This is a genomic window from Psychromonas arctica (genome assembly GCF_036697365.1).
Classification (GTDB): Bacteria; Pseudomonadota; Gammaproteobacteria; order Enterobacterales; family Psychromonadaceae; genus Psychromonas; species Psychromonas arctica_A.
This window is the reverse complement of the sequence record NZ_JBAHZA010000001.1, coordinates 230,685-461,370: the sequence shown is the minus strand read 5'-3', so window position 1 is coordinate 461,370 and position 230,686 is coordinate 230,685. Positions and strand designations below refer to the sequence as shown.

The window sequence follows — 230,686 nt, the reverse complement described above, 5'->3', positions numbered from 1 at the left end:
ATTCAAAAAGGCTCTGCAGATGGTGCGAAAGTGCTATGGGAAGGCCCTTTGGATGCGTATCCATTTAAGCAACAAGAAGGCATTTTCCAAGCTTTTATTCCGATCAAAAATGCACAGTATAATTTCTTTGAAGACTGGAAAGGTTTGTATGATTTAGATCTAGATTTATTATTTGAAAATGATTCATTACTGATGGAAAGTGAGAAAGCTAAACTAGGCAGCATGAAGGTTGATAAGTTGTCAGCTAAGGTTGCTACACTTTCTAGCAATGGTGGTATCAATATAGAAGCAGATATCAATCAAAAAGCTGATGATATTATGCAATATCTATTGAACTCCCCAATCAAAGATAGTTTGGCGTCAGTTGCTGAGACCTTACAAGTTAAAGATAATTTACAAGGTAAGTTAACATTAAACATTCCTTTCTCTTCAATAAATGGTGAAACACAAGTAAAAGGGAAATTTAACCTTAAAGGTAACGATGTCAATATTAAGCTTGGTGATGAAACTAACCTATTGTTGAAGAATACGCAGGGTAGTTTTAGTTTTATCGATGAGAATTTTACAGGTAATGGGCTAACTGCAAAATTATTTGATCAACCAGTTAATTTTTCATTTTCTAGTAATGAAAATGATAGTAAATATGAATTATTGGTCAGTTTATTTGGCCAATGGGATATGACTAAGTTAAGCCGTGAGCAGTCATCGTTGTTACCATTACAATTAAGTGGTCGTTTAGATTGGCAAGGTCAAGTGAACTTTAGTCAACAACAGGATAATTATAAGTTTGGTGTAAACCTAACTTCACCTCTGCAGGGCACTAAAATTAGTTTACCTGCACCGTATAATAAAAATGCACTGCAATCTTGGTTAACTAAAGTTAACGTCAACGGTGACCAAAATGGTATTCGTTGGAATGCATTAATTTCAAATAAATTAAAATCATCCGGTGAATTGTATTATCCAGGACAGAAAACCAAGCTTAAATACTTTTATTTAGGCTTGGGTAATGACTTAAATCTACCTATTGATAAAAACAAGCAAATCGTTCGAATTAATGAGTCACGTGTAAACCTAACCCCTTGGGTGAGTGTGATTAAAGATCATTTACAAACTAAGCAAGAAACTGATGACAGTGATACCTTATTTAATCTCGATCATCTTTATTTAAATGTTAAACATGCTGAGTTATTTGAACAGCCTATTGTTAACTTATCTACGGATTTACAACAGTCAGATAAGAAGTTGGCGATCAATGTAAAAGGTGATGATCTATTAGCGAATTTGGAATATCGAAAAGGTATTCCTGATAGATATGATATCAGTATTCAAAATATGAACTTCCAATCATTAGATATGGAAGCATTAAAAAGCGCGTTTGGAGAGCAAGAGTCATCTGCATTTTCTGAACCTAGCGATAACCTACGTCTAGATTATCCTGAAGTGTTTTTAGAGTGCGTGGTATGTATCTATAATAAAATGTCTTTCTCCCCATTGAAGGCACATGTATTCCCAAGTAAATCTCGTTATAACATCGATTATGTACAACTTGGTGAAGCGCAACAAGCAACGAATATTTCTGGAGTCTGGGATCAACGTCGTACCAATATTATCTTTGATGCTACAGGTAGCAGCCAAACCAACCTGGTGCGTCGCTTAGGTTATAAAAGCCCGATGAATTATCAGGAAAGTGAATTGAATGGCGCTTTAAATTGGGTAGGAGCACCGTGGCAGTTTAACTTTGAGTCCTTGAATGGCGATTTGACCGTAGATGTTGAAGATGGTCAAATTACTGAAGTGGATGATAAAGGTGCTCGTTTATTAAGTTTTTTAAGTTTAGATGCGATTCGTCGTAGCTTGAACCTCGAATTCGACAATGTATTCTCTAAAGGTTTAGGGTTCGATAATATGTCGTTATCGGCTAGTATTACCAATGGTATCTTGAAAAATGATGATTACTTTTTAGATGGTTCGGCAGGTAAAATTTCAGGAACTGGGTTAATTGATTTGCCGAACTTAAATGTTAACTATCGTTTTAGCTATAGTCCTGCAGTAACTTCAAGTTTACCGGTGTTAGCAGCTTTTGCTATTAACCCATTAACTGGTGCCGCAGTATTGATGTTAACGAAGATTTTAGAGCCTGTAGTAGACACTATTGTACGTGTTGATTTTTCTGCAAAAGGGCCTATTTCTGATCCTAAAATTACCATAGAAGACAGATTAAAAGGTTCAGTTAAATTACAAAATAGTGAAGTATTAGAAAAGTTAGAAGATAACCAAGCTAACAATGCCAAAAAATAGTAACTCTGTTAAGGAGTAATGAAATGAGTAATGAGACTAAAGCTTGCCAATTAACTGCGATTCAAATCATTAGTAGTGACTGTATTGAGCATAATTTCGAACAAATAATAGAACAACTTGATGCGCTGACGTTAGAGCCAGAGATAAACCACTTGGTTTTATTACCAGAGAACGCATTATGCTTTGGCAGTCGAGATAATTATTTGTTGAAGGCTGAAACGTTAGGCGATGGTAATGTTCAACATCGTTTAGCTGAACTGGCAAAAAACTATGCTTGTACGTTAATTTGCGGTAGTTTTCCAATTAAGAGTGAACAACAAGATAAAATTTATACCACTTGTTTAGTTTATTCCCCACAAGGTGTTTTATTAGCGCACTATCATAAAATACACTTGTTTGATGCGGATGTAGAAGATGCGCAGGGTGCTTACAGAGAGTCTGATACTTTTATTCCTGGCGACCAAGTTAAAGTAGTAGATTGTGGTTTTGCTAAAGTTGGTTTAGCAATATGTTATGATTTACGTTTTCCTGGTTTATTTCAGCAGCTCAGAGAACAAGGTGCTGAGATTATTATATTACCAGCTGCCTTTACTCAAGTAACAGGAAAGGCACATTGGCAAGCATTATTGCAAGCCCGAGCTATCGAGACGCAGTGTTATCTGTTAGCGGCTAATCAAGGTGGAGTGCACTTTGCGCATCAACCAGAGCATGCAACACGTTATACCTATGGGCATTCAATGATTGTGAATGCTTGGGGAGAAGTTATTGGGCAGTTAACAACTGGCAATGGCTCGGTACAAGCCGATTTTGCATTACAAGATGTTAATCAAATTAGAAAGAAAATGCCGGTACAGCAACACAATCGATTTAATAGTATTTATAAATAAGGATCTTTAATGTCTTTTGAACAAGTCGTAGACAATTTTTTAGCCCCTGCGGAGATGCAAATTAGTGATCTCGAATCACAGCTTAGTCAGATATCGGGAGCTCAAATTGATTACGCAGATTTTTATTTTCAAGCGAGTCGACATGAATCTTGGTTATTAGAAGACGGTATTGTCAAAGAAGGTAGTTATAACATTGAGAAAGGCGTGGGTATTCGTGCTGTTTCTGGTGAAAAAACTGGCTTTGCTTATTCTGATCATATTTCTAAAGATGCTATTGCTGAAGCTGCAAATGCAGCTAAAAGTATTGCTAACTCAGGGCAAGAAAAAAGCGTTAAGTTGATTATGCCAACGGCACAACCGCTTTATTACGGTTCGGCTGATCCATTACAAAGTATGAGTCGTGATAAAAAGATTGAACTGTTAAAGCAAGTAGATAGTTTTGCTCGCGCTTTAGATCCTGCTGTTACTGAAGTGACTGTGTCATTAAATGCTGTTTATGAAGAGATATTAGTGGCTGCTAATGATGGTACTTTAGCGTCAGATGTACGCCCACTAATTCGCTTTAGTTGTTCTGTGTTAATTGAAAAGAATGGTAAACGTGAACGTGGTAGTGCTGGTGGCGGTGGTCGTTTTGACCTTGATTACTTTACTGATACACAAGAAGGCGAGTTAAAAGCCTTTGGCTATGCTCGTCAAGCAGTACGCCAGGCTTTAATCAATATTGAGGCTATTGCAGCGCCTGCTGGTGCTATGCCAGTAATCGTTGGTGCTGGTTGGCCGGGCGTATTGTTACATGAAGCAGTGGGCCATGGATTAGAAGGTGACTTTAATCGTAAAGGGTCTTCAGCATTTTCAGGTAAAGTTGGCCAACAGGTTGCTTCTAAACACTGTACGGTTATTGATGATGGTAGTATTGCTGACCGTCGCGGTTCGGTTAATATCGATGATGAAGGAACTAAAGGTCAGCGTAACGTATTGATCGAAAATGGTATTTTAAAAGGTTACATGCAAGATAAGTTAAATGCGCGTTTAATGGGTGTTGATCCAACCGGAAACGGTCGTCGTGAATCTTACGCGCATTTACCAATGCCGCGTATGACTAACACTTTCATGCTAAATGGTGAATACCAGCATGAAGAGCTAATCGAAAGCGTTAAAAAAGGTATCTACGCGCCTAACTTTGGTGGTGGTCAAGTGGATATTACTTCGGGTAAATTTGTGTTCTCAGCTTCTGAAGCTTATTTGATTGAAGATGGTAAAATTACTGCACCCATTAAAGGGGCAACGTTAATCGGCAATGGCTTTGATGCGATGCAACAAATCTCGATGGTTGCTAACAATATGTGTTTAGACCCTGGTGTTGGGGTTTGTGGTAAAGAAGGACAGAGCTTGCCGGTAGGGGTTGGCCAGCCATCATTGAAAATTGATCAATTAACCGTAGGTGGAACTAACTAATACTTTTATTAGCTCCTATAAAAAAGCCAGAATAGTTATTATTCTGGCTTTTTTGATCTAGTTACCTACCATATTAATTAACTGATTTAGTTAATATGATCGATATAAAAACTTAATCACTTACAGACAGTTAGTTTTTAAGTAGATAAATAATTCTTTAGCAGTTTTCGCTGGCTTTTCTAGTTTCTTTTCTTTGTTTGCTTGGCGTACCAATTGACGTAATTTTTGACGTTCAAGTTGTGGGTACATCTCTAGCGCATCATTGATTTTCGGATCTCCTAGTTCAATCATCTGCTCTGTTAACAATTCTAGGTGAGCAATCGCATGAGTACGTTTACGGTTATTATCGTTTAAGATATCTAATTTAGCCGTAATTTTTTCCATATCTTCAGTACGTAATACTTTACCTATGTACTGTAACTGTCTGCGTAATGCTTCATGTTTATTAGCGATTTTATGTGCTACTTTGATACCTTCCATTAAGGTATCGCTTGCTGGAATTTGTGCAAGTTGCTTAGCATTTAATGCCACAAGTTGACGACCAATATCCTTTAAAGCTTCTGCTTCACGTTTAATTTGCGACTTACTGATCTCTTCTTCTTCGAGTATTTCTTCAACTTTTTTATTCATAGCTTTTGGTCTATCACGTTAGGGATTAAATAATTATGCGCATCATAACATCATCACAAGATGCTTACCTTAATCCATGTTATTATTTCTCATCTTAAATTTATTTAACTTGTGGTGCTTGAACATGATTGAACAGAAACAGTTACTAGAAAAAGCCGTTAATACGGCACTTAATATTGCCAATGATTTAGGGGTGAGCCAAGCTGAAGTCGCTTTAGGGAAAAGTGCTGGTATTTCAGTTAACACACGTTTAGGTGAAGTTGAAAATATTGAGTTTAATCATGATGGCGCAATGGGAATTAGTGTTTATGTTGATCACCGTAAAGGTAGTGCCTCTACTGCTGATTTAAGTGAAGAAGCGATTGCTGCGAGTGTTAAAGCGGCAGTAGATATTGCTAAGTACACCAGCCAAGACCCGTATGCTGGTTTGTTAGATAAAGCGCTTCTAGAAACTGATCCGCTTGATTTAGACCTCTACCATCCAAGTAATAAAAACACTGATGAATTATTAGCGCTAGCGAAGCAATGCGAAGATATTGCGCTAAATACTGACAAGCGCATTGTCAATTCTGATGGCGCTGGTATGAATAGCCATACGAGCTTACAAGTATATGGTAATAGTAATGGTTTCCTAGAAAGTTATGCTAGTAGCCGCCACAGTTTAAGCTGTGTGTTAATTGCACAAGAAAACGATGAGATGCAACGCGATTATAGTTACAGCAGTGCCCGTGACATTAACGATTTATATTCTGCACAATGGGTAGCAGAGCAAGCTGTTAGTCGTACTGTTGATCGTTTAGGTGCTCGTAAGATCGCAACACAAGAAAGCCCTGTGGTATTTTGTCCGGAAATGGCGAGTGGATTATTTGGACATTTAGTGAGTGCAATTAGTGGTGCAAGCCTTTATAAAAAGTCTTCATTCTTACTAGACTCTATTGATACTCAAGTATTTCCTGATTGGATGTCTATTACTGAAGATCCGCATATTGTAAAAGGCATCGCTAGTTCGCCTTTTGATAACGAAGGTGGCCGTACAGTAAAGCGTAATATTATTGATAATGGTTTCTTACAAACTTATTTATTAACCGGTTATGCAGCTCGTAAAATGGGCTTACAAAGCACCGGACATGCTGGTGGTATTCATAACTGGTTCGTTAAAAATAACGGTTTAGATTTAGCGGGCATTTTAAAAGAGATGGGTACGGGGTTATTTGTTACTGAGTTAATGGGCCAAGGGGTCAACATGGTAACAGGTGATTACTCTCGCGGTGCGGCTGGTTTCTGGGTGGAAAATGGTGTGATTAGTTACCCTGTTCATGAAATCACTATTGCAGGTAACTTAAAAGAGATGTTTATGGACATTAGTGCAATTGGCTCTGATATTGATCCAAGAAGCAGTTTAAAAACAGGTTCTATTTTAATTAAGAAGATGAAGATAGCTGGCGAATAACAAACTTTAGTTTAATGTTAGCAATACAAAAAAGCCCAATGTTAGTGATAACATTGGGCTTTTTGCTATTTAATTATTTAATCAGTCAGTTAGCTATTTAGTATGGATAATATAAGCTTTTCCAAACTCTTCACGTATCTCTGAAAGTAGCCTATTAGCTTTAGTTTGGCTGCTTAATGGGCCAACTCTTAGGTAATACAGGTCACCTTTCTGCTCAAAGTAAGTCATCGCATGGTATTTATGTGTCGCCTTTTGAGTCAGTAACTCTGCTTTTTCTGCGCTCGAAGTAACCAGGTATTGAATACTGTAATTGCCATTCACAGCTTCACTTTGTTCTTCATAAAGTGCTGATGTGTCTGTTTCTTCTGGAAAGTGCAGTAGTTTAATTTCGACCTGTCCTGTTCCTGCTTTAATAATATCCAACTTATTCGCTGCAGCATAAGATAGATCGATGATACGACCTTCATGGAAAGGACCGCGATCATTCACGCGAACGATGATCTGTTTATTATTTTCAAGATTAGTTACTTGTACATAACTAGGCAGTGGTAAATTTTTATGTGCAGCACTCATAGCAAACATATTGTAACGTTCACCATTAGAAGTTAAATGTCCATGGAATTTATTCCCATACCACGATGCGCCACCACGTTCTGTTAGTTTAGTAATATCACGCCAGACTTCGTAATCAACTCCACGAACAGTGTAGTCTTTATTACCGCCACGAGAGTAGGGTTCATAGCGCGGCACTGCATCTTCTACGTCATCTAGAGGTGGAATCTCTGTTGGGGCATGATCTTGACTGTATTGGTATCGACCATTAGCTGTATCTTGATCATAATTATCATCAGATTTTTGGGTTTCATTACTACTACATGCTGCTAAAAATAGGGCAACAAAACATAAGGTGATTAGGTGTTTTATCATATAACTACCGTTTTATATTAAATCGTTTATGCGTATGGATAGACATTAAAATACCAAATCCCGCAAGTAAGGTTACAATCGAAGTACCACCAAAGCTAACTATCGGCAATGGGACACCTACAACAGGCAATAAGCCACTTACCATACCTATATTTACAAAAACATAAACAAAGAAGGTGAGTGTGATACTGCCAGCGATCAGTTTAGTGAAAGCATCCTGCGCCTGATTTGCAATAATCAAACCGCGTGTTATCAAGAAGATATAGATGCTTAACAATAATAGGACACCAACAAAACCGAATTCTTCCGAAAAAACTGAAAAAATAAAATCAGTATGGCGTTCAGGCAAAAACTCTAGTTGTGATTGAGTGCCATGCATCCAACCTTTACCCCATAGACCACCTGAACCGATCGCTATTTTTGACTGGATAATATGATAACCTGCACCCAGTGGATCAGCTTCTGGATTTAAGAGAGTTAATACTCGTCCGCGTTGATAATCGAGCATTAAGAAAAACCAAAGAATAGGTATAAATGCTAAGACAGCAGCGACAGCTAACCCAATGTATATCCAAGAAACGCCGGATAAGAACAATACAAAAATGCCAGAAGATGCAACCAGAATCGAGGTGCCTAGATCAGGCTGTTTAGCGATTAAAAGTGTAGGAATAACGACTATTAACAGTGCTATAAAGGCTTGTTTAAAGCGGGTTGGCATGGTGAACTGGCTGACATAATAAGCAACCATCAATGGCATGATCAGTTTCATTATTTCCGAAGGTTGGAATTTAGTAAACCCTAAATCTAACCAACGTTGTGCGCCTTTACCGGTATGGCCAATGACTAATACTGCAATTAATAATAGAACACTAATGAGAAAGATAGCAGGGGTCCAGCGTTGGTACCATTCCGGAGGAATTTGTGCGATAAAAATCATCACAGCCATCGCTATCGCTAAGCGTGTAACTTGACGATACAGCATATCTAAACCGCCCACCGAGTATAAAACGGTTAAGCTGATACTCATTAAGGCAAACAGACCCAACAGAAGATAAGGGTCGATATGTAAACGGTAAAAAATGCTTTTTTGAGCTTGAGTACTAACCATATTTACGGATCCGCTGAAGTAGTGGCTGGTATAGGTGAAACTTGTTGTTTTTCTTTAAAGTATTCATCAAATAAAGCACGTGCAATAGGCGCTGCGTTGGTACTACCACCACCCGCGTTTTCTAATACAACGGTCGCAACAATTTCTGGTGACTCAAAAGGCGCAAAGGCAATAAACATTGCATTATCACGATGACGTTCACTAATTTTTTCTGCATCGTAAACTTCATCTTCTTTAATATTGATAACCTGGGCTGTACCCGACTTTCCAGCAACAGTATAAGATGCATCACCAAAGGCTCGATATGCAGTACCACGTCGTTTACTCGTCACACCTTGCATTGCTTCCAATGCTATTTCCCAGTAACGTTCACTGGCAAGTGTTACTTTTTTACTAGTATCGTATTCAGGCGTAACAGTTTCATCAGCTGAAATAATCGACTGTAAAATATGCGGCTTAATATTATCACCACGCCTTGCTAGCATTGCTGTTGCTTTAGTTAACTGAATTGGGGTTACTGTCCAGTAACCTTGACCAATACCGATAGAAATAGTGTCGCCATCATACCAAGGCTGATTAAAGCGTTCACGTTTCCAATCACGCGATGGCATAATTGCTTTTGTTTCTTCTGCAAGGTCTAAACCACTGTATTCACCAAAGCCAAATAAACGCATAAAGGGTTCAATACGGTCGATACCTAGTTTATAAGAGGTATCGTAGAAGAAGGTGTCACAGCTTTGTTCAATAGCATGAAATACATCAACTAAACCATGCCCCCAGCGTTTCCAGTCACGGAAGCGACGTTTTGAGTTTGGCACAATCCACCAACCAGGATCGTAAATTTGAGTCTCTTCGGTGATCACTTTTTCATCCAGGGCTAATAATGCCATTTGTGGTTTGATCGTTGAAGCAGGTGGATAGCGGCCTTGCGTTGCTCGGTTGATCAATGGACGATCGCGAGACTCTAGTAATGCTTGATATTTCTTTTGGCTGATCCCAGTTACAAATAAGTTAGGATCGTAACTTGGCGCAGACACTAAGCTTAAGATCGCACCTGTTTTCGCATCCATTAAAATGATACTACCGCGATTATCCCCTAATAACTCTTGGGCTTTGAGTTGTAAGTTAATATCAATATTAAGTTTAATATCTTTACCTGGAGTAGGTGCTGTGAAGCTTAAAGTGCGAATAACTTTACCCCAACTGTCAACTTCTACTTGGCGCTGACCTGGTTGCCCGTGCAAAATATCTTCGTAATATTTTTCAATGCCTAACTTACCAATATAGTGGGTACCTTGGTACCGTGCTCTTTCACCTTTTGCTTCAATTTTCTCTAAATCACGATTATTGATTTTGGCAATGTAACCAAGAACATGAGTGAAGGCATTACCAAACGGATAATAGCGTTTTAAACTAGCTTGGATCGAAAAGCCTCTGAATAGATGTTGATTAACAGTAAATAGAGCGACTTCTTCAGGGGTAAGTTGATCGCGTATGGTGATCGCTTTAAAAGATCGAGAGTAGCGATTACTTTTATTAAATTTTTCGATTTCATCATCGGTTAAGGAGAGGAGTTTGGTTAAACGCTTAATATCATTTTTCAAGTCATTGGCTTTATTCGCGATAACTTGCAGGCTATATACCGGACGGTTCTCAGCTAAAATAACGCCATTTCTATCATAGATTAAACCACGATTAGGTGGAACAGTTTGAACGCTAATACGGTTTGCGTTGGAGCGGGTTTTATAAGTATCAAAGGAGTTGATTTGCAGGTAATACAAGTTAGTAAATAAAACACCTACCGCAAATAAGATCCCTAGAAAAACCACAATGGTTCTGCGCATGAAAAGAGCAGATTCAGCACTGTGGTTACGGATGCTATTACGTTTTCTTTTCACCATCTATTCTCTATGGTAAGGGTGATTAATGGTCAGCGTAAATGCCCGGTACAGGCTCTCTGCAACAATAATACGAACTAAAGGGTGTGGTAATGTTAATGCAGAAAGTGACCAGCGTTGTTCAGATAATTTAATACATTCAGGCGCTAGTCCTTCAGGACCACCAATTAACAGACTAATGTTACGTCCATCATGCTGCCATTTGGTCATTTCACTCGCTAATTGCTCGGTAGTCCACGATTTCCCTGTCACTTCCAGCGTGACAATTTTGTTACCTTTTGGGATCGCTTCTAAGGTTAGTTCACCTTCTTTTTTCAAAATGCGTTTAATGTCAGCATTTTTACCACGTTTACCTGCGTTAATTTCCAGTAACTCAAGTTGCATCTCTTTCGGGAAGCGGCGTGCGTATTCAAGGTAACCTTTTTCAACCCAGTCGGGCATTTTAGTGCCCACTGCAATTAGCTGAATTTTCATTATGCTGTTTCAGTCCATAGCTTTTCTAATTGATAGAATTGACGAGTCTCATCTTGCATTACATGCACTACAACATTACTCAAATCAATTAGTACCCATTCACTACCTTCAAGGCCTTCAACACCTAACGGTACTTCGCCTGCATTTTTTGCAGCGAGTGCAGTTTGCTCTGCGATTGAACGTACATGACGTTTTGAAGTACCTGTACAGATGATTAATGTATCAGTTACATCAGAGATATCGGCAACATCAATAGTTACGATCTCTTTTGCTTTCATGTCTTCAAGTTGGTTAATGATAAATGCTTTTAATTGGTCGTCTTGCAAGGGAATTTCCTTCCGTATTTATTGATTAAATTGTAATTAGCGGCGGAGTATATCACGCAACTTATAAATTGGTCGCCTTTTGAGGTTAATTTCACATTTTTATTAACTGATAAACCATGAAAATAAAATGGATTACAGAGAAAAGTGAGATCTATATCACTATTTTAAAAGATCCATCACTTGCAATAATATTGCAGTTTATTAGACTAGGTGGCCAAAAGTGGGGAAAAGTGTCAATTTGTGGATCTTTTTCTGATAAAGTGGATCATTTATCCATCAAAAAATGGAATTGAATAATCATGTTGCGTGGTGCAAATGCAATCAATCTTGATACAAAAGGACGTATCGCGATTCCAACTCGGTATCGAGATTGGCTGACGGATAACTGTCAGGGTCAATTTGTGTGCACTATTGATTTTCAATCACAAAATTGTTTATTACTTTACCCATTACACGAATGGCTATTGATAGAAAATAAATTACGCGGTTTATCCAGTACCAATCCACAGGAAAGACGTATACAACGCTTGATTCTAGGGCACGCCAGTGAGTGTGAATTAGATAAAAGTGGTCGTACTTTGATCGCGCCGACATTACGTCAACATGCAAAATTAGATAAAAAAATAATGTTAGTAGGCCAATTGAATAAATTTGAAATTTGGGATGAGCAAGTGTGGCATCAACAAGTACAGCAAGATCTAGAAAGTGATATGTCGTTAGGCATGGAATTAAGTGATTCTCTTAAGGAGTTCTCGTTCTAATGAGTGAGCATATAACCGTATTATTAGATGAAGCTGTTGATGGTTTAGCGATTAAACCTGATGGTATTTACGTTGATGGCACTTTCGGAAGAGGCGGCCATTCTCGCCATATTTTATCTAAATTAGGTCCAAACGGCCGATTAATTGCGATCGATCGTGATCCACGTGCCATTGCCACCGCCGAAGCACTGAAATTAGAAGATAGTCGTTTTGATATCGTTCATGGTCCTTTCTCTGGTATTGCTGATTATATTAAAGAGATGGGCTTAGCCGGAAAAATCGATGGTGTGTTACTAGATCTAGGCGTGTCATCCCCACAGCTAGATGATGCAGAGCGCGGTTTTAGTTTTATGCGTGACGGCCCTTTAGATATGCGTATGGATCCAACATCTGGCATTAGTGCTGCTGATTGGTTAGCTAAAGCTGATGTTGATGATATTGGTTGGGCGTTAAAAACCTTTGGTGAAGAAAAGTTTGCTTATCGTATTGCTCGCGCAATTGTTGCTGATCGTGAAGAAACACCTTTTACACGTACTTTGCAGTTAGCACAGTTAATTGAACGCCTTTGTCCAAAGCGTGAGAAGAAAAAGCATCCCGCAACTCGTAGTTTCCAAGGGATCCGCATCTATATCAATAGCGAGTTAGAAGAGATTCATAAAGTACTTGATGGCGCATTAGATATCTTGGCGATCGGAGGACAGCTTTCGGTGATCAGTTTCCATTCATTGGAAGATCGTATTGTAAAACGTTTTATCCGCAAACAAGAGAAGGGGCCTGAATACCCTGCAGGTTTACCGCTAACTGATGACCAAATGCAAGCGGGTAAAAACGTCAAGTCAGTGGGTAAGGCATTGAAACCAAGTGCCGAAGAGATTCAAGCAAATCCGCGATCGCGCAGCTCAGTGTTACGTGTCGCCAAAAAACTTAGACAGCCAGAGGCAAACTAAGATGGTGGCATCGCGTGACAACTTATTATTGATTATTCTGGCTGATTTACGTCATAACGTTATTTTGGTAATCCTTGGAATAATGATACTAATCAGTGCGTTATATAATATTTATATTACACATGAAACGCGTGAATTAGTGACCAAAAAAGAATATCTGTCACAGCAAAAAGACAATTTAATGATTGAATGGCGAAACTTATTGATCGAAGAGCATACGCTTGATGAGCATAGTCGGATCCGTTCCGTAGCTGGTGACCAATTATCTATGGCACAGCCAACTAAAAAAAATAGTGTATTAGTGGAAATTCGATGAATAGAAAACGCAGTACCTCAAGGCCTAAAGCCGGTCCGCAAACACGCAAGAAAAAAGTCTATCCTACTTATTCCTCGGGTAGATATATTTTTGTTGCTGTGACTATTTCCCTAATCGCAGTTGCGTTGATCTCTCGACTGGCTTTTATCCAAATTTTAGAGCCTGAATACCTAACAAATGAAGCCGATAAACGTAGTTTACGTGTTACTAGCTCCGTAGCACATCGTGGCAATATTGAAGATCGTAATGGTGAAGAGTTGGCGATTAGTGTGCCTGCTTACGCGATTTGGGTCGATCCTAAAGAAGTAAAAAAACATTTTGCTTTTACCAAAGAAGATTGGGAAAACAGTGTTGTTGTTAATCCTAAAACGGGTCTTGAACGTCACACTAAAAAATTCTTTTATGAATCTAAAAAATGGCCTGCATTAGCAGAAGTGCTAGATATACCGATGGCTGATCTTGCTAAAGTGTTACAGAAGCCTAGATCTCGTTTTGCTTATTTGAAACGTCAAGTCAATGATCCTGTTGTTCAGTACGTTAAACAATTAAAGTTATCTGGTATTGCTAGTCAGTTAGAGTCACATCGTTTTTATCCTACAGGGGAAATTAACGCCAATATTCTAGGGTTAACTGATCTTGATGCACAGGGGATTGAAGGCATTGAAAAAAGTTACAATGACTATCTAGAAGGGCAAACCGGCAAAAGACGTGTTCGAAAAGATCGTTTAGGTAATGTTATTGATGATATCGAAGTACTAAAAGAGAAAAAATTAGCTGGCAACTTACAATTAACTATAGATCAACGTATTCAAGCCGTTGCATACAGTGAGTTAAAACGCGCTGTTAAAATGAATAATGCGACATCTGGGTCGATTGTTGTTATTGATATTCATAGCGGTGAAATTTTTGCTATGGCGAATTACCCTTCATTTAATCCAAATGATCGTAATCAATACCAAGCTTATAAATTACGTAATCGTGCGATTACAGATACCTTTGAGCCCGGTTCAACAGTTAAGCCTTTAGTGGTGGCGAGTGCACTGATTAATAATAAAACTAACGTGGATGAAGTGATTGATACTTCACCAGGTTGGATGAACCTAGGTGGCCGTCGAGTTCGTGATAGCCATAACTACGGTAAAATGCATTTAGGTAAAATCCTTAAAAAATCCAGTAATATTGGTGTGAGTAAATTAGCACTGCGTTTAAAGCCTGAAGAGTTACAGCAAACTTTTGCTGACTTTGGTTTAGGTAATGATACGGGTATTGGTTTAATTGGTGAAAGTGTTGGCCGTTTACCGATTCGTCATCGTTGGTCTGACTTTGAGTTAGCGACTATGTCTTTTGGTTACGGTATTACAGCAACCACTCTACAATTAGCTAAAGCTTACGGTATTTTAGGTAGCGGTGGTGTGCAATACCCACTGTCTATTATTAAAGGTGCTAAGCAACCTGGTGAGCAAGTTATACCTAAAAACATTGCACGTGAAGTGGTTGAAATGATGGAAGGGGTAAGTGAAAAAGGCGGTACAGCGCCAAAAGCGAAAGTGGATGGTTATCGCATTGCGGGCAAAACAGGTACATCTCGTAAAGCTGAAGCAGGTGGATATGGTGATGATTATGTTGCTGTATTTGCAGGTTTAGCACCAGCAACTCGACCACGTTTCTCGATTGCAGTAATGATTAATGAGCCACAAGGCGACCGTTACTACGCCGGTGACGTAGCTGCGCCAGTTTTCTCTGAAGTAATGAAAAGTACATTATTGTTAACTCATGTATTACCTGATGGTGGAGATGAGAGTTACACCTATTTGGAGGCTAAGTAATGGCCTCGGATACACAGCCCATTCACCCTAGCTGTGTGCTTTCTTGGTTATTGGCAACAAGTTTGCCAAACCAAGAACAATCACTATCGACGCTTATTTCTGGTATGACTTTAGATAGCAGAATGGTTAAGCAAGGTGATCTTTTTGTTGCCTTGCAGGGAGCAATTAGTGATGGCAGACAATTTATTACTAACGCCATTCAATCTGGTGCTGTGGCGGTTCTATCAGAAACCTTAGCGGAGAATGAACACGGTTATTTAAATTATCAAAATGACGTGCCTATTATTCACATTTTCCAGCTCCAACAAAAAATTAGCGCAATTGCGATGCGCTTTTATTTCCCTCAGGCGAATTTACATAAGGTGACTGCGGTTACTGGTACTAATGGTAAAACCACGATTGCTAGCTTATTAGCCAATAGCTATATGTTGCTAGGTCAACAAAGTGCTCAGATGGGAACCATTGGTAATGGTTTATATAACCAATTAAAAGCGAGTCTAAATACGACATTAGATGCTATTTCAGTCTGTCGAGAATTGGCCAGTTACCAAGAGCAGGGTGCAATGCAAACCATCATGGAAGTTTCTTCTCATGGGTTAGTGCAAGGTCGTATTGCAGCGGTACCTTTTAATACTGCTATTTTTACTAATTTAACTCGCGATCATCTTGATTATCATGGCACCATGCAAGCTTATGCTGATGCCAAGCAAACTCTGTTTGAAAAATTTCCCTTACAACATCGTATTATTAATGCCAATGATCAGGTTGGCCGAAGCTGGTTAATGTCATACCCTGAAGCAATTGCCTATGGTTTGAATATTGACTTCAGTTTCACAGAGCGCCAACATTTTAATGTTACTAAAGTAGATTATTTAGCGCAGGGTTTAGCTTTTGAATTTGTCTCAAGCTGGGGTTCTGGGATCATTAATACACCATTCTACGGTGACTTTAATGTATTAAACATTGCAGCTGTGAGTTGTGCTTTGTTGGCGGACGGTTTCTCATTAGCCAGCATTCAGGAAGTCATGAAGCAACCTACCGTTGTGCCAGGGAGAATGGAACAATATTTCTTCCCTGAACAGCAGCTTACTTTTGTGGTTGATTATGCTCATACACCAGATGCCTTAGATAATGCTCTACAAGCATTGCAACATCATAAGCAACAAGGTCGCATTATTGCTGTATTTGGCTGCGGCGGTGACCGTGATAAAGGTAAGCGCCCACAAATGGCTCATGTTGCAGAGCAAGCTGCAGATTTAGTGGTAATTGTTGATGATAACCCACGAAGCGAAGACGCTCAGTTAATTGTAGAAGACATTAAAGTAGGTTTAACTAAACCAGAAAAAGCCTTAGTTATTCATGATCGCCAACAAGCTATTCAATATCTATTAGCCAATGCTAACCAAAATGACATCGTATTGTTAGCCGGTAAAGGCCATGAAGATTATCAAATATTTGGTGATAAAAAAGTGCACTACAGCGATCGAGAATGTCTACAAGCATTGTTAAACGAACAAGTCATACAGGACAATACTCATGATTGAACTGACAATCGAACAGTTATGTGAAGCTACTCATGGCCGATTAAGAAAGGGTTATCATAGTGCTGAGAAATGTGCATCTGTTACGATTAACAATGTCAGTACAGATACGCGTACTCTTCAACAAGGTGATCTCTTTATTGCTTTAAAAGGACCATCTTTCGATGCGCATCAATTGCTATCGACTGCAGTGGAACAAGGTGCTGCGGCATTATTGGTAGAAGAGGCAAGCGAACTGGCAATCTCTTTCAATAATGCGGTGATTGAAGTTGCAGATACACGTATTGCATTAGGCTTATTGGGCCGTTACGTAAGAGAGAAAATAACTGGGTTAAAGTGTGCTGCCATTACTGGTAGTAATGGGAAAACAACCTGTAAAGAATTATTAAGTGAGATTTTAACCGTACATTGTAATGACCAAAATGCGGTACTGGCAACAGCCGGAAATTTTAATAATGATATCGGTTTACCATTAACGTTATTAAGATTGGCGACACAGCATCAATATGCTGTGGTTGAACTAGGCGCTAATCATATTGGTGAAATTGCTTATACTTCTGCATTAGCAAAACCTGACGTTGCCTTGGTTAACAATATTATGCCTGCACATTTAGAGGGATTTGGCTCTATTGAAGGTGTGGCCACGGCAAAATCAGAAATTTGGTCAAATTTAAAACCAACAGGCACTGCAATCGTTAACCTCGATGCCAAGTTTGCACAAACTTTCATTGATAATTTAACTAACCAAAAACAACCTTATCTTGGCTTTTCAAAAGACTCAAACCTTAAAGCAGCTGATGTGTTTGCTACCGAGATAAAAAGTAACTTATTAGGGCAGGCTGAGTTTAAATTGAACATTAATCCAGCAAGCTTCGAAAATTCAGCAAATACACAACAAAATATCACTGTTCAATTGAACCTTCCTGGTCTGCACAATGTCAGTAATGCATTGGCGGCAAGCAGTATGGCATTAGCTTTAGGTTGCTCGTTGCTGACGATTAAACAAGGGGTTGAGTCGTTACAGCAAGTCGCTGGTCGTGTTAATTGCTCTGTCTTGTCTGAACAATTAACTGTGATTGATGATACTTACAATGCAAATTCCGCCTCGGTTAGCGCTGGGATTGATTTATTAGCACAATATCAAGGTCAACGCCTTTTAATTTGTGGTGATATGGGGGAATTAGGCGAATATGCGGAGCAAGAACACAGTACCGTGGGTGAGTACGCTCAACAACGAGACATTGATAAATTATTTACAGTTGGACATTTGAGTCAACTAGCAACAAATGCGTATAATGCTGCCTCTCCAAATGCAGGGGCGGAACACTTCTCAGACAAACAGCAACTTGAATTAGCTATTGATGCTTTTTTAAGTCGTCAAAAATCGAAAGTAGTGGTGCTTGTTAAAGGCTCGCGTAGTGCAAGGATGGAAGAGATAGTGGCTTTCATTAAACAGAAATTTAGTGCGTAAGCTTTCATCATCAGCTATTAAGCTGCTTTATAAAATAGGATTTTAAAAAATGGTCGTCTGGTTAGCAGAGTTACTTTCGAGTCATTATACTTTTTTCAATGTTTTAACATACTTATCCGTGAGAATGGTATTAGCCGTGTTAACTGCATTGGCATTTTCATTATGGGCCGGACCTAAATTAATTCGTTACTTGCAAAGTCAGCAAATTGGCCAAATAGTACGTGATGATGGTCCTGAATCGCACTTCAGCAAAGCCGGTACTCCAACTATGGGGGGCGTATTAATTCTTGCTGCTATCGTATTGAGTACTCTTTTATGGGCGCGGCTCGATAATCTTTACGTCTGGATTGTCTTGTTTACGACTGTCTCATTTGGTGCAATTGGTTTCATGGACGACTATTTAAAAGTCGTACGTAAACATCCTGATGGCTTAATTGCTCGTTGGAAATACTTTTGGCAATCAGTCACTGCGTTAGTATTAGGTGTTGTGTTATACCTGACAGCACAAGGCGATGCACAGCTAACATTAGTGGTACCTTTCTTTAAAGAATATATGCCTTACTTAGGTTTATTATTTATTCCTTTAGTGTATTTCACTGTGGTGGGCAGTAGTAACGCTGTTAATCTAACAGATGGTTTAGATGGTTTAGCAATTATGCCAACGGTGATGGTTGCTTCTGCATTTGCATTAATAGCTTACTTAACAAGCCACGTTAACTATTCTCATTACTTATTTATCCCTTACATTCCACAAGCGAGTGAACTGGTTATTATTTGTGGCACCATCGCTGGGGCTGGTTTAGGGTTTTTATGGTTTAATACTTACCCTGCGCAAGTATTCATGGGTGATGTAGGTTCATTAGCACTAGGTGCCATCTTAGGCGTGATTGCTGTATTGGTAAGACAAGAATTTTTATTGGTAATCATGGGCGGTATTTTTGTATTAGAAACGGTCTCAGTTATCTTACAAGTAGGCTCATATAAAATGCGTAAACAGCGTATCTTTAGAATGGCGCCGATACATCATCATTACGAGAAAAAAGGGTGGCCTGAACCACGTGTTATTGTGCGTTTTTGGATCATTACCATTGTATTAGTCTTAATCGGACTAGTGACATTGAAGGTACGTTAATATGATAAGCAAGCGAGTTGCTATTATTGGGTTAGGTGTCACAGGCTTATCTTGTGTTACATTTTTCAATAATAAAGGGATTGATGTCACTGTCTTTGACACTCGCTCTAACCCTCCAGGTAAAGATAAACTGGATATTAATACTGAGTTGGTTATTGGCCCTTTGTCCGGAACACGACTTGCTAGTTTTGATTTATTAGTCGTTAGCCCTGGTATTGCCATTGCCACTCCTGCGATTGCCAAGGCAATTGATGCGGGAGCAGAAGTCGTTGGCGATATTGAATTATTTGCTAGAGAACTAGCAACGCCAGCTTACCAAGGTGCTAAATTAGTTACTATTACTGGGTCAAATGGCAAAAGTACAGTAACTACCTTATTAGGTGAAATGGCTTCCTATGCAGGCGTAAATGTCGGCGTTGGTGGTAATATTGGTGTACCCGCGTTAGATTTATTATCTTTAGATAAGCAACTTTATATTTTAGAGCTTTCAAGCTTTCAATTAGAAACGACTGAATCTTTAAATGCGGATGTATCAACTATTTTAAATATTAGTGAAGACCATTTAGATCGCTACCCAAATTATCAAGCTTATATCGATGCAAAGCACAAAATCTATACACAAAGTAAAATGTGCTTAATTAATCGAGACGACACCCTTACTTATACACAACAGCAACCGCAAATCAGTTTTGGCTTCGACCATTCAGAGTTTGGCCTTATACAACAAGATGAACCTTTTTTAGCACAAAACCAACAACCCTTATTACCTTGTAGTGCAATCAAATTAAGCGGTAAACATAATTGGATGAATGCGCTAGCTGCACTTGCATTAGGTCAACAAGTTGGCTTACCTATGGATTCAATGTTAGCAGCATTGCAGGCTTACACTGGTCTTAATCATCGTTGTGAATTTGTTGCTGAACATCAAGGCGTGCGTTGGATTAATGATTCAAAAGCAACCAACATTGGTGCAACCCAAGCTGCGCTATTTGGTTTATCTGAGACGATTCCTGGTAAGGTCCATGTTATTTTAGGTGGTGACGGTAAAGGTGCTGATTTTACTGAGCTAGCGAATGTATTAACAGAAATAAAAGGGCAGATTGTTTGCTTTGGTCGAGATGCCGCATTAATTGCAGAGCAACACCCTGCTGCAATTATTGTCGATGATTTAGCCCAAGCAGTCGCTCATATTGCTAAACAGGCAACTTCAGGCGATTTAGCTATTTTAACACCTGCTTGTGCAAGTTTAGATATGTACAAAAATTTTATGGCTCGAGGTGAACATTTCATGCAATTAGTGAAGGCACTTGCGGAGGCATCAGCATAATGTTTGGTGCGATATTAACTAAGTTAGGTAAGTTATACCATTCACTTACTGTGGAATCAGAAACACATCCTAGAGCATATGATCGCTCTTTTTTGGTTTTGGTCTTCACATTAATGGGGATTGGGCTGATTATTGTTGCATCTGCTTCAATGCCTGAAGGGATTGCACTATCTGCTGATCCATTCCGTTTTTTAAAGCGCCACTTGATCTACATTATTCTCTGTTTATTTATATTAGCTGCAGTGGTGTCAATTCCCATTGATCATTGGCATAAATATACGCCAATTATCTTATTATTATCTGTGCTAGGTTTATTCGCTGTATTAATAGTCGGTACTGAAGTAAACGGCTCATTACGTTGGTTACGTTTAGGCCCATTAAATATTCAGCCCTCTGAATTTGGTAAACTTTCAGTTGTATTGTTTATTTCTAGCTACCTTTTACGACGCCAAAAAGAAGTAATTGATACCATTAAAGGCTTTATCAAACCGTTAGTTGTGTTGGCTGTATTGGCGATGTTGCTACTATTACAACCTGATTTAGGGTCAACCGTTGTAATTGTAGTGATCATGATGGGCATGTTATTTATTGCGAATGCAAGAATGATCTCATTCGTGGGTATTGCCGTTGCGTTATTGTCGGTAATTATTTTACTGATTGTGACATCACCTTATCGTATGGCGAGGGTATTTGGCTTTTTAGATCCCTGGTCAGATCCCTTCGGACGAAGTTATCAGTTAACGCAATCATTAATGGCGTTTGGTCGTGGTGGTTGGTTTGGTGAAGGACTTGGAAACTCAGTACAAAAGCTTGAGTATTTACCTGAAGCGCATACCGATTTCATCATGGCTATTTTGGCTGAAGAGTTAGGCTTTATTGGTGTAAGTATTGTTATTATTTTAGAGTTTGTTTTGGTTTATAAAGCTTTCACTATCGGCAAAAAAGCATTAGAGAAAAACCTTATTTTCTCAGGGTATGTTGCCATCGGTATTGCTATTTGGTTTGCTTTCCAAACAGCGGTAAATATCGGTGCAGCATCGGGAATTGCACCAACTAAAGGTTTAACATTACCTTTGATTAGTTACGGTGGTTCGAGTTTGATCACTATCGCAATAGCCGTAGGCCTAGTGTTAAGAATAGATTTTGAAACGCGAATCCATTCAGCACAAGCACGTATCACTAAAAAGAATAATAAGAAAAAAACGAGTGTTGCCAATAAAGCAACCGAGGCAGTGGTGGAAAACAATGAATAACGCGAAGACATTATTAGTAATGGCTGGAGGCACTGGTGGACATGTTTTTCCAGGTTTAGCCGTTGCCAATAAGTTAAAAAATGAAGGTTGGCAAGTTAGTTGGTTAGGCACTGCTGCAAGAATGGAAGCGAAACTTGTGCCTGAGCACGGCTATGAAATCGACTTTATTGATGTGGTAGGTGTGCGCGGAAATGGTATTAAACGATTACTTGCTGCTCCGTTCCAAATAATCAAGTCCATTTTTCAAGCACGTAAAGTATTAAAAGAACGCAACGTTGATTTGGTGCTAGGTATGGGGGGCTTTGCCAGTGGTCCTGGTGGGATCGCGGCATGGTCAATGGGGATTCCTGTTGTGCTACATGAACAAAATGCAATGGCAGGGTTAACTAATCGAATCCTCTCTTATTTTTCAAAAAAAGTATTAATGGGCTTTAGCGGTGCATTTTCTGGTGAAAAGGCTGTTTTGGTAGGAAATCCGATAAGAAAAGAGTTGTTAGAGTTACCTGATAAAACCTTTTCTGAACCAGAACAGGCCTTAAAAGTATTGGTGATTGGCGGAAGTTTAGGCGCTCGTGTTTTAAATGAAACAGTTCCTGATGCTTTGCTGAACTTCGATGCTCAGCAAGTGTCTGTTTTACATCAAACTGGTAAAGGTTTTTCTGAGTCGGTAATGACCAGTTATCAAAAAACTCAGGTTGATTATCAAGTACAAGAGTTTATTAGTGATATGGCATCAGCTTATCAATGGGCTGATCTTATCATATGTAGAGCAGGAGCATTAACCGTAGCTGAAGTCGCTGTTGTGGGACTACCAGCTATCTTTGTTCCTTTGCCGCATGCTGTAGATGATCACCAAACAAAAAATGCACAAAGCTTAGTGAGTGCAGAAGCTGCCATATTAATTGCGCAAAAAGAGTTGAATGCAAATAAATTAAGTGAATGTTTAGTGACATTAAGTCAAAATAGACAGTTGCTTAATGAAATGAGTCAAAATTGTAAAAATATAGCTATTAGAGATGCTACACAGCAAGTTGCTGCTGTTTGTCAGTCTTTAGTATCAAAATAAAGTAGAAGTGAATCCCAATGATAAAAATTGAACTAGCAGAAATTCGTACCATGATTCCAGAAATGCGTCGTGTAAAACAGATTCATTTTGTTGGTATTGGTGGTGCGGGTATGGGCGGTATTGCCGAAGTATTAGCCTATGAAGGTTATAAAATCACTGGTTCTGATATTGCAGAAAATACAGTAGTCAAACGTCTGCGTTCATTGGGTGTTGAAGTATTTATTGGTCACGCGCAAGAAAATATCTATGGTGCATCTGTAGTGGTGGTTTCTACGGCGATCAATCCAGAAAACCCTGAGCTACTAGCGGCTAAACAAGCGCGAATCCCTGTCGTGCGTCGAGCAGAAATGTTGGCCGAATTAATGCGCTATCGTCATGGCGTAGCAATTGCTGGCACTCACGGCAAAACAACGACAACCAGTTTGATTGCTAGTATTTACCGTGAAGCTGATTTAGATCCAACCTTTGTTATTGGTGGGTTGTTAAATAGTGCTGGTACTAATGCTAAATTGGGGCAAAGTCGTTATCTAATCGCTGAAGCAGATGAGAGTGACGCTTCTTTTTTACATCTTCAGCCAATGGTTTCTGTTGTGACTAATATCGAAGCAGATCACATGGATACTTATCAAGGTGACTTTGAAGTATTAAAAGATACCTTTATCCAGTTTATTCAAAACCTGCCTTTTTATGGCACAGCTGTTGTTTGTTTAGACGATAAAGTTGTTGAAGAGTTAATCCCACGATTTGCACGTCAATGTGTGACTTATGGTTTTAGCGAACAAGCTGATGTACGCATCTCTAGTTTTAAACAAACAGTTAATCGTAGCGAGTTTGTTGTTCACAGAGCTAATCGTCCTGATTTAATTATTCACCTAAATTTACCGGGTAAGCATAACGCATTAAACGCCGCTGCTGCGATTGCTGTGGCAATGGAAGATGATATTGAAGATACAGCTATTTTAGCTGCATTAGAAAGTTTTGAAGGCATTGGCCGTCGTTTTGAGCATTACGGTGAGTTTGAAACAGGTCGTGGTAAAGCAATGTTAGCCGATGATTACGGTCATCATCCAACAGAAGTGCAAGCAACAATTAATGCCGCACGTGAAGGTTGGCCTGATAAACGCTTAGTTATGGCGTATCAGCCGCATCGTTATACTCGTACACGCGACTTATACGAAGATTTTGCTCGAGTGTTGTCACAGGTTGACCAACTATTATTATTAGACGTGTATGCAGCAGGTGAAACGCCGATTGCAGGTGCTGATAGCCGCTCTTTGTGCCGAACTATTCGTCAACAAAGTGGTAAAGAGCCTATTTTTGTTCCTTCACCGGCAGCATTACCTGGCGCATTAGCAAAAGTTTTACAAGATGGCGATCTAGTATTAACACAAGGTGCTGGTAATATCGGTGCAGTAGTGAAAACACTAGCGGAATTCAAATTAGACATTGAAAAAATGCAACAAGTGAGCGCAGATTAATGACAATTGAGTTTGGTAAAGTAGCTGTTTTATTTGGCGGCAATAGCGCAGAGCGTGAAGTGTCTTTGAGCTCTGGTAAAGCGGTGTTAAATGCATTGTTACGCCAAGGCATTGATGCACATGCCATCGACCCAAAGCATGATGATTTGTCGAAACTGAAAGCATCAGGTTTTGACCGTGCATTTATTGTATTACACGGTCGTGGCGGTGAAGATGGTACTATTCAAGGTTTTTTAGATACGTTACAAATTCCTTACACTGGAAGTGATGTTTCTAGCTCTGCTATTGGTATGGATAAAGCAAAAACCAAACAAATTTGGCAGAGTTGTGGATTACCGACGGCAGCGTATCAAATTATTGTCAAAGAAAACTTTGAACCTGCGCAAGCTAAAGATATACTAAGCGCCTTATCAGGCACTGTGATGGTAAAGCCTGTTCATGAAGGTTCGAGCCTTGGTATGGCAAAAGCGGAAACGCCAGAGCAACTAATTACAGCATTAGAAGATGCATTCAAGTTCGACAAAAAAGTGTTGTTAGAATCTTGGATAACAGGGGATGAATTTACGGTCTCTATGCTTAATGGCAAAGCATTGCCAGCTATTAGCATGAAAACCACTCATACCTTTTATGATTATCAAGCAAAATATCAATCTACCGACACCCAATACTTGTGTCCTTGTGGTCTAGATGATCAACAGTTGACTGAGTTAAATCAGTTAGCTGAAGAGGCATTTATGGCGGTTGGTTGTAGTGGTTGGGGACGCGTTGATTTTATGCGTGATCAACAACATAACTGGTATTTGTTAGAGGTTAATACTGTACCAGGTATGACTGAAACTAGCTTAGTGCCAAAAGCGTCAAAACAAGCGGGTATTAGTTTTGATCAACTCGTATTACGTATATTAGAGCAAACTTTATAATTTATGTGGCTGAAGCTAAAAAAAATCACCATCAGTAAATGGCTTAGCTTCTTTGTTTTTTTGCTGCTGATTTATACTTTACAGGATGGTTTTTTTAAACTTAAACATTGGCTAACGGATGAAAAGTCATTGCCGCTCACTGGATTAATTTTAACCGGTGAACGACACCATGTGACTGAAGATGTAGTGAGAAGTGTTTTAGCAAAGCAAAAAGACAAGTTAAACTTTTTTACTTTGCAAATTACTGAGATACAAAAACAATTAGAAGCAAAGCCTTGGGTTTATTCTGCGTCAATTCGTAAACATTGGCCTGATACGCTAAAGATACATATTGTGGAGCAGGCGATAGCTGCTTCTTGGAATGAGAAGGCGCTGTTAAATCGCTTTGGTGAGATTATTGATGTTGTGCCAGATCAAACTGATAAGTTTGTAGCGTTATCTGGAGAGGATGAGCAAGCTGAAGCAGTATTGAATACTTACTTGCAACTTAAACAGTTATTAGCACCTAGCCATTATCGTATTGCTGGGTTATCTAGCGATAAACGTAATGCCACTCAGTTAGTATTAGAAAATGGTATTAGTTTAAAGTTAGGTAAAGAGCAGAAGCTAGAACGTATTCAGATATTTTTAAAGGCATTCCCTAGAATTGCTGAAAATTACGATATTAATACCATCGATTACGTTGATTTACGTTATGACACGGGATTAGCAATCGGCTGGAAAAAAGTACAAGAAGAAAAATAGTTATGTTGAATCTTTTCGACATAATAGGTTTAGTAAATTAGGTTAACTTGATTGTTTAAATTATCTATTCCGTTATGAGTAGAATTTAAAATGGTGAAATTAATCATGTATTTATTATAATTAGTATTACAAAAAGTTAATTATTCTCTTATACGAGAGAAAGTGGTGATGAACGAATGGAAAGTAATTACACAGTTGGTTTAGACATCGGTAGTCATAAAGTCGTTGTCTTGATTGGTGAATTATTAGCAAACGATGCAATTAATATTGTTGGTGTAGGCTCTGCGCCTTCAAAAGGTGTAGATAAAGGCTCTGTCACTAACCTAGACTCTGTTGTTGAGTCTATTTCAAGTGCATTAAAGCAAGCTGAAGATATGGCTGACTGTCGTGTTTCGTCTGTGAACTTATCTGTGTCAGGCTCACACATCGAATCGATTAATGAAACTGGGACGTGGGCGATAGAAGCACATGAAGTCACGGCTTATGATGTAGAGAGTGTTTTACACAATGCTCGCTCGGTAAAGATACGTGATGAACAGCGCTTATTACATGTTATACCTCAGGAGTATTCAATTGACTCACAAGGTCGAATTAACAATCCAATTGGGTTATCAGGTGTAAAACTAAAAGCAAACGTACATTTAATCACCTGTCATAATGATCTTGTTAAAAATTTAGAGAAAGCAGTTGAACGATGTGGATTAGTTATTGACCAACTAACATCATCAGGTGTTGCTTCAAGTGCTGCGATTTTGAGTGAAGATGAAAAAGAGCTCGGTGTATGCATGATCGATATGGGAAGTGGTACAATGGACCTTTCTATCTATATCGCAGGTGCTTTACAACATAGTATGGTATTAGATTACGCTGGTAATTCAGTGACTAATGACATTGCTATTGCTTTTAGTTCTCCGCCAACATCTGCAGAAGAAGTTAAAGTTAAATATGGCTGTCTTGATAGAACTTTAGTAAACAGTGATGAAATCATTGAGCTGCCAAGTGTTGGTGGTCGAGCTGCTCGTAGTTTACAGCGTTCTATTTTAGTGGATGTTATTGAACCACGTTATAGTGAATTATTGACGTTAGTGAAGAATGAAATTTATAAGCTAAACGATAAATTCGCACGTGAGGGCTTAAAGCAACAGCTCGCTGCTGGTGTTGTTATCACTGGTGGTGCAGCACAAATTGAAGGTTTAGTTGAAGTTGCTGAAGAAGTCTTTGGTAATATTCAAGTTAGAATTGGTAAGCCAGAGCATATTAAAGGTTTAGCAGATGATGTAAACTCACCTGCTTACTCAACTGCTGTCGGTTTATTACGACATAAAAATAATGAATTTTCCGGTGAAGAAGAAGCCGAAGTTGAAAATCGTTTTACAAGTATTTTTAGCAAAGTTAAAAATTGGATTAAAAAAGAATATTAGTTATCAAGTTTCATGGATTGGGTGGTAACAAACGATGTCACAAGAAGTTAATAGAGTGGAAGAGAATCAAATGTTTGAAATAATCGATGACGAAGATCATTCAGCACAAGCCATAATCAAAGTTATTGGCATCGGTGGTGGTGGTGGTAATGCGATCAATTATATGATCGAAAAAGGCCTAACGGGCGCCGAATTTATTGCAATGAACACGGATGCTCAGGCATTACGTTCATCAAAAGCAGATATTCGTTTGCAATTAGGTTCAAATATAACTAACGGTCTAGGTGCTGGCGCTAACCCTGAAATTGGGTATAAATCTGCGTTAGAAGATAAAGAACGTATCCGAGAAATCGTCACTGGAGCTGATGTTGTTTTCATTGCTGCTGGTATGGGCGGTGGTACGGGTACAGGTGCTTGTCCTGTTGTGGCTGAAATAGCAAAAGAAGAGGGCGCATTAACGATTGGTGTCGTGTCTAAACCTTCTATGTTTGAAGGTCGTAAGCGTATGAACTACGCGACACAAGGGATCGCTCGTTTGTCTGAAAATATCGACTCTTTATTAATTATTCCAAATGATAAATTGCAGAAATCATTACCTCGCGGTATCTCTTTCTTAGATGCGTTAAGCGCAGCTAATGGCGTGCTTTATGATGCAGTTTCTGGTTTCTCGTCTATTATTAATAATGAAGAGAGTACTATTAACATCGATTTCGCGGATGTACGTACCGTAATGACAGAGGCTGGTACAACAGCTGTAATGGGTATTGGTGTTTCTGCTGGTGAGAATCGTGCAGAAGAGGCTGTTGAAGAAGCTATCTCCTGTCCATTACTGGAAGATGTTGATCTTTCTGATGCACGTGGCGTATTGGTACACATTGTTGCTGGTATTGACTTCAGCTGGGATGAATACCACACAGTGGGTGATGCATTGAAACAATTCGCTTCTGAAGACTCTCAAAACATCATTGGTGTAACTGTTGACCCTACACTTGAAACAGGTGAGTTACACGTTACCGTGATAGTAACGGGTATCGGTGAACGTAAGTCAGAGCTGAACGTAGTTAAAAATCCAACATTAAATAGTAAAAAAGATGTTAACGAGACTACAGAAAGAACAGTTGCTGCCGATAACACTAGTAATGCAAATGTACAAGCAGAAGAAAAAGCGTTAGCTAAAGCAGAAGAAGCAGCTCAGGAAGAACCTGAAATTGTTGAACCGATTGCTGAAGTTAAAGATAAAAACAGTGCTGAGAGTTATTTAGATATTCCTGCGTTTTTAAGACGTCAAGCGGATAACTAATTCTACCTTAGAAATATTACAGTTTGTGATATAGGTCGCAAACTGCTATAATTCGCAGCAGAAATTATCGTAGTGGAGATCATTCTTATGATTAAACAAAGAACATTGAAGAAAAGTGTTAAGTCAACGGGCGTTGGTTTACATTCAGGGAATAAAGTAACTATCCAGCTACACCCTGCACCTGCCAACTCAGGTATTGTTTATCGTCGAATAGATCTCGACCCTGTAGTTAGCTTTAAAGCACATGCTCACGCCGTGCAAGAAACACTATTGTGTACTTGTCTAGTGAACGAGCAAGGTGAGAAAATCTCAACTGTAGAGCACTTATCAGCTGCGTTAGCTGGTTTAGGTATCGATAATGTAATTATTGATGTTGATGCACCTGAAATTCCAATTATGGATGGTAGCGCGAGCCCGTTTATCTTCTTACTGCAATCAGCAGGTATTGAGGAATTGAATGTGGCTAAGAAATTTATCCGTATTAAGAAGACAGTGCGTGTTGAAGATGAAGAAGAAGGCAAGTGGGCTGAACTTCAACCTTCAGACAAAGGCTTTAGTCTAGACTTTAAAATTGACTTTGATCACCCTGTATTCGAAGGGCAAAATCAACATGTAGAGATGCAATTCTCTGGCGATCTATTTGTTAAAGAGATTAGCCGTGCACGTACATTTGGTTTTATGAAGAGTGTTGAATACCTTCAGTCAAACAATCTAGCATTGGGTGCAAGCTTAGACAATGCGATTGGTTTAGATGAATTCCGAGTATTAAACCCCGAGGGGTTACGTTACGAAGATGAATTTGTAAAACATAAAGTATTAGATGCTATCGGCGATTTATACTTATCAGGTTTTACTATTTTAGGTCATTTAAAAGCATACAAAACAGGTCATGCATTAAATAACAAACTTCTATGTGCATTATTAGCAGATCAAGAAGCATTTGAAATGGTTACATTTGAAGAGCCTGTGAGTGAATCTCCAGTGGAATACATTGAACCGGCATTTGTTCCTGCTTAAATATTGTTGAATTGGCGTAATAACCAATTTATTAAGAAAACCTTGTTAGCAATAACAAGGTTTTTTTTGCCCTAATAATAATCTTATTAACTAATACCAATTGCATTAAATAAGTGATCTAAATTTTGCGCAGGAAAAATGACTTAGTTTAAGGCGTAACTTAAGCCTTTCGACGATTAACTTCGTTAATAGTTGTTCTATTTACGAAAGTTACAACGAAGAAATAAGTTATTTTAACAAGTAAAATAGATCAGTTACTTAGTGTGATTGGTATAATATTAATCCCAATAAATAGCTTAACTATTCTTTTGTTAATACAACTCAGTCCTTTTGTAAATTTAGATATTTACGCTTGAATGGACTGGTTTTTGAAGCGTAAAATTTAGATAACATATTTAAAGTAATCGGTATAATTGATGGTTAGGTAGGGTTGAGTTTATGACTCTTTATCACTTGAGAATTTTGCTAAAGATTGCAGTGCTTTTTTTAGTTGTGGATCAGCATTCTCGGCTAATGCTAAAAAAGATTCAGCAATGCCCTTACTCATTTTTTGTGCACGCTTTTTAACTGGCTTTACTTTTTTGAGTTGGGTGGGGGAAGCTTTTGCTAATTGAGGGTTAACTTTAACTTTAATATTTCTCACAGATGAGTGATGTTGACGTAATTCACTCAATAGGTCACTTCGTATAAATTGTAAGCGCTGCACCCAAAGTGCGCTTGGACTTTCTATTAACAAGCTCCCATTTTCAATATTTCCTATACGACAACCACTGATATTGTGTTGTTTTAAAAACCTTTGTAGTACTATATCTAATTTAGTTATTAATGATGTGCTTTGTTGGAAGTTATTTTTATCCAACAATAACGAGATCGGTTTAGGTTGTTTTTTATTTCTTGTCATAACAGCCATCAAAAGTGAATTAGGTTTATGAGTATAACGGTTATTTATAATAGGAAGGAGTCTAAACATACCTTTTCTATAACAAAATCTACATTTATTTTTGCCTGTATTATTGTAGTGGCTTTATTGATGACGAGTGCTTGGTTATTACAATCACACTACCACCAACAGTTTATTCAATACAAAATAAATGCATTGCATGAAAAGAATGAAATCAAGCAGCAATATTTGCAATCTATAGCTTCACAGACTAACCAACAACTTCAATCTTTAGCTGAAAAAGTTGGCGAGTTACAAGCACAAAATAAACGTTTGAACAGTTTAGGTGAACGTATTATTGAAAAATCAAATTTGCCAAAACAAGAATTTGAGTTATATGAACAAACTGATCAAAAGTCAGAGAGCCAAAGTACAGCACCTGATACTAGTAAATTATTAAACAATAATGACCTTTCACCACTTATTAATAAAGTCTCATTATTAGAAGAACAATATAAAAACAATGAAAATTTGTTTGAACAACTTGAAATTACCTTCAACAACCTCCATCTAATTGATGAGCTATTCATTTCTGGACGTCCAGTACCTAATCAAGGTTCTTGGATCTCCTCTCCATTTGGTACGCGCACAGACCCATTTACTGGACGCTTGAGTCGTCATAAAGGGGTTGATATTGCAGGTTATTCAGGTATGCCAATTATGGCAACGGCCGCTGGTGTAGTGACTATCTCTGAAGCAAGGAATGGTTATGGTTATTTGGTTGAAATTAACCATGGAAGCGGTTTAATGACACGATACGCGCATGCTTCTGCGATTACAGTTTCTGTTGGTGATGTTGTTGAAAAAGGACAACAAGTTGCGGTAATGGGCACTACTGGTCGCTCAACCGGGCCACATGTACATTACGAAGTACTGAAAGATGGTCAACAAGTAAATCCAGATTATTATATACAAAGAATACCGAGTTAAATGACAATTTTTTCCGATTTTACACAATGAGAAAAGCAAAATGATCACATCGATAATAACAAAAATAATAGGCAGTCGAAATGACCGTTATCTTAAAAACCTACGCAAAGTTGTTAATGAAATTAACAAACTTGAACCAGAGATAAAGGCACTGTCAGAAGAAGAACTAAAAGCAAAAACGGCTTATTTCAAGGAACGTCTTGCGAATGGTGAAACCATTGATGATATCCTTGTTGAAGCATTTGCTGTTGTTCGAAGTGCATCTGAGCGTGTATTTGGTATGCGCCATTTCGATGTACAGTTAATTGGTGGCATCGTATTAAACGAAAATAAAATCGCGGAGATGCGTACTGGTGAAGGTAAAACGTTAACAGCTACATTACCTGCTTATCTAAATGCCTTAACAGGTAAAGGTGTCCACGTTATCACTGTGAATGACTACCTCGCTCGTCGTGATGCAGAGTGGAATGCCCAATTATTTGAATACTTAGGCTTAACTGTTGGTATTAACTTGTCAGGCATGTCTGGTGAAGAGAAACGTGCAGCTTACGCGGCTGATGTTACTTATGGGACGAATAATGAATTTGGTTTTGACTACCTACGTGACAACATGGCTTTTGAAGCGTCACAACGTGTAATGCGTGGCCTAAACTTTGCTATTGTTGATGAAGTAGACTCAATCTTAATCGATGAAGCAAGAACACCATTAATTATCTCAGGCCCAACAGATGGCGACCCAACGCTGTACACTAAATTAAACAGTATTATTCCTTTATTAAGCAAGCAAGATAAAGAAGATACAGAAGAGTACGTTGGCGAAGGTGATTTCACCGTTGATGAAAAAAGCAAACAAGTCTTGCTTACTGAACGTGGCCAAGAAAAAGTTGAACGTATTTTACAGGAACGCGGCTTATTAGAGGAAGATACTTCTCTATATGCTGCGTCTAGCATCAGTTTGTTACATCATGTTAATGCGGCTCTACGCGCTCATACTTTGTTTGAAAAAGATGTTGAGTACATAGTAACAGCAGAAGGCGAAGTAGTTATCGTTGATGAACACACTGGCCGTACAATGCCTGGTCGTCGTTGGTCTGAAGGTTTACACCAAGCGGTAGAAGCTAAAGAAGGTGTACAAATTCAAAATGAAAACCAAACATTAGCTTCTATTACTTTCCAAAATTACTTCCGTTTATATGAAAAACTAGGCGGTATGACAGGTACTGCTGATACTGAAGCATTTGAATTCCAATCTATCTATGGTTTAGAAACTATTGTTATCCCAACTAACCGTCCAATGGCACGTAAAGATGGCGGTGATTTGGTTTACCTTACTGAGATAGAAAAATACCAAGCGATTATCGAAGATATCAAGACACGTTTAGAGCGTCGTCAGCCTGTATTGGTTGGTACTGTATCTATCGAAAGTTCTGAATTGCTATCAAGTTTGATGGAAAAAGCTAAAATTAAGCACAGTGTATTAAATGCTAAATTCCACGAAAAAGAAGCAGATATTATCGCACAAGCAGGTGCTCTAGGCTCTGTAACCATTGCGACTAATATGGCCGGTCGTGGTACGGATATCGTATTAGGCGGAAATTTACAAAATCGTTTAGAGAAATTAGGTAATTTATCTGAGCAGCAGATTGAAGCTGAAACAGCAAAATGGAAAGCTGAACAAGCTGAAGTATTAGCTGCTGGCGGTCTATACATCATTGGTACTGAACGCCATGAGTCTCGTCGTATTGATAACCAGTTGCGTGGTCGTGCTGGTCGTCAAGGTGATGCGGGTGAGAGTCGTTTCTACTTATCAATGGAAGATTCGTTAATGCGTATCTTTGCTTCTGAAAAAGTATCTAATATGATGAAAAAATTAGGTATGGAAAACGGTGAAGCAATTGAACATCCATGGGTAACACGTGCTATTGAAAATGCACAACGTAAAGTGGAAGGCCGCAACTTTGATATGCGTAAGTCATTACTAGACTTTGATGATGTTGCCAATGACCAGCGTAAAGTTGTTTATCAACAGCGTAACGGCGTAATGGACAGTGAAACGATTACTGAAAACATTGAGCAGTTCTGGGATGACGTATTTAACGGTTGTATTGATGAGTACGTTCCACAACAATCATTAACAGAACAGTGGGATCTTGCAGGGCTAGAAAATCGTTTAAAACAAGACTTCTTAATTGAATTGCCGGTTCAACAATGGTTAGTTGATGATGCTAATTTACAAGAGGAAACGATACGTGAGAAAGTCGTTACACATGCGCGTGCTGTTTATCAAGATAAAAAAGAGCAAGTCGGTGAGTCAATCATTGCTGGTTTTGAAAAATCGGTCATGTTACAAACCATCGATATGCTTTGGAAAGAGCATTTAGCAGCAATGGATCATCTTCGCCAAGGTATTCATTTACGTGGCTATGCTCAAAAAGATCCAAAACAAGAATATAAACGTGAGTCTTACGAGCTGTTCATTGCCATGCTTGAAAACTTAAAAACTGATGTTGTTGGTATCTTGTCGAAAGTACAAATCCAAAGTAGAGAGGAAGCACAAGTAATCGAAGAGCAACGTCGAGAAGCGGAAGCAAAAGCGAATATTCAATACCAACATGCACAAGTAAACAGTGATGGTGAAGAAGAGAAGCCTGAAGCTCCTGAAGTTGATGATACTTTTGTACGTCAAGACAAGAAAGTAGGTCGTAATGATCCTTGCCCTTGTGGTTCAGGTAAAAAATACAAGCATTGTCATGGTAAATTGAGCTAAGTTTATTGTTACTCGCTAAATTTATTAAATGATAAATAAAAAGGTGGTACTTCGTTGAAGACCACCTTTTTTAATATAATGGATACAGAGGAATAATTAATGCCGCAACAAACGATTAGTATTGCCATTGTGCAAAATGAACAACAACAGCTGTTAATTAGTCGACGTCAAAAAGGGCAACACTTAGCTGGAAAATGGGAGTTTCCTGGTGGTAAAGTAGAGCAGGGGGAAGCTCTTGAGGTGGCTATGTGTCGAGAGCTAAAAGAAGAGGTGGGCTTAACTGCTAGCGAATTTACACTTTTTGAGTCTTTAGATTTTGATTATGATGATCTCTCCTTAACCTTACACTTTTTCTTAGTCACTGGCTTTACTGGTGAAGCCTGTGAATTAGAAGGACAAGAAATCAAATGGATTCAGCCTAGAGAGTTAATTGATTATGATTTCCCTAAGGCTAATATTAGCGTCATTAATAAATTGCTCTAACCCGCATGAAAGAAGCAAACCGAGGAATGTTATTACGTGTTTTACCTGTGTAACGATAAGTAATAACTTTGCCTATTGTTGGCGGATTTTGACGTTCTTTATCGCTAAATCCTGTACCAATTTTAAAACGAATACCATCTTTTGTTTCGACCAGTAAAGCCCCCAACATACCTTGATACTTGCCTTTACCGGACAAGTGACCAACCACTGTCGCTTCAGCATCTTCAAAACGTTTTAACTTCATCAGGTCACGACTACGAATATGCTGATACAGGGCATCTTGATGATGTAACATCAATCCTTCTCCTTTAGCATTTACTACTTCATCTAATAACTTAAATAACGCATTACTGTTTTCAAGCTTCTGTTGTGGGATCATTTCAAAATAAGGGCTATTTGTTGTATTAGCCAACTTCTGCATTGCTTTCACTCTTTTACTAAACGGCTGTAGGTTAGTCGGTAGATCAAAAATCATAAACTTAACCTGTTGCCAGCGTTGATTTTGATTATCCTGAGTGCGCACAATACTAGAAACTTGTTCAAAGGTTTGCCTAGCTATCCATAACTCTCCATCAACAGCTTGTCTCGGAAAGTTTGCAATAAACCAATCTGGTGCGGTAAAAACATTACCTTGTTTGGAAAGTAATTGTTGTCCATCCCAGTAAGCACGAATACCATCTAGCTTTTCACTAATATAATATTCACTGATCTGAATATCCTCTCGAAATTGCGTTGGTAGTTGGATTGCTGGTGCAGCTTGCTTAATGGAGTTTGGTTGCGCAGCGATAGCTTTTGTTACTAATATATTGTTGAATAATAAAAATATAGACAGGTAGGCCAATAATATAAAGCGTAGGCGCTTGTTATTCGTTAGGGCAGTTAGGAAGACGTTAACACTACATAACAGTTGATTTAAAATAGGCATAAAACCTCTCTATCCTTAGTTAGGTGAAACAAGTTTACTAAGTGTAGAAAGGTTTTTGGATATTAGTATTAGTCTTGGATAAAACGCATTGATAAATCTACCGCTTGCACATGTTTCGTGAGCGCACCTACAGAAATGAAGTTCACGCCAGTTTCTGCGTAACTCAGTATTGTTGAATTATCAACATTACCAGACACCTCTAAATCCGCTTGTACTGGGTTAGCCTTATTTATTTCAACGGCTTCTAACATCATTGGAATAGTGAAGTTATCTAACATCACACGTTGTGCGCCTGCATTTAGTGCTTGCTTTAGTTCGTCAATGTTTTCAACTTCAACTTCAACCCATCGATCAGGATGTTGCTGATTAGCGGCAGTAATAGCCTGTTTTATGCCACCACAAGCCATAATATGATTTTCTTTAATTAAGAAGGCATCGTATAAACCGATTCTGTGGTTAAAGCCTCCACCACATGTAACTGCGTATTTAGAAGCATTACGTAAGCCTGGTAGCGTTTTTCGAGTGTCTAATAATTTACAATCAGTACTCGCAATTAAATCAGAGTAATACTTAGTTGTGGTCGCGATACCAGAAAGCGTTTGAATGAAATTTAATGCAGTACGTTCACCAGTCAATAAAATACGAGCAGGGCCAGCTAAAGTAAACAAAGGACTATTTGCTTGGACAACATCACCATCTTCAACATGCCATGTAATGGTCGTGCAGTCGCCTAATTGCTTAAATACTTCGTCTGTCCATGCTTTACCACAAAATACAGCGTCGTCACGGGTGATTACTGTTGCTTTTGCATACTTATCTTCAGGAATTAAATTAGCGGTAATATCGCCTTCTTTGGCTGATAAGCCATTTAAATCTTCGTGTAAAGCCAGGCTGACGCTTTGTGCAACTTCTTGTTCAATCATGGTAAATTTCCAGACCAGGTAAAAAAGTGAAATATTACCTTAATGAAGATTGAATACCAATGATCTAAGTGGTTATGATCTATAAAATAAAGTGATTCAAGCGAGAGAGCAAAATATGCGAGTTATTATTGGGTTAACGGGCGGTATTGGCAGCGGTAAATCAACGGTTGCTAACGAATTTAAAGCGTTAGGTATAGAGGTCGTGGATGCAGACCTTGTGGCAAGAGAAGTGGTTGCACCAGGGCAACCCGCATTAGCTGAAATTGAACTTTACTTTGGTCAAGAAGTCATAAATGACGATGGTGAGCTAAACCGAGCAAAGTTGAGACAAGTGATCTTTTCGTCTGAGCAGAAGAAGCAATGGTTAAATAATTTATTGCATCCGATTATTAGAGAAGCTTTATTAACACAACTTGCACAAGCAACAAGCCAATATGTAATATTAGAAGCTCCATTGTTATTAGAGAATAAATTAACACAATATACTGACTTTACGCTGGTGGTTGATGTACCTGTAACGTTGCAGATTGAGCGTGCTATGCAACGTGATAATAATTCAAGATCACAAATACAGGCAATTATAGATGCACAAATTAGCCGCCAAGAAAGACGACAACAGGCCGATTATGTTATCGACAATAGTAAACCCGATCTTGTTGCACTTAAGGAACAAGTTAAAATGCTACATTTACAATTTTTATCCATACAAAAGTAAGGTTTTTGATTGTTTAGTGGTAGCTCCTTAATGTAACCTTACTTTTTTATAAAAATGAATAGACAGTCTTATGATCTCTTTTGAATATCCTCTTACAGAAAAAAGCCGTAGTTATTTACGTTTTGAATCGCTTTTCCTACAAATTAATCAAAGCATCTCTTTGAATAATGACAATGATGCCGTTACTTATTTCAAATCATTATTTGAGTTAATTGAATTAAGTGATCGTAGTGATATTCGACACGATTTAATTAAAGATTTACGATCATTATCTGAAGAAATGCAGTCTTGGTTAAGTAGTGAGCAAGCTGATACACAAGCAATTAAAGCGCTAATGGTGGAGATTAGTGAGTTAATTAGCGCGCTATTAGTGATGTCTAAGCAGCTTAAGTTCTTTAAAGATAGTCGCTTTTTAACCTCGCTTAAGCAACGTTTTTTCATTCCTGGTGGCTGTTGTAGTTTTGACTTGCCACAGTTCCACTTTTGGTGTGCACAGCCAATAGAAGTGAAAAAAGCAGATGCAAAAAATTGGTATGAATATTTTCAAGTATTAGAGCGAGCTTTGTTTTTATTTTTAAAAATTAAGCGTCATCAAGGCATTAAATCAATACAGAAAGCAAATAATGGCTTCTTCCAAGGGGAAGTAGAGCATGCTTTATTTATTATCTTAAATGTTGATCCTAATTTACAGGTTTATCCTATGGTATCTGGCCATAAACACCGTTATTCTGTGCGCTTTATGAATGCAGATGCGGAGAACAGCCAAGCTGAGCATATAGAATTTGAACAAATATTTTGTTAATGGTGAGGAATATAGATGAAGGTTAATTGTCCAACATGTCAAAAAGAAGTGGTTTGGGATAAAACCAGCATGTATCGCCCATTTTGTTGTAAACGCTGTCAACTTATCGACTTAGGTGAATGGGCTGATGAAGAAAAGCGTATTAAAGGTGAGTCAGTTAGCCCTGAAAATATGCCTCAAAATAAAACTATTTATTTTGAAGAAGATTAAACGCAGATAATATAAACGTAAAAAAAGGGTACAGGATGTTATTACAAGATTTTTTAAATAAGCTCAACAATTCGCCAGAGCAAGTTGAATTTACTGATACAATGGCTGTAATTGAAGCGAATTATGAGTTTACTGCTACGGCTTTCAATAATGGTCAGCAGAAAAATGCTGAAGGTGAAAATGCAGGATCATGTAAAATATTTTCATTTGCACAGCTAAATAAATTATCAGAAGCACAAACGTTAGCTTGTTTTGGTGCTTACTACCGTGATGATGTGTTAGCACATCCAGAGGCGCAGGATCACCAAAATATTCGTCAGTTTATGATTAATGGTTGGGCGGGTATTGATTTTTCTGGTACTGCATTAACTGCTAAATAAATTAAAAATAACGATAAAGCGTTATTAGAAAAGGGGCTTATAGCCCCTTTTTGTTAGCAAGCTTAACCACCCGACAATTTTACTTGGTAGCCTTTCTTCTCTAGCACGCTTTTAATGATATCTCTTTGGTCTGTTTGAATTTCAATGACAAAATCTTTGACCGTACCACCACAACCTGTTTTCTTTTTAATCTCTTTTGCTAATACTTTAATTCCAGGCTCATCTAGCTGCAGGCCTTTAATAAGCGTTACGCCTTTTCCTTTTCGACCTTTTGTTTCTCTATGTAAACGAATAATACCATCGCCTTCGGGAGCAGTTTGTTTCGGTTTGGTTTTTTCTACTTTTCCACCGTCGGTAGAGTAGACTAAGTTTAATTCACTAAAATCCATGGGTTTTCCTGCATATTAAGTTCTTATTTATGTTTATACCTGTTCCTATTACAGATGTAAAACCCAACTTTTTATTCATAAATCTCTCGTAAATTGCACCGTTAAATTGATCTAAAACAACAGACTCTTTATTACCCCGTTATGCGCTTCAATTTATATTGTTAATGATAATAGTTTGTATTAATTTCCTGTTTGAAGTATCTAAAAGTATAAAGTGATAGGGGTTAACATGAGATTATCCGAGTTAAAAACAGGGCAAACGGCCAGTATTGTTAACATCAATACACTAGATCCGGTAATGCGTAAAAAGTTACTTAATTTAGGTTTTTTACCGCGTGCAAAAGTACAATTATTACGTACTGCTCCATTAGGTGACCCCTTAGCTATTCGATGTGCCAATAGTGCAATTGCTCTTCGTAAAAGTATCGCTAAGCAAATCATAGTGGAGTGTTAATATGTCATTAACTATAGCAACTATCGGTAACCCGAACTCGGGTAAAACAACCTTATTTAATGCACTTACTGGTAGCCATCAGCGTGTTGGAAATTGGAGTGGAGTGACAGTTGAAAAGAAAACGGGGCACTTTAATCTGAATGGCAAAGCAATAAAGGTCATCGACTTACCTGGTATTTATAATTTAGATGTCGACCAACAAGGGAGTTCAATAGATGAAAGAGTTGCCTTTGATTACATTATGCATAGTCAACCGGACATAGTATTAAATATTATTGATGCTAGTTGTTTAGAAAGAAGTTTGTATTTGACCGTGCAGTTATTAGAGTTAGGTCTACCAGTGGTCGTGGTATTAAACAAAATGGATGTTGCGGATAAACAACAAAAGGTAATTAATCAAAAACTTTTAAGTAAACAGCTAGGTTGTCCGGTTATTGCTATATCTGCACATAATCAACAGGCAGTAACGGAATTAACAAAAACGTTGGATCAACTAGAATTGTCCGCGTTAATACCAGATTTATCTTTAGATTATGGTGACCAATTAGAAGCCATATTATCTAAAATAGAATATTACTTCGAAAAAAACAGCGTCCTCAATAAAAAGGCATTAGCGATTAAATGTGTAGAAGGTGATGTTTCTGTTATTGAGCAATTAACGATACAAAATCGCTTAAAAGTACAAAACCTCAGTATTCAAATATCGCTAGATACTGACTTACAGATCGCCGATACACGCTATACCTATATCTATCAATTAACTCAGTTAGCAGTAAGAAGCAAAGGTTGCTTAAGTAAAAGCTTAACTGACAAAATAGATGCAATTACATTAAATCGATATACCGGTTTACCCGTCTTTTTATTGGTGATGTACCTAATGTTTATGTTTGCGATTAACATCGGTAGTGCATTTATTGACTTCTTTGATATTGCTTCAGGTGCTTTGTTTGTCGATCAAACAGCACAATGGTTAACGGCAGTTAGTGCACCAGACTGGTTAATTAACGTATTAGCTTATGGAGTGGGGAGTGGCATTCAAACCGTCATGACTTTTATTCCAGTCATTGCTTGTTTGTACTTATTCTTAGCTGTACTTGAGAGCTCTGGATATTTAGCTAGAGCTGCATTTGTTATTGATCGATTGATGCAAATAATCGGCTTACCAGGTAAATCTTTTGTCCCTATGATTGTTGGGTTTGGTTGTACCGTTCCAGCTGTTATGGCGGCAAGAACCTTAGAAAAAGAGCGTGAACGCTTACTGACAGTTGTGATGTCTCCTTTTATGTCATGCGGCGCACGCTTACCAGTGTACGCTCTATTTGCTAGCGCATTCTTTCCAGACCAAGGCCAAAATATTGTTTTTCTACTTTATCTCATTGGTATCTTGGTCGCTGTATTAACAGGCTTTATTTTAAGTAGAACTATTTTGCCTGGTAAAAGTGAAAATATGATTTTGGAAATTCCTGATTATGAATTACCAACGATAAAAAATACTGGGATTAAAACCTGGCAAAAGCTGAAAGGTTTTATATTTGGAGCAGGTCAAACCATTGTCTTAGTAGTGACATTACTAAATGTAGTTAACTCAATTGGCATTGATGGTAGTTTTGGTCATCAAGATACCGAAGGTTCTGTATTAAGTAAAACTGCACAAATTATTACACCAGTACTCTCACCTTTGGGGATTAACGAGCAGAACTGGCCTGCAACGGTTGGAATCGTTACCGGAATTTTTGCAAAAGAAGCTGTCGTAGGCACGTTAAATAGCCTTTATGCTAATGAAGTTAGCGAGGAAGAGGGGACGTTAACTTTATTAGATAAGTTAACTGTTGCAGCAGCTACAATTCCTGAAAATCTTATGGGCATTGATATCAGTGACCCACTTGGTATTAATGTCGGAGAGTTAGGGGATTTAACGCTTGCTGCTGAAGAGCAAGGTGTAGATTTAACTATTTATACGAATATTCAGCAGGCTTTTGTTAGTCAACAAGCTGCCTTTGCTTATTTACTGTTTATCTTACTTTATGCGCCATGTGCAGCAGCCATGGGGGCAATAGTGAGAGAGGTCGGTATGAATTGGGCACGCTTTGTGGCTGTTTGGTCTACTGGTATCGCCTATATTGTGGCAGTTGTTTATTATCAAATAGCAACTATTGCTGAACATCCCATGCTTAGCTTAACCTATTTGTCTATTGCAATCTTAATCGTTGCTGGGGCTATATATGCTTTAAAAAATAAAGGTAACTTATTACTAAAAAATAGTGCTAATGAACAACATAAATGGGCAAGAGTATGATACTAAAGCGCTTATCAAGTTACATAGAAATGCATCAATATGTAGAAGAGAGTCGCTTACTCACTGCCTTTCATATTAGTCGGGAAGGTGTAGCTCCGATGCTAGCGATTTTAATGAAACAAGGGCATGTTCAAAAAATAGTAAATAGTCGTGGTAATAAATTAAAGGCACAAGTTTTTTACTCTTGGCAAAAAAATAAAGTGATTCCTTTGGTTACATTTCTATAAACCCTTGTTTATTTTTCAAACAATTTAAACGATAGAATTTCAAATAATGCTTATGCAACAAGTACCTGATGACAGAAATGCATCAGGTATTTTTTTAGTTAAAATTTGTGACTAGCATCGGGTATTCAAAATATGTACAATCCCCCTCCGAATTTATACCAGAATTAGTCTAGTTGAGGCATCGCATGAGTCAGAAAAAAGTAAACCTATTAGATTTAAACCGTCAAGGTTTACGCGATTTTTTCACTGAAATGGGTGAAAAACCGTTTCGTACAGAACAAGTAATGAAATGGATCTACCATTTTGGTTGTGATGATTTTGATCAAATGACCAACATTAATAAAGCACTGCGTGAAAAATTAAAGCAGCGTGCTGAAATTGTTGCACCGGAAGTAAAAGTCGAGCAACGCAGTGAAGATGGCACTATTAAATGGGCAATGACACTGGGAGACCAAGAAGTTGAAACAGTTTACATTCCTGAAAAAGACCGTGCGACCTTATGTGTATCTTCGCAAGTAGGTTGTGCATTAGCTTGTGATTTCTGCTCAACGGCACAACAAGGATTTAATCGTAACTTAACTGTATCTGAAATTATTGGCCAAGTATGGCGTGCGGCTAAAATCATCGGTGTAATGGGTGAAAGTGGTCAACGTCCAATTACTAACGTAGTAATGATGGGTATGGGTGAACCATTACTTAACTTAAATAACGTGATTCCTGCAATGGAATTAATGTTAGATGATTTAGGTTATGCATTATCTAAACGTCGTGTGACCTTATCTACATCGGGAGTTGTTCCTGCTTTAGATATTTTAGGTGATCGTATTGATGTGGCATTAGCTATATCATTACACGCGCCAAATGACAAATTGCGTTCTAAAATGATGCCGATTAACGATAAATACGACATTGCTGATTTCTTGGCGGGTGTTAAGCGTTATGTAGCAAAATCAAATGCAAACCGCGGTAAAGTGACTGTTGAGTATTTATTACTTGACCACGTTAACGATTCAACTGATCAAGCTCATGAGCTTGCACACTTGTTAAAAGATACACCATGTAAGATTAACTTGATTCCGTTTAATCCATTCCCTGGTAATGATTACACTAAACCAAGTAACAGCCGCGTAGACCGTTTTAATAAAGTACTGATGGAATATGGTTACACAGTTATTGTTCGTAAAACCCGTGGTGATGATATTGATGCAGCCTGTGGACAGTTAGTAGGTGATGTAATTGACCGTACTAAACGTACTATGAATAAACGTAAGCACGGCGAAAACATTAATATTCAACAAAGTTAATCCTCTTTAAAATCAGATGGTTCTTGGGTAAATAGATCAAAATCCAAGAACCGTTAAAAAAAACATGCATCCAGCTTCAAGTTACTTCACAATAGGGGAACTTGAAATAATTTTCCTACACGATTATTAGCGCCTGAGGAATGTATGCGATTTATCTTTATAATTTTATCATCTGTCTTTTTTATCTCTGCTTGTGTATCAAGTGAAACTGTCACTACCTTAAACAACCCCAAAGGCCAAAAAATGGCATTTGATCCGAAAGGGGCTGCAGATACACGTATTAAACTTGCCTTGGTCTACATTGAAAATGAACAGATGCAGCAAGCTAAAGAAAACCTAGACAAAGCCTTATCTTATCAACCCGACAGTGCTAAAGTTAATCGTATTTTTGCTTACTATTATGAAAAGGTGCAGGAGAATGAGAAAGCTGAAAAATTCTACAAAGAAGCGATCTCTTTAGATGATAACGATGGTGATACTTACCATAATTACGGTACATTTTTATGTGGTCAAGCTCGCTATGACGAAGCTGATGCCGCTTTCTTAAAAGCCATTTCTGTCCCTAAATACACTCGTGTTGCACGCTCTTATGCAAATGCCGCAATATGTTCCGAAAAAGCCGGTGCCAATGAAAAAGCCATTTTTTATTATAAATATGCTTTAGCGCATAGCCCTAAAAGCAATGAGATTAATTTATCTTTAGCAAAGATCAACATTACAGAAAAAAATTATAAAGAAGCGATATTAAACTTATTTTCTTTCCAAAAAGCGTCGGACGCTACTGCTGAAAGTCTATGGCAATGGATTCGTTTGAGTTATGCTACTGGGAAAGAAAATAGTTTAGAGCGATATTCTAATCAGCTATTAACGCAATTTCCCGAGTCTCAACAAGCGTTAGACTATTTAACTAATAAGCATCACAATATCTAAAACTAAGTTGATAATGGACACTGTAATGACTCTTGATCAAGCCTTGAAAGAACACCGTATCTCTGCCAATTTATCTGTTGAAGAGCTCGCATTAAAACTCAACTTAAAAGCGTCTGTAGTGAATGACATAGAAAATGATTTGGAGCTACTTATCGCCGAGAAGCGTTATCCATTTATTTACCTTCGCGGTTATTTGGCGAATTATGCTAAAGCTGTGCAGCTAACAAAAATCGAATCATTTTCTGAATACCAACAACTTAGTACACCTTCAAAGTCAAATAATACCTTAAGTAACCCATACTTATTAAGTAGCCAGAAAAAATCATCAAATAAGTTTGGTTGGTTTATTTTTATTTTATTTATTGCCATGCTTGTCGTAATTATCTCTGAGTGGGATAGTATTGCTGACGCCTTATATACTGAAACCGCTGTCGATACTGAAAACATTCACATGCGTTTACCAGAGTCACAAAGTACTAGCTCAATTGATCCACTTAATCTACAAGCTACATCATCGGAAGAGGTTGCTGTGAATATTGTGGAACCAGACTTAGCAAGCAGTGAAGCTGAAAACACAGCTGAGCCTATATCCGAATAGAAGCTGATTAGCGTTGTAGGGAGTAATTTAAAATGATTTCTTTATTCCTAAGGCTTAGTTAATAAATCATTTGAACTTTACTGGCTTCAACGAATCAATTTAATGTAAAATGCTTTGCTATGTGGAAGTCGCCTTAAAAGTGGTGTTTTTATAAACTTAACTGTTAATTAAACAGTAACGTAAGTACTTCTGCATTAATCATTCGTCTTAAAGTAGCACCACATTCAATATTGTGAATGCTATTCGACCTTTAACTTTTTAAGAGTAAATACAATGAGCCATACCTCTTCGATTAAACGCCGCGACTGTAAACAGATCATGGTGGGCAATGTCCCTGTGGGTGGCGGTGCGCCGATAACCGTTCAATCTATGACTAATACCTTGACCACTGATGTTGAAGCGACGGTCGCACAAATTAAACGTTTGGAAGCTGTGGGTGCTGATATGGTGCGCGTTTCTATTCCAACAATGAACGCAGCTGAAGCATTCAAAGAAATTAAAAAACAATCGAATATTCCACTGATTGCAGATATTCATTTTGACTATCGTATTGCCTTAAAAGTGGCTGAATACGGTGTGGATTGTTTGCGTATTAATCCAGGTAATATCGGTAATGAACAACGTATTCGTAGTGTTGTTGACTGTGCAAGAGATAATAATATTCCAATTCGAATTGGTGTTAATGGCGGTTCATTAGAAACAGATATTCAAGAAAAATATGGAGAGCCAACGGCACAAGCATTAGTCGACTCTGCATTACGCCATGTAGATATTTTAGACCGTTTGAATTTCGACCAATTCAAAGTGAGTGTAAAAGCATCCGATGCATTATTGGCAGTGGAGTCATACCAACTTTTAGCTCAGCAAATTGTTCAACCATTACACCTAGGCATCACAGAAGCTGGTGGTTTACGTAGCGGTAGTGTTAAATCAGCTGTTGGCCTTGGCATGCTGTTGTCGCAAGGCATAGGCGATACATTACGCGTATCATTGGCTGCTGATCCTGTAGAGGAGATCAAGGTAGGTTTTGATATTCTGAAGTCCTTACGAATTCGTAGCCGTGGAATCAACTTTATTGCTTGCCCAACTTGTTCTCGACAAGAGTTTGATGTTATTGCCACTGTGAACGCATTAGAAGAACGTTTAGAAGATGTCGTAATGCCAATGGATGTGTCCATTATAGGCTGTGTTGTAAATGGTCCCGGTGAAGCTTTAATATCTGATTTAGGTATTACTGGTGGTAAAAATAAGAGTGGTTTTTATGAAGATGGTACACGTCAGCGTGATCGATTTGATAATGATAAAGTGATTGATCAAATGGAAGCTAGAATTCGTGCTCGAATTAGCCGAACTGATGAAAGCAACATTATTGTTAAAAGTTAGCATATCAAAAGCGAGTTGTTCATAATTGCAGCAGAAGCGTTAACTACTTAATATAAAATAAATATTAGCAATAAGTTTAATATATTAGCGGAAGCCCAAATGTTTTGAATATTTGGGCTTTTTATTAGACTTTAAATGAGCAAAGCCGAGTTGTATTGTTCCATCTCACCGTAAACTTCCTTATAATGAGTTTCAATTTTATTGAGAATACATCTTAAATGTATTTTTATTCATCGACAGAATTCGGAAATCATTGTGGCAAAGAAGATACAAGCTATTCGTGGTATGAATGATACCCTTCCTGAGCAAACCCCAGTTTGGCAGAAACTAGAGTCCTTAATTAGACAAACCGTGAGTAGTTACGGTTACTCTGAAATTCGCATGCCAATCGTAGAAAATACTAATCTTTTTAAACGTTCTATCGGTGAAGTGACTGATATAGTTGAAAAAGAAATGTACACCTTCGATGACCGCAATGGTGATAGCTTAACGCTTCGCCCTGAAGGTACAGCATCTTGTGTTCGTGCGGGTAATGAGCATGGTTTACTATACAATCAAGAACGTAGAATGTGGTATATCGGCCCTATGTTCCGCCATGAGCGCCCTCAAAAAGGACGCTACCGTCAGTTTCATCAAGTAGGTATTGAAACGTTTGGTATGGCAACTCCAGATATTGATGCAGAAGTTATTTTATTATCTGCTCGTTTATGGAAAGCATTAGGTATTGAACAACATGTTGAATTACAACTTAACTCATTAGGCAGCAACCAAGAACGTAATGCGTATAAAGAGAAGTTAGTTGAGTTTCTACAAGCACATGAAGATCAATTAGATGACGATAGTAAACGTCGTATGTTAACTAACCCATTACGAGTGTTAGATAGCAAAAACGAAGGTGTGCAAGCATTATTAGAAAATGCACCGAAACTATCGGATTATTTTGGTGACGAAACAGCAGAGCATTTTGCTAAAGTACAGGCTTATTTAGATGCTGCTGGCGTTAAGTATGTGATCAATGAACGCATTGTTCGTGGTTTAGATTACTATAATCGCACGGTATTTGAGTGGGTAACATCAAGCTTAGGTTCACAAGGGACTATCTGTGCTGGTGGCCGTTATGATGGTTTAGTAGAGCAACTTGGTGGTAAAGCAACGCCTGCAGTTGGTTTTGCAATGGGCCTTGAACGTATTATTTTAATGCTTGAAACATTAGAGCTTAATAGTGATGTGAAAGGTGACGTTGATATCTACAGTATTTTAGTAGGTGAAAATACTGATGTCGCTGGTTTTAAAGTAGCCGAATTAGTACGCGATCAATTACCTCACTTAAAAATGATGCATCACTGTGGTGCTGGTAATTTCAAAAAACAGATGAAGCGTGCAGATAAAAGTGGCGCATCAGTTGCCTTGATTATCGGTGAAAGTGAATTAGAAGATGGCACTGTGACAATCAAAGACTTGCAAGGTAATTCAGAACAAAAAACCGTTGCAATTGACAGCTTAGTTCAGGTATTACCTGCCTACTTTGCATAAATTACTCATCAATATAGAGAATAAGTAAGGAATACACGTGGTTGATATTATTGAAGGTTACGAAACAGAAGAACAGCAAGTTGATGCCATTAAAAAGTGGTGGAATGATAATGGCACTATGCTTATCGTGGGCGCAGTTATTGGCTTAGCTGGCTTATGGGGATGGCGTTATTATGGCGAAAGCGTAACAGCTAGCCAAGAAAAAGCCTCTATTGAATTTGCACACGTATCTGAAAAATTTAATGCTCAAGGTGAAGCGCATGATAGTAGTGAACTAAAACAGTTTGTTGCTGAAAACGCAGGTAATAACTACGCAACACTTGGTGCATTACTATTAGCTAAAGAAGCAGTAGATGCTGGTGATCTTGAGTTAGCTAAAACACAATTAACTGAATTATTAGCAAGTAATGAATATGCTGCTTTAACGCCTATCATCGCATTGCGTTTAGCGCGTGTTAGTGCTGAGTTAGGCGAATATGATGAAGCATTAAGTACTTTGAACTCGATAGACAATGAAGCTTTTTTAGTTAAAGTAAACCAAACTAAAGGCGATATTTATCTAAAACAGGGTGATTTAAATGCTGCTCGTGCTGCATACCAAACAGCAGTTGATGCAAGTGAAGGACGTGTTGACCCAGTATTGCAATTACAATTAAACGATTTAGCTGTAGAAAAAAAGGCAACAGCCCCGAAGTTAGATGACGCGCAATAAACTGAGATAATATCATGATTAAATGGGTTAAAAATGTCACCGTTATCGCTACCAGTGCTGTTTTATTAAGTGGCTGTTCTGTTTTTAGCAGCGATGAAGATGTGGTAGTAATGGCTGAATTGCCAGTATTTGAAGCCACTTACAAACCACAAATAGCATGGTCAACCAGTATCGGTGATGGTGTGGATAAATATTATTCACAATTACAACCTGCTGTTGATGATGATGCAGTTTATGTCGCAGCACGAGATGGTGAAGTGGCGGCCTTTTCTATCAAAAAAGGAAAAGAGCTTTGGTCGATTGATTTAAGCGATCATAACTCTAACGAGTTTAATCGTTCTGCTCGGATATCTGGCGGTATCGGCTTAGATTTCGACACTCTTTATGTGGGTACTGAAAATGCGCAAGTATTTGCTATCGACAAAGAGAAAGGTGAAATCAAGTGGGTAAGTGAAGTTAATGGTGAAGTGATCGCTCAGCCTGTTTATGACAGTGGTTTGGTTGTGATTCATACTTCACGTGGCGATCTAATTGCATTAGACGGCGATACTGGTGAGCAACGTTGGGCATTGCCTAACGCACAACCTCGATTAACTTTACGCAGTAGTGCAACACCTAGTATCGCACAAGGTGGTGTTATCTACGGTCGTGCCGACGGTTATGTTTCAGCTGCATTGTTAGAAACTGGTCAACCGCTTTGGCAGTTACCTGCTGCACGAGCTTATGGCGCAACAGAACTAGATCGTATCGCTGATGCAGACATGAAACCGGTTATTGTTAACGGTACTGTTTACGCATTAGCTTACAATGGTAACCTAGTCGCTATCGACCTATTAAAAGGTGAGCAACTATGGGCGAAGCCTTATTCTGGTTACAATGATATTAGCGTTGCAGGCCGTGATATTTATTTAACGGATTACCGCGGTTACGTTTTTTCAATTAACCGTAGCAACGGCGAGCAAAATTGGTCTAATAAGCAACTTGCTTACCGCAACCTAACTGGTGTAACAATTGCGAATGACTTTATTGTCGTTGGTGACGCGGAAGGTTATTTACACTGGATTGATCGTGAAACAGGTCAGTTTGTTGCACAACAAGAGTTAGATTCTGACGGCCTCTATATCGAGCCTGTTGCAACTTCAACTCATCTTTATTTACAAACACGCAGTGGTGATTTAATTGCCATTGAAAAACCGATCTTAAATGTAGAATAATTTAATCGGTTTTTACGCTATACTGTAGCCCCTTGCTGTGCATGGGGCTTTTTTAGTTTTATAGGATTTCAAAATATATGTTACCAGTCATCGCTTTAGTAGGTCGCCCTAATGTAGGTAAATCTACGCTTTTCAATCGTTTAACACGTACCCGAGATGCGTTAGTTGCCGATTTCCCTGGCTTAACGCGTGACCGTAAATATGGTCAGGCGAAAGTTGAAGAACTTGAATTTATCGTGATTGATACCGGTGGTATTCAAGGTGATGAAGAGGGGATTGACGCATTAATGGCTGAGCAATCATTGATTGCTGTCGAAGAAGCGGATGCAGTTTTATTCTTAGTAGATGCGCGTGCTGGATTAACAGTGGCGGATGAAGCTATTGCAGCGCACTTACGTAAGCAAAACAAAAAAGTAATGGTTGTTGCTAATAAAACAGATGGTATTGATGCAGATTCAATGTGTGGTGAATTCTATGCGTTAGCCTTGGGTGAAATATTCCAAATCGCTGCTGCACACGGTAAAGGTGTTCGTCAGATGATTGATGCAGCACTAGAAGAATTCCAAGAAGAAAATCCTGTTACAGATGAAGTTGATGAATACGAGTTCGCATTAGAATATGACGATGAAGACGAAGATAAAATTGCAAAAGAGCAAGAGCGTCTAGCAAACTTACCTATTAAATTAGCGTTAATCGGTCGTCCAAACGTAGGTAAATCAACACTAACTAACCGTATTTTGGGTGAAGAACGTGTATTAGTTTACGATATGCCAGGAACTACACGTGACAGTGTCTATATTCCAATGGAACGTGATGGGCGCGAATATGTATTGATTGATACAGCCGGCGTACGTAAGCGTAAAAAAGTAAATGAAACAGTAGAAAAATTCTCTGTCATTAAAACACTAAAAGCGATTGAAGACTCTAACGTAGTATTGTTAATCATCGATGCGCGTGATGGTATTTCAGATCAAGATTTAAGCTTATTAGGTTATACCTTAAACTCAGGTCGTTCATTGGTAATTGCAGTGAACAAATGGGATGGTATGACAGAGTATGATAAAGAACGTGTTAAAACAGAATTAGATCGCCGTTTAGGCTTTATAGATTTTGCTAAGATTCACTTTATTTCTGCATTACATGGTACAGGTGTGGGTCATTTGTTTGAATCTGTTGAAGAAGCATACATGTCGTCAACTAAACGTATTTCTACGGCAATGCTCACGCGTATTATGGGCATGGCAACCGATGATCATGAACCGCCAATGGTTGGCGCACGTCGCGTTAAATTACGTTATGCACATGCGGGTGGTTACAATCCTCCATTGATCGTTATTCACGGTAACCAAGTGAAGAAACTAGCTGATTCATACAAGCGTTACCTAATGAATTACTTCCGTCGTACGTTAGGGATCATGGGCACACCAATTCGTATCGAATTTAGAGAAGGTAGTAACCCATTTGAAGGTCGTCGTAACAAGTTGACGCCACATCAAATGTACAAGCGCCAACGTATGATGCGTCATCACAATAAGAAGTAATTAAATGCAATTGCTTTGTCCACATTGTCAGTCAGAGCTAAATCGCAGTGGTGAATCAAAACGCCACTGTGAAACATGCCATAGTGATTTTATACTTAATATTGAATGCAATGAGTGTGGAGCAATATTACAGCGTTTAAAAGCCTGTGGTGCAGTTAATTTTTGGTGTGAAGATTGTAATGAATTGAAGAGTAAATCTTCTGCAAATTATAAGCTGGTTGCCAACAAAAGCTCTACATGATTGATATGACGGTAATTATTAAAAAGGAGTGTTAATACACTCCTTTTTTAGTTTATGAAATAATCTTTGGTAGATAGCCCTGGAGGCTAATCCTATTTAGCTGGAATAATTTCAAACACTCTCACTACTTGTTTTACCCCATCAATATTACTGGTAATTTCAGTAGCAAAGTCAGACATTTCTTTGCTTACTTGGCCAATCAAAAATACTTCTGCATTTTCTGTTACAACTTTAATTTTTAATGGATTTATTTGATCATGACCAGTTAACTTACTTTTTACTTTGGTTGTTAACCAAGTATCTTGTGTTTGTTGCACAATACTAATTGGTTGACTGATACGTAACTGATTATAAACACCCGCTACACCGTCAATATTATTTAATAGGTTTTCAATCTCGTTGCTGTGTTCTTGAGAGTCAATTTGGCCAATTAACAATAGGTAACTATTATTAGCAACAATATTAATACGAATATCTTTACTGTAAGCGTCTGAAGCAACGATGGTATCAATAGCAGCTTCCGATAAGTCATCATCTTTCACTAATTGTGCAATGCTACGTTCATCACTGCTTACCGCAACAGCAGTACCTGCAGCGACAATTAAACCACCTGCACAACCTTGTATAGCAAGTGTGGACAATAAAAGTGTAACGATTAAAAAAGGTGATCTCATTGTTTGTCCTAATATTGAGGGAATAATTGTTGGTCTATTAAATCACTTAAACAATTTACTACTAACATGTGTATTTCTTCTATGCGCGCACCTTTATCACTGGGTGCACGAATTTCGATATCATCAGCGCCTAATAGTCCAGCTATTTCACCACCATCAACACCTGTCATGGCAATGATTTGAATATTTTTACTTAATGCAGTTTCAACTGCTTTCACCATATTTCGACTATTACCACCGTGGCTAATGGTAATTAATACATCTCCAGGTTGTGCCAAAGCTGAAATTTGACGTGCATATATTTGGTCAAAGTGGCTGTCACTAGCAATGGCAGATACTAATGATGAGTCTGATGTGATTGCAATTGCTGGCAGAGCAGGGCGATCTGTTTCATATTTATTTAGTAAATGTGAAGCGAATATTTGTGCTAAACCTGCAGCACCACCATTACCACATATCAATAATTTGTGGCCATTAATTAAACAATCTTTTAATAAAACGGCTGCTGCTTCAATTTGTTCTGGTAAGGCTTCTGCGGCAACGATTTTTGTTTGAATGCTCTCTGCAAAGTGAGCTTGGATTTTTTCATTAACCATGTGATTTATTACTCTTGAAATGCATCTTGTATCCATTGCGGTTCTATTGTTGACTCACTAATAGCAATAACATCAAAGCGACAATAGGGTTCATCGTCAAGCTGTGATAAATAATGCTTAGCGGTCTTTATTAATTTTCGCTGTTTTTGCGGTGTAATGGAAGCAGTTGCTCCACCAAAATCCTGATTTTTTCTATATCTGACTTCAATAAAGACCAAAGTGCCTTGATCTGACATGATTAAATCGATTTCACCAAACCGACAATAAAAATTTTGGCATATTAACAACAAGCCCTGTTTTTGTAAAAATACCAGAGCTTGTTGTTCGGCTTGAACGCCGCGAGTATTACTGGCTTGAAAGAGGCGAGGTAACTTCAACTAACGTGCCATTTTCATAGGTTGCCCAACTTAACTTACTTTCTACGGTATTGTCGGCATCCAATGTAATTTCTCCTACTAAGCCCGGGAACTTATAACCCTCTATTACTTGCAGAGGCTTTAGTTGCTCAATAAGATTGTAACTATCATAACCCAAGGCAAATAAACGCAGTGTGCTTAAACGTTGTTTTGGCCAAATAGCTTGAATATTCTCATTCATTTGTGACTCATCATTAATTAGGAAGCTCACATCAGAGAAAACTAAACCGTTAAGTTCTTTATCTTGTGTGTTGGTAATATCAGCACTATGACTACGTGAGCTCGCGTAAAGAGGGATATCTTCAGCATATGGGCTGATAGTGACAGATAGATAAGGCTTAATGAACATTAGCTCTTTACGTTTACTGATAATATAAATCGCATCAATATCACGACGACTTCTTGCTTCAGCTTCTAACTTTCTACCTAACATACCTTGCATCTGTTTGATGCGTTCTTTACTTTGATCTATGTGTAATGCACTTGCTAAGAACTTGCCATAGTCAGAGTCTTTAGAAAAGTAATGCGTTTCAGCAGGGTAGCTTTCAACCGTTTCATCTGTTGCCTGCTGCGCTTCAGATAAAGATTTCCAACGAGCTTCAAATGCTGCGGCAGTTCGACGACCAAAATCAGAGTTTGGTGCAAACAGTAATGGCTTTTTGTGCTTATTTTGGAAAATTACTTCTGCTGCTTGCTCTGCCTCTCCTTCTGGAGATAGTGGAAATGCGTAGTGAATTGATGAAGTTCGTTGATCTGCAGGGAAGCCATTTAATGCCAATACTGGAATATCTTTTACTAATGGTAATAATGCTTCAACATTAGGCTTTAATAGTGGACCGATAACAAAACCAATTTGTTGGCTATGCAATTGTTGTGCAATTTCTTGCATGCTCATTGTATTTGTATCAAGGAATAACATGTGTGGTGGCGTTGCAATGTAATCTCTTGCTGAACGTGTAGAGTTAATGTTTTGTGCATCACCTGTACTATTTACTAAGCTAGTGTCATAGCCTGCATCCTGCTCTTCTTGTTGGCGTTTTTTAGCGTCAGCTTGGTTATAAAAAGCGTAACTAATACCATATTGAATTGCCTGTGCTGGTTTCTTAAATCGACCTGTGAGAGGCAGTAGTACAGCAATTTTAGAAGGCTGGTAAGGGCTAGCTTCTGGGATGTTTTGCAACTGTGATGGCATGTAATCAATAACAGGGTGGTTAGGGTAAAGTAATTTCCATGCCTCTACACCGCGTAATAATTGATTGGTACGTAATTGATAACGGTGGTAAATACTTGCTAACGAATACCATCCTTGCACAAAAGCTTGCTGATCAGTTAAAGGCGCTAAATCAGCGTTACCTGTTTGACGTGCCGTTAATTCAGCTTCAATTGCCGCTAGTTCGCTGTTGAGCGCATTACTTGTAGTTGTATTTGACACTGATGTAGAAGTGCTGCTGTTTGCAGAAGCGCGATTAAATTGGTTTAACACGCTTGGATCAAGCATATTTAACTCTGATAACATTAAATCATTATATTGTTGTTTTTCTTTGCCTACGGTTAATAACGGAGTTAATTCAAATAGTGTATCCACTGCTGCTTGATGTTCTTTGTCACGTACATGCAGCTCGGTTTTCAATTTTAAGTAATGCAGTTTAGCCGGTGCAGAAATTAACTTAGCATCAATACGTTTTAAGGTTTTCATTGTGCTATCGAGTTGATTTTGTGCATATTGATTATCGGCTATCAATAATAAAAGATGATTCTTTTGCTGTGTATTTAGTGTTTTATTTTGTAAATATTCAATCACTGAGTCAGCTAAAACATACTTACTTTCTTTGGTCAGTGCTTGTACTGCAGCTAACTGCCATTCAGTATTTGTAGGTTCTTTCACTTCTTCTGCTTTCTGTAGTAAATATTCTGCAGTTTCATAGAACTCTGTGAACAAGGTAGGCGCGCCTTTTTTACCTTGCCCCACACCAGTACAAGCTGAAACAAGCAAAATGCTTAAAGCAACAAAATAGAAATGTATAACACGTTTAGATAAATTTGCAGTGGTCAAATTATTGTCCTTTTTAATCAAACTAATTCAAGATCAGTTTTCAGATAGGTATCAAGATGCCTATAGTGTAATATTGCCGACTTAGTTAAACAATCCTTAACACTTTAATAGAGTCGAATATGTCTGAAAATAATCAATTAAATAACGAAGTAAGCGCAAAGTTGTACATTGTCGCCACTCCTTTGGGTAATATCGGCGATATTACTTATCGTGCCGTTGAAATCTTAAAAAACGTCGATTTAATTGCTGCCGAAGATACTCGTCACAGTGGTAAACTATTAAGTTACTATCAAATTAGCAAACCAACTTTCCCATTACATGACCACAACGAACGTCAGCGCGGTAATGTATTGATAGAAAAAATAAAATCAGGGCAATCTGTCGCACTAATTTCTGACGCAGGTACGCCATTAATCAGCGATCCTGGTTATCATCTAGTTAATGAATGTCGCGAAGCTGGCGTTGACGTTGTCCCTGTACCAGGAGCTTGCGCTGCAATTACGGCTCTTTCTGCTGCTGGCTTACCTTCTGACCGTTTTTCTTTCGAAGGGTTCTTACCTGTAAAAGAAAAAGCAAAAACAGAGAAGTTAACAGCACTTTCTGAAGAAACACAAACCATGATTTTTTATGAATCTCCTCGTCGCATACAGGATACAGTAAAACATATAATAAATATCATGGGGGCTGAACGTAAATTAGTGGTTGCTCGCGAATTAACTAAAATGTTTGAGTCATATTATACGTTATCAGCTGGTGAAATGTTGGAGTGGTTAGCATCGGACAGCAATCACTGTCGCGGTGAATTTGTACTAATGGTTGCTGGTGCAGCAAAAGATCAAGATACATTATCAGTGGATGCAATTAAAACCCTGACATTACTGAAAAAAGAACTGCCGCTTAAAAAAGCAGCTGCAATCACCGCAGAAATTCACCATCTTAAAAAGAATGACCTGTACAAATGGGGATTAGAGAACCTCTAGCCCTTGTTATCTCTATAAGTTTACGTATAATCCGCCGCGGAGTTGGCTAGATCGTCGCCGCTTTAATGGATTGGTAACTTGTTACCAATGTTATTAGAGGGGAGGAAAGTCCGGGCTTCAAAGGGCAGGGTGCCAGGTAACGCCTGGGTAGCGCGAGCTAACGACAAGTGCAGCAGAGAGGAGACCGCCTGCTAATTTATTAGTAGGTAAGGGTGAAAGGGTGCGGTAAGAGCGCACCGGCTAATGGGTAATCATTAGTGCAAGGTAAACTCCACCCGAAGCAAAACCAAATAGGCTTCCTGAGGCATGGCCCATGCTGGAAGCGGGTAGGTTGCTTGAGCCTGTGAGCGATTACAGGCCTAGACGAATGACGATTCACGACAGAACCCGGCTTATCGGCCAACTCCAACCATTTAGCCCCTAGTTTATGAAAATAAACTAGGGGCTTTTTCGTTTCTGGAGCAGGGTGGAAAGGTACAAGGGCAAGGTGATAAGGGGGCAAGGTTACAAGGTTACAAGGAGACAAAGTGCAAGGTAATGTTACTGGACTAGATGAAAAGTTAAGCGATGAACTCACTTCTTTACATGTTAATAATAAAACTCATTTTGGTTCGCTGTTGGAGACTGCTTTTTATACAAATTCGTCAATATTCCATATTACCGTTATTAATTTGGACTTTTTCCATCCATCCTCATGATGAAGATTTGATAAAATAACTTAATTGATTGATTTTATGGTTGATAAAGGTATTGTTATGTTAATTTTAGCAAATTAACATATTCCGTATTTCCACTGGAAATATGGAATTTTTCGGTTTAATAAACTGTTAGCCGTCTGTATAGGTTCATCATTTTAAAATAGGAGATGTATATGGATATAAGTAATATTTTAACTTTTATAGCAGTAGCCACATTACTTGTTGTTTCACCTGGACCTAACGGGTTCCTTATAGCAAAAACTGTCCCTGTTTCAGGTAAGAAAACTGGTTTTGCTAATATATGGGGATTCGTAGCGGCATTTTATGTGCATGGCTCGCTATCCATTTTTGGTATTTCTGTACTATTAGTTCAATCTGCTCAAGCATTTTTTATTTTTAAAATGTTAGGTGCCGCTTACTTAATCTGGATTGGTATTAAAGCGATTATTAGTGCTTTCAAGCAAACTGAAAGCTCCACTGGAAATACTCATCAAAGTCCCAGTAAAAAAAACTCAATACGTGTAGCCTTTTTTGAAGGTTTTCTAACCAACGTATTAAACCCTAAAGTATCAATGTTTTATTTAGCTGCATTTCCACAATTTATGCCAGCAAGTGAAGCAACACTCAGTGCATATACCCTAGTTACTGCTCACGCAATTGTTAATTTTTTATGGTTTTCAATGATGATTATAATGCTTTCAAAAGTTAAAGACATTACAAATGGAGCAAAGTTTAAAGTGTGGTTAAACTCAATTACAGGAGTCGTTTTTATTGCTTTTGGTTCAAAACTAGCTTTAATGAAAAACGGTTAACAAGTCTTCAAGCAGGACAAATAACAGTTGGCTATTGCTCCTGCGTCGCTTATTTTAGCTAACATATTATTTGTCTCTTAACGAGGCGTTGAGGCTGTAGAATTTCTCCGAAAAGAACGTTTTTACGTTCTTTTTTCATAATGGCTAATTGTACAAAAATAACCTTGATTGAGCAGTCCCTCTGAGATCTAATAGTTATGATTCGCTCAAAGATAAACATGATGGCACTCTTTTAAAGTAAAGAGGCGAACCTGACTTATCTTGCCAAAGTAAATTTATTCCAATTGATTTCGCACAGTAAATTATCCCTGTTAGAACTATGGGACACCCAAAAACTTTAACTAGCCCAAGAAGATTCTCCTGTCCTTAATTACTCCACTTAACTATTGCTTTAAAAGTGACGAAACATGTTTTGACCTTGGGGCGCTGGGCGAGTTAGCCTGCATGCTTTAACCTTTAACCTTTAACCTTTAACCTTTAACCTTTAACCTTTAACCTTTAACCTTTAACCTTTAACCTTTAACCTTTAACCTTTAACCTTTAACCTTTAACCATCTCCACTCCCTAATCTTAATTTATCCAACCTAATAAGTTCCACCATAGATAATCCAGTGGCATGAGTATCACAATGGTGATCAGTGCTAATGGTAGGGTGATTTTTAATAAACTAGCCAGTGACTCTTTGGCCAATTGCATAGCAATAATCAGTGGCGCAACTTGGTACGGAAAAATGACTGTCGAGAAACCGATCACTTGAGTCATTAATACTGCTGGAACTGAAAAACCGGTTGCTTGTGCAAAATCAGTGGCCATCGGTGTTAATACTGTTGGTACTCCTGGCGTTGTGGTGACTAAGCCAGTTACTGTCGAAATTAATGATAGCGACATAAAGCTTAAGAAAGTACTTTCAACGGATTCGGGTAGTAGATGAATAAATGCTTCGCCCATGGTCTCTCCTACACCAGACACATTTACCAATGTACCTAAACCTAACGCGGCAGAGACAAATATCACTGTGCCAAAATCGATTGAGCTATTAAATTTCTTGGGTTCTAAAACACCGAATTTAGGTATTAATAGAAGAATTGCAGCAACCAAACCTACCCAAGCTGCATTTACGCCATGCAATGAGTCCGTGACCCAAAATAGTAGGGTGATGCCTAAAATGATTAATACTTTTAATTGTAATTTATGATCAAATTCTGTGTCTTGTTGTTCTTCTTGTGTTGAATTTTCAGATGCGCTGATAGTTGCTGGGAACAGTTTTAAGACTAACCAAACTAATGCTAAAGACTTCACTAAGCCTAAAACTGGGAAGTGCAGTAGTAAGTATTCCATGTAACCAAAATGTACATCAAACAAGTTCTCACTGGAGCCCGCTAAAATCATATTGGGAATATTGGCAGGTAGCACGGCAAAGCTTGGCATGTTACAGGCAATAGCTAACGCTGTGGCAATACCGCGACGACCATTACTGCCTCGCGCAAATCCTACTTTTTCTGCTAGTGCCATCCCTACTGGGATCAAAACCACGGCTCTGCCAATGGAAGAGGGCATAATAAATCCTAGCATGATAGCGCTGACCACTAACCCTGCTATTAGGCGAGGGTAGCTGATGGTGAGATGCGGTGCGATAACCGCTGCTAGTCTTTTATCTAACCCTGATGACGAGATAGCTGAGCCAATAATAAAGCCTGCAATTATTAACCAGACGGCAGTGGAGCCAAAACCTGCAAATAACAAGTTAGGTTCGATTAATTGTAATGTAATGGCTAACGCAAAAAAGATTAAGCCTGTTAAGAAGGGCGGCAGTAATGACGCACTCCAACAGGTGAGTGTAATTAAAATAACCGCTGCGCTATAAGAGAATGCAGCAGGCTGATTAGTCATGGGAAATAGCATGATATACACAGCGAACAGGATAAAGACGAATGCGATCGACTTCTTAATACTGATTTTATTTTTCACTTATTACATCCTTGATCATCGAAAATGGTGGTAACTAGGCCATTGATGGTTATGATAATCCAACTTTAATGACGTTTTAAGTGTGAATTATGACAAATTATATTCTTGATGCGACAAGGTTGCCTCCGAGTGAGATGGCATACATTATCGACCCAGAACAACCTGTGCTTTCTCATGGCAGAAATATGCGTGCCGAAGAGGGCATGGTGGTGCATGATCATCCGCGTGGACAATTGTTATGGTCAGAGGAAGGAATTTTGAGAGTAAGCGGTGAAGAGACGGTTTGGGTAGTTTCATCTACACATGCTCTATGGATACCTGGTGGTATTACCCATCAAGTGAGTAGTGAAACGGAGACTAAAATCCGTAATCTTTATATTGACCCTTTTTATCCTGTTAGAAAGCATGAAAAGAATATTGCCATGTTGACCATGACACCATTAATGCAAGAGATTATATTGCGTTTAACTGAGCAGAAAAATCCGTTAACGGAGCAGCGCGTTAAACATTTGGGTTTAGTGGCGATAGATGAGTTAGACATATTAGAAAGGAGTGATGTGTATATTCATTCCGGTAAAGACCCGCGTTTGCAACGTTTGGTGAGTTATATGGTACAGCATCCACAACACAACTTATCTTTGGATGATTTATCAAGATTAGCAGGGGCGAGTGTGCGTACCATGGAGCGCTTATTTAAAGCTGAAACGGGGATGACTTATCGACAATGGCGAAGTCGTTTTAAATTGATGAATGCTTTAGGCCAGTTAAACGGAGGTGAAAGCTCCACCGCAGTAGCGCACCAGTTAGGATATAAAAGTGTCAGTAGTTTTATTCATGCATTTAAAATGCAGTTTGGTTTTACACCACAAGCCTATGCAGGCAGAAGTTAATTATAAGGAGACTTGAGATAGGCTATTGTGTAATGACTGACTATCGGTAACTCCTAAAGCAGGAATACAACATTTGTTGTTGATATTGTATTCCTATCTTAGTTAATCGCAGTTGTATTACATTGAAATACCACGCCCGATAGAAGTAATTGGGCCTGTTGGTTTACCTGTTGGTGAGCCGGTTTCTTGCTCTAAGGTTAACTCAAATAATTGATTTTCAGTGAGTGGTGGTAACTTGTTAATGTCCAATTTAAGCGTTTCGCCTTTTTTTACTAAGCCCAATGAGACCGGGGCATCCCAACCTTCTGCTTTAGTCCAAAATTGTAATGCTTTACCTGCTGGTATTTCCACTGCACCTAATGGCACTAACTGCATCTGGTTACTGTGGCTAGTTTGTATTACCCAACCTGGCGTTTTATCTTCTGGCTGTACTAATACGGCAATGTAAGTAGGTTCACTCAATACGGGTTGTAATGTTTGTAGTTTGAAACCTAACACCATAACTAGCACTAAACAGGCAACTGAAAATCCACGCCATAACGATAAGTTATGCCAAAAAGATAATAGTGGGTTGGTCTTATTTTGCATTATTGGTTTAGGTGATATTTCAAGCTCATCCAAACTACGTTCAATGCGAGCAGATAAAGGTTGAGGTGCGATAATCGGCTCTAATCTATCTGTTAATGATAAAAAGTGTGCTTGCCATTGATTAACTTCTTTTTGAAGCTCATTGTTGTTTGCTAGACGTTGCTCAAATTCATGTCGTTGCTCAGCAGTCAACGTTCCTAGTACGTATTGGCCTGCTAAATCTTCATCTATGTCAGGAGTTTTGTGCGTGTTTTTATTCATTGTAAACACTCCTTTAAAGCATTTAGGCTACGTTTTATCCATGATTTGACTGTGCCAAGTGGCTTATCAATCAATTTAGCGATTTCGTCTTGTGTATAACCATCTACATAAGCATGCAATACACACAACTTACGTTCTGGCTCTAAATATTCTAAACAAGTTTGCAGAGAAGCTTGAGCCAAATGGTCTTCAGATAGTTCTGTTATATCATCGGTCTGTCCTGCTGCGGCTAAGACTTGGTTATCACACAAATCGAGTAAAAAGTCTGGCTCAGCCAATACTTGGCGGTTGGTATGTTTTAATGCATTTAACGCTAAGTTGCGTGTTAATGTATATACCCAACCACGCGCAGAGCCAAGCTCTGGATGATAAGCTCGTGCATTTTTCCAAATCTTAATGAAAGCATCATGCACTACGTCTTCTGATAATGGACGGTTTTTTAAAATGCGCATGACCACTGTCAGTAATCTAGAAGCTTCTTGCTCGTACAATTGCGTTAGGGCTCGTCGGTCACCTTGCGCGCAATGCTGTAGAACACTTTCATAATCAAATCCAGTTGATGATGACAAATGATTTCCTTAATCAAAAAAGCCCAGTATGTAACTGGGCATCTTAAGGCATTACACTCACTTACTCTAGATAATAGTTTTCTAGAAGTGAGAGAAAACGCTTATTTCGCTTTCCAGAATAAGTATTCACCAGAGTAATTAACCACTACTTTATGACCAAGTTTATCCATGTTACAACCGGTTTCAGGTGCAGCACCGCCGCTTAAATTAATACGTTGTATGTAAGTAACATCTTTTAATGCACCTGGGCGAGCTGATTCATTAGCTTTTACTAACTGCATTGGAATACTACCTTTCGCTGAAGGTGATACTGCTAACTGCTTACCAGTGATCGATGAACCATCTAATGATTCCCATGTTGCTGGTGGACCAAAGTAAGAAACTAAATGGTTACCTTTGTTATCACTTAAAATTGCGCGAGGACCTGCAAATGCCCATTTTGCTTTTTCTTCATCTGATGTATCTACTTTACATTCCCAGGTAATGTTACCTTTTGCAGCGGTAAACATTGCGACTTGATTACCTGCTGGTACACGCACTTCACTTGGTAAGTTTTCTTGAGAAAAAGTACCTGCATAAGATTGGCTAGCTGCTGCCATTAATGCCGATACTGCTGTGATTTTAAGTGCTTTCAACATGTATTGATTTTTCATTGTCGTATTCCTTTTTATTGGTAGATTTTGAATATGAAAACAGTTGTTTTCCTACTGTTACTAGGTACTACAATCGACAAGCAATTTTGGATGCAGTGAAAGTGAAATAAATTTGAATTATTACTTAAATAAGCAGGAATTTAGAGTTTTAATGGTTTGTTTTTATATTTAAGTTATTGAAATTAATCTACTTTATTTTTTAGTTAATTTGATTTTTTTTGTAAATTAAATGGGAATTAAGTGTTTTATTATTCATTTTGTTAATGAATACAAACGAAGTCGTAAGTTTTGATTTTAAACTTTTTTGTATGTCTTAATTATTATTGCCTATATAAGGCATAACTATTCAGTGTTTATAAATAGACATATTCATGCAGTCTACCGCCTGCCATTTTTGTAATATTGTATGTAAATAAAGTGGCATTGTTCATGTTGTAAATATTTTTATTCAATGCCATCTAATTAAAACTAATAATATAAGCCATCTCTTCTCAACTTTCTCTTATGTGATTTTTATAAGCTTTTGATTAATTGGTTTTTTATACGCTAACTTTTATTTTTTTACGTTTTTATAATCTTTTAAACTGCGTTCTAACCCTGAACAGTAGTTACGTTATCGAAAGTGAGACATATTAAGATATTTTAATGATTCTCTTTATTTCTGTTAATTATCAAGTGCTTATTTTTTTGTTGATTAGTTCAAGGGTGAAAGTACCTATTCGTTATATATGTGACCAATGAAGTCTAAGGGGGTTAAAATTTTGTTTTTACTCACCTTTTTACCTGCTTTTAGTTGTTAAGTAATACAAAATATCTAATCCTAGCCGCGCATTTATGCAACAAAACAATTATTTAATTTATTAATGATAGGAGGCAATGTTTTACCACTTCTATGGAATACAACTCTTAAGGAATTCTTTTTATGCAACTCAAAACAAAACTGAGATATACAACAGCACTTGTAGCTGCTGCATTATCTGTCACTGTTATCCCTGCGGCCAATGCGGCATCGGTTAGCATTACGAATGCTGGTTTCGAAGACGGTTTTACCAGTGATAGCTGGGTGGATACCGACCCGTCATCAATTTCTAGCGATGAACGTAGTGGCTCTAAAGCCGCCAAAATTAGTGGTGATGGTGGTAAGTTTGAGCAAGATGTAACGGTTGAAGCTAATACAGATTATGAGCTAACGGCTTATATCAAGGGAACCGGGAAAATTGGAGCAACGGTCGACGGCACACGTTATACACGTACTGGTGGAGGCGATGATGACTATCAATTAGTAACAGCATCTTTTAATTCTGGATCTGCCACGACTATTACTATTTTTGGTAATTACTATGGTGATGAAGCTCGTTTTGATGATTTTGCATTAGAAAGTACAGGGACATCTGAATCGGTTAGTGAAGAAAGTATAGAATCCGGCACTTGTAGTGGTAATACATCGTTAGCAATAGATTCTGCAACGGATGATGGAACAAATGATGGTCATGGTCCTGAAAACGCGATTGATAAAAATACATCAAGTGATTCACGTTGGTCTTCTAAAGGAGTAGGTAAAGCCATTACTTTTGATTTAGGTGGAGAAGCATCGGTAAAAGAGTTAGCAATACAGTGGTATAAAGGCAGTGAACGTAGTTCTTATTTTGACATAGAAACTTCAACGGATAATAGCAATTGGTCTTCGGTTTACGCTGGTGGCATTTCGTCTGGTAGTGATACAAGTTATGAAAGCATTGATGTCACTGATTCAGAGGCGCGTTATGTGCGTGTTACTGGTTCTGGTAATTCTGCGGGGTCAACGTGGAATAGTATTGTTGAAGCACAAATCCTAGGGTGTTCTGATGGTGAAGTAGAAGAGTCAATTACTGAAGACACAACGGAGGAAACAGAAGAGTCAACGGTTGGAGAGACTTTTGTGGGTAGCTGTAATATTGATATGTCAATCTGGGGATATACAACCGGTGACGGTGTTTCAATGAATGATGTTGATGACATTCAAGACTTAGTCGATAACAAAACATTAGGGTCTAATGGAGCAGAAGAGATTACTTGGGAAGATGGTTGTCCTACCTTCACAGTTGCTAATGATGCAGCTAGCTCTGGCGGTTCAACTTACCCTCGTTCTGAATTACGTGAGTTGATGGCAAGATACAATGATGGTGGTGATGCAAACGTTAAAGGTTTTACTAAAAATAACTGGGTAACCAGTGAAGCATCTGAAAGTAATCAAGACTTGGTAGGTGGTGTTGATGGTAACATGAAAGCAACTTTAATCGTGAATACAGTCTCTGTTGATGCCGATAGCGAAGATCAAATTGGTCGCATTATCGTTGGTCAAATTCACGGTGAAGATCATGAGCCAGTAAAAATCTATTATCGTAAACTACCTGAGCATGACAAAGGCTCAGTGTTCTTTACCGTTGATGATTCAAGCGGTGACCCTGGTGATCGTATTAATGTAATTGGTTTTACTGATAAAAATGATACGGATGAAGATGCAAGTGGTGACCCTGTTGAACCTGAAAATGGTATTGCCTTAGGTGATGAGTGGAGCTATGAGATTGACCTAACTGGGGATCAATTAAAAGTAACGGTCTGGCATGATGGTTATACTTATACGACTGCTGATTCAATTGAGTATACTAAAACACGTTCTAAGCAATTAATTCGTGTATCAAGCGATACGGATGCTATCACCATTGATGATTTCTATGCTGATGATTACATGTACTTTAAAGCCGGCTTATATAATCAAAATAAAACTGGGACTAGTTCACCTGACTATGCGTCAGTGACATTTAAAGTGATTGATGTCAGCCATTAGACATATTTAAAGTGACTGCATAACTTATGTAATAGGATGCCACTCATTAGCTATAGGTGAGTAGCATTTTTATGTTTGCAGTGGGTAATCTTAGCTCTTCGATATATCTGTAATATATATTTTATTTCTTATATCTGCGTTTTAAACTAAATAATTGAATTAAAAATATCTTTATTAAGGTCTTCCACTAGTAATAACTTCTTTATATTACTGTAGGAAATTGAGTAATGACCTTGAACAAAAATAAAGCACTTTGCTATATAGTGCCTCACGATAAAGCTTCTGTTCACGACTTCAAAATATTATTTATTTACCGCAGTGTGCAGCAAGGTAATAAATATGCCCCATAATTTATCTCGTTGTTTTGCATTACCCGACACTCCTTTATTGGTTGGTATTAAACAACAGAATGCTAATGGTCAACGTATTAGTGATTGGACTAATAACCCCGATAATTGCGCAGCACATTGGGCGGAAGAAGAGCAATTTATTCTTGCTCATTTAATCCCGTTATTACTCTGCGGAGAACAATCGGCTCAATTAGTTTTTAACCAAGAGATCACGCGCTTATTTTCGCAATCAACTGTTGAAAATCAATCTATGGTTAATAGCTTAATTGAAGTTGAAGAAGACGAGTCCCGTCATGACCAAGCCTTACAATGGATACTTCAACACTTACCAATTGTGCCAACACAGAAAAAAATACAAGGTCAAGCAAGGCTGTTTTATGCCAAGTTAGGCAGGGGAGAGGGACGATGTCAGCATTTTATTAAAATTGCTGTATTAGACGCTTGCGTTACTCAAATTATGCATGAATTTGAACATTCATCATTAGGCGTTTCACACCCTTTTGCTGTGCTTTGTGGCTTGATTAAAAAAGATGAAGCGAAGCATGTTTATGTTGCTAAGCATTATGCTCAAGCATTAGGAGCAACACCTAGTATGTTCAAGTCAGAGCAAGTTGCTGTGTGTAAAAGCTTGCATAAATTATTAAGTTCGCAAAATCAACATTTTGCCGCTTTAGGTGTAGAACTGGCGCGTGTTTTTAACGCTTTGGAGGCTAAATGGCAGTAACTTTTGCACCGAATGATCTTAACTTATTATCAATTAATGCAGTATTACCTCCTCAACATATAACTAATGCAGCCTTATTTGAGGCACTTGAAAATTTATGTGGTCGAACAGCAAAAAGAAAGGCCGCTATCATAGCTAGGCGTTTAGGTGTAGAGGAGCGCCATTTGGTGCGGGATTTAACCAGTTCTTTAAGTGGCTGTACACCGTCAAGTATTGAAATGAGTGGCGAAGCTTTAACTCAAGCATTAATACAAGCAAATGTATCAGTATCAGATCTTGGCTATTTATTGAGTCATACTTGCACGCCACACACGCAAGTACCACCTAATGCATCATGGGTGGCAGATCAATTAAATATTGAGGCTCCTTATTTGGAGTTGCGACAAGCTTGTACTGGTTTTGCTAATGCTTTACAAATAGCGAGTGCTTTTAGCCTTAGTGACTCGCGACCTTTAGCTATTATTGGTTGTGAAACGGGTTCAGTGTATTTTGATATTAATAAAGGTTTTATTAGTACCTCGCAATTAGTTAATTATATGCAAATGGGAGATGGATGCGCAGCTGCTATCGTGCAGCAAGCGAGCCAATCAAGTCAACGCATTAGTGATATTTACATGGGACAAATTGGCCATGATAAACCTTCAGGTTTTTATCTGGATGGTGGGTCAGATAAAGTGGGTACTGGTGAAATGGCGCGTTTTCATCACAATACTGAAGAAGTCAAACGTAATGGTGAAAAACTATTTGAGTTAGGGTTACAGGCAATATTGTCACGTGGCTATCAGTTAGATGACTTTGATTATATTTTACCGCATCAAGCGAATGGTTATATCGACTCAATGATTGCAAAAAAATTAGGAGTGCCTATTCACCGTGTAATTAATGATAGTAAAGTGTTGGGTAATTTAGGATCGGCGGCTATTTGGGTAAGTTTAGCGAGATTAGTTAATTCTGGTCGGTTAAAGAAAGGAGATAAAGTGGTTGTTTTAGGAGCTGAAGCAACTAAATATCTTTACGGTGGTTTTGTCTATACACATTGAATAAAAGTTTAGGTGTCAACAGTTTACACTGAGTAACACCTATCCTTTTTTGATACTTTAATATTGGTACTGGTATTTTTGAGTTAATCTTTGTAGCTTAAAATAGTACTCATTATTATCAATTTCACCATTTTTATATTGAAACTCTAATATCAACAGCTCTTTCTCATGTTGTTTTTTGAGACGATAAGCTGTCATATCATAGTTAATTTTCCTGGCGCCATTCCATCCATTGACCGGCTCCCACAAAATAGAAAACGGCCATAAAAGTAAATTGGTAATACCGCGTCCTGGGTTACCGGTATAAAAAGAACCAGCACCAGGTAACACACCCAATAAAGCACCCAAAGTAGGTGTTTTCTCTTCTACTAATACACCGTCATTTTCAAATGCAGCATATTCCCTATCTTGTCTATCAGTTAGTCCACCCACACATCCTGATAGTGTTAAAAAAGCAAAATTTAACATTATAATTTTTGCAAACTTCATTATTTTTCCTTTTAAAATTTAGGACTGATAATTTTTAAAGGAGATATTGGTTGAAAAGTGTCGTGATGCGAGTAATGCCAAGCACCTAAATTAACTGATCTATTTTACTTGTTTAAATAACTTACTTTGTCGTTGTAAATTTTGTAAATGGAATGATTATTTACCTCAATTTACGTTTGAAGTTGAGTTATTTTCCCTATGCAAAATTCAGATCTTTTAATTAACGTAATTGGTATAACTAAACAGCTAAAATCACCTTCAAAACTATCATTTTTATTATTATTTTTATTAAAAATAATGAGTCTGGTTTTATACTGAATGCATTTATTAAGTGTTATTCTCTTCTACTTAACGTTGCTTACTTTAAGTGAATAGTTGAGTAAATGGCTACATTTACCGGATTCCACTTTAGATGAAGTCATTGCTATTTAGAATTGAATTGACTGTTTTAATGCTATCGGTATAACAAGCTATTTTCCTTCCTTTGATTAAATGTTGTGCCAAATAACAGCTATTTTATTGTAATAGTTAGTATTATTTGAACAGTCTATTTACCTAACGTCACTTTAAGTATCGCTTGATGCGACTCACCTAGGTTTTTAAAAATCTTATTTTTATTATCGAGCTTAAAAACCAGCGCACATAATAAACTAATTGAGATAAAGAATGCAGTGTTAGTTGTTGCTTTAGTGATTTGAGTTTAATCTAATCGCATATTAAGCCCTGTTATTTTTTAATTGGTTTATTAATGATTACCCGTAAACTCAAAGCGCAGCTATCTTTTTAGCGGTGTAACACTTATCTTAAATAAACTTAATCCTTTATATTCAGTCGGTTAAATATCGTTTTCAAACAAAACTTTACTTTTATAAAAATAACCGTTGTTCAACCTTAAACTCACATTATAATGCGCCAAATTTTACAGCTAAATGGGTTAGTCTGTAATGCAGTAACAATCACCTAAGGTGGTTTGTTGCTATAAAAGGGTATAAAAAATGAGTGATGTGTTGAGCATTGTTTTATTAATTTTAGCGGGCGCAGTATTTGCGATGTCAGAGATCTCTATTGCCGCGGCACGTAAGATAAAACTACGAGTGATGGCCGATGAAGGTAGCACAAAAGCCTTAGAAGTATTGGAGTTACAACAACAACCGGGTAACTTTTTTGCGATGATGCAAATCGCGCTTAATGGTATTTCTATATTAGGTGGTATTATTGGTGAGCAAGCCTTAACTCCTTATATCAAACAAGTGATCAGTCTGTTTTATCAAGGGGGATTATTAAACCAAGTTAGCTTTATTCTTTCTTTTATCTGTTTGACCTCTTTGTTTATTCTATTTGCTGATCTATTACCAAAACGATTAGCTATTATCATGCCTGAATCAGTGGCGATCCGTATTGTGTCATTGATGCGCGGTATCACTTTCTTGTTAATGCCAGCTGTATTTTTGTTTAATGGTTTAACCAATATAATGCTGCGTTTATTTCATATCCCCACTGAACGTACTGAATTAGTGACCACTGAAGATATTATTGCGATGATGGATGCAGGTGCTGAGGATGGTAGTTTGCAAAAGCAAGAGTATCAGATGATTGGTAATGTATTTGACTTAGAAGTCCGCACAGTTGGTAGTGTGATGACACCACGTGATCAAATTATCTATTTTGATTTAGATGATAGCAGCGAAGATATTAGCCAGAAAATTATTGAACAACCACATAATGATTTTTTGGTGTGCAATGGTGGCTTAGATCATATTGAAGGGAGCATAGAATCAAAGGAAATTTTGCGTTTAGTATTGAAAGGGGAGTTAGCACAACTTCACCCTACGCAGGTAGATAAAGAGCTTTTTTATTTACCGGAAACGCTTACCCTGTCTGAAGCTTTGAATGCGTTTAAAGTTGCCACTCAGCCTTTTGCTGTGATTGTGAATGAATACGCCACTGTGGTGGGAATTGTCACGGTTAAAGATCTGTTAAGTAGCTTTATGGGCGAGTTGATTACCCATCAAGATGAAGAACAAATTGTACAACGTGATGAATCTTCTTGGTTAATCGAAGGGTTAACGCCTATTAATGATGTAATGCGTTGTTTATCTATTGAGGATTTTCCAGATCGTACTCAATACGAAACCATTGCTGGGTTTATGATTTACATTTTAAAACGTTTGCCAAAGCGGACTGATCATTTTTCTCATCAAGGCTACAAGTTTGAGGTGCTTGACCTTGAAGGTGTACGCGTTGAACAAATTTTAGTAACAAAAATCAAATAACTTAAATAAAAATTTCAATAGTTAATCGTTATTGATTAACTATTGAATCAACCTGATCGTTTCTTAGCAGCATGTCCTGTGTTTTTAATTCACTTAGCTTTTATTGTACTTAAACGCGAGTTTACTGGGCATTTGAGTCTTCTCGATACTTCTGATGTTCCATAATCAATAAAAATGCATATAGATAACCTATTAAACAATTTTTTTGATTAATAACTGCAAAATTATTAGTTAGACGTATTTGCATTCTTCACCAATAATCCGCGCCAATAAAACACTGACTTCAGTTTTCTGAGTCATTACTATTTTTACCTTATTTGTGAGACACGAATTTGCAACATTCAATTGATATGGAACGCATCCGAGCTGAATACAATGTTCGCTACTGGAGCCAAGGTTTTTACGGTATTAACGATCAAGGTGAAGTGTATGTATCACCTCGTAGTGATAGTGAGCATAAAGTCGCGTTAAGTGACATTGCAGCGCAATTAGCAGTTCGTAATTTAAGCATGCCTGCATTAGTGCGTTTCCCACAAATATTGCATCAACGTGTGCATAATATTTGTGATGCTTTTAATCAAGCAATCAAAGAAGTTGAATATGATAATAGCTATTTATTAGTTTACCCAATTAAAGTAAATCAGCAAAAAGAAGTGGTTGATGAGATTTTAGCAAGCCAAGCAAAACTAGCGCAAAAACAACTGGGCTTAGAAGCGGGCAGTAAGCCTGAATTATTAGCGGTGTTAGCATTAGCGCATCAAGCGAGTTCAGTGATTGTCTGTAACGGTTACAAAGACAGAGAATACATTCGTTTAGCGTTAATTGGTGAAAAGCTAGGTCATAAAGTACTGATTGTTTTAGAGAAATTATCAGAGCTAGATTTAGTATTAGAAGAAGCGCGTGCATTAGGTGTTAAACCACGCATGGGATTACGTATTCGTTTAGCGTCACAAGGTGCTGGTAAATGGCAATCAAGTGGTGGTGAAAAGTCTAAATTTGGTTTAGCAGCATCACAGGTATTAACTGTGGTTGAGCGCCTAAAAGCGGAAAACCAATTAGATACATTACAGTTAGTGCATTTTCACTTAGGCTCGCAAATGGCCAATATCCGTGACGTGCGAAATGGCGTTAGTGAAGCAGCGCGTTTTTACTGTGAATTACGAGCGATGGGCGTGCCATTAGATTACTTAGATGTCGGCGGTGGTTTAGCGGTAGATTACGATGGAACACGTAGTCAATCACATAACTCCATGAACTATAGCTTAGCGGAATATGCACGTAATATCGTGATCACCATTAGCGATGTATGTAGCCTTTATGAACAACCAAAGCCAATGATTATTTCTGAGTCTGGTCGTTCATTAACGGCTCATCACGCGGTATTAATTACTAATGTTATTGGCGCGGAAACCTATAAACCTGAAGTGATTGAAGCACCTGTAGAACAAGCTTCATTGTTGTTACAAAACATGTGGAATAACTGGAGTTTATTATCTGGCGGTAGTGATGATCGTGCATTGATTGAAATCTACAATGATACGCAAAGTGATATTGTGGAAGTGCATAATCAATTTGCAACGGGTGTGATTAATCTCCAACAGCGTGCTTGGGGTGAACAAGTTGCGTTACGTATTTATCACGAATTAAGCTTGCAAATGAGCACTAAGAATCGTTTTCATCGTCCTATTTTAGATGATTTAAATGAGCGTTTAGCGGATAAGTTCTTTGTTAACTTCTCGCTATTCCAATCGGTGCCAGATGCATGGGGGATTGATCAAGTATTCCCAATTTTACCACTGTCTAACCTACAAAATGCAGGAGAGCGCCGAGCTGTATTATTGGATATTACCTGTGATTCCGATGGGGTTATCGACCAATATGTTGATGGACAAGGCATTGAAACAACTTTACCTGTACCAGCCTGGTCTGCGGACAAGCCTTATTTAATGGGCTTTTTCTTAGTCGGCGCATACCAAGAGATTTTAGGCGACATGCATAATCTATTCGGTGACACACACAGTGTAGTGGTGAATGTTGATGAGCAGGGTGGTTTAGATATTGAATCGGTCAACGAGGGCGATACCGTTGAAGATGTAATGAAATATGTACATATCGATGTGGAAGCAATTCGTGACAACTACCGTGCGTTAGCCTCTTCTCGTGTATCACCTGAAGAGCAACAAAGTATTTTAGATGAGCTAGAGCAAGGCCTAGCGGGTTACACTTATTTAGAGGGTTTTTAGATGTCAGCTTCATCTCAAGTTGCAGCTAAGCATGGTTTTGACGACTTGTTCACTAAAGAGGATTTCTCTTTATATTCTAATGCGATGACCTTTATGCGTCGTCCATTAGTGAAAAATCCTCTGTCGGCAGAAGCGGATGTGGTGGTGTTAGGTGTGCCATTTGATATGGCGACATCGGGGCGCTCTGGTGCGCGCATGGGCCCGGATGCTATGCGCCGGGCATCGGTTAACTTATCCTGGGAAAGTAAGAAGTTCCCATGGCAATTTAAGCTGTTCGATCATACAAAAGTCATTGATGCAGGTGATTTAGTGTTTGATTGTGGTGATGCGAACGATATGACACAGCGTCTTGAAGCAGCTGCGGATCAAATTCTTAACAGCGGTAAAATGCTATTAAGTTTAGGCGGAGATCACTTTGTAACCCTGCCTTTATTACGCGCTTATGCAAAGCATCATGGTGAAATGGCTTTGATTCATTTTGATGCACATACCGATACCTACAATAATGGTAGTAGTTATGACCATGGCACTATGTTTTATCATGCGCCCAATGAAGGCTTGATTGATCCTGCTTCATCGGTACAGATTGGTATTCGCACGGAATACAAACAGCAAGGCCATGGTTTTAACGTGATTAATGCCATGGAAGCCAATGATCGCAGTGTCGATGACATTGTGGCGCAAATTAAAGCAACCGTTGGAGACAAACCTGTCTATTTAACCTTTGATATTGATTGTTTAGATCCAGCATTTGCACCGGGTACTGGCACGCCTGTTTGCGGAGGAATAAGCTCTGATAAAGCATTGAAAATCATTCGTGCTTTGCAAGGGATTAATTTAGTCGGAATGGATGTAGTGGAGGTTTCTCCAGCCTATGACCAAAGCGATATTACAGCGTTAGCTGGAGCTACAATTGCACTCGAACTGTTGTATGTTTGGACTGCAAATAAACTCGCCAGTAAATAACCTTAATATTGGATAAGGAAAGTGAGCCAACACTGCTACTTATAACGGGCCGTTAAACTATTTCTTTAATCATTTTACTTTTGTTAACCCAAACTGAGATTAAATAAAAGATGCTTAAACCTGTTTTATTAGGTTTAAGCATTTTTCAATCAATGACAGTTTATTTAGCTTTATGTTGTTTGATAGTTCATATATTCAGACCGATCATTAACGGCCGTAATGTACTTGCCTAATAATATTTAAAAACTTATCCGCTGCTTTAGTCATTCTACGTTCTTTTTTGACACATAGTACGGTGACGCTATGAGGCATCTCTTGTTGATTAATGTCAGCAATATGCATACTGCCATTTTTTATCTCTTCAGTAACTGCGTAGTCAGGTAAAATAGTAAGTCCATTACTTTCTAATACAAAGCTTTTGAGCATTCCTATATGGTCTACATTACAGATAATAGTAAAGTTAAGTTGTCGTTGAATCGCAATACTATTAAGTATTTGCCGTGTTAGAAAGTTTTCGTTTAACATCGATAAAGGGTAAGGAGTTAACTGCGTTAATGTTAAGGAGTTAGAGTTAGCCAATGGGTGGTTGGGTGACATCGCGACTTTAAAACCGGTTTCAAATTTTTCAATTATTTCAATATCTGGTCTCGGGATATCCTGCATTGCAATGCCAAAGTCAACTTGGTCTGCTGCGACCGCTTGATAGACCGCTTCTGAAGCAGATATTCTTCCATCAAAATGAATGTTTGGATGATGCTGTTGAAAATCATCCATAGTCGGTAACAACCAAGAGCTAATGACGCCTTCTATTGATGCAAATGAAATGGTGCCACTCAATAAACCTTTAATATCATTTACTTTTGCTTCCGCTAATTCCATTTCACGCATGGTGCGGCGCATATGTTGTGCAATTATCTGACCTTCTTCAGTGAGTACCATTCCTGAAATACGTCGCTCAAACAATGTTGCTTTAAAGCTATATTCTAAATTCTTAATTTGCCTACTAATCGCTGATGCACTGACGTGCAAATTAGCCGCAGCTTTACGTACTGAACCAGTATCTGCAACTGCAAGAAAATACATGAAAGAAGATACCTGCATCGCTCATCCTTAAGCTAAAAATTAAATTGTTTATTAAATAATACACGCTTGTTGATTATATGTGCAGTTTTTGGCAACGCAATGTGCACAAAATTGTTATATGTGAAACACAAATTCCAAGCGTAGTATAAGAATTTGAACATTTCATTGCAGTAAAAGAACAACTTTAAAATAATTGTATAAGGAGATACACAATGAAAATAATGAGAAGGCTACTGTGGTTAGTCGTGTGCGTGTGTTTAGTTTTAACCTGGCTACCTTATTTCGGCCTATTTAATTCACCAACTTTAATTGGTTTCCTACCTGAGCCATTAGCATTAACCCTAGTTTGTAATGTGATATTAACCCTATGTGTGTTGGCTATATATCCTCTGTATTTTACTCCGTTTATTAATGCTTTAAATAATAAGCCGATGTCATGGGGAGAGCGCAATGAATAACACTATTACCATTGTATTATTAAGTGCTTTCATTGGGGCATTTTTGTTTATCTCTTTCTTAGCGAAAAAGAGTGATAAAGGCGCGGGGGCTGGCTCTTCTGAAGATTTTGTAATCGGTGGCCGTAATACGGGGACCATCGTTTTATTATTATCAATGGGTGCAACTTACTTTTCTACTTGGACTCTTCTAGGGTCATTCGGTGCTTACTTCCGAGAAGGGATTTGGTTCATAGGTTTTGCCGTTTGGACTATTTTTCATGGTATTTTTATTTGGCTATTTGGTGCAAGAATCTGGCTTGCGGGTAAGCGTTATGGCTTTATTACACCAGGGCAAATGGTTGAGCATTATTATCATGGCAAACGGTTACGCACCACGGTTGCGTTAATCGGTATTCTAGCGTTGGTACCAGTGATGTTAATTCAAGTGAGTGGTGGTGCGCTGGCTTTAGATACGATGACCAATGGTGCGATCCCATATGTTGTTGGTGTGACCATTACTTCTCTAATGGTGGGGATTATTGTCTTATGGGCTGGCTTTAAAGGTACTGCATGGACCGATTCATTTATGGGGCTATTCTTTGCCACTATCCTTATTTGTACCGCTTTATATATTGCTTATCTTGCTGGTGGATTTTCCATGTTCGAGAATGTGATGTCTTATAAGCCGGAGTTAATGGTCAATTCTGGTAAGCCACTAAAAATGATTGAGATTTGGTTAGGTCTTGGGTTTGGCGCTTGGGTGTTACCGCACATGTGGCAGAAATTTTACTCTGCATCATCACCTGCAGTATTAGGAAAAGTGGCCATCATGACTCCATTTTGGAACTCATGGATGATGGCTATTATTCCACTAGTAATAGGTACAGCTGCTGCTATACCTGGCATTGTTCCAGGAGTTAATAAGGAAACGAGTGATACTATTTTACCGCTTATTTTCGCTGAATATGCACCTATTTTAGGCGCGTTTGTTGTTGCTGGGATTTTAGCTGCAGCGATATCTACCATAAATAGCCAATTATTATCCTCTGCCAGTATTGTTGCTGAAGATGTTGTCGGTAGCTTACGCAATAAACCGATGTCGAGTAAAAGCGTGACTAAAGTAACTCGTTTAGTGGTGGGGACCTTAACATTATTAGTACTAGTTTTAGCGTTAGCACCTGGTGGGGCTGGCTTAATCGTACCCATTGCATCATTAGGTTTTGGTTTAGGGCTACAACTTGTACCGTCTGCTTTAGGTATGTTGCATTTCCGCTTCATCACTGAGTCTGGTGCTTTCTATGGATTGTTAAGTGGTGCTGTTGTGATGGCTTTGATTGCCTTTTTTAAACCTGATGTGCCTTTAGGACCTGGTTTGTCAGCTTTTATTATCAATATTTTAGTGACTTTAATCGTTAGCAAATTGAGTAAACCAGTTTCGCAGCGTTCAATTGTTGGATATCACGACATGTTTGATGAATATATGAAAAATAATACTGAAGATACTCAATCATCAACGACAACTAAGTAACAAAAATGGAGAAAAATGATGAAATCAATTTGTAAAGTGGCAGTGGTGCAAGACAGCAGTGTGCCTTTTGATGCGCAGGCTACGACAGATAAAACGTGCCAATTAATTGCTCAATCTGCCAGTGAAGGTGCTGAGTTAGTTGTATTCCCTGAAGCATTTCTTGGTACTTATCCGAAAGGATTAAGTTTTGATGCCCCGATTGGTACGCGATTACCAGAAGGCCGCGAAGATTTTATGCGCTATTTTGAAGGGGCTGTTGAAATTGATGGTAAAGAGTTACAACAAATTAAAGAAAGTGCTGCAGAGCATAATGTTTTTGTGGTGCTAGGTGTGATTGAGAGAGATGGCTCTACATTATATTGTTCGATTGCTTTTATTGATCCGACACTTGGATTAGTAAGTAAACGTCGTAAATTAATGCCTACTGGTGCAGAGCGTTTAGTTTGGGGATTCGGTGATGGTTCTACGTTAAATGTTATTAAGAATGAACTTGGTAATATCGGAGGAGTGATTTGTTGGGAAAATTATATGCCAGCGATTCGCTCTGCTATGTATGCTCAAGGCGTTGAAATTTATTGTGCTCCTACTGCCGATGACCGAGATACTTGGCTATCTTCGATGCAACACATTGCCATGGAAGGGCGTTGCTACGTATTGAGCGCTTGCCAGTACATTACACGAGGAGAGTATGGTGAGGATTATCGTAGTATTTTGACCGATAACCCTGATGATGTTGTGATGCGAGGGGCAAGTGTTATTGTTGGGCCTTTAGGTGAAGTTATTGCTGGTCCAGTATTGAACCAAAAAACCATTTTATACGCTGAACTTGATCGTGCGACCTTAATTAAAAGTAAGCTAGATTTTGATCCTGTTGGTCATTATTCTCGTCCAGATGTTTTTTCATTACATGTTGATGTACAAGAGAAAAAACCCGTTCATTATTAATTTCTTCATTTCAGATGAAATTCAGTAGCGAAAAGGCGTTAATTAACTTTTCGCTACTGAAAATACGATACAGATTGCCATTAATTGTTACTCTACTTTTTGAATTCCTCATTTGATTATTTGCAGCATCCCTTTTAAATTGTTAATTTATAATAATATTGTCATTAACTTATTTTATTCACTCGTACCTAATACGGTTGCTCTAATAGTGTCAAAGTAGTGTTATGTTGATCTTGGACTAAAAAAGGCACGTAAATGTATAATATGGACTTATTTGCTGAGTTAGCACCTTCACCCATCAATATTATCGATTATGATGGTATTGTTGAGTATTACGGGATGATGTTGTCTTATCAGCAAGCTGATGATTATTTCGAAAAATTATTAACACAGATTGAATGGAAACATGATCAGGTTAATATACAAGGGCAGTTTATCGTTACACCACGAAAGATAGCTTGGTACGGCGATCAGCCTTTTCACTATACCTATTCTAATGTGACGAAAGTAGCATTGCCTTGGACACCCGAATTACTACAACTTAAAGCGCTGGTGGAACAACAGACCGGTTATAAATTTAATGCTTGTTTATTAAATTTGTACCATAGCGGTGATGAGGGCATGACCTGGCATAGTGATGCTGAAAAAGATTTACGTAAAAATGGTGCGATCGCATCAGTCAGTTTAGGCGCAGAACGAAAGTTTTCTTTTAAACATAAGCATAATCAACAAACCCTTTCTGTTTTATTGCAACATGGTAGTTTATTAATAATGCGTGGTGAGACACAAAGCCACTGGTTACATCGTTTACCACCGACTAAAAAAATCAGTACACCGCGTATTAACTTAACTTTTAGGATGATTAATCAACGCAATATTACTTAGCCATCTATTTACTGGGAGACATTATTTTGGTCACTTGCTATTTGAATTACGTTATCGACCCCTACAAACTAAAAGAGTTTGAACGTTATGCAAAGCTCTGGATACCTTTAGTTAATAAATTTGGCGGACAACATCACGGATATTTCTTACCTTCAGAAGGTGCTAATAATAAAGCGCTAGCACTTTTCTCTTTTGATAGTTTAGCCAGTTACGAACGGTATCGAATTAATTCAATGTCTGATTCTGAGTGCATTGAAGCTTTCAGGTACGCTGAAGAAACGCAATGTATTATTAGTTATGAGCGCAGTTTTTATCGTCCTGTTTTTGAGTGATAGATTTTTGAATGAAGAACAACGTAGATCAGCATGCTAGCTAATTATTTGTGTCCAAGTAAACATGTTTACAAGTAGGACTTAACTGATTGTTGAAATGCTAAAAAATAAAGTAACAATTTAAATAAAAACACCGAATAGTAATATTCGGTGTTTTTTTGTTTCAGTCTTTTTGGCGTTAAAAGTTAGTTTTTAAAGCTCTTTATATTTGTCATACACAACATGTGAGTATGCACCGACTGGTTTTTTGGTAATAACCGGCGCTGATTCGCTACCTAATAAAATATCGACAGTACGCTCATATGCAGCAGGATCTAAGTAACCCATATCATCACCAGAACCGAGCAGTTTAGCCACTTCGGTCATCATTCTCGTTTGGTGAGACTCTGTTTGTGCACCTGTATCATCGTATTCTAAAACAATCATAGCCGCTTCTTTTGGATTATCTGCTGCCCATTTCCAACCCTTCAATGAAGCTTTTAAGAACTTAGCGTAAGTTTCTACTTTCTTATCATCTTTTAGATCTTTTTCTAAGACATATAAACCATCTTCTAATGTCGCTACACCTTCATCTTCATACTTAAAGAGCACTAATTCTTCAGGAGTTAAACCGCCGTCCATGATTTGACCATATTCATTGTAAGTCATGGTTGAAACACAATCTGCTTGTCCTTGGAAGATTGGATCAACATTGAAGCCTTGTTTTAATACCGTTACACCGTCATCACCACCAGTGGTTGGGTAACCTAGTTTTGACATCCAGCTAAGGAATGGGTATTCGTTACCAAAGAACCAAACGCCCAATGTTTTGCCTTTGAAATCAGCAGATGTTTTGATGTCACTGGATTTTAAACAGGTCAACATCATGCCTGATTTACTATAAACCTGCGCAATATTAACCATAGGTAAGCCTTTCTCACGTGTAGCTAATGCGGAAGGAAGCCAATCAACAATAACGTCTGCTCCACCACCTGCTAATACTTGTGCAGGGGCAATATCTGGACCACCAGGTTTAATGGAGAGGTCAATGCCTTCGTCTTTATAATAACCATTCTCTAATGCTGCGTAATAGCCTGCAAATTGAGCTTGTGTTACCCATTTTAACTGCAAAGTCAGTTTATCCGCAGCGCTAGCGCTGAAACTTGATGCAAATAGTGCAGCGCCCGTTGCGAGTGTGATTAGCGTTCTTTTCATAGTTTGTTCCCTTTTCTATTGTAAAGTGACGTAAAAATAATTGAATTCAATAGCTTATCGATACTTAGTGATGCAGTGTCAGGATTGCACAAAACGACTACTGCACCCGTTGTATATTCGCTCATTAAATTAATTAGATAGCATTAACTGTTTTTACCTTCTCGGTACGAGGGGTGCCAAAACAATAAGGACTTCTCTAGTAAAGCAAGTGCCCCATAACTTAATGAACCGGCAATAGCAGCCACGACAATAGTGGCCCATACCAAGTCCATATTCATTCGACCTACTTCAGTCGAAATTCGGAATCCCATACCTACAATTGGTGTGCCAAAGAATTCAGCAACAATTGCTCCGATTAAGGCTAATGCAGAGTTTAATTTCAACGCATTAAAGATAAACGGAAGGGCATGAGGTAATTGGTTCTTTAAGAATATTTGTGATTTTTTAGCGGCATAGGTGTGCATTAAATCTTTATGTAAGGCATCGGTGGACTGTAAGCCAGTGAGGGTATTAATAAACATTGGAAAGAATGTCATTATAACAATCACAGCGGCTTTAGACTGCCAATCAAAACCAAACCACATCACCATAATTGGCGCTATGCCTACAATCGGAATAGCGGACATAAAATTACCTAATGGCATCAGTGCATCTTGCAGCACCTTGTTTCTGACTGCCCATTGCGCAACCAGAAAACCAGAAAGGCAACCAATGAAATAACCCGCCAATACAGCTTTTAAGTAAGTCTGTTTAAAGTCAGCCCATAACATCGGAATATTATTAATTAACGCATGAAATATATTACTAGGTGCCGGCATCAAAATCGGTGAAATTGCATAACCTTTTACAATGCTCTCCCAGGTTAATATCAGCATAAATGCAAATAAGGTGGGGATTAGCGGTTTGATTAATTTGTGTTCATTTTCCAGTGACGTTAGCTGTCCTAATAGCATTGCCATACTGTAAGCTGCTGCAATTAATAACAAAATAGACAAAGAGAACGCATCGTAAAAGCCAACATCACTGACAATAACTAGCGTCAGTTGCAGTAGAACTAATGCGATATAGATACAATTTTTTAATGTCTTAGGCATGATCAAGCTCTCCTCGGCGACGTAATAGTACTCTTTCTGCAATGCCCACTAACCATACTAAAATTGAGCCTAAAGTAGCGGCAACAATCAATGCAGACCATATTTGTTCTGTTTGGCCATAATAAGAACCACTGAGTAAGCGAGCACCTAATCCACCTTGCGCACCTGTTGGTAATTCAGCCACGATTGCACCAACTAATGCGGCTGCGATAGCTACTTTCAAACTAGCAAATAAGTAAGGTTGTGCTGAGTACCAACGTAGTTTCCAGAATATGTCTTTTGCTGTTGCGCTGTAGGTATGCATCAGTTCTTCATGTAATTTATCCGATGAACGCAACCCTTTCACCATGGCAATGGTGACGGGGAAGAAAGATAAGTACATAGAGATAATGGCTTTAGGTATTACGCCTGTAATATTAATCGCTCCTAGTACCACCACTATCATTGGGGCAATCGCTAAGATGGGGATGGTTTGTGAAGCTATCACCCAAGGCATTAAGCTCGACTCTAAGGTTTTGTTATGAACGATACCAACAGCAATTAAAATGCCTAATAAAGAGCCAAAAACAAAACCCAATAAGGTAGAGTTTAGCGTTATTTGTGCGTGGTATATTAATGAACGTTTTGATGTAACAGGCCTATCGATAATTGATTTAATAAGTTCTTGGCCTACCTGGTGCGGCGCTGGAAGCATAGGGCGTTTTACGTCATAGGCTCCTTTTATCACTTGCACATAGGTCCAATCTTGCTTTTTACGCTCTAGATTATTAATCAATTGATTACCATTCATTAGCAAAGCTGCGAGGTACCAGATTGCAATGACGATCAGCAATAAACTAACGAAAGAAAATAGCTTTTGTTTCATAAATATCTAATCCTTTAGCTTGTTATGATTAATCGATAGCATGCTCGTGCGCGAGAGCCGTGCGTATTTCACTGGCTAAGGCATGGAAAGCCGGATCGTCCCTTAATGCTAAGGTTTTCAATCTAGGTAAAGGGCTTTCAATGACTTTGACAATACGTCCTGGGCGAGGCGACATCACTACAATATGCGTGGATAACAATACTGCTTCGTCAATGGAGTGAGTTACAAATACCACGGTTTTTTGTGTTTCACTCCAGATTCTGAGTAGCTCGATATTCATGTGGTCACGAGTTATCTCATCCAGCGCACCAAATGGCTCATCCATTAGCAAGAGATCTGGGTTTAAACATAAAGCGCGGGCAATCGAAGCTCGCTGCTGCATCCCCCCAGAAAGTTGCCATGGGAACTTCTTGTGGAAGTCCTGTAGGCCAACCATTTTTAGATATTTATCAATCTGCTTATTTTGTTGGGCAGGGGATAAACCAGAAATCTCCATCGGTAAGGCGCAATTTTGTTGAATGTTACGCCAAGGCAATAGAGCAGCCGCTTGAAACACATATCCATATAAACGATTCAGCCGAGCATCCTGAGCATCAGTCCCGTTTACTTTTAAATTACCGGAAGTTGCTTTTTCTAAATCCGCAATGACACGCAATAACGTGGTTTTACCGCAGCCAGATGGGCCGATAAAAGAGACAAAATCACCGCTTTTGATACTTAAGTTAATGTTAGATAGTGCATGAACGTCACCATCTTTACTGGGAAAAATAAGCGATAAATCATCAATAGCAATCATTTCTCGCTTAGGTTTTTCAGTGACTGTTGCTTCAGACACAATTGTCGTTTCTTCTGTTGCTAACATATTACCTCCCTTAATCTGTTTGCTTTCTCTATTAACGTTCAACTGTGTAAGGTGCGTGCTCTTGGTTATATTTTTTAACCGCATCAAATATAGTTGGATAAGCAGGGCGTTTAATGTAGCGTCCTGCACCTTCAACCACATTTAGTTGTCCATCTTTATAGACCACTTTTCCTTGGCTGATGGTAATACTTGGAGAGCCTTTAACAGTGCGTCCTTCAAAGATGTTGAAGTCAATTTTTTGATGATGTGTTTTGGCTGAAAGTGTATGTTCTTTCGCTGGATCCCAAATCACGATATCCGCATCAGAGCCCACTGCAATACAACCTTTTCGTGGGTAAATATTGAATATTTTCGCCGTGTTAGTTGAAGTGACCGAGACAAACTCGTTCTCAGTTAGACGACCTTTATTAACACCCGAATCCCATAACACCATTAAGCGATCTTCAACGCCGGCTGTGCCATTCGGAATTTGCGTGAAGTTATCTTTACCCATGGCTTTTTGGTCTTCACAAAAACAACAGTGATCAGTTGCTGTGGTTTGCACTGTTCCGCCTTGAAGTGCTTTCCATAATGCTTCTTGATGTCCTTTAGGGCGAAATGGAGGGCTCATTACATGAGCAGCTGCAGTCGCCCAATCTGGATTTTTGTAGACACTATCATCTAATTCTAAGTGGCCAGCTAAACATTCACCGTAGACACGTTGTCCTTCAGATTTTGCTCGTGCGATTTCATCAATGGCTTCAGTACAAGAAACATGTACTAAGTACAAAGGCACACCAATAGATTGTGCAATGCGTATAGCACGGTTAGAAGCTTCGCCTTCTACTTCTGGTGGGCGTGATTGAGGATGTGCTTCTGGGCCAGTAATGCCTGCTTTAAGCATTTTTTGCTGTAAATGGTGGACTAACTCTCCATTTTCAGCATGCACTGTCGGCATTGCACCTAATTCTAAGCAACGGTTAAAGCTGTTAACTAAGGTTTCGTCTTCGGCCATGATTGCATTTTTATACGCCATGAAATGTTTAAAGCTGTTAACACCTTCTTCTGTCACTAAGGTTTCCATATCTTTAGAAACTGACTCATCCCACCAAGTAACGGCTACATGAAAAGAATAATCGGAGACAGAGCGTGAAGCCCAACCTTTCCATGTTTCAAATGCTTCCATTAAAGGCTGTTGTGGACTTGGGATAACAAAATCGATAATCATCGTTGTACCGCCAGCCAAACCTGCAGCAGTACCGGAATAAAAGTCTTCACTGGCCACGGTGCCCATGAAAGGTAGTTGCATGTGCGTGTGTGGATCAATCCCACCTGGCATAACTAATTTTCCGCTTGCATCGATCACTTCAGTACCTGCTGGTACGTCAAGCTCATTGCCTATTGCCTTGATAACACCATCTTCACAATATATATCCGCAAACATGCTTTGATCTGCGTTAACTAGCTTTCCGCCTTTAATTAATAAACTCATTGTGATCAACTCCTCCATGAAGGTGGCCTTGCGCGCACCAATAATAAAATCGAGATACTTATCTGAAATATGATATTTACAAGATAAGGTTTATGTTTATTTATAGGTTTGCAATTAACAAGCCAATAACTAACTAACTGACCAATTGGACGGGAATTTTTGGTTGGATAGGCGCCATTACTTACGTTTAGATTAATAAGGTTAGGATTGAAGCGGGCTTTAGCTAATGATTAAAAGATATCCCTGATCAATATCAGGGCATTTGCTCACCACTGTGGTGCACAAATATCATACGTAAGTTGTTTGTAATGTGGTCTATTTGTTTTAAATACATGCAAGTGCCTATATATAGTGACTATTAATAAACTTAAAACTTGTTGTCCTGTTGGTCAGTATCTTGCATTGAACTTTATTAATTATGTTATGTGCGTAATGTCGGTTTAATCAACTTTATTGGAGTCAAACATGGAAGCATTAAAAATTAATAGTGATCGCCTCTGGGATAGTTTAATGGAAATGGCAAAAATTGGTGGCACACCAAAAGGAGGCTGTTGTCGCCTTGCGTTGACTGATTTAGATAAGCAAGGACGAGAATTATATATAAAGTGGGCTGAAGAAGCAGGCTGCACAGTTAAAGTAGATGCTGTTGGTAATATTATGTGTACTCGCCCTGGTGAAGATATGAGTTTGCCCCCTGTAGGCACTGGAAGCCACCTTGATACACAACCAACAGGTGGGAAGTTTGATGGTGTGTATGGGGTATTAGCTGGCCTTGAAGTTGTACGCTCTATGAACGATCATGGCATAAAAACAAAGCACCCCGTTGAGATCTCGGTCTGGACTAATGAAGAAGGTTCACGCTTTGCACCTGCGATGATGGGGTCTGGTGTTGTTTCAGGTCGCTTTACCCTCCAGGAAATTTTGGATACCAAAGATGTAGATGGCCTTCGTTTAGGTGATGAGTTAGAGCGCATTGGTTTTGCTGGAGAAACGCCTGTTACTGGACGTAATTTCCATGCTTTTTTTGAGGCTCACATTGAGCAAGGGCCATATTTAGAAGCAGAAGAAAAGCAAGTAGGCGTTGTTACCGGTGGGCAAGGGCAACGTTGGTATAATGCTATATTAACAGGACGAGAGTCTCATGCGGGTACCACACCGATGCACTTACGTAGTGATGCATTAATAGCAAGTTCACAATTAGTATTAAAAGTAGAGGAGATTGCTAAAGCACATCCTCCTGGCTGCGGCACAGTTGGTTTTATGCAGGTGATGCCTAATTCTCGTAATACTATTCCTGGTGAAATTTCTATGAGTATTGATCTACGCCATCCGATTGATGAAGAGTTAACTAAAATGGATGCCGCTTTAAAAGCTGCTATTGAGGAGATAGAGGCGACAGGGCCAACCGTTTCGCTTGATCCCTTTTGGTATTATGAGCCTATTCATTTTAACGAAACATGTGTCAATGCAGTACGTCAAGCCACAGTGGACCTAGGGTATAGCCATATGGATATCATTGCCGGAGCTGGCCATGACGCTTGTTATGTATCAGACTTTGCACCTACAAGTATGATTTTTACACCTTGCTTAAATGGCATTAGCCATAATGAAATTGAGAGTACTACGCAGGAAGAGTGTGAAGGGGGTTGTTCAGTTTTATTAAATGCTATGTTGACCATGGCTGAAGTCGTTTAAGTTAAATTCAAAATATTCTCTAAGTGGCCGTTTAAACACATTGTGAATTAGGCAATAAAACTTAATTTACAATGTGTTATCGTTTTTAAAGTTGCTTGATTCCGCAACCTCTTAATACAACTTGTGTGATCAGTTCTGCACCAGTTTCAAAGTCATTATCATCTAATTCCGCTTTCCCCATTAATATACTACTTTGTAGGCCATAGTCAGCATAGGCCTGTGTGGATGACCAAATCATAAACAGTAAATGCTCTGGACTAATAGGGTTCATCCATTGTTTCGCTATCCACTCACGAATCACCTGGCAAGTACTAATAAACTGTATCTTCAGGTCAGTTTGTAATTTTTCACGTAAAAATGGCGCTCCGTGAAGTAATTCAGAAGCAAATATACGCGAAGCATTAGAGTGCTCTTTAGATTGTCTGATTTTAAGAAGAATATAGTGTCTGAGCGCTTCTTTAGGGTGCTGTTCTGCAGTCATCTCTTCCATATCTACTAACCAAATTTTTAAGATTTGGCTAAGTACTTCTTTATAAAGTACTTCTTTAGTTTTGAAATAGTAGAGAATATTGGATTTTGGTAGATTAGCTTGATCGGCAATAGAAGAAATAGTCGTTCCGTTATAACCAAACTCGGCAAAGCGCTGTTCCGCCACGGTTAAAATTAACTGTAGATTACCTTTACGAATATCGGCTGATTTTCGACGTTTGACTACGCTTTTTTTAATGTCATTCATTAATGCTTCTCCGCACTGTTATATCGCAACAGCCTTGTCATGGTGCAGTATTACTCCACATTCACATCTTAGATCGAAGTGATTATTATTTAAAGGCTTATAAGCGATCTCTACGATTAATATAAGCTTAATTTTTATACTAAGCAAAACAATCGCTTAGCTTCATGTTTGTTTTTTAATCTAACTTGTTGACTCCGCGGTCAGGTAGTTGGCTTGTTGTTTGCATTGTCTCAAGAGTTAATCATAAAAAGATAGTGCATCATTAAATTATAAATAGGAGAGGTTATAGTGATGAATATGGACAATTCAGTAAACTATTCACAGCAACAATTAGCATTAGACCAAATGTTTAAAGATATCAATCCAGCTTTGAGTGCTCGTCAAGCAGGCATCGAAAGCTCGCGTTGTTATTATTGTTATGATGCACCTTGTATTAAGGCATGCCCATCGAAAATTAATATTCCCAGTTTCATTGCTAGCATCCATGCGGATGATTTAACTGGTGCAGCTAAAACTATTTATAAAGAAAATATTATGGGTGGAAGTTGCGCTCGCGTTTGCCCAACAGAGATTCTTTGTGAGCAAGCCTGTGTTCGTAATCATGAAGCTGAACAGTCGCCAGTTAAAATTGGTTTGTTGCAACGACATGCGACAGATAATGCAGAATTTGAAGGTCACCCTTTTGAGCGAGCTGAAAGTACTGGTAAAAAAATAGCAGTGGTTGGTGCTGGACCTGCAGGTTTGAGCTGTGCACATCGTTTATCACTGTTAGGTAATGAAGTTGAAGTGTTTGAAGCGCAGCAAAAAGCAGGGGGCTTAAACGAATACGGTATTGCTAAATATAAGTTGACTGAAAATTTTGCTCAAGAAGAAGTAGATTTCATCTTAAGCATTGGTGGAATTACTGTGCATTACGACAGAGCCTTAGGAAAAGATATTAGTTTATCGACACTCAAAGATGAGTTTGATGCTGTATTTCTCAGTATCGGTTTACAAGACACTTCTTCGCTTTATTTAGAGCATGAAGATAATGATTCTGTTTTAAATTCAGTTGATTTTATTAAAGAGTTACGCCAAGCCACAGATATCGATCAGTTAGACATTCCAAAAGACAGTGCCGTTGTGATTGGTGCCGGTAACACCGCTATTGACATAGCTTGTCAATTAAAACGTTTAGGCACAGAAGAAGTTACTTTGGTTTATCGCCGTGGTGAAGCACAAATGAGTGCTACAGGGCATGAACAACAAATTGCTAAAAATCACCAAGTCCGCATTAAAACATGGAGCCAGCCAGAAAAAATTAATCTTGATGATCAAGGTAAATTAAGTTCTATGACTTTCAGTAAAACTTACCTCGATGAAGGCAAACTAAAAAGTACAGAGGAGCAGTTTGAAGTCGCTTGTAGTGCAGTGTTCAAAGCGGTGGGCCAAAAAATGGCTTACCCACAGACTGAACAGCTCATTCCCACTATTAGTAACGGTAAAGTCGCTACTTTCCATAATCAATTAACTAGCATTGAAGGAGTCTTTGCTGGTGGTGATTGTACTGGAGTAGGGCAAGACTTAACTGTTGAAGCTGTTCAACAGGGAAAATTAGCGGCACTCGCAATTCATCAAGAACTAACTTCATCTGAGGAGAAGTAACATGGCTGATTTATCAATAGATTTTGTAGGAATAAAAGCACCCAATCCATTTTGGTTAGCCTCTGCGCCACCAACTGATAAAGCATATAACGTGGAGCGAGCTTTTGAAGCTGGCTGGGGCGGTGTTGTTTGGAAAACTTTAGGTGAAGATCCTGCTGCTGTGAATGTTTCATCTCGCTATTCTGCACTTTATGATCATAACGGTGAAGTGTCTGGTTTTAATAATATTGAATTGATCACTGACCGTAGTTTAGAGATTAATCTGCGAGAAATTGAAGCGGTGAAAAAAAGTTGGCCTGACCGTGCTTTAGTTGTGTCGTTAATGATGCCTTGCGAAGAGCAAATTTGGAAAACTATCTTAAAGCAAGTAGAAGCAACAGGCGCAGATGGTATTGAACTTAATTTTGGTTGTCCTCATGGTATGCCTGAACGTGGTATGGGTGCCGCTGTTGGCCAGGTTCCTGAATATGTTGAGATGGTAACGCGCTGGTGTAAAGAGCACAGCAAAATGCCAGTCATTGTTAAGCTAACACCGAATATTACTGATGTACGTTTCCCTGCTCGTGCGGCAAAAAGCGGAGGCGCTGACGCAGTGTCTTTAATTAATACCATTAACTCTATTACTAGTATTGACCTTGATGCAATGGCGGCACGTCCGATTGTTGATGGTAAAAGTACACACGGTGGTTATTGTGGTCCCGCTGTTAAACCAATTGCATTAAATATGGTAGGAGAAATTGCACGTGATCCAGAAACTGCAGGTTTACCTATTTCTGGAATAGGCGGCATTGGTAACTGGCGTGATGCCGCTGAGTTTATCTCTCTAGGTGCAGGCTCTGTACAGGTTTGTACTGCTGCAATGATTTACGGCTTTAACATTGTTACTGAAATGAAAGAAGGCCTATCAAACTGGATGGACAGTAAAGGCTACGAAAGCATTGAGGATTTTAAAGGTTTGGCTGTACCTAACACGACAGACTGGAAAAAACTCAATATGAATTACAAGGTAGTTGCAACTATCGATGAAGATAAATGTATTGGTTGTGGTCGTTGTTACCAAGCCTGTGAAGACACGTCACACCAAGCTATCGAAGTGACTGCAAATGAAGATGGTACCAATAGTTTTGGCATTATTGATGATAACTGTGTGGGTTGTAACCTTTGTGAAATTACTTGTCCTGTTGATGACTGTATCACCATGGATGAGCGTTCAAAAGGCCAACCATATATGAACTGGATGCAAGATGAGCGTAACCCGCATCGCGAAGAAGCTTAATAGATTATTCGATAGATTTTTTGAGGTGAATTATGAATAAAAAACAAGTTAATCATAGCCTGACACAGTCGCAATTAGATGCACATTGGATGCCGTACTCTGCAAACCGAGAATTCAAAAAAGATCCTCGAATTATTGCCTCTGCGTCTGGTCGTTACTTTACTGATGATGCGGGTCGTAAAATTTTTGATGGATTATCCGGCCTTTGGTGCACTGGTTTAGGGCATGGGCGTCCAGAGATTGCTGAAGCAGTCAGCAAACAATTAAAAACCTTGGATTATTCCCCAGGTTTTCAATTTGGTCATGAAAAGTCATTTCAATTGGCTGAAAAAATTACTGAGTTTATGCCCCAAGGCTTAAATCGGGTTTTTTATACAGGCTCAGGCTCTGAAGCGGCAGAAACCTCGTTAAAAATGGCGCGTGGTTATTGGCGTAAAAAAGGGCAAGCGACTAAGACTAAATTAATTGGTCGTGGCTTAGGCTATCACGGTAGTAATTTTGGCGGCATCTCCGTCGGCGGTATTGGCGGAAATCGAGCCATGTTTGGCCCTGCTGTTGAAGCTGATCATCTTCGCCACACTATGCTGCCAGAAAATATATTTAGTAAAGGACAACCAGAAAACGGTAAAGCGTTAGCGGAAGAGTTATTGGATGTTATTGCATTACATGACGCGTCTAATATCGCTGCAGTGATCGTGGAGCCGTTATCTGGCTCTGCTGGTGTGATCCCTCCACCTGTTGGTTACTTGGATCGCCTACGTGAAATTTGCACCGATAATAATATTCTACTGATATTTGATGAAGTAATTTGTAGTTTTGGACGAATGGGGGCAAAAACGGGTTCGGAAGCTTTTGGTGTCGTACCGGATATGATCAATATCGCTAAACAAGTTACTAATGGTGCTATCCCGATGGGAGCTGTGGTAGCTAAGCAAGAGATTTACGATACCTATATGGATAACAGTGGTGGTGAACATATGATTGAATTTCCACATGGTTATACCTATTCAGCTCACCCTGTTGCTTGTGCCGCAGGTTTAGAGACATTAGATCTTTTACAGCAAGAAAAGCTGCCAGAAAGAGTGAAAGCGATGAGCGATTATTTCCAACAGGCTGTACATAGTTTAAAAGGTTGTAAACATATTGTAGATATTCGTAATTATGGTTTTGCTGCTGGCTTTACTATTGCGCCGAATAACGGCGACCCTGCATTAAGACCTTACCAAATTGGTATGAAAATGTGGCAAAAGGGTTTTTTCATTCGTTATGGCGGAGCCACTATCCAACTCGGTTTACCCTTCACCACTGAAAAATCTGAAATTGACTCTTTAATAAATGCGTTAGGCGAAACATTTAACGAAATAGCTTAAAAAATTAATAGCGTGGTAAACCCACATGGAGATTGTTATGACACAAATAGTAGGCCATTTTATTGATGGTGAAGTAGTAGAAGATAGTAGCCGCACGCAAGATGTATTTGACCCAGCACTGGGTGAAGTTGCAACACAAGTTGCTTTAGCTTCAAAGGATACGGTGGAAATGGCGATAGCCTCTGCTCAAAAAGCTTTTCCGGAATGGCGAAACACTCCACCTTTAAAACGTGCACGCATTATGTTCCGCTTTAAAGAGTTGTTGGAAGAAAATAGAGATAAAATTTGTCATCTGTTAGGTAAAGAGCACGGAAAAATTTTGCACGATGCGGCAGGTGAGTTACAGCGTGGTATTGAGAACGTTGAATATGCTTGTGGTGCACCTGAATTGTTAAAAGGTGAATACAGTAAAAATGCTGGACCCAATGTCGATTCTTGGAGTGAATTACAATCGATCGGTGTAGTAGCTGGGATTACGCCTTTTAACTTTCCCGCTATGGTGCCGATGTGGATGTTTCCATTAGCCATTGTGTGCGGCAACTGTTTTATTTTGAAACCCTCCGAAAGAAACCCAAGTGCACCATTATTTTTAGCGCAGTTATTACATCAAGCGGGTTTACCTAAAGGTGTATTGAATGTAGTAAATGGTGATAAACAAGCTGTCGATGCTATTCTAGAAGATAAGCGAGTTAAAGCGGTTAGTTTTGTGGGATCAACTCCGATTGCTGAGCATATTTATACCAAGGCAACGGCAAGTGGTAAACGCTGCCAAGCATTAGGCGGGGCTAAAAACCACGCGATTATTATGCCAGATGCCGATATGGATAATGCGGTTAATCAATTATTAGGCGCAGCCTTTGGTTCATCCGGCGAGCGCTGTATGGCTTTGTCTGTGGTAGTTGCTGTAGGTGATAAAGCCGCTGATGCATTGATTGAGAAAATGACCACTGCCATGCAGAGCTTAAAAGTAGGGGTGTTTGATAATACTGATAATGATTTTGGTCCTGTTATTACAAAACAGCATCAAGAAAAAGTAGTGGGTTACATTGATAGCGCTGAAGCAGATGGCGCACAAATTGTTGTCGATGGTCGTGACCTAAAAGTTGAAGGTTATGAAAAGGGTTACTTTGTTGGTGCGACCTTAATTGATAACGTTCAAGCTGAGATGGATAGCTATAAAGCTGAAATATTCGGTCCTGTATTACAAGTCATGCGTGTTGAGTCTATGGAGCAGGCGATGCAGTTAATCAATGACCATGAATACGGCAATGGTACTTGCATATTCACCCGTGACGGCGAAGCTGCTCGATATTTTTCAGATAATATTGAAGTGGGTATGGTTGGAATTAACGTACCATTGCCTGTTCCAGTTGCCTACCATAGTTTTGGTGGTTGGAAACGTTCACTGTTTGGTGATTTAAGTGCCTACGGTCCAGATGGTGTTAAGTTCTACACAAAACGTAAAACCATTACGCAACGCTGGCCATCAAGTGGGGTAAGAGAAGGGGCGAGCTTTGCTTTCCCTAGTTAAGTAATAGTCAACGACTCTAAAATTATACCCATAAAAATAAAAGCCCTTGTTTGTTAAATGCAAACAAGGGCTTTTTGTTATTTTATTAAACATTTTTAGGTTATTAATTATATAATTTTATTTATCTTTTAATAATTTATTGATTTTAAATGCGAGTTATATACTCTTGCGCAGCTATTTTCTAAATAGTATTTACAGTAGTTTTTCATTAGAAATTCGACAATTACATTAATACGTAAGTTATGAGTATTTTATAACTTAAAGATTTAAGGACAAACACAAGTGAAATTAATAAACGGACTAACGGTAATTCTAACAGTCTTAATACTATCTGGCTGTGCAAGAGGGTTGAACTCTGTAGAAAAAAAAGAATATGCAGCTTTTGAACAAGACGGAGTATTAATTGAAGAAAAAAATCCTACTGTTGGGGCAGTTTTAGGTATTTTACCTGGTTTTGGCTCTTTTTACGCAGGTGAACCTGGCTTAGGAGTAATAAACTTACTATTTTGGCCTGTTTCTGTATTGTGGGATCCTGTTAGTGGTTATGACGGTTCTATGTCTATCAATTATGCAGTGACTAAATATCAATTGCGTAAAGATAAAGAAAAAAAGCTTAGTATATTGGCTGATAAATTGGTAACAAATCAAATTGATAGTAATCAGTATCTTGCTGAAAAAACTGCTATTGAACAGCAATATAATTATTAATACTTTATTAATATATAAGTAATAAAAATGCCGCTCTTGAGCGGCATTAATCATCGCCACCAAGTATTGGTATTTCAAGGTAAGTTTTGCCGGTAATTCAAATTGGTCTATTTTGTGCCCCCACATCTAATTAAACTTATCTGTATAGATACTAGGTGCAACGATAATTTTACCCCCTGCGCTTGCATCTTCTAAGACATCTTCTAATTCACTTGTAGTATCGATATTAAAAATTTTAAGTTTACTTTTTATTGAATATAAATAATTGATCTATAAAGCTTTGAAATTAGTAAAAAATGTAAATTTATTAGTGTTTTGCTTCCCTAATTAATATATTGATAACTATTATCATTATTGTAGGTGTAAAGAAAAATATGGATATTAAGTTAACTAAGCTGTTGGTATTAAGCACATCATTTGTATTGATGACTGCTTGTAACGATGAATCAACAGAATTATCTGATGTCATTAATGGGCAACTAGAAGTGGCTGTTTCTGGTTTAAGTTATGCTACTGATACACTTTATGGCACAACCGATGAATCTGGATCATTTGAGTATAGAGACGGTGAAACAATCACTTTTAGTCTTGCGGGTTATAACTTGTCTGCTGTAGCTGCAGACTCAACTATTTATATTTCTGATTTAGTGGAAGAAAGTAGTGCTCGTCAAACGCAATCGATAAAGCTGTTAAAAATGATGCTAGCGTTAGACGATGATAACGACATTTATAATGGCCTAAGCTTGGATATTAGTGTTTTAGGCGATGAAGAACTAGATTTTATTGATATTTCTGATGCTGACTTTGATCAAGCAACAAGTTCGGTGACTAATACTACAGTATTTGCTTATGCGAAAAATATGAATTTAGGAAGTTATACGACTTTATCAGCTGGTAATCATCATACTCTTGGATTAACAGCTGCGGGCAAACCTTTTAGTTTTGGTGAAAATTATGGTGGTGTTGTTTATGCTGAGTCACCAAGTCGCTACTGTGGTAGTGAATTAAGGTTAAAATTAGGTAGAGAGTCTGACACTGACCTTGAACCTGGTACAGAGTTAAATAAAGAAGGAAATGATAGTTATACTGATGAAGAGAATGCCTGTTATATCGAAGGTAATATTGCACGTCAATATGGTCTTTATAATGCAAATTCAGGTTGGGTAACTTTAAGCGATGATTCTTTAACGTTTAATCGTATTTCAACAGATCAAACAGATGGTGCAATGGTTACCGAGGATGGCCGTTTATTTGTTTTTGGTGCGAATACTTTAGGTGGATTAGGTTTAGGCAATAGTGCTCCAGTAACATTTCCAACGGAAGTCGTATTACCTAATGATGATTTAGCGATTTATGCAACTTCTGGAAGCGCTAACACATATGTCCTTACTCGTTCTGGTAATGTCTATTCTTCTGGAGACAATGGTAATTTGCAATTAGGTCGATTAGATGATGCTTCGGATGATCAAACCACCTTTGGTTTAGTGTTAATTTCTGAACCCGTAGTCGATATTGCAGTTCGTGATTATACCGTTTATGCATTAACGGAAACAGGTGATGTTTATTCTTGGGGCAATAACTCTAGTAAAGGTGAGCTTGGTGACGGTAGTGTCAGTGTGGATCGTTCAACACCTCTAAAAATATTAGAAGGCAAAAATATTGTTGTTATTGAAGCAGGGGCAGACTTTGGTTTAGCTGTGGATAATGATGGTGTAGTTTATGGCTGGGGCAACAATACTTATGGAGCGCTAGCACAAGGAACTGCAGAGTTAAGTGGCTCTATCTACAAAGTGTTTGATGTTGAAAGTGTATTGATACCTGAAGTTATTGATCATTTGTCTACAGGCTCTGGTGCGTTAGGTACAGATCGTATCATTGCTTTCCAAGGTGGTAGTCGTAATGCCAGTGCTTTAACTGAAGCTGGCGATATCTATTCTTGGGGTGATATGGGGACTGGTTATATGGGTAATGGTTATGAAGTTGATAGCTCTGGCATTGAACGTCAAATATCAGTAGAGGCTGTTAAGAATACAACTTTAGATGAAGAATTTATTGTATCTATGAGTGCTAATACATCAAGTCATTTTGCAGTTACAAAAGACAATATTGTTTATGCTTGGGGGTCAGGTAGTGATGGGCGATTAGCAGTTGAGCAAGATGTTTGTGAAGAGACCAATACAAATTTATACGATGGCACAGCATCATCAACTGTTTGTTATTCTCCTATTGAAGTAGATGTAATCCCTATAAATTCACTTTAAGATTATTTGATTTTATAAAAGGTTTTAACTTGATTGTTAAAGCCTTTTCATTTTAATTGACTATAGAAAGTCACAGTTAAATATCTGATTAACGTGATAAACTGAATTTCTTTTTGTAGGTTTCGTTTGTGTATACTCCATTACGAAATTTTACTAATTATTTTCAAATGGATTTACTATGGCTTATTTATTATCGGTAACCCTACTTTGGGCGTTCTCTTTTAGTTTGATTGGCGTATATTTGGCTGGTCAGGTCGATGCTTGGTTTAGTGTGTTTATTCGTATTGCGTTAGCGGCATTAATTTTCCTCCCTTTTTTAAAAATAAAGCAAGTTGATAAGCCTTTGGCTGTTCGTATTATGATGATAGGTGCGGTCCAGTTAGGGGTTATGTATGTCTTTTATTACCACTCTTTTTTGTATTTATCGGTACCAGAAGTGTTGTTATTTTCGGTCATGACACCCATTTATGTCACTTTACTGAATGATGCGTTGGATAAGCGCTTTAAGCCTCAATTTTTTCTCGTTGCTGTTATTTCTGTAGTAGGAGCTGTGGCTATTCGTTACGGTAATATTAGCAGTGACTTTTGGTTTGGTTTGTTATTAGTGCAAGGCGCTAATCTTTGTTTTGCGATAGGGCAGGTGGCGTATAGTCGCTTAATGTCTAAAAGTGAGTTAGACCATAAAACAGTTTTTGGCTGGTTTTTTATTGGTGCTCTGTGTGTGGCTACGGTTTGTTATGTTTTGTTTGGTGACGCTAGTAAGCTACCAACAACAAATACACAATGGGGGATATTGCTTTACCTGGGTACTGTTGCATCTGGTCTTGGTTATTTTGCTTGGAATAAGGGGGCAACCATGGTCAATGTGGGAACTTTAGCTATTATGAATAACTTGTTAATTCCAGCTGGCATTATAGTTAATTTACTTATTTGGAATAAACAAGCTGATTTACTGAGGTTAAGTATTGGTGCAGTTATCATTGTTAGCGCGTTAATTCTCAATCATTATTTAAACAAAAGAGTAGCAATTAGCTCTACGATATAACCTTTATATGCGTTAACCAAGCAACTAGAGCTTGGTTAACGTTAAGGGCTATTTAATCAAATAGAGCTCTTGTTCTAGGCGAGACAAATAATATAATTCGATCCAATATTAAAACAGTAACTATTGCGGCCGCTGCAAGTGGAAATAATAGTGAGATTGGTAATAATAACCAAGTGGCTTGTTTCCAACGTTTTAGGTTCTTAGGTTTTTGAGGCGCTGCTAATAGCATTTTTCCTTGTGGTCGACGCATCCACCACATTACAACACCTGTTATAGATATCAATAAGATAGATAAACAAAATAAGGTGTTAACTATATAATTCCAAATTCCCCATTGTCCCATGTGTAAAGAAATACCGACTGCCATTGATTTTGCAGCTAAACTATATTCTTCATAACCAATATCGGCTAATACTTTACCTGAGTATTGATCAAAATGAACAGTACGATCGTCAGTTGCATTCTCAATATCTTTACTCATAGAACTGGCTGAAGTGGTATAAACACCTGTTTCACTTGATGGAAAAAACACTTGAAATTGAGTGAAACCTAGAGCTTGTGATTGCTTAATAATACTATCAATACTTATTTGTTGAGTTGTCTTGGTTTTTTCAGACTCAGGTAATAAAGACTGCTCTAACCCCCAAGGGATTTGTTTTAATCCTGGTACATTTAAACTTTCGTGAGTGATAGTTGATGAAACACTGCTTGCACTTTTTTGCATTGGAAAAGTGCTCCAGGCTTGTAACATTGAGCCTCCCCAAACACTTGCCCAAGCTAAGCCTGATACACAGAAAAATAATAAGATTGCTGAAATCCAGACTCCGATTACTGAATGCAAATCACGCCAAAAAGCGCGCCCTTTATTTGCGGTTATGGAGAGTGCCTCTTTAAGTGTTTTACCCGACTCAGGCCACCATAAGTAAATACCTGTGATGACTAATAAAATAGTAAAACTAACTGCAATTTCAATCATTTTATCACCAGTATCTCCAATCATGAAGGTACCATGTGTTTCGTCAGCCCACGCATAAAGCGAGTCTGAGATTGAGAGTTCTCCTAAAACTTTTGCTTGGTAAGGGTCTACGAAAACCGTTAAAGCTTCATCATTATGCATTATTTGGAAGCGTGTTGAATCATTAGGGCTGCGCGGAGAGTGTATAGATTAATAACATCATCAGGGTAAGCCTGAGCAACCAATGATTTTTGTGCTGAGTAGGTAATAGGCGATTGAGTCACTTGTTCAACTTGATATAAATCTTGATTTGTCCACTTTTCAACAACAGGGGAGTAAAGCATTAATAAACCAGTTACGGCGAGCATCATTAGGAATGGAATTGTGTAAAGCCCTGCATAAAAATGCCAGCGCCAAACTGACATATAGAAAGATTTTGGGTTACTCATAGAAGTCCTTGAAAGAGTGGTATTTTTCATTATTTTTAAACTATTCGGTTCAATGATTGAATTAGGTTTTAAAGTAATAAAGTTAATGATTTAGTAGTTAGAAACGGGGCCAAATTATACGTGATTATTTATTTAATTAATTGAAAAATTGGTCCTAATTTTAATTTTTAGTCATAAAAAAACCGAATGCAATACATTCGGTTTTTGGATGAAATCTTAAATAAGATTAACCTTGTTTGTGTACATGCACATCCATTTGTGGGAATGGAATGCTAAGGCCTTCATTTGCGAATGTTTTATATACATTTTCATTCATATCGAAGAATACACCCCAGTAATCTGGTGCTTGAACCCATGCACGAACAGTGAAGTTCACTGAGCTATCAGCTAGTGCAGAGACAACAATAACAACTTCAGGATCTTTAAGGATACGTGTATCAGCATCACACATTTGTTTGATTACTGCGCGTGCTTTATCGATGTCATCACCGTAAGCAATACCAATTGTCCAATCTACACGACGTTTTTCTTCCGTTGAAAAGTTAGTCATTGAACCAGTTGATAGACCACCATTTGGTAAGATGATTGTTTTATTATCACCTGTTTTTAAGATAGTGTTGAAAATTTGAATTTCACGAACTGTACCTGCATGGCCTTGTGCGTCGATGAAGTCACCTACTTTGAATGGCTTAAATAGTAAGATCATTACACCACCTGCAAAGTTTTGCAGTGTACCTGATAATGCCATACCAACTGCTAAACCAGCAGCAGCTAAAATTGCAACAAATGATGTCATTTCAATACCAAGCATACCTAGTACAGTAATACCTAGCATCACCTTCAAGATCATACCTGTTAAGCTATGTAAAAACGGCTTTAACGAAGCATCAACTTTGCTTTTAGTCATTATTTTATCTAAACCACTTAAAAGTAGTTTAATAATCCAAGAACCTACTATCCAAACTACTATTGCAGCAATTAGTTTAGGTCCATATATCAGCGCAATTTCTGTTGCTGAATCAATCATTCCATTTGCGTCCATCTTTCTTTCCTTAGTTTTAGAAGTACATAAAATTGACAATGTATAGAAAACTGTGAAATACATCCAGTACTGAATCGAATTAATACTGCAGGTAGTGAGCTATATCATATTTGTACATATAATTGACACTTTTTTGCTCGGGTATCACTCCAAAAGTAATATTTTCACGAGATAAAAATAGATTTAAAGTCGTTTATTGAACTCTCGGATATTTAATTAAACAAAAAAAAGACACTATAAACGTCTGTTCATAGTGTCTTTATTTATCATCGTAGTTATAAGTATTGTTAGCTTTTAAAAGTTAGTCATGTTTATGCGTTATTTCAGAGTCATTTGTTTCATTGACAACTTTTTGAATTGGTTGGTTCCTAACACACATCAGCGCTGTTGACATATATTGGCATGTACCAATATATAAATCATCGTGCACCCCTTCATATTGACACGCTTGTGAACGTGCTTTTTCAGTGCAGGCTGCTAATGCCAACTTATTCAAAGGCCCTGAATGTGCAAAAGCAACATTAGATACACCGAATAATATTGCAGTTAGCCATAATAAAGACCATTGACGTTTTAATGTTCTATTCATCATGGTGCTTACTCTTCAGGTCTTGGTGGGCGTTTGCCATCCTGTGGACCACCATCTGGTGGGCCACCTGCCGCTTGGACTGTTTCACCGTGCATACAACCGATAAACATATTTTCGCTTGGACTTGCTGCATGGTAATGGTAACCACGAATTGCATCAGTTGTACCACGACACTCATCAAGCATCTCTTCTTCGCCTTGCGCATTTTTCATTGCGTATATTGGATATCCGTCCATAGCATAACCAATTAATGGTGCATGCCCATCATCGCTGGCTTCAGATTTATCAGTACAGCCATTTGTTGAGTGGTAGTGGTAACCTTGATGAACATTAATATGTCCACCACAATCATCAAATGCAGCAATGGTATAACTACCTAAAATGGCATCAATTGGTGCAGGACCAGATAATTCAGCGCCATCAAGTGCAATACCTACAGTATGAACTCGACCAGTCGTTTTTGTTGCTGGAATCGGTGTGGTCGGAATTAAGTAAGTCACACTAAAATCATCGTCAAGATAAGCAAGTTGACATTCGATACAGTTTTGCTTGTATTGCTCTTCAACGTCCGGACGAGCTGCACCTAAACAAGCAGCTTTAGTTGCTGTATATCGTACTTTGTTAGTTTTTGCATCGTATACAGCCCACTTATCATCTTCGTAATACTCATCTAATTTTAAGATAAACTCACCGGTAATATCGACTAACTCTCCTGAGCCTTCTTTGCTAAACCATTTTCCGCCATCTTCTGGGCCATCACTGGTCGTTCTTGGGCAAAATGGACCTGGTTCCCTGCCTGCTGGTGCGCCAGATGTAACGAATTTGTAGCAGGTTGTTTCTGTTCCCTCTGCTGTTGTGCAATCTACTATGGTTGGTTCTTCAACAAATGCCCCTTCTTTAAACATCGAAAGGCTGATTCCTTGAGTTACGTGATTAGCTTTAGTGGTTGGCGTGGTTGTTTCTGTCGTCGATTTTACTTCTGTTTCGCTGTTACATCCAACTAAAGTGACTAATGCACTAAAGGCAACGAGTCCTGTTAATAGTCGCTTTCTTGTTAAGCTCATGATGAGATCCTTTTTGTTAAGGGCATTAATTTTGATACATCTTATTGATTAATAATCAGCATCAGATTACATGACATATTAAATTAAGATTGTGATATGTGGAATTATTTTGAAAAAGAACATACCATTATTTACTCTCAATTATAGTGATATCTGGGTTAATAAAAGGTTAATATTCGCTATTAATAGACCATTTTATACCTTAAAAACTATTTTAACTTTTCAAACACTTGCAAAAAAAGCGTTTACCAATCCTGACATAGTCATAATAGGCTCTCTTAGGTAGAGGGTTTAATATCAAACTAATATAATGATAATTATTAAGTATTAACGCATAATGTCACTTTTTACAAAGCCATCTATTAAAAGCAACCTCTCCATTTTGTTAGGTTGCTTTTGTATTTTTATTTTAGCGTATTTGTATTAATTAGCGCCTTATGTTTGATATATAAAATATAGTCGTTAACTATTACCGATAACCATTGCAAAGAGAAAATTATGCGTGGAGAAATCCATTTAGTCTTAGCGACCATGCTTGCCGGTATTGGTTGGATCGCCTCAAAACTAGTAATAACAGGGGTGCCTGGAGATTTGTTTATTGCAGCTCGTTTTTTAATCGCTAGTTTTATTTTATTGCCTTTTTGCTATAAAAGTATCTACCGTTTAACAATGCATCAAATCTTATCTGTATGTGGTGTTGGCCTAATGTTAACGCTAGGCATACAGGTTTGGATCTACGCGGTATCAATTACTAATAGCCTTTCCGAAGGAGCATTTATCATGAGTTTAGCGATGATTATTGCCCCTTTTACTGCTTGGCTATTTTTTAGAGAAAAACCCAAACGCGCATTTTGGATTGCTTTACCTATCTCGGTTATTGGCATGATGTTATTAACGTTGGGAAATGGTTGGAAAGTGGAGAGTAGCCAATGGTGTTTCTTATTATCATCTGCACTTTTTTCTGTTCATTTTATTTTTAATAAACGTGTCACTAATACAGTTAAACCTTTAGTTTCTATTTATTTTCAATTATTAACCGTTGGAGTGGTGAGCTTTGTTTATGTCTTGTTAACTGAAGAGGTTACATATCAACTGAATGACACGGTGGTTTTTTGGTTTATTGTTTCAACCTTAATTGCAACTTCTATTCGTTATCTTTTTCAAAGCGTTGGACAATTTTCAGTAAAGATTGAAACTGCAGCACTGATTATGATTTTAGAGCCTATCTGGACTTTATTATTAAGCATAAGCATGTTGGGTGAAGAAATTAAACTGCAAAAACTATTAGGGGCAGCAGTTATTTTCTTGTCTTTATTTGTTTATGTGAAATTATCGAGGAGATAGTTTTCTAGTAATGGGGTGTGATGACTTAGAACTAGCTACTAATTGAGCTAGTTCTGATTTAATCAAAGAGTTAAGCTTTATCTTCTCCGGAGTTACGTGACCAATAACCCGCTAATAAAGAACCGCTAATGTTATGCCATACTGAGAAAATTGTACCGGCAATCGCTGCCGTTGGTGCAAAAAACTTCATGGCTAATGCTGCTGCTAATCCTGAATTTTGCAAGCCCACTTCAAAAGCGATGGTGCGGCATACTCTTTCTTCGAAACCGAGTTTTTTAGTAATAAAATAACCTGCTAGTAAACCAAATGAGTTATGTAAGATAACCGCTATTGCGACCATTGGACCAACAGTGACTAAGTTATCAACGTTTAGCGCTACCACGATTGCAATGATCACGACAATTGCAGCCATTGAAACTAGTGGCAAGATTGGTGCAATAAAGGTAATTGGTTTATGTAAAAAGGTGTTAATTACTACGCCTAATATAACTGGAATTAATACAATCTTAACTAAACTAATGATCATACCAGTGACTGGAATATCAATAGCTTTACCTGCGAGTAACTCAACTAACAGTGGAGTGAAAATTACACTTAATAAAGTGCTGATAGCAGTCATCGAGATTGATAAAGCAACGTCACCCTTGGCTAAAAAGCACATCACGTTACTACTTGTTCCACCTGCAACAGCACCAACAAGAACTAAACCAACGGTTAAATTAGCATCAAAATTAAGCAATAATGCAATAGCTAAAGCGACGATTGGCATCACTGTAAATTGTAATATCACCCCGACAGTGACGGCTTTCCTATTTTTACTTACTTGTGCAAAATCTTTAGCAGTTAAGGTTAAGCCCATTGCTAACATAATAAGGGTTAACAAAGGGACTATATAAGCCTTTAAAGCGATAAATAAGCTTGGTTGTAAAAAAGCTAATACAGATAATGCGATAGCCCAAATAGGGAATAAGTTAGTTATTGTTGCGATCATAATGGTTCCAATTTTATAGCAGCTATACTCATTAAATGATCTACTTTACAGATTCAGATTACTTACTCTATGTTGTAAGCTTATTGTTAATAATAACCTTTAAAGTATTATTATTCCTGATGACTAGGTTATCAAATACTCAAATAAATTAGTTTCCAAAAGCCATCCGCTTACGTTATGTATTGAGTCATTTTCCTAGGTAGCAATTTAAATCGTTTAGTTAATATAACTGGTGTTAGGTATGTTAAGGATAGTGAGAATAAACAGTTGATTTTAAATATGCAATATAGGTTTTCTTAATATGTGAATTGATGAAGTGAAAGTGGGTAGAGCCACTTTAGGTTAAATTGAAGTGGCTCCAGGATTCAAGGTTTATAGTAAGATTAAGGAGAAATCATTGAGCACTAAAACTAATATCACCATAATAAGATTCAGCTTGACCACCACTGTTATCAGTGTCTGTCATGATCGCAATCACATCAATATAACGATAAGCTTTTAGATTCTTTTGTTCACTGCCTTTATCTCCAAATTGCTCTATTAAATCTTGGTAAACATTACGTTTTTCTTGATACCACTGGTTTATATTCGCTTGTTGACCACGTACCGCAATCATTTTCACTCTATCGCCAATAAAAGCGTTATTCCATACTGTACCTTGAGCTTGATTACTAGACCAAACATAACTTAAACATTTACTACTCCAAATTGCAAAGCCGCCATCGATGATAATATAAATTCTAGCGACATAATCATCACCTGATTTTGTTTGTTCATCTAACCCTGATAGTTTAGAGGTTGTTAGCCAATCCCATTTTATAAATGGTGTTTTTAATAGATCAATGCGTTTCTTTAATACTAATCCTGAGGCACTGTTATTACTTTGTGCTTTAAGTACTGAGCGCTGATCATACTCGACTATATTGTAAGTGGATTGGCCTTCAAAGGATTCTTCTTCCCAATTCGTTAGGTCATTATTGGCAAAGGAGCTTATCTCAGTTACTGCGCTGGCTTGCAAGCTGATTAGAATACAGAATAGTAGTGATATTATTCTCATATTATTTCTCTTGAAATGGTTGATAGAGTGACATATTAGCCCTCTACAAAGTAGCAGTGCAATGTACTTTTAATAAAATGAGAATCTATTGATTAATACGCGAGATAGTCTTTACTGGCAGGTTGTTGATAAGCCTCTTTCAATAGAAGATAGAAAGAGGCCTCTTTTAGGATGTTAACATAGACTGGTTTTTACGACTAAGTTGAAAGTAACTCAATCCCCACATAATAAACCCACCTAAGAATAGCGCTGCTGCGACATAACCTGTTTGATTTGGTTGTGCTCCTTGTGCAATGGCTAATCCTCCGACCCAAGGTCCAATTGCATTGGCAATATTAAATGCACATTGTACTAATGCTCCAATCATTGCATGGCCATCAGGAGAAACATCCATTAGTAACGTTTGAATTAATGTTGCTAATCCGATACTACAACCAATTAAAAATATCACCGCATATAATTGCCAGATATTATGGCTCGCACCTACGTACATCAGGGCGAAAATAATGGTGAAGACTAAGCTTAATCCCGTTGCTTTGATTGCTGAACCATCGGCTGCTTTACCTAAGAAATAATTACCAATAGTACAACCGATGCCGAACATTACCATGGCAATAGAAATCGTATAAGCAGGGCTGTGTGTTACATCTAAGATAGTATCTGCGATATAGGTATAGATGCAAAATACACCGCCAAACCCGACAATGACTATCCCTAAAATAGACCAGACTAGTTTATCTTTTAATACACTCAATTCATTCAGCAGGTTTGAAGGTTTATTGTTATCGATATTTGGTACGACAAAGTAAACCAAAACAAGGGCTATTAAGGATAAAACTGAGGCGCCTGCCAAACAGTATCGCCAACTTAAATTTTGGCCAACTAGCGTTACTAAGGGAACGCCTACAATAGTAGCTATAGTTAATCCCATGAATATTTTAGACATAAAAGTTGCGCGTTTACCTTTTGGCGCAATATCAGCCGCTAAGAGAATTGCAGCACCAAAATAAGCACCATGGGGTAAACCACTTAAAAACCTAAATAAAATAAGTTGGTTCAAAGAGGTGGAAAGAGCACTTAATCCATTGGCTATAAACATTAGGCTTAAAAAAATCAATAAGGCTTTGCGTTTACGCATATTAGCAGTCGTTAGCATCAAAATTGGCGCGCCTACCACAACACCCATAGCATAAGCACTAATGGCATAACCTGATTCAGTTGGCGAAACATTAAAAGTTTCACTGATCAAAGGTAACATTGGCATCATTGAAAATTCAGTAAGGCCGAGTATAAAAGTGCCCAGCGCGAGGACTACCATGATAGCAACTCGATTAATGGGATATGCTGTTTGACCTGAGATCATAATTTTCCTTTCTACTAGTTAGTGATATATCGCCAATTGACTCATTTAACACTTGCTAGATCTCATTATTTTATAAAGCTAAATAGTAATGGGAAATGTGACGTTAGTCACCTAAATTTTTAAATGCTATGCAGGAGTAGAGGGTCTTAAGCCACTATTTATAAATATCCATAAAAGTAATTTATTTATATAGATCATCACATTTTTTACCTTAAGTCAGTGGTGAGCTTTATATTTTAATCTACACTTAAGGGGTAATTTTTATATTTATAAATGATCTGGCATTGTATTTGTGTCGTATTGAATTCCTGCGATTTATTTAAGTTTGAGCAAAGGAGAAATGGCTCAAGGGAAACGTGGTCATTAGAATTTTCATTCACATAGGAGGTGATTGATATGCAAGCACTGTTTATTGCATCAATTATGATGTTTTTTTCAAGTACTGTCTTAGCCGAAGGTAAAATTTTAAAGCTTGGTGTTGTTCCGCAACAATCGGCTTCTAATCTAGCAAAAGCCTGGCTACCATTAACCCTTTCTTTATCTGAGAAAACCGGCTATCAAATTCGTTTTGCTACAGCACCCAATATCCCTGAGTTTGAAAAACGAGTAGCCGCTGGTGAGTATGATATTACTTACTTAAATCCTTATCATTACACAGTATTTAGTCAATCCATCGGTTTACGTGCCATTGCTCGACAAAAAGATAAACGCATTCATGGCATTATAGTAGTGCGTAAAGACAGTGATATTTCAAGTTTATCTATGTTGTCTGGTGTAGAGATAGCTTTTCCTGCACCTGCTGCCTTTGCTGCAACTGTATTACCTCAAGCTCATCTTCGTCTCGAAGAGGTATCATTTATGCCACAATATGTTTCGTCTCATGATTCTGTTTACAGTGGTGTTGTAAAAGGGTTATTTCTTGCTGGTGGGGGGATTGACCGAACTTTATCTACTTTTCCTAAAGCGCAGTCAGATAAATTAAAAGTGATATGGCGCTCGGAAGGTTATACACCACACGCATTTGCAGTTTCTGCTGATTTAAGTGATGAAGAAACGGATCGTATTCAAAGTGCATTATTATCGTTAAATCATCAAGAGGATGGTATGAAAATATTGACGAGATTGGGCTTCAAAACAGGGCTAATGAAAAGTGAAGATAAAGATTGGGATGATGTACGTTCTTTAAAAATTGATTTATTGAATTGATCAGAGAAGCAATCATTATGTTAAATTTTAAACTCTCTTTTAAAATGAAAACAATTTTTGGCATTGCCATTATTGAAACTTTTTTTCTTTTTATATTAGTGTTAAATAGCCGATCAATTCTTTATGAAACAATTGAATTAGACATTAAAGATCAAGCTAATAATATTTCTACCCTATTAGCGACAGCCTCTGTTGATGCCGTCGTATCACAAGATATTGCTACACTAGATTCTATTTTGAACTCTACTATTGCCACCTCTAAAATATTGTATATTCGGATTTTGGGCCTCGACGAAGTGTTAGCTGAGGTCGGTAATCAGCATTTCTTAAATCAACCTTTTAAGGAAGATAATTCGATTGTTGATACTGAAACTGATGGGACTTACGATGCTTATGCCAATATCATGATCGATGGATATCAGTTTGGTCGAGTAGAAATTGGACTATCTATCGAAGAACAGCACTCGATTATTGATCAAGCAACCAGCCACCTGTCTACTATTGCTTTTGTTGAAATGTTATTCGTTGCTTTATTCTCATTGTTATTGGGCGTGGCATTAACGAAACGGTTAATTTTGTTGCAAGAAGCAACATTAAAAATGTCACAGGGAGAAACTGGATTACAGGTTCCAATTAAAGGCAGTGATGAAGTAACGAATGTATCTAAAGCATTTAATTTAATGTCTAAAAAAATAGGGCAAGTTACTCAAAAATTAAAATCAGATAATTCGCGTATGGACACGATAATGAATACGGTCACTGATGGAATTTTTATGATGAGTATTGAGGGTGATATTCATTCTATGAATCGTTCTGCTTGTCGACTGTTTGGTCTTAAAGAAAACTTAATAGTAGAACAGAGTATTTTTAATCTCATTCCTAAATTTAATTTAAATGGGATTATTAATTCAAAAGAGAAACATATACAAAATGTGGAAGGGCTTACCTTAAAAAGTAAGAACGTCGCTCTCGAAATACATTGCAATCAGATGGAGTTTGATAATCAGCAATATATTGTGGGTGTGATTCGTGATATGACTGAAATTAATCGACTTCAATATGAACTTCAGGCTGTGTTTAATTTGAGCCCTAATGGCTTTTTAATATTAGCTAACGACTTAAGTATTTCTTATGTTAATCCTGCATTTTATTCTATGTTTTCTATTGCACCTGAACGCTGTGAATTAGGTGGGAATAATTGGGCTTGTTTTACTGAGTTAATCCATAATTCCATCGATTATAACCATCATATGGATTTATCATTATTAGATGAGTTATTAACTGAAAATATTTTGTATTTAAAATCACCCGTTGAGAAAGTTCTAACTATTTCCCGTCGAAAAATTGATCAAGCTAATCCTGATTCATCAGATATTCTGTTTTTTATTGATATCACCCATTTAACAATTGTGGACAAGATGAAAAGTGACTTTTTAACTACGGCTGCTCATGAATTACGTACTCCTTTAGCAAGTATTTGTGGTTTTTCCGAACTATTATTAGCTAGAGAATACGATAAAGAGACCGCTGATGAGATGCACAACATTATTCATCGTCAATCTCTTAACTTAAAGCACCTATTGGATGAATTGTTAGATTTATCGCGAATTGAAGCAAGAGCTGGGAAAGGGTTTAATCTTTCTATACAGGATATTGAAAGTGTTATTAAAGCATCGTGCGTTGAAGTTGAGGGGGCCTTTAAAGGTCGAAAAGCTATTATTAACCCATTAGTCCCATGGCCAACTACGCTTGCTTTTGATATTGATAAAATACGACAAGTGTTAAAGAATTTATTAAGCAATGCGTTCAAGTATTCATCTAAAGATATCACTTTATCAACTAGTTTAAGGGAAGAGCTGGGCAAGACTTATTTTGGTATTAGTATTATTGATAAGGGCATTGGTATGACACCTCATCAATTATCACGTTTAGGCGAGCGTTTTTACCGCGCCGATGAGTCGGGTGCTACACCTGGCAGTGGTCTTGGAGTTGCTTTAGTTAATGAAATTATATCCATCCACGGTGGTAAAACGGAATATAGCAGTGAAAGTGGTCAAGGCATGACTGCAACATTTTGGTTACCATTAACTGTTAATAAATGTATTAAGGATTAAGTAATGAATAAAAAAAGAGTACTTATTGTGGATGACCAAGGCGAATTAAGAAAATTAGTTCGAATGACTTTAGAGTTTGGTGGTTATGAATTGCATGAAGCCGGTTATGGGGAACGGGCATTGGATCTAGCTGAGGTTATTCAGCCTGATCTGGTTATTTTAGATGTCATGATGCCAGGCGAAATAGATGGTTATCAAGTGTGTAAGAAACTAAAAAGTGGCGCTTTTGAAAAAGTGCCTTATGTGATCTTATTAACTGCAAAAGGCCAAAGCTCAGATCTAGATGAAGGGAGTAATGCTGGCGCTGATGATTATTTAATTAAACCTTTTAGTCCATTACAACTGATCGACACCGTAAAGTTAGCGTTACAATAATGAGTTGTTAGTCGACTCTAGGGGAATTTATGTCTGTTAAAAATAGTATTGATACTAGTGTTAATTCACTCGTTAATAAACTTGATTTCACTTTCTCTTCACTTGAGCCATACCATCATGCACTGAATATGTTAAAAGCCGAGAATGCTGCATTACAATCTCAGTTATTTCGATATGCTGAAGATTTTCAAAAACTTTTAGGTGATCGGGACTTAGCCGAAGAAAATGAAAATGAAAAGAATGCTGCTTACAAACAATTAGAGAGATTCAATCAAGATTTTATGGTTTTGTTAGAGCAAAAAGAAAAATCTTACCGTGCTTTAGAATCATCACATTTAGATACTATTAGACGATTAGCAACGGCGGCTGAATTCAAAGATGATGATACCGGGGTACATATTATAAGGATGAGTCGATTTTCTGCCATGATTGCTGATGCTTATGGGCAAAGCGAGGAGTATTGTAATTTACTTGAGCAGGCTAGCCCGATGCATGATATTGGTAAAATTGGAGTACCAGATAGTATATTGAAAAAAGCTGGGCAGTTAACACCAGATGAGTGGATTTTTATGCGGAAACATCCTGAGTATGGCGCAAATATATTAGGAGGCTCTGATGTCCCTGTATTACAAATGGCAGAAGAGGTAGCACTTGCACACCATGAAAAATACGACGGTTCAGGTTATCCATTACAGCTCAAAGGGAAGGAGATCCCGTTAAGCGGACGCATTGTTGCTTTAGCTGATTTTTTTGATGCCTTAACTATGGACAGATGTTATCGACCCGCTTTTTCAGATACAAAGGCATTAGCAATGGTTGAAGAAGGTAAGGGGACTCATTTTGATCCGAAAGTGGTTGATGCATTTTTCTCTGTAAGCGATAAAATAATTGAAGAGCGAGAAAGAATTAATGAGGCCAACAAAGCAAGTTAAAAATATCATATTTAAAGGAGTGCTCTAGAGGATATTGACGAACGAATATTGATACTTGATAGTCTCAATCGTGCTTATTTAATCCCCGGGAGGTTATTGATTATATGTGATCATGAGTAATTACTTTAACTGATTCATGATATTAGCATTGGCTGCAGGTTTGGCTACTGATCGAAAATTTGATTCTGAAAGTTTATTGTTATTTTTTTAAACACTCTATCTACTAGTAACATGCCTATCGACATGCTTATGATAAAAAGTAATAAATATAAAGACCCGCTACCTATACTGGTTAATGCTGGGCCTGGACATAAGCCTACTAATCCCCAACCGATACCAAATAACATCGCACCTATTACAAGTTTACTATCAATATTTGTATTTCTTGAGAAGCTTATTTTATCGCCATTCAACGCAAAGTTTCGTTGTTTAATGAATAAATGGTAGCAAGGCGCAAAGACCAGTAACGCACCTAATATAACAAAGGCTAAACTTGGATCCCATTGTCTCGTGACATCTAAAAAGCCAATCACTTTGGTTGGTTCAATCATGTTGGAAATTATCATTCCCATACCAAATAGAAGGCCTGAAATTAATGCAGACAGTAATTTAAGCATTGGCAACTCTCTCTATTAACGGAACAATACAACAACAATGGCGCTACTAACAAATATGCAGGTAGCTAAAACAGATCGTCTTGATAGGCGTGCAATACCTATAATACCGTGTCCACTTGTACAGCCATTTCCAAGTCTTGTACCTATACCCACTAATAAACCCGCTATGATATATAAAGCGATAGAAGGGGAAGTTAACGTAGAGGATGCATTAGGTGAAAAAATAAAGAAACTGAGCACCATGCCGCCAATAAAAAGTAGACGCCATAAAAAGTCTTTTTTACGAGGTCGCAAAAGACCGCTAAAAATACCACTTATACCTGCTATCTTGCCTGCAAACAGCAATAGAATGACTGCTGAGGCTCCTAGTAATGCACCACCTGCTAGCGCAGACCAGGGAGTGAAATTATCCATAACTGACCTCTATCTTTTGTTTTAGTAATAGATAGCAGCGAGTCATCGGTTAGTGGCTGTTATTCTGAGACTAATGTAGGACAAAAAGCTTGTTGCATAGCCTTAAGTATAATATTGACTCTGTCGTCAGCTAACGAATAAAACACTGCTTGTGCTTCTTTTCGAATGCTTACCAATTTATTTTTCCTTAACACGCTTAAATGTTGTGAAAAGGCTGATTGGCTTAATTTTGTATGTTCACGCAGCTCAGCTACACCCATTTCGCCCTCAGAGAGCAAACATAAAACAACCATACGGTCTTTGTGAGCCATTACCTTCAGTAATTCACTGGCTTCACCGGCATTTTCATGAATCATTGCTAATTTGTCTTGCATATAATCTCCTTATGATTACTAGGAGTATCTTATATTAATCACACTCACTAAGTGATCTATTTACTCGTTAAAATCACTTATCTGCTTTGTTTATCTTGCATGGCATAGCGGTATATTTACCTAGCCCCAGTAAATCAAAACCTATTTCGTTCATTTAGGTAATAGCTCACTTATCAATATTAGTATCATAACAGCCTAATTTAGATTGATCTACATTAATAAATTCTAAATTAGATTTTTATTAATTAGATTTATCTAATTTAAGGCGGTAGTATTTTATCTTAATTATGCATTGGTCGCCATTTTATGACCTAAATACTGTTTAGCTACGTCGTAAAATGACATTTATTTTCGGAGGTTTTATGTCTAAAAAAATATTAATTGTGGGTGGGGTTGCTGGTGGAGCGTCGGCTGCGGCGAGAGCACGTCGTTTAGATGAGCAAGCTGACATTATTGTTTTGGAACGCGGTGCTTATATTTCATTTGCCAATTGTGGGTTGCCGTACCACATTGGAGGAGAAATAACCTCGCGTGATGCATTAATTCTACAAACACCGCAAATTTTCAAAAGTAGATTTAATGTTGATATTCGTGTGCAACATGAAGTGGTATCTATAGATAAACAGGCTAAAACAATCACAGTTAAGGATTTGGTTGCTGAGATTGAATATGAAGAGTCCTATGATGCGCTTATATTAAGTCCAGGTGCGAGTCCTTTTATACCAAATATTGATGGGGTCGATAATCATTTAACTCATCGTTTACGTACTTTACCAGATATGGATGCGATTATGACTTCTATAGATACCCATAAACCACAGCATGCAACAGTATGTGGTGGTGGCTTTATTGGGTTAGAGGTAGTAGAAGCCATGCGTCATCGAGGTATAAAGGTAACTTTAGTGGAGTTTGCACCTCAGGTGATGAGCCCTGTAGATATCGAAATGGCAAATATGTTACATAATGAGTTAATCGAACACGATGTTACTTTGGTATTAGGAAAAGCGCTGCAACAAGTGAAACCTTGCAATAATAAGGATACTTCATTAACTCTAGTGTTAAATGATCTGACTGAATTAACCACAAACTTGTTAATTATGGCGGTTGGCGTTAAACCTGAAACATCATTAGCCGTTAATGCTGGCCTTACTATTGGTGCTTTAGGTGGCGTACAAGTAGATGAATTTATGCGCACCAGTGATCCATCAATATTTGCTGTTGGCGATGCGGTAGAAACTCCTGAGTATGTCACTGGAGATGCAATCCTCGCACCATTAGCTGGTCCTGCAAACCGACAAGGGCGATTAGCGGCGAATGTTATATTTGGTGCAAAGGAAAAATACTCAAAAACACAAGCCACGGCTATTTGTAAAGTGTTTGATCTCGCTGTAGCAAGTACCGGCTTAAATGAAAAAACGTTACAGAAAAAAGATATTCCTTATCAGAAAATTTATGTGCATGCTGCAAATCATGCTGGGTATTACCCAGGCGCACATCCGGTATCCTTGAAGTTATTATTTTCACCTGAGAAAGGAGAAATATTAGGTGCGCAAGCGGTCGGAAAAGCGGGCGTTGATAAACGAATTGATGTTATCTCTGTAGCACAGCGCGCTGGTATGACGGTATTTGATTTACAAGATCTTGAGTTATGTTACGCACCGCCATTTGGTTCCGCACGCGATGTGGTGAACTAAGCTGGGTTGGTTGCTTCTAATGTGATTAAGGGGGAAGAGCATATTTTTCACAGTGATTTTCTTACTTCGTTATCCGAACAACATGTTTTAGTTGATGTGCGCGGAGAAGGTGAAGTCGTTAATAGTGGTATGTTACCAAATGCGATTAATATTCCATTGGATCAATTACGTCAATCTTTAACTCAGTTACCTCAGGACAAGGAAATACTGGTGTATTGTCAAGTAGGTTTACGAGGTCATGTAGCTAGTCGTTTGTTGACTAACCTAGGTTATAAGGTGAGGAACTTAAGCGGTGGTTATAAAACTTATTTATTAGCAAATCAGGCTATCTAATTATCAATGTCAAATAGATATGTTCAAACATTGAGTTAAGTGATTAACTCAATGTTTATTCATTTATTGTTTCAATTTATCTTTTGCTGCTTCAACTTTAGAAAAATCTAATCCCAGCTCATCTGTCGCTTCTTTAATCAATTCTGGTTTTGCCATAATTGTGGCCATCAATTGCTTTAATTGTTCAGGTGGAATGCCAAGTTGTTGTACCAAACCTAGTGCCATCATTGGATTATCAGTAAGTGCTTCAAACAATGAAGTTATTTTTTGATCGCTAACATTGTGTTCTTTGAGGATAGCTAAAATTGGGTTCATAGGAGATCTTCTCTATTTTGTGAATCTAATACAGACTAGATAACAGCCAGCTAGGCTATTAACAGGCTAAATGTAATAAGTAAGCTATTATTCAACGAGTGAAATTACTTTACCAGTTATTTTACTATTTAATAACATACTATGTTTTTCTAGGTGTAAAAAAGTAAAACGTTGAAATGTGTAAATTGAACCTTGATGCTTAAGAAGCGAAGCTGAAAACTTTGTATTTTTAGGAAGACTTTCGAGGATCTCATTTATTGGTTTTATATTGATGTTTTCACTTTCAATTATCTTCTATTTAAATTTTTAGTGATATAGTTTATTAAAAATATATTATTCTTGTTAAATATCAATTATTAGCATATTTATTACTAGCATACTTAGCTACAAGGAAAATCTCAGCTAAGCTGATAGTTAGTTAGCTAAGGAAATGGTCAATTTATTATGGGTGGGATATGTCTTCTTATGTAGCTCGACAACCAATTGTCGATAGAAATAAAGAAACGATTGCTTTTGAATTATTGTATCGCGATGGTGAAGAGAATTCTTTTCCTGATGTGAGTGCAGATTATGCAACTAAGAGTATATTGGTTAATCAAATCCTGGTTCATCAAAAACGGATTCTTGATGACAAAACGGGGTTTGTAAATTTTGGTTATGATAGTCTTTTAGAGCGCTTACCTTTTGATTTCCCTCACAAAAACTATGTTATTGAAATTTTAGAAAACTGCCCGCCTAGTGAAGAGTTATTTAATATTGTTGTTGAGCTCAAACAGAAAGGTTATTCTGTTGCTTTAGATGACTTTGTGCCCAGTAAAGAATGGCGTCGCTTTTATCCTTATATTGATATTATTAAGTTCGATATTACTACTTACCCGTTAGCTAAAGCCTCTGAATACCTAAAAAAACTGTCGATTTATGATATTAAGTTTTTGGCTGAAAAAGTTGAAACTTACGATGAGTTTAATCAAGCTAAAGCGTCTGGTTTTGAACTGTTTCAAGGTTATTTCTTTAGTAAACCTGAAATAATTCAAAGCAGAATATTAGATTCAACTGTTAGTTCAAAAATTCAGTTATCAGTGGCTATTTCTCAAGAAGAATTAGACCTTACTTTAATAGAAAATATTATTGCGAGTAACCCCGGGTTATCATTTAAACTCTTAAATTTCGTTAATGAATATTCAATGTTGAGGTCTCCGATAAAATCGTTACAACAAGCATTGGTATACCTTGGTGAAGACAGAGTTCGTAAATTTATTACCTTTGCTGTGATTAAAACATTGAATTCGGATAAGCCGTCCATTTTAAGCAACATGTCACTGCAACGAGCAAAATTTTTCGAAATGTTATTATCATCAATAGGTTTAGACCACAAAAAAGAATTAGGTTATTTATGCGGGATGTTATCGATTATTGATGCACTATTGGATGCTGACATGGAAGCTATTTTAACTCCACTTAATATTAACCAAGAAATTAAAGATGCTCTATTAGGGAAAGAGGGCGTGCTAAATAACCTTGTAAAATTAGCTGAGGCGGTAGAAATATCTGATTGGACTAAAGTCGATCAATTAACCAAAGTTCTGGGGATTACTGAATCACAAGTTATTAACTCTTCTGTTGAATCTACTCTTTGGGCTGATGAAATTTCAGCTTAATCTTCATACCGGTTATGAGTATTTAGTAATCGGTATTACCAAATTTCTTTAACTGATTGATTAAATGTTCATCTTTGATATTGTTATTAGCCTTTATTGTAAGCCTTATTGTCAACTATCCACCGTAAATATGGAATGATTGTACTTAACATGATGTTAAGACGATGGTATTTGTAGGTTTTTTAATTTAACTAAAATTAATGGAGATTTTCATGAAAGTGCTATCACGACTTGCATTATTTCTGGCTTTTTTATCACCGAATGTTTGGGCACAATGGGATTTATCTAATGAGGAGTCTCAGCTCAATTTTGTAACTGTAAAAAGCTTGAAAATAGGTGAAGTTCATCGCTTTGAACAATTAACTGGTTCGATTAGTGATACAGGACAAGTTAATTTAAGCATTAACTTAGATAGCGTTGAAACGAATATTGGTATTCGAAATGATAGAATTAAAAAAGAGTTATTCGAAACTGATAGCTTTTTACAGGCAACAGCTAGTGGCTTTATCGATGTAAATAAACTTGGCCGTTTGGATGTAGGAGACACCTATACAGAGTCGGTACAGCTTACATTGTCTTTCCATGGTATTGCTCATAAGGTCATTAATGATGTACGAGTAACTAAACTTAACAGTAATAAGTTACTAGTCACATCATTAATGCCAATAGTTATTAATGCAAGTAACTACGGTTTGACTGCTGGGGTTGAAAAGCTAAGAGCATTAGCTGGGCTACCTTCAATTAGTGATGCAGTTCCCGTTACTTTTAGTTTAATTTTCAATCCTTAACACGACTATATCAATGATTAGATCCATTAGTTTGAGTCGTTAACTCATAGTAAAGGATTATTAGTAACCGATAATATTTAACTAAGTTGAATCTTATCGATATTACCTAAAATATATAAATTCACTTATCTTCACTATTTAAAGGAGTCATTTAAGATGCATTCATCATTAACAGCTGGTTCATTATTTCCTAAACTGATGGTTACTGACCTAGAAGAAAGTACGATTGAATTAGGAAAAATTTCTGCTAACGCAGACTGGAAAATGGTTGTTGTTTATCGCGGTAAGCACTGCCCATTATGTACAAAATATCTGAATTTATTAGAAACTTATAAAGAGAAGATAGAGGCTAATGGCGTTGAAATTGTTGCTGTATCTGCGGATAGTAAAGAGCAGTTGCAAGAACACTTATCAGCATTAGAGGTGTCTTTTCCTCTTTATTATGGTCTAACGATAGAGCAGATGCAGTCGTTGGGTTTGTATATTTCAAATCCACGTTCAGAAAAAGAAACTGATCACCAATTTGCAGAGCCTGGATTATTTGTTATTAACGATAAAGGGCAAGTACAAGTGATCGATATTTCTAATGGCCCACTAGCCCGCCCTGAAATCGGTATATTAGCTGCTGGATTAGAATTTATTAAATCACCTGAAAATAATTATCCTATTCGCGGTACTTACCAATAAATATTAACCGTTTTAGGCATATTTTTTAAGCCGTGCCTAAAACGGTAAGTTATCCCAGCAATAGCTCATCTATTTTACGTTTTGATTTAACTGCTTTTGCAATAAAAATTCAGATTCCACATAAATGTCATCGGTATTAATAAATACCTCTTACTTAAAAAGAGTTAAAAATGGAATTAAACATTTGGTTAGTTTATATCAGCGTAATTAGCCTATTGCTATTTAGTCCAGGTCCTTCTGCCATCTTATGTATTTCAGATGGGGTGAAATTTGGTTATAAAAAAGCAATTCCAACTATTTTAGGTGGTGCATTATCGGCATTAATTTTAATGACTATTTCTGCTATTGGGTTAGGGGCTGTACTAGCAGCTTCAGAAACTTTATTTTTAGTGATTAAATTACTGGGTGCAATTTATCTTGTGTTTTTAGGTTGGAATGCTTGGCGAGAGGGGGCAATTAAGTTTCCTGAGACTAACACTAATACTTCAGTTTCAGCTACTTATGCTGCGCATAAATTATTTAAGAAAAGCTTTATGGTGGGGATCAGCAATCCTAAAGATCTGTTATTTTTTATTGCTTTATTTCCTAGCTTTATGAATTCAGAAGCGCCTCAACTTCCACAATATATTATCCTAGCTAGTACTTGGTTTTGTCTTGAATACCTTTTTATGTCTGTTTATACCGGATTAGGCGCAAAAATGGCGCCTCTGTTCAACAATCCTCGTCCAATGCGTTGGGTAAATCGTATTCTAGGTAGTGTTTTTATTAGTTTAGGAAGTTTGTTAGCTATTTCAGCTTTATTCGGTAAAAGATTATAAAACCTTGTTTTCTTAGGTTAGGGGATACATATGCAAAAAGAAATTGATAAATTAGCTTGGTTATTAGCTGTAGACGGAAAGTTATTAGTGGCCCGTTCCCATAATAAATCTTTGTATTATTTACCGGGAGGTAAACGTGAGCTTGGTGAGTCTGATCAGCAAGCCCTCAGTCGAGAAATTAATGAAGAGTTATCGGTTAATTTGGTGAGTGATAGTATTGATTATGCAGGCACCTTTCATGCTGTAGCTGATGGTCAATGCGACTCAGTGACAGTTAAACTAACTTGTTACTTTGCAGAGTTTGAAGGCGAATTAAAAGCAAGTGCAGAAATAGCTGAAATTAAATGGTTGGCTTATCAGGATAAAGCGCTTTGTTCAGATGGAGCAATTCAAGTATTTGAATGGTTGAAGCAACAGCAAAAAATAGTCTAGACAAAACAACTCGAAAGACTGTTATCAATATTTTGATTCCCACCACTGTATTTTTTACTCAAGTGGTGGAAGTTAAAATAATAGAACTTTCAAGACAGTGTCTATCATGCTGTTTTGAGTCATTTACACATTTTCATCCAGCTTGATATCACGCCCACCTAGATACCCAAACACACCAGATAAAAGACAAGTGGTAGCGCATAACCAAAGCGTTGTTGTCCAATTTTCAAAATAAGCGTGCAACATACCTGTTAGCATTGGCCCTATGGCTGCCAAGCTATAACCTACACATTGTGCCATACCAGATAAAGAGGCTGCCTGCTGAGAGTGATTGGTGCGATAACTGATATAAGATAAGCCAAGAATAAAGATAGCACCAGACGAAAACCCTACAAAAATAGACCATATAAGCGCCAAACTAGGTAAATATAGTAAACCTAGAAAACAAACACTGCCTATCATTGCTAATGAGATTGCTAAAATACGTTGATCTTTTAACTTTGCAAGTAAAGGGATTAAAATTAGCCCAGGAGTCGCTGTCGCTAATTGAAAAGTTCCATGCAAAACACCTGCTTGCTCAGCCGAGTATCCTCCATCCATTAAAATATTTGGTAACCAAGCAATAATAATATAAGTGAAAAAAGAGTTTAGCCCTAAGCATAATGTAATTTGCCATGCTAAAGCATGGTGCCATATCTTACTATTTGATGTAGATGGTAAAATATCTTTAGTTGGCTTCGAGTGTTGTTTTAATTGTGGTAACCAAACAACAATACTGAGTAATGTCATCAATCCATAACAAGATAATGCTACTGCCCAGCCAATATCTTGGTAGGCAGCCAAGGGAATGATTAAGGCTGAGTAACTGCCGGCAAATATCCCCATTGCCAAAACATAAGCTGATGTCATTAATGCTACTTTATGCGGGAAGTCACGTTTAATTAAGCTAGGCAGTAATACGTTGCCAATCGCTATACCGACTCCAATCACGGCCGTACCAATATATAGCACATAGATAGAGTTAATAAGTCGAGAACTAAGGCCTATACCAATAAGTAATAGAGCGATAAATAATGATATTTCCAAACCTTGCTTTTTTGCTAAGTTAGCCGCAACAGGAGATGCAAGTGCAAAGGCTAATAAAGGCAAAGTTGTTAACATGCCCGCTTGGGAAGGGGAGAGATGAAAGTAGGCGATGATTTGATCTAGTACAGGACCAACTCCAGTAACAGGGCCTCTTAAGTTAGTGGCTATTAGCAAAACACCTAAGACTAATATAAAGGAAGATAAGCGAGAACGTGTTGGTGTAACTGAAGACATAACAAAAGCTCTACAATAAGAAAAGAAGAGGGATGATAACAGATAGATATAGTGGTGCGTATGGTATTAATACTTTTTATTGATTTATTTACAATGCAAATTTTAACGTAAACTTTACATGTCTTATTGTTTTCTATTGAGGTAAGATCTTCACATTTTTACTTATAGTATTTAGCAAGTGATCGTTATGACTCTTATTGTTGGATACTCGCTATTTCAATTCATACAATAATTGTTATGGCTTTATTATTTTGAATAGGAATAACATGTTAATTGTTGATTACCAAAGTAAAAGTTACTATCGCTTTTTAAGCAATATGCCGCAAATTGCGCAGCATAAAACGCGTTTTTTAATTACTTTTAACGGTGGAGATAAATCTCAACTATCTGAATTTTGTGATGCATTAACTTCAGAAACGAATAGTAATATACAAACAACCAATGTCATTGAACAAAAGTCATCAGAAGAAGTTGTTGCTAAGTTATTTTCAGAAGCACGTGACTCTCGACACATTTTAAATTTTGAGTCAGCTGACCGATTATTTGATAAAAAAACTGCCGTTAAAGCATCACATGAGCGAGATAATGGATTTGATCTAAACAATCTGTTTAAACAGATTGCAAAGCATAATGGTATTGTCGTATTGGCGCCTCAACAAAAACAAATTTTAAGTGCTTCTATGTCAACAAAAATGGATGTGATGATTCGTTTTAAGTAAATGATATACAAAGTGATAATAGTAGAAGCATATTATCACTGATATCTTTATTGATCGTAAATACTGTTATTGGGCATCTGCAATAACGGCGTAAGTGCCAGTTGCATACGCTACTAACACGTCTTTCTCATCAAACAATTCAATGGTGACAAATGCAGTTGTTTTACCTTGACGTTTAACACTTGCTGATGCCAATAAATACTTACCTAATGCAGGCTTCAGATAATTGATCTTTATTTCCATGGTGACAGCTGTAAAGCCATCATCTAAGTTAGAAACTGCAGCATACCACCCTGTATTATCCATTAATGTAGAAATTACTCCCCCATGAACAAACCCTTTATGCTGAAGATGGTAAGGTTCGATGTATAGTTCAACGTTTGCTTTACCTGGTGTAAAATCCTTTAACTTAGCACCAGTATGTTCTAAAAAAGGGAAGTGGATTTCTTTCATTAATAGTTCCTTGATAATCATTAGATGAATTCATAATGCATTGTTTGGTTGTTAACTAATGAGTCAGTTGAGATACCTTTAGTTAGCATCGATAAATTATTAATAGAACTAGTAACCTTTTCAGACACTCATCTACATTATTTAAAAAGATTGTATAATGGAAGCAGGTAATTACAAAAATTGTTGTTCAAAGAAAGTTTAGGTAAATTATCGAGAGGCTTTAAATAGTTATGATGGTATTCACTTTATCTAAGAATCGTGTAGGTTCTTAAATCCAATGACTAATATCATGTAGATGTTTAGTCTATGATAAATATTATTGTTCTAATTTATCAAAGTTAATACTTAAGTATTAATTTTTAGTTTTTTAATTGCTATAGTTTAATTGTATGATTTTTTATTTAGGATTATTTATGAAAAAGCCAGATATTCCGAGTAATGAAAAACAACGTTTAGCCACACTAAGATCTTTAGAGTTATTAGATACATTGGCAGAAGAGCGCTTTGATCGTATCACTAGGCTTGCTAAACGTTTGTTTGATGTCCCGATTGCTTTAGTGACCCTAGTCGATGAGAATCGTCAGTGGTTTAAGTCATGTATTGGGCTTGAAATAAATGAAGGTCCGCGTGAAACCTCTTTTTGTGCTCATGCTATACTAGGTGACGACGTATTGGTTATTCCTGCTGCTAGTGAAGATCTTCGATTTCATGATAATCCGTTAGTCGTTGAAGAGCCGAAAGTTGAATTTTATGCTGGTTGTCCTTTAGTAATCAATGGTTTCCGTTTAGGAACAATGTGTATTGCTGATCATCAAGCTCGTCAATTCAGTAAGGAAGATTGTGATATTTTAAAAGACCTAGCAAAAACAGTTGAGATGGAGTTGTCTGCAATGCAAATGGCGACTCATGATGATTTAACTGCTTTATTAAATCGTCGTGGTTTCCTCTCTTTAGCACAAAACTCGCTTAACTTATGTAATAGAAATGAATTCCCAGTATCTTTAGCTTATTTAGATTTAGACCAATTTAAAGCAATTAATGATAATTTTGGCCATGAAGTTGGCGATAGAGTATTAATTATTTTTGCAAAGCTCCTCACTGATACATTTCGTGCTTCGGATGTGATTGGCCGTTTAGGTGGAGATGAATTTGTCGTGTTATTTAGTAATACTGATACGGGTAATATTGAGCAGTTAATGTCAACGTTGGCAACCTCTTTGAAGGATGAACTAGAGAATAGTGAAGTTAGTTTAGAGGTATCCTTTTCATTTGGTATTACTGAGTACGAAGCAGGAAAGCATCCTAATATCCAAATTTTATTATCTGACGCAGATAGAGCAATGTATAAATGTAAGCACAACGAATAAGTATAAAAAATTAAGTGGTTAAAAGATTCAACCACATTAACTTATTTATGAATTAAGCTGCAATATCAATTGTTTAGTCAATTGTTTAGTCAATTGATTTTTGAGTGAAAAGGTTCGGTACAATAGAGGTATAAGCAAATGATTTATGTTGCTTTATCTCATCTAACGATAAGCCTTGCAGCTCATAGGGAAATACGACCCAATCATCAGTGGCGTTTATATAATAATCAGGCCCAGTAACGCCCTCAGCCAATGTTTTCTTTTTCCACACGGTCGCAATACGTACATCTTCAGGCATATTACGCTTTAATCTTGCCTTTAATTCATTGATAACGGCATCTGCATTCTTACCAGAACGATACATATCATCAACGATTAATAATTTATCTCCAGCATTCAATTTTTTAACTAAATAGGTTAGACCATGCACATGAATTGGCTGGTCTCCCTTTGCTTGTTGATGATAGCTGTCGAAACCACCATAAGATGTACGAATTGAAATATGATCAGTATGCACACCCAATGTTTGTAGACATTCTTGAACGTAAATCCCTACAGAACTGCCACCTCGCCATAATCCAACAATAAAGGTAGGTTTGAAGTCGCTAGCAATAATTTGCGTGGCTAATTGGAAAGATTCCTCGATTAAGGTGTCTTCATCTAAAAATATTTTTTCGTCGTATTTAGCCAAGAAATTACCTATTTATTATGGTATGTTTAAAGAAATTTAATCAAAAAATTAGAACATAAAGTCACTTTATATTCAATCATTAGTGGCGTTATCTTTAACTAGATTTGGAAGTCATATGGCAGAAAAACAATATTTAACCGCACAGAATTTATTAGAAGACTCTTATGCTTTAGCTCGCCAAATATTGGATAGTGACTTTAAACCTACCTTTATTGTTGCTATATGGCGTGGAGGGGCACCTATAGGGATTGCTGTTCAAGAGTTTTTAGCTGTGCATGGTATTGATTCTGATCATATAGCCATTCGCACTTCTTCTTATGCGGCAGCCATTGACCAACAGCAAAAAGAAGTAAAGGTACATGGTTTAAATTATTTGGTTAAAAACCTGGAACATGATGATCGTTTATTATTAGTGGATGATGTTTATGATACGGGGCGTTCAATTGAGGCTATTATTCAAGAGTTACAGCGTAAAACTCGTTTAAATATGCCAGAAGATGTGCGCGTAGCTGTACCTTATTTTAAACCTTCACGTAATCAAACCAATAGAGTTCCGGATTACTACCTGCATGAAACAGATGCTTGGTTAAAATACCCTCATTCTTTAGAGGGCTTATCGCCTGAAGATATTGCAGTGCAGCGTCCACGTTTATATGAAATTATTAAAGACTTTTTACCTAATGAAAAATAAGTAACGTTAGCAATATTTATAATGAAGAGCGGGCTTCCTGTACGCTCTTTTTGTTTTCCTAGATAGATCTCAATAAAGAGGCGACTATTCAACCGTTTTTAAATAAAACTATCTTCCTATGACACCTTGATTTTCAATAAACTAACTAATCTAACCTATTAAATCTAATAGAACTTTTTCTCTTTTTTATATTTTATCTCAATATAAGTAATTTTTTTATCTTTAAGTGGATTAATTGAGAGTTACACACTAGGCTCATTAATTGAATAATCCTATTTAACCCCTTATTTTGAGAAACTATATGACCATTAATTTACGGTTAGTCATTGGCTTTGGTGTTGTTATTTTAATGATGCTTGTTTTGAACTTTATTAGTATTCACCGAGTTAACTTTATTGATTCAACGATCACACAGATAACCGATGTAAACTCTGTTAAACAACGTCATGCTATCGATTTCCGAGGTAGTGTCCATGATCGCGCTATTGCGCTTCGTGATATTACGTTAGCTAGGACAGAAGTGGAGCTAAATACAGCTATTGATGATCTACAACGACTAGGTAAAAGTTATCAGCGCTCTGCGGTAGAGATGGATAAGATTATCTCGTCTGATAAAGCGACTAACAAAGAGAAAAACATTTACGAAAAAATTAAAAAAGTTGAATCTCAAGCAATGCCATTGGTGTCTCTAATCATTGAAGCTAAGCGAGCAGGTGATATGACTGAAGCTAATAATATACTGCTCAATCAGGCAAAGCCTGCTTTTGTATCTTGGCTATCTACCATTAATCAGTTTATTGATTATCAAGAATTGGCGAATCAAAATGCAACAAAGGAAGTAAGGCTTGTTGCTAGTACATTTCAAGGATGGATGCTTAGTCTAACAAGTATTGCGATTATCTTAGGGGGATTCATTGCATACCGTATTAGTTACCAAGTCAAGATGTCTGTTGGTGGAGATCCACAAGAAGCGGCAAAAGTAGTCTCTAAGATTTCTCAGGGCAATTTAGCTGGTGAGGTAAAGTCATGTTGTCCTAACAGTATGATGGCTTCTATCGGAGTCATGCAGCAGCAACTAAAATCAACAGTGAATAATATTATGGCTTCTTCTTCTGAATTATCGGAGCGAGCTACTTCAGTTGCTGCAGGTTCTTTACAAGCATTAACGGCCGCTGATAAACAAGTCGAACAGACTCATAGTGCACAACTAAGCCTAGAGTCGATGAGTCAGAGCATAGATAATGTTGTTGATACAGTGAGACAAACTGAGGACAACTCAAAGGTTACTGCAGAGTTAACACAACACGGTAAATCAGCAGTTCAGAATGTCGCGACTGAAATTGAAAACATATCCACCACGGTTAATTCTACAGTTAAACAAATCAGTGTATTACAAGATAGAACGCGAGAGATTGGTGAAATTATTAATGTAATTCGAAGTATCTCTGATCAAACAAATTTATTAGCATTAAATGCAGCAATAGAAGCTGCTCGTGCTGGTGAATCTGGCAGAGGGTTTGCTGTTGTTGCTGATGAGGTACGTCAATTAGCGATAAGAACAGGCGATGCGACTGGTGAAATTGAAGCTATGATTAACCAAGTTCAGGGAGATACAGAAGCATCTGTAGCTGCAATGGAAACAACCGTACCACAAGTTGAAAAAGGATTAACGTTAACTCATCAAGCCAATGAGTTACTAAATGATATTCAGCGCCAAGCAGATGATTCTTTAGTTAAAGTGCTTGAAGTGGTCAGTGCAACTAACCAACAGGTTGCTACTATATATGAGGTCTCTAAAGGAGTTGAAGCGATATCTGTTATGTCCAAAGAGACGAGTGACACATTACAGAACAATTTAAATCAAGCAGAATTATTAGAGACATTGTCTAAGAGCTTAAAGAAAGATACAGAATATTTCAGTGTCTAAGGTTATTTAATATGCGTAAAAGGGAAGTTATTAATTGTTAATAATCTCCCTTTTTATTTTTTATATTGTATGACTTATTACATGACTTATTGGATGAATTTAAGGCGTCCTTTTATATCGTTATCATTGAAATAAATTACCTCATTTACGACCGTTTAATTTTCAAACCCCTAATAGATATACTTTCTTAATCACAGATAATATTCTCAAAAAGCATTTAATTTCTTTCTATTTAGACTGCTAAATGTAAAATAAATATCATTTATAGGTAAATGTTTGTTTGTAGTTTAGATTTCCAAGCACCAATAAAGAGCATGAGTTGACCTTTTGGTCAGCAATGGCTTTTCCTTTAACTATTCATATAACAGAATGTTTAAACTTTCATTCTTATTGTTAATTCTATTTTTCACCAATTTGGGGCGTTAAAGCACCAAAGTTGCACTATTTTTGCATATCAATTAAGCATAGGTTGTATTGATTTTAATCAGTTTTTGTTAGATGGTTTAACTATTGATTGGGTTCATGGAGCGGTAATAACCCATTTATTAAAGCACTGAAGGTGTTAATAGTTTGTCTAATTTAAAGGATTAAATTGATGCATAAGAAACAAATTAAATACTCAAGTTTAGCGTTGTTCATGCTTGCTAGTAGCCATGGACTACAAGCAGAAAATTCTATCAAACATGACTGGGTTGCAGATCAAGAATATAAACTGACCATATTACATACCAATGATAATCATGGGCACTTTTGGCAAAATAAGTACGGCGAATATGGCATGCCTGCTAGGGCAACATTAATCAATTATATTCGTGCCGAAGTTGAAGCCGATGGTGGTTCAGTTTTATTACTTTCCGGAGGAGATGTTAACACTGGCGTACCTGAATCAGATTTACTTGATGCAAAGCCTGATTTTATTGGTATGAATATGATTGGCTATGATGCAATGGCTGTCGGAAACCATGAGTTTGATAATCCTTTAGATGTTTTAGCTCAGCAAGCAAGTTGGGCAAACTTTCCTTTTTTAGCCGCTAATATTTACAAAGATGGTCAGCGTATGTTTGACGCTTACAAAATTTTTGATAAAGACGGTCTCAAGATTGCGGTGATTGGTTTAACCACCGAAGATACCGCCAAAATCGGTAATCCAGAATTTATTCAACAAGTTAAATTTACTGATCCTAAAGTAGAAGCTAAGCAAGTGATTGCTGAGTTAAAAGCAAAGGAAAACCCTGATGTCATCATCGCTACAACTCATATGGGGCATTATCTTAACGGTGACAGTGGCAGCAATGCACCAGGGGATGTGCAATTAGCTCGTTATCTTGAGCCTGGTGACCTTGATATGGTCGTTGGAGGGCACTCCCAAGAGCCTGTTTGTATGGAAGGGCATAATCAATATGCAAAATTTAAAGCAGGTAATGACTGCACTCCAGATCGACAAAATGGTACTTATATCGTACAAGCACACGAATGGGGAAAGTACGTAGGTCGTGCCGATTATACCTTTAAAAACGGCAAGCTAACCTTGCAATCTTATAAATTGATCCCTGTGAATTTGAAGCAAAAAGTAACAGGTGAAGATGGCAAAAAAACACGTGTTTTTGTAGATCAAGAGATTGTACAAGATGAAAAAGTACTTAACACTTTAAAGCCATTCCAAGAGCAAGGGCAAGAAGCTTTAAATCTCATTATAGGCAGTAGTGATGGGCTTTTACAAGGAGAAAGAAAGGTTGTTCGTAATAACCAAACTAACCTTGGATATTTAATTGCAAGCTCGCATAAGCATCGCGTTCAAGCAGATTTTTCAATCATGAATTCAGGTGGTATAAGGTCATCTATTGAAGCTGGTGATATCTCTTATAAAGATATTTTAACGGTACAACCTTTTGCCAATACCATCACTTATGTTGATATGAGTGGGCAAGAGGTCTTGCAATATTTGAATCAAGTGGCGACCAAACAAAAAGACTCTGGAGCCTACCCTCAGTTTGCGGGCATCACAATGCAAATCAATAACATGCAGGTATCTCAAGTTTCTATTTCAGGTAAACCTCTACAAGAAAAACAACAATATCGTTTTAGTGTTCCTTCATTTAATGCTGCTGGTGGCGATGGCTACCCTGATATTACCCAGCATAAGTCCTATGTAAATACTGGATATGTAGATGCGGAAGTATTGAAGGATTATATTCAATCTCGCTCTCCAATTAAGACGGCTGCGTTTACTACCATAGATCAATAATTGCACGAAATTCCATAAGAAATGATGGAATAAAAACTAAATAATTTCTCAGTTAAACAAAACTGTCATATAGCCCTGTTACTTTCATGCGCTTTGTGACCTTTGACGCATCTATTTTTTATATGGGGTCGTCATACATTAAAACATTATATAAGGATGATGAAATGTTAAACAAAACAATGCTCAGTATTGCCGTCGCAACGGTATTGGCGAGCCCAATCACGCATGGTGCCACCATCTATGAAAAAGATAATGGTGATAATTTACAAGTTTATGGTGAAGTGGGAGTAGGTGGTCATATCGGTGCAGATTATGAGTATGGTGAGTTTTATACTGACGATGAATCATATATCGACGATAGCTTTGCAACACTGGGTATCAAAGGTGACTATGACGATGTTTATTACCGGTTAGAGCTTGATTATGAGCGCGAGAATTGGCAATACGGCTCTGGTGATATGGTACTCAATATCGACAAATTATTTATCGGTTACAAGTTTTATAAACAGCATGCAATAGAAGTGGGGCTAACCGATACCGCGTTGGATGATTACGACAAATTTGGTGACTTTACTTTTGATACGACTGTTGAAACAGGCGAGGGTGGCGACCAAGAAAATACTGTTAAATATGAAGGGGCAATTTCTAATTTCAAAATGGGGTTATCTTATTCCTACGATGGAGAAAGCTCTTCAGGCTCTGAACAAGGCGATGTGATTAATGGTTATGTGGGTTATTTCAGCGATTATGCGGATATTGTGCTTGGTGCAGAAACCAGAACAGGCTCTGAAGGTCTTTCTAAATACGGTGAGCAGATGTTGTATACCTTAGGGATGCGAGCTTATTTAACTGATGATTTATCGATTGGCCTTAATGGTTTTATTGAGTATGAAGATATTGCACAAGAATCAACATTGCAATCGATTAGTGATGACCTAGAGGAAATATATAGCTATAACGATTATCAAACTCTTGAGAATAAAGGTGCTTTAATTTCAGCACGTTACATTGCCAGTGAAAAAGTGGAGTTAACTGGATCGTTTAACTATGAAGCTTACGAAGAGTGGGATATTTATAGCCCGTATGGTGTTGCACCTGATGATGAGTACTCATGGGGGAAAGAGCGTATTTGGGGGACTTTAGGCTTTAATTTCAAACCAACTAAATCAGTCGTTTTTGCATTGGAAGCTAACTTTGGCGAAGCGGCGCAAGATGCTTATGCATATGCTCGCGTTTATTTCTAACTCGCAAAAAAGCAGTTAAATATCAAAGAATAATTTAAGGATAAAGTGATGAATAACAATTTTAAAAGGACCACACTAGCACTTGCTGTAAGTGGTATTTTTGCAGCCAATGCACATGCAGCAATAACCGATATTATTATTAGTGAGTATGTTGAGGGTTCTGGTGATAATAAGGCAATAGAATTAACCAATACCGGTACAAGCAGTTATACGTTCACTAGTAATATTGAATTACAATATAGCTCTTATGATAATCAAGTTCGCACACCTGAAGGTGATAATGTACTTGAAGGTGTTACGATTGCAGGCGGGGCAACATTAGTAATTTATAATAGTGCTGCAGACTCAGGTTTAGCTGATGCAATTGCTAGTTCGGCTTCGACTGTGATTGCTGCAAGTTATGATGAGCAATCTTATTACAGTTTAAGCTTTAATGGTGATGACCATGTGGCCATTATTGATACCGATACTAATACTACTTATGACACGATTGGTACTGATGGAACTTATTGGGGGAGTGGTCAAACTTTACGACGTCGAGCTGGAGAGGGGAGTTCAACTCCTGTTCAATCTTCATCTTATTCTTCTGCTGATTGGGAAGACTTTGGGGAAGATGTATTTGATGATCTAGGGACTGCCACTTATTCTGATTATGTAGAAGTTGTCGCTTCAACTTGTTCATTGGATACACAAACGACTATTGCTGAAATTCAAGGTTCTGATTCAGCTTCGCCTCTTATAAGCAGTGGCTTCGAGTCAACTGAAAGTTATAACGTAACTGGTATTGTCACAGCCGTTACTACTTATCCTGAAAAAGGTTTTTACCTACAAGATGTTACACCTGACGGTGATGAAATGACTTCGGACGGTATCTTCGTCAGTACTGCAAATGCAACAGAAGATATGATCGGTAATACTGTTTGTGTCACTAGTACGGTAACAGAGTCTTACTCTTTGACTCAATTAGAAACAGATGAATGGGATATTATTGATACGAGCACTTCAGTACCTGCTGCAACTGATATCGAAATGATTGCTGATGATAATAGCTCTTTTAATGCTACGTTAGAACGTTATGAAGGTATGCTAGTTAACTTACCCGAAGATATCGATATGAATACTAGTGGCAATCAAGATATGCGTGTCACTAAAACTTTCGGCTTTAATTACGACAGCTACCGCAACGATTTGATTCTTTCTTACCTCCGTCCAAATATGAACCCTACGCAAGACAATGTCGCTGGTAGTGATGAAGCGTTTGCTGCAGTGGATGAGAATGATGATTATCGTTTAATTATTGAAAGTAGTGAAAGTGCCGATGATGGAGAGATTCCATATTACCTGAACTTTAATGCTAACCCTGAAGATAACTACATTCGTATTGATGACAGTGTGGTCGGAATGGAAGGGGTGATTACGTACAGTTACGGTAACTTTAATATGGTCGTGACTAATGAATTAGTCAGTAGCAACTTTACTCACAATACAGATAGAACTTCATCACCTGATTTAAGTACAACAACAGATGATGATAGCTTTGTGATCAAAGTAGGTACACAGAATTTACTTAATTTATTTAACTCGCCATACGGCGGAGATACCAATAGCTTTGGTGATAACCGTGGTGCTGATGATGAAGATGAGTACACCAAACAGCTTGCTAAATTAGTATCTGCTATTAAAGGGTTAGATGCCGATATTGTTGGCTTAATGGAAATTGAAAATAACGGCTTCGGTAGTGATAGCGCTATTCAAGCACTGGTAGATGCCATTAATGACGAATACTACGATGAAGATCCAAAAGATGTAGATAGTGATGTATCAATTAGTAACCGTTATGTATTTGTTGGTTATGATTCAAATAACGATCTAGTGTTAGATGATTTAGATGCCTTAGGTTCTGATGCAATAAGCACGGGTCTACTATATCGCCCAACAAAAGTTAGCATTGAAAGTATGCAAGTTATTTCTATGCCTGAACAGCATGCTCCTGTGATTGTTAATGATAGTAACGTTGTTGTAAAAGATAGTAGTGGCGAAGTGTTGGAAAGTGGTGATAACTATCAACGAGAAACAATCGCTGCGACTTTCAAAATACCTAATACTGGCAAAACCTTAACCGTTGCCGTGAATCATTTTAAATCAAAAGGTTCAACATGTTGGGAAGACTGGGATGGTGTTGAGTTTGGTGATGAAAGTACCTGGACTGATGATGCACCAGATGCAGATTTACAAGGTTCTTGTGAAAACCTACGTGTTGCAGCAGCTGTTCAATTAGGTGAAGAGCTGGAAGACATTGGTGGTGACCTTGTCATTGTTGGCGATTTAAACTCTTACGGTAAAGAAGATCCATTGCTTGTATTAACAGAAAATACAACGGGTAAAGAGATTACATCTGCACGCGATACATTTATTGGCGATAAACCACAGTTTAATGTAGACGGTTCGGCTGAAACAATTACTAAAACCTATGGTTACCTCAATGCTGTTGCGCTAAAAGATGCTGATAAAGATCAGCAAAGTTGGAGTTATTCATACGATGATGAAATTGGATCATTGGATCATATATTAGTAAGTCCTTCATTAGAAACTCGCCTTATTGATGCTGTTGATTGGCATATCAATGCGGCAGAATCTGCTTTGTATGATTACAACAGTGAATATAAAGGCGATGTAGCTGATAACTTCTATGTAGATGATGAATATCGTTCATCGGATCATGACTCTGCAATTATCTCATTAAGCTATGAGTATGGTGAAGTAGGTGAAGGTGAGCCAGTTTATCTAACAATAAGTAGTAGTTCTGTCACTGTGCCTTATGTTCTCGCGGAAGGTGCATTGGTTGGTGACGTTGTGCAAATCGCTTTATCTTCTTCTGAAGATATGAGTAATGTCGTATTGCCAAACATTACTATTACAGAAGATGATCAATCATTAGTAGACATTGAAGTTTATGGCCTTGAAGCAGGTACTTATACTGCCAAAATGACTCTGACACGTGATGCAGAAGTACTTTCTGAATACACTCAATCTATGACTTTTGAGGCTGCTTCTGAAGATTCAACTTCTGCAACAATTGCACCGGCTGAAGAATACGATGGCTCTGGTGGTGGTTCGTTTGGGTTGTACAGTTTACTGTCACTTTTCGGCTTAGCATTTTTACGCCGTCAAAAATCAAAAAAATAGCAGGGATGATCTCGGTGCTAATACAGTTTAAAACTGTGTTGGTACCGTAATTGCGTTTACTTTTAAATGGTATTTTAAGAGAGTTAAAATGGATAATAAATTAAAAACAGTATTGCTGTTATCAATGATGGCAGGGTTAGCTGCTTGTGAAAGTAGTGATGACAATTCAACAATTACTAGTAATGATTACATTACAGCAGTTCAAGAGAGCGAGTCGGTCGAAGAAGAAACTGCTACAGACACTGATGAAAGTGGTACAGATGATAGTGTAAATGAAGATAGCACTGCGACTAGCTTGCTGTTAAATGGTGACTTTGAAAGCTGGACAGATGGCGTACCTGATTATTGGACAACGATTGAAGAGGGTATTACTGTTGTACAAAGTGCCGACGTATTTAATACCGGTGAAAACTCAGCGGAAGTGACAGTGACAACTGCAACGCAAGGCGATACAGATTTTCGACAATCTTTTGATGTTGAAGCTGGCGTTACTTACACAGTAACCACTTGGATTTATCATACTGAAGGCATGGTCAGTGCACGTTTGTATGTGGATGGCTATCAAAACTATTCTGACGCAGATTTAGTTTATCAATGGCAAGAAATGACTTATAGCTACACTGCTGATGAAGATAAGAACATCGAAGTAGGCTTGCGTTTTTATGATCAAACTGGTTTTGATGAAGAAGAGATTGTTTATGTAGATAGTTTCTCGTTTATCACTGAAAGTGCAGACGAGACAACAGAAGAAGTTACTGACGAAACATCAACTGAGGAAGTCGTAGAAGAAACTACGGAAGAAACCACGACAGAAGAGTACATAAGTGACGATAGCGAGAGCACTTTACTACTTAACGGTGATTTTGAAAGTTGGACTGATGCAACACCTGATAATTGGACAACTATTGATACAGGTATCGTGGTTTCTCAGAATACAAGTACTTACTACGAAGGGACTTCTTCGGCACAAGTATCTGTTAATACGGGAACTCAAGGCAGTACTGATTTTCGTCAAAGTATTGATGTAGTGGCGGGCTCTACTTATACCTTTACTACTTGGATTTACCATACCGATGGTTTTGTAAAAGCAAGGTTGTTCCTTGGTGATTATGCCACTTATTCTGATAACGCAATTTTAAATGAATGGCAAGAGGTGACTGCTACTTATGAAGCTTCAGAGACTACAAGTATAGAAGTAGGAATGCGTTTTTACGACCAAACTGGGTTTACCGATTCTGAAATCGTTTATATTGATGGCCTGTCTGTAACGACTGATTCAAGCACTGATACTAGCGTTTATTATGCGAGTACAGAAGGTTTGTCAGGCCTTGAGCTAAAAACCGCGTTATATAACATCATTAAAGACCATACGACTAAAACATACAGTAATATTTGGGACTTTATGGGGACTAACTCATTAGATAGCTATTATGAAAATGATGGCACTATCTTAGATATGTATTCTGAAAATGTATCGACATCAGATAGCTATAACTATACGCCTATTACAGATCAGTGTGGGAATTATATTGGTGAAGGAAGCTGTTATAACCGTGAACACTCTTTTCCAAAAAGCTGGTTTGATGAAGATTACCCAATGTACACTGATATCCATCATATTTTTGCCACCGACGGTTACGTAAACGGTCAACGTAGTAGTTACCCATTCGGTATTGTTGGAACTACTTCTTATGTTTCTGACAACGGTAGTAAAGTGGGTTCAGCAAGCAGTGATTTAGGATATTCAGGCACAGTATTCGAACCTATTGATGAGTTTAAAGGCGACTTTGCACGTGCTTATTTTTACATGGCAACACGTTATGAAGATATCATTTCTACTTGGGAGGTTAATTCAGATAATGCTGCTGCAGTGTTAGATAGTAGTTCTGACTATGTGTATGAAGAATGGGTAATTACGCTGCTTAAACAGTGGAATGAAAGTGATCCTGTGAGCCAAAAAGAGCTTGATAGAAATGAAGCTGCTTATGAGTTTCAAGGTAACAGAAACCCATTTATTGACCACCCTGAGTACGTTAGTGAAATTTGGGCTGATTAATTAAAAAATAACATAATTGCAAGTTAATGTACTTCTCTTTAACTTTCTAAAGGCCTGTAATTTGTACAGGCCTTTTTATTCACCTTTTACTGCACTCATCTCCATAGATCCATTAAGTAACCTCTGCAGTTTTTAGGAGCTGTGCCATTTAACCTATTTACACATATCAGCCTATCTCAATAGAATAACTTATTTTATCACGCTTGAAATTTAATCAAGTGATTGATTATTAATCTTAAAAGTTAAGGTTTCATGAATATTAGTCATTATTAAGTCATTTATTTGGAAAGCTTTAAATATCAATTTATTATGCGAAAAGTATGCAATTTATATCTATTTTGTATGCATTTATTGTTACTTAATGGACTCTTTTAAGTCTATTAAGTGACCTCAAGCGTGTAGTATCAATCACATCAATAAGGGAGCTATTTTTCTGATTAAACGACTTATTTTCATGTGTTGTCGTTAAGGGAATAACCACAATGGGACAACCTTTTATTATTTCCTCTGACAGTTATGCCTTACCATTAACCTTCATAGGCATTCATTTACGGTGTAAGTTAAGTTCTTCGTTTAACCCAAATTTAGTTCAGCTGCTTGTTGTGCTTGGTATCAATTATTATAAAAAGAGATACACGTGGTATTTAAAACATTAAATTAAGGAACTTTTCAATGTTCAAAAAATCGATTCTTTGTATGTCGATAGCAACCGTATTAACTCATTCTGTTGCGCAAGCTGCCACTATTTACGAGAAAGAAAATGGCGATTACTTAAAGGTATATGGTGAAGTTGGTGTCGGTGGTCATTTCGGGGCTGATTATGAATATGGGGAATTTTATACGGACGAACAATCATACATTGATGATAGTTTTGCCACATTAGGATTAAAAGGTGAAACCGAAGGGATTTATTACCGTTTAGAGCTTGATTACCAACGTGAAAACTGGGAATACGGTTCGGGTGATATGGAGCTGGATGTAGATAAATTATTCTTAGGTTATAAGTTTTACAAACAGCATGCTATTGAGGTTGGTTTAACCGATACTGCATTAGATGATTACGATAAATATGGTGACTTTACATTTGATACGACAGTAGAAACTGGTGAAGCGGGTGACCAAGACAATACGATTAAATACGAAGGTGTGGCTGATGCGGTTAGAATGGGTATCTCTTATACCTATCAGGGCGAGAGCTCATCAGGTTCGGAGCAAGGTGATATCGTAAATGGTTATGTTGGTTACTTCAGTCATGTGGTCGATGTGGTAGTAGGCGCTGAGACTCGTCGTGGTTCTGATGGCCTGTCAAAATACGGCGAGCAAAATTTGTTTACTTTCGGTTTACGAGCGTATGTATTAGAAGACTTAGCGATTGGTGTAAATGGTTTTATTGAGAATGAAGATATCTCACAAAATAATACAACAGACGCTGATGGCGATACAGTTTACAACGATTATCACACGTTAAAAAATAAAGGTGGTTTAGTATCTGCACGCTTTAATGCAACAGATAAAATTGAACTGACAAGTTCAATTAACTATGAAGAATATGAAGCTTGGGATAGCAGCAGTGCTTACGGTGATGGAGTTGATTATTCTTGGGGTAAAGAACGTATCTGGGGAACCTTTGGTATTAACTTTAAACCTAGTCGACCAATTATTTTAGCAATAGAGCTAAATGTTGGTGAAGCAGCACAAGATGCCTATGCTTATGCACGCATTTATTTCTAATCTGTAAAAGTCGCAATAATTAAAGGCTCTCACACTAAGTTGGGAACCTTTAATTTTTAATCTCAAGGAGTTAATCGTATTCAACATTTAAATGGATAACGGAAGGAATAGAATAGTGAATATTGTGATATGGCAAAGCTCTAAGGTTAGCCCTGCCAATTAGTGAACAAAGTTCGCCATTAGTGCGTTACTTGTAGATCATAGAAGGTTGCTTGTACATAGTCTTTAGCATCGCCGGTCTTATTTTGATTATAAACACCAGCCTTAAAGTACATGTATTGCCCCCCCACATTATAGCGACTTTCAGACATATCTACATGTTTAGTTATATCAGCTTTACCTGGGCGCATTACTGTGACAGCTAAATCATGTCCAGTCACATTAATACGATAACTGAACTTTTCTCCTAACTTGATACCATCTACCGGTTCAGTTGGTGTTACATCTTGATTCCAGTAATTTGGTAACGAGTTTCCGATAATATCTACCCATTGCTCATCTGCTTCGCTATTTGGTTCATGTGCAAAGTAGATTGAACCTTTTTCGTGTTGTGGTAGTTTGCGGTAGTAAAGACGAATTGGCTCATCATCATTAGCATGAATTTGCCCGATAATCACTCGTCCTTGTTGCCAGTTAACACCCGTTGTTGTTACATGGTTAACCGCTAGTGTTGCTTCTAATGTACCATTCACGCCACCAGCATTTTTTAGATCCGCTGGTGGTGCTGTAGAAAATACCCAGTTATTACCACCCACGCCTTTAGTGCTATATGAAGTATTACCTCGGCGTATCATTTCACGTAATTCTGAGCGGGTATATTTAGTATTTTTAGAGGTTTTAGGGCCTTTAATCGGTGACTTAAAGACCATGCCGCCATCATCTGCTAAATAAAAATATTCTGGGTTTGAATAACCTGCAGCTAAAGCTTTCTCTTTGATTTGGTCTGATTTTCCATTGCCATCGGAATCAACGGGTACGCTAATTGTCCAGCCTAATAAGTCAAATTGGCTTGCAGGAGAGCCTGCTTTAGCGAGTAATGTTGTATCGCTTTCAACTGTACTGGCACAACCAAGTAATGCAAACGAACAAGCTATTGCGGCTACTTTACAGCTATTTTTTGTAACAGTATTTGAAGTTTTTTTAGTTAACATGTGAATGCCTATTTTAATAATTGATTGGATTCCAGTGTTAGAAGCCTTAATAATACGCTCGCTCCTGTTGATAGGAGGAATGCGTTGCAGATATTCTCCTTCAATTTAATATTATTGACTAATAACCTTCTAACCACACCTATATTGTCATACATATAGGTATAGTTTCGTTACTTACCTCTCTAAATAGATATTTTTTAAAAATACTCGACTATTTGTTTAATTTACATCTACACCACTATTTTAAGCTATTGAATATATAGTTTTAATTAAATTTCAGCGTGTTAGGTATCATTTTTGATTTTATTTATATTCTTATGTGGTTTGTGGTGACAAAGGTCTGATTTTTATATAAGAAAAAGTGAGCAGCGTCATAGGAATATATTTTCTTATTGTAATACTTAATGTTGTTTGTAATATCTGCATCGTTTGTCATTGATACATTAATGATGTTCACAAAATATTGCTACTTTAAATAAGGAAATGAAGACAATGAAAAAGATACTGCTACCTTTACTGACTACCTTACTTCTTTGCCCGAGTGTTTATGCAAAAACATTAAACTTGGGTCATGCGATGTCATTAGAAAGTGCTGCGCATAAAGGCATGGAGATTATGGCTGAGAAAGTAAAAGAGAAATCCGATGGTGAGTTAACTATTCGTATATTTCCCAATGCGCAACTAGGTTCAGAGCGTGACCAGGCTGAGCAAGTAGTAACTGGTGCAATTGATATGGCTAAAATTAATGGTGGTTTAGCAGAGTCTTTTGAACCAACGTTTAAAGTGAATGCATTACCTTTCTTATTCCGCGATGTACCACACATGAGAAAATTCATGAAAAGTGATGTTGCTGAGGAAATGCTTGTGTCAAGTAAAGGCAAAGGTTTTATCGGTTTGACTTTTTATGATTCAGGCACACGTAGTTTTTATGCCAAAAAAGCAATTAACTCTCCAGCTGATCTTGCGGGTATGAAAGTTCGTGTACCAGGTTCCCCAACTATGATTGAGATGGTTAACTTATTAGGTGGTAAAGCAACACCTGTTCCATTTACTGAAGTTTACACTGCGCTACAACAAGGTGTAATCGACGGTGCAGAAAACAATATTTCTAGTTTAGTAGAAATGAAACATAGTGAAGTTGCTAAATTTTACTCAATGGATCAACATTTGATGACACCTGATGTGATCATTATTTCTGAGAACGCTTTTAATTCTTTAACGCCAGAAGAGCAAAAAATCTTAAAAGAAGCAGCTGCAGAGTCACTTGAAGAGCAAATCAAAATTTGGGATGCAACTGATGAAATGAATAAAGAAAAAGGAATTAAAGCGGGAGTCACATTTGTTGAAGTAGACAAAGCCCCATTCCGCGCAGCAGTTAAGCCTATGATTGATGAAGCTAAGAAAGATCCTAAACTAGCTGGATTTATTGAAAAAATCGAAGCTCTTTAAATAAGTAACAGTAACACTATCATTTTGCTCTGGCTTTGCTAGAGCAAAATTTTTGAGGTATATGGACATGTTAACAACGTTAAGAAACCTGCTTGATAGACTCATTCTTGGTATTTCTTCCCTCGCATTAATGCTGCTGGTGGTCACGGTAACTTGGCAGGTATTCAGTCGTTATGTTTTAAACGACCCAAGTAATTGGACTGATGAATTATCTCGTTACATTATGGTGTGGCTTGGTTTATTAGGAGGGAGTTATTTATTTGGAGCAAAAGGGCACTTGGCTATTACATTGCTTGATAATTACCTCAAAGGCAAATCACATATAGCATTACAACTATTGATCAATGCAATTTGTTTTTCATTCGTATCTTTAGCTATGTTAAAAGGTGGTTTAGCTTTAATGGAAAGAACAACACAACAATTATCACCTGCGTTACAACTTCCTATGTCTACTGTTTATTCAATATTGCCCATTTCAGCAGTCATTATTCTCATTTATTTAGCTTTAAATACCCTGGATTTATTTAAAAACAGAGCAGTATAAAATTTAAAAGGATTTATATTATGGACTTGTCCATTGGTGTTTGGTTGTTATGCCTATTTTTATTCATGATTGCTATAAGCGTGCCGATTGCAGTGGCTATTGCAATGTCATCTTTAACCATCATGTATTTTATTTTACCCTTTGATGTGGCGAGTATTACTGCAGGTCAAAAAATTATTACAGGAATTGATAGCTTTAGCTTGTTAGCTATTCCATTCTTTATTTTAGCCGGCAACATAATGAATGTCGGAGGTATCGCCGGACGATTAATTAACTTAGCCAAGCTTATGGTTGGTTGGATCCCAGGTTCTTTATTACATGTAAATATTTTTGCGAATATGATGTTTGGGGCGGTTTCTGGATCTGCTGTAGCAGCAGCGGCAGCTGTGGGTAAAACATTAGGTCCTGAATTAGAGAAAGAAGGCTACGATAAAAATTTAGCAACAGCAGTAAATGTAGCCTCTTGTCCTGCTGGGTTATTGATTCCACCAAGTAATTCTTTAATTGTATTTTCAGTAGTATCTGGTGGAACCTCAGTTGCTGCATTATTTATTGCAGGTTATGTCCCAGGTATTTTGATGGGATTAAGCTGTATGGTTGTTGCTTATTTTATTGCCAAGAAAAAAGGCTATAAAACCAGTGCGAATGATGGTTTCACTGTAAAAGATGTGCTGCGCATTATTTGGCAAGCGATTCCCAGTTTAGGGCTTATCTTTGTTGTTATTGGTGGCATTATTGGTGGTGTTTTTACGGCCACGGAAGGGGCATGTATAGCGGTGCTTTATTCATTTGGCTTGTCACTTTGTTATCGGACATTGAAATGGTCTCACTTTTCTAAGATTTGTAATGAGACAACACAAATTACTGGCATTATGTTATTTCTGATTGGCGCTTCAACCATTATGTCATGGGCAATGGCCTTCACAGGCTTGCCAACTATGATCAGTGATTGGATGTTATCGATTTCTGATAACCCGATCATCATCTTTATCTTGATGAATATTATCTTACTGATTATTGGTATGTTTATGGATTTAACGCCTGCGGTATTAATCTTCACGCCTATCTTTATGCCGATTGCGACTACATTGGGTATGGATCCAATTCATTTTGCAATGATGATTATCTTTAATTTGTGTATTGGTATTGCAACGCCGCCAGTTGGCACTGCATTGTTTGTTGGTTGTAGTGTCAGCGGCACTAAAATAGAAAATGTAATAAGAAGCATCATGCCATTTTGTGCGGTGTTGATTGTCACCTTATTATTAATTACCTTTATTCCAGAAATTAGTTTATTCCTACCGAGATTCTTTGGTTTAATTAACTAAATAGATCCAGATTATCATCTCTATTTAAAGCCAACTTTAAGAGTTGGCTTTTTTATTGCTTGTTCCTTATCAACGAAAGATTAATGACGCTTTATTGCCGGTATTTATCGCTCATTGCACTTTTTTAACCCAAGAGACTAATTAGTCACATTGATAGATCACAGTTTTCTGACTTTTTATAAAAAGTTCTTCACTAAAATGAGACGTATATGGAATTTGCCAATATACTCACTAAAACTAACTATCTTTAGGTATTTATTGGCCCTTCATAAAAGGGAATGGAATCTATATGAATAAACTGACTATGCTTCAAAAATTACTATCATTAACCTTAATTCCGTTAATTGGTATACTAGCTTTATTATCGTTCATTTCTTTTTCTTTAGAAAAGGAAGGGTTAGAGGATAATATTGCTGAATTTCGCAGTGCGTTAATCAAAGAGAGAGAGCAACAGCTTAGAGAAATTACGGAAGTGGCATCAAATGTAGTGTCATATCAGCTATCGTTGCCTAATCAAGGAGATGTCAAAGCGGCTTTACGGGACGTTCGTTTTGGTACTGCTGGTTACTTTTATATTTACGATACTAAAGGGACCAATATCTTTCATGCAATTAAACCAGAGTTAGAAGGTAAAAACCTCATTGATTTAACTGACACTAAAGGTAATAAGTTGATTGTTGGTTTATTGAATGCGGCGCAAAAAGGTAATGGAGTTTATTCATTCTATTTTCAAAAACCAGGTTCACCGAAGCAATTTGAAAAATTAGGCTTTGCTGCGATGGTACCCAACACTAATTGGATGATAGGTACAGGTGCTTATATTGATGATATTGAAACAGTTATTGATGCATACAGCGCAACTGCTACGGCTACATTAAAAGATAAGTTATGGCTTACCTTATACATTTCTATTGCATTAATCATACTGACGATTGTCATCGTTGTCTTTGTTGCATCTAGAATGGTTAAACCAATCAAAGGGATGGCTGATAATCTAAATGATATTGCACAGGGTGAAGGCGACTTAACTTTACGTCTTGAAATTAATGGGCAAGATGAAATTGCTCAATTAGGACGGTCTTTCAACTTATTTGTAGATAAATTACGTAATACGATTAGTGATATCAATACAGCTACAATAGGTATTAACCAAGCTGGTCGTGATATGAATTCGCAGAGTACTGAAATTGCATCTCAGCTACAGCACCATAACAATGAAACCGATCAAGTTGTTTCGGCGATTACAGAGATGTCTTCAACGGCAAATGAGGTGGCGAGTAATACCAATCAAGTTGCAGAAGCGACGCAAGCAGTAACATTAGACGTGATGAATGCGCAAGAATGCGTTGAAACGTCATTATCAGAGGTGACGGCATTAGTAGAAGAAATAAATGGTGCAGCAACCAGTGTTAGTGCGTTAAGTGATCAGTCACAGAAGATCAATCAAGTATTAAGTGTAATTGGAGCAATTGCAGAACAAACCAACTTATTAGCATTGAACGCAGCCATTGAAGCGGCTCGTGCAGGTGAGCAAGGGCGAGGCTTTGCGGTTGTTGCAGATGAAGTTCGCAGTTTGGCAAGTCGTACTCAGCAAAGCACATTAGAGATCAATGAAATGCTTGATGAGTTACATCGATTAGTGAAAGTATCAGTTAATGCTATGTCTTTAAGTCAAGAGCGCAGCACTCGTACTGTCGATTCATCTCGTACTATTTCTGAAAGTCTAGTATCAGTGACTAACTCTATTACTTCTATCAACGATATGAGTACACAAATTGCAACAGCTACCACTGAGCAAAGCTCGGTGACGGAAGAGATTAATCGTAATGTTTATGAAATCCAAAATATTGTTAATAGTTTAACGTCAAGCAGTGTTGAAGCCGAAAAAATTGCTAGTGATGTATTGTCGGAAGGTGGGAAATTAGAAAAGCTAGTCGGTCAGTTTAAAATATAAATTGATTAAATTATCACCGTCTATTCAGTGATCTAATAGAAAAGTAACAGATTAGGTCACTTGTTTATTCCCACCGCTCTTATTAAGATGCACTGGCTGTGTCAACCGTAGCACATAATCAGCACATGTTTTATTACTCATACTCCTACTAATAAGCGCCTTAATGTCACAACTTACACTTACTTTAATTAGAGGTTTACCTGGAAGCGGCAAAAGCACGTTAGCTAAGCAACTTATGCAGCAATCACAAAATAATACTCTTCATATAGAAGCTGATATGTACTTTATTGATCAGCATGGAGTGTATTTATTTCAACCTGAAAAATTATCAGAGGCACATGATTGGTGCCAACAACAATGTTATAAAGCGTTAAAAGCGAAGCAAAATGTCATTGTTGCAAATACTTTTGTTAAGCATTGGGAAATGAGTTTTTATGAGAATTTAGCGAAGCGCTTTAATGTAAATTTGAAAGTAATTAATTGTAAAGGCCAATTTGCTAATATTCACGATGTACCGTTATCAGTGATTCGTAAAATGCGTAAGAATTGGCAGGCTTAAACAAGTCAATTTGATTAGCCTTATCATGCATTATGAGTCACACTTTAAAAATGCTTTTTATAATGTAATATGTTGTTCAAAAATGGATAAAAATTCATCTTTACGATGGCTAACTAAAAGCATCGTACTGTGTTTTTGTGTTGCTAAGTGCTCTAAAAAATTGAGTACGCGATGACGATTTAATTCATCTAAACCTTGTGTTGGCTCATCTAAAATGAGTAAGTAAGGGGATTTGACTAACGCTCTTGCAATCAGTGCTAATCGTTGTTCTCCATAACTTAAACTTTGAAATTGGGTTTTTTGTTTATCTTGCATCCCGATTTTAGCTAACCATTGTTCAGCGAGTTTGATATGTGCTGCACTTGGCTGTTGATATACACCAATAGAGTCATAAAAACCCGATAAAATAACACTGAGTAGATCGCTGTTAATACGATATTGTCTATGCAGTTCCGAACTGACAATACCCATATTTTCCTTCACTTGCCAAATGGTTTCTCCTGAACCGCGTTGATAACCTAATACATGAATATCATTGCTATAGCATTGAGCACAATCACCGGTAATCAATTGCATCAAAGTAGACTTACCACTACCGTTGGGTCCTGTAATTAAAGTGTGTTGAAGTGGTTTAATTGCCACATCAAGATCTTCAAAAACATTTACCCCATTATAATGTACTTTGCCTTTATTCAATTTAACTAAGTATGGATGTTTGAAATCAGCTAACTGACATTGATTTTCAGGCCATTCAGTATGGTCTGGTGTTGGTGCTAATAAGGCATCAAGTTGTTGTTGAGTCTGTTGGTCATGAAGTTCGCCTATTTCAGTTAAATATCCTCGCTCTATAAAGGCGATATGGTTACACCACGCAGGGATATCCTGACGGTTATTGAGCATCAGTAGGACATTTACCCCACTTTGACTAAGTTTGTGTAATGCTTGTGATAGTGCTTCACAGGATGCTGTATCTAAGCTATCAAAAGGATTGTCACAAACTAATAATTCAATACCGCTGAAAATTGCTTGTAACATTAATAATTTTCTACTTTCACCTGTACTTAATTTTAAATAACCGGTATCCATTCGATGTGCTAAGCCAAATTCAACAATCAACGGATCATGCCATCTTCCTTCAGGCAAAAAATCACGTGCTTTGGTTGGGGCTTGTTCAGAGTCCACAAAATCAGGTGCTTCAATGTCTAATGCCTTTTCATAAGTCGCTTGTTGTTCTTCAAAGGAGATGATGCCAATTTTATTAGCTTCTGGCATGGCTAATGTATCTACTTTTTCTGCTTCTAAAGTGCCTTGAAGTAGTTGATTAAGATATTGTTTACCCGATCCATTTCTACCTAATACACACCAGTTTTGATTAGGGGCTATTTGCCACTGTTTAATATTTAACTTTGCATGAACCAAATTTTTAATGTTTAACATAAATAATGCCGAATAAGTGTGTTGGAAAGGTAAAAATTATTGTGCCACAAACAGCGCTCATGAGTAAGAGATGAAGGTCGCTTTTCTAGCCACATTTAGGCACGATTAAATAAAAGTTATTGAAAAATAATGCTTTATTTTTCATTCGTTTGGAGGGATATCGCCACACTTCCGGAAGCTAGCCTTCATATCAACACCATTTTAGTGTATGATACAAGTGATTTTTGTAAACAAATCGTTTTAAATTCATTCGTTAATAAGGATATTAATATGCGTAAAATCATCTCCTCTTCTATCTTACTTGCTTGTGCTTCGTTCACACTGCCGGCCGCTGCAAGTGAATGTGGCAAAGTCACTATTGCGGATATGAATTGGGCTTCTGCGACTGTGGTTGCTAACGTTGACCGTTTCATTCTTGAACATGGTTTCGATTGTGATGCTGAGCTGGTACCTGGCGATACTATGCCAACCGGCGCAGCTATGATTGAAAAAGGTCAACCTGATATTGCTCCTGAATTTTGGAGTAACTCAATGCGTGACGCACTAGATAAAGGTGTTGCGGAAGGTCGTATCCGTTATGCGGGTACAACGTTAACTGATGGCGGTGAAGAAGGTTTTTGGGTACCTGCTTATATGGTTGAGAAAGATCCATCTTTAGCGACTATTGAAGGCATTAAAGCTAATGCTAAACTATTTAAACACCCTGAAGATCCTGACAAATCAGGATTTATGGGATGTCCTTCTGGCTGGAATTGCCAAATTTCTACTAGCCAATTATTTACTGCTCTTGATTTAGAATCAGTCGGGTTTGAATTATTAGATCCAGGTTCAGGCGCTGGCTTGTCTGGTGCGATTGCTAAAGCTTACGAGCGTGAAGAAGCTTGGTTTGGTTACTACTGGGCACCAACAGCTGTTTTAGGTAAATATAAAATGGTTAAAGTTGACTTTGGAAGTGGTATCGATAAAGAAGAGTTCATTACCTGCACAACACAAATCGATTGTTTAACACCTAAAGTTACTATGTATCCACCATCTGCAGTTGAATCAGTGGTAACTGAAGAGTTTGCACAAAGAGCACCTGAAATTGTTAAATACTTAGAAGGTCGTGAATACACTAATGAACAAATGAATGGTTTATTAGCTTGGATAGAAGATGAGCAAGCAGATGGCGATTACATCGTTGAGCACTTCTTAACTGATTATGAATCAACTTGGACAACTTGGGTTGATGCACCAACAGCTGCAAAAATTAAAAAAGCATTAGCTGAGCTATAACCCATCATTATTAAGCCTAGGGATTCTAGGCTTTTATCATTCTAGGTAAGTAAATAACCTTTATTTTCTTAAGATGTTAGATAACCTCTATGGTTGGCTAGATATTTACCTAGGTTGGTTAACATTTTTCAGGAGAGAAAAATAACATGTCAGACAAGTCATGGATTTCAGAAATCCCACAACTTGATCGTAAAGAATTAAGAGACTTCAAAAAACTACTCGATGGTTCATTTCGAGACTTTTCACGAGAATACGGTGATGCAATTCAATCTTTCTTCGACCCATTATTAGCAACCCTCATTTGGTTTGAAAAATTATTATTATCGACTCCTTGGTGGCTTGTTATTGCTGCTGTCGCTGCTTTTGCATATGCCGCGAGTCGTTCGTTTAAATTAACTGTTTCAGTCGTCATTGCCTTTTTGGTGATTGGTTACTTTGGAATGTGGGAAGATACGATGCGTACCATGAGTATGATTATTGTGTCGACCTTGTTAGCAATTGTAATAGGCATGCCAATAGGTATTGCAATGGCTCGCTCTAATCGTATTCAGTCAATTGTGACACCTGTATTAGATGTGATGCAAACCATGCCGGCATTCGTTTACTTGATTCCGGTTGTAATGCTGCTTGGCATCGGTAAAGTGCCTGGTGTTATCGCTGTTATTATCTATGCTATTCCTCCTGTTATTCGCCTAACAAACTTGGGGATACGTTTGGTTGATAAAGAGGTATTAGAAGCTGCTACAGCTTACGGAGCAAGCCCAATGCAGCGATTATTTGGTGTGCAAATACCATTAGCCATGCCTAATATCATGGCGGGAATCAATCAGACAATTATGATGGCATTAGCCATGGTTGTAATTGCTTCTATGATTGGTGTTAAAGGATTAGGGCAACCTGTATTACAAGCAATTAGTAATCAATATTTCACTCAAGGTTTATTAAATGGTCTAGCCATTGTTGCGTTAGCCATCATCTTTGATCGAATCTCTCAAAGTTATGCTAAACGAACACTACAGAATTTTGGAGACCAATAAGATGAGTACAGCAGATCAAAAAAAACCGCTAATTAGCATTAAGAATTTATATAAGATTTTTGGTAAGAATGATAAGAAGGTTTTACAGGAAGTTAAAGCAGGAAAGTCTAAAGAGACTATTTTGGCAGAAACTGGCCATACAGTTGGTTTAGCTGATATTAATTTAGATATTTATCCTGGTGAAATATTTGTGATCATGGGACTTTCTGGCTCAGGTAAATCGACATTGATTCGTCATTTTAATCGTCTTATCGACCCAACAGCAGGAGAGATTATTGTTGCTGGTGAAGATGTGATGAAACTCAATGATAAAGAGCTACAAAATTTCCGCCGCAACAAAATGTCTATGGTATTTCAGCGTTTTGGTTTAATGCCACATCGTACTGTTATCCAAAATATTGCCTATGGCTTACAAGTTCAGGGGGTACCTAAAAAAGATCGTGAAGCACGCGGTAATGAATGGTTAAAAACAGTAGGTTTAGATGGTTATGCTAATCAATATCCTGGTCAACTTTCTGGTGGACAACAACAACGCGTTGGTTTAGCGCGTGCATTGTGTACAGATGCTGAAATTTTACTAATGGATGAGGCATTTTCTGCGTTAGATCCGCTGATTCGAAGTGAAATGCAGGATCAATTAATAGAGCTACAAGAAAAGCTACATAAAACCATTGTATTTATTACTCATGATTTAGATGAGGCTTTACGTATCGGTGATAAAATAGCGATTCTACGAGATGGTTTATTAATACAGCAGGGTGCTCCTGTGGATATCTTATTAAACCCTGCTGATGATTATGTTGAAGCTTTTGTTAAAGATGTAAATCGTGCTCGAGCATTAACTGTTGAAACAGTAATGCAACCTCAGATCTGTCGTATTTCTAGTGAAAATATCGGTGAAGCGGTTATGCAGATGCGTAAATCAAAACATGACTATGGTTATGTTGTTAGTGATGACGGTTATCAAGGAGTTATCACTCAGAAAACCTTAGAAGGTGTTCAACAGAGTGATTACGATAATGAAATCACAGATTCACTCTTAGAAGATGTACCTTCAGTGCAAAGTGATGCGTTACTAGAGTCTGTTATTCCCGACATGTTGGATAATGAACATCCATTAGCTGTAGTTAATAATGATGGTGAAGTGGAAGGGCATATTTCGAGAAGTACTTTATCAGATATATTAAGTGACCAACCTGCAGAGGAAGTGTCTGAAGAGGAAGCTAAGCCGCTAGAAAAAGCTTAATTTCTTAATCCTCTATGCTAAAAAGCCTCCATCATGAAACTCATGATGGAGGCTTTTTTACTGCCGTTTAATACCAATTACTCTTCCGGAATGATCACCTCAGGGGCAATATCTGAACCACCTAATGCTTGATATAAGGTCGCTTGTATATTGAATTGATTGTAACGGTTTTCTAAAATATCTTGCTCAGTATCACGTAAAGTATCTTGCGCGTCTAACCAGTCTTGAATATCAATGGCCCCATAGCGATATTGACTGGCATAAATACGCTCAGCAGCTGCCGCTGCGTTATATTGCTCTTGTAATCTTGCGCCTTGGTATTGATATTGTTGCCTTGCCGAAATGGCATTATCGACTTCGCTGAATGCACTATATAAAGTATCTCTATAGGTAACAATCGCCGATTCCACATCGATTTGTGATAACTTCTTGTTTAGTTCCATCTCATTCCATTGCAAGAAAGGCAGCATTAAATTAGCACCTAAGGTGCCAATTGGATTTGATAGTAGGTTTTTAAGTTCCTCAGATGAAGAGCCTAATGAGCCGGATAAGGTTAAACTCGGCAGATAACCTGCAAAAGTGGCATCTTTAGTCGCATAGGCTGACTTTAAATTATATAGCGCTGATTTTACATCAGGGCGGCGAATTAATAGGTCCGCTGGCACACCAGCAGCAATCATGGGAATAGTGCCTTCAGGTAATTTATCAATAGTGATTGGTATTTTCATCGGTGGTTGATTAAATAAAATGGCTAATGCATTTTGAGTCTCCACAAGAGTTTGTTGTAACTCGCTGTATGAAACTTGCTGCTCAGCCAGACTTCGTTGCGACTCAAAAATATCTAGTTGAGTGACTGCACCTGCTCTGTATTGACTTTCAATGACTGCTAAACTTTTCTTTGCAGACTTTATATTCTCTTGGCTTAATGCAATACTTTGTTTAAGGTAACCAATTTGCCAATATAAAGAAGCGGTTGTCGCAGCTAAACTTTGTGCAGTGCTTTCTCTATCTTCTTCACTGGCAGAGCTAATCCATTTAGCCGCATCAACCTCAGACTTGACGCGTCCCCATAAATCTAATTCATAGCTGATTGATAAATCTGTGCTAAATGAATTGCTAGTATCTTCGTCATTGTTTGAAGAAGTTTGTGTGCTTACATCAGTGCTTGAACTTATTTGGAATGAGCTTTCCGCTTCAGTTAAACCTGCTTTTAAGCGTGCGCTGCGTAAGGTTAAAGTGGCTAAAGCTAAGTCATTGTTGCTTGCTAATACTTGCTCAATTAACGAATTAAGTTCTAGATCATTGAAGCGCTGCCACCATGGATCAAGTTGTACTTGTTCATCGATAGTTAAGCTTTGCCAGTTTTTGGGAATATTAATTTCAGGTTGATAATCTTCAGTTTTTTGTGTTGAACTACAGCTACTTACTAGTAATATTGTACATAGCGTGTAAATAAAACGTAACAGGAAAGGTGCTTTAATCATAATTATTCTCTCGCTAATGCATCAACAGGATCAAGTTGTGCGGCATTTCGTGCTGGTAAAAACCCGAAAAGGACACCGATTAAGGTGGAACAAATAAAGGCTGTGATGATCGAACCCATTGAATAAATCATTTGGAAGCTACTACCAGCTGATGCGAATATAAAGCCAATTAAGTAGGCAAGCCCAATACCAATAGCACCACCCAAAAAGCATACCAGTACTGCTTCAATAAGGAATTGCCTTAAAATATCACTTTGCCTTGCTCCTACGGCCATTCTTACACCAATTTCTCGAGTGCGCTCTGTGACAGAAACTAACATGATATTCATTACACCAATACCACCGACAATTAATGAAATAACGGCAATAGCTGAAATTAATAGGGTCATGGTTTGTGTGGTTTTTTCGATACTCTGACGAATCGAATCGGTGTTAACAGTAAAGAAGTCTTGGCTACCGTGACGCATTTTTAACAGAGAAGTTATTCCTTGTTCAGCAGCACTACTTGATGCAGATTCATTAACCCTAACCGTGATGCTATCAAGGTAATTTTGATTGATCATACGACTGGCCACTGTGCTATATGGAATCCATACATTTAAGGCATCACTGTTTCGGAAGGTACTGGTTTTAGGTTTAGTGACACCAATAATACGTACCGGTAACTCACCAAGGAAAATCACCTCTCCAATCGCTGACTTATCTAAGAACAGTGCTTTACGAGTATTATCATCAATAACCGCATCTTGCGATAAACTTGCTACATTAGTTTCATCCCAGAACTGTCCTTCAGCAATCTCATAACCTTTAACACGGAAATAATCAGATCCCACTCCATTAAAACTGGCCGATACACCCTGGTTTGCATAGCGGATCGTACCTGAACTACTGATCGAGGGAGTAACGCTGTCTACGTAGGTTAAGTTTTTGAGCGCGTTACTATCTAACGAAGTTAGAGTACGTACTAAATCTGAGCGTCGGTCACCAAATCCAGAACCAGGACGAACGTCAATGGTATTGGTGCCCATCTCACTGATATTTTTTAATACTGCCTGCTGTGAGCCTTCACCTAATGCCACCACAGACACAACTGAGGCGATACCAATAATGATGCCAAGCATGGTTAAAAAGGTACGTAAACGATGTGATGACATGGCTAATAAAGCCATTTTAAAGGCTTCAACATAACGACCAATGCTATTATTTTTTTTACTGTCAGCATCAAGTTGAGGCAGGGTATTGGTTGTTTTTATTTGCTCTTTTTGTGCATCTTTGATGATCACACCATCTTTGATCTCGATAATGCGATCAGCAAAGTTAGCGACATCCATATCATGTGTAACTAAGATAATGGTATGTCCATCATGATGCAGTTCTTGTAATAACTTCATCATCTCATCGCCACTTTGGCTATCTAAAGCACCAGTTGGCTCATCGGCAAGAATAACATCACCACCATTCATCAAAGCACGGGCAACACTAACACGTTGTTGCTGACCACCACTTAATTCACCGGGTTTATGGTCAAGTCTATCTGCTAATCCTAAACGAGTTAAAAGCGCACGTGCACGACTGTCTCGTTCACTTTTGTCTTTTCCTGCATAAATAGCTGGAATTTCTGCGTTTTCAATGGCGTTTAGGTCACCTAATAAGTGGTAACGCTGAAAGATAAAACCAAAATGCTCTCGACGCAGTTGAGCTAACTGGTCTGCATTCATTTCTGAGGTATCTTGTCCATTGATAAAGTAACTACCTTGGCTAGGTTTATCTAAACAACCTAATATATTCATTAAGGTTGATTTACCTGAACCTGATGCACCAACAATCGCGACCATTTCACCACGTTCAATGGACAAATTAACATCATTTAATACAGTTAGTTTTTGATCTCCCGCGGCGAATGAGCGGAACACGCCTGAGATCGCTAATAGAGGATTACCCATTATTTAAAACCCCATTGGTGAACGCGGTTTACGAGTACGTGAAGGGGAGTTAGCTGCCGCAGAGCCGACCACTATTTGCTCGCCTTCTGCTAAACCATCGGTCACTTCTGTATAAATTTTATTGCTGATACCTACTTGCACATCTTTATAAGTCACTTGGTCATTCTCAAGTACAGGTACTTGGTAACGTACTGGACGACCTGGTCGTTTTTGCAATACTTGAGAAGGTACTAAAAGCACATTGTCCGCTTTATTTAATACAATTGATACCTGTGCTGTCATGCCAATACGTAAAACACCATCTGGATTGGCTACTTCAAACAAACCATTATAATAAATAGCATCTGAATCGCTGGATTCCATATCACTATCATCACCATCCATTGATGTCGGGCCTGGTTCAATAGCTCGTAATGTCGCTTCATAACGTTTGTTAGGCTGCCCTAAAATAGTGAAATAGACGGCTTGACCAGGGCGTGTATTGATCACATCGGCTTCTGAGATTTGTGCTTGTACTGTCATTCGACTCAAGTCTGCTAATTCGACTAATGTTGGCGTTGTTTGGCTGGCGTTTACTGTTTGACCCACTTCAACTGAATGATAGACAACCACACCTTCCATCGGGGCTTTGATTACCGTGTAGCCTAGGTCTAACTCGGCGCTTGCAATGCTGAGTTTATCTTGTACTTGTTCTGCTTTTAATTGATCAAGTTCTGCTTTATAGACGGCTAGATCAGCTTCCGCTGTTTCATAATCTTCTTTCGAGCTGGCATGATCTTTAAACATAGCCTTTTGACGATTAAAAGCCTTTTGCGCTTGATTGATTTGTGCTTGTTTCGCCTTATATTCTGCGTTAGTAATGGCAAGTGATGCCTTAGCTGTTTCTAAATCATTTTTTTGCGTCAAATTATCAATCTCTGCGATTAAATCACCCTTATTAACATGCTCTCCAAGTGAGGCGGGTAAACTGATAACTTGCCCCGAGACCTGAGAACCCACACTAACTAATTTAGAAGCTTGTAGCATGCCAATCGCGAGCACACTGCTTTCAATATTTCCCCGTTGTACAGTTTGGGTTGCATAGCCTTGAACAGGCTCTTCATTATGAAGAAAATAAAATGCACCTGCGCTTAATAAAATAACTGCAATAACGATAATGAGTAACATTTTTTTCATGGGTTAAAGATATCCATAATATATGAAAAGTATCTATAAAAAGACTTTAAAAAGCGTGTAATTTGACGCTATGAACCTAGTACGCGATAAAGCTCATAATTAAAACGATTTAATATATTTTTTATCGTTTATAAAATAAACAGTTAACACCACTTTAGAATAAAAATTAAAGGGCTTACTAATATGATACTCATTTTAAAGTTAAGGAATGGTTAAGATTATTATTCACTGTCATTTTTTTATTTTTTTATTTATAAGTTGTTGATATATAATAAATAATATCAGTTTAAGTGGATTTTAAATTGGTACACTTTAAGTACGTTTATCAATTCAGATAAATGTGCGACTTAAGCGATCTCTTAAGTCGATTTAAATTACTTAAAGGAAATATACATAATGAATAACTTAGCACGTATTACAAACCTAGAAGCAACAAACGAAACAACTTCAATAAAGCATAAGTATTCACAATTCACACTACATTATGATGAGAAGTATAAGGCTGCCTGGTATTATATGCATGCAACTCCCCGACCATGTTTTAGTAGTCAGCTATTAGATGAGCTAAATGAATTTGCAGATAATATTAAAGAAGAAATGAGACTGAGTAATCAAAGTAAATATGATTATTTAATATTAGCATCAAGTGTTGAGAATACTTTTAATTTAGGAGGTGATCTTGCTGTTTTTCTTGAGTTAATTAAGGCTCGTAATGATAAGGAATTATTAAATTATGCGGTGAAATGTATCAATGTTCTTTACCATAATATAACTCACCTTGATTCAGAATTAACTACAATAGGATTAGTCCAAGGTGATGCTTTAGGAGGCGGGTTTGAAGGGGCTCTTGCCAGCAATGTTTTAATTGCAGAAAAAGGGACCAAACTTGGTTTACCAGAAGTGTTGTTTAACTTATTCCCTGGCATGGGAGCTTATTCATTATTAAGCAGAAAAGTAGGAGCGACTAAAGCTGAAGAAATAATTTTAAGTGGTCAATTATACTCTGCAGAAGAGTTATATGAGATGGGAGTTATTGATATCTTAGCTGAAAAAGGTGAAGGGGAAATGGAAGTCTATCGCTATATTAAATCAGCTAGTAGGAAAGCGAATAGCTACGAAGCTATTCGTAAAGTTAAAGATATATGCAACCCTATATCATATCAGGAGTTATATGATATCACTAAAGTATGGGTTGATGCCGCATTAAAATTGTCTGAAAAAGACTTACGTATGATGGAGAAATTAGTAATCCGTCAAACTGCAAATCAAGCTTAATTCAGTGATTTTATATTAAGAGTTTTCTGTAGAAGCTCGACTGACAATATCATTTAACGTCTCTATAGTTTTATGATAGGTGAATTCTATTTCCTTAACTAATAGAGTCAATTTTTCGCTATTAATATCATTAGGTTTATAGGATTCTCCTTTTGCACACATTTCAGATAATCTGTTGGCGCCTAATTCAGCAGATGCTCCTTTAAGTGCATGTAAGGATTCGCGTAATTGTAGGTAATCACTGACACTAGCTGTTTTAAGGTGTTGTATATGTTTATTGCCGTCTTCGGAAAAAGCATTTATGAGATGTTTCATAAATTGATGATCATCATCTAAAGCAAATAATTCATTGAGTGTATCAACATTGTACCATTGGCTTTCAACCTGTTTTTTAGGGAGAGTATTAATGGAAGTGGAAACACTTTTTACTTTGCCTGTTTTAAGTTCAACCACTGAAGATGTTATTGGTATTTTCGGTTGTATAGATTGAGATAAAACGGCTATTTTCTCTAACAGATCATGGGAATCGACTGGTTTTGTTAAAAACTCTTTCACCCCTAAACTATGCGCTAATCTTCTTGCCTCTGTTGTTGCATCTGCAGTTAACATGATCACAGGTAATTGATTAGTAGTGTCTATAAATTGCAATGCTTTGATAGCTTCATCACCAGAGCAGTTAGGCATGTTTTTATCAACAATGAATAGATCTATTTCATTAAGCCTATTAGTAATAACCTCTAAGGCTTGCTCTCCATCATCAACCAGAATAACGGTATGTCCTGCTCGCTTTAATATACCCGCAATGACTTGTTGGTTAACTTTATTATCTTCTGCAACCAAAATAGTTAATGGCTTAGCATCTTCTTGAGCGGCATAAAATTCATTAAAAGAGACAATATTAGTATGTTGATACGCTTTCTTTTGCATGCAAAAATGTAAAGCATTAAACAGTTTTCTGTGATCATGTAAATTTACTATGGTTCTTGTCACTCTGTTTTTAATTGCACCTGATGCTAAGAGTTGCGCAGGAGGATTCAATAGAAGAATAGAAGCGTTAGTCGTATCTGTTTCAGCTTTTATGCTATCTAAAAATTGCTCTAATGATATGGAGGCAGGCAAACTCAAACTATCAATAATAATATTTTTATAAGGTCTTTTTCGAGCCACTCCTTGTGACAATCGTATCAGAGTTTGATCGGCCGACTGAGCAGAGGTCGCTTTAATATTCCAGGTATCGAAGAATGGTTGTATCGCCTGTTGCGTTTCAGGTTTTGCTAAAATTAATAAATTATTACTATTTATTTTCTTTAAAGGGTTCGCTATGAAATTAAAAGGAAGTTCAAACCAGAAGGTCGAGCCTTGACCTAGTTCACTGCTTACACCAATTTCACCTCCCATTAATTCAACTAGCTCTTTTGAAATAGTGGTTCCCAAACCAGAACCACCAATATGACGGTCATTTGTTTCCCCGACTTGTGTAAAGTCATTAAAGACACTCTCTAATGCATTTTTTTCTATTCCTATCCCGGTATCGATGACCTCAAACCTCAGTGTCGTTGATTGTTCAGATCTAGCAACTGTATCAATTTTTAACGAGATAGAGCCTTGATCGGTAAACTTAATGGCATTTCCTATTAAATTTACCAGCACTTGACGGAGATATTGCTGGTCTCCTTTTAATAGGTAGGGGATATTGCTTGCGATGGAAGTGTTGAGCTCTAGTGATTTTGCTTTTGCAATTAACTTTTGTGTGGCCATCACAGAGTGAATGACAGAATGCAGGTCAAAATCACTTTTAGTAATGGTTATTTTACCTGCCTCAATTTTAGATATATCGAGAACTTTCTCTATCAAACCGAGTAATATCTTTGCTGAGCTTTGCATGGTGTTAACTAAGTTGCGTTGCTCATTTTCTAGTTTAGTTTCTCTTAATAAATCACCGATGCCTAATACTCCATTTAAAGGCGTTCTTAATTCATGTGACATATTCGCTAAAAACCGACTTTTTGCTTGATTTGCTTTTTCGGCCATATCAATTGCATTATAAAGCTTGTTGATTAAGAAGATTGAATAGAGAGGAATGAGTGTAATAACTATTAGTAAACTAATCGCTATATGTATATTTTCTTGCCAATATTCCCCAAATAATATGGAGAATGAAAATCCTGCAGTACCAACAAACATAGAGAGGTACAGATAGTTCAAACCAAATCTGAATCCGTTACCTAAAATAACCCATAAATAAAATACAAATAAATAGACTGCATGATCTTCGGCTGTTTCCATTAAAAGAGAAAGCGAGATTAAATCAAGAAAAATTCCGGTTACACGCCTTAGTACACTTTTCTTAGGATTACGTATTATAGCCGTAACAATTAATACGGCCAATAATGTAGCGATAATAATGACTATATTAAACTGAGAAGTTAAAATAAGTTTTTGTTGACTTTTTGTTTCCCATGGTAAGCAAAAAGTAATAAACAAACCAATGCCTATAAATACTCTTACTAGCGCTTGTTCTATTTCTGGATCATTATTTTTACGTAAGTATCTTCTTACTGCCTTGACTCTTTTACAAAAAAAATTCATTAATATTTATGGCCTATTTTAATCATGTTTTACTAGGAGTCTGGATACTGTTTTTGGATTTGTAATATAACAGGCAACCGTGTGTTAAAGGCTTCTATACATTGAGGATCAAAATGTGTACCAGATCCACTATTGATAAAATCAATAGCATCTTGGATAGGCCATGCCTTCTTATATGGTCTTACTGATATGAGTGCATCAAATACATCCGCGACAGAAACAATACGTGCAATAAGTGGGATATCTTTGCCAGCTAGTTTGTTAGGGTAGCCTGTACCATCGAATCGTTCATGATGATTAAGCGCAACAATAGCGCCCATTTGCATATATTTCGACTCACTACCTGATAAAATCTCGAAGCCAATAGTCGCATGGGTTTGCATTATGACCCATTCATCAGCTTCAAATTTCCCCGGTTTGAGTAAAATTTTGTCTGGAATACCTATTTTACCAATATCGTGCATCTGCGCGGCATGCTCTAAGTCACTGCACTCTGTTTCTGTTAAGCCCATTTCACAGGCTATTTCTTTTGAGTATTTAGCCATTCTGATTACATGGTTACCAGTCTCTTCATCTCTATATTCACCGGCTTTAGCTAGCTTTAAAATGGTTTCTTTTTCTCGTTGTAAAATTTGTTTTGTTGCGAGCTCAACTTGTTCTGCTAACCAATCTGCTCTGTTTTGTATAATGACGTGCTGTTGATGAAGTTTAAGTAGATTTCTACAAGTAGTACGGCATTCTATTTGATCAATAGGGCGAGTTAAAAATGCCGTAACACCGGCATCTAATGCTTCATAGCGAATGGCTTTTTCACTGACTACGGTAATCATCATGATTGGAACATGTTCACCATGATTTAATTTTCGTACTTCTTGAATAAACTCAATACCATTTAAACCAGGCATTCTATAATCAGTCACAATGAGATCGGCTGGATTTTTGCTCAACCATTGTAAGGCATCATGAGGGTCAGCAAAATCAATGACCTTAATGTCATTTGCGATTTGTAAAATAACCTTTTGTAAAATCATTCTGCCTGTTGATTGGTCATCAACAATAACCACATGTCTTTGTTTATTCAAAATGCGCTTCCATCTCAGTATCGATATGAATGAATTGATATCTTTAGAGGTATATATTAACTAATAGTTGCTATTATTTATACTCGCATCTAATAGATAAACCCATTAATCGCATATGTTTATAATATTTTATTTATAATTGATGAATATAATCATTATCATTAGTTTCTCTATTCTACTTTTTATTTTTATAAATACCTAATCACTCAATTTTGTTTATTGCTGGTGCACTAAATGATTACTATTGGTGCACTCTTATTTTAATTTTATTTTAAAAAATATTTAAGTTGTTGAAAATAAATTAATTTAATTTTTGGCACAGTGATTGCTGTTATTAGATTGTTAAAATACTCGTATGAGAGATATTGGCTGCAGTCGAAGTGTTGCCAATTACAATATAAAAATAGACATCTAGGGTTCCGACTGTTCGCAGTGACTGGTCCGAGAGTTGTCGACCTTTTTTCTAAGGTTACACGGAGGGATAAAAGCCCGGGAGATGACAAACCAATGTCTCTCATGCTTTTAATTTAGAATACCCTTTGAAGCGTAACCATGAATAATCACATCTGATTGCTCATTTCTTCTTTAATTGGTTCCCTCTAAATTATCAACATCAGTTATTAAGTTTATTTAATAATTTCGGGACGACCCGAACAGTAATGAAATATTACTGATAGATTCTGGACGACCAGCATCAAACTATGCTTTTAGAGGAGCTTAGCAAAATGCCAACATCTGAACATGGAACACATAAAGCTTTTACAGAGCTACCTGTTGTCGATATTTCATTATTATTCTCTGAACAATTGGAGGACCGCGTTAAGGCTGCAAAGGAATTAGATAAAGCCGCTAGAGATGCTGGTTTTTTATATTTAAAAGGGCATCAAATAACACCTGAATTAATGATTAATCTAAAACAGGTGGTTAAGGAATATTTTGAACAAGATGTAGATAGTAAAATGGCTAATTACATCGGTTTATCCAAAAATCATTCAGGTTATGTGCCTATCGGGGAAGAAGGTTTTTATAGTACAGAAGCTAAAAAACCTGACTTAAAAGAAGCGTACGATATCGGCCCTGATTCACCGAGTTTAATGGCGCGATTTGAAAAAGACGCCAACACCCAATGGCCTAGACATGAGGGTTTTAAAAAACATGTTAAAGCCTATTATGATGCAATGTTATCGTTAAGTCGTGTGTTGTTTCAGGGGTTTGCTTTAGCATTAGGATTACCTGAAGATACGTTTACACAACAACTTACTGTTCCGCCAAGTCAACTTCGTTTAATTCATTATTTTGATAACCCTGATGCGAAAGAAACTGATTCCGGTATTGGTGCTCATACTGATTATGAATTCTTTACTATTTTATTGCCTACGGCTCCTGGTTTACAGGTGTTAAATGGATCAAATGAATGGATAAATGTGCCATTAGTTGATGACTGTTTTGTTATTAATATTGGCGACATGATGGAACAAGTTTCAAATGGTTTGTACGTTGCAACCTCTCACCGCGTAAGACAAGTTAAAGAAGAGCGCTATTCTTTCCCATTCTTTTCAAGTTTAGATTACGACACTGTCGTTGCTCCAATTGAATCGCTAATAAAAAACGATGATACCTCCTCTTATGAAACCATTATTTGTGGTGATCACCTTCTTGCCCAAACAATACAAACCTTCAGTTATTTAAAAGAAAAATCAGCGCGTGGTGAAATCGATTTACCGGAAAATGCGAGAACACTTTTATCTTTTGGAAAACCAGAAATCAAGGAAGATTGATATGAACATTAAAACGCTTATTGAACAACATAGCAAACAGGCGACTAACTCTATCCCTGATTGGATGATTGGTTGTTTTAAACGTAGAAGTATCTCATTTGCGAATGGTGAAACGGATATGGATACACACGTGTTTTGGTTACAAGGTCGAAATTTAACCATCGATTTACGTTTACCGATTGAAGCGGAACTGGTGATGAATCAATCGTGGGATCAATGTTCTGCTGAAGCACTTTATCAATTAGCAAATTATGAAGGTTGGTCTGCTGATAGTATTTGGGAAAATAATCAGCTGAGTTGGTCTGGCGGTACTGCGTTTCAGATCCATAACCGCTGGCCTGAGCCTGCAATACTTTCACGAGTAGGTGATTGTATGATCGAAGCGTCGCCTTTTGAATCTTATGTAGAAGATTGGCGCATTACATCACGTGAACCCGGTGCTTTACTGAGCCTTGAGCTGATCAGCGAAGAAAATCTAACAACAGGTGAGTTACGTCATCAAGGTGGTGCATTAATCATTAATGGTAATTGGGCTGGCTTAGTGTTGGGACGTTCAAGTGATCTTGATTTAGATGAAAATATACAGTTAAGAGATCACGTTAAGCAGGCTTCTGCTGATATTTCTTTTTTAAAACAAGTCTTCAATTTTGAAACTTCTGTTGCTAAAGGCAATTTGACAGAGGGTTTTAACATCAACTTTTCTACTATGCCAACGCGCGTTGGTGAGTCTCTTTTTGAACTTGATGGTTTTGAGTTTGATGCAGAAACCAATGAAGTGTTTCAGTTTTTTAAAGAGGGAGAACAACAAATAAAACGTCGTTTCTCTATCGACACGATAGAAGCTGAATTTGCTTATTCAGGTAAAACGAAATGGCATGAAAAATCGAAAAAATGGTTTGATGCAGAGAAAGAAACAATCGGGCGTTATTTACAAAAGTTAACTTAATGAGAGCGTGTTTTATACGTTTACACATTGAGGATGTAAGTTATTAATTTAAAAAGAAAGTATGGGAACTGCGAAAGATAAAAAGCGAAGATTTATTATTCAATTGATTATTTTGTATAAACTTAAAACTAAAGGGGTCATCCATGAAAAACATTAAAAGTCTAATTAAAAAATGTACGCTTATTGTGTCGATGAGTGTCATGAGTTTCGTTGCTAACGCTGCGGAACCATTAAAAATCGGTTATTCCGATTGGCCGGGGTGGGTCGCTTGGGAAGTGGCAATAGAAAAAGATTGGTTCAAAGAAGAGGGGGTGGATGTTGAGTTTGAATGGTTTGATTACGTAGCATCAATGGATGCTTTTGCTGCAGGTAAATTAGATGCAGTAGGTATGACAAATGGCGATGCATTGGTGATAGGCTCATCTGGTGCAAAAGGCATTATCATTTTAGCAACGGATTACAGTTTTGGTAATGACATGATTATTGCTAAGCCTGGTATCAGTTCAGTTAAAGAATTAAAAGGTAAAAAAATCGGGGTAGAAGTAGGTTATGTGAGTCACCTTATGCTGTTAGATGCGCTTGAAAAAGCCGGCATGTCAGAATCTGATGTTGAATTGATTAATGTTCCAACGAATGAAACGCCACAAGTATTAGCCTCGGGTGATGTGGATGCGATTGTTGCATGGCAACCAAGTTCTGGTCAGGCTTTAACCGCTGTGCCAGGTTCAAAAGCAGTAGCAACCTCTAAAGATGCACCGGGATTAATTTACGATACTTACGTTGTTTCTCCAAGCTCTTACGCTACACGTAAAGCGGAATGGGAAAAAGTGGTTAAAGTTTGGTATCGCGTTGTTGATTTTGTTAACGATCCCAAAACAAGACCTGAAGCATTAAGCATTATGTCTGCACGTGCAGGGCTAAGCCCGGAGGCTTATGAGCCAATGTTAATGGGCGCTAAAATTCTAAGCTTAGCGGAATCTAAAGAAGCATTTAAGAAAACAGCTGAGTTGACATCTATTTATGGTTCATCAGAAGTTGCGAATGAATTTAACTTGAAATATGGTGTTTATACAGAGAGTCAATCTGTTGATAAATACATTGATCCTTCGATTACGTTAGGACTTTAATCAAATGTTGTCCGAGGCGATTATTATGGAAGATAAAGTGAAAGAAAAAGAACCATGGTTTGCTGTCGGGAAAGGTCTATCACCAGCGCGCGTGCGCTGGTTGACATTGTTTTCTTTTCTATTGCCTTTGATGATTTGGTCAGCGGTCAGTTATACCCCTTTTATTTGGCACCCGAAGATTGAAGTCACTGAACCAGGCGGGATCTCATGGTTTCAAAAAGGGATGTTAATTGACCGTGATGTATTCTCTTCTCAAGTTGAACAGGCGACATTAGATAATATTGCGCTACCTCAGGGAGATAGAGCAAACCCGGTTTATTTACCTGCACCACATGAAGTCGCTGTGGCTTTTTATACCGCTTTTACCACTGAACCAAAACGCAAGAGTGAACAATGGTTACATGAAAGCTTGTGGCACAGTATTACAGTGATATTTTGGGCATTTTTAATCTCATCCATTGTAGGTGTGCCATTAGGTATTTTATGTGGGACCTTTGCTGCCGTATCTAAAGTTCAAGAACCGTTTGTACAATTTTTTAGATACTTGCCTGCCCCAGCATTTGGTGCATTAGCAGTTGCCATTTTAGGTATTCATGACGGTCCTAAAATAGCAATTATTGTCATCGGTACGTTTTTTCAGCAAGTATTAATCATTGCAAATACCACCCGTAAAATTGATGTGTCTTTACTTGAAGCTGCTTTAACACTAGGTGCGAATAAATTGCAGATTATTTTTAGAGTAGTGATCCCGGGTGTGATACCCGATTTATATCGTGATTTACGTGTCTTACTTGGTTGGGCTTGGACGTATTTAATTGTGGCTGAACTAATTGGTACTAGCTCTGGTATTACTTGGTTTATTACTCAGCAAGCACGTTATAAAAACTTTGATAACGTTTTTGCGGCGATAATGATTATTGGGATTATCGGTCTCCTCTCTGACATAATTCTGGCCAAACTTGGGAAGCACTTATTCCCATGGGAACGCTCACAAAATAAGGCATAACCAATATGATTAATTCAGAATTACCAAGCTACCTTGAGCAAGAAGATCGTGTTGCTGAACGCTTTAAGAAGTTAAAAGAGCGAGAAGTCATTCTTGAGGTAAAAGATTTATATAAAAAATTTCCAACACCAAAAGGTGAAATAACTGCACTCAAAGAGATTAATTTTAAAACGCATCGCCGTGAATTTGTGTGTGTTATTGGTCCTTCGGGTTGTGGTAAATCCACCTTAATTCGGATCCTTGCAGGGTTAGAAAGTCCAACACAAGGTCAAGTATTGCTTGATGGTAAGCCTAAATCAGAACCCGGCCCTGATAGAGGAATGGTATTTCAAGGCTATACCTTGTTTCCTTGGTTAACCATTAAAAAAAATGTGATGTTTGGTTTACAAATGAAAGGCATGACCAATGTCGATGCAGAAAGTGAAGCAATGCAATGGGTTGACTTAGTTGGATTAAGTAAGTTTGCGGAGTCTTATCCTCACCAACTATCCGGTGGTATGAAGCAACGTGTTGCAATTGCTCGCGCGTTAGCAAATCAACCACGTATTTTATTGATGGATGAACCTTTTGGTGCGCTTGACCCACAAACACGCTTAAAGATGCAAACTAACTTATTAGAAATATGGCGAAACATTGATATCACGGTGTTGTTTATCACACATGATCTAGATGAAGCAATTTTCCTTGCCGATAGAATTTTAGTGCTTAAAGCTAACCCCGGTGAAGTGGAAGAGCTGATAGAAGTATCTGTTCCAAGACCAAGAAGCCCTGAACAATTTTTATCCCCTGAGTTTTTAGCAACTAAAAAGCGTTTAGAAGAGTTAATTCACCCTGAAGGTGAGGAAGACGATGAGGGATTTCAACTCATTCGAATGACGAATGTAGGTGATGATGTTGAATAACCAGTATTTAGAGTTATTCATTTTTGATGGTGGAAATAACTGCTGCCTATTAAAGGTGGTTTAGGAGAGCAAAATGCAACAAAATCAAAAGCATAGTCGCATTAAAGATGCGATTTATGAGGAACACATTCCAGGTGCAAGTCATTGGTCATTAGTGGTGCCAGCTGGGCACTTATTGACCGTTACTGACCTAGAAGGCGGTGCGAATGCATCCATGCTGTTTTATAACCCAAATAATTTATTAGAACGTTATAACGCGCCTGATACATTAAAAGGTCAACACACTTTCAAACTAACACAAGGACACTGCTTATATTCGGATATGGGGCGTATCTTCTGCTCTATTGTTAGTGATGATACAGGTTGGGTTGATAGTGTTGGTGGTGTAGCTAACAAGCAAAAAGTATTAGATAAATGGGGCGCACGTGACTATCAAGGTGACCACAATAACTGGTTACAAAATGGCTATGATAGTTTGTTAGTAGAAGTTGCTAAATATGGATTAGGCAAACGTGACCTTGCAGCCAATATCAATATTTTTAGTAAAGTAGCTAGCGATGATCAAGGTGATTTAAACTTTGTTGAGCAACATAGTAAAGCAGGCGATAGCGTTGGTCTACGTTTTGAAATGGACACGCTAGTGATTATTTCAACTTGTCCACACCCAATGAACCCTAGCAGTGAATATCCAAACCTACCGGTTTTATTATCTGTCAGTAAAGCTGCACCTGTTGCTGATGATGATCTTTGTGCAAACTTATGTGGTGAAAATACCCGTGGGTTTGAAAATAATCGTCGTTACCAGTGCCAACACGGCCACACACATACCGTAGGAGTATAATTATGATCACTGAAAGTCCACTACAAGCTGAACACGCCGTTCGTCGTGATATTGTGCCTGCTGGTGATTACTACATGAAAGTAGTGAAAGCAGGTCAAACCTTACGTATTTTAGATTTAGAAGGTAATCAAGCGGCTGATACCTTATTTTACAATGCGAATGATCCAAGTGAGCGTTACAGTGCAATGGATACGATCCGTGAACAACGCAATGTATATCTGACAGCGGGTACTAAACTGCTATCTAATGATGGTAATACGTTATTAGAAATTACCGCTGATACCTGTGGTCGCCACGATACATTAGGCGGTGCATGTGCAACAGAAAGTAATACAGTTCGTTACTCGTTAGAGAAAAAATGTATGCATGCTTGTCGTGATAGCTGGTTATTAGCGGTTGCTGAAAATCCACAATATGGCCTTAGCAAGCGTGATATTACTCATAACATTAACTTCTTCATGAATGTACCTGTTACTAAAGAGGGTGGATTAACCTTTGAAGATGGGATCAGTGGTGCAGGTAAGTATGTTGAAATGAAAGCAGCAATGGATGTGATCGTCTTGTTATCTAACTGTCCTCAATTAAATAACCCATGTAATGCTTATAATCCAACGCCTGTTGAAATGTTAGTGTGGGATTAAAACGACACAGAGATTGATTCAATACAATCAATGAGAATACAAGGACGACCTTGTTACTAATTTCTCAGTATTAATTCGGGACGACCCGACCTGTAAAAGGTCACTATTATGTTTACTAAAGTATTAATTGCCAATCGTGGTGCTATTGCTTGCCGTATTATTAGAACACTGTCTGCCATGGGCATCGAAAGTGTATCAATCTACAGCCAAGCAGATGCTGATAGCCTTCATGTTTCACAAGCTGACCATGCTTTCTCTCTAGGAGAAGGTAATGCTAAGCAAACCTATCTTGATATGGATAAAGTGATCAACATTGCTAAGCAATGTGGTGCACAAGCTATCCATCCAGGGTATGGTTTTTTAAGTGAAAATGTAGATTTTGTTGCTGCTTGTGAAGCTAATGGTTTGGTGTTTTTAGGACCAACTGCTGAACAGATGTTGCAGTTTGGTTTAAAACACCGAGCACGTGAATTAGCAGAGCAAGCAAATGTTCCATTATTGCCAGGTAGTGATTTATTAAACAGTGTAGAAGAAGCATTGCAACGAGCTGAAAAAATCGGTTATCCAGTGATGTTAAAAAGTACTGCTGGTGGTGGTGGTATTGGTATGCAACGCTGTAATAGTGCTGAAGAGCTAAGCCAGGCTTACGACTCAGTTAAACGATTAAGTGAAAATAACTTCAGCAATAGTGCGTTATTTTTAGAAAAATTTATCGTACAGGCGCGTCATATTGAAGTGCAAATATTTGGTGATGGTGAAGGTGGTGCAATCGCACTAGGTGAACGTGATTGTTCAGCGCAACGTCGTAACCAAAAAGTGATTGAAGAAAGTCCTGCACCAAACCTAAGCGAAGAGTTACGTAGTAAATTACATAAAACAGCGACACGTTTAGCGTCGATGGTGAACTATCGTAGCGCGGGGACTGTAGAGTTTGTATTTGACCAACAAGCACAACAATTTTACTTCCTAGAAGTAAACACTCGTTTACAAGTCGAGCATGGTGTCACGGAAATGGTGTACGGTGTTGACCTAGTAAATTGGATGGTTAGCTTAGCAGCTAATACCTTACCGACAGTGGCGGAGTTAGGCAGTAAATTAGTGGTGAATGGTCATGCTATTCAAGTACGTCTTTATGCGGAAGATGCTAATAAAGACTTCCAACCAAGTGCAGGTTTAATTAGCCATGTTAAATGGGCAACAGACGTTGAGCAAGGTCAGTTACGCATCGACCATTGGTTGGAAAGTGGCGTCGAGGTCTCACCATTCTTTGACCCTATGTTAGCGAAAGTGATTTGTCATAGTGAAAACCGTTCATTAGCATTAAGTGGTTTGAAACAAGCATTGTCCGATAGCCAAGTGTACGGTATTGAAAGTAACAAAGACTATCTATTACAACTATTAAACAACGATATTGTTGAAGCGGGCGAGTTGTTAACGCAAACCTTAAACCAGTTTACTTACTCACCAACGTCTATTGATGTCTTAGCTGGCGGTACACAGACTACGATTCAAGATTATCCTGGACGTAAAGGTTACTGGGATGTAGGTGTACCACCATCAGGCCCAATGGATAGTATGAGTTTCTGCTTAGGTAATACCTTGTTGGGTAATGCAAAAAGTGATGCAGGGTTAGAAATCACCGTGAGTGGTCCTACTTTACGTTTTAATAGTGCAACACGATTTATCCTGACGGGTGCAACGATTCAAGCAGAGCTAGATCAAGAAAGCATTGAAGTCGGAGAAATTATTACAGTAAAAGCAGGTCAAACGCTGACTTTAGGTAATATTCAAGGTGCCGGTGCTCGCAGTTATTTAGCCGTGCAAGGCGGTATTCAATGTCCAGATTATTTAGGCAGTAAGTCGACATTTACCTTAGGGCAATTTGGCGGTCATGCAGGGCGAGCTATCCGTACTGGTGATGTATTACATATTGAAGATATAACTGAAATTACCACTATCGACAATGCACTTACAGCTCAATTACCTGAAATCAGTGATGATTGGACAATCCGTGTTATTTACGGTCCACATGGTGCGCCGGACTTTTTCCAACCAGAAGATATCGACGCATTTTTTGATGCAACTTGGAAAGTACACTTTAACTCAAGCCGTACCGGTGTTCGTTTAATGGGACCAAAACCAAAATGGGCACGTAACGATGGTGGAGAAGCAGGATTACACCCTTCGAACATTCACGATAATGCCTATGCCGTGGGTACCATAGATTTTACGGGTGATATGCCGGTTATTCTAGGTCCAGATGGTCCAAGTCTAGGTGGTTTTGTTTGTCCGGTCACCATCATTAAAGCAGATTTATGGAAAGTAGGTCAGCTTAAAGCCGGCGCCACTATTCGCTTCCAAGCGGTGTCTATTGAAGATGCCCAACAGTTTGAATTGGCACAGTTAGCTGCAATTGAACAAGGTCAGTATCTACCTCAAGCGCTACCAAGTGTGCTGCCAGAAAGTGCAATTATTAAACAACTTGATAAAACAGCTTCAAATGAGCAAGTGGTATTCCGTGCCAGCGGTGAAGATTACCTATTAGTTGAATATGGTCAGCAGGTGTTAGATGTAGCATTGCGATTCCGTGTTCATGCTTTAATGCTGAAACTGCAAAGCCTGAACCTGCAAGGTATGCAAGAGTTAACGCCGGGTATTCGTTCGTTACAAATTCATTACGATAACTTGCAATTACCACTTAATCAGTTACTTGATATCGTGGTCGATGCGGAACAGAGTTTAGGTGATGATAGCCAACTGTCAGTGCCATCACGCATCGTTAATATCCCACTTTCTTGGGACGATTACGCAACACGTTTGGCGATTAAAAAATACGATGAATTAGTCCGTAAAGATGCACCTTGGTGTCCTGATAATATTGAGTTTATTCGCCGTATCAATGGTCTTGATTCTGTAGAACAAGTGAAAGAAATTGTGTTTAACGCTAGCTATCTTGTGATGGGCTTAGGTGATGTGTACTTAGGTGCACCAGTAGCAACACCGTTAGATCCTCGTCATCGTTTAGTGACCACGAAATACAACCCTGCAAGAACCTGGACGCCAGAAAATGCAGTAGGAATCGGTGGCGCCTATCTATGTGTTTACGGCATGGAAGGCCCTGGCGGTTACCAATTTGTAGGGCGTACATTGCAGATGTGGAATCGTTATCGCCAAACAGAAGAATTCAAAAAACCGTGGTTATTACGCTTTTTTGATCAGATCCGTTTTTACCCTGTGACTAGCGAAGAATTAACGCAAATCCGTAAAGATTTTCCACGCGGTGATTACCCATTAAAAATCGAAGAGACAACCTTTAGTCTTGCAGAATATCAATCGCAATTAAGTGCAGATCAAGAATCGATAGTGACCTTCAAAGAGAAGCAACAACAAGCCTTTGAAGCGGAACGCCAACGCTGGCAAGAGACCGGACAAGCTGATTTCGTAGCAAAAGAGATGACACAAATTGAAACGGATATTGCCACATTAACTGAACAACAACGTGGGGTAGACAGTCATGTGGCAGGCAATATTTGGCAAGTGTTAGTGAAGCCTGGTGAAACCGTCAAAGCGGGACAAACGCTGTTAATTTTAGAAGCAATGAAAATGGAAATAGAAGTGGTTGCACCTGCCGATGGCAAGGTGGTGAGTATTGTGCAAAAAGAGGGCTCACAAGTACATGCAGGGCAACGCTTAATGATTTTGGAGAAACTATAATGGATAAGTCAATGCAACAACAAAATATGAATATAGAAGAGTTAAAAGCGGCTTACCGTAGTGGTGAGTTAGACGTTAATACTTTTTTAAAAACCAAGTTAGCACAAGCCAAAAGTGATACTAGTAATGTTTGGATCAGCACCATTTCTGAACAACAACTTGAACAGATGCTAACATTACTTGAGTCTAAATCTATTGATGAATTACCGTTATACGGCGTGCCATTTGCAGCTAAAGATAATATCGATTTTGCTATGTTACCGACTACAGCTGGTTGTGAGGCTTACTCATTTCAGCCAACTGAGTCATCAAGTGTTGTAAAACTTTTGATTGAAGCTGGGGCAATTCCATTAGGTAAAACTAACCTTGATCAATTTGCAACGGGTTTAGTGGGAGTCCGAAGCCCTTGGGGGGCGGTGAACAATAGCTTTGATCCTGAGTATGTATCTGGTGGTTCAAGTTCTGGCAGTGCAGTGGCTGTTGCAACCGGTCAGGTTAGTTTCTCTTTAGGCACAGACACAGCTGGATCTGGGCGTGTACCTGCGGCTTTAAATAACATTGTTGGTATGAAAGCAACCAAGGGATTAATTAGTTGTACTGGCGTAGTACCAGCTTGTAAAAGCTTAGATTGTGTCACTATTTTTGCTAATAGTACTAGTGAAGTGAATCTAGTCTTAGATATTGCAGCAGAGCTAGATACCGATGATTGTTACTCTCGCGACAACCTACAGACCAACAGTGCCGCACATTATGATGTAAACAAAACATTAGCTGGTTTAAAAGTTGGTTTACCGGAAGCATCACAGCTGAGCTTTTTTGGTGACCATGGTGCACAAGCGTTATTTGAAAGTAGTGTTGAGCGTTTAAAAGCGGCAGGTGCAGAAATCATCACCATCAACTTTCAACCATTCTTAGATGCTGCGAAATTATTATATGAAGGCCCTTGGGTCGCTGAACGTTACGCTGCAATTGAAGCATTTTTCAAAGCAGATCCAACACAGTGTTTACCTGTAATACAAACTATCGTAGGTGGTGCAACCACACATTCAGCTGTAGATACCTTTATAGCAATGTATCGTTTACAAGCATTTAAAGTACAGTGTGATGCGATTTTAGCGGAATTAGATTGCGTATTAACGCCTACTGCAGGCACTGCATACCGCATCAAAGATGTTGAAGCTGATCCAATTCAACTTAATTCAAATCTAGGCTATTACACCAACTTCATGAATCTATTAGATTACGCTGCGGTTGCGTTACCTGCAGGTTTATTACCTTCAGGTTTACCATTCGGTATTACGTTGTTTGGTCCAGCATTTAGTGACCGTATGTTATTAAGTGTCGGTGCTCAGTGGCAAAAAATAATTGATTTTACTCTAGGCGCGACAGAGCATAAGCTATCTGATATTGAACTATCGTTAAGTTCAGAAGCAAAAGCAGGGCAAGTGGACATAGCGGTTTGTGGGGCACACCTAACGGGTTTTCCGCTTAATCATCAATTGACTGAGCGTGGCGGTTATTTAGTGAAAAGTACCACAACCTCTGCAGATTACCGTTTTTATGCGTTAGCGGGTGCTCCTCCATTTCGTCCTGGTTTGGTCAGAGTTTCAGGGCAAGGCGCAGCTATTGATGTTGAAGTATGGCGTTTACCAGAAAGCTGTGTGGGTAGTTTTTTAACGGGGATTCCTCAACCACTAGGACTAGGTAAAGTAGAGCTTGATGATGGTAGCTGGGTGACGAGTTTTATCTGTGAAGGTTATGCTATTCAAACAGCGAAAGACATTACCGAGTTTGGTGGTTGGAAAGCGTATATGGAAACTCAATCTAGCATTTAAATACATTAACGTTTATTAAATGAATAGCCACGTGATTGTGGCTATATCTTCCTTTTCTTCTAAATTTTTATCTCTTCTAAGATCATCTCTTAATGCAATTACAAACAAGCTAATGATAACTATTATCAAATATATCTTGCATAAAATTTCATTTTCAATTAAATTGTTATGTTATAACGTATCGATTTAATTAGAGGTTTATTATGAAAGAGAGTATCCACCCTAAATATCAAAAAGTAGCTTTTCATGACACGTCGGTTGATAAGTATTTTATCGTTGGTTCAACTTTACAGCCTACAAAAACAGTAGATATTGATGGGCAAACTTACCCTTATTACGCGATTGAGGTTTCAAGCGAATCTCATCCTTATTACACTGGTAAACAGACTGTTGTTGCACAGGATGGTCGAGTTGCTAAGTTTAATAATCGCTTTGGTAAATTAAAGTCTTAGGGGGTAATGTGAAAGTATTAAGTTCGTTAAAAAGTGCTAAAACACGTCATCCTGACTGTCAAATTGTGAGAAGAAAGGGCAAGTCTTACGTTATTTGTAAAACTAACCCTCGCTTTAAAGCAAGACAGGGGTAGTTCACCCAAATAAGAAAAATCAATGCTCAAAATACTTTGAGCATTGATTTTTAAGCAGTGTAAATAAACAACAATTAATTAAAGTTAGTTAAGTTAATGGTGATTAAGTTCTTTTAGCAAATGCGTTAAAACATGCACTACCGACTAAAAAAAGTAAACTAACTGCAATCACTCCCGGCCATTGATATAAAGCAAAGGCTTTTAATCCGACCATAGAGCCTATTGCCCCACCAATGTAATAACCAAGCATATAAATTCCATTGATACGGCTTTGTGCGCTTGGGTCGATACTGAATACACGTACTTGGTTTGCTACTTGCGCACTAAAAATACCGAAATCTATCAGTATAATCCCTACAATTAAGGCGATAAGATTACCTGCGAATAAACCTGTAATAACAAAGCCTAATGCAATCAATACTAAAGCAACCATCACTACATTTTTAGATCCTAGTTTATTTACCCATCTTCCTGCTAATTTAGCGCCAATCACACCAGCTAAGGCGATCACACCGAATAATCCTGCTTGTTGGGCATTATAGTTAAAAGGGGCATCGCTGACATGGATAGCTAATGTAGCCCACAGCACGTTAAAAGACGCAAACCAACAGGCTCCAGAGAAAGTATATTTCTGCAGTGATTTGTGTTTTATAAATAAGCTTAAGGTACTTTTAATTAATGCCCAATAACCCAATTGACTGTGTGGTTTATTTGATGGTAAAAAAATAAATAATAACACGCCAAAAATTGAAGATATGCCTGCTGACATAATAAATACAGCTCGCCAGCCAAATTGTTCCCCTACAAAACCACTCAAAGTTCGTGATAATAAAATGCCTAAGGTTAATCCCATCATTAAGGTGCTTAAGGTTGCACCTTTATTCTCTGCTGACACCATGGAAGCGGCAAAAGGGATTAATTGTTGCGTGATATTCGCGCTGACCCCAATTAAAAAAACTGCAATTAATAATAAAAATAGATTGGGTGAAAAGACTGCGAGTAAACAGGAAGCAACTAATAAGCTAGATAAACAAGCGATTAAACGACGCCTTGCGATAGCATCCCCTAATGGTGAAATAAACAATAATGCAAAAGCATAACCGAATTGAGTTAACGCTGGAATACTGCCTAATTGGCCATTAGTTAGTCCAAACTCTTGTGCTATTAAAGGTAAAATAGGTTGGTTGTAATACAGGTTCGCCGCTGTGGCGGCAATCGCAGTGGTCATCAGTAATAAAATAAAGCGACTTAAAGATGGGCTAGTGGTGTTTGTTGGCATTTTCGACTCTCAAAATAATAAATATAGGTGAAGCATAAAAGAACATTCGCAATAACAAAAATGTTAATATTTTATTGAATCTATACGATAATGGTATTAATTGGATTATTTAGAATAAGGAGCTTTACGATGGATATTAAATCCTTAAAAAGTTTTGTGGTGGTGGCTAAGCATAGAAGTTTTTCTGAAGCTGCACGCGAGTTAAATACAGTCCAACCAGCGATAAGCCGCCAGATAGCCGCTTTAGAGGATGAGTTAAGCGTCAATTTATTTAAACGAACTTCCAGAGAGGTAAATATTACCGAAGCAGGGAAACAGTTATTAATAGATGCAACCGCTATTTTAGCGCTGACTGAGCAAGCTAAAACACAGGTTAAACGTGCTAATAATGGACAAATTGGGACGCTGCATATTGCTCACCTCAGCTCAGCTTGTTTCACCTTTATGGCCAAATTAGTACGACGTTATAAGCGGCAATACCCTGAAGTGCATGTGGTCTTACTAGAGATGACTGCAACAGAGCAAATTGATGCATTACAATCAGGGCGAATCGATATTGCTTTTTCACGTCCTTTACCAAGCAGTATTGCATCAGATTTTATAAGTCATAATATTTACATCGATAAATTAACTGCGATCGTGAATCAAGATCATGCATTAGCCAACCAACAACAAGTGGAATTAAATCAGCTAAAAAACGAATCTTTTATTATATTTAATCGAGACGAAGCACTTGGGTTATTTGATGAAACTATTATGCAATGTAAACAATCCGGATTCTCTCCTAATATTGTGAGCCAGCCTAGGCACATGCAGACTCTAGTCACAGAAGTAGCCGCTGGGTTAGGTGTCGCAATTGCTCCCTATTGTGTTCGAAAGCTATATAACGATGGTTGCCACTTTATTGACTTAAAAGAAGTAAACACTGAAATCCCTTTGCAACTACAACGTAGAAAAGATACTCAAAGTGCGATTGTTGAGGAATTTACTGAGATGACTTTAGCACTGAAAGGGGAGATAGCGCAGAGTATGTTGAATTAATGACTGTATAAGATAATAAAGTAATGTTTCTTCCTGCAGCAGGAAGAAACCGTTTTATTTGTAATAGTGGCTATAGGTTTGACCAAACAATACTGATGGTTTCTCTTCTAGAAAGCATGGTGACATGTTGTTCTAAAATTTTTTGTATTGTCGACAGTTTATCTTGTGAATCTGCGTTGCAATGTACAGTTAATTCATTGTCTTTCTTTGAATAGGTAAACTCACAATCACCCATAGCGAAGTTAACTTTACCCGTTTGCTCATCCCACTCTGCAGGAACTTTACGCGAAAAATGTTTGCATAGCGTCTGTAAATAACGCCCTGCATTTTCTGACTTAATTAATGTTTTACTGTTGTGCATGTCACTTTGTCCATATTAATACCAATCACAGCCATTAAGGGCCTGGCTTGCTTATTAAATAAGTTAAAATTAGGGGGCTTATTAAATATCATTGGCATACAAAAGAGAGTTAGAGGCTCTCTTTTGTATTGATATCTAAATAAAGTTAAAATTGATAAGCAGCTGACAACTTAAAGTTACGACCTGGTTCATAATCATCTAGTGTGTAACCACGAGCTGAACCAGTTCTTGAGGCATGAGAGGTGTATAACTCATCTGTCACATTATCAATACCAAATGTTAGTTGAAGGCCTTCAATGCTTGATGGCATCCATTGAGCATAAAGATCATGTGTGTTGTAAGCTTCTTTAACAGCGCTATCATCTTCCACATTGTCTTCTTCTAATACAAAGTTTGATGTCCAGCCTACTAACAGATCAAAAGAGGTTAGCTCATAATCTAGTGAAAGTGAGATGCTGTCGCCTATATCCATACTACGACCATTTGCATCCAGTAGAGGACCTCCAGTGGTTGTATTGTCTGAATCTGAGCGAGAGTAAGATAATTTAGTGAAGAACGCGTCATAGCCATAACTTGTACTTAACTCAAAGCCTTTGATTTCAGCGTCACCAATATTCTCGATTAGGTACGAACCATCATCTTGATAAGTTTCTGTAATGTAATCATCAATATTAGTTTGGAACACAGTTGCACTAGCGCTTACTGAATGCTCACCAAAGAACTCCGAGTAACGTATGCCCACTTCACTGTTTAAACCTGTTTCTGCTTTAATATCATCATCTAAATAAGCAACATCTTGATACTGAATAAAGGTTTCAAGTAGCTCAGGGCCTTTAAACAAGCTACGCGCACTCGCAAATAAACTAACAGAATCGGTCACATCCCAATCAACACCTAAGCCCCAGGTGACATCATCAAATATTTTGTCACTGGTTTCAGCATCACGACGGAAATTATCGTAACGAAGGCCGGCTGTCACAGAGAAGTCATCGGTGAAGTAAAAGCGATCTTCAATGAAAATAGCGCTAGAAATCGCATTTTCATCCATGTAATCAGTATCACCATAAGTACTGCTACTGTTTTGATGAACAAAATCGATACCATAGCTGAATTGGTTATCGAAATTAGCAATTACTAGGTTAGATTCAAACAGAGCGTTAGCACCGACGTTTTGGTTTTTAGCAGTATTAACTGATACACGATTAGTTGGCCATACGCCTTCCATGACTGTTTCATCACGGGTAATTTCAGTTGTGCTGATGTAAACATTGGCTTTACCGCTGTGTTTGTTGCCTTTTAGCTGGTAAGAAGCGGTGAATGTGTCGCGGTCGTAATCGGTAGGGATTAATAAATCGCCACTTAATCCTACATTGGCATCACCAGACATATCTGGGCGAGGGTTGTAGTCGCCACTGTCACGGTACATATCGTAACTTAATTCAAAACGATGCTTAGCTGAAGGTTCAAAACCGACTTTAAATAAGATGTTTGATACTTTACCTGCTGACCCATAGGTTTCAGTACCATCACCATCTTCAAAATTATCACGGTCGACGATATTCCCGTAAATCATTGCGTCTACTTTATCGCTTAACATGCCGTAGACGGTTAAAGATCCTTGTTGGTTATCATTTGTTGCGTAACCACCATAAATACGCGCACCAACTCGCTCTCCATTACGAAGTAAATCTTTACCATCTTTGGTTTCGAACAGCACTGTGCCGCCTAAACCTGATTGAGTTACAGAATTATTACCTACCTCAATATCGACAGATTTAAGGATATCTGGGTTTAATGTTAGGTTACCGATATGGTGGAACATATTTGCATGCTGCGAAGCACCATCTAAGCGAATATCCAAGTCACTTTCGCCTAAACTACGTACATTAATTCGTTGTGTTAATGAGTGTGTTCCACCCACATCAACACCTGGAATATCACGAAGTAGATCCGACATATGGTCTGCTTGCTTTAATGAAATATCTTGGTCGCCTAAGTTTTCTGAACTACTTGATACGCTAGTTCCCCATACCACTATTTCATCCATAACTTGTGAATCATCTGCAATAACTTGAGTGCTAAGCCCCAATAAAACAGCGACACATACTTTATTTCTAACTGCTTTGAATTCCATTTACTTCCCTTAAATTATAATTAGTAATGATATTTATTCGCGTTTATAATAGGGGAGTTGATGGAGACAGAACAGCTTAATCAATTATGCAAAATAACCATTATGTTATGAGGAAGGCGCACATGGAAGAGGCTAATAAAAATACCCTGAAAGGGTGTGGAACACGTTGTTTAGAGCAACATGATCAGCAAACTGTTATTTCTGAAAACTATTCTCGTCATATTTCATCATCACAAAAAGCACCACCTATAGCGCTTTCTGAAGGGAAACTGATCTCCTATCAAGTGAATAATGGCTTTACCTTACAGGGTGGCAAAACCCATGAATTGATAGATTTTGAAGTATTATCGACAGTGCAAAAATCCTTGGTGATTGTGATTTTATTAGAAGGAAAATTAGCCTTTGGTTATGATTCACTTAATTTTGAACTAGATGCTGACTCTCATTGTAATGCTGTTTTAGTCAATCTCAGTAAGCCTGCAAGCTTCCATCGTCAATTATATGCAGACAACCATGTTACTAAACTCAATATTAGTTTACCGATCGAGTGGGTGGAAAGTAGATGTGAGCAAGGAGAAGCTTTTCGTGCCTTTTTAACGCAGCATCTCGCTTATTTTAAATTACGTTTGAACAAGCGCGTTTTATCATTAAGTAAAGATTTAATCAGGTTAAGTTCTCCCCAGAACTTTATGCAAAGAATGCAGGTTGAAACCTTAACATTGAGCTTATTTATGGCTATTTTTGAACAGGTAAAAGAAAGCAATATTAAAAATAGCCTAGAAGCAGATGTTTATAATGTAAAAAGCGTAGATAACCATTTCGATCAAAGGTTAGACCATTTGATGGTGTATATCGAATCACATATTGATGAGTCTATTTCAATACAAACCTTATCAGAAATATCGGCTATGAGTGCTTCCAGTCTGCAACGTAAATTCAAAAGCACATTGGGATGTAGTGTTAACAGTTATATTCGTCGTCGCCGTTTAGAGATAGCAAAACAGCAGCTAGCAAGAGGTGCGGTATCAATTACTGAAGCAGCTTATAATGCAGGTTATCGTCATCCTTCAAACTTTACTAACGCGTTTAAAAAGCATTTTGGGCAATCACCTATTAATTCTATTAAGAAAAATTAACGTACCTTTTCTAAAATAATTACTTTTTATTTTAAAAATAAATATCTATAAGATGCTGATTTTTAATAAGAGAGCGTTTAGAAGGGTATTGAATAAGAAGTGGTCGCGAGAGCAGGATTTGAACCTACGACCTTCGCCATTGTTTATAGAGAGCTGAGCCCGATGAGCTACTAAGTTACTTTGCATTAGTTTCCAATAAGCATTAGCTCTAATTAATTAAATTGCTTTTAAAAGATTTAATGAAACATATATAGTTTGGAGTTGAGTTGATTTTGGTAATAAAGAGTTTAGCCCGACGAGCTAGCAAGTTACTTTGAATTAGTTTCTAATAAACATTAGCTCTAATTAATTAAATTGCTTTTGAAAGTTTCAGTGAAATATTTATATAGTTTGGAGCTGAGTTGATTTTGGTAATAAAGAGTTTAGAAATAGGGTAAATAAGAAGTGGTTGCGAGAGCAGGATTTGAACCTACGGCCTTCGCAATTGTTTACTGAGAGTTGAGCCCGACGAGCTAGCAAGTTACTTTGAATTAGTTTCTAATAAACATTAGCTCTAATTAATTAAATTGCTTTTGAAAGTTTTAATAAAAGAGTTATATAGTTTGGAGCTGAGTTGATTTTGGTCATAAAGAGTTTAGAAAGAGGATAAATAAGAAGTGGTTGCGAGAGCAGGATTTGAAGCTATGACCTTCGCCATTGTTTACTGAGAGTTGAGCCCGACGAGCTACCAAGCTGCTTTAAATTCGTTTCTAATAAACATTAGATCTAATTAATTACTATTGAAAGTTTTAACGAAATATATAGTTTAGAGTTGGTTTTGGTAATAGAGGGTTTAGAAAGGGGTTAAGTAAGAAGTTGTTGCGAGAGCAGGATTTGAAGCTATGACCTTCGCCATTTTTTACTGAGAGTTGAGCCCGGCGAGCTACCAAGTTACTTTGGATTGATTTTAATAAAGGGGTTATATAATTCTAGGTGAGTTATATATAATGAAATAGGGGTTAGAATAGTATCAGTAAGAAGTGGTTGCGAGAGCAGGATTTGAACCTACGACCTTCGGGTTATGAGCCCGACGAGCTACCAAGCTGCTCCATCTCGCGTCCGATATTTTAAATATTTTACTTAATCTTCTTAAAAAGAAGTGGGTTGGGAAAGCAGGATTTTAACCTATGTCCTTCGCCATTGTTTATAGAGAGTTGAGCCCGATGAGCTTTTCTTCCTTTAAACAAAAATTGGTTGCGAGAGCAGGATTTGAACCTACGACCTTCGGGTTATGAGCCCGACGAGCTACCAAGCTGCTCCATCTCGCGTCCGTTTAAGTGCGGCGAATGATATAGAGATCACATTATAATGCAAGTGTTATTTAGAGAAAATAAGCAAATCAAGTGCCAGTTGCTTAAAGAATGGGCTAATTGTTATTTTTAAAACCTATTAGATGCATATTTAACCAGTTATTATCAAAGTACAATGTACTACAGTTGATGTAAGTATCGTTTTATTAAATTGTGTAGATAGTAGGAAAGGTGTTTACTTGAAAAAGTTGCCGTTCAGCTCAATAAATACACGATCCGGTTTATGTTTTGATTAGTTATTAACCTTCAAAGTATTGTCATCACACTATTATATTAAGCGAAGCACTTTTGTAGCGTTATAGCGTATTATAGTAATACATATAATAGTTGTTAATTGATAGTCGTCTATTTGATTACCAGCTTATTCACTCATCTTATTTATGTAGAGGTCAATATGGACAGCAATGGTTCTAAACCAGGCGATTCAGTTCTTCGTGATTTAACCGGATTTATGCCAAGGGCATTTATTATTATTATTGCAGTAGCTTACATGTCAATTTTAACCATTCCTCCTGTGGTGCAATCATTAGGTTTACCAGCTTTACCAATGGTTTTGGGTATCATGCTTATTCAATACATGCTGTTATTTTATGTCGGTAAAATCCATGGTGATGGCATTTTAAAAACCATGAGAAATAATGGTTTTATTGGTTGGTTAATGTGGTTAGCGCTGGTTTGTATGTTAATGCTACCTGTTATCCACCTATTAACGCTTGTTGGCGTTATTCAAACGGGTATTTAAATTAGTTATTTTATAAAAATTTGAGCAGGTGACATGATAAATTTATTTGTTACCTTGTTCCTTTTCGAGTAATCTCCTGCCCTTATTTAATAAGTACTGCATTAATTCATCTCATTATTAAGTCTACTCATCTCATTTTATCGTTTGAAAACTACGTAGAATAACGACTTGATCGTTTCTTTGTTGAATTTCGTATTAAAATAAATATACAAAATTGGAAACTTACATTATGAAAAAATTGCTAATTATTACTTTAATGACTTTATTCTTTATTTCAGCTTGTTCTGAGAGTATTTCACCTGCAGATAAACTAATGTCAGATCCTAAAGAAGTTAAAATTTCTTCACTAGAAGATTTAGACTCGGTGTTTACTGAACTGCACTACACTCAGGAAGATTGGGAAAAGGGCGATAAAGAAGTGCCAAGGTTAACGTTTGAAAAAGTGAACCCTAAATGGCAAGAAGTTTCAAAGAATATGCCTGTAGAAAATAAGAAAACGATTTTTTTACGTCTGATGCTGCCCTTAGTGCTTGTTTCTAATGAGCGTATTCTTCAAGAGCGTGAAATTGTTAAGTCTGCAAAATTAACTTCTGCAGAGCTTATCGCGATAGGTGTGAAATATAAGGTAGTAGATAAAGGTGCTGGCAGCTTAACTAAGCAGCAACAACAGGATCTGCTAACGCGCGTTAATACTATTCCTCCATCATTAGCGCTTGCACAAGCAGCAGAAGAAAGTGCTTGGGGGACTTCTCGCTTTGCACTTGAAGGTAATGCTTTCTTCGGGCAGTGGGATTTTAGCGGTAACGGTATAAAACCAAAGCAACAACGCACTGAGTTAGGTAACTACGGAATTAAACGTTTTGATAGTCCGTTAGCTTCAGTGGAAGGGTACATGTTAAACATTAACTCAACATCTGCTTACCAATCATTGCGCGATTTAAGAGCGAAAGAAGTGGCTGCTGGAAAAAACTATTCTGGTACGTTATTGGCAGGTACATTAATTAAATATTCTGAACGTGGACAAGCTTATATTGATGGTTTACGTCATTTAATTAGTTATAACAAACTTGGATTAACTGATGATACTTATTTATCGAATAATAAATTAGTGCATTTGGTGTACTAATTCGCACCAGCTAGTCATTTTACTAAGGCTAACAATACGATTTAACGAGATAAGCTTTGGGGAAGTGATGTTAAAACCCCAACTTAACTCAATTTTTTTGACAATTATTATTACTAGCGTTTGCATCTGATCACGGTTTTCAGTGGCATCTACATGAAGAAGAGTAATTTCAACTAAGCTTACTCGCTGAATTAGTTAGTTATTTCAAGTTTACAAGCAAGGAAGATAATATGAGCAGAAGGGCAAACTGCAATAAAATTTTTAAACAAACCATACTAATGGGCTTTTTAGCGGCTACTACACTACAAGTTAATGCGGCTGGTTTTCAATTAAATGCACAATCAGCAACTGGGCTGGGACGTGCTTTTGCTGGTGATGCAGTTATTGCAGATAACGCCTCTGTAATGGCTAGAAATGCCGCGGCTATGGCTTTATTTGAAAAAAAATCACTTTCATTGGGGCTTATTTTATTAGAAACAGATATCAGTGTCGAAGATGGAACTTATTCGAGTAATGTTACAGGATACAGTGGAGAGTCTAACTACGACGATGCTGGTGGATTATCCGTTATCCCTAATATCCACGCTATATTTCCTTTGAATGAAAAAGTTGCAGTAGGTGTTAATTTATATACCAACTTTGGAACCAGAACTGACTTTGATGATTCTTTTACAGGCAGTGAATACGGAGGCTATACCGATGTTGAAAGCCTTAATTTAGGTTTTGCTATTTCATACCGCCTTGACAACCAATGGAGCATTGGTGGTGGTTTAGATGTTATTTATGGAATAGGCAAACTAGAAAGAGACGTCTACTTTTATTCGCCTGCCGATGGTTCTGTGTTAGGGACGAGTGAAGCACTGGATGCAGATGTGAATGGCTTTGGATTAGGGTTTAATGTTGGTGTTGTGTATGAGCTGAATGATAATAATCGTTTTGGTTTATCTTATCGTTACAGCCCTGATTTAAAAGTAAAAGGGGAAGTCAGTTTTAATGGTTCAACTACCGATGACGATACATTAACCTTAGGCTTGCCTGATATGGCTGAATTCTCAGGTTACCATCGCATTAAGGATACACAATATGCGGTACATTACAGTGTGCAATGGATAGGCTGGTCTTCATTCGATACTTTAGAGTCAGATACTTACGGTACAATTAGCAATTACCAATGGAAAGATGCGATGCACTTTGCAATTGGTGGCACATACTACTTAAACGAAACGTGGACATTACGCACTGGTTATTTATATGACCAAAGTGCTCAGGACGAGGTAACCTCTATTTCAGTGCCTGATTCAGATAGGCAATGGTTTTCTGCTGGGGTGACTTACCACTTTTCAAAGAATGCTAATGTAGATCTTGGCGGGACATATTTATTAGGTGAAACCGTTGAAGTTAATGAAGATACAGCCGGTGTATCTTCAATTACAGGTACCACCCAAGCTAATGCAATTCTTGTTGCCCTTCAATACAGCCACCAATTTTAATTTTTAACGGCTGAATAAAAAACGCTGAGCGAACCCAAATAAGTTTTGGTTTCGCTCAGCGTTTTTTTGTATTTAATATTTATTTTAGTTAGCTTTTATTTGCCTGCTGCGCTCTTTCTGCACGTAATTTTCGCATCTCTTTAGGGTCTGCAATTAACGGACGGTATATTTCTATACGGTCACCTTGCTTAACCGTGCTTTCTAATTTTTCTGGCTTGCTAAAAATACCAACCGTAGCTTCACTGGGAATGATTTCAGGGAAGTGTTTAACAATACCTGATAGCTTGATGGCATGTTCAATGGTTGTGCCAGTAGGTACTTTTAACGAGAGTAATACTTGCTTATGTGGTAAACCATAAACTACTTCTATGTCGATTAATTCATTCATTAATTCAATACCTTAACTTAATACTTTAACTTAATACCTTAACGATTGCCGTAAACCGTTTTTGCTCTATTTGAAAACGACTTCACCATTGACCCGATTAGTTCATGGAAAATACGACCAAAAGCTAATTCTACAATAGAGCTACTGAACTCAAACTGTAAATCTAAACTAACTTTACAAGCTTGATCATCTAATGCAGTAAAGGTCCAACCGCCAGTTAAATGTTTGAAAGGGCCTTCCACCAAATTCATACTGATGGATTTAGCTGGGATTAGCGTGTTTTCTGTAATGAATGTTTGACCAATACCTGCTTTAGAAACTTTAATTGATGCTTTCATGGTATTCGCTTCATCGACTAATACTTCCGTCGCGCTACAACCAGGTAAAAACTCAGGATAAGCATTCACATCGTTTACTAATTGATACATTTCTTGTGCGCTATACATCAACAATGCGCTTCGTGATACTTCAGCCATGTTTCACCCCATTTAAAAAATAGCATATTACACGATGCATTCGTCGAACTGAAAAAAAACCGATAAAATTAGCGAATAAAATAAGAAAAATGCTTGCGAATGAGTGACTTTTCGACAAATCAAATAGCCATTTAAAAAAACAAACTTTATAATGCAGTCTATGGCTAAAAAAAATTCAAAATCAAAAAACAACGATAATACGATTGCACGCAATAAACGTGCTTCTCATGAGTATCACTTAGAGGAACGTTTTGAAGCGGGACTTGAGTTACAAGGGTGGGAAGTTAAAACATTACGTGCAGGTAAAGCAAATATTGCAGATAGCTACATTTTCTTAAAAAATGGAGAAGCATGGCTACTTAATGCAACATTTCCACCATTGATTGCAGCATCATCTCATGTTGTTTGTGATCCTTTACGTTACCGTAAACTGCTACTGAAGCGCCGAGAGCTAGATAACTTAGTGGGTAAAGTAGAGCGCCAAGGTTATTCAATTATCCCTGTATCGCTATACTGGAAAAAAGCTTGGGTCAAAATATCCTTTGCTTTAGCTAAAGGTAAACAGGACCACGATAAACGTAACGATGTTAAAGATCGTGAGTGGAAAGTACAAAAAGAGCGCATGATGAAACATGATGCTCGATAAATGAGCAACTGGCATGCTATTTGTTAGATAAGACTATCTTGATTCAAATAGCTTTGTTAGACTCAACATGTTGGTAATTTATTACTAACCATCTGGGGATGATTTAGGACTCGACGAGATTCATGAAACCCAAGGTGCATGCCGAGGTGACGGCTGGCCTCGTAAAAAGCCGTCAAAGTTATAGTTGCAAACGACGATAACTACGCTCTAGCAGCTTAGGCTAGCTAGCCTTCCACCCACGTTTCTCCTATGGGCAGGGATTCGGAAGGTCATTTACATTTGGATAGCGAGGGAACCTTGTTCGAGGGTGAACCGCGAAATAGTATCGAACTCGCTCTTTGCAATCCTGTCTGTCGGAGTGTCGAGAGTTAACCTAAAGATAGACTAAGCATGTAGTACCGAGGACGTAGGCTTTTCGGACGGGGGTTCGACTCCCCCCATCTCCACCACCTACTGAAAAAGGCTGATTTCCTAACGGATTTCAGCCTTTTTTGTATCTAATCCTTTTTAATAAGGTGCTGCCTAATAATCAAATCTATTAGAAGTAGAGAACGTTGCTATGCAAGACTTTATATATAACCCGCCCACAGAGCCTTGGTTAGATACAATTTATAAAGACAAAGATATGATTGTGTTTAACAAACCAGCGGGAATTTTATCAGTACCGGGGCGTGATATTGAACGTCATGACAGTATGTATAGCCGTTTATTAGAGAAACACCCGAATAGCCATACGGTACATAGGTTAGATCTTGCCACTTCAGGTGTGATTATTTTTGCCTTGAGAAAAGATGCTGAGCGAGCCTTGAAAATGCAGTTTCAAGAGCGAGAGACCAAGAAGGTTTATTATGCGCGCGTGTTTGGCCATATTAAAGAGAAGCAGGGCTGTATTGATGTGCCGCTTGGTAAAGATATTGATAATCCGCCGCGACATCGAGTGGATAATAAAGCTGGAAAACAATGTAAAACTTTTTATGAGGTGGTTAGTTATGGCGAACAAAGTACCTTAGTTAAACTGATGCCGGTTACTGGGCGTACGCATCAACTTCGTTTACATATGATGGCAATAGGGCATCCAATACTGGGAGATGACTTTTATGCAGATCCTGTTGCATTAGATTTATCGCCACGTTTATTATTGCATGCGAGTGAGATCACTATTCAACACCCTTACAGTAAAAAAATGGTTAACTTTAGTACTGAAGTACCGTTTACTGAACCAGTTAATGGTCAGTAAGGTTCTCTCAGGTTTGGATGAATAAAAAGCCACTGGCTACTTTTGTTGGTGTCAGCGGTGATTTGGTTTGTCAGTGATTGGTTAAATCGTTTTAAGCTTTTAACACTAATTTTAGTTTAACAGCCAACTTTATTAACTAAAGGCTGGTTGATATTGATTAGATACAAAAAGTAAGCATAAAAAAACCTCTGGTCATCACTGAACAGAGGTTTTTGTTTATAGGCTAATTAATGCTTAAGCTTGGTAGCCGCCTTTAATGCCTTTAGTTGTTACTGAAACCGCATCGTGAGCATGTAAGCTTTCGTAATGGTTTACACGTAACCAGAAGTCATCAAATAACACTTGCTCGTTTAATGCAAATTTCAATTGGCGAGCTGCATCTTCACAAAACATCAGGTTTTGACCGTTTAAACGAGCAAACTCTTGCTCATCTTCACGTTTAACTGCTGCTTGAACTGGCGTTTTTAATGTAGCTTCAATTAAATCTATTAATGCAATAATTGGGAAATTATCTGCTTTTTCGCTTAATTTAACTTTGATTTCAGCGACACTACGTTGGCTATGTGGTGTTGCAACAATACCTTTAGTTGAACCTAACCAAGCTAATACATCTTCTTTGGCTACATTTTCTTGCTGCTCATATTGTTTGTTAAATGCATCTTGAATTAATTGACGCGCTAACGCAGCAGAGCATGGACAAGTTGAAGAGTAAGGAACATCTACTTTTAATTCGAAATCAAATTTTCCATCAATTAAACGACCCACAATAACTACTGGGTAAGCTTTCCAGCCACGTTTTTCACTAATTAATGATTTACGGCGTAAGTTATAATCAAAAGCGATTTTAACAAAAGCTTCAGAACTCAAATCATGATGGCTTTCAATGAAACCATTTAAAAGAGTTGTTAATGTTTCCAGCGTTAATTCAGACTCGGTAGAAAGTTGATCTAACTGCAAGTACAAACGAGACATATGAATGCCTTTTGCTTGCGGGTCACCAAGGTTTACGAATACTTCAGCCTTTGCGCTAACTTGTTGAGCAGGGCAATCATCTGTTTGTACCATTAACGGTAACTCAATATTACTCATACCAACGCGGTCAAGCGTTCCTTCAGTTTGAGCTTGTGCGCTATTTGCGATATCTGGCATTGCCATTCAATAAGGCTCCCTTCAACATGCTTTACATGGATAAATGATTATAAAATTGAGCGCGCATTATAAACGGGTTCTCAACAATTAAAAACCATGAAATACAAAGGTTTTTTCAAACTGATTGATAATTTATACCAATACTTGTAAATCAATAGATAATGCTTAACAAAAAAGTGATTGATTTTACTGAATTTAACAACAGTTTTGATTTGAAGAAGGTTAACGGCAAATAAAGTCGGTACAATAACCAAATAACTATTTTGTTGATAAACAGAGTGAGGATGCGTGAGTCTACTTAATCTTAAAACCTGGGTGCATTATTACGTGGCGTTATTAAAACGACTCGGCCCAATCAAATTTAGCTTATTATTAGCTTTTGCCATTATTTCAGCAGATGCTTGTTTACAAGTGATCATTACTCATGTTTTCTCTGAAGAGTTAGATCTTGCTGATATATTTCGTTCCTTTGTGCTTGGTTTAATTATTACGCCTTGGGCAGTTTATTTTTTAAGTGTTGTAGTAGGGGATTTGGATAATGCCAGGCATCGTTTAGCATCCACAGTGCAAAAACTAGAAAATATTTCTAGGGATGACAAAGCTAAAACGACGTTACTAGAAAATGAAATTCTAGAGCATCAAAAAACTCAATTACAACTCATAGAGGGCACGAGTCTTTTACGCTCATTATTTGATACTTCTCCAGACCTTATTTTCCATTGCGATGTAGACGAACGTTTTGTAAGTTGTAATAAAGCGATGGGCAAGTTACTCGGGAAAACCGAAGATCAATTAGTAGGGCTATCGCCAAGTGATATCTTCCCTCCAGAGTATGCCGAAGCGGTTACTGAACGTCATCATAGAGTTATTGAAACTCATCAAGAGGAAATTCACGCGACTTGGTTACAATGTCCTAATGGCCATTTATCATATTTTGAAATTCGCGCGCTACCTTTGTTCAATAGTCGCCATGAGTGTATCGGATTAATCGGTTTTGGCCGAGACATCACTGATCGTAAGAAACATCAAGAGTTTCTTGAAAAAGCAAGCCGAGATAAAACTACTTTTATTTCGACTATCAGTCATGAGTTACGCACACCGCTTAACGGCATAGTTGGTTTGAGTCGTATGTTGTTAGATGAAAACTTTAATCAAGAACAAATACAATATCTTAAAACTATTCATATGAGTGCCATTACCTTGGGTAATATTTTTAACGATATTGTTGATCTGGATAAACTGGATAGAAGGCGTTTAAATTTAGCGAATGATTGCATTATCGTTGATGATTTTATGAATGATTTGCAAAGCTTGGCCTACATTCAAACAGAGCAGAAAAAACTTAAATTAGTATTTGAGCAATCTCCAGATCTACCTAACTGTTTATATTCAGATGGCACTCGTTTACGCCAAGTGTTATGGAATTTGATTACTAATGCGGTGAAGTTTACCGACCATGGTGAAGTGACTATTCGTTGTAGTCATAAGATAGACGGCAATAAAAAATGGCTATGCTTTGAAGTTGAAGATACAGGTGTGGGTATTCCTGAAGATAAGCTAGATAAAATATTTGCTATGTATTATCAAGTAAAAGGTGAGCGTCATGCTACAGGAACAGGCATTGGTTTAGCCGTATCTAGTCAAATTGTAGAGGCCATGCGTGGTCGTTTAACAGTAACCAGCGAGCTTGGTAAAGGAAGTACATTTACTCTTGCACTACCGAGTGCATGTTCACCTAAACAAGTTAAGTCTCATTTCAGTGCACCAACATTATCTATTTTATTGGTTGAGGATATTGAATTAAATATCTTAGTGGCACGCGCATTATTAGAGAAACAAGGGCATCAAGTTGATGTAGCAATGAATGGCCAGGAGGCGATTGATAAAGCTATTCAATATGATTATCAATTAATACTTATGGATATTCAGCTACCTGATATGGATGGTTATGAGGTAACACGCCGCTTACGTGATACTAAACAAAATTTACCGCCTATAGTCGCTTTAACTGCTAATGTATTTTCCAATACTCAGCAATTTGTTGAAAAAGGCTTAGATGATGCAATTGGTAAACCATTAAGCTTATCTTTATTAAATGCCATGTTAGAGCGTCACTTTAGCGATGGTAGAGCTATTTCTTTGACTCAAAGTACGCATCAAGAAACTGAGGTAGGTAAAGTACAGGTTACCCTATTCAATGAAATCATGCTGAAAGAACTCATGGAGTTCTTACCTACATCGGTGATGTTAGATAATGTTAGCTTGTTTGAGGGGTTAATGCCTGAATATCTTGCTGTATTGGAAAGTCATATGGTGGCCAAAAACCAGCAGGGAATCGTCGATAAGTCCCATAAGATTAAAGGAGCTGCAGCGTCAATAGGTTTGCTACGCATACAAAATTTAGCGCAAAAAATGCAATCACCTGATTTACCTGCATGGTGGGATAATATTGATGATTGGCACGATATGATTAAAAACTTATATTTGAAAGATATTGCTGATTTGAAAAAATGGATCGTAGCAAATGGTTAAATTATTAATGTGATCGGTATAAGTACATAGGGCAGATACTAAAAAGGCTAACAAATTTGTTAGCCTTTTTAGTATAAAGTGAAGTGTCAAACGTCGGTTAGTTTTCTAGTTCACCACAAAAACGATAACCTTCACCATGGATTGTTGAGATGATCTCTGCTGACTCTGGCACACTTTCAAAGTGTTTACGAATACGACGAATTGTTACATCAACTGTACGGTCATGTGTTTTCAGTTCGCGACCTGTCATTTTCATTAATAAATCTGCACGAGTTTGAATTTTTCCTGGATTTTCAATGAAATGTAGAATTGCTCTGAATTCACTGCGTGGTAATTTAAACACTTGTCCATTTGGGCTAATCAATGAGCGACTGTCTATTTCTAATGTCCAACCACTGAATTTATATGATTCTACTTTCTGTCTAACCTGCTCAAAATACAGTTTATCTTGCATGGTACGTGTTAATAAATTACGAGCACGAATAGTTAATTCACGTGGATTAAACGGTTTAGTAATATAATCATCAGCACCAATTTCTAAGCCTAATATTTTATCGACTTCATTATCACGACCCGTTAAAAATATTAATGCGATATTTTTATGCTCACGAATTTCTCGTGCTAACAACAGACCATTTTTGCCTGGTAAGTTAATATCCATGATAATAAGGTGAATATCGTTATTGTCTAATACCTGATGCATCTCTTCACCATCATTGGCTTCAAAGACCTGGTAACCTTCAGCTTCAAAAACACTTTTTAATGTACTTCGTGTTACTAACTCATCTTCAACAACTAAAATTTTAGCGCTAGACATGAATTGACTCCTATAAAATTAATAATACTTTCTCTACCTAACGTTAAGTTAAGTGGAGTGAAACCGTTAATGTCGTGTATGTGACGAAATGTTTTTTAAACGATGTAAGGCTTGAATACGAATGCGGTTTTAAAAAACAGTGTTTCTAGTACCTAAAGTGTAATTACTTAACATATAGATAACAACTTATTATGTCGCTAAACTAGGTTTTTAGCTTATCTAATTGATATTTATCAACAGATTTGTGCGTTTAGCTAACATTTTGTTATTTGTTATGCGAATTAATTGCAACCTATTTCCGTTGTTTGTTTCAGTCAGCAATAAGCTTTGATATAATCGAGGGATAACAGACTTAACGAAAATAACAAAAACACATGGATTTAGCTTCAATTTTTCAGTTTAAACAAAGTAGCGCTGCATTTCGATTGCAGTGCTTTTGGTTATTTGTAAAACAGTAAATTCAATCTTTATAAAACCCGCTATTGATGGCGGGTTTTTTCGTATTAAAGCAGGGGGGTACGATGCGCGTACTTAAATTTGGCGGGACTTCATTAGCAAATGCACAACGTTTCAATCAGGTTGCTGATATTGTCATTAATAATCATCAACAATCTCAGATTGCATTAGTTTTATCAGCGCCATCAGGCGTGACCAATAACTTAGTTGCAGTAGTAGAAAAAACCAGCCAAGGATTATCTGCTGATGAGCATTTAGTTGCGATTCAAAAAATATTCTCAGATCTTATTCAAGGCTTGAAGTCAACTTACGCAGAATTAGCTGATGAATTATTACGTAATACCTTCGAAACAGAAATCGCTGAATTAACAACATTATTAGAAGGTGTGCGCTTATTAGGCCAGTGTCCTGCGAGTATTGAAGCGCGTATTCTGAGTAAAGGCGAAGTATTAAGTATTGCTTGTATGAAGCAATTGCTTATTGCAAAAGGTCAAGATGTAGAAACAATTATTCCGCAACAAAAACTCATCTCTTTTAAAGGTGGTTATTTAGAAGCGCAGATTGATATCAAAGCATCACAAGCTTTATTTGCCAAAGAGCCAATTGTTGCTAATGCCATTTATTTAATGCCAGGTTTCACTGCGGGTAACGCTGAAGGTGAAACGTTAGTCCTTGGGCGTAACGGTTCTGATTACTCTGCAGCAGTTTTAGCGGCTTGTTTACGTGCAGAGTGTTGTGAAATTTGGACCGATGTTGATGGTGTTTACAGTTGTGATCCACGTTTAGTGAAGGATGCTCGTTTATTAAGTTCATTAAGTTACGCTGAAGCGATGGAATTATCTTACTTTGGTGCAAAAGTCTTGCATCCAAAAACCATTGCGCCAATCGCACAACATAGTATCCCTTGTTTAATTAAAAATACGCACAACCCACAGGCTGAAGGTACTTTGATTAGCTCACAAAAAAGTGAGCAAAACTTACGTGTTAAAGGTATTTCAGATTTAAAAGGTTTGAGCATGCTGAGCATCTCTGGACCTGGAATGAAAGGCATCGTCGGTATGGCTGGTCGTATCTTTACGACAGTTTCGCGTGCCGGTGTGTCAATCATTTTGATTACACAGTCATCTTCAGAATACAGTTTAAGCTTTTGTATTTACTCAAATGATACACAACAAGCGATTGATGCATTAACGGAAGAATTCAAATTAGAATTTGAAAATAACTTATTAGAAGAAATAGACGTTATCGATAAACAGGCGATTATCTCGTTAGTTGGCGATGGCATGAAAAAAGAAAAAGGGGTGGCAGCACGCTTCCTAATGGCATTAACAGATGCTTCTATTAACGTTACTGCGATAGCTCAAGGCTCTTCTGAACGTTCAATCTCAGCGGTAGTTTCTGAGAAGAAAACTAACGAAGCAGTAACCGCTTGTCACCATAGTTTCTTTAGTAAAGCGCAATTTATTGATTTATTTGTTATCGGTTGTGGTGGAGTAGGCGGCGCGTTAGTCGATCAAATTCACCGCCAACAAAGTTACTTGGCTGAGCGTAATATTGCGATTCGTGTTTGTGGTGTAGCTAACAGTCGTGCCATGCTATTAGATGTTAAAGGTGTTGATTTAACAAATTGGCGTGATCAGTTAAAAGATGCAACTTCAGAATTATCATTAGTATCAATGAAAGCATTGGTAGATGGTTCACATATTATTAATCCAGTGATTGTTGATTGTACAAGTAATGATGCGATTGCAGCACGTTATGTTGACTTTTTAGGCGCAGGTTTCCACGTGGTAACAGCCAACAAAAAAGCGAATACAAGCAGCATGGATTATTATAATCAGTTACGTTTAACTGCTTTAATGAAGCGTCGTAAATTCTTATACGATACTAACGTAGGGGCAGGTCTTCCGGTTATTGAAAACATGCAAAACTTGTTTAATGCAGGTGACAGCTTAGTTAAATTTAATGGTATTCTCTCTGGCTCTTTATCTTTCATCTTTGGCAAGTTAGATGAAGGACAATCATTCTCTGATGTAACGACCGAAGCACGTAATATTGGGTTCACTGAACCTGATCCTCGTGATGACTTAAGCGGCACGGATGTAGCACGTAAACTGCTTATATTAGCACGTGAAGCAGGTATGGAATTAAGCTTAGATGACGTTGAAGTTGAACAAGCATTACCACCAGGCTTTGACGATACTGGTACAACTGATGAGTTCATGGCGCGTTTACCTGAGGCTGATGCTTACTTTAAAGAGTTACAAGACAAAGCCAATGAAGAGGGTAAAGTACTGCGTTACATAGGTAGTATTGAAGATGGCAAATGTAAATGTAGTATTATGGCCGTTGATGAAAATGATCCATTGAATAAAGTAAAAGATGGTGAAAATGCATTGGCCTTTTATAGCCAATACTACCAGCCAATTCCGTTGGTATTACGTGGTTATGGTGCAGGAACTGAAGTAACTGCTGCTGGTGTGTTTGCTGATGTACTAAGAACATTAAACTGGAAACAAGAGTTTTAATATCAACTCTTAACAGGAACAGGGGTTTTAAAATGTCTATTGTTGTTTACGCTCCCGCTTCAACAGCGAATGTGAGTGTAGGATTTGACGTATTAGGTGGGGCATTGACTCCTATTGACGGTTCGCCATTAGGTGATCGTGTTAAAATTACTAAAGGTGATTATGGTTTCTCGCTACAATGCGTAGGACCATATTCACACAAGTTACCAGAAGACTACAAAAGTAATATTGTTTATGATTGTTATTTGGCTTATCAAACAGCATTAACAAAAATAAATAAAGAGATTTTACCTGTGTCGCTAACGCTAGAAAAAAACTTGCCTGTTGGCAGTGGTTTAGGATCTAGCTCAAGTTCTATTGTTGCGGCATTAGAAGCCTTAAATGCATGGCATGATTATCTGTTAGATGAGCATACTATGCTTGGTTTAATGGGCGATATGGAAGGTAAAATTAGCGGTAGTGTACATTATGATAATGTTGCACCATGTTATTTAGGTGGCATGCAGTTAATGATTAATGAAGGTGGCGAAATCAGCCAAACAATTCCTTCATTTAAAGAATGGTATTGGGTTGTCGCTTACCCTGGTATTACTATTTCAACATCTGCTGCTCGTGATATTTTACCATCACAATATCGCTTGTCGGATGCGCTCACTTACGGTCGCCGTTTAGGTGCATTTGTTCATGCTTGTCATAGTAATCAGCCTGCGCTAGCAGCAACGATGCTTAATGATGTTATTGCTGAACCTTATCGTTCACAATTGATTCCAGGCTTTGAAGATGCGCGTGTATTTGCTAAACAAAGCGGTGCACTAGCAATGGGTATTTCAGGTTCAGGCCCAACGGTATTTGCAGTGATGACTGATCTACCACAGGCTGAATTATTAAAGAATTGGTTAACAGAAAACTTCCTTCAAAATGAAGATGGTTTTTGTCATATTTGCCATCTTGATGAACAAGGTGCGCGCGTCTTAGGAAAAGAGTTATGAATTTATACAACATCAAAGACAATAGTGAACAAGTCAGCTTTCAACAAGCTGTTAAACAAGGATTAGGACGCGGCCAAGGCTTATTCTTTCCTGATACTATTGCTCCACTAGAAAATATCGATGCATTATTAAAAATGAATCTGGTGGATCGTTCAACTGAAGTGTTATCACACTTAATTGGTGATGAGCTAAGCAAAGAAACTGTACACAGTATTGTTGCAAACGCATTTACTTTTCCTGCACCAGTAAAAAAAGTAACTGATAATATTAATGCACTAGAATTATTCCATGGTCCAACGCTTGCGTTTAAAGACTTTGGTGGTCGTTTTATGGCGCAGTGTTTAGCGTCATTCAAAGACGACGGAAAAATCACCATTTTAACGGCAACTTCTGGTGATACAGGTGCTGCTGTTGCACATGCATTCTATGGCATGGAAAATATCAATGTAGTTATCCTTTATCCAAAAGGAAAAATCAGTCCATTACAGGAAAAACTGTTTTGCACATTAGGCGGTAACATTTCTACGGTTGCTATTGAAGGTGATTTTGATGATTGTCAGGCGATGGTTAAACAAGCGTTTGATGATCAAGAGTTAAAACAAGCCGTTGGCTTAAACTCTGCTAACTCAATTAATATTAGCCGTTTATTAGCGCAAATTTGTTATTACTTTGAAGCTTTTGCTCAATTAGATGCAAAACAACGCGAAAACTTAGTGGTGTCTGTACCAAGTGGTAACTTTGGTGACTTAACTGCTGGTTTACTAGCGAAAGCGTTAGGTTTACCAATTAAACGTTTTATTGCTGCGACAAATGAAAACGATACCGTGCCACGTTACTTGAAAGAGGGCACATGGGCACCGAAGAAGACGGTTGCAACATTGTCTAATGCAATGGACGTAAGTGCGCCAAATAACTGGCCACGTATTGAAGAGTTATTCAAAGTGAAAGGTTGGTCTTTAGCTGAGCTTGGTTACGGCAAGCTTTCTGATGATGAGACTAAGAAAACATTGATTGAAATGGATAAACTTGGTTATGAGTGTGAGCCACATGGTGCGATTGCATTCCATGAATTAACTGCGCAGCTTCAAGAAGGTGAAACTGGTTTATTCTTATGTACTGCTCATCCTGCTAAATTTAAAGAGAGCGTAGAAGAAATTTTAGGCCGTGATATCTTTATTCCTGAAGAGTTGGCATCACGTGCAGATCTACCGTTGTTATCAAAAGAGTTCCCAGTTGATTTTGCCAAAGTTCGTGAATTGTTAATGTCTTTGTAGGATGAACTAACCTTTTTAGTATTAAATTAGGGCGTATTACACGCCCTTTTTTGGGAGTAAAATATGGGTAAGGTATTAAACGATCTATTAGGTCAGTTAAGTTTAGAAAAACTAGAAGAAAACTTATATCGTGGGCAAAGCCAAGACTTAGGGTATGGGGCTGTATTTGGCGGTCAAGTCATGGGGCAGGCTATTTCTGCTGCAAAAGAAACGGTAAAAACTGATCAACAGGTACATTCTTTTCACTCTTATTTTTTACGTCCTGGTAAAACCGACCAAGCCATTGTCTATGACGTAGAAAGAATTCGAGATGGTAAGTCATTATCAGCAAGACGTATTAAAGCGGTACAAAATGGTAAGCCTATTTTTTACATGACAGCTTCCTTTAAAGCCACTGAAAAAGGTTTTGAACATCAAGATGAAATGCCCGAAGCTCCGGCACCTGAAGATCTTATTTCAGAGCAGGAGATGGCACTACTGCATTCGGATATGCTGCCTGCTTTTATTCGCGATAAATTAGTCGCTGAAAAGCCGATAGAGATGCGGCCTGTTACCTTAGTGAACCCTGTTGAACCTGATGTTGAACCTCCTAAACGTTTAGTATGGTTTAAGGCTAACGGGCGTATGCCTGATGATTTACGTGTGCATCGTTATTTGCTTGCTTATGCGTCAGACTTTAACTTCTTGCCTACTGCTTTACAGCCACACGGTGTATCATTTTTGGATGAAACAATGCAAGTGGTTACCATTGATCATTCTATGTGGTTTCACCATGACTTCCGTTTAGATGAATGGTTATTATATTCCGTGGAAAGTTCAGTTGCTTCTGATGGACGTGGTTTAGTGAAAGGGCAGTTCTTTACACGACAAGGTAAGTTAGTCGCTTCTAGTGTGCAAGAGGGGTTAATACGACAACATCGTAAAGGTAAACCTGTGATAAAAGTGCCGGTAGAAATGGCTTCAGCAAAAGAGCCATAAAAGTGGTGGAGCTATGCGGGATCGAACCGCAGACCTCAACGCTGCCAGCGTCGCGCTCTCCCAGCTGAGCTATAGCCCCACTATATGACTAAACAAGAGGAATAAATGGTTCTGCCTCTAGTCATTATCATACGTTAAATTAAACCAGTAGCACAATACTTTTGTTGAGATAAGCCTCACTAAATCAATAGACTACATCATATTTAAATATATTTTTAGAACGAAGTATTATCATAAAATGGCTTATTAACGTAATCGGTATAAGCCATTTTTGTATGTGATAATATTAATTACCCGTTAAACTCAGACTACTCAGTTTCAATACGATAAAAGCGCGTTGTGCCGCTTACCTCGTTACCGACAATTAAGATAGGGCTTCCAGTTGGGCTTGCTTTTGCTGCAACGAATTTAAATCCCTCTGGTCCTAAGTCACCCGCGTCTATTTGATAAGTTGCAACTCCCTGTGCATTTTTATGTTTTTTATTTGCTTTAGGGTCTACTGACATATTTCTTGTATTTAAGTACTGTATGAATTTAGCGTCTTTAGGCTGACTGATATCATATACCATAATGCCACCCATTCTTTCTAAACCTATGAACGCATAGGTTTTGTTATTAATAGTCGCAACGGTTAATGCTTCAGGCTCAGGACCTTTCTTAGCACTACGATCTTCAGCTTTTAATTTACTGTGACTTTGATTAAAGTTTTTGCCGTATTTTTCTGCGGTAATACGCTCAAAATCACTACCAGAATCAAAGACCATTGTTTTAGTATTCATATCCCAGATAGAGAAAGATCTGCCACCAAAGGTTAACAGTCGATCTATTTTTTTATCTCCATCTAAATCGCCATACTTTGCAGTCATAGAATGCGAGAATTTAATACGATTAACAGTACCTGAGAGTGAACCACCTTTTGCAAAATGAGCTAAATTTAATTGTGCAGTGGATAGGTTTGGATCATAAATTTTACTAGAAAAAGCGTCTTTTAACTTAATATCATCGGCACATTGTTGATCTTCTAAGTGATAATAAAAATTGCCTTGTTCACATTCAGCTTGAGATAAACCACTTATCCAATCACTGCGATCGTCGCCTTCATTTGCTGTAATAAGGTAGTCTACTCCATTGATCCGAGTCGTTGCGATAGAGTCAGGTTGATACATACCCAATAATGGTTGTTTGCTTAATAATGCTTTTTTATCTTTATCATTTCCATCTAGCTCATTACCATCAAGTAAATGATCTTTTAGTCCTAAAGCAATGATTTGATCAATACGTTTGGTTGTGAGGTCAATAATAGCAATAGCATTGTTTTCCTGTAATGCCACATAAGCTTTTGTACTATCTTCATTAACTGCAATGTATTCAGGTTCAACATCTTTTGAAATACTGGCATGGTAACCGTTAAGTAATAGACCTTGAGGAACAGATGAATGACGAGAGCCATCTTTGTTAAATGCTTTAAAATTAAGAATTTTGCTGTCCGTAGTTAAGATTTTATTATTCCAATCGATATCTATAATTGCAACTTCGCCCTCAGGATCAACTGCGTAGTTGTTATTACTAGGCTCACCTTCAAGTGCTACTACAACTTGTTTACCATTGGGCGTAAAAGTGACCATATCAGGTAGTGAACCTAATGCATTGGCAGAAATAAAACTTAAATCATGAGTATTGTAAAAAGCCACCCAACCAATATCTGTTTTATTTTTTGCTTCGATAGCCACTGCCAAAAGTCCATTGTGTACATCTACACTATTCGCAGCTCCAGCATCAGCTCCAAGGTGTTGTTTAATATCTGCTTTTATATTTAAATGCTTGGTTAGGGTAGGGTTATCAATATTTTTACTATTGATAACATCAATTTGGCCTGATTGTGCATTAACAACAAATGTTTGCTGGGTGTTTTTATCAAAGGTGACTATTTCAGCTGCGCTTTGGTCAAAGATGTTTGATTGGTAACGTCCTGCTTCTACGAGTTTTATAGAAGGTGTATTTTGTTTAGCTACAACAAGGGCTGGAGTCATGATGGTAGAGCAAAGGATAATAGAACTAATAATATTATATTTCATGTTGTTTTCCATTACATTACAGTTATGAGGGCGATAATATGAAGAAAAAACATGACAGTTTTATTACTTATTTAAAATTAAATTAATAATTTCAAACTAACAACTTGCTTTCAAGTTGATATGAGTAGACTGGCAGTGTAAATTTAAAACAATAATTGTTCTTTTAATATCAATACGTTGAAAATCTAAGCAGTCAGTTAATTATTTTATTTTTATTGTAGTTTAGGGGTTGTGCTTAGCCTTAACTTCTCTATAATACGCCTCACTTGCTTAAGAACACTTTAAAGCAATCGCCCGGGTGGTGAAATCGGTAGACACAACGGATTTAAAATCCGTCGCTTAATAGGCGTGCCAGTTCAAGTCTGGCTCCGGGCACCAATTTTAAGAAAAAGCTTCGCATTTGCGAAGCTTTTTTTTTGCCTTTAATTTATCAATACCATTATTTAAAAAACCTATTCTGATTACCTGAATATTTTAATAATTATGACAAGAACACTATTCATACTACTTAGTACGGAAGGCGAGTAAATTTAAATGAAGTTTTGATTAAATAATCGATTAATTAATCAAAATATTAGCCCGCCATTAAAAAAGTTTTGGTTTACTGCTCGTTAATTTAACTACTTTTTAATACTCAGATATTTTTATTCAGTTTATTCCTTAACAGCACTATTGATTCCAATCACTTAATTTGACCCTTGTTCGATATTGTTAAATAAAAATGATTTAAATATATAATTAATGGTGTTTTTTATTAAAATTACATCATACTTACCTAATTAGAGTGAAATAGTCGACTACTGATACGTCAGCCATTTTTCTTAAAACATCAACAATTTAAATATAGCTATTTCCTGACATTTAGTTTCATTAGGATTTTACGTGTCTTTTATAGCAAGTTATATCAACTATATTGAGTAAGTGATCTAAATCTTACGTAGGAAAAATTGCTTAGCATAAGGTGTGATTGGTATTAATTAGTATTAAAATAAAGGGTTTAGATAAAGTATGGAATATTTCCAGACATTGAAGTCTCGATTATTATTTTTAGTTTTTCTAGTGACGGTGCCTGGTGTTATTGCCATTTTTTTTCAAGCGGCTTCTGAACGTAACACTGCCATCGAAACTGCAAGATTGAGTGCTGTAGCCGTTGCAGATAATATTACTGCTGAGCAAATAAAAATATTAGATAAAACCGAAAGCTTTTTGAAACGCCTATCAAAGTATTCCGTATTGCAAATGCCTAACTCTCCCCAATGTAGTAGCTTTTTAGCTAATTTACATCATTTAACCGATTATTATGTAAATCTTGGCGCGCCTGATATTAATGGAGATCTAACGTGCACTGCTTTGCCCTTAGCCAGTACAGTTAATGTTGCCGATCGTCGTTATATTCAACAAGCAATAATGAATAGAAAGTTTACAGTTGGTAAGTTTCAAGTGGATCGTGTTGCCAATACAACCAGTATTAATTTTGCCTATCCTATCGTAAATCAAGAAAACAATATTACTGGAGTTGCTGTTGCTGCAGTATCTTTAGAATGGTGGAGCTTACAATTAGAACATGCAAATCTACCAAAAAATGCAGTAGCTTATATTACCGATCATCAAAGTAATATTATTGCAATCTATCCGGAGAACAAAGCACAATTAGGGCTGCACATTAGTGACGTTCAACATTTTTGGCAATCTACATTTAATACTCACACTAAAATGATTGAAGATAATGATGGAGATTTGAGGATATTTGTTAGTAAAGAGTTAATAAATACTGAAGATGAGTTGCCGGTTAATATGGTTATCGGCATTCCATTTGAAGAAGCATTACATGATATTGATACTCGGTTATTAAAAGTCATCTCTACTATTTTATTTTTCATTGTACTTTGTGTTGTATTAGCAATTGTAGCCATTAATAAAAGTATCTTAAAACCACTTAAAGCTCTGAAAACTTCAACACAGCAATTAGCACTTGGTCACAATAAAGATGTTAGCTCCTTAGGTGGTGCAATGGAGTTAGTCGACTTACAAAAACATTTTAGCAGAATGGCTAAAACACGTTTAGATACTGAACAAGCGTTAAAACATAGCCAACACTTCTTACAGCAAAGCGAAGATAAATTATCTCGTCATCTGCAAAATACACCCCTCGCTGCCATTGGTTGGAATACAGATTTTATTTGTACTGAGTGGAATAGGGCTGCAGAGGTAATATTTGGTTACTCGGGTGATGAAGCTTTAGGCCGTAATATTATGGATTTAATCGTTGCTCCTGAACTTAAAGATGAATTTACTAGCCACTATAGTTTGTTATTTAAGCACCTAGGAGGGACATTTTTTAGAGGTGCCAATATCACTAAAAATGGAGATGTGATCTATTGTAATTGGCATAATACTTTAATTTTGGATAACCAAAATAATATCACTGGAGTAGCCACCTTAATTAAAGATATTACGGAAGATAAACGTAACCAAGATACGTTAGATAGATTTTTTAAGTTACCAATGAATTTACATGTCATATTAGACTTTGAAGGCTATGTTATTAAGGTAAATAATGGTTGGGCTGAGCTTTTAGGCTTTTCAGCAGAAGAGCTAACAGGTACTTGCATTCTCGATAAAATTCACCCTGACGACCGGGTAAAAACTATGTCAGAGATTCAACGTATCGGTAATGGCGGTGAGGTTTATAGTTTCGAGAATCGTTATTGTACAAAAAATGGTGAAAAACGAGTAATTGCATGGTCATCAACAGCTTCTATGGATGATCAACTCATTTATGCTATCGGTATTGATATTACCGATAGAAGGGTTGATGAAGATAAGTTGAAATTAGCTGCTGGTGTATTTACACATGCAAAAGAAGCGATTGTTATTTCAGACGATAAAAATAATATCATCGATATTAATGAAGCTTTTACAAACCTAAGTGGCTACAGTGAAGCAGAAGCAATTGGTAAGCGTAATAACATCCTTAAATCTGGTATGCATGACCGTGAATTTTACCAAGCTATGCGCGACAGTATTACTAGTAAAGGCTATTGGTCAGGCGAAATTTGGAATAAGCATAAAAATGGTTCAGTCATTCCACAATTATTAACTATCAGCACAGTTTATGATCGTAATAGTAACGTTAAAAATTATATCGCTTTATATACTGATATTACTGACCTTAAAAATCAACAAAAGCAGCTAGAGCATATTGCCCATTATGATGTATTAACTGGCTTACCTAATCGTAGTTTGTTAGCGGATCGCTTAAGACAAGCAATGATTCATTGTGACATGAACGGTAAGTCTTTAGCGGTTGTTTTTCTAGATTTAGATGGTTTTAAAGTGGTTAATGATTCCTACGGTCATAGCACTGGTGACCAACTACTTGTTGAAGCTGCCTCGTTAATCCAAGGAAGCATGCGCAGCGGTGATACGTTAGCGCGTTTTGGTGGAGATGAATTTGTTGCTGTATTTGCGAATTTAGAAAAAGCAGAGGACTGTGAGCCTTTATTAGAGGGAATGTTAGCTGCACTCGATCAACCCGTAGCAATTGATAATACGTTACTCAAAGTGTCTGCTAGTATGGGGGTGACTATATATCCTCATGATGGAGTGAGTGCAGATCAGTTATTACGGCATGCTGATCAAGCTATGTATAGTGCAAAACAAGAAGGTAAAAATCGTTATTACCTCTTTGATATGGAACAAGATATTGCACTTAAAAGCCAACATGAACAGTTAATACGTATCAGTGATGCATTACAAAACAATGAATTTGTCATGCACTACCAACCTAAGGTTAATATGAAAACAGGTGAATTATTAGGAGCTGAAGCTTTAATTCGCTGGCAACACCCTGAACGAGGCTTATTACCACCTATCACATTTTTACCGATTATCGATCGACATCAACTGAATATTGACTTAGGAGAATGGGTTATAGAAAGCGCGCTATCTCAAATTGCTATGTGGCGTCAGCAAGGTGTAGATATTGAAGTTAGTGTAAATATAGATGTGCAACAACTGCAACAAAAAACCTTTGCTAAAAGATTAGGTGAACTATTACAAATGCACAGTGATGTTCCACCACATTTACTGCAATTAGAAGTCCTGGAGACAAGCGAGTTACAAGATATTGAAAACGTAGCTAACATTATGCAATCTTGCACAGAGCTAGGGGTTGGATTTGCATTAGACGATTTCGGAACAGGTTACTGTTCATTAACCTATTTAAAGCGTTTACCGGTTAATTTAATTAAAATAGATCAAAGCTTTATTTTAGGGATGCTTGATGATCCCGATGACTTATCCATTGTAGAAGGCGTTCTGGGGCTTTCTAAAGCATTTCAACGAGATGTGATAGCGGAAGGTGTTGAGACATTAGCACACGGCGTTGCATTATTACGTTTAGGTTGTTGTTATGCTCAAGGCTATGGCATAGCGAGACCAATGCCTGCGGAGGATATGCTACCTTGGACTAAAACTTGGAAGCCTGATCCTGCCTGGTCCAAAGTATCCATGGATAAACGACATTAATCTAACTAGTAAAGCTAGAAGATAATTTTATGTCTGTTATTTACCCGTTGGCTACTTAACTACCTCGTTGTGTAACAGAATTTATACAGTTATTTATTAAATACACACAAAGCCTATTAATAATAGGCTTTGTGTCTTCTATATCAATGCATTTCATTTCCGTTAACTTCCTGATTATGCTTTAATACTGCGCTTAAAGCGTGATTAATTAATAGTATTGGGGTTTACCGTGAGTCAAGATATCGAAAAACGTCTTAATAAATTTATCAGTGATTCGGGGTATTGTTCTCGACGTGAAGCCGACAAATTGATTGAACAAAATAGGGTTAAAATTAATGGGGTTGTGCCTGAATTAGGTACAAAAGTACAACCTGGTGATACAGTGGTTGTTGATGGTAAACGCATTAGTAAAATTGCTGACAACAAAGCTGACCGTGTTTATATCGCTTATAACAAACCCGTTGGAATTACTTGCACCACTGAGCGAAATGTTTACGGTAATATCATTGATGCCATTAAACATAAAGAGCGCATCTTCCCGATCGGACGATTAGATAAACCATCTGAAGGGTTAATCTTTTTAACCAGTGATGGTGATATCGTTAATAAAATTCTACGTGCAGAAAATGCACATGATAAAGAATACCGTGTGACTGTAGATCAACCTTTGAGTGAACGCTTTGTTGACCGAATGCAGCGCGGTGTGCCAATTCTAGATACCATTACTAAGCCCTGTATTGTAAAAGTTGAAAGTCGTTTTGTGTTTACTATCATTTTAACGCAAGGTTTAAATCGTCAAATTCGCCGTATGTGTGAATATTTAGGTTATGAAGTGACGCGTTTACAACGTACACGTATCATGAATGTCACATTAAAGAACTTAAAAGCGGGACAATGGCGTAATTTGTCAGAACAAGAGATGGTTGAAATTAATACAGCGGTTGCTGGCTCATCTAAAACAGCTGTTAATACTGCACAACCAAAACAACAATCTACCGATCAAAGTAATAGCGCTAAATTAGCTCGTAATAAACCATCGGTAGATAATCGTCCTAAAAGGTTTGAAAAGTCTGCACCTAAAACTAAGAAAGTATTTGTTAATAATACTATAAAGACATCTGCTTTAAATACATCAAAAAATAAACCTACATTGTCGTTAAAAAGAAAATGAGCCAAGGCGAATTTGACATTATTCATCAATACTTTGATCGTCCTATAGATGTTGAGCAGGGTGTTACTCTCGGAATTGGTGATGATTGTGCCATCTTAGATATCCCTGATGGTTATCAGTTAGTTGTCACTACTGATAGTTTAGTTTCCGGGGTTCACTTCTTCGATGATGTGGATCCTTATCGTCTTGGGTATAAGTCCTTAGCGGTTAATTTAAGTGATATAGCGGCAATGGGCGCTGAAGCTAAATGGGTTTCTTTAGCAATTACTTTACCTTCAATTGATGAACACTGGATCAGTGAATTTTGTCGAGGCTTTTTTGCTTTGGCAGATAAATATCAAGTGCAATTAATTGGCGGTGATACAACAAAAGGGCCTTTATCGATAACTGTTTCAGCTAAAGGTATTGTTAAAAAAGGTCAAGCGTTAAGGCGCAATGGGGCTCAACCTGGAGATCTATTATGCGTAAGTGGTCCACTAGGTGATGGCGGGTTAGGTTTGGCGGTCAAACTATTGATTGGTAACTGCGATAAAGTAGATAATCAACAAGCTTTTATTGATGCTTTAGAGTTAACTGAGCCACGTTTACTGCTTGCTAAACAGTTAGTTAATTTTGCTTCATCATGTATTGATATTTCTGATGGGTTAAGCCAAGACTTGATTCATATTTTAGAAAAGTCACAGTGCTCTGCACAGGTTGAATTAGAAAATGTTCCTTTGTCTGAAGCAATGAAAAAACAAATACAAAAAGGCCATATTAGTCAACTACAGGCTTGGCAATTTGCAGTAAGTGGAGGTGATGATTATGAGCTTTTATTTACCGTGCCAGCAGATAAAATAGCTGCATTTAAGCAGTTACTTAACACTCAGGTAGTCAGTAAAGAGGCGGTGTGTTATCAGATCGGCAAGATCACTGCCTCATTAGCATCTAACCAACAAAAAGAAACGATTGAACATAGTGCTAGTAGTCATCGAGCAATTACATTCACTCATTTAAAACAACCCATTAATTTAGATAAAGCGGGTTGGGATCATTTCAAATAAGGTAAAAAAGAACATGTTAAATCGTGATGATTTAAACGGCTTAAAGTTAGTTAATCCAATGCACTTAGCTGCGATCGGGTTTGGTAGTGGTCTAGCACCGAAAGCACCTGGTACATTTGGCACATTAGCAGCTGTCCCTTTATTTTATGTACTAGCAATGCTTAATATAGAGTCTTATCTTATTATGCTGGTTGTTACTAGCTTGCTCGGTTTTTGGGTTTGTGAAGTTACTAGCCAAGCGATGGGGGTGCATGACCATAAAGCAATTGTTTGGGATGAGTTTGTCGGTTATTGGATCACTATGTTCCCAGTGTTGTTGATCTACCCTAATGTCGAAAGTACATTAGATATTCCATTTATTTGGGTTGCTGTAGGGTTTGCCTTATTTCGTTTTTTTGATGTATTAAAGCCATTTCCAATTAGTTGGCTAGATAAAAAAGTAGCGGGTGGTTTTGGCATCATGATTGATGATATTGTCGCCGGTGTTTTTGCTGCAGTAGGGTTATTTTTGATCATGCATTATTGGGGGTAAATATGTTTTTACGTTGGATGTTGATGGTATCAATGCTCTATTCAGTAGGTAGCTTGGCACAAAGCCAAAATGTCTTTAATCCACAAGCGATTACAGTTGCTATTGATAAAACCCCAGTCTCATTTAATCCATTTACTGATGACTCATTAATGACTCAACAGTTTAAACATTTGCTTTTTGACCCTTTATTTAGATGGGATGATCAACAACACTTGCAAGGACGTTTAGTAGAGCATTGGGAGCGACTTGATAAAACCACAGTACGTTTTTTCCTACGTGAGAATATCCACTTTCATACCGGTAATTTATTGACTTCCAAAGACGTTATTTGGTCTTTTGAACAAGCTAAAAAGCAATCAAGCATCAGTTTTTTAAGTAAATTAGAATGGGTAAAAGCCACGCAACAGTTTAGTTTTGATATTCGTTCCAGCTTAACCGATATTGAATTGTTGGATCATCTCACCAACTTATTTGTGCTTGATTCGACTTTTTATCAAAGTAATGCAAATCTATTAGACACATCGCCTTCGATAATATTACCTCCAGTTAAGACACCGCCTATGTCAGGGACAGGACCTTATTTAATTCAGCAATATAATCCTATGCTTGGCATTGTGGTGGTCGCTAATCCACATTATTGGGATGGGGAGCCTGAGACTAAATATTTCCGCTTTATGCGAATTAATAAACCGCAATCTCGTCTATTTGCTTTGTTGGCCGATGACGTACAAGTAAGCTTTGGAGTACCCAATAAAACTGCTGAAGATTTAGAAGAAAATACCATTAAAAATCTAGTGAGAGTTCCGTCTTCAAATGTTATTTTTTTAACAATTAACGATAAATTATCGCCCATTTTAGAAAACGAAGATGCACGAAAAGCAATCCATTTAGCAATCAATCACCAGGGAATGCTTAAGTATATATTGAAAGATAATGGACAGGTACATCCTTCTATTTTGTCATTGGCCGAAAATACTTTAGTGGATGGTAAAAGTAATCCAAGCAAAGAGATCATGCCTGAATATGACTTGGATAAAGCTAAATCATTAATAAAAACAATGAATGTACCTAAACAAATGTCCTTGTTAGTTATGTTAGATGAAGTGGGAAATACCAAGAAAGTCGCTGAAGCATTAACTAAAATGTTAAAACGCATTGGTATTACCGTAGTGACACAAGAGATTGATTCTAAAGATATATGGAAAAATACAAACTTATATTACGATTTCACCGTTTCAACGTGGGACACACGTTTAATGAGCCGAGATAATATGTTTGAAAATCTATTTTTAGACAGTGATTTAAGCGACTATTTACAAGATAAATTTAAGCAACAGGGCTTAAATGATAATTTCAAATCACAATCAGATTACTTTAAATCATTACAACAAAATAATTGGATTATTCCACTGTTTTATCAAGATAAAATTTGGGCTCAGAATAATAAATTTAATTTAAAAGAGATATTCTCGAGTAATGGTATTCCGTATTGGTCACTGTTTAAAGTTAAAAAACAGATAGAGATAACGCCCAAGCAAGAGCAGTAGTTATTATCAGAATAATAATTAAAGCCTCTAGGTTATTTTAGTACTTTAAATAGCCTAGAGGCTTTTTTGGTCTAGAGCATACATTAACCATTATCTCTAATGGTTTACATCTACAGTGGACATTGAGACTGAATATTGAATGTAATACCAATCACACTAAGGTAACTGATCTATTTTACTTGTTAAAATAATTTATTTCTTCGTTGTAACTTTCGTTAATAGTCGAAAGGCTTAAGTTACGCCTTAAACTAAGTCATTTTTCCTGTGCAAAATTTAGATCACTTATTTAATGCAATTGGTATAATCAGTGTTCTACCAATCTTAAAATTATAGATATTTTAGGTATAAAAAAAGCAGGAGAAACCTGCTTTTATCTAGAGTATGGCAAGCGAACTAGATATTAAAAAACGCCTTAATTTGCGCCTCGATACCTTTACTATCTAATTGCAGCATTTCATAAATCTCAGGTTGTGTACCTTGCTCTACAAAAGTATCCGGCAAACCTAAGTTTAATACATTACCTGTAAACTTTTGAGTGAGTAAAAACTCGTTCACAGCAGATCCTGCTCCGCCTGCGATACTGTTCTCTTCGATGGTCACTATCTGTGTGTGGCTTTGCGTTAACTCGGTTAACAAGGCTTTGTCTAATGGTTTTACAAAACGCATATCTACTAAAGTAGCATTTAATTTATCAGCTACAGGAGTTGCAGCTTGTAGGAAAGTTCCAAAACATAAAATAGCGAGTGACTTTCTTTCCTTAACCACATTAGCTTTACCAATCTCCAATGCAGTCATTTCCTGCTCAACTTTAATACCTGTACCACTTCCACGTGGATAACGAACCGCTGCTGGGGTATTAAGTAAATGGCCCGTGTAAAGCATATTACGACACTCTTGCTCATCTGAAGGAGTCATCACCGTCATGTTAGGCACACAACGTAAGAAGCTTAAATCGTAAGCTCCTTGGTGTGTAGGACCATCAGCTCCGACAATACCTGCTCTGTCAATTGCAAATAAAACACCTAGGTTTTGAATCGCGACATCATGAATAAGTTGGTCATAACCACGTTGCAAAAAGCTTGAATAGATAGCAACTATAGGGTTTAAATCCGCAATCGCCATACCTGCAGCAAGAGTCACTGCATGTTGTTCAGCAATCGCAACATCATAATATTTATCAGGATGACGTTTAGAAAATTCGACCATACCTGAGCCTTCACGCATTGCAGGCGTGATCGCAGTTAATTTAGGATCACTGTCAGCCATATCGTTTAACCATTGCCCAAATATTTTTGAGAAGGTTGGTGCACATGGTTTAGGCGTAGGTAAAGCTTGATCTGGAGTGAATTTAGGAACTGCATGATAAGTAATAGGATCTAATTCGGCTTGTTTATAACCTTTACCTTTTTTACTCATAATATGAAGGAATTGCGGACCTGGGTGATTACGCATATTGCGTAACGTATCTACCAAGTCTATTACATTATGGCCATCCATTGGTCCAATATAGTTGAAACCAAACTCTTCAAAGATAGTACCTGGCGATACCATCCCTTTTAAATGTTCTTCGGTTTTCTTGGCTAATTCTTTGATTGGCGGGATGTTAGAAAGTACTTTTTTACTGCCTTCTCGGAATTGAGTGTATAAATCGCCAGAAAGTATTTTAGCCAAATGATTGTTTAGCGCGCCAACGTTTTCAGAAATAGACATTTCATTGTCATTAAGGACCACCAACATGTCATTGTTTAAGGCTCCAGCGTGATTAAGCGCTTCAAACGCCATACCAGCTGTGATTGCGCCATCACCGATTACTGCAACGACTTTACGACCTTTTTGCTCTTTTTCAGCAGCAATAGCTAAACCTAGCGCTGCGCCTATTGAGGTAGAAGAGTGACCTACACTCAGAACATCGTACTCACTTTCTTCGCGCCAAGGGAAAGGGTGTAAGCCTTTAAACTGCCTAATACTTTCCATTTGATCACGACGACCAGTTAGAATTTTATGCGGATAAGCTTGATGCCCAACATCCCAAATCAGATGATCAAAAGGAGTGTGGTAGACATAATGTAAAGCAACTGTTAATTCGACTACACCTAAACCTGACGCAAGATGGCCACTACTTTGACTTACGCTAGTTAATAAAAATTGACGTAACTCTTCGCACAAGGCTGGGAGCTGCCTTTTTTTTAATAAACGCAGATCTTCTGGATAGTTAATCTTTGCAAGTAACGGGTAATTTCTTAAATCCAATGGCATATTTATTTGTCACGTTTAATTATGTAATGAGAAAATAACTCAAGTAACTGAGTATTATAGGGCAATTGCGATAAAGCATGAAGTGCTTCTTGATATAAGTCCTGTGCTTTTTGTTGTGCACCTTCTAATCCAAGTAAGGCTGGATAAGTTGACTTATTTAATCCTTGGTCAGACCCCTGAGGTTTGCCTAAAGTTGCAGTATCGCTGGTAATATCTAAAATATCGTCTTGCACTTGAAAAGCTAAGCCAATAGCACGAGCAAAACGTGTTAATAAATCAAATTCAGCGGGTTCAATATCCACCTTAGTTAGCGCACCCATTTGTACTGCTGCTAAAATTAATGCGCCAGTTTTTGCATTATGAATGGCTTCTAATTGCGATAATGAAATTGCACTATTTTCTGCTGCAATATCTAACACCTGTCCCGCGCACATCCCTTTTTCACCAGATGCACGTGCAAGCGTGTTGATAATTTTTAATTGAGCTTGTGCAGTTACACCTTCGATTTCTGTTGATAAAATATCAAAGGCAATTGTTTGTAGTGCATCACCAGCAAGAATAGCCATTGCCTCATCATATTTGATATGACAAGTTGGGTTACCACGTCGTAAGGCGTCATCATCCATAGCTGGTAAATCATCATGTATCAATGAATAAGCATGAACACATTCAATGGAAGAGGCGATCGGATCTAGCGTATCAAGCTTACTGCCGAGCATACTCCCGACGGCATAAACTAAGAAAGGTCGAACACGTTTACCGCCCAATAATGCGCCATAGGTCATCGCTTCATTTAATTCAGGAGAAGTAATGTGTGCATGATTAATATGTAATTCAAGCTGTGCATTTACACGATCTTGATATTGCTTCATGGTAGAAGTTAGTTGTGTCATGTAGGCTACTTAGTATAAGAAAAGTAAAGCAAAAAGTTATTCTTCAAATGATTGTAAAGGTGCTTGTGCATCATTTTGCATTAAGATGCTAACTTGTTGTTGTGCATGCTGAAGTTTTTGATTATTGCTACGAGATAATGCAATACCACGTTCAAATTGCTTTAATGCATCTTCTAGCGGCAAATCACCAGCTTCTAGATGTAAAACAATTTGTTCAAGTTCTGTAATTGCTTCTTCATACTGCATATTTTCAGGTTTTTTTAAGGCCATTGAGGGATCTCTTTTCTATATTTTCTGCAAGGTTACCGTGACTGTTAAGGAAGTCAAACTAAGGCATACAAATAATTGCTAAAAAGTGAAGTTGTAGGCTCTTTAACGTATTGATTAGAATCTTACCTAAATAACAATATTTGGACTACAAACTAACTATAAATAGCTATACTATCTATTAAATGATGGATAACTAATAATTTAAAAGGATTAATCTGTGGATTTAGCAACACTTGTTGGGATTATAGGTGCCTTTGGCTTTGTTGTCATGGCAATGCTGTTAGGTGGCACAATTGATATGTTCATTGATGTTACCTCTATTCTAATTGTATTCGGTGGTACTGCATTTGTTGTCATGATGAAATATAACATTGGGCAATTTTTTGGTGCGGTGAAAATAGCCATGAAAGCTTTCATGTTTAAAACTGATTCACCTGAAGAGTTGATCATTAAAACTGTTGAAATGGCTGATGCTGCGCGTAAAGGCGGTTTTTTAGCATTGGAAGAAGCTGAAATAACTAACCCCTTTATGCAAAAGGGTGTCGATATGCTGGTGGATGGTCATGATGCAGATGTGGTACGTCAAACTTTACAAAACGATATTCGTTTAACTTCTGAACGCCATGAAGTCGGCGCTGATATCTTTAAAAACTTTGGAGATGTTGCTCCTGCGATGGGGATGATCGGTACCTTGATTGGTTTGGTTGCCATGTTGTCTAACATGGATGATCCTAAATCAATTGGTCCGGCAATGGCGGTTGCACTATTAACTACATTATATGGTGCCGTTGTAGCGAATATGGTGGCTTTGCCAATTGCCGATAAACTTAAATTAAGAGCGGCAGAAGAAAAATTAAATCGCAGCCTTATTTTAGATGGCGTATTAGGTATTCAAGATGGTCAAAATCCACGTGTAATCGAAGGTGTATTACGTAACTATTTACCTGAATCTAAACGCAGTAACGGTGATGCAGATGCTGGGGGTGAGTAATGGAAGAAGAATGTAAATGTCCACCCGAAGGGTTACCCGCATGGATGGGGACCTTTGCTGACTTAATGTCACTTTTAATGTGTTTCTTTGTATTATTACTTTCATTTTCAGAAATGGATGTTTTAAAGTTTAAACAAATTGCAGGCTCAATGTCCTTTGCATTCGGTGTACAAAACCAATTAGAAGTTAAAGATATCCCCAAAGGCACCTCCGTAATTGCGCAAGAGTTTAGACCAGGTAGACCTGATCCAACACCGATTGAAGTGATTATGCAAAGAACAACTGAGGTTACCAGTACCTCTTTAGACTTTGAAGATGGTGATAGTGAACGTTCTGGTGCACAGCAAAATGTACCCATTCGTGAAACTGCAATTGAGGTCAATGAAAAAACTAAAGAAGTGTTATCTGCTGAAGCGGCTGAATCAAATGCGGATCCTTCTGAACAACAGTTAGAGCTCACCGAAGAAGCCTCAACACCAAGTTCTGCACAACAACAAGCATTAGCGAAGCAAGTTGCTGAAGATTTACGTGAAGAGATTGAAGATGGCGCTATTGAAATAGAGGCATTAGGGCAACAGTTGATTATTCGTGTTAGAGAGAAGGGGGCTTTCCCTGCGGGCTCTGCTTTTTTACAACCGCGCTTTAGACCGGTTATTACTAAAATTGCGAACATTTTAGTCGACATTCCAGGGGTTGTAACAGTTGCTGGGCATACGGATAATGAACCGGTTCAATCGGAGTTATATCGTTCTAATTTAGACCTCTCTGCTCAGCGAGCTGTTTCTGTAGCGCAGGAAATGTTAAAAGTAGACGGTATTCGCGCTAAGAAAATGTTGGTAGTAGGCTACGCTAATAGTAAACCGCTAGCAGAAGGCAATAGTACTGAGGCACAAAATAGAAATCGCCGTGTTGAAATTATGATCATGCAAGGCGAAGCTAGTGAGTCAGACGAGATTTCAGTAGAGTAATATTGAATCTGTTATCAATAAATAGATGAGAAGTTCTAATATATGCTCTCATCTATTTACTAAACTTTAACTTATTCAACTTCAACACTGCTTCCCTTTAAAGTTTAACCACTACACTCTTAAACAAATAATCTAAGCTTCAATTATTTTCTTTAGTAGCATGATTAAAGCTAACACTGGCAATCCAATTAATGCAGAAGCAATAAAGAAGTTAACATACCCAAAGCTATCTACATAAACACCAGAAAAACCCGCCATAAATTTTGGAAATAACAACATCATAGAGCTAAATAAGGCTGATTGTGTTGCTGAAAACTCAATATTAGTGAGTTTAGATATGTAAGTAATAAATGCCGTTGTTGCAATACCTGCACTGATATTATCCATGGATATAATTAAGCTTAATAGCGTTAAATCCTTCCCTACAAAGGCCAAGACTGCGAAAATAAGATTAGTGATGACAACTAACAAAGCCCCTAAAAATAAAATGCTGTAAGTGCTATATCGATTTAATAAAATACCACCTAAACCTGCACCTACTAATGTCATTATAACGCCAAAGACTTTAGATATCGCCGCTACCTCTCCTTTGGTGTAACCCATGTCCACATAGAAAGGATTTGCCATAATGCCCATCACAATATCTGAGATGCGGTAACTGCCGATTAACACCAATATTAGTAAAGCATGTTTCCCATAGCGATTGAAAAAATCTGTGAAAGGGGCAATAACTGCAATATTTAACCATGCAATGAAGTGCGCGAGAAATCTTGGTAGTTTTGTATCTGTTAACTTAGCTTCAATGGCATCTTGTCGCTGCTGTAAAGCTAGCTGCTTTTCAGCATTCTGTTCAGGTTCATTTGCAACAAAGGTCGTGATAATACCCACCGCCATACAGCCAGCCATCACAAAATAGGAAAGTGACCAAGCGGAGAGTTGATAAGCTTCAGATTCACTTGCCCAAGCTGCGATAGCTAATGATCCTGCACCGGCCATGATCATGGCTAAGCGATAACCGGTCATATAAGCCGCAGCCATAGCCGCTTGGTATTTCTCAGGTGCGGATTCAATACGAAAGGCATCAATCACAATATCTTGTGTGGCGGAACTATAAGCAACCACTAAAGCACATACTACAAACCATATTAGATTTTGCTGTGGATCGCTCATCGCCATGCCAATAAGCGCTAAAGTAATTGATACTTGTGATATTAATAACCATGAACGTCGTCGTCCTAACCAGTGGGTTAGTAAAGGGATCGATAAACGATCGACGAAAGGAGACCAGATCCACTTAAACGCATAGGCTAGGGCGATCCAACTAAAGAAGCCGATACTGGCTCTACTTACCTCTGCTTCTCTTAACCAAAATGATAAGGTAGAAAAAACTAATAAAATTGGTAAGCCAGCGGAGAATCCAAGAAAAAATAAAATCGCGACACGTTTTTGTAGATAGATTTTACAGCTTGCTAGCCAGCTTTCGTTTTCAGTTTGTTCGGCAATATCAGTGCGCATCGCATTTTCCAATTAAGGTGTCTATTTAACTTATGTCGAAGTCGTTTTTAGCTCTAAACTAAATTATGGATTAGCTATAAAATCCAATTGATGCCCGATCATCTCAAATCGCCACCCCGTCAATAATTTAGGCTTATTTGCAGTTAAGCGTTGTTGATCATTTAGCTTCCAACACCAACTTAGGTACTCATTAATAATGCGTTTTGACGCGATTAACTCAACAGGTAGTTCATGACGTTCGGCACAAGCCTTAATTTTGTCGCGAATTGTTTTTAACGATTTCTTATAATCAGGGAAGTCGATTAAACGTGAAATAAGCGGTGGGAAAGTCTCTGGATCTTGCTCAGCGACGTTAGCAATAATTTTTAGTATTTGGTCACCATGAATTCGAATTTCACTAGGCGCAAGTTTAAGGCGCTTTAAATCATTAAAGCTGGTAGGTTGATAATGCGCTAATAACCAAAGATGTTCAGCTTTCACGACAAAATTTAGCGCTAGGTTACGAATTTGTGCTGTTTCCAATCGCCATTTAGCTAACGCTTTAATAACCGCTAAACCTTTTCTATCTAATTGAAACAGATTATCTAATGACTTGTAAGCTTTCTCTGGATTTACAGGTGTCATCTTTTGATCAAGAATCATTTGGCATTCTTGTTCAAAGTACTTTGCCATTCCTTTTTCTTGCAATTGGGTTTGTAATACCGTTAAACAAGGCTCTAAGTACAATACATCAGCAGCTGCATATACTTGTTGTTTAGCAGTAAGCGGGCGGGCACACCAGTCAGTCCTGGATTCACCTTTATCTAATAAAACGCCTTCAATCGACTCAACCATCTTCGCGTAGCCTAAAGAAGCACCTTGGTTTAGAAAAGCACAAGCAACTTGCGTGTCAAACAGGCTTATATTGAGGTCTCCTTTTTGTTGCTTGATAATTTCAAGATCTTCACTGCTAGCATGTAAAATACAATTTTTATTATCTATTGCTTCCCAAAATGCTGTGATATCTCCAATCGCGATAGGGTCAATGAGGGTGATTTTTTTATTTTGCGAAACTTGTAATAAGCCTAAATTGGCATAAAAAGTACGTGTGCGTACAAATTCTGTATCTAAAGAGATAGGGGAATTATCTAAAGTTTTTACGTATTCAGATAATTGTGTTTGTGTGGTGATGATATCGAATTGCATCAACGTTTAGCCTAATTTAAGTTCTAATATGGCTTTATCTTACGGAAAATGTTGGATTTTTTCTATCAGAAAATAGAGAAACTTTTGAGCTTCAGAAATGCCATAAATGCATAAAAAGTATTAATTATTGCATAAACATATATGGAGATAAGCCACAAATTTGAGTCGGTATATTGTACGTTTGTGACTGATCCATTAGAATAAGACTTTACAAATTCACCGCGATCTGCTTATTGATAATCATTCGTATTAGCAATATGTGCAAACCGGTAACTAGATTTTTAAGTAATACCAATTCCATTCAATATTTGGTCAGTTTAGATTCAGTAAAAAATGGGTGACGTAAGTAGTGCTCAATGTGATTAGTAATAATTATGTTGACCACAATTTACGAGTATCTGTTTGCTTCAATATAAATGAACCCAGTCTGTTTGGTTTGGTTAATAGTGTGGTAAGGGAAACAATGACTAGAACAATGTATGAAAAAATCTGGGATGCGAACCTAGTTCACGAACCAGAAGCAGGCTCTCCGCTTTTGTTTGTTGACAGACATCTAATGCATGAAGTAACAAGCCCACAAGCTTTCGAGGGTCTTCGTCTACAAAACCGTAAAGTACGTAACGTGCATAGTATTCTAGGTACAATTGACCACTGTGTTCCAACTAAGGATCGTTTTAACATTGTTGATGCAATCGCTAAAAAACAAGTTGAAACGATGACTGCTAACTGTGAAGAGAACGAAATCAATCTTTACGGCATGGACAGCAATCAAAATGGTGTTATTCACATCGTTGTACCTGAGCATGGCTTCGTTCATCCAGGTATGGTTGTATGTTGTGGTGATAGCCATACAGCAACACATGGTGCATTCGGCGCACTTGCGTTTGGTATCGGTACCAGTGAAGTTGAACATGTAATGGCAACACAAACATTACAACAGAAAAAAGCAAAAACAATGCTAGTAAAAGTAGAAGGTAAATTACCTGCTTTTTCTACTGCAAAAGATATTGCATTAGCAATCATTGCTAAAACAGGTACTGCTGGTGGTACAGGTTACGTAATGGAGTTTGCTGGTAATACGATTACAGACCTAACAATGGAAGGTCGTATGACACTGTGTAACATGGCGATTGAAGCTGGTGCACGTGCAGGTCTTGTTGCCCCTGACCAAGTGACTTTCGATTACCTAGAGGGTAAAGAGTTTGCTCCTAAAGGCGATCATTGGCCAGCAGCTGTTGAATATTGGAAATCACTACGTTCTGATGAAGGCGCAGAGTTTGACGCTGTTATCGAATTAAAAGCGGAAGATATTGCACCGCAAGTTTCTTGGGGTACATCTCCAGAGCAAGTTATTTCAGTAACTGGTGTTGTTCCTGCTCCATCTGACTTCACTAATGAAGTTAAATCTCAAGCATGTGCAAGCGCACTTAAATACATGGCATTAGATGCAGGTCAAAAAATCACAGACATCCATATTGATGTTGTGTTTATTGGTTCTTGTACAAATGGTCGTATTGAAGATTTCCGTGCTGCAGCAGAATTACTGAAAGGTAAAAAAGTGGCTGATGGCGTTCAAGCGTTTGCTGTACCAGGTTCTTTCCCTGTTAAAGTTCAAGCAGAAAAAGAAGGTCTAGATAAGATCTTTGTTGATGCTGGTTGGGAATGGCGTGATCCAGGTTGTTCAATGTGTCTAGCAATGAACGGCGATGAATTAAAAGATGGTCAACGTAGTGCATCTACTTCAAACCGTAATTTCGAAGGTCGTCAAGGTAAAGGTGGTCGTACTCACCTTGTATCACCAGCAATGGCTGCTGCAGCATCAGTTGCAGGTCACTTTGTAGACATCCGAGATTGGAAATAGGGGCGAAAATAATGCAACCATATATTAAACATACAAGTATCGCAGCGTTAATGGATCGTAGTAACGTTGATACAGACCAAATCATCCCAAAAAACTTCATGAAAAAAGTTGAGCGTACTGGTTTCGGTATTAACTTATTCCATAACTGGCGTTTTCTTGCGGATAACGTAACACCAAACCCTGATTTTGAATTAAACAAACCTGCTTTCCAAGGCGCTAAAATTTTAGTTGCTGGTGAAAACTTTGGTTGTGGTTCATCTCGTGAGCATGCTCCTTGGGCAATCGCTGACTACGGCTTTAATACTATTATTTCAACAAGTTTCGCTGATATCTTCTTCAGTAACTGTTTCAAAAATAGCATTTTACCAATCGTAGTCACTGATGAACAACTTGCAGCACTAATGGCAGAAATCGCAGCTAACGAAGGTGTTGAATTTACTGTTGATTTAGAAGCTCAAAAAGTAACAACGCCGGGTGGTTTATCTATCTCTTTTGAAGTTGATGCATTCCGTAAAGAATCATTACTTGAAGGCTTAGATGACATCGCTTGGACACTAAAACACGAAAAAGAAATCTCTGCTTATGAAGTAGAGCACAAAAAACGTCTTCCATGGTTATGGCCTAGCGCGTAATCTGTTTTAGTTCGTTACAATCAAAAAAAGGCGCACCTGTTGCGCCTTTTTTATCGAAAACTTATTGCGTTAAGTCTCTAATTTGTATTGTTTTAAGTGGGTTTTAAATACGATCGAAATTTTCGTTTTACGAATATTAAGTCTTATTGCAATAAGTTTTTACCGAGTAATCATAGTGGAGTAAACAATGGCTCAAGATAACGTCACTGTACAGTTGATGGATACAACATTACGCGATGGGGAACAAACGCAAGCTGTTTCATTTTCTCCGGCAGAAAAAGTTAGCCTAGCTAAAGCGCTATTACAAAGACTCAAAATTGATCGTATTGAAGTGGCTTCGGCACGCGTTTCTGAAGGTGAGAAAGTTGCAGTTGCACAATTAAATAAATGGGCGACAAAAGAAGGTTTAGTGGATCGCATTGAAGTCCTAGGCTTTGTTGATCATACATTGAGTGTCGATTGGATCACTGATACTGGCGGTAAAGTACTTAATTTACTCGCAAAAGGTAGTTTAAAACATTGTTCAGAACAGTTAAAAAAATCATTGAATGAACATGTAATCGATGTGAAACAAACTATTAATTATGCGCTATCAAAAAATCTAAAAGTGAATATTTACTTAGAAGATTGGTCAAATGGATACAAAGATAGCCCTGAATATGTGTATGAGATGGTTGAAAAACTCTCTGATGCTGGTATCTCGCACTTTATGTTGCCAGATACATTAGGTGTTATGTCTCCTGATGACGTCTTTGCTAGCCTAAGTGATATGACAGCTCGTTTCCCTCACTTAAAATTCGATTTTCATCCACACAATGATTATGGTTTAGCGACTGCCAATGCAATGTATGCAGTTAAAGCTGGCGTGTCTTCAATTCACTGTACTATGAACTGTTTAGGTGAGCGAGCGGGTAATGCCTCTTTGACTGAAGTTGCAATTGTATTGCAGGATAAACTGGGTAAAAAAGTTAATATCGATGAATCAGAAATCCATAACTTAAGTAAACTAGTAGAAAACTTCTCAGGAAAACGTATTGCCGATAATACACCCATTGTAGGTGCTGACGTGTTCACACAGACAAGTGGTATTCATGCCGATGGTGATAAGAAAGGCGGCTTGTATATTTCCGCTTTAACACCTGAACGTTTTGCACGTTCACGTAGCTATGCCTTAGGTAAAATGAGTGGCAAAGCATCATTAGCTAAAAATCTAGAAGAGATGGATATCGAACTAGATGAAGATCAGCAAAAGAAATTATTGAAACGTATCGTACAGTTAGGTGACCAAAAAGCGACAATTACAGCTGATGATTTACCATTCATTATTGCAGATTTATTAGAGCGTAATGACTTTAACAATGTTGAATTATTAAATTGCTCTATCAATTCTGGCTTAGATTTAGAGTCGACAGTAAGTATTAGAGTTCGTGTAAATGATAAAATTCATAAAGCGAGCGGTAGCGGTAATGGTGGTTTCGATGCCTTCATTAAAGCTATGAAAAAAATTCTTAATGAACATGACTTTAGTTTCCCTGAATTAGTGGATTTTGAGTTACGTATTCCACCGGGTGGTCAAACTAGTGCATTAACCGAGTGTTCTGTTACTTGGGAAGATGCAGGTGAGCAGTTTACAACTCGTGGTGTTAATACTAACCAAGTTATTGCTGGCATAGGTGCAACATTAAGAATGATTAATTTACGTTTACAAGATAAGTAAAAAACAACATTTTAAATTTTTTAAAAGCCTTAATCTTTGATTAGGGCTTTTGTGTTTTGGCGAATATACTATCGCCTATAATATGTCACAAATAATATCAGTCATTATTACGTCGTGATTGGTACAATAAAGAAAAAGGAAAAACAATGAGAGTATGTGGTGTTGAATTAACAGGTAACGAAGCCGTTATTGCAATCATGCAATATAAAAATGGTTTATATGATGTGCCGCCTGTGCGTACAACGAAACTAACATTAACAGACCCTATTAATACTGAACCACTTAAAAAGTTTCAGTTTGATTTTGCACAATTAATGAAAGATTACCAAGTTGATAAAGTAATCATTCGTCAACGTGCGTTAAAAGGAAAATTTGCTGGCCACACTTTAAGTTTTAAGATTGAAGGTGCTTTGCAACTAATTGATGGTTTAGATGTGCAAGTGATCACGCCTGATTATATTAAAGAAGGGCTAAAGAAAGCACAAAACTCTCCAACAGCTGTTGAATTAGGGCTTAAAAAATTTCAAGAGCAAGCAATGCTAACCGCTTTCGGTTATTTAGAGCATCGTGTTTAATTCATACATTAATCATTGATTGTGTCTTATTCATTATTTGGAGAAACCTGTGGAAAATAGTTTTGAAAGTTTCGTTGAGCAGTTTAAAGCACAGCAGCCCGTATCATTAGCCGTTTTTTTCTATCAAGCGGAATTACATTTAATCAAACAATTAAAAGATTATTTGCAGATAGAGCAAACTACAGAGCGCAGCTTTTTTTCATTAGTTGAACAAGCAAAAAAAATGAAGGATAAAGAGACTAATAAACATTTTTGGAATGCTTTATTGGCTTTTAATCAAATGAATTTTAAGCCTACTAAGCATAACGCTCAACCATGGTTACGTTTTGTTAATATTATTGAGTCGTTACAGGCTTACGCTGGCAGCCAATTATTTGATGCTAAAAATATTAAAGTAAAACGTCAACATCGTTTATTTTTCGCTTATATGCTGGCATGGGAACATCTTCGTTATTTAGCAGGTAATGAAGATCAATATAGCCCAAGTAGTGAAGTACTTATTTGTTATTCAAGTGCTCATTTTGATGAAGATCATGATCATAATGAAGATTATGTAGATGGTCAGTGTGCAATCTAGTCGATATTAAGCGGCAATATTTATTTGTACGAAGTATTGCTGCTTCTCAAACTGTTAAGTGAACTTAATAATGAGTGAAAAGAATTGCCCGCTTTGCTTACAGGAAAATCATTGTGATGTGGTGGCAAAGCAGGGATGTTGGTGTAATAAAGTGACTGTTCCACAAGCACTACTGGATTTGATAGATGAACAAGCTAAAAATAAACATTATATCTGTAATGTATGTATTAGTCGTTTTATCTCTGACCCAGATAGTTTTTACAATAAGCAAGCTTCTAAGAAAGTAGATTTATCCTAGCCAGTTTATTGATTCGCCTGTTCAATACTTACTGCAGAATTACCACTTTTATCTTCTAAACTAATATCTGCTCCTCGTTCTATTAATAGAGTACGCAGCTCTTCTCGACCAAATAATGTTGCAAACATCACAGCGGTTTGGCCTGCTTTGTTTTGTTGGTTTTCATCACACTCTTCAGACATTAAGGTTTTAGCAATACTAAGTTCGCCTCTAAACACTGCTGCCATTAATGCAGTATTACCTCTGTTATCTTGCTCGCAAACGTTTGCACCATTTTCAATTAAATTATTTACTATATTTTTTTGGCCATTGTAAGTAGCAATCATTAAAGCGGTATAACCCTTGTGGTTTTTAATATCAACAGGTAGACCAGCATTTAAAAATTCTGTAATAACGTCATTATCGCCGGTACGTGCTGCGGCATAATAATAAGGCGTCAACTCTTTATAAGCCGAACTCTCATTTATTTCGTTGGCTTGAACAAAAGTAATTGGTGAAATAACAGTGAATAAAAAAAGAGAAAAGATAGTAGCAAATACCCAATTTGTTTTCGATCTTCTATGATTCGAAATTACTGACTTAATAGTAAACATATCTTTCCTCTTTTAGCTTGGTTATGAAGGGTAGAAGTGTTTATATTCACCTTAATCTACCCATTCTTTTATTGATTTATAAAGTTGCTGCGATTGCTTTTACTTTCTCAAGATCACCATTAACTGCTTCAGTTAAACGTGTTCCATATTCAGTATCCGCTTTATAAAAGTGACTTAACATTTTGTGTTGGATCTGCTTGTTTTTAACAGCACCTAAGTCACCTGATAAGTTACGTATCAAGTTTTTACGCTCTTGATCGGTAAATGAACGGTAAAGATCACCGGCTTGTGCAAAGTTTAATGTTTTATAAATCGCTTTTTGTTGTACATTACCTACTAGTTCTGGTGTGCTATGACGCGCTTTTACATCTTCAGAGACACCTTCATAATTAGGTTGGTAATTTATATCTGACTGAGTATTACCCACGTTACCTACACCGCCTTGGTTGTAATTTACAACAGGTACAACTGGACGATTAATTGGAAGTTGTTGGTGATTTGCACCTAAACGATATAACTGTGTATCAGCATATGAGAAAATACGTCCTTGTAATAAACGATCTTCTGAGGGCTCAATACCAGGAATTAAGTTCGCAGGTGCCATTGCAACTTGCTCTGTTTCTTGGAAAAAGTTGTCAGGAATACGATTTAAAGTCATCGTACCCACTTTAGTTTCTTTTATATTTTCCCAAGTTTTAGTCGCATCTAGTGGGTTATAATCAAATTTATTAAGATCATTTGGATTTAATGTTTTAATGTATAAATCCCACTTAGGGAAGTTACCTTCAGCGATATTTGCATATAGATCACGTGTCATATGCTGTGTATCTGTCGACTGTACTGCTTTTACTTGATCTGCATCTAAGTTGTTAATGCCTTGATGACTCTTCCAGTGAAATTTTACATATTTAACATCACCATCATCATTGATCATTTTATAAGCATGAACACCAAAACCATCCATTTCACGGTAACTTGCTGGCGTACCATTATCACTAAATACACGTGTTAGCATATTCGTTGACCCTGGCTCATGAGAAAAGAAGTCAAAGAAGCGGTTTGGATCTTGAATGTTAGTAACAGGAGAAGGTTTAAGTGAATGCACCATATCAGGGAACTTAATTGCATCACGGATAAAGAACACTGGTATATTAATACCGACTAAATCCCAGTTACCTTCATCACTATAAAATTTAGTTGCGAAGCCTCTTGGATCACGAAGTGTTTCAGGGCTACCTAATGGATGAATTACTGAAGAAAAACGTACAAATACTGGTGTTTCTTTGCCTTTAGATTCAAATGGGGCAGCTGTTGTCACATCAGTGTAATCTGTTGACGCAACAAATACACCGTGTGCACCTGTACCACGAGCGTGAACTACACGCTCAGGTATACGCTCACGTGCAAAGCGTTGTAATTTTTGAATTAGATGAACATCCTCTAACAAAACACTGCCATTAGGACCTGCGGTTAATGAGTTTTGATTATCTCCAATTGCAGCACCATTATCTTTTGTCATTGTTTCTGCGTTGATATTAAAAATGGTAGCTAACCCAAGAATAGGCACTAATAAGTTAAGTTTATGTTTCATATTTATTTCCTTTAAACATCTTTGTAACAAGTGTTTGGATAATAAGGAGATTTGGATTAAAAATATAAACGTTTGTGCGAATACAATTGATAGGTTTTGGCGAATAAGTTTGCGTTGTCGATAACTTTAACTGATCGATAGCTGTGAGGTATTGGCATTTAAGATCAAAGTTAAGTCAGGTTTTATGCGATATCTTGCCTTTCATAGTGGTTATTGAAATCATTTAAATTAGTTAATTGCTACTGAAATAAAAATAATTTTTTTTGCTGTTACTTTAATGTGGTAGCAACTTGATAAGACTTTATCTGATCTAAGTCGCAATTTTTATGTGATTTTATATTAGTTGCGCTATAATTCGCCCAATTTGATGTGCATTATGTTGTTACCGTAGAATTATCGAGAAAAGAATGTCAAAACGTGATTGTTATGAAGTATTAGGTGTTAGTAAAACAACATCAGATAAAGAGATAAAAAAAGCTTACAAAAAACTGGCAATGAAGTATCACCCAGATAGAAACCCTGATAATCCTGTCGCACAAGAAAAATTCCGTGAAGTAAAAGACGCTTATGAAATTTTGAGCGACCCAGAGAAGCGTGAACAATATGACGACTTTGGACATAGTGCTTTTGAAAACGGTCAAGCACGTGGACGTGGTGGCTTTGGTCAAGGCGGTTTTGGGCAAGGTGGCGATTTTAACGATATGTTCGGCGATATGTTTGGGCAGCGTCACCAACAAAGACAAGAACCGCGTCGCCCTCAACCTCGAAATGGCTCTGATATTATTTTAAAAGTAGAGTTAACACTAGAAGAGTGCGTAGAAGGTTGCACAAAAGAAGTACGTTTACCAAATACAGCGAATCCTCTTGGTGTAGTCATTCCTGCTGGTATTAACCAGGGACAACGAGTACGCGTTGCAGGACAAGGTAACCCTGGTACTTTAGGCGCTCCGCGTGGAGACCTATTTGTTGAAGTTGAATTATTAGAACATGAATTTTTTGTTCGTAAAGGCAATGATCTTTACTGTGATTTGAAAACTAACTTTCCAACAGCAGCCATTGGCGGAACGGCTAAAGCTTCAACATTTACTGGTTACATCAATTTAAAAATACCCGCCGGTACACAAGCAGGCCGTAAATTTAGAATTAAGGGACGTGGTATTAAAGCCATGAACAGCGATGTAATTGGTGATTTAATTTATACCGTTGTTATTCCGACGCCGACGAAACTAACAGAGCAGCAACAAAAGTTATTAGCTGAATTAGCTGAATCGATGGCTTAAACTGGCTGGATATTATTTATGAATTTACTCTTGCAGTTAATTAGAAATTATTGGGTACTTTTATCAGTGATACTAGCCTCATTAATTACTTTTTTATCACTTACACCGATGGAGCAGTTACCTTCTGTTCCTGGTAGTGATAAAACTCACCATTTTATTGCTTATAGTGCGCTAGTCTTTCCATTGATGTTGAAAAAGCCTAATTATTGGATAGTCGTCGTTTTACTATTTACATTGCTCAGTGGCACCATTGAATTGATTCAACCATACCAAAACCGTTACGGTGAGTGGATGGATCTTTTTGCTAATATTGGCGGCCTAACATGCGGTAGTGTATTTGCTTATTTGGTTAACCGTGCTTGCCCAGCACAATAAATTTATCACTCTATACAGAAGGTTAACTCTACCTTATTAATAGTTTTACTATTTTAATATCAGCATAATAACTTGCTATGTTAAATGAGTTATCCGGATTAAATTAAATACATTTTATAAAGGTCAATTTTGAATAAAAATCACTGTGTCGTTATTGCAATTGCAGGGGCTTCTGCCTCAGGGAAAAGTCTGATTGCACACACCATCTGTAATGAACTTCGTCAGGAGTTAGGGACAGATCAAATAGGCATTATCTCCGAAGATGCTTATTATAAAGATCAATCCCACATGCCAATGGAAGAGCGTGTACAAACTAATTACGATCACCCAAAAGCTTTTGACCATGAATTGTTAAGCCAACACATTGAATCTTTACAAGACAATCAATCCGTTGAAATTCCAATCTATAGTTACACAGAACATACTCGTACTGATGAAGTGATTAATTTATCACCTAAAAAAATCATTATTATTGAAGGTATTTTATTGCTGACTGATTCAAAATTACGCTCTCAAATTGATGCAAGTATCTTTATTGATACGCCATTAGATATCTGTTTAATGCGACGTTTAACGCGCGATATTATGGAACGCGGTAGAACATTAGATTCTGTAATGGCACAGTACCAAAAAACAGTAAGACCTATGTTTCTTCAGTTTATTGAGCCATCTAAACAACACGCTGACATCATTGTCCCACGCGGTGGTAAAAACCGAATCGCTACAGATATCCTGAAAACACGTATTAAATACTTATTAAATAAATAACTTTTACGAGTTATTACTTATTTTTAAACGCTTCTCAATGAAGCGTTTTTTATTTTAAGGGTACTGCAAACTTCTCTTCTGCTTCTTATTTTTTATAATTTACGAGATACTTTTGAATTAAAGTAATAGATAAATTAGCCTTAATATTAATGCTGTCTTCGAAAGCCCTCTGTATTATTCTTGAATTAACTCAATACGATTAAGCAATACATTTTTTAGAGGCGCTAGCTTCCGGCTGCTTGTTTTAATTTTAATTCTTTGAATTACTTTTCTACTAACGTGGCAATGAACCTTATAAATTGGATAATGTTATACCTCTTTCCACCGCAACAACTCAGCTAAACGTCATCGATTAATCATAGTAAATAAACAGCTGAAAATTCCATAGGGATAATCCTTTTTGCAAGGTATAATACGCGCTATTTTTTATTCAACAATTGCATGAGAGCGTCTATGTTCAGTTATTTTATCCCAACAGCGAAAGGGCTTGCGCCTTTATTAGAAGTAGAACTTAAAGATCTTGGTATTGAAAATACTAAGCAAATTGCTGGTGGTGTTAGCTTTGACGGTTCATTAGAGCAGGGTTACCAAGTGTGTTTATGGTCGCGTTTTGCGTCTCGTGTTTTACTTAAGTTAAGTGAATTCAAAGTCATTGATCCAATGGATTTGTACTTAGGTTGTAGCAACATTCCATGGGAAAGCCACTTTGATGTGGATAAAACCTTCTCTATTGATTTCTCAGGAAGTAATGATGAGATCCGTAATACTCAGTTTGGCGCATTAAAAATTAAAGATGCCATTGTGGATCGCTTCCGTAAGAAATTTGATGAACGTCCAAACGTTGAAAAACGCGATGCCGATATTCGTTTTAATGGTCGTTTATTCAAAGATAAAGCCTCAATCTATCTTGATTTATCTGGTTCACCATTACATCTACGTGGTTACCGCACTATTGCTGGTGAGGCTCCATTACGTGAAACATTAGCGGCTGGTATTATTAAACGCAGTGGTTGGAAAGGAGAAGCGCTACTAGATCCTATGTGTGGTTCAGGTACGTTAGTGATTGAAGCTGCTATGATGTCATTGAACATTGCACCTGGTACATTGCGTGATAAATTTGGTTTCGAGCAATGGAAACAACATGATGCTGAAACCTGGAGAACGCTTAAAACAAGCGCACAAGTTTACAGTAAACGTGCTGTTAAGGATTGTGATGCACGATTTTATGCATCAGATTTAAGCAAAGATATGGTCAGTATTGCACGTCAAAATGCGCAACGTGCAGGCGTAGCTGAGTTAATTGAATTTAGCGTACAAGATGCGAAAAAAGTCATGCCTCCGGAAGAGTTAACAACGGGTATGCTGATTTCAAATCCGCCATACGGTGAGCGTTTAGGTGGTTTCAGTGACACCATTACCTTGTACACCGAGCTCGGACATCACTTTAAAGATGCCTTTGCAGGTTGGAACTTAAGCATGTTCGCAATGGATACCGAATTATTAAGTTGTCTAGGTATGCGTGCTGGGCGTAGTTATAAATTCTTCAATGGCCCTATTGAATGTGTGCTTAAAAATTACCGAATTTCTCCAAAGCGTAACGTGGAAGTGACTGAACAAGTTGCAGTAACTACTAAGTCGACTAAAGCACCTAAAAAAGCAGACGTAGTTTATAAAGAATCAACGGAAGATAATCCATGGGGCACCATTGCACCGACGCAAGAATTCCCAATGGCTGAAGAGTCTGAATCTGAATTAGTGTTTAAAGAAGTTAAACAGATTAAACCTGCTATTTACGCGGAAGACTTTGCTAACCGTTTACTGAAAAATATGAAGCGTTTAGATAAATGGGCTAAACGTGAAGATATTCAATGTTACCGTTTATACGATGCGGATTTACCTGAGTATAATGTGGCTATCGATCGTTATAACGAATATTTAATTATTCAAGAATACCGCGCACCAAAAGAGATTGATGCACAAAAAGTACGCCGTCGTTTCTTAGATATCGTTTCAACAACGCGTTATCTATTGGACTTAACTGATGATCAATTGATTATCAAAGTACGTGAACGTCAAAAAGGGCGTCAACAGTACGAAAAGTTAGACAGTAAAAAGCAACGTTTAGTGGTGCAAGAAGGGCCGGCTAAAATCATTGTTAATTTGCAAGATTATTTAGACACAGGCTTATTCCTTGACCATCGCCCTACGCGTTTACGTTTAGGTAAAATGGCTGCAGGCAAAGACTTCTTAAACCTATTTTGTTACACAGCAACTGCCTCTGTACATGCTGCATTAGGCGGTGCTAAATCAACAACTAGTGTGGATATGTCTAATACTTATCTGAACTGGGGACAAGAAAACTTCCAGGAAAATGGTATTAAAGGTAAACATGAGTTTATCCAACAAGATTGTATTAAATGGCTACAACATGCCCATGAAATGTACGATCTGATCTTCATTGATCCACCAACTTTCTCAAATTCAAAACGTATGAGTGACGTGTTTGATGTGCAGGATGATCATGTTGCTTTATTGACTGCGGCAAGTGAGCGTGTAAATTCAAAAGGCGAGATCATTTTTTCAAACAATAAACGTGGATTTAAATTAGATATCGAGGCAATTAAAGCCCTAGGTTTTTATGTGAAAGATATCAGCAAAGCCTCTATTCCTGAAGATTTTAAAGGCAATGATAAAATCCATCAGTGTTGGTTATTAACTAAACGCGATTAAGAACATGGCATTACATAACCTGCAAAATATGCAGTGGAAACATGACTAAATACAAAGGCCAACATTGATTGGCCTTTTGACGTTCAATAAATACAACAATTTGTATCTTAGTAAGGGTTAACCAAAATTTAACCTAGTAAGTATAAGATAAAGACACATTAAAGAGAGTGAATTAACGTGGCATTATTAACATTACATAACGCAGAACTCGCCTTTGGTGGCGGAGCATTATTAGATAAATCAAACTTGGTGATTGAAGCAAACGAGCGAGTTTGTTTAGTTGGTCGAAATGGTGCAGGTAAATCAACATTACTAAAAGTACTAGATGGCCGTATTCAATTAGATGACGGAACATTATTAATCAACAATGATGTCAAGGTCGCTCGATTAGAGCAAGATCCACCAACTGCTAGTGTGATGAGTGCTTACGACTACGTCGCTTCAGGTATGGAAACTGCTGGTAAAGTACTAAGTCAATACCATGAACAATTAAGTGTTGTTGCTGAAGATTGTAGTGAAAAACAACTTAATAAATTGCAACGTTTTCAAGAGCAAATAGACCAACTTGACGCTTGGCAACTAGATTCTAAAATCAATCAAATACTGGATCGTTTAGCAATTAATCCAGAAATCACCTTAGATCAATTATCTGGTGGTTGGTTGCGTAAAGTTGCGTTGGCTAAAGCGTTAGTTAATGACCCGGATTTATTGTTATTAGATGAGCCAACCAATCACTTGGATGTTGGTACCATCGAGTGGCTTGAGCAATTTTTAATGTCTTTCCAAGGTTCAATTGTCTTTATCAGTCATGACCGTGAGTTTATTCGCCGTTTAGCCACTAGAATTGTAGATATCGACCGTGGGAAATTAAGTTCATGGCCAGGCGGTTATGAAGCTTACTTGTTAGCTAAAGAAGAAGCTTTGCGTGTAGAAGATGAACAAAACGCTGAATTCGACCGAAAGTTAGCCATTGAAGAAAAATGGATACGTCAAGGTATTAAAGCTCGACGTACTCGTAATGAGGGACGTGTTCGTGCATTGAAATCGTTACGTCAGGAACGTTCTGAACGTGTTAATGTACAGGGTAAAGCAAAAATTGTGGTTGATGAAGCAGCTCGCTCAGGGAAAATAATCTTTGAAACTGAGGGGTTATCTTACAGCTATGAAGACCTACGTATTGTGCGTGACTTTGATACGACCATTATGCGTGGTGATAAAATTGCGCTAGTAGGGCGTAATGGTTGTGGTAAAAGTACATTACTTAAATTACTACTGGGTGATATTGAACCCGATCAAGGTTCAGTTAAGTGTGGGACTAAATTAGAAGTCGCTTACTTTGACCAATATCGTGATGCTTTAGACCCAGAAAAAACCGTAGTCGACAACCTTGCAGAAGGTAAGCAAGAAGTTGAAATAAATGGTAACAAACGCCATGTTCTCGGTTATCTTCAAGACTTTTTATTTCACCCTGATCGTGCACGTACCCCGGTTAAAGCGCTCTCTGGTGGAGAAAAGAATCGTCTGTTATTAGCCAAAATTTTCTTAAAACCAAGTAATTTCCTCATTCTCGATGAACCGACCAATGATCTTGATGTCGAAACGCTGGAGTTATTGGAAGAGTTATTAGCAAATTATCAAGGCACATTGCTATTGGTGAGCCATGACCGTAGTTTTGTTGACAACACAGTAACGCATACTTGGTTCTTTGATGGTAATGGTAATATTCAACAATTTGTTGGTGGTTATAGTGATGCGGTGCGTCATAAAGCACAAAGTGAAGCACCAGAACAAACCACGAAAGAAGCTAAACCAGCACCTGCAAAAGTTGAAAAAACAGCGGTTAAATCGCCTAAAAAGAAAAAGCTATCTTACAAAGTACAACTTGAATTAGATGGCTTGCCTGCATTAGTCGAACAATTGGAAGAGAAAGTAGAGGAGTTACAAGAAACCATTAACACCCCTGAATTCTTTACTAAAGATAAAAAAGAAGCTGACCAATTCCTAGCACTATTAGCAGAAACAGAAGAAAAATTAGAAAATGCTTTTAGCCGTTGGGAAGAGTTGGACGAATTACAAAACGGAGAATAATTTTAACATGAATTACAGCAAAGCTATTTCGGTTATTGCATTACTATCTACTAGTAGTGCTTGGGCTGCGACTTCTTCTTATTATGAATATGAGATTTTGTCTCCAGACACAACGGGCAGTAATTATGGGCCTTTTCCATCTGCGATTACTGAAGCAGGCGATACAGTGGGTGTATATGCTTTAAAGGCGGATCTTGATCAAAATGTCGATATTGGTCTGCCTTTTACTTTTAACCAAGAATGTTTCTATGATGATGAGGTCTGTGAATTAATCTACTACGGTAGTGAAGATTCTACCGACGCTAGCTATGAAAATGGTTATCAAGCTTGGCGTACAACAAGTGCTGAAATAGACAATAACGAAACCGATCCGGTCAGTTACTTTATTGCGGCAACCAATAATGTCAAAATTGAAGGTTTTGATGACGATACTGATGTCAAAATCACAGACGTTGTTGATTCTGATGAAGGCAGCTTTGCTGTTGGATATGGCTCAGGCCCATATACAGACGGTGAGCGTGACTATGTACGTCGTGCATTTGTGGTCGACCCAAGTACTAGCTACGCAACAATTTCATTGATACCAACTGCATTTGATGATGATGAAGGTGGTTTTAGTAGTGCTTATCGTATGCGTGATGTGACGTATGACAATGGTGATACAAAAACGCTGATCGTTGGTAATGCAAGTAAATCATTAGCAGGTGGCGATAGTGATTATTTTGATCTTTGTTACAACGAAGGTGATGAAGACGATTTAGATGATTTGAACTATTTAGTGAACTGTCCAGGTTTTGATACACAAGCATGGGCTTGGGAATATGACAGTAGTGCAACTGAAATTGAAGGTTTTGCATTAGCAACTGAATGGTTAGATGATAATACTACTCGTGATGGTAGTGATGCTACATACAGTGCTGCGGCATTTGATATCAATAGCTCTGGTATTGCAGTAGGTGTGTCAACTTATGAACTATCAGATAGTGATGAAGGTGGCCGCCAACGTGCAATCATCATGACACCTGATGACGAAGGAACTTACGATACACCAACTGTTATTGTTGATGCGACGGATGAATCTGATTCAAATGGTGACTATGATAAAAATGACGATACTACCTATTACAATTCATGGGCTGAAAGTATTACCGATGACAACGTAGTGATGGGGAATCGCCAGTATGGCTCAACTAAAAACGTGAACTACCCAATTGAGATGTTCATTTATGATATCGACGATGACAGCATTAGCATTCCTTTAGAAGACACTAAAGTATTATCAACTAAACAACGCCTAGCAGGTGATAGCGCTTCGTATCGTGGTGCAAATAGCTACGGTTATGATATGAATGAAAATGGTTTAATTGTGGGTAGCGCAGATGCGTACGATCAAACTGATCCTGTAGTTGGCGGTAGTCCTCGTACACAAAGTGCATTTCTATACGA

The 230,686-nt window shown here is 37.7% G+C and carries 192 protein-coding genes, 4 tRNA genes, 2 other RNA genes, 5 pseudogenes and 1 riboswitch (2 of these 204 only partly in view); of the genes and pseudogenes, 137 read left to right on the top strand and 66 right to left on the bottom strand.

Annotated elements, in window-relative coordinates:
- The 3 genes in view from V5290_RS02015 to tldD are tightly spaced (at most 23 nt apart) and all read left to right on the top strand, a layout consistent with a single transcriptional unit that may run on beyond the window.
- A protein-coding gene (locus tag V5290_RS02015; RefSeq protein ID WP_333381228.1) for a YhdP family protein crosses the window boundary here: on the top strand, positions 1-2,301 show its 3' portion. Its footprint begins 1,683 nt before the window's first position; 2,301 of the gene's 3,984 nt are visible here — the last part of the coding sequence; its start codon lies beyond the left edge, outside the window; the stop codon is at positions 2,299-2,301.
- A gap of 23 nt (positions 2,302-2,324) precedes the next feature.
- On the top strand, positions 2,325-3,188 hold the full coding sequence (locus V5290_RS02010) for a carbon-nitrogen hydrolase family protein (RefSeq protein WP_333381226.1): 864 nt from the start codon (positions 2,325-2,327) through the stop codon (positions 3,186-3,188).
- Between the two features lie 9 nt (positions 3,189-3,197).
- Complete coding sequence (tldD, locus tag V5290_RS02005; RefSeq protein ID WP_333381223.1) at positions 3,198-4,643, top strand: metalloprotease TldD; 1,446 nt, start codon at positions 3,198-3,200, stop codon at positions 4,641-4,643.
- A gap of 120 nt (positions 4,644-4,763) precedes the next feature.
- On the opposite strand, the gene yjgA is transcribed toward tldD, so the two are convergent.
- Entirely contained in the window at positions 4,764-5,273 is a 510-nt protein-coding gene (yjgA, locus tag V5290_RS02000) for a ribosome biogenesis factor YjgA (protein ID WP_333381221.1), read from the bottom strand.
- A gap of 124 nt (positions 5,274-5,397) precedes the next feature.
- Here yjgA and pmbA point away from each other — a divergent pair, with 124 nt between their 5' ends.
- Positions 5,398-6,723 carry a metalloprotease PmbA gene (pmbA, locus tag V5290_RS01995; protein WP_333381218.1) on the top strand — a complete coding sequence of 442 codons (1,326 nt, stop codon included), beginning with the start codon at positions 5,398-5,400 and terminating at the stop codon, positions 6,721-6,723.
- Positions 6,724-6,816: 93 nt separating this feature from the next.
- On the opposite strand, the gene V5290_RS01990 is transcribed toward pmbA, so the two are convergent.
- The 5 genes from V5290_RS01990 to rsfS are packed head-to-tail and all read right to left on the bottom strand — an operon-like array spanning position 6,817 to position 11,456.
- Positions 6,817-7,650 carry a septal ring lytic transglycosylase RlpA family protein gene (locus V5290_RS01990; RefSeq protein ID WP_333381215.1) on the bottom strand — a complete coding sequence of 278 codons (834 nt, stop codon included), beginning with the start codon at positions 7,648-7,650 and terminating at the stop codon, positions 6,817-6,819.
- 4 nt (positions 7,651-7,654) lie between these two features.
- Positions 7,655-8,758: a rod shape-determining protein RodA gene (gene rodA, locus V5290_RS01985; protein ID WP_333381212.1), complete on the bottom strand. Its 1,104-nt coding sequence runs from the start codon at positions 8,756-8,758 to the stop codon at positions 7,655-7,657.
- A 2-nt stretch (positions 8,759-8,760) separates the two neighbouring features.
- Positions 8,761-10,656 carry a penicillin-binding protein 2 gene (gene mrdA / locus V5290_RS01980; RefSeq protein WP_416351591.1) on the bottom strand — a complete coding sequence of 632 codons (1,896 nt, stop codon included), beginning with the start codon at positions 10,654-10,656 and terminating at the stop codon, positions 8,761-8,763.
- 3 nt (positions 10,657-10,659) lie between these two features.
- Positions 10,660-11,130, bottom strand: a complete 471-nt coding sequence (rlmH, locus tag V5290_RS01975; RefSeq protein WP_290039782.1) for a 23S rRNA (pseudouridine(1915)-N(3))-methyltransferase RlmH — start codon at positions 11,128-11,130, stop codon at positions 10,660-10,662.
- Positions 11,130-11,456 (bottom strand): ribosome silencing factor, encoded by a 327-nt coding sequence (rsfS, locus tag V5290_RS01970; RefSeq protein ID WP_333381204.1) that lies wholly within the window; start codon positions 11,454-11,456, stop codon positions 11,130-11,132. The genes rlmH and rsfS overlap by 1 nt, the downstream gene beginning before the upstream one ends.
- A gap of 299 nt (positions 11,457-11,755) precedes the next feature.
- On the opposite strand from rsfS, the gene mraZ reads away from it, so the two are divergent.
- The 16 genes from mraZ to lpxC all read left to right on the top strand — a co-directional run bounded on the left by mraZ (position 11,756) and on the right by lpxC (position 29,976).
- Positions 11,756-12,217: a division/cell wall cluster transcriptional repressor MraZ gene (mraZ, locus tag V5290_RS01965; protein ID WP_333381202.1), complete on the top strand. Its 462-nt coding sequence runs from the start codon at positions 11,756-11,758 to the stop codon at positions 12,215-12,217.
- Positions 12,217-13,164, top strand: coding sequence for a 16S rRNA (cytosine(1402)-N(4))-methyltransferase RsmH (gene rsmH, locus V5290_RS01960; RefSeq protein ID WP_333381199.1), 948 nt, complete (start codon positions 12,217-12,219; stop codon positions 13,162-13,164). Before mraZ ends, rsmH begins: the two co-directional genes overlap by 1 nt.
- 1 nt (position 13,165) lies before the next feature.
- Positions 13,166-13,480: a cell division protein FtsL gene (ftsL, locus tag V5290_RS01955; RefSeq protein ID WP_333381197.1), complete on the top strand. Its 315-nt coding sequence runs from the start codon at positions 13,166-13,168 to the stop codon at positions 13,478-13,480.
- Entirely contained in the window at positions 13,477-15,306 is a 1,830-nt protein-coding gene (locus tag V5290_RS01950) for a peptidoglycan D,D-transpeptidase FtsI family protein (RefSeq protein ID WP_333381194.1), read from the top strand. The genes ftsL and V5290_RS01950 overlap by 4 nt, the downstream gene beginning before the upstream one ends.
- Entirely contained in the window at positions 15,306-16,850 is a 1,545-nt protein-coding gene (gene murE, locus V5290_RS01945; RefSeq protein ID WP_333381191.1) for a UDP-N-acetylmuramoyl-L-alanyl-D-glutamate--2,6-diaminopimelate ligase, read from the top strand. Before V5290_RS01950 ends, murE begins: the two co-directional genes overlap by 1 nt.
- Positions 16,843-18,318 carry a UDP-N-acetylmuramoyl-tripeptide--D-alanyl-D-alanine ligase gene (locus V5290_RS01940; protein WP_333381189.1) on the top strand — a complete coding sequence of 492 codons (1,476 nt, stop codon included), beginning with the start codon at positions 16,843-16,845 and terminating at the stop codon, positions 18,316-18,318. Before murE ends, V5290_RS01940 begins: the two co-directional genes overlap by 8 nt.
- A 49-nt stretch (positions 18,319-18,367) precedes the next feature.
- A complete protein-coding gene (gene mraY, locus V5290_RS01935) occupies positions 18,368-19,450 on the top strand; it encodes a phospho-N-acetylmuramoyl-pentapeptide-transferase (protein WP_333381186.1) in 1,083 nt (360 codons plus the stop codon).
- 1 nt (position 19,451) lies between these two features.
- Positions 19,452-20,777, top strand: coding sequence for a UDP-N-acetylmuramoyl-L-alanine--D-glutamate ligase (murD, locus tag V5290_RS01930; RefSeq protein WP_333381183.1), 1,326 nt, complete (start codon positions 19,452-19,454; stop codon positions 20,775-20,777).
- On the top strand, positions 20,777-22,030 hold the full coding sequence (ftsW, locus tag V5290_RS01925) for a putative lipid II flippase FtsW (protein ID WP_333381181.1): 1,254 nt from the start codon (positions 20,777-20,779) through the stop codon (positions 22,028-22,030). Before murD ends, ftsW begins: the two co-directional genes overlap by 1 nt.
- Entirely contained in the window at positions 22,023-23,096 is a 1,074-nt protein-coding gene (gene murG, locus V5290_RS01920; protein WP_333381178.1) for an undecaprenyldiphospho-muramoylpentapeptide beta-N-acetylglucosaminyltransferase, read from the top strand. Before ftsW ends, murG begins: the two co-directional genes overlap by 8 nt.
- Positions 23,097-23,113: 17 nt before the next feature.
- Positions 23,114-24,574 carry a UDP-N-acetylmuramate--L-alanine ligase gene (gene murC / locus V5290_RS01915; RefSeq protein ID WP_333381175.1) on the top strand — a complete coding sequence of 487 codons (1,461 nt, stop codon included), beginning with the start codon at positions 23,114-23,116 and terminating at the stop codon, positions 24,572-24,574.
- Positions 24,574-25,494: a D-alanine--D-alanine ligase gene (locus V5290_RS01910; RefSeq protein WP_333381173.1), complete on the top strand. Its 921-nt coding sequence runs from the start codon at positions 24,574-24,576 to the stop codon at positions 25,492-25,494. Before murC ends, V5290_RS01910 begins: the two co-directional genes overlap by 1 nt.
- Positions 25,495-25,497: 3 nt before the next feature.
- Positions 25,498-26,238, top strand: coding sequence for a cell division protein FtsQ/DivIB (locus tag V5290_RS01905; protein WP_333381171.1), 741 nt, complete (start codon positions 25,498-25,500; stop codon positions 26,236-26,238).
- A gap of 176 nt (positions 26,239-26,414) precedes the next feature.
- A complete protein-coding gene (ftsA, locus tag V5290_RS01900; protein WP_333381168.1) occupies positions 26,415-27,659 on the top strand; it encodes a cell division protein FtsA in 1,245 nt (414 codons plus the stop codon).
- A gap of 34 nt (positions 27,660-27,693) precedes the next feature.
- A complete protein-coding gene (ftsZ, locus tag V5290_RS01895; RefSeq protein ID WP_333381166.1) occupies positions 27,694-28,959 on the top strand; it encodes a cell division protein FtsZ in 1,266 nt (421 codons plus the stop codon).
- An 87-nt stretch (positions 28,960-29,046) separates the two neighbouring features.
- Positions 29,047-29,976, top strand: a complete 930-nt coding sequence (lpxC, locus tag V5290_RS01890; protein ID WP_333381163.1) for a UDP-3-O-acyl-N-acetylglucosamine deacetylase — start codon at positions 29,047-29,049, stop codon at positions 29,974-29,976.
- 436 nt (positions 29,977-30,412) lie between these two features.
- On the opposite strand, the gene V5290_RS01885 is transcribed toward lpxC, so the two are convergent.
- The gene (locus tag V5290_RS01885) at positions 30,413-30,877 is read right to left on the bottom strand and encodes a DciA family protein (RefSeq protein ID WP_333381160.1); all 465 of its coding nucleotides are present in this window, start codon (positions 30,875-30,877) and stop codon (positions 30,413-30,415) included.
- A gap of 27 nt (positions 30,878-30,904) precedes the next feature.
- Between V5290_RS01885 and V5290_RS01880 the strand changes: the two genes are divergently transcribed.
- The 4 genes and pseudogenes from V5290_RS01880 (at position 30,905) to mutT (ending at position 35,096) form a co-directional block, all read left to right on the top strand.
- Entirely contained in the window at positions 30,905-31,846 is a 942-nt protein-coding gene (locus V5290_RS01880) for a M23 family metallopeptidase (protein WP_333381158.1), read from the top strand.
- A gap of 40 nt (positions 31,847-31,886) precedes the next feature.
- Positions 31,887-34,389 (top strand): annotated as a pseudogene (gene secA / locus V5290_RS01875) (preprotein translocase subunit SecA); the annotation flags it as partial.
- A gap of 143 nt (positions 34,390-34,532) precedes the next feature.
- Positions 34,533-34,613, top strand: a pseudogene (locus tag V5290_RS17510) (SEC-C metal-binding domain-containing protein); the annotation flags it as partial.
- 99 nt (positions 34,614-34,712) lie between these two features.
- A complete protein-coding gene (gene mutT / locus V5290_RS01870) occupies positions 34,713-35,096 on the top strand; it encodes an 8-oxo-dGTP diphosphatase MutT (protein WP_333381154.1) in 384 nt (127 codons plus the stop codon).
- On the opposite strand, the gene V5290_RS01865 is transcribed toward mutT, so the two are convergent.
- Positions 35,080-36,021, bottom strand: coding sequence for a DNA ligase (locus V5290_RS01865; RefSeq protein ID WP_333381150.1), 942 nt, complete (start codon positions 36,019-36,021; stop codon positions 35,080-35,082). The two genes, mutT and V5290_RS01865, sit on opposite strands and share 17 nt — an antisense overlap.
- A 68-nt stretch (positions 36,022-36,089) precedes the next feature.
- Positions 36,090-36,944: a carboxylating nicotinate-nucleotide diphosphorylase gene (nadC, locus tag V5290_RS01860; protein WP_333381148.1), complete on the bottom strand. Its 855-nt coding sequence runs from the start codon at positions 36,942-36,944 to the stop codon at positions 36,090-36,092.
- 115 nt (positions 36,945-37,059) lie between these two features.
- Between nadC and coaE the strand changes: the two genes are divergently transcribed.
- The 4 genes from coaE (at position 37,060) to V5290_RS01840 (ending at position 39,051) form a co-directional block, all read left to right on the top strand.
- Complete coding sequence (gene coaE / locus V5290_RS01855) at positions 37,060-37,659, top strand: dephospho-CoA kinase (protein WP_333381146.1); 600 nt, start codon at positions 37,060-37,062, stop codon at positions 37,657-37,659.
- 70 nt (positions 37,660-37,729) lie between these two features.
- The gene (zapD, locus tag V5290_RS01850; protein ID WP_333381143.1) at positions 37,730-38,461 is read left to right on the top strand and encodes a cell division protein ZapD; all 732 of its coding nucleotides are present in this window, start codon (positions 37,730-37,732) and stop codon (positions 38,459-38,461) included.
- A gap of 15 nt (positions 38,462-38,476) precedes the next feature.
- On the top strand, positions 38,477-38,671 hold the full coding sequence (gene yacG / locus V5290_RS01845) for a DNA gyrase inhibitor YacG (RefSeq protein WP_290039755.1): 195 nt from the start codon (positions 38,477-38,479) through the stop codon (positions 38,669-38,671).
- Between the two features lie 35 nt (positions 38,672-38,706).
- Positions 38,707-39,051 carry a HopJ type III effector protein gene (locus V5290_RS01840; protein WP_333381140.1) on the top strand — a complete coding sequence of 115 codons (345 nt, stop codon included), beginning with the start codon at positions 38,707-38,709 and terminating at the stop codon, positions 39,049-39,051.
- Between the two features lie 62 nt (positions 39,052-39,113).
- On the opposite strand, the gene yciH is transcribed toward V5290_RS01840, so the two are convergent.
- Positions 39,114-39,440, bottom strand: coding sequence for a stress response translation initiation inhibitor YciH (gene yciH / locus V5290_RS01835; protein ID WP_333381138.1), 327 nt, complete (start codon positions 39,438-39,440; stop codon positions 39,114-39,116).
- Positions 39,441-39,669: 229 nt separating this feature from the next.
- Between yciH and V5290_RS01830 the strand changes: the two genes are divergently transcribed.
- The 12 genes from V5290_RS01830 (at position 39,670) to V5290_RS01775 (ending at position 51,873) form a co-directional block, all read left to right on the top strand.
- Positions 39,670-39,894, top strand: a complete 225-nt coding sequence (locus V5290_RS01830) for a FeoA family protein (protein WP_333381135.1) — start codon at positions 39,670-39,672, stop codon at positions 39,892-39,894.
- A 1-nt stretch (position 39,895) separates the two neighbouring features.
- Positions 39,896-42,190 (top strand): Fe(2+) transporter permease subunit FeoB, encoded by a 2,295-nt coding sequence (feoB, locus tag V5290_RS01825; RefSeq protein ID WP_333381132.1) that lies wholly within the window; start codon positions 39,896-39,898, stop codon positions 42,188-42,190.
- Positions 42,187-42,417, top strand: a complete 231-nt coding sequence (locus tag V5290_RS01820; RefSeq protein WP_333381129.1) for a FeoC-like transcriptional regulator — start codon at positions 42,187-42,189, stop codon at positions 42,415-42,417. The genes feoB and V5290_RS01820 overlap by 4 nt, the downstream gene beginning before the upstream one ends.
- Before the next feature lie 185 nt (positions 42,418-42,602).
- Positions 42,603-43,721: a bifunctional tRNA (adenosine(37)-C2)-methyltransferase TrmG/ribosomal RNA large subunit methyltransferase RlmN gene (locus V5290_RS01815; RefSeq protein ID WP_290039749.1), complete on the top strand. Its 1,119-nt coding sequence runs from the start codon at positions 42,603-42,605 to the stop codon at positions 43,719-43,721.
- Positions 43,722-43,865: 144 nt separating this feature from the next.
- The gene (gene pilW / locus V5290_RS01810) at positions 43,866-44,651 is read left to right on the top strand and encodes a type IV pilus biogenesis/stability protein PilW (protein WP_333381123.1); all 786 of its coding nucleotides are present in this window, start codon (positions 43,866-43,868) and stop codon (positions 44,649-44,651) included.
- A 25-nt stretch (positions 44,652-44,676) separates the two neighbouring features.
- On the top strand, positions 44,677-45,249 hold the full coding sequence (locus tag V5290_RS01805) for a helix-turn-helix domain-containing protein (RefSeq protein WP_333381120.1): 573 nt from the start codon (positions 44,677-44,679) through the stop codon (positions 45,247-45,249).
- A gap of 273 nt (positions 45,250-45,522) precedes the next feature.
- A complete protein-coding gene (gene ispG / locus V5290_RS01800; protein WP_333381117.1) occupies positions 45,523-46,632 on the top strand; it encodes a flavodoxin-dependent (E)-4-hydroxy-3-methylbut-2-enyl-diphosphate synthase in 1,110 nt (369 codons plus the stop codon).
- Between the two features lie 255 nt (positions 46,633-46,887).
- Positions 46,888-48,165: a histidine--tRNA ligase gene (hisS, locus tag V5290_RS01795; RefSeq protein ID WP_333381114.1), complete on the top strand. Its 1,278-nt coding sequence runs from the start codon at positions 46,888-46,890 to the stop codon at positions 48,163-48,165.
- Between the two features lie 37 nt (positions 48,166-48,202).
- Positions 48,203-48,877, top strand: a complete 675-nt coding sequence (locus V5290_RS01790; protein ID WP_333381112.1) for a tetratricopeptide repeat protein — start codon at positions 48,203-48,205, stop codon at positions 48,875-48,877.
- Positions 48,878-48,891: 14 nt separating this feature from the next.
- On the top strand, positions 48,892-50,091 hold the full coding sequence (gene bamB / locus V5290_RS01785; protein WP_333381111.1) for an outer membrane protein assembly factor BamB: 1,200 nt from the start codon (positions 48,892-48,894) through the stop codon (positions 50,089-50,091).
- A gap of 77 nt (positions 50,092-50,168) precedes the next feature.
- Entirely contained in the window at positions 50,169-51,632 is a 1,464-nt protein-coding gene (gene der, locus V5290_RS01780) for a ribosome biogenesis GTPase Der (protein ID WP_333381110.1), read from the top strand.
- Positions 51,633-51,636: 4 nt separating this feature from the next.
- On the top strand, positions 51,637-51,873 hold the full coding sequence (locus tag V5290_RS01775) for a zinc ribbon domain-containing protein (RefSeq protein WP_333381108.1): 237 nt from the start codon (positions 51,637-51,639) through the stop codon (positions 51,871-51,873).
- A 92-nt stretch (positions 51,874-51,965) separates the two neighbouring features.
- On the opposite strand, the gene V5290_RS01770 is transcribed toward V5290_RS01775, so the two are convergent.
- From V5290_RS01770 to V5290_RS01755, 4 genes are read right to left on the bottom strand one after another with little or no spacing between them, the layout of a single operon-like run.
- On the bottom strand, positions 51,966-52,547 hold the full coding sequence (locus V5290_RS01770) for a BON domain-containing protein (protein WP_333381106.1): 582 nt from the start codon (positions 52,545-52,547) through the stop codon (positions 51,966-51,968).
- Positions 52,548-52,555: 8 nt separating this feature from the next.
- Positions 52,556-53,143, bottom strand: a complete 588-nt coding sequence (locus V5290_RS01765; RefSeq protein ID WP_333381104.1) for a D-sedoheptulose-7-phosphate isomerase — start codon at positions 53,141-53,143, stop codon at positions 52,556-52,558.
- Positions 53,144-53,151: 8 nt separating this feature from the next.
- Positions 53,152-53,520: a YraN family protein gene (locus tag V5290_RS01760; RefSeq protein WP_333381102.1), complete on the bottom strand. Its 369-nt coding sequence runs from the start codon at positions 53,518-53,520 to the stop codon at positions 53,152-53,154.
- A complete protein-coding gene (locus V5290_RS01755; protein WP_333381100.1) occupies positions 53,489-55,612 on the bottom strand; it encodes a penicillin-binding protein activator in 2,124 nt (707 codons plus the stop codon). The genes V5290_RS01760 and V5290_RS01755 overlap by 32 nt, the downstream gene beginning before the upstream one ends.
- 119 nt (positions 55,613-55,731) lie before the next feature.
- Between V5290_RS01755 and rsmI the strand changes: the two genes are divergently transcribed.
- From rsmI to V5290_RS01740, 3 genes are all read left to right on the top strand, one after another.
- On the top strand, positions 55,732-56,592 hold the full coding sequence (rsmI, locus tag V5290_RS01750; RefSeq protein WP_333381098.1) for a 16S rRNA (cytidine(1402)-2'-O)-methyltransferase: 861 nt from the start codon (positions 55,732-55,734) through the stop codon (positions 56,590-56,592).
- A gap of 38 nt (positions 56,593-56,630) precedes the next feature.
- Positions 56,631-57,003, top strand: an RNA gene (rnpB, locus tag V5290_RS01745) — RNase P RNA component class A.
- A gap of 460 nt (positions 57,004-57,463) precedes the next feature.
- Positions 57,464-58,102: a LysE family translocator gene (locus V5290_RS01740; RefSeq protein WP_333381096.1), complete on the top strand. Its 639-nt coding sequence runs from the start codon at positions 57,464-57,466 to the stop codon at positions 58,100-58,102.
- A gap of 570 nt (positions 58,103-58,672) precedes the next feature.
- Here V5290_RS01740 and V5290_RS01735 read toward each other — a convergent pair.
- A complete protein-coding gene (locus V5290_RS01735) occupies positions 58,673-60,070 on the bottom strand; it encodes an SLC13 family permease (RefSeq protein ID WP_333381094.1) in 1,398 nt (465 codons plus the stop codon).
- 89 nt (positions 60,071-60,159) lie between these two features.
- On the opposite strand from V5290_RS01735, the gene V5290_RS01730 reads away from it, so the two are divergent.
- Positions 60,160-60,960 (top strand): helix-turn-helix transcriptional regulator, encoded by an 801-nt coding sequence (locus V5290_RS01730; RefSeq protein WP_333381092.1) that lies wholly within the window; start codon positions 60,160-60,162, stop codon positions 60,958-60,960.
- A 117-nt stretch (positions 60,961-61,077) separates the two neighbouring features.
- On the opposite strand, the gene V5290_RS01725 is transcribed toward V5290_RS01730, so the two are convergent.
- From V5290_RS01725 to V5290_RS01715, 3 genes are all read right to left on the bottom strand, one after another.
- On the bottom strand, positions 61,078-61,809 hold the full coding sequence (locus V5290_RS01725; protein ID WP_333381090.1) for an anti-sigma factor: 732 nt from the start codon (positions 61,807-61,809) through the stop codon (positions 61,078-61,080).
- Positions 61,806-62,378 carry a sigma-70 family RNA polymerase sigma factor gene (locus V5290_RS01720; protein WP_333381088.1) on the bottom strand — a complete coding sequence of 191 codons (573 nt, stop codon included), beginning with the start codon at positions 62,376-62,378 and terminating at the stop codon, positions 61,806-61,808. The genes V5290_RS01725 and V5290_RS01720 overlap by 4 nt, the downstream gene beginning before the upstream one ends.
- A gap of 101 nt (positions 62,379-62,479) precedes the next feature.
- Positions 62,480-63,031 (bottom strand): DUF3455 domain-containing protein, encoded by a 552-nt coding sequence (locus tag V5290_RS01715; RefSeq protein WP_333381087.1) that lies wholly within the window; start codon positions 63,029-63,031, stop codon positions 62,480-62,482.
- 922 nt (positions 63,032-63,953) lie between these two features.
- Here V5290_RS01715 and V5290_RS01710 point away from each other — a divergent pair.
- The 3 genes from V5290_RS01710 (at position 63,954) to V5290_RS01700 (ending at position 67,972) form a co-directional block, all read left to right on the top strand.
- Complete coding sequence (locus V5290_RS01710) at positions 63,954-65,858, top strand: polysaccharide lyase family 7 protein (protein WP_333381085.1); 1,905 nt, start codon at positions 63,954-63,956, stop codon at positions 65,856-65,858.
- Positions 65,859-66,197: 339 nt separating this feature from the next.
- A complete protein-coding gene (locus V5290_RS01705) occupies positions 66,198-66,932 on the top strand; it encodes a hypothetical protein (RefSeq protein ID WP_333381083.1) in 735 nt (244 codons plus the stop codon).
- The gene (locus tag V5290_RS01700) at positions 66,923-67,972 is read left to right on the top strand and encodes a 3-oxoacyl-ACP synthase III family protein (RefSeq protein ID WP_333381081.1); all 1,050 of its coding nucleotides are present in this window, start codon (positions 66,923-66,925) and stop codon (positions 67,970-67,972) included. The genes V5290_RS01705 and V5290_RS01700 overlap by 10 nt, the downstream gene beginning before the upstream one ends.
- A gap of 57 nt (positions 67,973-68,029) precedes the next feature.
- On the opposite strand, the gene V5290_RS01695 is transcribed toward V5290_RS01700, so the two are convergent.
- Complete coding sequence (locus tag V5290_RS01695; protein WP_333381079.1) at positions 68,030-68,461, bottom strand: hypothetical protein; 432 nt, start codon at positions 68,459-68,461, stop codon at positions 68,030-68,032.
- Positions 68,462-69,456: 995 nt separating this feature from the next.
- Here V5290_RS01695 and V5290_RS01690 point away from each other — a divergent pair.
- From V5290_RS01690 to speB, 3 genes are all read left to right on the top strand, one after another.
- A complete protein-coding gene (locus tag V5290_RS01690; RefSeq protein ID WP_333381078.1) occupies positions 69,457-70,734 on the top strand; it encodes a hemolysin family protein in 1,278 nt (425 codons plus the stop codon).
- Between the two features lie 332 nt (positions 70,735-71,066).
- Positions 71,067-72,977 carry a biosynthetic arginine decarboxylase gene (gene speA, locus V5290_RS01685; RefSeq protein ID WP_333381076.1) on the top strand — a complete coding sequence of 637 codons (1,911 nt, stop codon included), beginning with the start codon at positions 71,067-71,069 and terminating at the stop codon, positions 72,975-72,977.
- Positions 72,978-73,943 (top strand): agmatinase, encoded by a 966-nt coding sequence (gene speB / locus V5290_RS01680; protein WP_333381074.1) that lies wholly within the window; start codon positions 72,978-72,980, stop codon positions 73,941-73,943.
- Positions 73,944-74,150: 207 nt separating this feature from the next.
- Here the strand turns inward: speB and V5290_RS01675 are convergent, their stop codons facing one another.
- Positions 74,151-75,044 carry a LysR family transcriptional regulator gene (locus V5290_RS01675; RefSeq protein WP_333381072.1) on the bottom strand — a complete coding sequence of 298 codons (894 nt, stop codon included), beginning with the start codon at positions 75,042-75,044 and terminating at the stop codon, positions 74,151-74,153.
- 194 nt (positions 75,045-75,238) lie between these two features.
- Here V5290_RS01675 and V5290_RS01670 point away from each other — a divergent pair, with 194 nt between their 5' ends.
- The 5 genes from V5290_RS01670 (at position 75,239) to V5290_RS01650 (ending at position 79,153) form a co-directional block, all read left to right on the top strand.
- A complete protein-coding gene (locus V5290_RS01670; RefSeq protein WP_333381070.1) occupies positions 75,239-75,484 on the top strand; it encodes a hypothetical protein in 246 nt (81 codons plus the stop codon).
- A complete protein-coding gene (locus V5290_RS01665) occupies positions 75,477-76,991 on the top strand; it encodes a sodium:solute symporter family protein (protein ID WP_333381068.1) in 1,515 nt (504 codons plus the stop codon). Before V5290_RS01670 ends, V5290_RS01665 begins: the two co-directional genes overlap by 8 nt.
- Positions 76,992-77,006: 15 nt before the next feature.
- Positions 77,007-77,936 (top strand): carbon-nitrogen hydrolase family protein, encoded by a 930-nt coding sequence (locus V5290_RS01660; RefSeq protein WP_333381066.1) that lies wholly within the window; start codon positions 77,007-77,009, stop codon positions 77,934-77,936.
- A 255-nt stretch (positions 77,937-78,191) separates the two neighbouring features.
- Complete coding sequence (locus tag V5290_RS01655; RefSeq protein ID WP_333381065.1) at positions 78,192-78,821, top strand: alpha-ketoglutarate-dependent dioxygenase AlkB; 630 nt, start codon at positions 78,192-78,194, stop codon at positions 78,819-78,821.
- Between the two features lie 26 nt (positions 78,822-78,847).
- On the top strand, positions 78,848-79,153 hold the full coding sequence (locus V5290_RS01650; RefSeq protein WP_333381063.1) for an NIPSNAP family protein: 306 nt from the start codon (positions 78,848-78,850) through the stop codon (positions 79,151-79,153).
- A gap of 192 nt (positions 79,154-79,345) precedes the next feature.
- Here V5290_RS01650 and V5290_RS01645 read toward each other — a convergent pair whose 3' ends face one another.
- The 5 genes from V5290_RS01645 to hydA all read right to left on the bottom strand — a co-directional run bounded on the left by V5290_RS01645 (position 79,346) and on the right by hydA (position 84,639).
- A complete protein-coding gene (locus V5290_RS01645) occupies positions 79,346-80,347 on the bottom strand; it encodes an ABC transporter substrate-binding protein (RefSeq protein WP_333381061.1) in 1,002 nt (333 codons plus the stop codon).
- 143 nt (positions 80,348-80,490) lie between these two features.
- Positions 80,491-81,441, bottom strand: coding sequence for an ABC transporter permease (locus V5290_RS01640; RefSeq protein WP_333381060.1), 951 nt, complete (start codon positions 81,439-81,441; stop codon positions 80,491-80,493).
- Positions 81,434-82,306 (bottom strand): ABC transporter permease, encoded by an 873-nt coding sequence (locus tag V5290_RS01635; protein ID WP_333381058.1) that lies wholly within the window; start codon positions 82,304-82,306, stop codon positions 81,434-81,436. Before V5290_RS01635 ends, V5290_RS01640 begins: the two co-directional genes overlap by 8 nt.
- 28 nt (positions 82,307-82,334) lie before the next feature.
- A complete protein-coding gene (locus V5290_RS01630; RefSeq protein ID WP_333381056.1) occupies positions 82,335-83,168 on the bottom strand; it encodes an ABC transporter ATP-binding protein in 834 nt (277 codons plus the stop codon).
- Positions 83,169-83,199: 31 nt separating this feature from the next.
- A complete protein-coding gene (gene hydA, locus V5290_RS01625; protein WP_333381054.1) occupies positions 83,200-84,639 on the bottom strand; it encodes a dihydropyrimidinase in 1,440 nt (479 codons plus the stop codon).
- A 465-nt stretch (positions 84,640-85,104) separates the two neighbouring features.
- Between hydA and V5290_RS01620 the strand changes: the two genes are divergently transcribed.
- Positions 85,105-86,334, top strand: coding sequence for a Zn-dependent hydrolase (locus tag V5290_RS01620; RefSeq protein WP_333381052.1), 1,230 nt, complete (start codon positions 85,105-85,107; stop codon positions 86,332-86,334).
- Between the two features lie 85 nt (positions 86,335-86,419).
- Here the strand turns inward: V5290_RS01620 and V5290_RS01615 are convergent, their stop codons facing one another.
- Complete coding sequence (locus V5290_RS01615; RefSeq protein ID WP_333381050.1) at positions 86,420-87,070, bottom strand: TetR/AcrR family transcriptional regulator; 651 nt, start codon at positions 87,068-87,070, stop codon at positions 86,420-86,422.
- 291 nt (positions 87,071-87,361) lie between these two features.
- Between V5290_RS01615 and V5290_RS01610 the strand changes: the two genes are divergently transcribed.
- The 7 genes from V5290_RS01610 to V5290_RS01580 all read left to right on the top strand — a co-directional run bounded on the left by V5290_RS01610 (position 87,362) and on the right by V5290_RS01580 (position 96,905).
- Complete coding sequence (locus V5290_RS01610) at positions 87,362-88,714, top strand: NAD(P)-dependent oxidoreductase (protein WP_333381276.1); 1,353 nt, start codon at positions 87,362-87,364, stop codon at positions 88,712-88,714.
- 1 nt (position 88,715) lies between these two features.
- A complete protein-coding gene (gene preA / locus V5290_RS01605) occupies positions 88,716-89,990 on the top strand; it encodes an NAD-dependent dihydropyrimidine dehydrogenase subunit PreA (RefSeq protein ID WP_333381048.1) in 1,275 nt (424 codons plus the stop codon).
- 32 nt (positions 89,991-90,022) lie between these two features.
- On the top strand, positions 90,023-91,360 hold the full coding sequence (locus tag V5290_RS01600) for an aspartate aminotransferase family protein (RefSeq protein ID WP_333381047.1): 1,338 nt from the start codon (positions 90,023-90,025) through the stop codon (positions 91,358-91,360).
- A gap of 37 nt (positions 91,361-91,397) precedes the next feature.
- Positions 91,398-92,891: a CoA-acylating methylmalonate-semialdehyde dehydrogenase gene (locus V5290_RS01595; RefSeq protein ID WP_333381045.1), complete on the top strand. Its 1,494-nt coding sequence runs from the start codon at positions 91,398-91,400 to the stop codon at positions 92,889-92,891.
- A 282-nt stretch (positions 92,892-93,173) separates the two neighbouring features.
- Entirely contained in the window at positions 93,174-93,599 is a 426-nt protein-coding gene (locus V5290_RS01590; protein WP_333381043.1) for a hypothetical protein, read from the top strand.
- A 374-nt stretch (positions 93,600-93,973) separates the two neighbouring features.
- Complete coding sequence (locus V5290_RS01585) at positions 93,974-95,860, top strand: hypothetical protein (RefSeq protein WP_333381041.1); 1,887 nt, start codon at positions 93,974-93,976, stop codon at positions 95,858-95,860.
- Between the two features lie 178 nt (positions 95,861-96,038).
- Positions 96,039-96,905: a carboxylate/amino acid/amine transporter gene (locus V5290_RS01580; protein ID WP_333381039.1), complete on the top strand. Its 867-nt coding sequence runs from the start codon at positions 96,039-96,041 to the stop codon at positions 96,903-96,905.
- Between the two features lie 52 nt (positions 96,906-96,957).
- Here V5290_RS01580 and V5290_RS01575 read toward each other — a convergent pair whose 3' ends face one another.
- The 5 genes from V5290_RS01575 to V5290_RS01555 form a co-directional block, all read right to left on the bottom strand.
- Positions 96,958-98,022: a PepSY domain-containing protein gene (locus V5290_RS01575; RefSeq protein WP_333381036.1), complete on the bottom strand. Its 1,065-nt coding sequence runs from the start codon at positions 98,020-98,022 to the stop codon at positions 96,958-96,960.
- Positions 98,022-98,309: a PepSY domain-containing protein gene (locus V5290_RS01570; RefSeq protein WP_333381034.1), complete on the bottom strand. Its 288-nt coding sequence runs from the start codon at positions 98,307-98,309 to the stop codon at positions 98,022-98,024. Before V5290_RS01570 ends, V5290_RS01575 begins: the two co-directional genes overlap by 1 nt.
- A 226-nt stretch (positions 98,310-98,535) precedes the next feature.
- The gene (locus V5290_RS01565) at positions 98,536-99,351 is read right to left on the bottom strand and encodes a mechanosensitive ion channel family protein (protein WP_333381032.1); all 816 of its coding nucleotides are present in this window, start codon (positions 99,349-99,351) and stop codon (positions 98,536-98,538) included.
- 301 nt (positions 99,352-99,652) lie between these two features.
- Positions 99,653-99,943 (bottom strand): hypothetical protein, encoded by a 291-nt coding sequence (locus tag V5290_RS01560; protein ID WP_333381030.1) that lies wholly within the window; start codon positions 99,941-99,943, stop codon positions 99,653-99,655.
- Positions 99,944-99,948: 5 nt separating this feature from the next.
- The gene (locus V5290_RS01555) at positions 99,949-101,004 is read right to left on the bottom strand and encodes a YHYH protein (protein ID WP_333381028.1); all 1,056 of its coding nucleotides are present in this window, start codon (positions 101,002-101,004) and stop codon (positions 99,949-99,951) included.
- Positions 101,005-101,502: 498 nt separating this feature from the next.
- Here V5290_RS01555 and V5290_RS01550 point away from each other — a divergent pair, with 498 nt between their 5' ends.
- A complete protein-coding gene (locus tag V5290_RS01550) occupies positions 101,503-102,348 on the top strand; it encodes a DMT family transporter (RefSeq protein WP_333381026.1) in 846 nt (281 codons plus the stop codon).
- A gap of 70 nt (positions 102,349-102,418) precedes the next feature.
- Here the strand turns inward: V5290_RS01550 and V5290_RS01545 are convergent, their stop codons facing one another.
- The 3 genes from V5290_RS01545 to V5290_RS01535 all read right to left on the bottom strand — a co-directional run bounded on the left by V5290_RS01545 (position 102,419) and on the right by V5290_RS01535 (position 105,759).
- Positions 102,419-103,339 (bottom strand): bile acid:sodium symporter family protein, encoded by a 921-nt coding sequence (locus tag V5290_RS01545; protein WP_333381024.1) that lies wholly within the window; start codon positions 103,337-103,339, stop codon positions 102,419-102,421.
- 394 nt (positions 103,340-103,733) lie between these two features.
- Entirely contained in the window at positions 103,734-104,396 is a 663-nt protein-coding gene (locus tag V5290_RS01540) for a DUF3047 domain-containing protein (protein WP_333381022.1), read from the bottom strand.
- Between the two features lie 166 nt (positions 104,397-104,562).
- Positions 104,563-105,759 carry an MFS transporter gene (locus V5290_RS01535; protein ID WP_333381020.1) on the bottom strand — a complete coding sequence of 399 codons (1,197 nt, stop codon included), beginning with the start codon at positions 105,757-105,759 and terminating at the stop codon, positions 104,563-104,565.
- A gap of 396 nt (positions 105,760-106,155) precedes the next feature.
- Here V5290_RS01535 and V5290_RS01530 point away from each other — a divergent pair, with 396 nt between their 5' ends.
- Genes V5290_RS01530 through V5290_RS01515 form a run of 4 tightly spaced genes read left to right on the top strand, consistent with a single transcriptional unit; the run spans position 106,156 to position 110,386 of the window.
- Positions 106,156-106,965, top strand: coding sequence for a phosphate/phosphite/phosphonate ABC transporter substrate-binding protein (locus tag V5290_RS01530; protein ID WP_333381019.1), 810 nt, complete (start codon positions 106,156-106,158; stop codon positions 106,963-106,965).
- A gap of 17 nt (positions 106,966-106,982) precedes the next feature.
- The gene (locus V5290_RS01525; protein ID WP_333381017.1) at positions 106,983-109,079 is read left to right on the top strand and encodes an ATP-binding protein; all 2,097 of its coding nucleotides are present in this window, start codon (positions 106,983-106,985) and stop codon (positions 109,077-109,079) included.
- A 3-nt stretch (positions 109,080-109,082) separates the two neighbouring features.
- Complete coding sequence (locus V5290_RS01520) at positions 109,083-109,454, top strand: response regulator (RefSeq protein ID WP_333381015.1); 372 nt, start codon at positions 109,083-109,085, stop codon at positions 109,452-109,454.
- A 29-nt stretch (positions 109,455-109,483) separates the two neighbouring features.
- Positions 109,484-110,386 (top strand): HD-GYP domain-containing protein, encoded by a 903-nt coding sequence (locus V5290_RS01515; RefSeq protein WP_333381012.1) that lies wholly within the window; start codon positions 109,484-109,486, stop codon positions 110,384-110,386.
- A gap of 164 nt (positions 110,387-110,550) precedes the next feature.
- On the opposite strand, the gene V5290_RS01510 is transcribed toward V5290_RS01515, so the two are convergent.
- From V5290_RS01510 to V5290_RS01500, 3 genes are read right to left on the bottom strand one after another with little or no spacing between them, the layout of a single operon-like run.
- The gene (locus V5290_RS01510; protein WP_333381010.1) at positions 110,551-111,003 is read right to left on the bottom strand and encodes a YeeE/YedE family protein; all 453 of its coding nucleotides are present in this window, start codon (positions 111,001-111,003) and stop codon (positions 110,551-110,553) included.
- A gap of 15 nt (positions 111,004-111,018) precedes the next feature.
- On the bottom strand, positions 111,019-111,417 hold the full coding sequence (locus tag V5290_RS01505; RefSeq protein WP_333381008.1) for a YeeE/YedE family protein: 399 nt from the start codon (positions 111,415-111,417) through the stop codon (positions 111,019-111,021).
- A 59-nt stretch (positions 111,418-111,476) separates the two neighbouring features.
- The gene (locus V5290_RS01500) at positions 111,477-111,791 is read right to left on the bottom strand and encodes a metalloregulator ArsR/SmtB family transcription factor (protein ID WP_333381006.1); all 315 of its coding nucleotides are present in this window, start codon (positions 111,789-111,791) and stop codon (positions 111,477-111,479) included.
- Positions 111,792-112,153: 362 nt separating this feature from the next.
- Here V5290_RS01500 and V5290_RS01495 point away from each other — a divergent pair.
- Positions 112,154-113,818, top strand: a pseudogene (locus V5290_RS01495) (FAD-dependent oxidoreductase).
- Between the two features lie 63 nt (positions 113,819-113,881).
- Here the strand turns inward: V5290_RS01495 and V5290_RS01490 are convergent.
- Entirely contained in the window at positions 113,882-114,133 is a 252-nt protein-coding gene (locus V5290_RS01490; protein WP_333381004.1) for a DUF2999 family protein, read from the bottom strand.
- 455 nt (positions 114,134-114,588) lie between these two features.
- Between V5290_RS01490 and V5290_RS01485 the strand changes: the two genes are divergently transcribed.
- The 5 genes from V5290_RS01485 (at position 114,589) to V5290_RS01465 (ending at position 118,516) form a co-directional block, all read left to right on the top strand.
- Positions 114,589-115,791, top strand: coding sequence for an EAL and HDOD domain-containing protein (locus V5290_RS01485; RefSeq protein WP_333381002.1), 1,203 nt, complete (start codon positions 114,589-114,591; stop codon positions 115,789-115,791).
- Positions 115,792-116,003: 212 nt separating this feature from the next.
- Complete coding sequence (locus V5290_RS01480; RefSeq protein WP_333381000.1) at positions 116,004-116,579, top strand: YceI family protein; 576 nt, start codon at positions 116,004-116,006, stop codon at positions 116,577-116,579.
- A 156-nt stretch (positions 116,580-116,735) separates the two neighbouring features.
- A complete protein-coding gene (locus tag V5290_RS01475; protein WP_333380998.1) occupies positions 116,736-117,266 on the top strand; it encodes a redoxin domain-containing protein in 531 nt (176 codons plus the stop codon).
- A 170-nt stretch (positions 117,267-117,436) separates the two neighbouring features.
- On the top strand, positions 117,437-118,084 hold the full coding sequence (locus V5290_RS01470; RefSeq protein ID WP_333380996.1) for a LysE family translocator: 648 nt from the start codon (positions 117,437-117,439) through the stop codon (positions 118,082-118,084).
- A gap of 30 nt (positions 118,085-118,114) precedes the next feature.
- Positions 118,115-118,516: an NUDIX domain-containing protein gene (locus tag V5290_RS01465; protein WP_333380994.1), complete on the top strand. Its 402-nt coding sequence runs from the start codon at positions 118,115-118,117 to the stop codon at positions 118,514-118,516.
- 123 nt (positions 118,517-118,639) lie between these two features.
- On the opposite strand, the gene V5290_RS01460 is transcribed toward V5290_RS01465, so the two are convergent.
- Positions 118,640-119,836 carry an MFS transporter gene (locus V5290_RS01460; protein WP_333380992.1) on the bottom strand — a complete coding sequence of 399 codons (1,197 nt, stop codon included), beginning with the start codon at positions 119,834-119,836 and terminating at the stop codon, positions 118,640-118,642.
- Between the two features lie 266 nt (positions 119,837-120,102).
- Here V5290_RS01460 and V5290_RS01455 point away from each other — a divergent pair, with 266 nt between their 5' ends.
- Entirely contained in the window at positions 120,103-120,555 is a 453-nt protein-coding gene (locus tag V5290_RS01455; protein WP_333380990.1) for a hypothetical protein, read from the top strand.
- A 66-nt stretch (positions 120,556-120,621) separates the two neighbouring features.
- Here the strand turns inward: V5290_RS01455 and V5290_RS01450 are convergent, their stop codons facing one another.
- Positions 120,622-121,008 (bottom strand): PaaI family thioesterase, encoded by a 387-nt coding sequence (locus V5290_RS01450; RefSeq protein ID WP_333380988.1) that lies wholly within the window; start codon positions 121,006-121,008, stop codon positions 120,622-120,624.
- A gap of 413 nt (positions 121,009-121,421) precedes the next feature.
- Here V5290_RS01450 and V5290_RS01445 point away from each other — a divergent pair, with 413 nt between their 5' ends.
- Entirely contained in the window at positions 121,422-122,375 is a 954-nt protein-coding gene (locus V5290_RS01445; RefSeq protein ID WP_333380986.1) for a sensor domain-containing diguanylate cyclase, read from the top strand.
- A gap of 85 nt (positions 122,376-122,460) precedes the next feature.
- Here the strand turns inward: V5290_RS01445 and V5290_RS01440 are convergent, their stop codons facing one another.
- A complete protein-coding gene (locus tag V5290_RS01440) occupies positions 122,461-123,066 on the bottom strand; it encodes a phosphoribosyltransferase (protein WP_333380984.1) in 606 nt (201 codons plus the stop codon).
- A 115-nt stretch (positions 123,067-123,181) separates the two neighbouring features.
- Between V5290_RS01440 and V5290_RS01435 the strand changes: the two genes are divergently transcribed.
- The 8 genes and pseudogenes from V5290_RS01435 to V5290_RS01405 all read left to right on the top strand — a co-directional run bounded on the left by V5290_RS01435 (position 123,182) and on the right by V5290_RS01405 (position 136,146).
- Positions 123,182-123,757, top strand: coding sequence for a phosphoribosyltransferase (locus tag V5290_RS01435; RefSeq protein ID WP_333380982.1), 576 nt, complete (start codon positions 123,182-123,184; stop codon positions 123,755-123,757).
- A 301-nt stretch (positions 123,758-124,058) separates the two neighbouring features.
- Positions 124,059-125,684, top strand: coding sequence for a methyl-accepting chemotaxis protein (locus V5290_RS01430; protein ID WP_333380980.1), 1,626 nt, complete (start codon positions 124,059-124,061; stop codon positions 125,682-125,684).
- Between the two features lie 595 nt (positions 125,685-126,279).
- Entirely contained in the window at positions 126,280-127,929 is a 1,650-nt protein-coding gene (ushA, locus tag V5290_RS01425) for a bifunctional UDP-sugar hydrolase/5'-nucleotidase UshA (RefSeq protein ID WP_333380978.1), read from the top strand.
- A gap of 164 nt (positions 127,930-128,093) precedes the next feature.
- A complete protein-coding gene (locus V5290_RS01420; protein WP_333380977.1) occupies positions 128,094-129,173 on the top strand; it encodes a porin in 1,080 nt (359 codons plus the stop codon).
- 48 nt (positions 129,174-129,221) lie between these two features.
- A complete protein-coding gene (locus tag V5290_RS01415; RefSeq protein ID WP_333380975.1) occupies positions 129,222-132,359 on the top strand; it encodes an ExeM/NucH family extracellular endonuclease in 3,138 nt (1,045 codons plus the stop codon).
- 88 nt (positions 132,360-132,447) lie between these two features.
- Positions 132,448-132,981, top strand: a pseudogene (locus tag V5290_RS17505) (carbohydrate binding domain-containing protein); the annotation flags it as partial.
- Positions 132,982-133,212: 231 nt separating this feature from the next.
- A pseudogene (locus V5290_RS17500) lies at positions 133,213-134,415 on the top strand (endonuclease); the annotation flags it as partial.
- Positions 134,416-135,087: 672 nt separating this feature from the next.
- A complete protein-coding gene (locus tag V5290_RS01405; RefSeq protein ID WP_333380971.1) occupies positions 135,088-136,146 on the top strand; it encodes a porin in 1,059 nt (352 codons plus the stop codon).
- A gap of 179 nt (positions 136,147-136,325) precedes the next feature.
- Here V5290_RS01405 and V5290_RS01400 read toward each other — a convergent pair whose 3' ends face one another.
- Positions 136,326-137,297: a polysaccharide lyase family 7 protein gene (locus V5290_RS01400; RefSeq protein ID WP_333380969.1), complete on the bottom strand. Its 972-nt coding sequence runs from the start codon at positions 137,295-137,297 to the stop codon at positions 136,326-136,328.
- A gap of 492 nt (positions 137,298-137,789) precedes the next feature.
- Between V5290_RS01400 and V5290_RS01395 the strand changes: the two genes are divergently transcribed.
- The 5 genes from V5290_RS01395 to V5290_RS01375 all read left to right on the top strand — a co-directional run bounded on the left by V5290_RS01395 (position 137,790) and on the right by V5290_RS01375 (position 143,131).
- A complete protein-coding gene (locus tag V5290_RS01395; protein WP_333380967.1) occupies positions 137,790-138,746 on the top strand; it encodes a TRAP transporter substrate-binding protein in 957 nt (318 codons plus the stop codon).
- A gap of 67 nt (positions 138,747-138,813) precedes the next feature.
- Complete coding sequence (locus V5290_RS01390) at positions 138,814-139,290, top strand: TRAP transporter small permease (RefSeq protein ID WP_333380965.1); 477 nt, start codon at positions 138,814-138,816, stop codon at positions 139,288-139,290.
- 20 nt (positions 139,291-139,310) lie between these two features.
- Entirely contained in the window at positions 139,311-140,618 is a 1,308-nt protein-coding gene (locus V5290_RS01385) for a TRAP transporter large permease (RefSeq protein ID WP_333380962.1), read from the top strand.
- 289 nt (positions 140,619-140,907) lie between these two features.
- Complete coding sequence (locus tag V5290_RS01380) at positions 140,908-142,572, top strand: methyl-accepting chemotaxis protein (RefSeq protein WP_333380960.1); 1,665 nt, start codon at positions 140,908-140,910, stop codon at positions 142,570-142,572.
- Positions 142,573-142,735: 163 nt separating this feature from the next.
- Positions 142,736-143,131 (top strand): ATP-binding protein, encoded by a 396-nt coding sequence (locus V5290_RS01375; RefSeq protein WP_333380958.1) that lies wholly within the window; start codon positions 142,736-142,738, stop codon positions 143,129-143,131.
- Positions 143,132-143,188: 57 nt separating this feature from the next.
- Here the strand turns inward: V5290_RS01375 and V5290_RS01370 are convergent, their stop codons facing one another.
- Positions 143,189-144,568, bottom strand: a complete 1,380-nt coding sequence (locus tag V5290_RS01370) for an ATP-binding cassette domain-containing protein (RefSeq protein WP_333380955.1) — start codon at positions 144,566-144,568, stop codon at positions 143,189-143,191.
- A gap of 270 nt (positions 144,569-144,838) precedes the next feature.
- Between V5290_RS01370 and V5290_RS01365 the strand changes: the two genes are divergently transcribed.
- From V5290_RS01365 to V5290_RS01355, 3 genes are all read left to right on the top strand, one after another.
- The gene (locus V5290_RS01365) at positions 144,839-145,843 is read left to right on the top strand and encodes an ABC transporter substrate-binding protein (RefSeq protein WP_333380954.1); all 1,005 of its coding nucleotides are present in this window, start codon (positions 144,839-144,841) and stop codon (positions 145,841-145,843) included.
- A gap of 146 nt (positions 145,844-145,989) precedes the next feature.
- On the top strand, positions 145,990-146,880 hold the full coding sequence (locus tag V5290_RS01360) for a proline/glycine betaine ABC transporter permease (RefSeq protein WP_333380952.1): 891 nt from the start codon (positions 145,990-145,992) through the stop codon (positions 146,878-146,880).
- 1 nt (position 146,881) lies between these two features.
- Positions 146,882-148,126, top strand: coding sequence for a glycine betaine/L-proline ABC transporter ATP-binding protein (locus tag V5290_RS01355; RefSeq protein WP_333380950.1), 1,245 nt, complete (start codon positions 146,882-146,884; stop codon positions 148,124-148,126).
- A 77-nt stretch (positions 148,127-148,203) separates the two neighbouring features.
- Here V5290_RS01355 and V5290_RS01350 read toward each other — a convergent pair whose 3' ends face one another.
- The 3 genes from V5290_RS01350 to V5290_RS01340 are packed head-to-tail and all read right to left on the bottom strand — an operon-like array spanning position 148,204 to position 152,729.
- Positions 148,204-149,610 carry a TolC family protein gene (locus V5290_RS01350; RefSeq protein WP_333380948.1) on the bottom strand — a complete coding sequence of 469 codons (1,407 nt, stop codon included), beginning with the start codon at positions 149,608-149,610 and terminating at the stop codon, positions 148,204-148,206.
- 2 nt (positions 149,611-149,612) lie between these two features.
- A complete protein-coding gene (locus tag V5290_RS01345) occupies positions 149,613-151,553 on the bottom strand; it encodes a MacB family efflux pump subunit (protein WP_333380946.1) in 1,941 nt (646 codons plus the stop codon).
- 3 nt (positions 151,554-151,556) lie between these two features.
- A complete protein-coding gene (locus V5290_RS01340) occupies positions 151,557-152,729 on the bottom strand; it encodes an efflux RND transporter periplasmic adaptor subunit (RefSeq protein WP_333380945.1) in 1,173 nt (390 codons plus the stop codon).
- 396 nt (positions 152,730-153,125) lie between these two features.
- On the opposite strand from V5290_RS01340, the gene V5290_RS01335 reads away from it, so the two are divergent.
- On the top strand, positions 153,126-154,004 hold the full coding sequence (locus tag V5290_RS01335; protein WP_333380943.1) for a crotonase/enoyl-CoA hydratase family protein: 879 nt from the start codon (positions 153,126-153,128) through the stop codon (positions 154,002-154,004).
- A 15-nt stretch (positions 154,005-154,019) separates the two neighbouring features.
- Here the strand turns inward: V5290_RS01335 and V5290_RS01330 are convergent, their stop codons facing one another.
- Positions 154,020-156,593: an ATP-binding protein gene (locus tag V5290_RS01330; protein WP_333380941.1), complete on the bottom strand. Its 2,574-nt coding sequence runs from the start codon at positions 156,591-156,593 to the stop codon at positions 154,020-154,022.
- Positions 156,594-156,625: 32 nt separating this feature from the next.
- Complete coding sequence (locus tag V5290_RS01325) at positions 156,626-157,675, bottom strand: HD domain-containing phosphohydrolase (protein ID WP_333380939.1); 1,050 nt, start codon at positions 157,673-157,675, stop codon at positions 156,626-156,628.
- A 400-nt stretch (positions 157,676-158,075) separates the two neighbouring features.
- Positions 158,076-158,173: riboswitch (guanidine-I (ykkC/yxkD leader) on the top strand.
- Between the two features lie 227 nt (positions 158,174-158,400).
- Here V5290_RS01325 and V5290_RS01320 point away from each other — a divergent pair.
- From V5290_RS01320 to ykgO, 11 genes are all read left to right on the top strand, one after another.
- Positions 158,401-159,453: an isopenicillin N synthase family dioxygenase gene (locus V5290_RS01320; RefSeq protein WP_333380937.1), complete on the top strand. Its 1,053-nt coding sequence runs from the start codon at positions 158,401-158,403 to the stop codon at positions 159,451-159,453.
- A 1-nt stretch (position 159,454) separates the two neighbouring features.
- Positions 159,455-160,399 (top strand): hypothetical protein, encoded by a 945-nt coding sequence (locus V5290_RS01315; RefSeq protein WP_333380935.1) that lies wholly within the window; start codon positions 159,455-159,457, stop codon positions 160,397-160,399.
- A gap of 143 nt (positions 160,400-160,542) precedes the next feature.
- Positions 160,543-161,526: an ABC transporter substrate-binding protein gene (locus V5290_RS01310; protein WP_333380933.1), complete on the top strand. Its 984-nt coding sequence runs from the start codon at positions 160,543-160,545 to the stop codon at positions 161,524-161,526.
- A gap of 25 nt (positions 161,527-161,551) precedes the next feature.
- Positions 161,552-162,532 (top strand): ABC transporter permease, encoded by a 981-nt coding sequence (locus tag V5290_RS01305; RefSeq protein ID WP_333380931.1) that lies wholly within the window; start codon positions 161,552-161,554, stop codon positions 162,530-162,532.
- A 5-nt stretch (positions 162,533-162,537) separates the two neighbouring features.
- On the top strand, positions 162,538-163,434 hold the full coding sequence (locus V5290_RS01300; protein WP_333380929.1) for an ABC transporter ATP-binding protein: 897 nt from the start codon (positions 162,538-162,540) through the stop codon (positions 163,432-163,434).
- Positions 163,435-163,507: 73 nt separating this feature from the next.
- Entirely contained in the window at positions 163,508-164,275 is a 768-nt protein-coding gene (locus V5290_RS01295) for an urea amidolyase associated protein UAAP1 (RefSeq protein WP_333380927.1), read from the top strand.
- 2 nt (positions 164,276-164,277) lie between these two features.
- Complete coding sequence (locus V5290_RS01290; RefSeq protein WP_333380925.1) at positions 164,278-164,916, top strand: urea amidolyase associated protein UAAP2; 639 nt, start codon at positions 164,278-164,280, stop codon at positions 164,914-164,916.
- Between the two features lie 108 nt (positions 164,917-165,024).
- Complete coding sequence (gene uca / locus V5290_RS01285) at positions 165,025-168,630, top strand: urea carboxylase (protein ID WP_333380923.1); 3,606 nt, start codon at positions 165,025-165,027, stop codon at positions 168,628-168,630.
- Positions 168,630-170,465 carry an allophanate hydrolase gene (gene atzF, locus V5290_RS01280; protein ID WP_333380921.1) on the top strand — a complete coding sequence of 612 codons (1,836 nt, stop codon included), beginning with the start codon at positions 168,630-168,632 and terminating at the stop codon, positions 170,463-170,465. The genes uca and atzF overlap by 1 nt, the downstream gene beginning before the upstream one ends.
- A gap of 203 nt (positions 170,466-170,668) precedes the next feature.
- Complete coding sequence (locus V5290_RS01275) at positions 170,669-170,917, top strand: type B 50S ribosomal protein L31 (protein ID WP_333380920.1); 249 nt, start codon at positions 170,669-170,671, stop codon at positions 170,915-170,917.
- A gap of 8 nt (positions 170,918-170,925) precedes the next feature.
- A complete protein-coding gene (gene ykgO / locus V5290_RS01270) occupies positions 170,926-171,051 on the top strand; it encodes a type B 50S ribosomal protein L36 (protein ID WP_113819944.1) in 126 nt (41 codons plus the stop codon).
- A gap of 103 nt (positions 171,052-171,154) precedes the next feature.
- On the opposite strand, the gene V5290_RS01265 is transcribed toward ykgO, so the two are convergent.
- Positions 171,155-172,330, bottom strand: coding sequence for an MFS transporter (locus V5290_RS01265; protein ID WP_333380916.1), 1,176 nt, complete (start codon positions 172,328-172,330; stop codon positions 171,155-171,157).
- A gap of 129 nt (positions 172,331-172,459) precedes the next feature.
- Between V5290_RS01265 and V5290_RS01260 the strand changes: the two genes are divergently transcribed.
- Positions 172,460-173,371, top strand: a complete 912-nt coding sequence (locus V5290_RS01260; protein WP_333380914.1) for a LysR family transcriptional regulator — start codon at positions 172,460-172,462, stop codon at positions 173,369-173,371.
- A gap of 70 nt (positions 173,372-173,441) precedes the next feature.
- Here the strand turns inward: V5290_RS01260 and V5290_RS01255 are convergent, their stop codons facing one another.
- Together V5290_RS01255 and V5290_RS01250 are read right to left on the bottom strand one after the other, a co-directional pair.
- On the bottom strand, positions 173,442-173,732 hold the full coding sequence (locus V5290_RS01255; RefSeq protein WP_333380913.1) for a DUF2218 domain-containing protein: 291 nt from the start codon (positions 173,730-173,732) through the stop codon (positions 173,442-173,444).
- Between the two features lie 145 nt (positions 173,733-173,877).
- Complete coding sequence (locus V5290_RS01250) at positions 173,878-175,866, bottom strand: TonB-dependent siderophore receptor (protein WP_333380911.1); 1,989 nt, start codon at positions 175,864-175,866, stop codon at positions 173,878-173,880.
- 122 nt (positions 175,867-175,988) lie between these two features.
- Between V5290_RS01250 and V5290_RS01245 the strand changes: the two genes are divergently transcribed.
- Positions 175,989-177,002 (top strand): AraC family transcriptional regulator, encoded by a 1,014-nt coding sequence (locus V5290_RS01245; protein WP_333380909.1) that lies wholly within the window; start codon positions 175,989-175,991, stop codon positions 177,000-177,002.
- Positions 177,003-178,022: 1,020 nt separating this feature from the next.
- Here V5290_RS01245 and V5290_RS01240 read toward each other — a convergent pair.
- Together V5290_RS01240 and V5290_RS01235 are read right to left on the bottom strand one after the other, a co-directional pair.
- Positions 178,023-178,099: transfer RNA gene (locus V5290_RS01240), tRNA-Met, on the bottom strand.
- A 133-nt stretch (positions 178,100-178,232) separates the two neighbouring features.
- Positions 178,233-178,309 (bottom strand) — tRNA-Met (locus V5290_RS01235).
- A 436-nt stretch (positions 178,310-178,745) separates the two neighbouring features.
- Between V5290_RS01235 and V5290_RS01230 the strand changes: the two genes are divergently transcribed.
- The 3 genes from V5290_RS01230 (at position 178,746) to V5290_RS01220 (ending at position 181,709) form a co-directional block, all read left to right on the top strand.
- Complete coding sequence (locus V5290_RS01230; protein ID WP_333380907.1) at positions 178,746-179,093, top strand: hypothetical protein; 348 nt, start codon at positions 178,746-178,748, stop codon at positions 179,091-179,093.
- A gap of 229 nt (positions 179,094-179,322) precedes the next feature.
- Positions 179,323-180,219 (top strand): glucosaminidase domain-containing protein, encoded by an 897-nt coding sequence (locus tag V5290_RS01225; RefSeq protein ID WP_333380904.1) that lies wholly within the window; start codon positions 179,323-179,325, stop codon positions 180,217-180,219.
- Positions 180,220-180,449: 230 nt separating this feature from the next.
- Entirely contained in the window at positions 180,450-181,709 is a 1,260-nt protein-coding gene (locus V5290_RS01220) for an outer membrane protein transport protein (protein WP_333380902.1), read from the top strand.
- Between the two features lie 88 nt (positions 181,710-181,797).
- Here the strand turns inward: V5290_RS01220 and V5290_RS01215 are convergent, their stop codons facing one another.
- Both V5290_RS01215 and V5290_RS01210 read right to left on the bottom strand, forming a co-directional pair.
- Positions 181,798-182,097, bottom strand: coding sequence for an RnfH family protein (locus V5290_RS01215; RefSeq protein WP_333380901.1), 300 nt, complete (start codon positions 182,095-182,097; stop codon positions 181,798-181,800).
- Between the two features lie 38 nt (positions 182,098-182,135).
- Positions 182,136-182,573, bottom strand: a complete 438-nt coding sequence (locus V5290_RS01210; RefSeq protein WP_333380899.1) for a type II toxin-antitoxin system RatA family toxin — start codon at positions 182,571-182,573, stop codon at positions 182,136-182,138.
- Between the two features lie 160 nt (positions 182,574-182,733).
- On the opposite strand from V5290_RS01210, the gene smpB reads away from it, so the two are divergent.
- The 3 genes from smpB to V5290_RS01195 all read left to right on the top strand — a co-directional run bounded on the left by smpB (position 182,734) and on the right by V5290_RS01195 (position 184,456).
- A complete protein-coding gene (smpB, locus tag V5290_RS01205) occupies positions 182,734-183,219 on the top strand; it encodes an SsrA-binding protein SmpB (protein ID WP_290037537.1) in 486 nt (161 codons plus the stop codon).
- A gap of 94 nt (positions 183,220-183,313) precedes the next feature.
- Positions 183,314-183,668: a transfer-messenger RNA gene (gene ssrA, locus V5290_RS01200) on the top strand.
- Positions 183,669-183,778: 110 nt separating this feature from the next.
- The gene (locus V5290_RS01195) at positions 183,779-184,456 is read left to right on the top strand and encodes a pseudouridine synthase (RefSeq protein WP_333380895.1); all 678 of its coding nucleotides are present in this window, start codon (positions 183,779-183,781) and stop codon (positions 184,454-184,456) included.
- 234 nt (positions 184,457-184,690) lie between these two features.
- On the opposite strand, the gene folE2 is transcribed toward V5290_RS01195, so the two are convergent.
- Entirely contained in the window at positions 184,691-185,611 is a 921-nt protein-coding gene (folE2, locus tag V5290_RS01190; protein ID WP_333380893.1) for a GTP cyclohydrolase FolE2, read from the bottom strand.
- Positions 185,612-185,893: 282 nt separating this feature from the next.
- Here folE2 and arcB point away from each other — a divergent pair, with 282 nt between their 5' ends.
- The gene (gene arcB / locus V5290_RS01185) at positions 185,894-188,137 is read left to right on the top strand and encodes an aerobic respiration two-component sensor histidine kinase ArcB (RefSeq protein WP_333380891.1); all 2,244 of its coding nucleotides are present in this window, start codon (positions 185,894-185,896) and stop codon (positions 188,135-188,137) included.
- A gap of 97 nt (positions 188,138-188,234) precedes the next feature.
- On the opposite strand, the gene arcA is transcribed toward arcB, so the two are convergent.
- The gene (arcA, locus tag V5290_RS01180; RefSeq protein ID WP_333380889.1) at positions 188,235-188,954 is read right to left on the bottom strand and encodes a two-component system response regulator ArcA; all 720 of its coding nucleotides are present in this window, start codon (positions 188,952-188,954) and stop codon (positions 188,235-188,237) included.
- A 521-nt stretch (positions 188,955-189,475) separates the two neighbouring features.
- Between arcA and thrA the strand changes: the two genes are divergently transcribed.
- From thrA to tesB, 4 genes are all read left to right on the top strand, one after another.
- Complete coding sequence (gene thrA / locus V5290_RS01175; protein WP_333380887.1) at positions 189,476-191,938, top strand: bifunctional aspartate kinase/homoserine dehydrogenase I; 2,463 nt, start codon at positions 189,476-189,478, stop codon at positions 191,936-191,938.
- A 32-nt stretch (positions 191,939-191,970) separates the two neighbouring features.
- Positions 191,971-192,927: a homoserine kinase gene (thrB, locus tag V5290_RS01170; protein WP_333380885.1), complete on the top strand. Its 957-nt coding sequence runs from the start codon at positions 191,971-191,973 to the stop codon at positions 192,925-192,927.
- A complete protein-coding gene (gene thrC, locus V5290_RS01165) occupies positions 192,924-194,201 on the top strand; it encodes a threonine synthase (RefSeq protein ID WP_333380883.1) in 1,278 nt (425 codons plus the stop codon). The genes thrB and thrC overlap by 4 nt, the downstream gene beginning before the upstream one ends.
- Before the next feature lie 63 nt (positions 194,202-194,264).
- A complete protein-coding gene (gene tesB, locus V5290_RS01160) occupies positions 194,265-195,179 on the top strand; it encodes an acyl-CoA thioesterase II (RefSeq protein ID WP_333380881.1) in 915 nt (304 codons plus the stop codon).
- 3 nt (positions 195,180-195,182) lie between these two features.
- Here tesB and V5290_RS01155 read toward each other — a convergent pair.
- A tRNA-Ala gene (locus tag V5290_RS01155) sits at positions 195,183-195,258 on the bottom strand.
- A 229-nt stretch (positions 195,259-195,487) separates the two neighbouring features.
- Positions 195,488-197,254 carry a choice-of-anchor I family protein gene (locus V5290_RS01150; protein ID WP_333380879.1) on the bottom strand — a complete coding sequence of 589 codons (1,767 nt, stop codon included), beginning with the start codon at positions 197,252-197,254 and terminating at the stop codon, positions 195,488-195,490.
- Between the two features lie 292 nt (positions 197,255-197,546).
- Between V5290_RS01150 and V5290_RS01145 the strand changes: the two genes are divergently transcribed.
- The 6 genes from V5290_RS01145 to V5290_RS01120 all read left to right on the top strand — a co-directional run bounded on the left by V5290_RS01145 (position 197,547) and on the right by V5290_RS01120 (position 206,077).
- Positions 197,547-197,632, top strand: a tRNA-Leu gene (locus tag V5290_RS01145).
- A 630-nt stretch (positions 197,633-198,262) separates the two neighbouring features.
- On the top strand, positions 198,263-201,784 hold the full coding sequence (locus tag V5290_RS01140) for an EAL domain-containing protein (protein WP_333380877.1): 3,522 nt from the start codon (positions 198,263-198,265) through the stop codon (positions 201,782-201,784).
- Between the two features lie 229 nt (positions 201,785-202,013).
- Entirely contained in the window at positions 202,014-202,955 is a 942-nt protein-coding gene (gene rluF, locus V5290_RS01135) for a 23S rRNA pseudouridine(2604) synthase RluF (RefSeq protein ID WP_333380875.1), read from the top strand.
- Positions 202,952-203,998, top strand: a complete 1,047-nt coding sequence (gene thiL, locus V5290_RS01130) for a thiamine-phosphate kinase (RefSeq protein ID WP_333380873.1) — start codon at positions 202,952-202,954, stop codon at positions 203,996-203,998. Before rluF ends, thiL begins: the two co-directional genes overlap by 4 nt.
- 13 nt (positions 203,999-204,011) lie before the next feature.
- Complete coding sequence (locus V5290_RS01125; protein ID WP_333380871.1) at positions 204,012-204,530, top strand: phosphatidylglycerophosphatase A family protein; 519 nt, start codon at positions 204,012-204,014, stop codon at positions 204,528-204,530.
- A 2-nt stretch (positions 204,531-204,532) separates the two neighbouring features.
- Entirely contained in the window at positions 204,533-206,077 is a 1,545-nt protein-coding gene (locus V5290_RS01120) for an ABC transporter substrate-binding protein (RefSeq protein WP_333380869.1), read from the top strand.
- A 393-nt stretch (positions 206,078-206,470) separates the two neighbouring features.
- On the opposite strand, the gene dxs is transcribed toward V5290_RS01120, so the two are convergent.
- Genes dxs through xseB form a run of 3 tightly spaced genes read right to left on the bottom strand, consistent with a single transcriptional unit; the run spans position 206,471 to position 209,496 of the window.
- Positions 206,471-208,333 (bottom strand): 1-deoxy-D-xylulose-5-phosphate synthase, encoded by a 1,863-nt coding sequence (gene dxs / locus V5290_RS01115; RefSeq protein WP_333380867.1) that lies wholly within the window; start codon positions 208,331-208,333, stop codon positions 206,471-206,473.
- 2 nt (positions 208,334-208,335) lie between these two features.
- The gene (gene ispA, locus V5290_RS01110; RefSeq protein WP_333380865.1) at positions 208,336-209,226 is read right to left on the bottom strand and encodes a (2E,6E)-farnesyl diphosphate synthase; all 891 of its coding nucleotides are present in this window, start codon (positions 209,224-209,226) and stop codon (positions 208,336-208,338) included.
- Positions 209,227-209,262: 36 nt separating this feature from the next.
- Positions 209,263-209,496, bottom strand: coding sequence for an exodeoxyribonuclease VII small subunit (gene xseB, locus V5290_RS01105; RefSeq protein WP_333380863.1), 234 nt, complete (start codon positions 209,494-209,496; stop codon positions 209,263-209,265).
- 217 nt (positions 209,497-209,713) lie between these two features.
- On the opposite strand from xseB, the gene pomA reads away from it, so the two are divergent.
- Positions 209,714-210,487, top strand: coding sequence for a flagellar motor protein PomA (pomA, locus tag V5290_RS01100; protein WP_333380862.1), 774 nt, complete (start codon positions 209,714-209,716; stop codon positions 210,485-210,487).
- Positions 210,487-211,455, top strand: a complete 969-nt coding sequence (locus V5290_RS01095; protein ID WP_333380860.1) for a flagellar motor protein MotB — start codon at positions 210,487-210,489, stop codon at positions 211,453-211,455. Before pomA ends, V5290_RS01095 begins: the two co-directional genes overlap by 1 nt.
- A gap of 132 nt (positions 211,456-211,587) precedes the next feature.
- On the opposite strand, the gene V5290_RS01090 is transcribed toward V5290_RS01095, so the two are convergent.
- Together V5290_RS01090 and rnd are read right to left on the bottom strand one after the other, a co-directional pair.
- Positions 211,588-212,970 carry an AmpG family muropeptide MFS transporter gene (locus tag V5290_RS01090; protein ID WP_333380858.1) on the bottom strand — a complete coding sequence of 461 codons (1,383 nt, stop codon included), beginning with the start codon at positions 212,968-212,970 and terminating at the stop codon, positions 211,588-211,590.
- A gap of 63 nt (positions 212,971-213,033) precedes the next feature.
- Complete coding sequence (rnd, locus tag V5290_RS01085) at positions 213,034-214,155, bottom strand: ribonuclease D (RefSeq protein WP_333380856.1); 1,122 nt, start codon at positions 214,153-214,155, stop codon at positions 213,034-213,036.
- 463 nt (positions 214,156-214,618) lie between these two features.
- On the opposite strand from rnd, the gene leuC reads away from it, so the two are divergent.
- From leuC to V5290_RS01055, 6 genes are all read left to right on the top strand, one after another.
- Positions 214,619-216,016, top strand: a complete 1,398-nt coding sequence (leuC, locus tag V5290_RS01080) for a 3-isopropylmalate dehydratase large subunit (protein WP_333380854.1) — start codon at positions 214,619-214,621, stop codon at positions 216,014-216,016.
- A gap of 11 nt (positions 216,017-216,027) precedes the next feature.
- The gene (gene leuD, locus V5290_RS01075; RefSeq protein WP_333380852.1) at positions 216,028-216,648 is read left to right on the top strand and encodes a 3-isopropylmalate dehydratase small subunit; all 621 of its coding nucleotides are present in this window, start codon (positions 216,028-216,030) and stop codon (positions 216,646-216,648) included.
- A 187-nt stretch (positions 216,649-216,835) separates the two neighbouring features.
- A complete protein-coding gene (locus V5290_RS01070; protein ID WP_333380850.1) occupies positions 216,836-218,365 on the top strand; it encodes an alpha-isopropylmalate synthase regulatory domain-containing protein in 1,530 nt (509 codons plus the stop codon).
- A gap of 146 nt (positions 218,366-218,511) precedes the next feature.
- Positions 218,512-218,940 carry a DUF3010 family protein gene (locus tag V5290_RS01065; protein ID WP_333380848.1) on the top strand — a complete coding sequence of 143 codons (429 nt, stop codon included), beginning with the start codon at positions 218,512-218,514 and terminating at the stop codon, positions 218,938-218,940.
- Between the two features lie 49 nt (positions 218,941-218,989).
- A complete protein-coding gene (locus V5290_RS01060) occupies positions 218,990-219,517 on the top strand; it encodes a hypothetical protein (RefSeq protein WP_333380846.1) in 528 nt (175 codons plus the stop codon).
- A 70-nt stretch (positions 219,518-219,587) separates the two neighbouring features.
- Positions 219,588-219,815 (top strand): cysteine-rich CWC family protein, encoded by a 228-nt coding sequence (locus V5290_RS01055; RefSeq protein ID WP_333380844.1) that lies wholly within the window; start codon positions 219,588-219,590, stop codon positions 219,813-219,815.
- A gap of 5 nt (positions 219,816-219,820) precedes the next feature.
- On the opposite strand, the gene V5290_RS01050 is transcribed toward V5290_RS01055, so the two are convergent.
- Together V5290_RS01050 and V5290_RS01045 are read right to left on the bottom strand one after the other, a co-directional pair.
- Positions 219,821-220,408 carry an ankyrin repeat domain-containing protein gene (locus tag V5290_RS01050; RefSeq protein WP_333380842.1) on the bottom strand — a complete coding sequence of 196 codons (588 nt, stop codon included), beginning with the start codon at positions 220,406-220,408 and terminating at the stop codon, positions 219,821-219,823.
- A gap of 76 nt (positions 220,409-220,484) precedes the next feature.
- Positions 220,485-221,999, bottom strand: a complete 1,515-nt coding sequence (locus V5290_RS01045; protein ID WP_333380840.1) for a catalase — start codon at positions 221,997-221,999, stop codon at positions 220,485-220,487.
- A 407-nt stretch (positions 222,000-222,406) separates the two neighbouring features.
- Between V5290_RS01045 and V5290_RS01040 the strand changes: the two genes are divergently transcribed.
- The 6 genes from V5290_RS01040 to V5290_RS01015 form a co-directional block, all read left to right on the top strand.
- Positions 222,407-223,279 (top strand): DnaJ C-terminal domain-containing protein, encoded by an 873-nt coding sequence (locus tag V5290_RS01040; protein WP_333380838.1) that lies wholly within the window; start codon positions 222,407-222,409, stop codon positions 223,277-223,279.
- Between the two features lie 18 nt (positions 223,280-223,297).
- A complete protein-coding gene (locus tag V5290_RS01035; RefSeq protein WP_333380836.1) occupies positions 223,298-223,654 on the top strand; it encodes a VanZ family protein in 357 nt (118 codons plus the stop codon).
- A gap of 129 nt (positions 223,655-223,783) precedes the next feature.
- Entirely contained in the window at positions 223,784-224,422 is a 639-nt protein-coding gene (udk, locus tag V5290_RS01030; protein ID WP_333380834.1) for a uridine kinase, read from the top strand.
- A 453-nt stretch (positions 224,423-224,875) separates the two neighbouring features.
- Positions 224,876-227,152 (top strand): bifunctional 23S rRNA (guanine(2069)-N(7))-methyltransferase RlmK/23S rRNA (guanine(2445)-N(2))-methyltransferase RlmL, encoded by a 2,277-nt coding sequence (gene rlmKL / locus V5290_RS01025; RefSeq protein ID WP_333380832.1) that lies wholly within the window; start codon positions 224,876-224,878, stop codon positions 227,150-227,152.
- A gap of 177 nt (positions 227,153-227,329) precedes the next feature.
- Positions 227,330-229,240: an ATP-binding cassette ATPase Uup gene (gene uup / locus V5290_RS01020; RefSeq protein WP_333380830.1), complete on the top strand. Its 1,911-nt coding sequence runs from the start codon at positions 227,330-227,332 to the stop codon at positions 229,238-229,240.
- 7 nt (positions 229,241-229,247) lie between these two features.
- On the top strand, positions 229,248-230,686 hold the 5' portion of the coding sequence (locus V5290_RS01015; protein ID WP_333380829.1) for a DUF3466 family protein. The gene runs 370 nt beyond the window's last position; 1,439 of the gene's 1,809 nt are visible here — the first part of the coding sequence; the start codon lies at positions 229,248-229,250; its stop codon lies beyond the right edge, outside the window.

Bases quoted from the DNA above. Each gene is read 5' to 3' on its own strand.
- V5290_RS01710 (WP_333381085.1), top strand. From the start codon at position 63,954: ATGCAACTCAAAACAAAACTGAGATATACAACAGCACTTGTAGCTGCT.
- V5290_RS01570 (WP_333381034.1), bottom strand. From the start codon at position 98,309: ATGAGTAACCCAAAATCTTTCTATATGTCAGTTTGGCGCTGGCATTTT.
- thrC (WP_333380883.1), top strand. From the start codon at position 192,924: ATGAATTTATACAACATCAAAGACAATAGTGAACAAGTCAGCTTTCAA.
- V5290_RS01050 (WP_333380842.1), bottom strand. From the start codon at position 220,408: ATGTTTACTATTAAGTCAGTAATTTCGAATCATAGAAGATCGAAAACA.
- mraY (WP_333381186.1), top strand. From the start codon at position 18,368: ATGGTCGTCTGGTTAGCAGAGTTACTTTCGAGTCATTATACTTTTTTC.
- murE (WP_333381191.1), top strand. From the start codon at position 15,306: ATGGCCTCGGATACACAGCCCATTCACCCTAGCTGTGTGCTTTCTTGG.
- V5290_RS01275 (WP_333380920.1), top strand. From the start codon at position 170,669: ATGAAAGAGAGTATCCACCCTAAATATCAAAAAGTAGCTTTTCATGAC.
- uca (WP_333380923.1), top strand. From the start codon at position 165,025: ATGTTTACTAAAGTATTAATTGCCAATCGTGGTGCTATTGCTTGCCGT.
- V5290_RS01380 (WP_333380960.1), top strand. From the start codon at position 140,908: ATGAATAAACTGACTATGCTTCAAAAATTACTATCATTAACCTTAATT.
- V5290_RS01730 (WP_333381092.1), top strand. From the start codon at position 60,160: ATGACAAATTATATTCTTGATGCGACAAGGTTGCCTCCGAGTGAGATG.
- V5290_RS01480 (WP_333381000.1), top strand. From the start codon at position 116,004: ATGAAAGTGCTATCACGACTTGCATTATTTCTGGCTTTTTTATCACCG.
- V5290_RS01500 (WP_333381006.1), bottom strand. From the start codon at position 111,791: ATGCAAGACAAATTAGCAATGATTCATGAAAATGCCGGTGAAGCCAGT.
- V5290_RS01195 (WP_333380895.1), top strand. From the start codon at position 183,779: ATGCAAGACTTTATATATAACCCGCCCACAGAGCCTTGGTTAGATACA.
- rlmH (WP_290039782.1), bottom strand. From the start codon at position 11,130: ATGAAAATTCAGCTAATTGCAGTGGGCACTAAAATGCCCGACTGGGTT.
- V5290_RS01725 (WP_333381090.1), bottom strand. From the start codon at position 61,809: ATGAATAAAAACACGCACAAAACTCCTGACATAGATGAAGATTTAGCA.
- V5290_RS01665 (WP_333381068.1), top strand. From the start codon at position 75,477: ATGAATAACACTATTACCATTGTATTATTAAGTGCTTTCATTGGGGCA.
- V5290_RS01260 (WP_333380914.1), top strand. From the start codon at position 172,460: ATGGATATTAAATCCTTAAAAAGTTTTGTGGTGGTGGCTAAGCATAGA.
- xseB (WP_333380863.1), bottom strand. From the start codon at position 209,496: ATGGCCTTAAAAAAACCTGAAAATATGCAGTATGAAGAAGCAATTACA.
- arcA (WP_333380889.1), bottom strand. From the start codon at position 188,954: ATGTCTAGCGCTAAAATTTTAGTTGTTGAAGATGAGTTAGTAACACGA.
- V5290_RS01450 (WP_333380988.1), bottom strand. From the start codon at position 121,008: ATGAAAGAAATCCACTTCCCTTTTTTAGAACATACTGGTGCTAAGTTA.
- V5290_RS01555 (WP_333381028.1), bottom strand. From the start codon at position 101,004: ATGAGCTTAACAAGAAAGCGACTATTAACAGGACTCGTTGCCTTTAGT.
- pmbA (WP_333381218.1), top strand. From the start codon at position 5,398: ATGATTGAACAGAAACAGTTACTAGAAAAAGCCGTTAATACGGCACTT.
- V5290_RS01340 (WP_333380945.1), bottom strand. From the start codon at position 152,729: ATGAAAAAAATGTTACTCATTATCGTTATTGCAGTTATTTTATTAAGC.
- ftsW (WP_333381181.1), top strand. From the start codon at position 20,777: ATGTTTGGTGCGATATTAACTAAGTTAGGTAAGTTATACCATTCACTT.
- V5290_RS01400 (WP_333380969.1), bottom strand. From the start codon at position 137,297: ATGTTAACTAAAAAAACTTCAAATACTGTTACAAAAAATAGCTGTAAA.
- atzF (WP_333380921.1), top strand. From the start codon at position 168,630: ATGGATAAGTCAATGCAACAACAAAATATGAATATAGAAGAGTTAAAA.
- V5290_RS01640 (WP_333381060.1), bottom strand. From the start codon at position 81,441: ATGCCTAAGACATTAAAAAATTGTATCTATATCGCATTAGTTCTACTG.
- V5290_RS01610 (WP_333381276.1), top strand. From the start codon at position 87,362: ATGAATATGGACAATTCAGTAAACTATTCACAGCAACAATTAGCATTA.
- V5290_RS01765 (WP_333381104.1), bottom strand. From the start codon at position 53,143: ATGGTTAATGAAAAAATCCAAGCTCACTTTGCAGAGAGCATTCAAACA.
- thiL (WP_333380873.1), top strand. From the start codon at position 202,952: ATGAGCCAAGGCGAATTTGACATTATTCATCAATACTTTGATCGTCCT.
- V5290_RS01775 (WP_333381108.1), top strand. From the start codon at position 51,637: ATGCAATTGCTTTGTCCACATTGTCAGTCAGAGCTAAATCGCAGTGGT.
- dxs (WP_333380867.1), bottom strand. From the start codon at position 208,333: ATGCCATTGGATTTAAGAAATTACCCGTTACTTGCAAAGATTAACTAT.
- leuC (WP_333380854.1), top strand. From the start codon at position 214,619: ATGACTAGAACAATGTATGAAAAAATCTGGGATGCGAACCTAGTTCAC.
- V5290_RS01435 (WP_333380982.1), top strand. From the start codon at position 123,182: ATGGCAGAAAAACAATATTTAACCGCACAGAATTTATTAGAAGACTCT.
- feoB (WP_333381132.1), top strand. From the start codon at position 39,896: ATGTCATTAACTATAGCAACTATCGGTAACCCGAACTCGGGTAAAACA.
- yjgA (WP_333381221.1), bottom strand. From the start codon at position 5,273: ATGAATAAAAAAGTTGAAGAAATACTCGAAGAAGAAGAGATCAGTAAG.
- V5290_RS01600 (WP_333381047.1), top strand. From the start codon at position 90,023: ATGAATAAAAAACAAGTTAATCATAGCCTGACACAGTCGCAATTAGAT.
- V5290_RS01635 (WP_333381058.1), bottom strand. From the start codon at position 82,306: ATGAAACAAAAGCTATTTTCTTTCGTTAGTTTATTGCTGATCGTCATT.
- V5290_RS01510 (WP_333381010.1), bottom strand. From the start codon at position 111,003: ATGCTTAAATTACTGTCTGCATTAATTTCAGGCCTTCTATTTGGTATG.
- V5290_RS01250 (WP_333380911.1), bottom strand. From the start codon at position 175,866: ATGGAATTCAAAGCAGTTAGAAATAAAGTATGTGTCGCTGTTTTATTG.
- V5290_RS01820 (WP_333381129.1), top strand. From the start codon at position 42,187: ATGATACTAAAGCGCTTATCAAGTTACATAGAAATGCATCAATATGTA.
- V5290_RS01520 (WP_333381015.1), top strand. From the start codon at position 109,083: ATGAATAAAAAAAGAGTACTTATTGTGGATGACCAAGGCGAATTAAGA.
- tldD (WP_333381223.1), top strand. From the start codon at position 3,198: ATGTCTTTTGAACAAGTCGTAGACAATTTTTTAGCCCCTGCGGAGATG.
- V5290_RS01990 (WP_333381215.1), bottom strand. From the start codon at position 7,650: ATGATAAAACACCTAATCACCTTATGTTTTGTTGCCCTATTTTTAGCA.
- nadC (WP_333381148.1), bottom strand. From the start codon at position 36,944: ATGATTGAACAAGAAGTTGCACAAAGCGTCAGCCTGGCTTTACACGAA.
- V5290_RS01335 (WP_333380943.1), top strand. From the start codon at position 153,126: ATGAATAACTTAGCACGTATTACAAACCTAGAAGCAACAAACGAAACA.
- rodA (WP_333381212.1), bottom strand. From the start codon at position 8,758: ATGGTTAGTACTCAAGCTCAAAAAAGCATTTTTTACCGTTTACATATC.
- V5290_RS01830 (WP_333381135.1), top strand. From the start codon at position 39,670: ATGAGATTATCCGAGTTAAAAACAGGGCAAACGGCCAGTATTGTTAAC.
- ispG (WP_333381117.1), top strand. From the start codon at position 45,523: ATGAGCCATACCTCTTCGATTAAACGCCGCGACTGTAAACAGATCATG.
- V5290_RS01210 (WP_333380899.1), bottom strand. From the start codon at position 182,573: ATGGCTGAAGTATCACGAAGCGCATTGTTGATGTATAGCGCACAAGAA.
- V5290_RS01360 (WP_333380952.1), top strand. From the start codon at position 145,990: ATGTCAGACAAGTCATGGATTTCAGAAATCCCACAACTTGATCGTAAA.
- V5290_RS01575 (WP_333381036.1), bottom strand. From the start codon at position 98,022: ATGCATAATGATGAAGCTTTAACGGTTTTCGTAGACCCTTACCAAGCA.
- ushA (WP_333380978.1), top strand. From the start codon at position 126,280: ATGCATAAGAAACAAATTAAATACTCAAGTTTAGCGTTGTTCATGCTT.
- V5290_RS01865 (WP_333381150.1), bottom strand. From the start codon at position 36,021: ATGCCTATTTTAAATCAACTGTTATGTAGTGTTAACGTCTTCCTAACT.
- murD (WP_333381183.1), top strand. From the start codon at position 19,452: ATGATAAGCAAGCGAGTTGCTATTATTGGGTTAGGTGTCACAGGCTTA.
- zapD (WP_333381143.1), top strand. From the start codon at position 37,730: ATGATCTCTTTTGAATATCCTCTTACAGAAAAAAGCCGTAGTTATTTA.
- ftsZ (WP_333381166.1), top strand. From the start codon at position 27,694: ATGTCACAAGAAGTTAATAGAGTGGAAGAGAATCAAATGTTTGAAATA.
- der (WP_333381110.1), top strand. From the start codon at position 50,169: ATGTTACCAGTCATCGCTTTAGTAGGTCGCCCTAATGTAGGTAAATCT.
- V5290_RS01540 (WP_333381022.1), bottom strand. From the start codon at position 104,396: ATGAGAATAATATCACTACTATTCTGTATTCTAATCAGCTTGCAAGCC.
- V5290_RS01265 (WP_333380916.1), bottom strand. From the start codon at position 172,330: ATGCCAACAAACACCACTAGCCCATCTTTAAGTCGCTTTATTTTATTA.
- V5290_RS01465 (WP_333380994.1), top strand. From the start codon at position 118,115: ATGCAAAAAGAAATTGATAAATTAGCTTGGTTATTAGCTGTAGACGGA.
- V5290_RS01320 (WP_333380937.1), top strand. From the start codon at position 158,401: ATGCCAACATCTGAACATGGAACACATAAAGCTTTTACAGAGCTACCT.
- V5290_RS01125 (WP_333380871.1), top strand. From the start codon at position 204,012: ATGTTAAATCGTGATGATTTAAACGGCTTAAAGTTAGTTAATCCAATG.
- bamB (WP_333381111.1), top strand. From the start codon at position 48,892: ATGATTAAATGGGTTAAAAATGTCACCGTTATCGCTACCAGTGCTGTT.
- lpxC (WP_333381163.1), top strand. From the start codon at position 29,047: ATGATTAAACAAAGAACATTGAAGAAAAGTGTTAAGTCAACGGGCGTT.
- pilW (WP_333381123.1), top strand. From the start codon at position 43,866: ATGCGATTTATCTTTATAATTTTATCATCTGTCTTTTTTATCTCTGCT.
- V5290_RS01595 (WP_333381045.1), top strand. From the start codon at position 91,398: ATGACACAAATAGTAGGCCATTTTATTGATGGTGAAGTAGTAGAAGAT.
- mraZ (WP_333381202.1), top strand. From the start codon at position 11,756: ATGTTGCGTGGTGCAAATGCAATCAATCTTGATACAAAAGGACGTATC.
- V5290_RS01885 (WP_333381160.1), bottom strand. From the start codon at position 30,877: ATGACAAGAAATAAAAAACAACCTAAACCGATCTCGTTATTGTTGGAT.
- ispA (WP_333380865.1), bottom strand. From the start codon at position 209,226: ATGACACAACTAACTTCTACCATGAAGCAATATCAAGATCGTGTAAAT.
- V5290_RS01585 (WP_333381041.1), top strand. From the start codon at position 93,974: ATGGATATTAAGTTAACTAAGCTGTTGGTATTAAGCACATCATTTGTA.
- V5290_RS01630 (WP_333381056.1), bottom strand. From the start codon at position 83,168: ATGTTAGCAACAGAAGAAACGACAATTGTGTCTGAAGCAACAGTCACT.
- V5290_RS01120 (WP_333380869.1), top strand. From the start codon at position 204,533: ATGTTTTTACGTTGGATGTTGATGGTATCAATGCTCTATTCAGTAGGT.
- V5290_RS01385 (WP_333380962.1), top strand. From the start codon at position 139,311: ATGGACTTGTCCATTGGTGTTTGGTTGTTATGCCTATTTTTATTCATG.
- V5290_RS01805 (WP_333381120.1), top strand. From the start codon at position 44,677: ATGACTCTTGATCAAGCCTTGAAAGAACACCGTATCTCTGCCAATTTA.
- hydA (WP_333381054.1), bottom strand. From the start codon at position 84,639: ATGAGTTTATTAATTAAAGGCGGAAAGCTAGTTAACGCAGATCAAAGC.
- V5290_RS01815 (WP_290039749.1), top strand. From the start codon at position 42,603: ATGAGTCAGAAAAAAGTAAACCTATTAGATTTAAACCGTCAAGGTTTA.
- folE2 (WP_333380893.1), bottom strand. From the start codon at position 185,611: ATGGCAATGCCAGATATCGCAAATAGCGCACAAGCTCAAACTGAAGGA.
- V5290_RS01315 (WP_333380935.1), top strand. From the start codon at position 159,455: ATGAACATTAAAACGCTTATTGAACAACATAGCAAACAGGCGACTAAC.
- V5290_RS01215 (WP_333380901.1), bottom strand. From the start codon at position 182,097: ATGAATGAATTAATCGACATAGAAGTAGTTTATGGTTTACCACATAAG.
- V5290_RS01345 (WP_333380946.1), bottom strand. From the start codon at position 151,553: ATGGGTAATCCTCTATTAGCGATCTCAGGCGTGTTCCGCTCATTCGCC.
- V5290_RS01040 (WP_333380838.1), top strand. From the start codon at position 222,407: ATGTCAAAACGTGATTGTTATGAAGTATTAGGTGTTAGTAAAACAACA.
- V5290_RS02010 (WP_333381226.1), top strand. From the start codon at position 2,325: ATGAGTAATGAGACTAAAGCTTGCCAATTAACTGCGATTCAAATCATT.
- V5290_RS01405 (WP_333380971.1), top strand. From the start codon at position 135,088: ATGTTCAAAAAATCGATTCTTTGTATGTCGATAGCAACCGTATTAACT.
- smpB (WP_290037537.1), top strand. From the start codon at position 182,734: ATGGCTAAAAAAAATTCAAAATCAAAAAACAACGATAATACGATTGCA.
- V5290_RS01035 (WP_333380836.1), top strand. From the start codon at position 223,298: ATGAATTTACTCTTGCAGTTAATTAGAAATTATTGGGTACTTTTATCA.
- V5290_RS01420 (WP_333380977.1), top strand. From the start codon at position 128,094: ATGTTAAACAAAACAATGCTCAGTATTGCCGTCGCAACGGTATTGGCG.
- murC (WP_333381175.1), top strand. From the start codon at position 23,114: ATGATAAAAATTGAACTAGCAGAAATTCGTACCATGATTCCAGAAATG.
- V5290_RS01620 (WP_333381052.1), top strand. From the start codon at position 85,105: ATGGAAGCATTAAAAATTAATAGTGATCGCCTCTGGGATAGTTTAATG.
- ftsL (WP_333381197.1), top strand. From the start codon at position 13,166: ATGGTGGCATCGCGTGACAACTTATTATTGATTATTCTGGCTGATTTA.
- V5290_RS01515 (WP_333381012.1), top strand. From the start codon at position 109,484: ATGTCTGTTAAAAATAGTATTGATACTAGTGTTAATTCACTCGTTAAT.
- V5290_RS01230 (WP_333380907.1), top strand. From the start codon at position 178,746: ATGGACAGCAATGGTTCTAAACCAGGCGATTCAGTTCTTCGTGATTTA.
- V5290_RS01675 (WP_333381072.1), bottom strand. From the start codon at position 75,044: ATGCAGGTATCTTCTTTCATGTATTTTCTTGCAGTTGCAGATACTGGT.
- V5290_RS01645 (WP_333381061.1), bottom strand. From the start codon at position 80,347: ATGAAAAGAACGCTAATCACACTCGCAACGGGCGCTGCACTATTTGCA.
- V5290_RS01310 (WP_333380933.1), top strand. From the start codon at position 160,543: ATGAAAAACATTAAAAGTCTAATTAAAAAATGTACGCTTATTGTGTCG.
- V5290_RS01910 (WP_333381173.1), top strand. From the start codon at position 24,574: ATGACAATTGAGTTTGGTAAAGTAGCTGTTTTATTTGGCGGCAATAGC.
- V5290_RS01530 (WP_333381019.1), top strand. From the start codon at position 106,156: ATGCAAGCACTGTTTATTGCATCAATTATGATGTTTTTTTCAAGTACT.
- V5290_RS01245 (WP_333380909.1), top strand. From the start codon at position 175,989: ATGGAAGAGGCTAATAAAAATACCCTGAAAGGGTGTGGAACACGTTGT.
- V5290_RS01475 (WP_333380998.1), top strand. From the start codon at position 116,736: ATGCATTCATCATTAACAGCTGGTTCATTATTTCCTAAACTGATGGTT.
- V5290_RS01565 (WP_333381032.1), bottom strand. From the start codon at position 99,351: ATGGACGCAAATGGAATGATTGATTCAGCAACAGAAATTGCGCTGATA.
- V5290_RS01305 (WP_333380931.1), top strand. From the start codon at position 161,552: ATGGAAGATAAAGTGAAAGAAAAAGAACCATGGTTTGCTGTCGGGAAA.
- V5290_RS01055 (WP_333380844.1), top strand. From the start codon at position 219,588: ATGAGTGAAAAGAATTGCCCGCTTTGCTTACAGGAAAATCATTGTGAT.
- tesB (WP_333380881.1), top strand. From the start codon at position 194,265: ATGGGTAAGGTATTAAACGATCTATTAGGTCAGTTAAGTTTAGAAAAA.
- V5290_RS01670 (WP_333381070.1), top strand. From the start codon at position 75,239: ATGAAAATAATGAGAAGGCTACTGTGGTTAGTCGTGTGCGTGTGTTTA.
- V5290_RS01690 (WP_333381078.1), top strand. From the start codon at position 69,457: ATGAGTGATGTGTTGAGCATTGTTTTATTAATTTTAGCGGGCGCAGTA.
- V5290_RS01255 (WP_333380913.1), bottom strand. From the start codon at position 173,732: ATGCACAACAGTAAAACATTAATTAAGTCAGAAAATGCAGGGCGTTAT.
- V5290_RS01490 (WP_333381004.1), bottom strand. From the start codon at position 114,133: ATGAACCCAATTTTAGCTATCCTCAAAGAACACAATGTTAGCGATCAA.
- V5290_RS01330 (WP_333380941.1), bottom strand. From the start codon at position 156,593: ATGAATTTTTTTTGTAAAAGAGTCAAGGCAGTAAGAAGATACTTACGT.
- V5290_RS01655 (WP_333381065.1), top strand. From the start codon at position 78,192: ATGTATAATATGGACTTATTTGCTGAGTTAGCACCTTCACCCATCAAT.
- thrA (WP_333380887.1), top strand. From the start codon at position 189,476: ATGCGCGTACTTAAATTTGGCGGGACTTCATTAGCAAATGCACAACGT.
- rlmKL (WP_333380832.1), top strand. From the start codon at position 224,876: ATGTTCAGTTATTTTATCCCAACAGCGAAAGGGCTTGCGCCTTTATTA.
- V5290_RS01225 (WP_333380904.1), top strand. From the start codon at position 179,323: ATGAAAAAATTGCTAATTATTACTTTAATGACTTTATTCTTTATTTCA.
- V5290_RS01090 (WP_333380858.1), bottom strand. From the start codon at position 212,970: ATGCGCACTGATATTGCCGAACAAACTGAAAACGAAAGCTGGCTAGCA.
- V5290_RS01770 (WP_333381106.1), bottom strand. From the start codon at position 52,547: ATGAGATCACCTTTTTTAATCGTTACACTTTTATTGTCCACACTTGCT.
- thrB (WP_333380885.1), top strand. From the start codon at position 191,971: ATGTCTATTGTTGTTTACGCTCCCGCTTCAACAGCGAATGTGAGTGTA.
- ftsA (WP_333381168.1), top strand. From the start codon at position 26,415: ATGGAAAGTAATTACACAGTTGGTTTAGACATCGGTAGTCATAAAGTC.
- V5290_RS01695 (WP_333381079.1), bottom strand. From the start codon at position 68,461: ATGAAGTTTGCAAAAATTATAATGTTAAATTTTGCTTTTTTAACACTA.
- V5290_RS01740 (WP_333381096.1), top strand. From the start codon at position 57,464: ATGGATATAAGTAATATTTTAACTTTTATAGCAGTAGCCACATTACTT.
- V5290_RS01350 (WP_333380948.1), bottom strand. From the start codon at position 149,610: ATGATTAAAGCACCTTTCCTGTTACGTTTTATTTACACGCTATGTACA.
- V5290_RS01370 (WP_333380955.1), bottom strand. From the start codon at position 144,568: ATGTTAAACATTAAAAATTTGGTTCATGCAAAGTTAAATATTAAACAG.
- mutT (WP_333381154.1), top strand. From the start codon at position 34,713: ATGCCGCAACAAACGATTAGTATTGCCATTGTGCAAAATGAACAACAA.
- rsmH (WP_333381199.1), top strand. From the start codon at position 12,217: ATGAGTGAGCATATAACCGTATTATTAGATGAAGCTGTTGATGGTTTA.
- V5290_RS01550 (WP_333381026.1), top strand. From the start codon at position 101,503: ATGCGTGGAGAAATCCATTTAGTCTTAGCGACCATGCTTGCCGGTATT.
- rnd (WP_333380856.1), bottom strand. From the start codon at position 214,155: ATGCAATTCGATATCATCACCACACAAACACAATTATCTGAATACGTA.
- V5290_RS01365 (WP_333380954.1), top strand. From the start codon at position 144,839: ATGCGTAAAATCATCTCCTCTTCTATCTTACTTGCTTGTGCTTCGTTC.
- V5290_RS01070 (WP_333380850.1), top strand. From the start codon at position 216,836: ATGGCTCAAGATAACGTCACTGTACAGTTGATGGATACAACATTACGC.
- V5290_RS01395 (WP_333380967.1), top strand. From the start codon at position 137,790: ATGAAAAAGATACTGCTACCTTTACTGACTACCTTACTTCTTTGCCCG.
- V5290_RS01560 (WP_333381030.1), bottom strand. From the start codon at position 99,943: ATGATGAATAGAACATTAAAACGTCAATGGTCTTTATTATGGCTAACT.
- V5290_RS01580 (WP_333381039.1), top strand. From the start codon at position 96,039: ATGGCTTATTTATTATCGGTAACCCTACTTTGGGCGTTCTCTTTTAGT.
- yciH (WP_333381138.1), bottom strand. From the start codon at position 39,440: ATGGATTTTAGTGAATTAAACTTAGTCTACTCTACCGACGGTGGAAAA.
- V5290_RS01525 (WP_333381017.1), top strand. From the start codon at position 106,983: ATGTTAAATTTTAAACTCTCTTTTAAAATGAAAACAATTTTTGGCATT.
- V5290_RS01840 (WP_333381140.1), top strand. From the start codon at position 38,707: ATGTTATTACAAGATTTTTTAAATAAGCTCAACAATTCGCCAGAGCAA.
- V5290_RS01150 (WP_333380879.1), bottom strand. From the start codon at position 197,254: ATGAAATATAATATTATTAGTTCTATTATCCTTTGCTCTACCATCATG.
- V5290_RS01290 (WP_333380925.1), top strand. From the start codon at position 164,278: ATGATCACTGAAAGTCCACTACAAGCTGAACACGCCGTTCGTCGTGAT.
- V5290_RS01940 (WP_333381189.1), top strand. From the start codon at position 16,843: ATGATTGAACTGACAATCGAACAGTTATGTGAAGCTACTCATGGCCGA.
- V5290_RS01535 (WP_333381020.1), bottom strand. From the start codon at position 105,759: ATGATCTCAGGTCAAACAGCATATCCCATTAATCGAGTTGCTATCATG.
- yacG (WP_290039755.1), top strand. From the start codon at position 38,477: ATGAAGGTTAATTGTCCAACATGTCAAAAAGAAGTGGTTTGGGATAAA.
- rsmI (WP_333381098.1), top strand. From the start codon at position 55,732: ATGTCTGAAAATAATCAATTAAATAACGAAGTAAGCGCAAAGTTGTAC.
- V5290_RS01430 (WP_333380980.1), top strand. From the start codon at position 124,059: ATGACCATTAATTTACGGTTAGTCATTGGCTTTGGTGTTGTTATTTTA.
- V5290_RS01505 (WP_333381008.1), bottom strand. From the start codon at position 111,417: ATGGATAATTTCACTCCCTGGTCTGCGCTAGCAGGTGGTGCATTACTA.
- V5290_RS01295 (WP_333380927.1), top strand. From the start codon at position 163,508: ATGCAACAAAATCAAAAGCATAGTCGCATTAAAGATGCGATTTATGAG.
- speB (WP_333381074.1), top strand. From the start codon at position 72,978: ATGTCAGCTTCATCTCAAGTTGCAGCTAAGCATGGTTTTGACGACTTG.
- V5290_RS01095 (WP_333380860.1), top strand. From the start codon at position 210,487: ATGGAAGAAGAATGTAAATGTCCACCCGAAGGGTTACCCGCATGGATG.
- V5290_RS01355 (WP_333380950.1), top strand. From the start codon at position 146,882: ATGAGTACAGCAGATCAAAAAAAACCGCTAATTAGCATTAAGAATTTA.
- V5290_RS01220 (WP_333380902.1), top strand. From the start codon at position 180,450: ATGAGCAGAAGGGCAAACTGCAATAAAATTTTTAAACAAACCATACTA.
- V5290_RS01615 (WP_333381050.1), bottom strand. From the start codon at position 87,070: ATGAATGACATTAAAAAAAGCGTAGTCAAACGTCGAAAATCAGCCGAT.
- V5290_RS01045 (WP_333380840.1), bottom strand. From the start codon at position 221,999: ATGAAACATAAACTTAACTTATTAGTGCCTATTCTTGGGTTAGCTACC.
- V5290_RS01700 (WP_333381081.1), top strand. From the start codon at position 66,923: ATGGCAGTAACTTTTGCACCGAATGATCTTAACTTATTATCAATTAAT.
- V5290_RS01905 (WP_333381171.1), top strand. From the start codon at position 25,498: ATGTGGCTGAAGCTAAAAAAAATCACCATCAGTAAATGGCTTAGCTTC.
- V5290_RS01950 (WP_333381194.1), top strand. From the start codon at position 13,477: ATGAATAGAAAACGCAGTACCTCAAGGCCTAAAGCCGGTCCGCAAACA.
- V5290_RS01390 (WP_333380965.1), top strand. From the start codon at position 138,814: ATGTTAACAACGTTAAGAAACCTGCTTGATAGACTCATTCTTGGTATT.
- V5290_RS01065 (WP_333380848.1), top strand. From the start codon at position 218,512: ATGAGAGTATGTGGTGTTGAATTAACAGGTAACGAAGCCGTTATTGCA.
- V5290_RS01545 (WP_333381024.1), bottom strand. From the start codon at position 103,339: ATGATCGCAACAATAACTAACTTATTCCCTATTTGGGCTATCGCATTA.
- V5290_RS01140 (WP_333380877.1), top strand. From the start codon at position 198,263: ATGGAATATTTCCAGACATTGAAGTCTCGATTATTATTTTTAGTTTTT.
- V5290_RS01455 (WP_333380990.1), top strand. From the start codon at position 120,103: ATGTTAATTGTTGATTACCAAAGTAAAAGTTACTATCGCTTTTTAAGC.
- V5290_RS01415 (WP_333380975.1), top strand. From the start codon at position 129,222: ATGAATAACAATTTTAAAAGGACCACACTAGCACTTGCTGTAAGTGGT.
- V5290_RS01300 (WP_333380929.1), top strand. From the start codon at position 162,538: ATGATTAATTCAGAATTACCAAGCTACCTTGAGCAAGAAGATCGTGTT.
- preA (WP_333381048.1), top strand. From the start codon at position 88,716: ATGGCTGATTTATCAATAGATTTTGTAGGAATAAAAGCACCCAATCCA.
- leuD (WP_333380852.1), top strand. From the start codon at position 216,028: ATGCAACCATATATTAAACATACAAGTATCGCAGCGTTAATGGATCGT.
- V5290_RS01470 (WP_333380996.1), top strand. From the start codon at position 117,437: ATGGAATTAAACATTTGGTTAGTTTATATCAGCGTAATTAGCCTATTG.
- V5290_RS01660 (WP_333381066.1), top strand. From the start codon at position 77,007: ATGATGAAATCAATTTGTAAAGTGGCAGTGGTGCAAGACAGCAGTGTG.
- murG (WP_333381178.1), top strand. From the start codon at position 22,023: ATGAATAACGCGAAGACATTATTAGTAATGGCTGGAGGCACTGGTGGA.
- V5290_RS01375 (WP_333380958.1), top strand. From the start codon at position 142,736: ATGTCACAACTTACACTTACTTTAATTAGAGGTTTACCTGGAAGCGGC.
- V5290_RS01445 (WP_333380986.1), top strand. From the start codon at position 121,422: ATGAAAAAGCCAGATATTCCGAGTAATGAAAAACAACGTTTAGCCACA.
- coaE (WP_333381146.1), top strand. From the start codon at position 37,060: ATGCGAGTTATTATTGGGTTAACGGGCGGTATTGGCAGCGGTAAATCA.
- V5290_RS01460 (WP_333380992.1), bottom strand. From the start codon at position 119,836: ATGTCTTCAGTTACACCAACACGTTCTCGCTTATCTTCCTTTATATTA.
- V5290_RS01715 (WP_333381087.1), bottom strand. From the start codon at position 63,031: ATGAAAAATCAATACATGTTGAAAGCACTTAAAATCACAGCAGTATCG.
- V5290_RS01880 (WP_333381158.1), top strand. From the start codon at position 30,905: ATGAGTATAACGGTTATTTATAATAGGAAGGAGTCTAAACATACCTTT.
- V5290_RS01705 (WP_333381083.1), top strand. From the start codon at position 66,198: ATGCCCCATAATTTATCTCGTTGTTTTGCATTACCCGACACTCCTTTA.
- V5290_RS01485 (WP_333381002.1), top strand. From the start codon at position 114,589: ATGTCTTCTTATGTAGCTCGACAACCAATTGTCGATAGAAATAAAGAA.